The sequence below is a fragment of the Sphingomonas montanisoli genome (genome assembly GCF_008274695.1).
Classification (GTDB): Bacteria; Pseudomonadota; Alphaproteobacteria; order Sphingomonadales; family Sphingomonadaceae; genus Rhizorhabdus; species Rhizorhabdus montanisoli.
The window spans coordinates 310,001-535,686 of record NZ_VTOU01000002.1 but is presented as its reverse complement, the minus strand read 5'-3'; the positions used below and the strand labels follow the sequence as shown (position 1 = coordinate 535,686).

Sequence of the window (225,686 nt, the reverse complement as noted above, 5' to 3'; positions counted from 1 at the left end):
AAAGCAATTTGTCGGTCATTGCGATGCCGACGATCGCGACGACGATCGAAGTGCCGAGAAACAGCCCCGCCGCCGATCCGACCGCGCGGCGGGCGCCGTCGATATCGCGGCGGCCCATCGACTGTCCGATCAAGATGGTCGCGGCCATGCCGAAGCCGAACAGTGCCGAGAAGCACAGGAAGATGATGTTGGTCGTGTTCGCGGTCGCAGCGAGCGCATTCTCGCCCAGGAAGCGACCGATCCAGACGGTGTTGATCGACGCATTCGCCGACTGGAGGACGTTCGACAGGAGCGTCGGCACCGCGAACATCAGCAGCGACCGCCCGATGGGCCCCTTCGTCAGATCATGCGGCCCCATTGCCCGCTTGCCGCCGGAAGGCGGAGTCTCGCTGCTCGATTCCATCACTCGTCCCCGTATCGGGGATGCCCGTAGCAGCATATTGCAGCGCAGCGCCAGTTGCGCGGTCGTCCAGAAATTGTCGCGATAGCGCCAAGGGGGATGCTTAATCCTCCCCCGCCAGGGGGAGGTGTCAGCGCAAGCTGACGGAGGGGGAGGACACGATGATCTGGAGTTAGCCGCTAACCTCCCCCTCCGTCGCCTTCGGCGCCACCTCCCCCTGGCGGGGGAGGATTATGATGTCAGCCCAGCCGCGCGAGCGCGGCGCTCAGGCGTTCGGCTTCCTGTGCCTTTTCGGCGTGATCGGCGCGGGCCTTGTCGATCGCTTCGGGCTTGGCCTTTTCGACGAAGGCGGGGTTGTTGAGGCGGTTGGCGAGGCTGTCGCGCTCCTTCTCCGCCGCCACGATCCCCTTCGACAGACGCGCGCGCTCGGCATCGAGATCGATCACGCCTTCGAGCGGGAGGACGAAGGTGGCTTCGTCGACCACCACCTGCGCGGCACCACCGGGAGCGGCCTCCGCCGTCATCTCGATGCGCGCGAGGCGCGAGATGGCGGCGGCGTTGCGGGTGAGGCGCGCCTGCGTATCGGCGCTGGCATCGCGCGCGAAGGCGGAAAGGCGCGCGCCCGGCGGCACATTGAGGCCGGTGCGCGCGGTACGGATTTCCGAAACGAGCCGGATCAGCCAGTCGATCTCCTGCGCGGCGGCCGGATCGATCGCGCGGGCATCGGCCATCGGCCACTTCGCGACGATGATGTCGTACGGGCGATCGCCGAGCGCGTGCCACAATTCTTCGGTGATGAAGGGCATGAACGGGTGGAGCATGACCAAAATCTGGTCGAGCGCCCAGCCAGCGACCGCGCGGGTCTCGGCGGCCTCCGCAGCGTCCGCGCCTTCAGCCAGAAGCGGCTTGGTGAGTTCGATATACCAGTCGCAGAACGAACCCCATGCGAACTGGTAGATCGTGTTCGCGGCCTCGTCATAGCGCAGATCGGCGACGGCGAGGTCGAGCGCCTGGACGGTCTTGATCGTTTCCGCGACGATCCAGCGGTTGACCGGCAGGGTGGCGGCGGGCGCCTCCAGCGTGGTCGATGCGACGATGCCGTTGGACTGGGCGAAGCGCGCGGCGTTCCACAGCTTCGTCGCGAAGTTGCGATAACCCTCGACCCGCTTCTCATCGAGCTTGATGTCGCGGCCCTGGCTTTCCATCGCCGACAAGGTGAAGCGCAGCGCGTCGGCACCATACTTATCGATCAGGCCGAGCGGATCGACCGTATTGCCCTTCGACTTCGACATTTTCGAGCCGTCGGCGGCGCGGACGAGGCCGTGGAGGTATAGCGTCCTGAACGGCACCTCGCCCATGAAGTGCAGCCCCTGCATGATCATGCGCGCATCCCAGAAGAACAGGATGTCGAAGCCCGAGATCAGCACGTCGTTCGGGTAATGGCGCTGGAGCGTCTTCGTCTGTTCCGGCCAGCCGAGCGTACCGAAAGGCCACAAGGCGGACGAGAACCAGGTGTCGAGCACGTCGGTGTCGCGCGTGATCTTCTTGTTGCCGGCGAGCGCCTGTGCGGCGGCCTCATCCTCGGCGACATAGACTTCGCCGTCGGCGTCGTACCAGGCCGGGATCTGGTGGCCCCACCACAGCTGGCGGCTGACGCACCACGGCTGGATGTTCTCCAGCCAGTTATAATAGGTCTTGGTCCAGCTTTCGGGGACGACCTTGATCGCGCCCGAGCGCACGGCTTCCAGCGCGGGGCCGGCGAGGGTTTCGGCGTCGACATACCATTGGTCGGTCAGCCACGGTTCGATCACCACGCCCGAACGATCGCCATAAGGCGTCTGGATCGTGCGCGGTTCGGCATCATGTTCGACGCCTTCCTTGTCGACGTGCGCGATCAGGACGCCATCGGCCTTGAGCCGTTCGACGACCTTCTTGCGCGCATCGAACCGATCCATGCCGATATAGTCGGCGGGGATCAGGCCGTCGGCGGTCTGCACCACCTTTGCCTCGGCATCGAGCATGTTGAGCATGTCGGCGGGCTTGAAGCCCGCGCGCTTGCCGACCTCGAAATCGTTGAAGTCGTGGCCCGGCGTGATCTTCACCGCGCCCGAACCCAGCGTGGGATCGGCATGTTCGTCGGCGACGATCGGGATTTCACGGCCGGTGATCGGCAGGCGGACCTTCTTGCCGATCAGCGCCTTGTAGCGATCATCGTCCGGATTCACCGCGACCGCCATGTCGGCGAGCATGGTTTCGGGGCGCGTGGTGGCGACCGAGATGGTGCCGCTGCCATCCGCCAGCGGATAGGCGAAGTGCCAGAAGCTGCCGCGAACTTCCTTCGTCTCGACCTCGAGATCGGAGATCGCGGTCTTGAGGCCCGGATCCCAGTTCACCAGCCGCTTGTCGCGATAGAGCAATTTCTGATTGTAGAGATCGACGAACACCTTGAGGACGGCCTTCGAAAAGCCTTCGTCCATCGTGAAGCGTTCGTTCGCCCAGTCGCACGAGGCGCCGAGGCGGCGCAGCTGGCGCGTGATCGTGCCGCCGCTCTCTTCCTTCCACTCCCACACCTTGTCGATGAAGGCGTCGCGGGTGAAATCGGTGCGCTTCTGGCCGGCGGCGTTGAGCTGCCGTTCGACCACCATCTGGGTCGCGATACCGGCATGATCGGTGCCGACGACCCAGAGTGCGTCCTTGCCCTGCAGGCGCGCGTGGCGGATCAGGATGTCCTGCAGCGTATCATCGAGCGCGTGGCCGATGTGGAGCGAGCCGGTGACGTTGGGCGGCGGGATGACGATCGTATAGGGTTCGGCATCGGGGCGTTCGGGACGGAACAGGCCCGTCTCTTCCCAATATTTATACCAGCGCGCTTCGATGGCGGCGGGGTCGAAGGTTTTGTCGATCGTCATGGGGTGGCGCTTTAGCCACCCTGCGCACATCTTCCAATCCCCACATCCGTCATCCCGGCGGAGGCCGGGATCTCAGGAGGTGGGGAGATAAGGCCACGGCAAGAGACGCCTGAGATCCCGGCCTCCGCCGGGATGACGATTATTGCTTAGCAGCCGCCGCGAGTTCGGCGTTGCGCTTGGCGGAGGCTGCGAGGGTGCGCTTGAGCAAGTCCTTCAGCGCCTCATCCGCGTCGAGGACGTTCAGCCCCTCGCGAGTCGAGCCGCCGGGGCTGGCGACGCGATCGGCGAGCGTGGAGGCGCTTTCGTCGGAGGCGGCGGCGAGGAGGCCCGATCCCTTGACGGTGGCGGTCGCCAGACGGGCGGCCTGATCGGCGGGGAGGCCCAAGGCGGTGCCCGCTTCGGCGAGCGCGTCGATGAAGCGGAACACGAAGCCGGGGCCGCAGCCCGACAAGGCCGTGACCGCATCGAACAGCTTTTCCTCGGCGATCCATTCGGTGAGGCCGAGCGGGGCGATCAGCGCCTGAGCCTCATCGCGGGTCTCCGCGTCGGCGTCATCGGAGAAAAGCGCGCTCACGCCCTCGCCGATCGAAACCGGCAGATTGGGCATGACGCGGACCGTGCTGGTCGCGCGGAAGGCGGCGGAGAGGGTTTCGGTTTCGACGCCCGCGAGGATCGACAGGAGCAGGCGCGGCCTACCGGCGAAGATGTCGCGCACCGCGCCCATCTGCTGCGGCTTGACCGCGAGGACGAGGATGTCGGGCGCGGCATCGGCCGGGAGTTCGCGGTGGAGGGTGACGCCTTCGGGCAACCCCTCGACGAAAGGATCGACGACGGTGATCTGCCGTGGGTCCGCCCCCGCCGCAATCCAGCCGCGCAGCATCGCGCCGCCCATATTGCCGGCGCCGATCAGCCAGAGGGGGGTGGTGAGGGAAAGGGTCATTCTTATCTCCGTCACCCCCGCGAAGGCGGGGGCCTATCCAGACTCTCCGCGTGAGATGTCACTGGATGGGTCCCCGCCTTCGCGGGGATGACGAATGGGGTCAAGCTTCCCCGCGCGTCTCGATCATCGCGGAGGCGATCGCGTCGGCGGGCGACTTGTCCGACCACAGGACGAACTGGAACACCGGATAGAAGCGCTCGCATTCGTCGATCGCGGTTTCGACCAGCGTTTCGGCCTGATCGAGCGTCAGCACCATATCGTCGCTGCGTTCGAGAAGCGCCGCGTGGCGGAACAGCACCAGACCCGACGACTGCCACAGTTCGAAATGGCCGAGCCAGAGCTGTTCGTTGATCAGGCCCATCGTCTCGTACACCGCCGAACGCTTGTCCGTCGTGACGCGGATGTCAGGGAAGGCGAGGAATTGGAGGACGCTGTCCTCCTCGCGCCACACCGCGCGCAGCTCGTACTTCGCCCAGCTGCCGGCATATTGGGCGACGACCTCGTCATCGCCCTGGCGCTCATGGCTCCAGCCGTGCGCCGCGAAATATTGTTCGAGCAGGTCGATCGGCGTGCCCGAAAAGCGCACCGATTCAAAATCGTCCACGTCCATGCCTTCTCCCCCGGGATGGCGCTGGATAAGCCGTGGCGCGGATGGCGCGACGGTTCAAGCCGCAATAGCCGGCAAATCCTACAAAGCTGTGGATAGTGTCAGCCTTTTGTCTTGGCCTCGAGCGCGTCGAGGCGGGCGCGCAGGGCATCGGCCTCGTCGCGTGCGGCGACGGCCATTGCCTTGACGGCCTCGAATTCCTCGCGGCTGACGAAATCGAGCCCGCCGATCCAGTCCTTCGCGCGGTCCTTGATGCCCGCTTCGGCCTCACGCCCCATGCCGGCGATCGTGCCGGCGGCGCCGTTCATCATCTTGACGAAATCGTCGAACAGGCGGTTTTCGGACTGCATTGCAATGCTCCTATCAGCGATTTCGAGGTGGATGGCATCTGCCGGATCGAAATCGCGGCAATCAAATAATCAAAGCGAAATCTGGGTATCCGAGCTGCCCGGCGCAAGCCGTTCAGCATCGGGGTTCAATACGTGGATCTGGTAATTGAGGCCGGTCGCGAAGCCGAGCCACAGGATATAGGGCACGAACAACAATCCCGCGACGGGCCGGATGCGCCAGAAAACCGCCGCGACGACGACGTTCAACAGCGCCAGCGCGACGATCAGGCCCAGCGCGGCCGTCACCTGATGCGCGGCGAAGAATAAGGGCGACCAGGCGAGGTTCATCACGAGCTGGATCAGGAACAACGTGATCGCCAGCCCCCTGCCCTTCGCGCGACGGGCGTTGAGGATCATCGCGAAGGCGAGGCCCATCAGGACGTACAGGATCGTCCAGGCGAGGCCGAAGGCCCAGCCCGGCGGCATGATCGCGGGCTTCACCAGCGCATCGAACCACGGATTGCCATAGCCCGATTGCGAAACGCGGCCCGACAGGATGCCCAGCAGGACGATCGAGGGCACGGTGACGAGCGCCCAGCGGAGATAAGACAGGCGCAATTGGCCCGGGGAAGCGAGTTCGTTCATTCGATATCCTTCGTCACCCCCGCGCAGGCGGGGGCCCATCCAAAGCCTGCCCCTGTGGACAGACGGGATAGGTTCCCGCCTTTGCGGGAATGACGGCTGTGATTGGATGCCATTGCCTCACCCATGCCTCTCGCTCGCTTCGCTGTCGAGATCGGGTGCGGCGAGATGTGCGGCCAGCAGGAATTCGACATTGCCTTCCGGCCCGGTGATCGGGCTGGGCACCACGCCTTCGACGCGCCAGCCCTTCGAACGGGCCCAATCGGCGGCGGCATCGCAGACGCGCTGGTGGATCGCTGGATCGCGCACCACGCCGCCTTTGCCGACTTCGCCCCGCTCCGCTTCGAACTGCGGCTTCACGAGCGCGACGAGTCGCGCGCCGGGCTTGGCGAAGGTCAGCGGGGTATCGAGCACCTTGGCGAGCGCGATGAAACTCGCGTCGCACACGATGACGTCGACCGGCTCGGGGATTTCCGCGGCGGTGAGGTGGCGCGCATTGGTCTGTTCGTGGACGATGACGCGATCGTCCTGGCGCAATTTCCATGCAAGCTGGTTGGTGCCCGAATCGACCGCATAGACCCGCGTCGCGCCCTTGGTCAGCAACACGTCGGTAAAGCCGCCGGTCGACGAACCGACGTCGATCGCAACCGCACCGGCCACGTCCCAGCCGAAATGATCGAGCGCGTGGGCGAGCTTCACCCCGCCGCGCGACACCCAGGGATGATCGCGGCCGCGCACCTCCAGCGGGGCATCCGGCCTGATCGGCTGGCCGGCCTTGGCGATCTTCGTCTCGCCCGAAAAGACGAGGCCGGCGAGGATCAGCGCCTGCCCCCGCGCGCGGCTTTCGACGAGGCCGCGATCCACCAACATTTGATCGACGCGAATTCCGGCGGCCATCGGGAATCCTGTGCTTGGGAAATGGTGGGCGCTGACGGGCTCGAACCGCCGACCCTCTCGGTGTAAACGAGATGCTCTACCAACTGAGCTAAGCGCCCCAAGCCGATTGATCGTCTCCCTATTGGGATTCGTCGCGTATGGGAAGCCCACAGCTATTTGCCGCATTGCAGCATCCCCGGCGCGCGGTTAGGGGTGGCTCGGGTCGGCCATGTAACAATTGTGTCGACCGAGCCGGCTACCGACGGCATGACGTCGCGACGAGTGGGGTGGGAAACATATGCGTATCACGATGATCGGCACGGGTTATGTGGGTCTTGTGTCCGGCGCCTGCTTCGCCGATTTCGGCCATGACGTGTGCTGCGTCGACCTCGACAAATCGAAGATCGACAAGATCGAGGCCGGCATCATGCCGATCTTCGAGCCGGGCCTGGCCGAGCTGGTCGCGAGCAACGTCCGCGCCGGACGGATCACCTTCACCACCGACGTGGTCGAGGGCGTCAAGGATGCCGACGCCGTGTTCATCGCGGTCGGCACGCCGTCGCGCCGTGGCGATGGCCATGCCGATCTCAGCTATGTCTATGCCGCGGCCAAGGATGTCGCGCTGGCGGTGACCAAGCCATGCGTGATCGTCACCAAGTCGACCGTGCCGGTCGGCACCGGCGACGAGATCGAGCGCATCGTCGCCGAAGTCGCGCCTGACAAGCAGATCTGGGTCGCGTCGAACCCCGAATTCCTGCGCGAAGGCGCGGCGATCGAGGATTTCAAGCGCCCCGACCGCATCGTCGTCGGCTGCGAAGGGCCCGAAGCGACCAAGGTGATGCAGGACGTCTATCGTCCGCTCTCGCTCAACAAGGCCCCGCTGATGATCACCGCGCGCCGTTCGGCCGAGATGATCAAATATGCGGCCAACGCCTTCCTGGCGACCAAGATCACTTTCATCAACGAAGTCGCCGACCTGTGCGAAAAGGCGGGCGCGGACGTGCAGGAGGTTGCGCGCGGCATCGGGCTGGACGGACGGATCGGCTCCAAATTCCTCCACGCCGGCCCGGGCTATGGCGGTTCGTGCTTCCCCAAGGACACGCTCGCCCTGCTCAAGACCGCCGAGGACAATGACGTGCCGCTGCGCATCGTCGAGGCGGTCGTGACCGTGAACGACAACCGCAAGCGCGCGATGGGCCGCAAGGTGATCCACGCGATGGGCGGCGAAGTGCGCGGCAAGACGGTTGGCCTGCTCGGCCTCGCGTTCAAGCCCAACACCGACGACATGCGCGACGCGCCGTCGATCGCCATCGTCCAGGCGCTGCAGGATGCGGGCGCGAAGGTGCGCGCCTACGACCCCGAAAGCGTCGAACAGGCGAAGATGGTCATGAAGGACGTCGAGTTCGTCGCAAAGCCCTATGACGTCGCCGACGGCGCTGACGCGCTGGTGCTGGTGACCGAATGGGACGCCTTCCGCGCGCTGGACCTGAAGCGGATCGCGGGGATGCTGAAGGCACCGATCCTGGTCGACCTGCGCAACGTCTATCCGCCCGCCGACGTGGCTGCGGCCGGCTTGCAATATACCGGCATCGGCCGCGCGCAGTAAGGGATCGATCAAGATGGCGACCGACAAGCCTTTCACCGTCCTCGTCACCGGCGGTGCCGGCTATATCGGGAGCCATGCGGTCCTCGCCCTGCTCGATGCGGGATGGAAGGTCGCGGTGATCGACAATCTGGTCACCGGCTTCCGCTGGGCCGTTGCCGAGGGCGCGACCTTCTATCAGGGCGACATCGCCGACGAGGCGCTGCTGGCAAAGATCATCGCCGAACAGAATGTCGGCGCGATCATGCACTTCGCCGGATCGGTGGTGGTGCCCGAATCGGTGAGCGACCCGCTCAAATATTATCACAACAATACCGCCAAGAGCCGCAGCCTGATCGGCAGCGCGGTGGCGGGCGGGGTGAAGCATTTCATCTTCTCGTCGACCGCGGCGACCTACGGCATTCCGGACGAAAGCCCGGTGCGCGAGGATACTCCGACCGTGCCGATCAATCCCTACGGCATGTCGAAGCTGATGACCGAGGCGATGTTGAAGGACGTCGCCTTCGCGCATCCGATCAACTATTGCGCGCTGCGTTACTTCAACGTCGCGGGCGCCGATCCCGAAGGGCGTTCAGGCCAGTCGACCGCGGGTGCGACGCACCTGATCAAAGTCGCGGTCGAGGCGGCGACGGGCCGGCGCGAGTCGGTCGCGGTGTTCGGCACCGACTATGCGACCCCGGATGGCACGGGCGTGCGCGACTATATCCACGTCAGCGATCTGGCGGCGGCGCATATCCACGCGCTGGAGACGCTGATCGCCGACCCGGCGACAAGCCACATCATGAATTGCGGCTATGGCCGGGGTTTTTCGGTGCTGGAAGTGCTCGACGCGGTCGATCGCGTGACCAACCAGACGATCGTGCGCAAGCTGGAGCCGCGCCGCGCTGGCGATCCCGATGCGCTGATCGCCGACAACAGCCGTATCCTGGCGACGACGCCGTGGCGGCCCAAGCTGGCCGATCTCGACACGATCGTGGCCCATGCGCTCGCGTGGGAACGCAAGCTGGCGGAACGGGGATAATCCCCGCACCGCGCGCTATCAGATGAGGGTGGTCGCCGCCCGGAACAGGCTGGCCCACATGACCAGCGGCACCGCGACGAACAACGTCAGGCGCATCGCGGCTGGGCGGATGGTGAAAGGCGCGGGCGCAACGACCGCCGAGGCGGCAATCCGCTTCTGGAGCGCGTGGACGGGCGAGTGCACCGCGACGTCACCGTCCTGCGGGAGCCGCGGGCCGATGGCATCGGCATCGATCGAAATCGGCAGTCGGAACTGTGTCTTGGCCATGTCTCACCTCTGCGCAGAAAATAGCGCCGCGCTCGTAAACAAAGCCTTAATGTCATGACCCATTGGCTGCTGACCCGCTACGAGCACCTGACCCTGTGGATCGAGGGGGCGAGCGGCAGCGATCGAGCCGCGCATCTCCATGCCGGTCTGCTGATCTGGCTGGCGGCCGCGCTGATCCTGCGCAGGCCACTGCGCGACATACGCCCGATCCTGATCGTGGCGGCGGCGGAAGCGGCGAACGAGTGCGCGGATCGCTATGTTCACGGCAGTTGGCGCTGGCCCGATACGATCGGCGATGCGGTGACAACCCTGTTCTGGCCGACCATGATCCTGTTGCTCTTGCACCTGCGGCCCAGACTGCGGCGTTAGTCGGGAAATCGGCTCAACTGTCGGCGAGTTGTGTCGGCAATGGGCCATTTTCAAAGCAAATCTCTGGATCATCCCCCCGAAATCTGCGATGTTGCAGCGCAACGTATCGTGAGGAATCGGGATAAGTGGATGGCTACAGAGGCCCCAACCCTACCCCCGCCCACGGAGGGTCGTCGCGCATCGCATCGTATGCGTAGGCAAGCGAAACGCTATGCCTGCCAGATGGGTTTTCATCGGCGCGCATCGGTGATCATGATCGGCCACCGTGCGCTTTCCGAATGCGGCCATTGCGGCGCTGACCTTGTTCGCTCTCGCCGCGGCTGGCGCGAGATGCGGGCCGATGAGTTGCCCGAAGGCTGGACCCCCAAACCGCCGACCCAGCGCATGTCGCGCGCCTGGCTGGTGGTGATCGCGCTGCTGCTGGTGATCGCGATCGTCGTGTTTCGAAAGTTCGTCCTCCACCGCTGACGTTTCCCACGCGGGAACTTTGTGATCGCGCGCATCGTTTGCGTAGCGGGCATTCACTGATTGTCAGACAAGCGCCGACGCGTTGACGCCGGCCGGAGGAGAGGTATGCGACCGATCGAAACGACGCGTCCGCGCGCTGCCAAGGCTTTACACGGCCTGATCCTGGGCCTGCCGATCAGCATGGCCTTATGGGTCGGAATCGGCGTGATGGCAGCGACCGCCATATCCTGACGATCCGACTTCAGCGTCTAGGGATCACGAACGAACGGCGACCCAGTTGGGGCCACGCGCGGCCTGCCGCATGTGGAAGCGATAGCCGATCTCTTCGAGCTTGCCGTAGGACAGCACAACCGCGAAGCGATTATCCAGCACGTAGGTGATCGGCGTGCCGTTCTTGACCGCATCGACCGTCAGGATCGTATGATAGTCGCCATTTTCGGTCCACGCGGTCGCCAGACGCACCGCCGACAGCGGCCAGCCCGCGGCGAGCAGGCGGGCGCGGGCGAGAAGCGCGATATCCTCACAATCGCCCTGGCCATTGGCAACCTGCCAGACGTCGGCCTGCCCTTTCTTTTCAGCGACCTGACGCACCGCGCGAAGGCTCGCCTGCACGGCCTGAAGCTCTTTCCAGCGGGTCTGATCGAGCCGGACGACCTTGCACGAAGGATCGTTGGCGTTCTGGCCACAGAAGTTGAGCCAGCCGGCCGGCGGCATCACGATCCCGCCGTCGCGCATCGCGCCCGATGCGCTGCCGACGCGCGCGCCACCCTGATCGGTCGCGCAAGCCGACAGCGACAGAGTCGCCATCAGGCCGAGCGCCGCCGCGCGAAACCGCGCGCCGAAGGTGACCGAACCGTTCATCAAATACGCCATGATCAGTTTCCGCCTCTGCTGTGCGGATCCTGATCTAGCCCCAGCCCCTCACCACATGGCTACCAGGGCTGGTTAGCGCGACGTTAGGGCTGATTTGGTTGGGGCTTTAATCCTCCCCGCCAGGGGGAGGATCGATAGGAATCAGAAGAAGCGTTCGGGAATACGGATGATGTCGCCGGGCATCACCTGATCGCCGGGCTTGGCGACCTGTTCCTTCTTTTCGGGATCACTCGCGCGGATGATCAGGACCTTGTCCTTCTTCGCGCGATAGGTGTAGCCGCCCGCCAGCGCGACGGCATTGAGCACATTCATATCGCTGACATAGGCATATTTGCCCGGATCCTTGATCTCACCCAGCACATAGAACGGGCGGTAGTTCAGCACTTCCATCGAAACCGATGGATTGAGCATGTAGCCGCCATCCTTGAGCGTCTTGGTGAGATAGGTGATGACTTCGGGGACGCTGCGCCCCGCGACCGGAACCTCGCCGATCAACGGCAGCGACATCATGCCCGCGCCGCTGATCTCATATTGGCCCGAGAGCATGTCTTCGTTGTAGATCGCGATCTTCACCTTGTCGCCCGCGCCCAGACGATAGCCTTCGGTGCCCCGCACGGGACCCGAAGCGGCCGCCTGCGCCGCGGCGAGGGGTGCCGACCCGGCAGGGGCAGTCACGTCCTGCGCCATGGCAGGCTGAATCGTCATGGAAGCGAGGAGAAGGCCAAGCCACATCAATACTCTGGTACGCACGGTTAAACCCCACCTAGGAAAAATCGCTATTCTCCTTATAGTGCATAAAGCGCGCCATGTCCCGTTTCTCATTCGATTTCCTGCGGCGCCGCAAGGCACCTTCCCGCGCCCCGGCATCGCTGCCATCGGGGCTCCGCGTCTATGCCATCGGCGACGTACACGGGCGGCTCGATTGCATGCTGATGCTGGAGCCGGCGATCCGCCGCGACCTGATCAAACGGCCGCCGCAGGGCGATGCGATCGTCATTTTTCTGGGCGATTATATCGATCGCGGGCCGGATTCATCGGGCATTATCAACGTGCTGCGCCATCGCCGCTTCGCGGGCCTTCCCGCGCGCTTCCTGCTGGGCAATCACGAAGATGCGATGCTCCGTTTCCTGGAGGATGCGAAGATCGGTCCGGCCTGGTTCGCGCATGGCGGGATGGCGACGCTGGCGAGCTATAGCGTCAAGCCCGCCGGGGAATCGCGCGAAAGCCGCGACGAACAGTTGCGCCAGGGGCTGATCGAAGCGTTGCCGGCCGCCCACCTCGCCTTCCTCGAATCACTCGAACTGTGGATCGAGCTGGGCGGCTATCTGTTCGTCCATGCCGGCATCCGGCCGGGCAAACCGATCGAGCAGCAGCGCCGCGAAGACCTGCTGATGATTCGCGACCCTTTTTTCGCGGGCATCAACCTGCGCTGGCGCGTGGTGCACGGCCATACCGTGATCGAAAAGCCGCTGCTGACGCGCGACCGTATCTCGATCGACACCGGCGCTTATGCCACGGGCAACCTGACCTGCGTGGTGATCGAAGGCGAATCCGCCGAGATATTGGTTTCCTGAGGCGCGCCCCGGTTCGACCAAAGTCGGACTTCGGCGCGGCGCATTGCCCGGATGTGGTTAACCCTTCGTTTATGCCTGCGGGTGTAGAAGCTGAGTCGTGCCTTCTTCCCCTTTGGGCACGCTTTCCTCCCAAGCAGGCTTAACAGCCTTACTGGGCCGCTCTTCGGAGCGGCCCATTTTTTTTGCGGCAAAAAGGCGCTAAGGCGCCGGCCATGTCACAGAAGGAACATGTCGAGGGGCGCCGCGCGGTGGTGCTCCTGTCGGGTGGGCTCGATTCGATGGTGTCGGGCGGGCTGGCGCGCGAGCAGGGCTTTACCCTCGCCGCGCTCACCGTCGACTATAACCAGCGCCATCGGGTCGAGCTGGAGGCGGCGGCGCGCGTCGCCAAGATGCTCGACGTCGACACCCACGTCACCCTGCCGCTCAACCTGCGTGCCTTCGGCGGCTCCGCGCTGACCGACGATATCGACGTGCCCAAGGACGGGGTCGAGGAAGGCGCGATCCCGGTCACCTATGTCCCCGCGCGCAACACCATCTTCCTGTCGCTCGCGCTGGGCCTTGCCGAAGCGACCGGCGCGCGCGACATCTTCCTGGGCGTCAACGCGCTCGATTATTCGGGCTATCCCGATTGCCGGCCCGAATTCATCGCCAAGTTTCAGGAACTGGCCGACCTCGCGACCCGCATGGGCGTGGAGGGGCAAGGCTTCACGATCCACGCGCCGTTGCAGCACATGACCAAGGCCGACATCTCGGCCGAAGCCGCTCGGCTGGGCCTCGACGCGGGACAGAGCTGGTCGTGCTACGATCCGACGCCCGACAACAAGCATTGCGGGCTGTGCGACAGCTGCCGCCTGCGGTCGGCCGGGTTCGAGGCCGCGGGTCTGCCCGATCCGACCATCTACGCGACGCACCCTTGATGAGCAGCTATGCGGTCAAGGAGATCTTCCTGACGCTGCAGGGCGAAGGGATGCAGGTGGGGCGGCGCGCGGTGTTCCTGCGCTTTTCCGGCTGCAACCTGTGGACCGGGCGCGAGCAGGACCGCGCCACCGCCGATTGCCGCTTCTGCGACACCGACTTCGTCGGCATGGATGGCGACAATGGCGCGCGCTATCCCGATGCCGATGCGCTGGCCGACAAGGTGGTGGCGTTGTGGGGCGACCAGCCCGACCCGTTCGTGGTGATGACGGGGGGCGAACCGCTCCTCCAGGTCGACGACGCGCTGATCGCGGCATTCAAGGCGCGCGGCGTCGAGACGGCGGTCGAGACCAACGGGACGCAGGTGCCGCCGGACGGGATCGACTGGATCTGCGTCAGCCCCAAGGCGGGGACCGAGATCGTCCTGCGCCGGGGCAACGAACTCAAGCTCGTCTGGCCGCAGCCGGGGCTCGATCCGCGCGACCTGATCGACTGGGATTTCGATCATTTCCTGCTGCAACCGATGGACGGCAGCAACCTGAACGACACCCGCGCGTCGGCGATCGGCTATATCCTGGAACACCCGGCGTGGCGGCTGTCGACCCAGACCCACAAGGTTATCGGGATACGGTGACGATAAAATCCTCCCCCGGAAAGGGGGAGATGGCAGCTCGCAGAACTGACGGAGCGGTATTGGCCGGCAGCGAAACCCGCGTGGAGAGCTACCCCTCCACCGGCTGCGCCGGTCCCCCTCCCCTCCGGGGGAGGATTTAGAAGCGATAGATCAGTTCGCGCGGCCGCCGGTCGCCGAGGCGACGCTGTAGCGGACCACCGCGCATTCGGATTTGAGCGCGCCCTTCTTCCAGCAGCTGTCGGCGAAGGACGGCATCGGATAAGCCGACGACGCGAAGTAGCGGCGCGAATAGATCTGGTCACCCGCAGGCACCAGGCTGTTGCGGAACTCCTGCATCCGCGCCAACGCGAGATCGCCAAGGCCGCCGCGACCCATCTTGCGGGCGTCGCTGCCGATCTTGCTCGCCGTCTCGCAGAAGCCGAGCTGCGCATGCATCGTCGAGAAGCCGTTATAGGTCTTGGTGGTGTACTGATCGAACGCGGTCTGCCACTTCGGCCCGCCGGTGCGCTTGAAATAGCCGCCCAGCGCCTTGTAGGCGGTGTTGAGTTCGACCGCATTCTTGTTCAGCAGGTCGTTGTAGTTGCTGACCGTGAACAGGATCGGCGAGAACTGGCACTGGAGCGCCGCGACGTTCAGGCCGGCGCGCATGTTCCACAGCATGTGCGCCTTCAGCTCGGCCGGAGTCGCCTTGGGCATCGGCAGGCCGATCCCCGGTTCGGTGCCCGTCACCGGCGCGCCCGTGAAGTTGGGCGTGTACCAGAACAGATAGGCCGAGGCCGGGCTCGCCATGCCGATCGCGGCAGTCGCCGCCAGGATCGCACCGATCGTTTTGCGCATGTTCATACCCTTTTCTCTCCCGGGCCGTCGGCCGGAATTATATTGCGTTGGATGCGTTGTCCGTCGTGTCGGCGGCGGCATTGTCGTCCAGATTGGCGCTGCCAGCCGCATCGAGCGTCGCCGCGTCGACCGCGGTCATATCGTTCATCGAGCCGTCCATCGCATTCATCGCGACGATATTCGTGTCGGCGCTCTGATCCTTCTTGCCGCAGGCGGCGAGCGCCAGCGTAGCGCCGAGGATGAAGGCGGCAGCCAGCCGCGCGCCGGTCGGATATCGCATCGAAGCTCCCTGAATGCGGTGTTGTCGATGCGAATCATACCCCACGCGACTCGGCGGCTCAAGCGCTGGGGCGAAGTTGTTTCTCACCCGATTCGAGTGCGTTGAGCAGCACCGGGAAATGGCGGCCGAGCGCCATATCGAGCGCACTTATATCGCCGCCGGCACCGAGTTTCGCCATACTGGTCACCGCGAATTCGGGCAGACCGCACGGAACGATGCCCGCGAAATGGCTCAGATCCGGATCGACGTTGATCGCAAAGCCGTGAAAACTGACCCAGCGCCGCAGCCGCACGCCGATCGCCCCGATCTTGGCTTCATCCGCCCCAGCACCCGTCCAGATGCCGACGCGCCCCGGCTCGCTGCGCGCCGCGATGCCGAAATCGCCGAGCGTGGCGATCAGCCACGCCTCGATCCCGCCCACGAAGGCGCGCACATCGCGTCCGCGCTTGTCGAGATCGAGCAGGACATAGCCCACGCGCTGGCCCGGCCCGTGATAGGTGTAGCGCCCGCCACGGCCCGTATCGAATACGGGGAAGCGATCGGGGGTGAGCAGTTCTTCGGCCACCGCGCTCGTCCCCGCCGTGTAGAGCGGCGGATGTTCGAGCAGCCAGATCATCTCGCGCGCCTCCCCCGCGCGGATCGCGGCCGCGCGCGCCTCCATCTCGGCCAGCGTCTCGGCATAAGGCGATAGACCCGGCGTCACGCGCCATTCGATGTCGTCACTCATGCGACGCAGATGTCCTCTTGCCGGTCGGGGATCAAGAGACGCAGTCTGCCCGCAATCATAAGAGAGGATCGATATGGACGAGGATCAGGCGGCCCTGGCGCTGTTTCCGGGGTTCGAGAGCAAACGGCTGACCGTCGATGCGGATGTCGACATCCACTATGTCACGGGCGGCAAAGGGCCGCCGCTGCTGCTGATCCACGGCGCGCCGCAATCGCACATCATGTGGCGGCGCATGGCGCCGCTGCTGCGCGATCGCTTCACCCTGATCATCCCCGACCTGCGCGGCTATGGGCGCAGCGGCAAGCCGTGGAAGGGCGATTATTCGAAGCGGCGGATGGCTGCGGACATGATCGCGGTGATGGACGCGCTCGGCCACACGCACTTTTCGGTCGCAGGGCACGATCGCGGGGCGCGGGTTACGCGACGGCTGGTGAAGGATCATGCCGACCGCATCGATCGCGCGGTGATCCTCGATATCGTGCCGACGACGTGGCTCTATGGCCACATCCACAAGAAGGCGCAGATCAACCTGTGGAACTGGGCGCTGTGGGCCGCGCCCGAGCCGATCGCCGAAACCGTTCTGAACCCCGAAGCGATGCTGAAGCTGATGGTGCGATCGATCGCACCCGAGCCCGAGGTGTTCGACGATTATGTCCGCACCAATGGCAATATCGAGAGCCTGCACGCGATGTGCGAGGATTATCGCGCGGGCGCCGGGATCGACAGCGAGCATGATGCCGCGGATGCGGCCACGAAGATCGCGACGCCGCTGCTGGTGCTGTGCGGCACCCGTTCCTCCTCGACGCTGACCGTGTTCGATGTCGAGGCCGCGTGGCGCGCGGAAGCGACCGACGTACGCTTCGGCGAGGTGGATTGCGGGCACTTCCTGCCTGAGGAGGCCCCGGAGGACACGGCGGCGGCGATGCTGGACTTCCTCCAATAATCCTCCCCCGCCAGGGGGAGGTGTCAGCTTTAGCTGACGGAGGGGGAGGATACGGAACCTCCATGTCATCGCCGTCCTCCCCCTCCGTCGCCTTCGGCGCCACCTCCCCCTGGCGGGGGAGGATATTGTGGCGGCACATTGCGCCGCGCCCCGTTCACGGGATAGGCAGGGGTATGACCGGATTTTCGATCGATACTGTCTGGGAGGAGATGACAGCCTTCCTGCGGCGGGAGCATGCATTGCTTCTGCCGCTCGCGCTTGCCACCTTCGGGCTGGCGCTCCTGCTGCTTGGCATCGCGGCCGATGCGCCCCGCCCCGCTGATGGCGCCATGCCGCAACCGGGTCTGCGCGCGTTGTGGGTGATACCTGCGCTGGTGCTGACGACTTTGGGCAACATCGCGGTGAGCGTGGTCGTTCTGCGGCCCGGCCAGACGCTGGCGGATTCGCTGCGCCTGGCGATCACCCGCCTGCCTGCCGCGATGGGCATATTGGGTCTGGGGATGCTGGCGATGTTTGCGCTGATCATCGTGCTGACGATCGTGGCGCTGGGCGTGGGCATGGGAACGGTCGGCAAGGGCATGGACGCGCTGGTCGCCATCATCGTCGTGCCGGCGATCTGGGTGTCGGTGCGCATGCTCGTGCTGTGGCCGGCTGTTGCCGACAGCGGGCGCGGGCCGATTCCGTCGATCAAGCTCGCCTTCGCGATGACGCGGGGGCAGGCGCTCAAGTCGCTCGGCGTCACCGTGATCTTCGCATTGGTCTATGTCACGCTCGTGTCGATCGCGCAGCTCGTGCTGGCATCGCTGTTCGGGCTGATCGGCCTTGCGGTGGGGCAGGCCGCGCTGATGAAGCTGATCGTCAGCATCGCGGTGGCGTTCATCGGCGCGGTGCTGATGATGGGGTGGACCGTCTATCTGGCGCTCGCCTACCGCAAACTCAAAGCATAGGCGTCCCTAAATCCTCCCCCCGGGGGAGAGGATTGTTCAGAGCATGGGAACGTGCGGGCTCGCGTCGGCCGACAACAGGCCGGCGCGGCGCGGATCGGCGAAGGTTTCGACCGCGCGGGCAAAGGGCTTGAACCCCTGCTTGATGTAGAAGGGCAAGGCCGCCGGATGATCGCAGGTGCAGGTGTGGACCCACATCCGCTCCACCCCCTTGCGCCAGCCGAGCATCATCGCCTGCCCCATCAGCCAGCCGCCATGCCCCTTCCCCGCCAGTTCGGGAATCAGCCCGAAAAAGCCGATCTCGCATTCGCCAGCCTTGCGAAAATCGAGTTCGAGCATGCCGATCTCGAGCCCGCGTGCGTCGGTCATCGCGTAGATCTCGACCGCCGGGTCGTGGATGATCGCGACCAGCTCGGCCTCGGGCATCACGAGCCTCGAGAACCACAGCCACTTTTCCCCGACACGCCGGAACAATGCGCGATATTTCTCCACCGAGGGCGCCTGCCACCGCACCAGCCGGAACGGCGCGGGCGCGACCGCCCGCGGCTTGGGTCGCTCGGTCATCTCCAGCGAGGTGACGATCGTCGCGACGAGATGCGGTTCGACAGGCGTTAGCGGCATATCACTCCCATGTCGCAGTGGGCGGCAGGCTCATCAGGATCGCGTCGATATTGCCGCCGGTCTTGAGGCCAAAGGCGGTGCCGCGATCATAGACGAGGTTGAACTCGGCATAGCGCCCGCGGAAGTTGAGCATCGCGCGCCGATCCTCGTCCGACGCCGCGATTCCCATCCGCGCGCGCACGATCTTCGGGAAGATGTCGAGAAACGCCTCACCCACATCGCGCGTGAAGGCGAAGTTCGCGTCGAACCCCGCATCGTCGGCGCATTCGAGATGGTCGTAGAAGATCCCGCCCACCCCGCGATGGACGTTGCGGTGGGGAATCCAGAAATAATCATCGGCCCACGCCTTGAACCGGTCATGATAGTCGGCGCCGTGGGGATCGCAGGCCGCCTTCAGCCGCGCGTGGAAGGCCGCCGTATCCTCATCATAGGGAATCGGAGGATTGAGGTCTGCGCCGCCGCCGAACCACCGCTTCGTGGTCGTCAGATAGCGCGTGTTCATGTGGACGGCGGGAACATGCGGGTTGGCCATGTGCGCGACCAGGCTGATTCCGGTCGCGAAGAAGCCGGGATTCTCCTCGCCCGCGCCGTGAATCGTCTTCGCGAATTCGGGGCTGAAGGCACCGCCGACGGTCGATACGTTGACGCCGACCTTTTCGAACACCTTGCCCTTCATCAGCCCCTGGACGCCGCCGCCGCCCGCCGCAGCGGGATCGCCATCGCGATTCCAGGGCGTGTAGCCGAAGCGCGCATCGCTGCCCGCCTCCGCCTCGATCGCCTCGAACGCGGCGCAGATCCGGTCGCGCAGTGATTCGAACCAGGCGCGCGCGGCCGTCTGGGCATCGTCCAACTTCAGTGTCATTCGGGCCATCCTCCGGTCTGGCGCAAGGCTTCGGCGGTGGCGATGCCAGCCGACATCCCCAGGTTCAAGGATCGGAAACCCGCCCGCATGCCGATGCGGACGCGCAGATCGGCGGCGTCGTGCACATCATCGGGCACGCCATCGCCTTCCGAACCGAGCAGCAGGATATCGCCCGGCTCGAACCGCGCGTTGACGATCGTCAAATCGGCCTTCGTGGTCAAAAGCACGATCCGGCCCGGCGTTGCGGCCCGGAACGCCGCCCAATCGGGGTGGCGGACGACTTCGGCGGCGGCGGCATAGTCCATGCCTGCGCGCTTCAGCGACCGATCCGAAAAGGCGAATCCGCACGGCTCGATAATGTCCACAGGGACCCCGAAACAGGCTGCCATGCGCAGCACTGCACCCACGTTTCCGGCAATGTCCGGCTGATAAAGCGTGATCCGCATGCGCGGGCGATAGGCGAATATGTCGCATCGCGGCAAGATTCTAGGAATTGGGATTGGCAAAGCCGTTGATCCGGCGCTATCAGGCCGGCCATCCGCCGGGGGTATAAGGCGGATGCGCGGCTTTCAGGGGGCTGCGGCGGGAACGCCCGAAACCTTGAAAAGTCCGCGCGGGATCGTGGCAGCGCAAAGGTTTCGGAATGGCGACGCTCGAACATAGTGAAACGCCCGGCGAAGTCGCCGGAGACGGCGTCCGTCGCCGCGACTTCATCAACATCGCCGCGGTTAGTTTCGCTGGCGTAGGCGCAGCCACCGTGCTGCTGCCGTTGATCAATCAGATGAACCCGTCAGCCGACGTGCTCGCGCTCGCCTCGATCGAAGTCGATCTGGCCGCGATCAAGGAAGGCCAGGCGATCAAGACGATCTTCCGCAAGCAGCCGCTGTTCGTGCGCCACCTGACGGCGGCCGAGATCGCGGCCGCGGACAAGGTCGATGCCGCCAGCCTGCGCGATCCGCAGACGCTGGAACAGCGCACGCTCGCCGGCAAGAAGCAGTGGCTGATCACGATGGGCGTCTGCACCCATCTGGGCTGCGTGCCGCTCGGCGCCGGCGAAGGCGAGGTCAAGGGTGAGTTCGGCGGGTATTTCTGCCCGTGCCACGGCTCGCACTACGATACGGCCGCGCGAATCCGCAAAGGCCCGGCCCCGAAGAATCTCGAGGTGCCGGTGTACAAATTCGCTTCCGACACCGTCGTCCAAGTCGGCTGAGGTAGAAAGACATGAGCTTCCCCTGGGCAAATCATTACGCGCCTAAGCATCCGCTGATGCGCTGGCTGGACGAAAAGCTGCCGCTGCCGCGCCTCGTTTATAACGCGGTCGGCGCGGGCTATCCGGTCCCCCGCAACCTCAACTATTTCTGGAACTTCGGCGTGCTTTCGGGCGCGGCGCTGGGCATCCAGCTGATCACCGGCATCATCCTGGCGATGCACTATGCCGCCAACGGGCTGGTCGCCTTCGACAGCGTCGAACATATCATGCGCGACGTGAACTCGGGCTGGATGCTGCGCTACGCGCACGCCAACGGCGCGAGCTTCTTCTTCATCGTGGTCTATCTCCACATCTTCCGCGGCCTCTATTACGGATCGTACAAGGCCCCGCGTGAGATGGTGTGGCTGCTCGGCCTCGTCATCTTCCTGCTGATGATGGCGACCGCGTTCATGGGCTACGTCCTTCCCTGGGGCCAGATGAGCTTCTGGGGCGCCAAGGTGATCACCGGCCTGTTCGGCGCGATCCCCGTGGTGGGCGGACCGATCCAGACCTGGCTGCTGGGCGGCTTCGCGCCGGACAACGCCGCGCTGAACCGCTTCTTCTCGCTCCACTATCTGCTGCCGTTCGTGATCGCCGCAGTGATCATCCTGCACATCTGGGCGCTCCACATCCCGGGTTCGAACAACCCGACGGGCGTGGACGTGAAAGGTCCGCAGGACACCGTGCCGTTCCACCCGTATTACACGGCGAAGGACGGTTTCGGGCTCGGCGTGTTCCTGCTGCTCTACTGCGGCATGCTGTTCTTCGCGCCCAACTATATGGGCCACCCGGACAACTACATCGCCGCCAACCCGCTCTCGACGCCGGCGCACATCGTTCCCGAATGGTATTTCTGGCCGTTCTACGCGATCCTGCGCGCCTTCACCTTCGACATCTGGTTCATCCCCGCCAAGCTGCTGGGCGTGATCGCGATGTTCGCGTCGATCCTGCTGCTGTTCTTCCTGCCGTGGCTGGATAAGTCGCCGGTGCGCTCGGGCAATTATCGCCCGGCGTTCAAGAAGTTCTTCGTGCTGCTGGTCATCGACGTGCTGATCCTGGGCTATTGCGGCGGCGCGCCGGCGGAAGAGCCCTATGTGATGATCTCGCAGCTCGCGGCGGCCTATTACTTCGCGCACTTCCTGATCATCCTGCCGATCGTGTCGAAGCTGGAAAAGCCGCTGCCGCTGCCGAACTCGATCACCGAGGCGGTTCTGGCCAAGAGCGGCCAGGCTTAAGGGGAAAGACAAGACAATGGTTCGTCTCATCGCATTCCTCGCCGGCCTCGGCTTCGTCGGGATCCTGCTCTACTCGCTGATCATGGGCGCGGTGTCGTTCGTCAGCGAGCCGCCGGCCAAGACGGTCGAGCATGAGTTCCACCTGCATCCGAAGGAGCTTCACCTCGCTTCGGACGGGCCGCTCGGCAAGTTCGACCGCCAGCAGCTCCAGCGTGGCTTCCAGGTTTACAAGGAAGTCTGCGCCGCCTGCCACTCGCTCCACCAGGTCGCGTTCCGCGACTTCAAGGATCTGGGCTTCTCGGAAGCCGAGGTTAAGGCGATCGCCAAGGGCTGGGCCACCGAGACTCCCTCGGTCAACCCGGAGACCGGCGAGCCCGCGACCCGCAAGTCGACCCCGGCCGACAAGATCCCGAGCCCCTACGCCAACGAGGTCGCTGCCCGCGCCGCGAACAACAACGCGCTGCCGCCAGATCTCTCGCTGATGTCGAAGGCTCGTCACGACGGCGGTGCGTATATCTACTCGCTGCTGACGGGTTACACCGATCAGGCCGGGTTCAAGAACCACGCCGGTCAGGAGCTCCTGAAGGAGTTCCCCGACGCCAAGACCCCGGACGGCCTGCACTTCAACCCGTACTTCGCGAACCTGAACATCGCGATGCCGCCGCCCCTCGCGGCCGACGGGCAGGTCACCTATGCCGACGGCACGGTGGCGACGAAGGATCAGATGGCCAAGGACGTCTCCGCCTTCCTGGTGTGGAGCGCCGAGCCCAAGCTCGAAGCCCGTCACCAGACCGGCGTCGCGGTGATGATCTTCCTGCTGATCGCGACCGTCCTCGCCTGGTTCTCGTACCGGAACATCTGGGCGGGTATTAAGCACTGAGCGGTCTGACCGCCTCGAACAAGAAGGGCCGCCCGGCGATGCTGGGCGGCCTTTTTTGCGCCCTCCTGATGGCCACGCCGCTCCATGCGGAGGCGCGCCCCGCCGCCCTGACCCCGAAGGTCCGCGAAGCGATCGTTCAACGCCTCGACGCGCGGCTGGAGGCGTTCACGCAGCGCAAGGATGCGATCCGGGTCGGCATAGCCGCGGTCCACCTCGAAAGCGGCGCGGCGCTGTCGGTCAACGGCGACGAGGCGTTCCCGATGGCGAGCGCCTATAAGCTCGCAGCCGTCCTCACCCTGCTCCATCAGGTCGAACAGGGCCGCTTCACGATGGATCAGATGATCCCGGTGGACGACGCGCTGCGCGTCCAATCGGGCGGCATCAGCACGTCGATGCCGCATCCCGGCATCGCCCTGTCGGTCGCCAACCTGATCGATCTGACGATCACGCGCAGCGATAACACCGCCGCCGACATGGTGACCCAGATGGTCGGCGGCCCGGCGGCGATCACCGCGTGGCTCAGGAGCGTCGGGATCGAGGGCCAGCGCGTCGACCGCGACGTTGCGGGGCTGATCTTCGACTACAAGCACCTGACGCCCGAAGCGGGCAGGAACCAGGCACAGACGCTCGCGCGTGTCATGTCACTGCGCGACGACAATCCAGACGAGCCGAACAGCACGCTCGACCCCGCCTTCATCGCCGATCCGCGCGACAGTTCGACCCCCGACGCGATGGTCGCGCTGCTGGCGAAGCTCCAGCGCGGCCAACTGGTCGACGCCGAACACACCGCCTGGCTGCTCGACGTGATGGCACACACCGTCACCGGGGCGAAGCGCGTGAAGGGGCTGCTGCCACCCCGCACCGTCTTCGCACACAAGACCGGCACGCTCGTCGGCATCTGCGCCGACGTCGGCATCCTGACCTTACCCGGCGGCGGCCATGTCGCAGTCGCGATCTTCGTGAAGAGCCATGACGACGGCGCCAAGGCCGAAGCCATCATCGCCGAAGCCGGCCGCACGATCTACGACGGGATGGCGTTGCTGGATTGACTCTCAAATCCTCCCCCGGGCGGGAGAGGATCAAATCAACCCGGCGTTTCGTCCACGGTGCGGTACCAGAGCATGTTTGCGGTCCAGCCCTTCTTCTGGGCTTCCTCGACAAAATGCTTGCGCCAGTCGTCACCGCGCATCGGCGGCGGGGCGGCGACGAGGCTACCGTCGAAGGGCTCGCGACCGGCGAGCAGCAGCAGGCCGGACAGCCCCTCATGATCGGTGTCGACCGGGATGCGGTAGCTCGATCCGCCCAGAGGCGTGATCGCGGCGCCCGGATCGTGGAGGATCGCTTCGAGTTCGGCGCGGCTGTTCGCGATCTTCTCGAACTGGCCGTTCGGCTCGATCCCGTAGAAGGCGAGCCCCGCGCCCTCGGTGCCGATGTCGATATCGACCGGCACGCGCACGACCAGCTTGCCGCCGGTCTGTGCGAGTTCGAACTTCGATCCCGGCGCGAAGATATGCGGGCTGCCCGCTTCGCGAATCGGCCGCAGCGCGTCGAGCGGCTCGCAAATGCCCTGGCTACCGACCAGGACGTTGTCATAGCTGACGTTGACGCCCTTAAGCCCCGCATCGCCGAGCGCTTTCTCGACCGCCGCCTTGGCGCCGGCCGTGTCGAGCGCGACGCCCTTGAGCGTTACCGACACCTGCCCGCCCCGATCACTGACGTCGGAGATGTCGATCCATGAACAGCCGATATTGGGCAAAGCCCCCTCGACCGCGGCGCGGGCCTGATCGTCGGGCTTACCGCTCTGCGCCTCGACGGCGGCGGGGGTGCCGCCCTTGCCGCCGATCACATAATAGCCACCGACCGCCGCGAGCAGCAGCGCGCCCGCCGCAGCCGCCGCGATAATCGCCTTGTTCGGCCCGCCGCTCTTGCTCGCGACGGCGCCCGTTGGTTCGCCCTGCTGGAAGGGTTGCGCGGTCGTGTAGCTCGCCATCGGAGTGGCCGTATCGCTGGCGCGCCGCTGCTGCCGCGCCCCGTCGATAACCGAGAGGACCGCGTCCATCGACCGCAGCCGCTGCGCCGGATCGGCGACGAGCATCGGTTCGAGCATCGGCACGAGTTCCGGCGACACGTCGCTCAGATCGACGCCCGCGCGCCGCCGGTCGACCGCGTCGACGAAGGTCGCGCCCATATCGAGTTCGCGCCCGCGCGCGACCGCGAGCAGGACGAGGCCGAGGCTGTAAATGTCGCTCCACGGCCCGACTTCGCGGCCAAAATCGCCGAGCTGTTCGGGCGCGACATAGTTGAGCTTGCCGGCGAAGCCATCGCCCACGATCGTCTTGCTGTCGGGCGCCAGATCCTTGGCGATGCCGAAATCGATGATCTTGGCGGCCTTGAGCTGACCACCTTCGAGCAGGACGTTGTCGGGCGAGATATCGCGGTGGATCGCGCCCAGGCTGTGCGCGACGCGCAGGCCGTCCGCCAGGCGACGCGCAAGGGCACGCACATCCGCCGGCGACGGCTTGAGCGTGGTCAGCACGTCGGCAAGGTTGGTGCCGTCGACGAATTCGGTGACGATGTAGAGCACGCCCAGCGTCGGTTCCTGCGCCAGCACGCGATATTGGACGAGCGCGGGGTGGCTGAGCCGCGTCAGCGTACGCGCTTCCTTGCGGAACATCGCCTGGACATTCTCGTCCGCCGCCAGCGCGGGGAGCATCACCTTGATCGCGACGCGCTCGTCCGACTGATCGTTGATGCCTTCGAACACCTCGCCCATGCCGCCGCGCGCGATGAAACGGGTGACGCGGAAGATGTGGTTGAGGACGTCATCGACCTGGATGTGGCCCGGCGCACGCGGCGGCGTGGCGGGGCCGGCGTTGAAGACGGTACGTTCGTTCTCGGGCGGGCGATCGTCGTTCATCGCGGCGCTCCCCCGCCAAGCGCGAGTTCGTCGGCGGTGACGCCCACGACGCAGACGGTGACATTGTCGGGCGCGCCGCGATCGAGCGTCATCGCGACAAGCTGATCGGCGATGCGGGTGGAGCCGCCGCCGCGCATCACATCCTCGATCTCATGATCGCCCACTACGCCGGTCAGGCCATCGCTGCACAGAAGGAAGATATCGCCGGGCGCGACCTCATCGACGAAAGCATCGAGCTCCATCCCGCCGTCGACGCCGATCGCGCGCGCCAACACATGGCGCATCGGGTGGACGGCCGCTTCCTCTTCCTTGATGAGCCCCCGGTCGAGCATCATCTGCACCTGGGTGTGATCGACGGTGAGCTGCACCAATTGCCCTTCGCGCAGCAGATAGGCACGGCTGTCGCCGGCCCAGAAGATGCCGAAACGATCGCCCAGCATCGCGAGCGCGACGACCGTCGTTCCCATCTGCGCCCCGCGGGCCTGCGATTCGGCGAAAATCTTGGCATTTGCGCCATAAATGGCGTCGGAAACCGCATCGATCAACGTTTCGAACGATGCGGCGGGCACGGCTTCGAGCGCGGCGATCGTCGCGGCCGAGGCCCAGTCACCACTTTCATGCCCGCCCATGCCATCGGCGACCGCCCACAGCCCGATATCGGGACGTGCGCAATAGCTGTCCTCGTTATGCGCGCGGACGCGGCCCGTATCGGTGCGAGACCCGGTATCGATGCTGAAATCGCCCATCAGTTGGCCCCACCCGGCAAGATCATCATACGCCACAGCCCTTCGGGATGCTCACCCGACAGGGTGGCCTCAGGAAACTCGTCATTGCCAAGCGTCCACCACCGGTCTTCGCACGAAGCAGCGCCGCCGCCAACCGCGCTGGCCGCGAGCGCATCGTATAGCTGATCGACCTGCCAACCCTGATCGAAGCCGTCATAGAGCCGGTCCTCACACAGGGCGGCGGCATCGTCGCCGACATTGCCATAGAGTGCCGCCACGATCGGGAAACGCCGCCCCGCCCCGTCGACCGACGGCGCGAGCGCGCCCGCCATGCGGACATCATCATGCGTCAGCAGGAAGCGCCAAACGGGCGCGCGATCATAGGCATCTTCGAACGCCGCATCGCCCAGCGTGCGGCGGGCGTCCGACAGCTGGCCCGACAACCAGCCGTCCCACCAGGCGCGCGCGGCGGCATCGAGCCCGCGTACTACGAAGTCGCGATGGGTGGGCAGCTTTCCGAAGACGAAGGCGTTCACGCGCCGCGCTCGCTTCGCTGCTCGATCGCAGCCACCGGCGTCGCCGCGGCAACCAGCGACCGCGCGTTGAGGATGATCAGCACCGCGCCGATGACCGTGACGACCGCGATCGCGCCGAGCGCGACGATCAACTGGGTCCGCCGCTTCGCGCGCGCCGCCGGGTTGCTCTGCACCAGCCCGGCCTCGGGGAACATCACGTCGCCGAGCAGCCGGTTGAGGAAATAGGCCCGGCCCGCTCCCTGCACCTTCTGGCGCGGCTGATCATAGACATCCGCCATGCCCGACATCATGCGATCGAGCGGGGTGCCCTCCTGCATGCCGCTGGTCAGATAGAAGCCACGCAGCACGCCCACCGGCTCGCCGCCCGCGAATGTCCGTTCGAGGAAGCGGACGAGCCGCGAGCGCAGTGCCCCGATCTGGCTGGGAAAGCCCAGGATCAACGCGCGCCGCTGCGCATCGGCTTCGGCAGACAGGCGTATCGCCTGGCGCGAGGAGATCGCGCGCGCCAGTTCGTCGAACGAATCGACCAGTCGCTGCGACGCGGTCGCTCCATCGGCATAAGGCAAAGTGTGTCCCAGCACCGCGCGGCGCCCCTCGACGTCCAGATCATCGTGATATTCGACGAAGCCGGCGATCAGATCGGCCTTGGTGAGCAGCACATAGATCGGGATGCCGACGCCCAGCCCCTTGCGGACTTCGGACAGCCGGCGGCGGACCGCATCGGCATGGCCGTCGATCGTCGCACGATCGCCGCGCATCAGTTCGTCGACGCCGATCGCGACGATAACGCCGTTGATCGGCTGCTTCGGCCGATTGGTCTTGAGCAGCCCGAGGAACTCGGCCCAGCCGCGCGCATCGACCGCCGCGTCTGAATCCTGGCTGGTGTAGCGGCCGGCCGTATCGACCAGCACCGCCTGTTCCGAAAACAGGAAGTCGAGATTGCGGGTGCCGCCGACGCCCTTGAACTGATCGGTCGAGACGGGGAAGCGCAGCCCCGAATTGACGAGCGCAGTCGTCTTGCCCGCGCCCGGCGGGCCGATGATGACATACCAGGGACGGTTGTAGAGATAGTCGCGCTGTCCGCCCGCGCTCTCCCGCAGGCTCTTGAGCGCATCGGTCATGCGGCCGGCAAGGATGCGACCTTCCTCGTCCGCGCCACCGCCCGCAAGCGAGGCCGCGATCGCATCCGAGGCCGCGCGCGCATTCATCACCCGCGCGAGCGAGATCGCGCCCCAGACCGCGAGGACCGCGACGACGATCGCGCCCCTGATCCACAGCGCCCCCAGCGCGGGCACGACGATCGGCGCGCCGATCGCGAGGACGACAATCGCGAGAAGCGCGATCAGCGCCGAGACGACCCACCAGTTTCCAAAGATGCGCCCCATGATCACGCCCTCCCGACGACGACATAGAGCGCGATCAGCAGCACTGCGGCCGCCAGCGCCGCGAGCGCGATATAGAGCCCGAAGCCCACCTTGGTGAGCGGCGCCTTCTGCCCGCGCCACTGGCGAACGAGGTGCCCGGCTCGCGGCGCTTCGAGTCCGGCGGCAAGGCCGTCCATATAGCCGCGGATCGTGGTGGCGCCGTCCTCGTCGCGATGGAAGCGGCCTTCATAACCCGCAGCGATGCACGCATGGTGCAGTTCGATCAGGTCGCGCCCCTGATCGGGGCGGGCAAGCAGATTGTCGCACGATTTCCAGAAGCGATCTTCCTCGACATCGTCCTTCACGAACGTGACGACCATCGAGCGCTTCTTCCATTCATCGCCATCCGCGCCGACGCCCGGCAGGTTGCCGACGATGTCGTCGACCGTCGCGCACAAGGCATAGCGGGCGGCGGCGCATTGCGGTTCGGGATAGTAATCCGCCGTGATCGCGTCGAATTCGCCGATCGCAGCCGCGGCACGGCGATTGAGATCAGGCAGCGGCACGCGCGCACGGCCGGCCCGCACGCTCGCCACCAGCGCGAGCAACGGCGCGGCGGCCCCCATCATCGTGTTGCGCAGGACCGGGGCGGTGGCCGGTGCAGGCACATCGTCGTGCGCGAGCCCCTGCGCACCCGAAGGCGCAGGCGCGGTGGGGGTGACGGGTGTCGCGGGCTTGAACTGAGTCGCACCCGTCTTCAGCCCCTGTAGCGGCGACGGGCGAAAGACCGTCCGGTTCGGTGCTGGCTGCTCGCCGTCCACGCTCATGATCGGATACCCCTATCCAGACTAAAGCATTGCTGCATCACGCGATCATCCCCCACGAAAAAATGCAGCCCATCTCTTTAAAGCACAGCTTCTCGTTCGTCGGAAGGCACGTTATCGTGGACGAAAAAGCAGCAAATGCTTCGTGATTAGTAGCAGGAGTAGGCGTCATGGGTGACGAATCGGGTTGGTCATCTGATTTCGATCTGTCGTTCGATCCCAAGACCTGGGATGTCGGCCCCGCCGCGGAGCCCGCGCCGGCGATGATGGAACGCGGTCAGATATCACGCTTCGCCATGTCGCTTGGGGGATCGGGCCTGATCCTCGCGCTCGGCGCCACCGCTGCACTGCTGTCGCACTAAGCCGGCAGAGCCACTGCGACGGGCTTCGCGCCGAAGCGCCACACCGCCAGCGGCAAGATGAAGGCGAGCAGGACGAAGCTGGTGCCCAGGCTCATATTGAGCCCCTCGGTCGATCCGCCCCACCACGGCATCCCCGCCAGTTCGAAATCGTAAAGCGCCCCGAACGATCCGACGCCCGGATTGGGATCGAGGCCGAGGACGAGCTGTTCGCTCCAGTTCCACGCGAAATGCGCCGCGCAGGCCGCGAGCAGGCCGCGCGACCGCAGCGTCAGCAGGCCGAAAAAGACGCCCGCCAGGAAGATGTTGAACAGCGTCAGCGGCGGACGCGGGCCGCTCGCCAGATGCACCACCGCAAAGCCCAACGCGGTCAGCAGCACCGCCGCCGCCCCGCCCCACACGCGTTCGAGCACCGGCTGCATCCAGCCGCGGAAATAGACCTCCTCGGTCATCGTCTGGAACAGGATCAGGAAGGTGCCGCCCCACCACCACAGGGTGATCCCGCCACCTGATCCGCCCCCGCTCAGCCCCCCGCGCAACCAGGCATAGCCCATGCCGATCACAACGCCGCCCACCCCCATCGCGAGCGAGGGACCGATCCAGCGCGCCGGATGGGCGCCCACCTGCGGCCGCACGCGCGAAAAGGCGCAGCCGACCAGAGCGAGCAGGGCAAGCGGCACGAACACCGCGAGCGTGAACAGGATATCGGCCAGCGGCGGGTTCGCTTCGATTGCGGGATGTCCGTCGAGAAAGGCACCCGCACCTTCGATGCAGCCCATCACGATCAACGTCGCGACCGCGACGAGGATGAAGAATTTGAGGATGGTCTTGCGACCCCTGTGCCGGTCGTCGATCGGCCGGTCGTCGCCCGCGATTTTCCCCATATTCACCCCCACGCCCGGGCTTATATCCGGTGTCGCAACCCCTTGCTGTGCATCAAGTCACAAGCAGCATCGCCTGACAAGGCGACACGGCCAATCGTAACGGAGCAGAAACCGTTTAGTTGCTGGCGACGGTTTCGGGCGCTCGACACAGGTCGGCCCAAGTTGCGCCGGTGACGGCGGCCAGCCGATCGGGCGTGATCCGGACCGAGCTGGTGCGCGATCCGGCGGCCGGAAAGACCAGATCGAAATCGCGCAGCGAATGATCGCAATAGACCGCCAATGGTGTGGCGAGGCCGAACGGGCAGACGCCGCCGACCGGATGTCCGGTCAGCGTCTCCACCTCCTCCGCACCCAGCATGCGCGGCCGCCCGCCGAGCGCATCCTTGACCTTGCGATTGTCGAGCCGCGCATCGCCGCGCGCAACCACCAGCACCACGCGATCACCGACGCGCACCGACAGGGTCTTGGCGATCCGCCCCGGTTCGACGCCCAGCGTGGCCGCGGCTTCCTCGACCGTCGCGGTGCTGGCGCCCTGATCGATGATCTCGGCATCGGGCGCATGTTCGGCGAGGAAGGCGCGAACGCTTTCGATCGTCATGCTGTCATCGCTCCCAGGTCCACGGAACCGGACACCTCTTTCGGCGTCCTTTCCCCCTCATGCCAAGGAGTGCCGAAATGCCGATCGTCGTCCAGCCCGTCAATTGCACGCTCAAGGCCGATTCGTCGAAGAAGAGTTCGACCGACGCGATGATCGCGGTGATGGGCACAGCCTTCGAGGCCGCAGGCGCCACGATGGCACCGACGATCCGGTTGGCTGCTCTCGACATCAAGCCGGGTGTCAGTTCCGACGAGGGCGCCGGCGATGAATGGCCCGGCGTGCGTACGAAGATCCTCGCCGCCGACATCCTGCTGTTCGGCACCCCGATCTGGATGGGCCAGCCCTCCAGCATCGCCAAAAGCGCGATGGAGCGGATGGACGCCTTCCTCGGCGAGACCGATGACCAGGGCCGGATGCCGAGCTACTCTAAGCTCGCGGTGGTCGGCATCGTCGGCAACGAGGACGGCGCGCATGCCAGCTCGGCGCTGATCTTCCAGGCGCTCAACGATGTCGGCTGGACGATCCCCCCGGTCGCCGCCTGCTACTGGGTCGGCGAGGCGATGGGATCGACCGACTTTCAGGATCTGCCCAAGACGCCCGACAAGGTGACGGAGACCGCTAAAATGGTGGCGAACAACGCGGTGCATCTGGCGAAACTGCTGAATGACAAACCCTTCCCAGGATAGAGGATCAGGCGCCCCCTATCCCCTGCCGGCACTTCATCAGCGGCTGGATGCGCGTGCCGAACGCCTCGACCCCCTCGATAAAGTCATCGAAAGTCAACAGCACGCCGCCCGTATTCGGCACCACGGCCATTTCGTCGAGCATCCTTGCGACGCTTTCGTAGCTGCCGATCAGCGTACCCATGTTGATGTTGATCGCACCTTCGGGCGCCGCGAGCTGGCGGACGTTGGTGGTCGTGTTGTGGGTGTCCTTCGCGCCCTGATCGGCGAGCCAGTCGATCGCGTCCAGATCGATGCCGTCATTATAGTGCTTCCACTTGGCGAAGGCTTCCTCGTCAGTTTCCGCCGCGATGATCATCACAAGAACGAAGATCGAAACGTCGCGCCCGGTCTTCGCGGTCGCCTGCGCGAGCCGTTCATTGTTGGAGGCGAAGGCGGTCGGCGTATTGACGCCCTTGCCCAGACAGAAGGCATAGTCCGCCCACTTGGCCGAGAAGGCGAGCCCCTCGTCCGAGCTGCCGGCGCAGATGATCTTCATGTCGCCGGTCGGCTGCGGGCGGACGCGGCAATCCTCCATCTGATAATAGGTGCCCTGGAAATCGGAGACACCGGTCGCCCACAATTCGCGCAGGATGCCAGCATATTCATCGAGCATCTTGTACCGGTTCCTGAAATGCTCGTCGCCGGGCCAAACCCCCATCTGCGTATATTCGGGCGGCTGCCATCCAGTGATCAGGTTCAGCCCGAAGCGGCCGTGGCTGATCGAATCGATCGTGTTGCACATGCGCGCGGCGAACGCTGGCGGGATGATCAGCGTCGGGCAGGTCGCGAAAATCTTGATCTTCTCGGTAACCGCCGCGAGGCCGGCCATCAGCGTGAAGCTTTCCAGCCCATATTCCCAGAATTCGGACTTTCCGCCGAACCCGCGCAGCTTGATCATCGACAGCAGGAAATCGAGCCCGTGCTTTTCGGCGCGGATCGCGATCTCCTTGTTGAGATCGAAGCTCGGCTTGTACTGCGGCGACGTCGTCGAGATTAGCCAGCCATTGTTGTTGATGGGAACGAAGACCCCGACCTGCATGACATTCCTTTCTCCTCCCCCGCCAGGGGGAGGTGGCGCCGAAGGCGACGGAGGGGGAGGACACGAACCCTCAGATTGGTCGCCGCCCTCCCCCTCCGTCAGCTGAAGCTGACACCTCCCCCTGGCGGGGGAGGATAAGAAACTAACTCAATCGAACGCCTTCAGCCAACGCAGCACGATATCATCGAACCGTTCGGGCACCGTCACGTTGCAGGCATGGCCGCCTTTGGGCAACAGCGTGAGCCGCGCGCCACGGATGCCGGTGGCGATACGCTGCGAGCAGCTGGCCGGCACGAGCATGTCATCCTCGGCCGCGAGTGCGAGCGTCGGCACGCCGATCTCGCCCAGCCGCGCGTCGATGTTGAACAGGCGCAGCGCCGCGATCCGCTTTGACAGATTTTCCGGCCCCTGGAAGCTCGCCAGCTGCGCCTCGATCTCGTCGTCTATGTGCCCCAGATGGCGCGAAATCCACTCCGCCGGATAGAGAAACAGAGGCTGCGCGCGCAGATAGGCGCGGGGGCCGCCGTTGCGCAGGATTTCCAGCCGGATGTCGAAGCAGCGCGCGAAATGCGGATCGAGCTTGGACCAGCCGTTGACCACCACCAGCCGGCACAGCCGCTGCGGCGCCTTGAGCGCCAGCGCCAGGCCCGCGACGCCACCGGCCGCATGGCCGACGAAATGCGCCTTCTCGATCCCCAGCGCGTCCATCAGCCCGATGATGTCGTCGGCCATCGTGTCGACGCTGACCGGCCCGTCGAGCGTGCGATCGGATCGCCCGGTCCCACGATGATCATAGACGATCACGCGATAATCGCGCGCCAGCGCGGCGATGTTCGGCTGCCAATAACTGCCTGATCCGCCCAACCCCGCCGACAGGATCAGCGGCTCGGCACCTGGCTGCCCAAATGCTTCCCAGTGAAGCCCCCCGGAGACGCTCATGCGGGCAGGTGCGCGACGCTGGCGATCTCGACCAGGCAATCGGGTTTCACCAGATCGGCCTTGATGCAGTAGCGCGCGGGCTTCGCGCCCGGAAAATATTCGGCATAGACCGCGTTCATCGCGGGATAATTCGCAAAATCCTTCAGGAAGATGTGATTGAATGCGACGTCGGCCATGCTGCCGCCCGCCGCCTCCACCGTCGTCCTGATCGCGTCCAGCACATGCCGCGTCTGCGCCGCCGCATCGCCGACATGCAATGCCACCCCGCCCTCACCCAGCGCGAGCATGCCCGAGACGTAGAGCGTGTTCCCGGCCTTTGCGCCGCTCGAATAAGGCGCGATCGGGGTGGGAAATTGGGGTGGATTGATCGGCTCGAACGGCAACGCTTTACTCCTTTGACACGTCGCGCGACAGCAGCGCGACAAGGCTGGGAACGTCCTTGTGATGGATGTCGGCGATCGCCCAGCGCGCGCCCAGCGGCTCCAGATCGATTGTGACGACCTGCCGTCCGCCATTGTCGATCACGACTTCGACCTTGGCAGCGGACAAAGATCGGATGCTTTCCAGCCGATAGTCGCCGGCGAAATCCTGGCACCCGCACAAAGGATCGAAATCGAGCCGGCAGATCGCGCGCGTCGCCTTGGCGCACGCTTGATCACGCCGGATCAGCACATCGAGCTTCGGGGCGTAATGGAGCTTGGTCCAGTCGCTGTCGGGCAGCACTTCATAGATTGAGCGCACATACTCTTCGGCGCTCTGCTGTGCGGCCTGCGCGACGCCGGCCCACGTCCATCCCGCCGCAACCAGCAGGGATGCGGAGCGCCACCGCATCAGGCTTTCTCGATCTGCCCGAAGCTGCCGCAGAAATCGGCCACGGTCGAAACCCAGCCGAAGAATTTCTCGACATTATAGACGGTCGCTTCCTGCATCATCGGCGGGCCGAGATGGTGGGTCGCATCCTCCAGCATGATCCCGAAATATTCGAGGTGGAAGCCATCGCGCAGCGTGCTTTCGACGCAGACGTTGGTCGCGATCCCGACGAAGACGATGTTGCGGATGCCGCGCGAGCGCAGGATGCTATCGAGCTGCGAATTGAAGAAGGCGCTGTAGCGGGTCTTGTGGACGCGGATGTCGCCGGGCTTGGGCGTCAGCGCGTCGACCAGTTCATAATCCCAGCCGCCGCGCGCCAGCAATTTCCCCTTGAGCTCTGGCCGCGCGCGCATTGTCTTGAGCGCGTTCGATTTGTGATAATTGGGCGATTGCGGCGTCCCCGCCTCGACATAATCGGCGTCCCAGCCGTTCTGCAGGAAGATCACCGGCACGCCCGCCGTGCGCGCGGTATCGAGAACGGCGCCAATCTTCCCGATCACCCCGGCTGCGCCCGCAATGTCGAAGCCCGCGAGGTCGACGTAGCCGCCTTCGGTCGCATAGGCATTCTGCATGTCGATCACGACGACCGCGGTGTCGTCCGCGCTGATCCGCAGCCCTTCGGGCCGAGCCGGCAGGGTGACGGTGCGCGGCCCATCCGCGACGCCCCGATCGACAATGCCCGGCTCAACGCTCATCTCGCGGCCCTTTCGTGCTGCAAGTGCGAATGTGACCCGAAGATGACCGCGGGCGCAAGCCCCTCGCGTGTCAGCGCCCCAACACCATCCGCACCAGCGGTCGATCGGCCGGGCGAGCATCGTCGAACGTGCAGGCCGCCAGATAGGCATCGACCGCCCGATTGGCCGCATCCTCGCTCGCTGCGTGGGCGAACGCGACCGGATCGCCTACCTCGAACCGCGTGCCGATCGCGGCCACATCGGCAAAACCCGTGCGAGGATCGACGACGTCGTCGACGCGCCGCCGCCCGCCGCCCAGATCGATGATCGCCTCGCCCACCGCCTTGCCGTCGACCTTTGCGAGCCAGCCGGATGCGGGCGCCGGAACGGGCCGTATGACGGGCGCCGCCGCCAGATGCGCCTCGGGGCGGTCGAACAGATCCGCCGGTCCGCCCAGCGCCGCGATCATTTTCGAGAAGCGCTCGGCCGCCGCGCCGTTCGCCAGCACCGCTTCGACCTTCGCCTCGGCAGCCTCAATGTCCGACGCAAGGCCACCGATCACCAGCACTTCGGCGCACAGCGCCACCGTAACCCCATGTAGTCGCGCCTCGCGTACATCGCCGCGCAGATAGGCGACCGCCTCCATCACCTCGAGCGCGTTGCCCGCGGCATGGCCCAGCGTCTCGTCCATATCGGTAACGAGCGCACGCGCGGGCAATCCGGCCTCACGCGCGCTGGCGATGATGGCATTGCCCAGCGCCCGCGCTTCTTCATCGTCGGACATGAACGCGCCACTGCCCGCCTTGATGTCCATCACCAGCCCGTCGAGCCCCGCCGCGAGCTTCTTCGACAGGATCGATCCGGTGATGAGCGGGGTGGACTCGATCGTCGCGGTAACGTCGCGGATCGCGTACATCATGCGATCTGCGGGGGCGAGATCGTCAGTCTGCCCGACGATCGAGCAACCGACATCGGCCACCACCTGCTGGAAACGATCGATGCCGGCGAACGGATCGTAGCCGGGAATGCTTTGCAGCTTGTCGATCGTGCCGCCGGTATGGCCGAGGCCGCGTCCCGCGATCATCGGCACGAAGCCGCCGCATGCCGCGATGATCGGCGCGAGCATCAGGCTGACCTTGTCGCCCACCCCACCGGTCGAATGCTTGTCGAGCACGGGGCCGTCGAGCCGCCCCGTCCAGTCGATCATCGTCCCCGATCGCGCCATCGCGGCGGTCAGCGCCGCCGTCTCGCGCGCGTCCATATCGTTCAGGAAGATCGCCATCGCCAGCGCCGCCGCCTGCTCGCGCGGCAGCGACCCGTCGGCGAGGCGCCGCACGACCAGTCCAATCTCGTCAGCCGTCAGCGCATGGCCGTCACGCTTGCGGCGAATGATGTCGGTAATCGGGGAAATTCCGCTCATCTCCGTTCAGCTTGCATCCATGTAAACGGGATCAGCATCCCTACCCGGCCGGATGCTGTTTGGCAAAGATATGGCAAAGGGACGAACTGTTCCGCGCCCGGGAGATGTCGCGTTGCAACAGAGGGCGATATGGGCCAGCCAGACGGTCATGACGAACAAGCTGCTGAAATCATCAAACTTTATGGATCCGATGCGATTCCACACATCGTCCATCTCATCGAAAAGGCTGTGAAGGAAGGCGACGACGTGACGGTCGAACGGCTCGATCACCTGCTCGCCGCAGTCGAACGGGGCACGCCGCACCTGCCCTGAGCCCTATTTTCCGCTTCGGCGGGCGCCTAACCCATCACGCCGGTTCGATACCAGCGCCGCGCCGCCGCCGTGCGCATCAGCTTGCATCCGCAGTGGCGGCATTCGGCATAGCTTACGCCCGACACCGCATCGTGCACCCGCGCCACCGCCGAATGCCGCCCATTCTCGCACGCTATTGCGCTGTGCTTCTTCGGGTCGACGTCGAAGGCAGTTCCCGGATGCGTTTGCAGCATGGCGTGCTTCCCTTGCTCTGCGGGTGAGGCAGGCAGGGATGGCCCCGGGCATTTGCAGCCCGATTGCGCCACATTTCAACGATGCAACAATTCGCCGCCCGAAGGGCGTGGATTATCGGCCTCAGATGTATGGTTGTGATGGAGCGGGTGAAGGGAATCGAACCCTCGTATTCAGCTTGGGAAGCTGCTGCTCTACCATTGAGCTACACCCGCGATCCGCCCGCCCCTTGCCACAGGCGCGGGCGGGCGGTCAACGTGGGTGGCGGTTATTCGGCGGCGACGGCGCTCAGATTCTCGCCGGCCTGCTCCTCGCGGATCAGCTTGTTCATCATGCGACGGGCGCGGATGCCGGCGGCGTCAGGCTTCAGAATGACGGGATTGTGCGCGAGGAAGTCGGTGCTCTGGCCCATCGCCTCCTGCTGCGCCTCAATCATCGGGCCGTCCTGGGTCGAAAAGACCTCATACACCGCGTCGTGCAGGATTTTGTCGAGCGCTTCGTCCTCCTGCAGCGCGTTGCGGCCGGCGGTCCAGAAATAGTGGGTCGAATATTCGGTTTCGGGTGTCAGCAGGTGCGCCGAGGGGACCATCAGGCCACTGTCCCAGGGTGCGCCCTCTTCGACCACCGAAGTATAGGCCATGATGTTGCCGGGCACCGAGAAACGGACATCGCCATAGCTGTCACCGCGTTCGGAGGCAGAGCCCCACATCTTCTTCTGGAACATGTTGGGGATGACGCTGGGCCGGTAGAGGCGCGACCAGACATTCGTCGCGTCGGTTTCGACCTTATTCTGGAACTGGCTGAGATCGCCCTGGCTCGCGATATGCGGATGCAGGAACTGAACGTGGCTGAGATCGAGCAGATTGTCCGCGATCAGACCCTGATTGGCCTTCATGTGAATATAGCCGGGCACCGACTTGAAATCCGGATGATCGAGCAGCCCGAAATCAGCGATCAATGCGGGATCGGCCTTTTCCTTCGCGCCCATCCACGCCCAGACGACGAGGTGCTTTTCGACGGTCGGATAAGCCTTGATGCACAGCTTGGGCGGGATCGGGCCTTCATCGTCCATCGGGCGATCGGTGCAGCTTCCGTCATGACCCGAAAAGGCGAGGCCGTGATAGCCGCAGCGGATCTGCGATCCTTCGACCTTGCCCATCGACAGCGGGACAAAACGGTGCGGGCAGCGATCCTCGACCGCGCAGATCGCACCATTTTCATCGCGGAAGATCGCGAGCCAATCGCCGAGAATCTGGCGACGGATCGGCTTTTCGCTGAACTCGGTCTGGAAGCCGATCACATACCAGGCATTGCGCAGAAACGGCATTTTTCGCTCTCCCGACGGCGCGCCACTGCCCTGGGGGCCGCACCGAATCCTATTCGTCACACCCCCTTTTTCGATGAAAGAGCGATTCGGGTCAACAGTCGGGAATGTTTGTTCGAAATAGCGAATATACGGTGTCAGATGATCGCCCGCTCGCGCAGTCCCGCGATCGCCGTCGCATCATAGCCGAGCGCGCCGAGAACCTCGTCGGTATGCTCGCCCAAGGTCGGCGCGCGCATCCGGATCGTGCCGGGGGTTTCGGACAGGCGGAACGGCGTCTCGATCACCGGCGCGGCGACGGGCATGCCGGGATAGTCCATCGGCTTCAGGAACCCCATCGCCTGGACATGCGGATCGTCGATCGCGCCCTGCGGGGTGAGCAGGGGCGATCCGGGGATGCGCGCGCCATCGAGCAGCGCGACGGCTTCGGCGGTGGTCTTACCATCGCACCAAGCCTGCATCGCGCCGTTGAGGATGTCGCCATGATCGGCACGCAGCTCATCGGTGAGGAAGCGCGGATCGGTGAACCATTCCTCACGCCCCATCAGACGACACCAGCGCTTGAACATCGGCTGGCCGGAGACCTGCATCAGCATCCAGCCGTCGCTGAGCTTGTAAAGATCGCATGGGCCCGCCGCCGTACCGGCATTGCCGACGCGGGGACGGTTCGAATTCAGGACGGCCTGGTCGATCAACATGCCGTTGGTCATCATCAAGGCGACCGGCAGCAACGCGGCCTCGACATGCTGGCCCTGCCCCGTCGTCCGCTTGTGGAACAAGGCCATCATCGTCCCGATCGCGAGTGACATGGCGGTGCCGAAGTCGACATAGGGGACGACCGAGCGGATCGGCTGTTCGGGCAGGCCCGAGCGCCACACGCCGCCCGACATCACCTGCCCCACCCCGTCGAATCCGACCCGATCGCTATAGGGGCCGCCATTGCCGAAGGCGGTCGCGCTGGCGAGGATGATGTCGGGCTTCACCGCCTTCAACGCATCATAATCCAGCCCGTTCGCGCGCATCGCGGCGTCGGGCATGTTGGCGATGACGATGTCGGCGGTGGCGACCAGCTGACGAAGGATGTCCTTGCCCTCCTCCGTGGTCGTATCGAGCGTCACCGACTGCTTGTTGCGGTTGCACTGGAGGAAGGTCGCGCCGCCGCTGGGGGCGACCGGCTGGACATAGCGATCCTCGCCGCCTTCGCGCTTTTCGACGCGGATCACCTCGGCGCCCATGTCGGCCAGGATCGCCCCCGCCCAGGGGGCCGCGATGAAGCGCCCGAAATCGAGCACCCGCACACCCGCCAACACCTGATTCATCCGATCCCCTCCGATCTGTCTTCCCGTCGCGGCTAACAGAGCCGGAGCAATAGAGGCAACTCTATTCACCTCTCACTCCGCTCGTGTCGAGCGAAGTCGAGACACGTTCGCGCGGACAGCCCTTGTCGACATCTCTCGACTTCGCTCGAGATGAGCGGGGTTGGGTTGAGGGAAGTCGATCGGTTGCCGACCCGCGAAAATCAAGGCAAGCTGCCCAAATCCGCACAGCCTTTGGGGGGAGGCCGACCTGACCGACACCGTGACGACCGACGTGGCAGCACAGGAGGTCGCGCGCGACCGCGGACTGATCCGCGCCGTGGGCACCTGGGGGCTGGCGTTCAGCATCATCAACGGCGTGGTAGGCGCAGGCATATTCTCGCTGCCGTCGGCGATGACCGCAGCGGCGGGGGACAAGGCGGCGCTGGCTTATGTGCTGTGCGCGATCGCAATGGCCGCCGTCGTCATCTGCTTCGCCGAGGCCGCGAGCCGGATCCCGACCAGCGGCGGCGCTTATGGTTATGTCGATGCGGCGTTCGGCCCGCTGTGGGGCTTCGTGACAGGCGTGCTGACCTGGCTGGCGAGCGTGCTGGCGTGCGGCGGCATCGCGGCGGCGCTGGCCGACGGGATCGGCGCCTTCGTGCCTGCGCTCGATACGATATCGGCGCGTACGGCGATCATCCTTACGGTGATCGTCGGCTTTTCCTGGCTCAACATCCGCGGTGTCGATCCGGCCGCGCGCGCGATCGGGGTGATGACCGCCATCAAGCTGGTCCCGCTGCTGCTGTTCGTCATCCTGGGCGCGGTGACGATCGCGGAGATGCCGGCGCATGCTTATACGCCCGCGACCGGCGAGAATTTCGGCAAGGCCATCATCCTCGCCTTGTTCGCATTCTGCGGCATGGAGACGCCGCTCGCGGTCAGCGGCGAGGTGGCGGAGCCGCAGAAGACGATCCCGCGCGCCTTGTTCATCTCGATGGGCTTCGTCGTGGTCTTCTATGTCGCGATCCAGTTCGTGGCACAGGGGCTGCTCGGGCCGGGGCTCGCGGGATCGGCGACTCCGATCGCCGACGCGATGGCGGTGGTGAGCCCGGGCCTGGGCCTCGTCATCCTGATCGGTGCGTCCTTCTCCCGCCTCGTATGGATCGGCAGCGATCTGTTCGGCGCGCCGCGCATCCTGTTCGCCTTCGCGCGCGACGGAACGCTGCCGGGTTTCCTGGGCACGCTCCACCCGCGCAATGCGACCCCGTTCATCGCGATCATCATCCACGCCGCGATCGCCGCCGCGCTGGCGATCACCGGCACGTTCGAGCCGCTGGCCATCCTGTCGACCCTCGCCACCGCTGGCCTCTACTTCCTCGCCTGCGCCGCCGCGTGGAAGCTGAGCCGCGAAGGCGTCGCTTTGTTCGGCAAGCCGCTGGGCTTTCGCGGCATGGGCGCCGCCGCGATCCTGGGCATGGTGAGCATGATCGTGCTGACCGCGCTTGCCGAATGGGCGGAGATTGCCGGCCTCGTCATCGTCGTGATGGGCAGCGTCGCTTTCTATTGGGCGCAGGCGAAGGTGAAGCGCGCGGCCTGATTCGGGCGATCGAACCACGCCGGAAGTTGTGGAAGTTGTCACTACGTCACTGCGAGAGACTCTCATCACACGTCCCCGCGAAACAGATGCGGAGAGGTCTCTAAAATGCGGCATGGCGCCGTAGTGGTCCGATAGGCGCGTGTAGGACAGCCCCTCAGCGCGCATCGTGGAAGATGAGGCCGAGCATGTGGCGCTGCCCGGCGCGGATCTCGCTAACGCCGTGGCGCATCGTCACGCGATAGTCGCCGCGCGATCCGGCGCGCGGGCGGGCGTTGACCGCGAAGATGACCGCATCGCCCTTTGCCAGCGGCACCACCGACACGCGCGACTGCATGCGCGGGCGCTGCTCGGTCAGGACGAACTCGCCGCCTTCGAAATCGACGCCCGGCGCCGACAGCAGGACGGCGGCCTGCAGCGGAAAGACGTGATCGCCGTACAGATCCTGGTGGAGACAATTATAGTCGCCCGGACCGTAGCGGAGCAGCAAGGGGGTCGGCCGCACCTGCCCGTCGGCATGGCAACGTTCGAGGAAGGCGGCATGATCGGCGGGGAAGCGCTCGGCGAAATCCATCCGTTCGTGCCACCGGTTCGCCCGGCCGACCAGCCGGCGGTAGAGCGCCGCCCGTAAATCCGCGACCTGCGGGGGGAGAGGATAGGCAAAATACCGATACTCGCCCACACCGAAGCCGTGGCGGGCCATCACGACATGGCTGCGAAAGGCGGGCGACGGGGCGTACATCGCAGCGATGCCGTCGCAGTCGGCGGGGTCGAGCAGGGCGGGCAGGACGGCCCAGCCCTTCTCGTCGAGGCTAAGGGCGATGGCGGTCCAGTCATAGTCATCGATCGTCATACCCGCAGCATAGCAGGCCGGAGCATAGCCACTTCTCGATCCTTGCGGTGAAACCCGAGAAACCCTCTCCCGGACGGAGGAGCTACCTCTCCACCGGCTGCGCCGCCCCCCTTCCTTACATGGGAGGATTTACGTTAGGGCATCTCACTGACTTACATAGGTTAAGTCACGACCGCTGCGCCACGTTCCGCCCCCAAAAGGCGGAACGCCTTTCGTCCCTGTGCGCTTGTATCGGCGAAGGAGATACGGGATGCCAACCGGGACAGGATCGTCGCACGCCGCTGTCGAGGGGATGCGCTGATGCAGGCCGCAACGATCGGCCGCACCATCGGCACCGCCAGCGTGGCGTTCGGATTTTTCGATACGCTGTACGCCTATATGCTGGGCACCAGCGTGGGCGCGGATGCGAAGATCTTCCAGGCGGCGGGCCTGCGCGAGATCGGGACGGGGATCGCCGGCATCGCCAACCCGGCGAGCAGCAAGCCGGTCTGGGCACGCTTCGCCGCCGATCTGGGCGATCTGGCGACTTTGGGCGTGGTCGCCGCGCAGCCCAATACCCGCCGCAAGGGTGCGTTGATCGCGATCGGCATCGTCGCGGCGGTGACCGCCATCGATTTCTTCGCGGCGCGCGCGATCGACCGCAGAACGCCCTCCCCCGATATTTAACGCCGACCATGTTGCCGTGAGCCGCACAGCGCGTAAGATGGCCGTCCTTCACTTGGCGGCCAGAGGGGTTGGGGGCTGGCCAGGGGATATGATCGCTCGATGGATTTCGACGCTCTCGCGACGCAGCAGCGTTACCAGTTGCTGGTCAACGCGGTCAGCGACTACGCGATCTACATGCTCGATCCCGTTGGGGTGGTGCTGACCTGGAATCCGGGTGCGCAACGTTTCAAGGGATATGAGCTGTCCGAGATCATCGGGCAGAATTTCGCGCGTTTCTTCACTGCACCCGATCTCGCAGTCGGGCGCCCCCGACAGATATTGGAAACGGCGGAACGCGAAGGCCGCTTCGAGGACGAGGGCATACGGGTCCGCAAGGACGGAACCGAAATCTGGGTCCATGTCGTCGTCGATCCGATCCGCGGTGAGGACGGCGCGTTGCTCGGTTTCGCCAAGATCACCCGCGACGTCACCGAACGCCGCGCATCGCAGCGCGCGCTGTACGAAAGCGAGCAGCGCTTCAGCATGCTGGTGCAGGGCGTGCGCGACTATGCGATCTATATGCTCGACGCCGACGGCATCGTGACCAACTGGAATGGGGGTGCGGAGGCGATCAAGGGCTATCGCGCCGAGGAGATCGTCGGCCAGCATTTCAGCCGCTTCTACACGCAGGAAGACCGCGACCGCGGCGAACCCGCCTTCGCGCTCGCGACGGCGCGCACCGAAGGGAAATATGAGCGCGAGGCGGAGCGGCTGCGCAAGGACGGCAGCCGTTTCTGGGCAAGCGTCGTCATCGATCCGATCTATGGGGAGACGGGCGAACTGGTCGGCTTCGCCAAGATAACCCGCGACATCACCGAAAAGCGCCGCGCCGCCGACGAACTGGAGGAAGCACGAACCCAATTGTTCCAGAGCCAGAAGCTGCAGGCGCTGGGCCAGCTGACAGGTGGGATCGCGCACGATTTCAACAATCTGATGACGGTGGTGCGCGGATCCGCCGAATTGCTGCTGAAGCCAGAGCTGAGCGACGAGCGACGCCTGCGCTATGCCAATGCGATCGTCGACACCGCCGATCGCGCGACCGCGCTGACCGCCAAGCTGCTCGCCTTCGGCCGTCGGCAGGCGCTGCGGCCGGAAGTCCTCGACCTCAACCTGCGGCTCGACGCCATATCCGAAGTGCTGGCGCGCACGATCGGCAGCGACATCCGCCTATCGCTCGACATCGCGTCCGACGTCCATCCGATCGAAGCCGACGCCGCCGAACTGGAGACCGCGATCGTCAACGCCGCCTTCAACGCGCGCGACGCGATGCCCGGTGGCGGCGAAATCGTGATCTCCGCGCGCAATGACGGAGAAGACGTCCGCATCGAGATCCGCGACAACGGCGAGGGGATCGCGCCCGAACTGATCGAGCATGTGTTCGAACCCTTCTTCACGACCAAGCCCGTCGGCAAGGGCACCGGACTTGGGCTGAGCCAGATCCACGGCTTCGCGGCGCAGACAGGCGGCCACGCCGAAGTCGCATCGACGCTGAGCGAAGGCACCACGTTGTCCCTGATCCTGCCGCGATCGGACCAGGTGCCCACCGCACCCGCCGAAAGCGTAACCGGCGGAGCAAGCTGGGACGGGCTGAACGTGCTGCTGGTCGAGGACAATACCAATGTCCGCCAGTTCGCCGCCACGATGCTGCGCGAACTGGGCGCAACCGTGACCCCCGTCGCGTCGGTCGCCGAGGCGGAGGCGATGCTGGCCGATCACGGCTATGACATCGTCTTTTCCGACATCGTGATGCCGGGGGAAAGCGGGCTCGATCTCGCGCGCAGGTTGCGGATCGACAAGCCAGAGCAGCCCGTCCTGCTCGCCACCGGCTATTCGCGCGAAGTGACCAATGGCGAGGCCGCGGGCTTCGCGATCGTGCAGAAACCCTATGGCGCGGCATCGCTCGCCGCCGCCATAGGGCAAGCATTGGGACTTAGCTGTCAATCAAGGGAACGCGTGTAGATGGGTATCGAACGGATCATGCGCCTGGCACCTGTCGTGCCGGTGATCGTCATTTCCGACCCAGCCGAAGCGCGCCCGATGGCCGAAGCGCTGGTAAAGGGCGGGATCACCGCGCTGGAGGTGACGTTGCGCACCCCCGCCGCCATCGAGGCGATCCAGGAGATGAAAAAGGTGCCCGGCGCGGTCGTCGGCGCGGGCACTGTGGTCAGCGAGGAACAGCTGCGCAAGGTGGCCGATGCGGGGGTCGAGTTCATCGTGACGCCGGGGCTGACCGAGCGGCTGGGCAAGGCGATCGTCGAAAGCGGCATCCCCTTCCTGCCCGGCACCGCCACCGCGGGCGACATCATGCGCGGCTACGAACTGGGGCTGCGCCACTTCAAATTCTTCCCCGCCGAAACGTCTGGCGGGCTGAAGGCGCTGAAGGCGCTCGCAGCCCCCTTCCACGAGGCGCGCTTCTGCCCCACTGGCGGCGTCAGCGCCGCGACTGCGCCCGATTGGCTGGCGTTCGAACCGGTGCTGTGCGTCGGCGGGAGCTGGGTGGTCGGCAAGACGGCCGAGGAAACGGAACGGCTGGCGCGCGAGGCGGCGGGGCTGGGGCGGTAGATCATCCTGCCCCGCAAGGGGGGAGGATCAAGCGAAGGTTTCCTGCGTTTCACCGCGCATGCACGACGTCCGCATCATCACGCGCTCGATCGCCTGCCCGTTCGAAGACGCGTATGAGCGCGCGCATCCGCCCGAATTTTTCGAGCAGTGGGCCGCCGGCATGGCGAGCAGCCTGCACCGCGATGGCGATCGCTGGGTCGCCGCGACACAAGCGGGTCAAGCGGAAGTGCGCTTTTCGCCGCGCAACGATTTCGGTGTGCTCGACCATCACGTCCTGCTGCCGGGCGGGCAGGATATCTACATCCCGTTGCGGATGATCGCGAATGGCGACGGGACCGAAGTGAGCCTGTGGCTGTTCCGCCAGCCCGACATGGACGACGCGACCTTCGAAGATGATGCGACGATGGTCGAAAAGGATCTCGATACGCTCAAGGCGCTGCTCGAAGGCTGATTGCTTCGCGTGAGCATCTGCGCGTAAAACAAGAATGTTCGCGCAAACGCATGTCATCGCGCGGAGCCTGGGGACGATGGCCGCTTCGACGCCCTTATCAGATGGCCATTTCGACTGGCACAGCGACGGCACCGCCGCCGCCCTTCTCGATGCGATCGACTGGACGGGTCACACACTGGGTCCGCCCGAGGCATGGCCGCCCTCGCTGCGCATGATGGTGCGCAACATGCTGGCCTCGCCGGAAGCAATGTTCCTGCTGTGGGGCGAACCGCCGATCCTGTTCTTCAACGACGCGTGCCTGCCGGTGATCGGGCCGCGTGCGCGCGAAGGCATGGGGATGCGGTTCGACACCGTCTGGGCCAAGGCCTTTCCGCAGCTTGCCCCGCTCTATCGCCGCGCATTGGGCGGGCAAGCGATCCGCGTCGTCGATGTCCACATGCCGCTCGCGCGTGGCGACGCGCCTGTCGATACGTGGTGGACCTTTTCCTATTCGCCCGTTCACGATGTCGACGACGTGATCCGGGGCGTGACCTGCATCGCGACTGAAACGACCGAGCATGTGCTGCGCGACCGCGCCGGCAGGATCGCGTCGGCCGCGCTCGCCCAGACCGAGGAGGGGCTGCGCCGCGCGCAGCAGGCGGGCCGGATCGGGCTGTTCACGATCGACATCGCCACCAACGAACTGCGCGGCACGCCCGAATTCTTCCGCCTGTTCGGCCTGCCCGCCGCGGCCGTGATTCCGGCATCGATGATCGAGGCCCTCGTCATCCCCGCCGATGGCGACAAGATTTCGGGTGCGAGCGAGCGCGGCGACGGTTCGGCCGACCTGCACGTCGAATATCGCATCCGGCGCCCCGACAACGGCACGATCCGCTGCATCGAACGACGCGGCGAATTCGAGAATGACGAGACCGGCCGCCCGTTCCGTTTCCTGGGCGTGGTGCAGGACGTGACCGAACGGCGCGCGGCGCAGGACGCGCTCGCCGCGCTCAACGCCACGCTCGAAGCGCGCGTGCGCGAGCGCACCGAAGAACGCAACCTGATCGCGCGCATCATCGAGGAAACCGACAGCCTGGTGAACATCATCGGGCCAGACTATCGCTGGCTGGGCATCAATCGCGCAGCGGCGAACGAGTTCGAGGCGATCTATGGCGCGCGGCCCGAAGTGGGCGATCCGATCCTCGACCTGATCGACGACCCCACCGAACGCGAGAATATCCAAGCCATGTGGGCGCGCGCGCTGTCGGGCGAGGAATTCCTGATGGTCGCCGCCTTCGGCGATCCCAATTTCGTCGCCGAACAGCGTACCTACGAAATGCGCTTCAACGTGTTGCGCGATACCGACGGCCATACGCTGGGCGCGTATCAGATGGGCACCGACATCAGCGAGCGGGTCCGAGCCGAGGCGGAGATGGCGCAGATGCACGAGGCGCTGCGCCAGAGCCAGAAGATGGAGGCGATGGGCCAGCTGACCGGCGGCGTCGCGCACGATTTCAACAATCTGCTCACCCCGATCATGGGCAGTCTCGACCTGCTGCAGCGCAAGGCCGGCATGGGCACGCGCGAGATGCGGCTGATCGACGGCGCGCTGCAATCGGCCGAGCGCGCCAAGATGCTCGTCCAACGGCTGCTGGCCTTCGCGCGGCGCCAACCGCTGCAGCCTTCGCCGGTCGACATGGCCGCGCTCGTCGGCGGAATGACCGAATTGCTGGTCAGCACCTGCGGCCCGCAGATCCGGCTGGCGACCGAACTCGCCCCCGATCTGCCGCCCGCTTTGGTCGATCCCAACCAGCTCGAAATGGCGATCCTGAACCTGTGCGTTAACGCCCGCGATGCGATGCCGGAGGGTGGCGTGCTGACGATCACCACCGGGATCGTCGATCGTAACGGGCCGCATGTGCGATTGTCGGTGATCGACACCGGCGTCGGCATGGACGCCGAGACCGCCGCCCGATCGATCGAGCCATTCTATTCGACCAAGGGGATCGGCAAGGGAACGGGGCTGGGCCTGTCGATGGTGCACGGCCTCGCGCTCCAGCTGGGCGGCGCCATGACCATCGAGACCGCGCCGGGCGAAGGGACGCGGATCGACCTGTGGCTGCCCGCGAGCGATATCCTCCCCACCGCAACGCCCGATGTGACGGCCCGCGCCACCGAAACCGCCTTCAGCGGTCGCGCGCTCGTCGTCGATGACGAGGCTGTTGTGCGGATGACGACCGTCCACATGCTGCAAAGCCTGGGCTACGAGACGCAGGAGGCGGCCGACGCGCAGATGGCGCTGGCGATGCTCGAAACGGATGCGGGCTTCGACCTGATCGTCACCGACCACCTGATGCCAGGACTTTCGGGTGCCGAGTTCGCCGCGCTGATCCGGGCGCGCTGGCCGGCGATGCCGGTGCTGATCATCTCGGGCTATGCCGATGTCGACGGCATCGCGCCGGATATCCCGCGCCTCTCCAAGCCGTTTCGCGAGGCGGATCTGGCCGAGGCGCTGGCGGGGCTGCGATAATCCTTTCCCGGCGGGAGAGGATCTAAACGGAACGCCGCATCAGCGCCTGGCCTGCACGAATCGCGCTCCCCTCCCCCACGCCATCGGCCAGTTCGAACCCCGGCGGGGTGAAGACGATGATCGTCGATCCATGTTCGAACCAGCCCATCTCCTCCCCGCGCGCGACCGAGACATCGCACGCGACGGGCGTCGACCCCTGCTCGCGCAGCAGTTTTTCGGTGTCGAGGAAGTTGAGGCGGATGCCGGCGACGAGGATCGCGGCGACGGGCACCAGCAGGATCGGCACGCCATCGGGCAGGTCCGCCTCGATCACCGCGCGCTCATTCTTGCAGAACAATTTTTCGACCCGCTTGAGCGCGATCGGGTTCACGTTCCAGCAGTCGCCCGACAGATAGGTGACGCGCCGGACGCGCAGGGCGCTGGGGGCGTGGAAGCGGTGGTACATGCCTGCTGTCAGCCGCAGCGTGATGTAACGCCCGTCGCGCACCCGCGCCGCCACGGCCGGATCGGGAATAAGGTCGCTGAGCGCATAGGGCGCGCCCTTGATCTGGTAGAGTTTATCGCCGTCGATCGTGCCGCCCGCGCCGACATTGGCGTCACACGGGCTGGCCAGGACATTCGGATCGGGATCGTAGGTTCGCGCGCCAGGCTTGAGCGCGCGGACGAAGGCGTCGCGCAGGCTCTTGTAGCTTGGCTCGGCCGCTTCGGAGAGGTCGGCGCCCGAGAAGAAGCGCCACGCGCGCATCATCGGCTGGGCCACGATCGGCGTCTCGACCTTCGCCAGCCGCCCCATCGCGGTGGTCAGCGCGCGGCGCGGAAGGCGGTTGGTCAGCAGGAAGTTCACATCCTCCTGCAACAGGAATTTCATCAGGGAGTCGCGGATTGTCATATCGGCGTCATCGCTTTGCGTTGAGGGGGTATATGGTCACGATACTCGCAGGCGCCCTGGGTGGCGCGATCGGGGTCGCTGCGGCGGCCAAGGGCTACCAGCGGCTGACGCTTTCGCGCGCCAAGCACCCGTCGTTGATGGGGCATGTGCGGATGGCGAAGCGGATCGCCGGGCAGATCCCCTTCTACCAATATGGCGAGGATCGCTTCTTCGCGGCCGACGGTGCGCCCGCCGAGGTGGCGGCGCAGCGGCGCGCGGGGTTCGACCGGCTTGCGGCGATCTATGCCGAGCGTTTCGGCAAGAGCGTGGCGATGACGAAGGCGGCGCGTACGCGGCTGTCCGACCTGCAGTTCACCGGCAGCTACCGCGTTCCGTTCCAGTTCGCCGCGCACGTCCGCGCGCATCTGGGCACCGGCAGCTTCCTGGAGCGGTCCGAGGGGCCGATCGTCCATGATCTCGACGGCAATGCTCTGATCGACCTGACCGGCAGCTATGGCGTCAACCTGTTCGGATACGACTTCTACAAGGAGACGATCCGCGAAGGCGCCGAGATGGTCGAGGCGCTGGGGCCGGTTCTGGGATCCTACCATCCGGTCGTCCTCGACAATGCCGAGCGGCTCGCGAAAATCTCGAAGCTCGATGAGATCAGCTTCCACATGTCGGGCACCGAAGCCGTCATGCAGGCGGTTCGGCTGGCGCGCTATCACACGAAACGCCGCCGGCTCGTCCGCTTTTGCGGCGCCTATCACGGCTGGTGGGGCGACGTGCAGCCGGGGATCGGCAACCCGACCCCCGCCGACAATACGCTGACCCTGGCCGACATGTCCGACAAGACGCTGAAGGTGCTCGCCACCCGCAAGGACATTGCGTGCGTGCTGGTGAACCCGCTGCAGGCACTTCACCCCAATGGCGGCGCACCGTCGGACAATTCGATGGTCGACAGCAGCCGCAAGGCGGGGTTTGACAAGGCGGCCTATGGCGATTTCCTGCGTCGGCTCGCCGCGACCTGCAAGAAGGCGGGCATCGTGCTGATCTTCGACGAGGTGTTCGTCGGCTTCCGCCTGGCGCCCGGCGGGGCGGCCGAATATTTCGGCGTCGAGCCCGACATGATCACCTATGGCAAGACGCTGGGCGGCGGGCTGCCGGTGGGTGTGCTGTGCGGGCGCGCCGACCTGATGAAGCGCTGGCGCGACGATCGCCCCGTCGACATCTGCTTCGCACGGGGCACCTTCAATTCGCATCCCTATGTGATGGGCGCGATGAACGCCTTCCTGCGCCGGCTCGACACGCCCGAGGTGACGGCGGTCTATGACGGGCTCGACGAGCGTTTCGATGCGCGTGCGGCCAAACTCAATGCGGCGCTCGCGGCCGAAGGGCTGCCGGTCGAGGTGAAGACTCTCTCGACGATCTGGACGGTGCTCTACACCGTGCCGTCGCGCTACAACTGGATGCTGCAATATTATCTGCGCGCCGAAGGGCTGGCGCTGAGCTGGGTCGGCAGCGGCCGGCTGATCCTCAGCCTCGATATCGGCGAGGATCTGTTCGACGACATCGTCCGCCGCTTCGTGGCCGCCGCCAAGGCGATGCGCGACGACGGCTGGTGGTGGCAGGGCGACGGCGTCACCAACAAGCTGCTGCGCCGCGGCGTGCTGCGCGAGACGCTGAAGGCGCGGTTCGGGAAGAAGGGCTGAAGCCGCATCGTCACCCCGGCCTTGTGCCGGGGTCCACCGGGAGATGGGCGATGCGGTCAAGATTCGGATGCTGCGTGCGAGACAACGTGGACCCCGGCACAAGGCCGGGGTGACGTCTTCGGAGGTGTCGCTGCGGCTCAGTGCCGCGGCTGATCGAAGCGCTGGCCCTTGATCAGCTTGGCCGGGGCGCTCTTGTAGAGGCGGAAGTCGTTGAACGGATCGGTGATGATCTTGGTCGCCCACACGATGCCGGTTTCGAAATCGCGCTGCACCCAGAGTTGCAGCACGCGGAACAGCAAAGCGGCGGCACCGAAGAACAGCCAGGCGTGGCCGACATTGCGCAGATAGCCCACGAAGCCGTCGGGCGCGGGGATCGTGCCGAGCAGGCTCGGCGAGATCGCCAGCACCACCGGGATCGAAACCCACAGGCTCATAAGCACATATTTGCGGAACAGGTTGTAACCGACCTTCACCTCTTCCTTATATTCGTGCGTGGCCTGGTTCTCGACGTCGTAGCCCTTGGGCTCGAAGAAGAAGTGGCCGGCCTGACGGCTGGTCATCGCGACGCCCCAGGCGAGCAGGCTCGCCAGCGCCGGATCGGTGAACAGCAGCACATAAGCGGTCAGAAAGGTGCACGCGCTGATGAAGTGCAGGCTCTGGTTGATCAGGCTGTGATGATAGAAACGATGATCGTCCCAGCGCTGCTCGGCCAGCTGCGCGCGGAAGCCCGCCGTGCCGTCATCGGCTTCAAACTGCAATTTGCGAAGCGCAACCATTACGCCTTCCCCCCATCAGCGGCGCGCTTGGCGAAGCGAACCAGCGAAAAATGTCCCAGCGGCGGCAGCTCGCGCCGCTCGACCAGTTCGATGTCATCCCGGCTCGCAGCCCAATCGGTGTAGCGCGAGAAGGCGAATTCGGTGCGGAAGCCCAGCCGGCTCGTGATCGGCATGAGCGCGCGTTCGATCTTGTCGCGCACGCCCGTCTCGGCGCCGACGCGGGTGGTGATCACGATCTCGCCGCCGACGCGGCAGACGCGGGCGAACTCATCGAGCGCCTTTTCCGGGTTCGGAACCGAGGTGATGACATATTGGGCGACGACGACGTCGAAACTCTCGTCTTCATATTCGAGCGCCTCGGCATCGCCGACGCGGATGTCCTCGACATTGTTGAGCTTCAACTTGCGGACCCGTTCGCGCGCCTTGTCGAGCATCGGATCGGAGATATCGATCCCGACCAGCCGGCTCGACCGGCTATATTCGGGCAACGAGATGCCGGTACCGACGCCGACCTCGAGGATGCGGCCGCCGATCCTTTCCGCCGCGATCACCGCTTCGGACCGGCCCTTCCTGAAAACGGGACCAAAGACCAGGTCATAGACCGGTGCCCATCGGCCATAGGCCTGGCTCACGCCATCGGTGCTCATTGCCAACGCCACGCCATGCTCCTGTTTCAGGCGGTTTACGGGCCGCGCTATATGTCCGCATGTCGCAAGGATCGGTTTCAGTTCGGCGACATTATTGCGACGACATGCGTCATCGAGCTTTCATCCACAGATTTCGTGACCTGCGTTCGACGAAACGTTGATGGATCCGTGTTTCGAACAGCGCGCGATAGTCGTCGTCGGGCGACGCATAAGCCAGCGCACGATCGCCCGGCCCGATGACGCCGTCCGACAATTGCGCCTCGATCGCACGGGCGAGCGCATCCGGATCGTCGCCGTCGAACAGCCTGCCATAGCGTCCGTGGTCGAGCACTTCGCGCGCATCGCCGGCCAGCGTGGAGGCGACGATCGGGGTTCCCACCGCCATCGCCTCGATCAGCGCGACCGACGACCCTTCCCAGCGCGACGGCAGCGCAAACAGTTTCGCGCGCGACAGCCACGCAAAAACATTGTCGGTCTCCCCGGCCAGGAGGAAGGCGTCGGCCTTGAGCCCAGCCTCGGTCGCGATCCGGGTGTAGCGCGCCCGCTCCTCATCGGTGCCGCCGCCCAGGATGACGAGGCGCGCGGGGCGATCGAGCCGCGCCATCGCCGCGATCAGCAATTCGTGATTCTTCTGCGGACGCAGCCGGCCGATCGCGAGGATGACGGGCACATCTTCGTCGAGCCAGACATGCGGCGACGGCGCGGCAGCCTTTGCACGCGCTTCGGCCAGATCGACGCCGCTGCGCATCTCGACCGCGCGACCATCGGCCAGCGCATCCGCGAAGATCGGGTTGCGCGCGAGCGCCGCACCGACCAGCGGGATCGATACCGCATCGGCGATCAGCGCCTTCATCCAGATCGTGCGGAGCGCCCCGCGCAATCCGTCGCCGCGCGCGATCTCGTTGCTGATCCGATAGACACAGGCGTGACGGCGCGCGCCCAGGGTCGCGAGGAAGGGCGTCGCATGCCCCATATTGCCCATCGACACGATCAACGCCGCCGGCCGGCCCGCCAGCCAGCGGCGCAAGGCCAGCGCCGCGTGCAATTTCATCGCGACCGGCGATCGGCGACCTTTGCATAAGGCGACGAAGTCGTGCCGCCCCTGCCCCGCCAGATCGCGGAAGAAACCGTCGCCATGCCCCGCGACCAGGGTCACGCGATGCCGCTCGGCGCAATGATCGGCGAGGCGGATCGCGTCGCGCACGACTCCGCTCGATCGCAGATCATGAACATAGATGATGATGTCCGTCACCGGCACGCGCTCCGACCCGAAAGCGTCATGCTAGCCGCGATATATGACGGGCTTTCGATCGAGGTGAGCACATTGGCCGGCTATGACCGCCTCTATTTTCTGAAGAAGGCCTGGGCGCTCTATCCGGGCGTGGTGCGGCCGATATCGGGCCCCTTCCTGGCCACGCATTACGCCGACCGGCGCGCAGGGCGGACGGCGGCGCGCGCGACGGTGGATGCCGTGATCGGCGCGCTGTTCCACGCCTGGGTGCCGATCCGCGCGCGCAAGGTGCAGCGCAAGTTCGGGCTCGACGCGGAATGGCGCCGGCGCGCGACCGCGATTGCGCACGCGCGCTTCGCCGACCCCAACGACATCGCCCTGTTCCGCATAGGTGAGGCGGAAGAGATCGGCCATTATATCCGCCGCTTCGAAGACGCCGCGATCAACAAGCGCCTCAATCCGCGCGGCTGGTCCGCCGATTGCGCGCTCGCGGACAAGGCACGCTTTGCCGAGCGTTGCCGCACCGCCGGCCTGCCGCATGCCGAGACGGTCGCAACGATCGACGACGGCAAGATCGTCGTCACGGGCGACGTGACGAATCGCCTGCTGGTCGTGAAGCCGTGCGACGGCGAGGGTGGCGACGGGGTGCGGATGATCGGCCCGTTCGCCGACACCGGTTCGGCCGAGGCCGCATTGCGCCCGACGCAGGGCAACGCCGTCGTCCAGCCGCTGATCGCCTGCCATCCCGACATCGCCCAGATCGCGCTTGATGCGCTGCCGACCGTGCGGGTCGTGACGATCCTCGACGAAGCGGGCGTGCCCGAAGTCGTCAGCGCGACCTTCCGCTGCGCCAGCAAGGTCGGCGCACGGGTCGACAATATGAAGGCGGGCGGGCTGATCGTTCCGGTCGAGCTGGCGACGGGGACGCTGGGCATCGCCTGCCAGGGCTATGGCGGCAGCGACCATATCGTTCACCCAGTGACGGCGGCCGCGATCATGGGCCGCACCCTGCCCGACTGGACGGCCGCGACCGCACTCGTCAGCCGCGCGCACGCACTGGCCTTCGACGACTATATCATCATCGGCTGGGATGTCGCGCTGACGCCGGACGGCCCGATCCTGATCGAAGGCAATGGCAAGCCCGGCGTCCTCATGCCCCAGCGCGCCGCGCGCCGTGGGTTGGGCGAGACGCGCTATGGCGCGTTGATCGCGCACCATCTTTCGACCGGTTCAGCACGCTGAACCGGTAGGCGGCGGCGGCCCGCTCCCCCACCCCACCTCCCAGCGGCAGTATCTTATGGGAGGGCGGGTGGAGGAGCGGGCCGGTGCCGCACGACGAAATAGCGAAACCAAATCGTAGCTTCGCCGTCACAACCGACCGCTAAATTGTCATCGGGACGGAACGGAAGGGTCGTCGAGACCCTCCGACGTGAAAACGGAGGCTGACGATGAAAACGACGGTCGCGCCGCGCGCGCTTCCGGCGGCGGCGAAACGCGCCCTGCGCGTCCTGCTGATCGCCAAGCATGTTCATTGGGAAGACGGGCTCCATCCGAGCGACGGCAGCCACGCGCTCTATCATCGCGAGATGCGCCAGGCGCTCGAGCGGATCGGGGTGAACCTGCGTCTTGCCGACAGCTACCAGGCGTTGTTCACGCCCACCGACGCCGATTTCGTCTTCCCGCTGCTCAACCGTGGCGGATTCCTGAATTCGGAGATGATGCTGCCGTTGCTGTGCGAGCGGATGAACATCCCCTATCTGGGCGCCAGCCCGATCCTGCGCGGTCTTTCGGACGACAAGCATCTGTGCAAGCGCATCGCGCTCCAGCGCGGCCTGCCCACCGCACCCTGGGCGGTGTTCCGCCGGGGTGCGCCGATAGACCTGTCACTGTGCCCCAGCGCGCGCCGCTACGTCGTCAAGCCCAACGCCTCTTCGGCCAGCTGGGGGATCGGCATGGCGCACGACCGCGACGAGATCCGCGCGCAGGTGATCGCGCTCCACACGCAGGGTCATGACGCGATCGTCGAACCCTTCATCCCCGGCCACGACATCGAAGTCTCGGTCGTTACGATCGACGGCGAGCCCTTCATCCTGCCGACCCAGATCGTCGAGCAGGACGACCCCAGCTATCTGCGCACCTATGCCGAGAAGCGCAATCTGGTCGGTGGGCAAGCCTATATGATCCGCCCGCTGCACGACGCGCGGCTGATCGCCGACGCCGAGCGGATGTCGCGCGAGATGATGCGCGAGTTCCAGCCGTTCGATTATGGCCGCTTCGAATATCGGCTGGACGAGGCGACGGGCGAGCTGCGCTTCATGGAGGTCAACCTCAACTGCAATCTGTGGTCGAAAAAGACGATCGCGATGGCGGCGTCGCAGATCGGCTGGAACCACGATCAGCTGATCGAGACGATCCTGACCGAGAGCCTGCGCCGCCACGGGCTGCTGGCGGGGAGCTACGAGCTTGCTGCCTGATCCGACCTTCACCGCCATCGTGCTGGCGGCGCAGCGGGCGGGCGTGGTCGATCCCCTGGCGGAGGCGCATGGTGTCTCCCACAAATGCGTGGTGCCGATCGGGGGCAAGCCGCTGATCGTCCACGCGGTCGAGGCTTTGCTGGCGACGCCGGGGATCGCGCGGATGCGGATCGTGGTCGAGCCGGAGATGGATGCGCCGCTGCGCTCGCTCTTGCCGGTGACGACAAGCAAGGTCGATTTCGTGCCAGCCGCCGACAATCTGGCCGACAGCGTGTTCGCGGCGACGCACGGTGTCGACGGCCCGCTGATCGTCACCACGGCCGACAATGTCCTGCTGACGCCGGGCGCGGTGAGCGCGATGCTGCGCACGATCACGACGATCGCCGATGTCGGCGTGGCGATGGCGACCAAATATGCGGTGCTGACCGCGCATCCCGAAGGGCAGCGCCGCTTCTATCGCTTCGCCGATGACGAATATTCGAACTGCAACCTCTACGGCTTCGGCGGAGCGCACGCGATCAAGGCGGCGGAGAGCTTCCGATCGGGCGGGCAGTTCGCGAAGAAGCCTATGCGGCTGCTGGCGGCGGTCGGCGTGATCAATGTCGTGCTGATGCTGACGAAGCAGTTGTCGCTCAAGAGCGCGCTCGGGCGGCTCGGCAGGCGCTTCAAGCTGCGCATCGCGCCGGTGGTGCTGGCCGATGGCAGCCATGCGATCGATGTCGATAATGAGCGGACGTACAATTGCGCGGCGGTGCTGCTGGAGAAGCGGCAGGGGCAGCAGATCAAAGCTGCGGCCTAGATAATCCTCCCCCGCCAGGGGGAGGTGTCAGCGTAGCTGACGGAGGGGGAGGACGGCGAGCGGCCCGTATCCTCCCCCTCCGTCGCCTTCGGCGCCACCTCCCCCTGGCGGGGGAGGATTAATCGTCACCGCCCCCAGGCCGAACCGCCGTTGACGCCGAGATTCTGCGCCGAGACGTAGCGCGCCGCATCCGACGCGAGGAACACAAGAGCCGGTGCCAGATCGCTTTCGGGATCGCCCATCCGGCCGAGCGGGATCAGTGAGGCGATACGGGCATCGTAGGTCGCCAGTTCCTCCGGCGTCTTGAAGCGCGCGCGGCGCTCGTCGAACATCGGCGTCCAGGCGAGCGGCATCACGCAATTGGCGCGAATGTTGAACCGACCCCACTCGGCTGCGAGCGTGCGGGTGTAGGAGATCACCGCCGCCTTCGATGCCGAATAATGCGCACCGTTGAGATAAGGCTGGTTCGCGGCATCGGACGAGAAGTTGACGATCGCGCCGCCGCCGCCCGCCTTCATGTGCGGGAACACCGCCTCGCACATCGATACGACGCCGCCGACGTTGATCGAGAGCATCTCGTTCCAGCCGGCCTCGCCGATTTCGTGTGCCTTGGCGGTGCGTTCGATCGCGGCGATGTTGAACACCGCGTCGATCCCGCCGAGCGTCTTCACCGCATCGTCGACAGCGGCGACGACATCGGCGCGCTTGCCCAGATCGACCTCTCGGAAATCGACCTTGCCCGGCCCTTCCGCCGTCGCGGTCGCTGCGACCTGGCGGCCTTCGTCGACGAGACGGTCGAACGAGACGACATGCGCGCCCTCACGCGCGAACACGCGCACCGCGCCGGCGGCGATGCCGCGTGCGCCGCCCGTCACGATGATGCGCTTCCCCTCGATCCCGATCGGCATGTCTCTCTCCGTTGTTGCTGGTGTCAGGTGGCCGCGCCCGAGCGCATCACATCGGTGCACATGCGGGTGAGCTGTGCGGCATAATCCTCGATCGCGGCGCCGCTGATCCGCCCATCAAAACCCGACAGCACGATCGAGTAGAGCGGATAGCCGCGCCGGTCGAAAATAGGCGCGCCGATGAAGGCAAGATCATAGCTGCCATCCGCCTCGATCTTTTCGGGCTGGAACAGGCCGCCATAGAGGCCGGAGATCAGCTGACCCGCGCGTGCATTGCGATCCTCGTCGCTATAGCGCTGCGCCATCGCCTTGCTGATCGCGGCATAGCTGTCGGTGTTGAGCGTCGCGAGATAGCCGCGACGCCGGATCGCGGCGAGTTCGTCACGCAGTTGCGCCGCTTCGGGCGCATCGAGCGCGATCCCGCCCCGCCCGATATAATTGTCGATATCCTCGTCGCACGACCACGCCATCACGGTCGCGCCGATCGGTGGCTTGAGCGACACGCGCTGCCCCACGCGAATCCCCTGGGCGAGCTGTCGATTGCGGCCGTGGCGCGAGACGCCGACCAGTTCGTCGCCGGTGCGCGCCGAGATGCTGATGCTGAGGCCGGTGCGTTCGGTGAGCGTGTCGGAGGCACTGCGCAGCGCGCCGAGCAACGGGTCGTGCTTCGCCATCGCCTGCCCCGCCGCGAACAGGGCCGGGCCGAGCCGGTAGGTCTTGGTCGCATCGTCGCGCAGCAGATAGCCGCGCGCGACGAGGATCGCGATCACCGCGTGGCACGACGCGAAATTCGAATCGGTCGCGCGCACCAGATCGGACAGGGTGAAGGCGCGATCGGGCGCGCCGGCCATCGCATCGATGACCTGCAACGCACGCGAACCAGACAGGGCAGGACGGGCCAAGCGAATCCCTTGACGGCTGAAGACTGCTAAATCATTATGATGGACCTATCGGTATTGCAATAGAATTATCGGAGATTGAGGATGCGGATTTTGATTGTGGGCGGCGGGGGCATGGTGGGCGGCGATGCCGCGATCCGGCTCAAGTCGCTTGGGCATGACGTCGAAATCGCGTCGCGCAGCGCGCCGCAGGCGACAACGCCGATGGCGAAGATGCCGTTCCACACGCTCGATTATGTCAATGACACGCCCGATCCGGCGTGGCTGGGCGGCTATGACGCGATCGTGTTCGCGGCGGGCAACGACATCCGCCACATCCCGCGCGACGGCGATCCCGACAAGCATTGGCACCGCGTCAACAGCGAGGCGGTGCCCGCCTTCGCCAAGGCCGCAAAGGATGCGGGGGTGAAGACCTTCATCCTGATCGGCAGCTTCTATCCGCAGGCGGCGCCCGAACTGCTCGGCAAGATCCCCTATGTCGATTCGCGCGATGCCGCCGATCGCGGCACCCGCGCGCTGGCCGACGACAGCTTCAAGGTGATCGTGCTCAACGCGCCTTACATCATCGGCCATGTCGACGGGCTGGTGCAGCCGGGCTTCACCGCCTTCGTCAACTGGGCGACGGGCAAGTCGCCGGTGCCGCGCTTCATGATCCCCGGCGGCGTGAACGTGATCACCGCGACCACGCTGACCGACGCGATCGTCGGCGCATTGAACGGCGGGCAGAACGGCAAGGCCTATCTGATCGGAGACGAGAACCTCAGCTTCCAGGACTATTTCGGCGGCTATTTCCGCCATGCGGGCGACGCCAACCCGCTGGAGGTGCGCAACGAGGAACATCCCTTCGCGCGCGACGCATCGATCTTCTGGGGCCGCGGCAACGACCTGTTCTACGATCCCGATCCGGCCGAGGTGGCGGAGCTGGGCTATCGCCGCAACGACGTCGATCGCGCGCAGAAAGAGATCGTCGAAGCGTACAAATAAGCAGCCGGCAAATAAGCAAAGTCAGAGGAGCGGATCATGGGCAAGATTTTGGACGGCAAATCGGCGCTCGTCACCGGCGGCGGCGGCGGGTTCGGCAAGGCATCTGCGCGGCTGCTGGTGCGCGACGGCGCGGCGGTGACGCTGACCGGGCGCACGCTCGCGACCTTGGAAAAGGCGCGTGAAAAGCTGCTGGGCGAGTTCCCGGATGCGAAGATCGCAGTCATCGCGGGCGACGCCACTAAGGAGGCCGACGTCAAGGCCGCGATCGCCAAGACCGTCGAGCACGGCGGCGGGCTGGACATCGTCGTCGCGGTGGTCGGCGGCGGCAGCGGGCGCGGGATGATCGACGAATGGTCGCTCGACAAATTGATGGGCGACTATCTGGCCAATGTCGGCAGCGCCTTCCTGGTCACGCAAAATGCGGTGCCGCTGATGAAAGAGGGATCGTCGATCGTCTTCATCTCGTCCACCGCGGCGATGATGTCGTTCGTGGGTCTTTCGAGCTATTGCGCCGCCAAGGCGGGCCTCGACCATTTCATGCGCACCGCCGCGAACGAATATGGAAAGAAGGGCATCCGCTTGAACAGCGTGCGTCCGGGCCTGACCAAGACCGACGGCCTCGAAGCCGCGTTCGAGCGGCCGGGCTATGTCGATGCGTTCATGCCGCTGGTCCCGCTGGGCCGCACCGGCGTGCCCAATGACATCGCCGAGGCGGTCCGCTTCCTCGCCGGCCCAGAGGCGGCATGGCTGACCGGGCAGACCTTCGCGGTCGACGGCGGGCAGGAAACCCGCATGAACCCCCTCCCCGCAGGATTCTGATCGATGGCGATATTCGAAGGCAAGGCGACGCTCGTCACCGGCGCCGGCAGCGGGATCGGCCGCGCGATCGCACAGGCGTTCGCGGCCGAGGGTTCGCGCGTGATGATCGCCGACGTCGACGCCAAGGGCGGCGAGGAGACGGTGAAGCTGATCGAGGCGGCGGGCGGAACCGCGGCGTTCCAGAAGGCCGATGTCTCCGATCAGGCCTCGGTCGAGGCGATGGTGAAGGCGGTCGTCGATCGCTTCGGCCGGATCGACCATGCGGTCAACAATGCCGCGATCGACCCCGAAGTGACGCCCGAATCCGATTGGGACATCGATGTCCTCGATCGCATCCTGAGCATCAACCTGCGCGGCGTCGCGCTCTGCCTGAAGGCCGAGATTGCGGCGATGCAGGCGGCGGGTGGCGGCTGCATCGTCAATCTCGCGTCGATGGCGGGCGTGGTGGGCGTGCCCAACAAGCCCTTTTACTGCGCGGCGAAGCATGGCGTGGTCGGCATCACCCGATCGGCGGCGCTGGCGCAGGCGAAGAACGGCATCCGCATCAATGCGATCGCGCCGGGCTTCATCGAAACGCCGATGGCGCTTGCCAATCTGGAACCGGGCGGCATGACGGTCGACTTCATCGCGGGGCGCAACCCGACCCGCCGGATCGGCCGGCCCGAGGAGATCGGTGCGGCGGCGGTCTATCTCTGCTCGCCGTATGCAGGCTTCACCGTCGGCCAGACGCTTAGCGTCGACGGCGGCGTTTCGGTAAGCTGATATGGCGCGCACACTCGAAGGCAAATCGGCGCTCGTCACCGGCGGTGGCGGCGGGTTCGGCAAGGCGATCGCAAAGCTGCTGGCGCGCGACGGCGCGGCGGTCACGCTCTCCGGCCGCAAGCAGGAGACGCTGGAAAAGGCACGCGACTGGCTGTTGAGCGAAGTTCCCAACGCCAAGCTCGCGATCATCGCGGGCGACGCGACCAGGGAGGACGACGTCAAGGCGGCGATCGCCAAGGCGGTCGAGCATGGCGGCGGGATCGACATCGTCGTACCAACCGTGGGCGGCGGCACCGGCTATGGCCCGATTTCGAAGGTGAGCGTCGAGGCGTTCGTCGGCGACTATATGGTCAATGTCGGCAGTGCCTTCATGATGGTGAAGCATGCGGTGCCGCTGATGCAGCCGGGTTCATCGTTCGTCTTCATCTCGTCGACCGCGGCGGCGATGTCGTTCGTGAACCTAACGAGCTATTGCGCATCGAAGGCGGCGCTCGATCATTTCATGCGCACGGCCGCGAACGAACTGGGGCCGCAGGGCATCCGCCTCAACTGCGTGCGCCCGGGCCTGACCCACACCGACGGCATGGACGCGGCATTCCAGCGGCCGGGTTATGCGGACAGCTTCCTGCCATTGATCCCGCTCGGCCGCACCGGCGTCCCCAACGATATCGCGGAAGCCGTCCGCTTCCTCGCGGGGCCGGAAGCCGCGTGGCTGACCGGGCAGAGCTTCGCGGTGGACGGCGGCAACGAGATGCGGATGGCGCCGCTGCCCAAGGCGTAATCCGAAAGTCTAAGACGCGACGGTCTGATGACCACGATGTTACATCTGTTTACTCGGCGCTTCGACCGGTCCGCTGTAAATCCTTCCTCACGACGGCGCTCATCCGCCGCACGGGGAAGGATTTACGATCATGACGCTCACCAACACCAACAAAGCTTCGACTCTGCAGGCCGGCGGCATGATCGCGCTGCTTTCGACCGCGATGTGGGTCGTGATCCTCGCGCCGCTGGTCGCCTGAGGATTCATTCCGAAATGAAGTTGCTTTGCGTTTTTGGTTTTCATCGGTGGGGCATGATTCTGTCGCGTATCGGACAGGACAGCGAAATCCACCGCTGCGGACGATGCCGGACGCTGCAACTGCGCGACGCGACGCGCTAACCCCCTATCCTGTCCCGCCAGGGGGAGGTGTCAGCATAAGCTGACGGAGGGGGAGGTCACGAAGGGTCAGAGTTGGCCGCCGCCCTACCATTCGCGGCGTTTCTGGCAATATTGCTGGTTTTCCAGTGCGTGCTGCTGCCCTGAATAACCTTTTGATTTGACCGCGCGTCGCGCATCCTCTGCTCCAAATAGAGGAGATGAGGATGCGCGACGCGGAGCCGTTTGGCGAACCGGGCTATTTCTTCGAAGGGCCGCGCTGGCACGACGGGCGCTGGTGGACTTCGGACATGCACGGCAATGTCGTGCGCAGCTGGACACCCGAGGGCGAGGGCCGCGACGAGCTGCGGATCGAGGACCGTCCGTCGGGTCTCGGCTGGATGCCCGATGGATCCCTGCTGGTCGTGTCGATGGAGAAGCGCCTGCTGCTGCGGCTCCAGCCCGGTGCCGTCGCGCCGGATGTGCATGCCGATCTCAACCCGATCACGGCCGATGTGCCCGGCTTCATCAACGACATTCGCGTCGATCGAGAAGGCCGCGCCTATATCGGCTTCGATCCCGACATAAAGTTGTGCGGTTTTCCCAGCGACAAGGGGCGGCTGCTTTGCGTCGAGCCCGATGGCAGCGCACGGATAGTGGCGCGGGATCTGCAATTCCCCAACGCGATCATGTTCTCCGGACAGCGCCTGATCCTGGCCGACACCGCCGCCGCCTGCCTATACGCCTATGACATCGCGCCGGGGGGCGACCTTGGCCCCCGCAGCGACTGGGCGAACCTGTCGGCCAAGCGGACGGACAAGGTGAAATATCTGTTCGACGGCTGCGACATCGATTCGGCAGGGCATGTCTGGGCCGCCGATTGCTCGGCGGGCGCATGGCGGATCGCGCCGGGCGGCGAGGTCGTCGATGGCGTCGCGTTGCCGCCGGACTATACCGCTTATGCCTGCGGACTGGGCGGCGAGGATGGGCGAACCCTGCTGATCTGCGCCGCCAACCGCGATCATCATGACGAGCGGGTCAAGGCGCCCAAGGCGAAGCTGTTCACCGCACGGGTCGATGTGCCCGCATGACGAGCCCGATGGACCGCTGGCGCGACTACGACCGCACGATCATCTCGCTCGGCTATGACGCCGCACGACGTGAGCGGGCAGAGCAAAACGCGGCGGACTATACCGCCAAGCTGCGCGACGGGACCGCGTGGCGGCTGTTCGGGGAGGCGATCGCAAAACTCGGCCCGATGATTGCGGAATCCGGTTTTGCGAAGGACGACCGCGATCTGGCGGAGGGGCATCGCTACCTGATGGGCCTGGTCGCCGCGCGGATCGATGCGGTGCTTTACGCCTGCGGTCCCGACCGCCCCGCTTTCGTGCGGGGAATGGACGACATCATCAAGATCGGGCTCGACAATCCAGACGGCATCAACAGCTTCTCGGCGCGGATCGACGGGCATCGCCGCTACCGCATCAGCGGCCGCGCGGGCGGCGAACGCTATGTCGAGTTCGTCCAGTTCGGGGCGAAGGGGACGCTCGCCAACCACTATCTCCACGATTTCACGATCGGCGCGGACGGGCGGTTCGAACTGACCCTCGATACGCAAAGCACGCCCGGCAACTGGCTGCAGCTCCACCCCGACACGCAGGGCATGTTCGTGCGGCTGATCCAATATGACTGGAACACGGCGCTGACCGATCTGCAGATCGAGCATCTGGGCGATGGCGACACCTATGAATGCCTGGCCGTGCCCAGGCCCGAATGGGTGGGCGAGGAACTGGAATCGCTGGCCGATACGCTCGTGAACGAAGTCGCGTTCTGGCTCGACTACACGCGCAGTTTCGCCGAGGCCGGCGACAACCGGATCGCGGGCGAACAGCCGCTCGCGGTGTCGGGCAAGAGCGCGGTACGCGCAGCGCCCAAGGGTATGTTCGCGTTGCCTCCCGACGAGGCGTTGCTGCTCGAGTTCGATCCGCCGGGTGGCCTGTTCTGGTCGGTGGCGCTGGGCGATATGTGGTTCCGGTCGATCGACCCGTCGCACCGCCAGTCGAGCCTGAACGGGCATCAGGCGGCGATCGACCCCGATGGCCGCTATCGCTTCGTGATCGCGCACGAAGACCCCGGCTTCGCCAACTGGCTCGATACGGCGGGCCATGCTCGCGGCTGCATGACCTTCCGCTACGTCAAGACCGACAGCCGCCCGCCCGCGACCGCGACGGTGGTAAAGGTTGCCGACCTCGATCGCCTGCTGTCCGATGCGCCGCGCGTCACGGCGGACGAGCGCGCCGCTACCCTCGCCGCCCGCGCGCGCGGCTTTGCGCGTCGCTATGCTGCACCCTTTACGAGCCGGTGGAACGACCTGTGAGAGCACAAGATTATTTGGATCGCGCGCAAGCGCAGACCGGCCTCCGCGACTTCGGTGCCGATGGCTGGCAGGAGGGGCTCGAGCGCCTGATCGCAGCGCTCGACAAGCAGCCGCTGCACGCCGAAGGCATCGCCCGCGTCGAAGCGCGACTGATCGCCACCCTCGCCGCGCGCCTGCGGATCGAGGACTGGATCGCGCGCCACCCGGCCTATGGCGAAGGCGACATCGACGGCCCCGTCGTGATCATCGGCCTGCCGCGCACGGCAACCACCGCCTTGCTAAACCTGCTCGCCAATGACGCGAGCTGGCGTTTCGTGCGGAGCTGGGAAGCCGGCGAGCCGGTGCCGCCGCCCGACATCGCGACCGAGGCGACCGATCCACGCGCCGCCGCCGAACGCGCCTTCATCGCCGCCGACACCACTTTTCGCGGTCAGCATATCCACCAGGCCGGCGGCCCGGTCGACGACGCCGCTTTGCTGCGCCTGAGCTTCCGCAATCAGGAGCTGGGCTGGCCGGTGTGGGATTATACGCGCTGGTGGCGCGATTGCGACATGGCCGGCACCTATGCCTATCATGCCCGCACGCTGAAATTGCTGCAGCATCGCCGCCCGCCGAACCGTTGGCTGATCAAGGCGCCGTGGCACAATTTCCACCTCGACGCGCTGGTGGCGACCTATCCGAACGCGCGATTCATCATGACGCATCGCGATCCGGTGAAGACGATCCCATCGGTCGCGAGCCTGCTTGAAACCTCCTACGCGACCGTGATGCCGAAGGAGGCGATCGACCGGGAAGCCCTCGGCCGCGAGATCATGGAGCATCTGCAGATCAGCTTGTCGCGCGTCACCGACTTTCGCCGCCGCTTCGGCGAGGATCGCTTCCTCGATGTCCGGCACGAAAGCTTCAATGCCGATCCGATGGGTGAGGTGAACCGCGTCTATGACTGGCTCGGCCGGTCGATGGATGCGACGGCGGAGGCTGCACTGGCGGACTGGGCGGCCGCGAACCGCAAGGGCGCGCGGGGTGAGCATCGCTACACCGCGGACCAATTCGGCCTATCCGAGCCCGAACTGGCCAGCGTCTTCGCCGATTATCGCGCGCGCTTCGTCGGCACGCCTTGAATGAGGAAAGCAGGGAAGATGGCGGAGAGGATCACCCCTCCGCCATCGAGTGATCAGAACGCGAAGACGACACCCGCCATCGGACGGATCGAATCGAAATCGTAGGTCGTGGCTTCGAGGCGGAGACGCGGGCCGGCTTCTCCGAATACGCCGCCAAGGCCGATTTCCTTCGGGCCGACTTCGACGCCGACGCCGTAGCTCATGTCGCTATGGTCCTGGAAACCCTTGCGACCGTTGACCCACTGATAGCCGGTCGAGACGTAGATCAGACCGCTCTGGCCGGCGCGCGCGCCGAAACGGCCCTTCACGCCATATTCCCAGTCGATGTCCTTGAAGCCTTTGGCGACATTGCCTTCGACGCCGACGAAGACCGGGCCGAGCGGCATGTTGATGCCAGCGACGCCTTCGATCAGCGCGCCGTCCATCTTGCCACGCGGGCCGACGGTGCCGAACTCGCTGCGACGATCGAAATTATGGTAGCCACCGAGCAGACCCACATAGGGTTCGAAGCTGACGGCGGGCTCGCTGCCATCGGGCGACACATCCTGCGCATAAGCGGCAGACGCGGTCGACGCCGCAAGCGCGGCTGCGATGAGAGCAATTTTCATGGGTAATCTCCAACTACGGTACTTCAGATGCGCACTTGCTGCGTTGCGAGCACGGGCATCCAGAACCGGCGCTGAGGCACTTTGTTCAATGAACTGAAAATGAACGATAATTTGTTGCAGATATGCCACATCGGCTTATCCCGCACTGCGGTCGTCCCGGCGTATTGAGGCGCCAGAAAGTAGAGCCGACGGCCTTTGGAGGCTTAGAGAGGCGCGGTAATCAGGGCGCGGACACCCTTGTGGGCGGTGTCATAACTGATCTCCGCCTGCAGGCTCGACGCCATCGATCGGATCAGCTTGGTGCCAAGACCGGTCCCGCGGATCTTGCCGTCGGCGGGCAGGCCGGCGCCGTCATCCTCGACACTCAGGACGAAGCGGTCACCCGCGGCCTGCAGCGCGATCCGCACCTCGCCGCGCGTCTCGACCGCATAGGCATATTTGCAGGCGTTGCTGACGAGTTCGTTGACGATGATGCCCAGCGAAACCGCGCGATCGGTCTTGAGCCGCATCGGCTCGGCCGTTAGCCGCAGCGGACGATGCCCGTCATAAGCCGACCAGGTGGCTTCGAGTTCGCCGACCAGCGCATCGAGATAATCGTCCATCGCGACATATTCGACATCGTCGGACGAATAGAGGCGGCGGTGAACGTGCGCGATCGCCTGAATGCGCTGCTCGGTCTCGGTGAGCGCCTCGCGCGCCGCGGCGTCGGCGATCGCCGAACCCTGCAACCGGACGAAGGCCGATACGAGCTGAAGCGAATTGGCGACGCGGTGATTGACCTCTTTCAACATGGTTTCGAGCCGCGCATTGCTCGCGCGCAACTGCTGCTCGACCGCCTCCTTGGCGGTGCGCAGACGGACGCGCTCGAGCGCCTGTTGGAAGCTGGAGGCGAGCAGATCGAAGAAGTCGTCGCCGACCGCCTTTACCACATAGTCCGCCGCCCCCGCTTTCAGCGCGGCGACCGCGATGCGGCTTTCCTCCGATCCGGTGACGTAAACGATCGGCGGACAATCGGGCACGCCCTGCAGCGCGTTGATCGTCGCGAGGCCATCCTGCCCCGGCATATAATGATCGACCGCGATCAGATCGAACGCGGTCTCACGCGCCATCGCCACACCCTGCGGGCCGGATTCGGCAAGGCTGACCCGGAAACCACGACGGGAAAGCGCCTTGTCCGCGAGGCGGCGAAGCCCCGCGTCGTCATCGATGTAGAGAATGTGCGGAGCGGTTTCGCTCAACCGGCGATCTCCGGATCGGGAACCTGAATCACCGAGAGGAACAGGCCGAGCTGGCGGATCGCATCGGCGAAATTCTCATAGTTCACCGGCTTGGTGATATAGACGTTGCAGCCCAGATCGTAGCAGCGCTGGATCTCGACCTTGTCGTCGGTCGTGGTGAGCACGACGACGGGGGTGCGCTTGAGCGGGCTGCCCTCGGCCTTGATCTTCGCCAGGATGTCGGTGCCCGACATATCGGGCAGGTTGAGATCGAGCAGGATCAGCGCCGGGCCGTTCTTCGCCGGACCATCGGGCGCGTTGAAGAGATATTCGAGCGCCGTGGTGCCGTCGGTGAAATGACGGATCACGTTCGAAATACCCGCGCGGCGGATATTCTTCTCGATCAGGCGCGCATGGCCCTCGTCATCCTCGATCATGACGATGTTGACCGGCTGATGCTCCGTCATGCGTCCACGTCCCCTGCCTTCAAGACCGTCGGCAAGGAGAGCCGGAAGGTCGAACCACGATCAAGCTCCGATCTAACGTCGACGAGCCCGCCGAGCCGATACGCGAGCGCACGCACATGCGCCAGCCCTATGCCTTCGCCCGGCTGATCCTGCATACCGGATCGGCGGAAAAGGTCGAAGACGCGATCATGGTCACGCGGATCGATGCCGCGACCATTGTCTGTGACCTCATAGACGGTCCGGTCGCGATCGACCCGACCGGTGACGCGGATATGCCCGGGGCGACCGGGCTGGAGATATTTGAGCGCATTCTCGATCAGGTTCGACAACATCTGCTCCAGCGAGAAGCGATCGGTGGTGATCGCAGGCAGCGTATCGATCTCGATCTCCGCGCCCTTTTCGGTCACCTTGTGCTGAAGGCTGTCGACGATCGTCTGGGTGAGCGCGGTCGCGTCGATAGGTTCGGGTGCGATCGTGCGGCGCCCCTCTCGCGACAGGCGCAGGATCGCGTTGATGAGGCGATCCATCTTCTGGGTCGAGGTGCGGATGAAGCCGATCGCCTCGGGCAGATCCTCGTCGACCGCGAGCTTGACGTCCTTGTCGACGAGATCGGGCTGTTCCTCCGCGAGCTTGTCGACGAACGCGCCCACCGTCTTGCGCGCGGCGTCGAGCTCTGCCGTGAAGCCCATCACGTTGACGAGTGGCGAGCGCAGATCGTGCGAGACGATATAGGCGAAACGCTGGATCTCCTGATTCGCACGCTGCAGTTCGACGGTGCGTTCGTCGACGAGCGTTTCGAGATCATCGTTGAGGCGGCGCAATTCCGCACGCGAGACATCGAGTTCGCGCGTGTAACGCAGCATGACCAGCAGGGTGACCGCCGCCACGAGGATGATCATCAGCCCCGTTATCGCGAGCACGCCGTAGAAGAAGGCCAGCGTCCGCCCCTGCATCTCGTCACGTTCTGCGAGGAGGTCGCGCTCTTCCTGCAGCATCTGCTGCGCGACGCGGCGCACCTGCTGGATCAGGATCACGCCCCGATCGGTCTTGAAATCGCGCACGATCGCGCGCCGCTGCTCGAGCGAGGCCGTCAGCGCCTCATGCTCGGTCTGCCGATAGTCGGCGAGCAGTTGCACGAGTTGCGCCGTGCGGGGGCGCTGGATGGGATTGTCGCGTGTCAGCCCGTCCAGACGATCGAGACTGGTCCGGGTGGCCTTGAACGCTTCGGTCATGATCTCGGCGAATTCGGGCTGGCCCGTCAGCAGGACGCCGCGCCGCGCGGTCTCGATCCGTTCGATTCCGCGAGCGAAATCGGCGATCTGCGCTTCGACCGACAGGGTGTGCTGCACCCAATCGGCATTCTCTTCATTCTGCCCCTGCAGCCAGGCGACCGCGACGGCCGCGCCGATCAGCGCGAGGAAACCCAGGCTGAGGAGGCCGAGCAGCCGGCGCGTGAAGCTGAGATGCGCCTTGTCGCGCAACGGTGCCGATTTTGCCATATCCCGCCTTAACCGACCCCGGCCCTTTGTCCAATTCCAACGGCATAGCATCCGTTTCGGTCATGATATGTCCATTTTTGAACATCCGTATCGCGATCGATAACCGCGACTTGGATTGCGTTCGCCCCGCCAACAGGCTTCGTTGATCCAAAGCCGGCCCAGATCGATGCAGGGACCGGCGGAGGGAGAGGCGATGGCTGCGGATATCGGGCGGCGCGGAAGCGCCGCATATCAGGCTTATGTCCTGTTCGTGCTGTTCGCGGTGAACGTGCTCAACTTCGCCGACCGATCGATCCTGAGCATGCTCGCCGATCCGATCAAACACGATCTGGGGCTGAGCGACGCGCAGATCGGGATGCTCGTCGGCACCTTCTTCGTATTGCTCAACAGCATCGCGGGGCTAGCGATGGGCGCGATCGTCGACGGGTGGCTGCGCAACCGGCTGCTCGCGGTGGGCGTGGGGCTTTGGTCCGCATTGACTGCGCTGTCGGGCCTGTCGACGAGCTTCGTGCAACTGGCACTCGCGCGGATCGGCGTGGGCCTGGGCGAGGCGGTGGGCAGCCCGGTGAGCCATTCGCTGATCGGTGACGTCTTCACCGCCGAAGGGCGCGGGCGCGCCTTCGCCTTGTTCTTCTGCGCGCCGTCGGTGGGTATCGCGACCTGCCTGGCGGTGTCGGGCGGAATCGTGCAGGCGTGGCCGCAGCAATGCGGCGCGCTGGGACTGTGCCAAGTCGCGGCATGGAAGGTGCCCTTCTTCGTCTTCGGCGTGCCTGGCCTCGTCTTCGCCGTGCTCGCTGCCTTCATTCGCGATCCGGCGGGCGATGCCCCGTCACGCCGCGCGGCGCGGCCGGGTGCGGTGGCGATGCGCGAGATCGTAGCGCTGCTGCCGCCCTTCTCGATCATCGTCGCGGCGCGGCTGGCGGGTGGACGCGGCCTGCGCATCAACCTGACGATCGCCGCGATCGTCGTCGCGATCGCCGCCGTCCTGATCGCGCTGACGGGCGACTGGGTGCAGTGGATCAGCGTGGGCGCGGCGTTCTACGCGCTCGGATCGTGGACGCAGGGGCAATATCATCGCGATCCCGCGGTCCACGCACTGACGATCGGATCACCCGCCTTCCTGAGCGCGGTGCTGGGTGCGGCGTTGGTCGGTACGGCGAGCGGGGCGATCGGTTTCTGGTGCATCCCCTTCGCACTGCGCGAGATGGGGATGGATCATGCGACGACGGGCAAGGTGCTGGGCCTGTGCATCGCGGGCGGATCGATCAGCGGAACCTTGCTGGGCGGGCTGATCGCCGACCGCTGGCGGCGCAGCAACCCGGCTGCGGCCCTGTGGGTTGCCGCCATATCGATGATCGGTTCGGCCGTCGCCACGCTGGCAATGGTCATGGTGCGCGATCCCGCCGCTTACGCCGTGGCAGTTACGAGCTTCATGATCGCGACGACGATGTGGGCGCCCGGGATCGCGGCCTTGGTACAGGATCTGATCCCCACCCCGATGCGCGGGCGCGTGGCCGCGCTCTACACCGTGTCGCTGACCCTGATCGGGATGTCGGCCGGCCCGTATATGATCGGTAAGGTCGCCGATCTCAGTGGGTCGCTGCGCGTGGCGATGTTCACCCCCTATGCCGCGCTGCCGCCCTGCCTGCTGCTGCTCGCTTTCGCGGCGCGGCGGCTGCCCGCGGCCTATCGCGCCCGCGACCACTATCTGACGGAGACGACCAATGGCCTATGACATGCTCGCCGGGGTGAAGGTGGTCGAACTGGCGATGTACGCCTTCGCGCCCTCCGCGGCCGCCGTTCTCGCCGACTGGGGGGCCGAGGTCGTCAAGATCATGCCACCCGCCGGCGGCGATCCGATGGCAAACCCGAAGGGCATCGCCGGCCTGCCCGACAAGGATGTGGGCATCTCCTTCATGTGGGAGCAGCTCAACCGGGGAAAGCGCTGCATCGTCCTGGACGTCGCGAAGCCCGAAGGTCGCGATATCCTGTTCCGCATGCTCGAAGACGCGGACGTGTTCATCACGCATCTGCTGCCCAAGGCCCGAGCGAAAATGGGAATCGACGTCGACGATCTGCTCACCGCTTTCCCAAGGCTGATCTACGGGCGGGCGACCGGGCACGGCCCCAAGGGACCGGAGGCGCCGCTGGGCGGATTCGATCACACCGATTTCTGGGCGCGATCGGGCATGGCGCACGCCGCCAGCCTCGCCTCCGACGAGTTCGTGCCGCAACCAGGGCCGGCGCTGGGCGATAGCACGTCGGGCATGTTCCTGGCGGGCGGAATTGCGGCGGCTTTGTTCCGGCGCGAGCGGACGGGCAAAGGCGGCGTGGTCGATGTGTCGCTGCTGTCTTCGGCCACCTGGGCGTTCGGGCCCGGCATCGTCGCGAGCAAGCTGTTCGACGTCGACACGATCCCGCGCCTGCGCCACGCCGACCAGCCCGCCGCCACCGTCGCCGCCTACAGGACGCGTGACGGGCGCGAGATCTATTTTGCGGGGGTGCCGAGCGACAAGGTATTCGCCGAACTCGCCGCCGCGTTCGGCGCGCCCGAACTGGCGAGTGACCCGCGCTTCGCCGACCTTGCGTCGCGCAAGACCAATGCGCGCGCGTCGATCGAGATTTTCGATGCGATGTTCGCGCGGCACGATCTCGCCGAGTGGAAGGAGAAACTGAAAGGCGTCAGCATCCCCTGGGCCGTGATCCAGACCGCACGCGAGGCGGGCGACGACGTGCAGACGACCGCCAATGGCTATGTGATGGACGTCGAGGGTCAGGCGAGCCGCTACGCCCTCGTCGCCAGCCCCGCACAATTTGACGGCACCGCGCCGTCGGTGAAGCGGGCGCCGACGATCGGCGAGCATAGCGACGCGGTGCTGCGCGAACTCGGGCTCAACGATGCGAGGATCGCGGCGCTGCGTGAGGGCGGGGTGATCGCCTAAAAATCCTCCCCCGCCAGGGGGAGGTGGCGCCGAAGGCGACGGAGGGGGAGGATGCGATACCTCATATTGGCCGCCGCCCTCCCCCTCCGTCAGCTACCGCTGACACCTCCCCCTGGCGGGGGAGGACAAGGGGCCTTTACGGCTTGGGCGATTCCAGCCCGTACCACTCGGCCAGAACGCGCACCGGGGGATTGTCGATCGCGTTCATGCCGGGGCGGTTGACGCCGCGCAGTTCGGCGGTGCGGACGGCGAGGCAGCTCAATTTGAACGCGGCGAAACGCTCATACCATTCGATGTCCGCCGTATCGATGCCGCTCGCCTCGCCCCACAGCGCGATGGTGTCCTCGCGCGATCCCATGCCCGACAGACGCGGCAAGCCCTGCTGGGTCGATTCCAGCCGCGCACACAACGTCCACCACGCGAGATCGTGGAGCGCGCCACCGAGGCTCGGCTGCTCCCAGTCCATCACCGCGGCGACGTTCATGTCGGCATCGAACATAACATTGCCGATCCGGCTGTCGCCCCAGACGATGCCCGGTTGCCGCGCCTTGGGCTTGCTCGCGTCCAGACGCGCCCAGATATCCTCGAGGAAAGGCAGTTCGCGCCCCTCCTTCACCCAGGCGAAGAAGCGATCCCAGCGATCCCATTCCTGATCGAACCCGTCGGGGAAGCGCCCGGTCGGCTCGAGGAAACCCGCCTCGTTCACGGGGAGCTTCTGAATGCTGGCAAGCGCGCGGATCGCGTTTTCCCAGAGCTTCTCGCGCTGGCCGGTCGACAGTTCTGTTACCCAGCCTTCGCGTGAATAAGGCGGGAAGCTGACCGGCACGCGGCCCAGCTTCTTCTCCATCACGAAGAAGGGCGCGCCGACGACGGCCGCGTCATGCTCGATCCAATAAGGTTCGGCGACCGGGGTAGCGCCCAGCCGATGGACCGCGCGCATCAGTTCATACTGCTCGACGAACATATCGTCCTGATAGACGGTGTGTTCGATCGGCTTGATGCGGATCACCATGCCGCGATTGCGGGGGGCGCCGTCCTCGGTCCACGCGGCATCGAACAGGATCGTTTCGTGCGAGAGGCCGGCGCCCTTGGGATAGGTGAAGTCCGTGATCCGAACGTCGCGCGCCTGCGGCATACGGTCGGCGATCCAGCGCTCCAGAGTCGCTTCCAGCTCGGCCAGATCGCGCAGGTGCGGGGCGACCGTGCCGCCGCTGACGAGTTCTCCGCTACCCAACTGTCCGCTCATATTCTCTCCCTCCGCCGTCTTTTGCGGGCGTGTAGCATCTGTAGGCGATCGCATCGAACCGCGCAGTTCGCAATTTCGCGACAATGTTATGCCTGCCTCCACGCGGGAAGCCCCTCGCCACCCGCGCGCCCGCGCGGCAGCATCCGCCCCAAGATAGAATCGAGGAGAGTGATATGAGCACGACGCCGAGCATCGACTTCACGACCCGCGGGCCGAGCGAGACAATATGGGAGCGCGCCGAGGTCGAAGCCGCGTTCCAGCGCTTCTGGCATGAGGGCTGCGTCAAGGAGGACTGGAACGCCTGGCTCGACAGCTTCACCCCCGACGTCGACTATGTCGACCATTTCTGGGGTCCGCTGAAGGGGCGCGAGGAGGTGTCGATCTGGATCGAGGCGGTGATGAAGGGCGTGCCCGAGGTCTATACCGTGCTCGACTGGTACACGATCGACAACGACGTGGTGGTCTTCCACTGCCAGAATCGGCGCGACAACCCGAATTACGGCAAGCCGGGCGAGACCGGCCCGGCCTACTGGGATTTCCCCGGCCTGTCCGTGCTGCGCTATGCCGGCGACGGGCGTTTCTGCAGCGAAGAGGATTATTGGGACCGTTCGGGCGCGCGCAAGACCGCGATCGAATATGCCGCGGCCTGCGAACGGGCTGGCGCCCATACGAAGGAATCGCGAACGCTGCGCGGCTATTGGCCGGTTTCGCCCGCATGGGCGCGAATCGACGAGGCGCCCGCGCCGAGCTGGTCGGGCCGCACCGACGTGCCGTCGATCACGAAACCGGCGGAATTACGGGCGCTGCTCGGGCGGGAATGATCCGACCGGCCGACACGATCCACTTGGCTATGTCTTTTAAGACACAGTCAGCGCGTATATCGCGGACGCGGCAGATCGATTTTTGCGCAACCACTATGCATTTTGTTGCAAACTTTCCCGCACTGCGCGGATGCAGCAAAGATCATGCGCAAAAAAGGGTGAAAAATCCGCCAATTTAACACGCTTGTAAGTTCTATTACGCTGCAGCGCCTCGAAAAATCCAAACTTTTAACCGTTCATCCGGGTTCGTTGACAATCCGTCCGCCAAGAATAGCCTCCAAAGAAAAATACAGAAAACCAATGGGAGGGTGGGTTACATGAAGGGTAATTACCGTAAGGCGACGGGTTCTTCCGTCGCGATTGCTGCTGCATTGCTTGTTGCCGGTCCGGCTTGGGCCGAACAGACCGAACCGCAGGCGCAATCCGAGTTCTCCGGTGTCCAGGACATCGTCGTCACTGCGCAGCGCCGCGAACAACGTCTGCAGGAAGTGCCGGTAGCCATCACGGCGCTGACGACGTCGGTGCTGACGACCAACCGCATCACCAGCGTGCGCGATCTCGACTCGGTCTCGCCTAACCTCACGGTTCGCCAGATCGTCGGCGGCGGCCAGCTGCCGAGCTACTCGATGCGCGGCGTGGTCTCAATCGGTTCGTCGATCGGCGTCGATCGCGGTATCGCGGTCTATGTCGATGGCGTGTTCCTCGGCAATGCGCAGGGCCAGATCTTCGAACTGGGCGATATCCAGCGGATCGAAGTGCTGCGTGGTCCGCAAGGCACGCTGTTCGGCCGCAACGCGACCGGTGGCGCGATCAGCATCACCTCGGGCGACCCGAAGGGCACGTTCGGCATGCGCGGCACCGTCAGCTACGGCAATTACGATCAGTTCCGTGCCGTCGGCCATCTCGATACGCCGAGCTTCGGCGACTTCAGCGCCTCGTTCAACTATGTCCACACACAGCGCGACGGCGACATCAAGAATCTGGGCGCCGGCACCGTATGGGATTTCACGCAGGTCGGCGGGAAGCGCTATAAATCGCCCAAGACGCTGGGCGGTTTCAACACCGACGCGGCGAGCGGGAACCTGCTCTATGATGGCGAAAAGCTGCGCGCGATCTTCAAGGTCGACTGGTCGGACACGGTCCTGACCGCCAACGGCCAGGGCATCTGGTTCGAATCGCCCTTCGCGCAGCGCCTGCGCGCCGCCCAGCCGGCCGCCAATCAGGCCAAGCTGACGCCGGTTTCGAAGACGCGGCCCGACGCGGTGAACAATGCCGGCGCGGTGCCCAGCCATATCAAGACCTTCGGCACCAACCTGACCCTGACGAGCGACATCACCGATCAATTGTCGGTGAAGAACATCGCCGCCTATCGCCGGTCGAGCTTCGCCGCGCCGCTGTCGCAAATCGACGGCGCGGGCGGTCTGGTCAATCCCGGTCCGGTGGCGTTCCCACTGGGTGCCGCGCTGCTGACCCCGGCCGTGGCGGCGTCCACGATCGGCCAGCCCTTCTTCATCCAGTCAACCTCGACCCGTGGTGTGGACCGGCAATGGTCGGACGAACTTCAGTTCAACTATGAATCGGACTTCGTCACCGTCACCGCCGGCGGCCTCTACTTCCAACAGCGCGCGAGGCGTGGTTCGACCGGCTCGGACAGCAGCCCGATCGGCAAGGCACGCAGCGCCGGCTTCGCGGTCTATCCGAACTTCCAGGTGCCGTTCATCGGCCGCCCCAACACCTATGGCGCGATCGATGGCCATGTGAAGGTCGTGTCGAAAGCCGCTTATGGTCAGGGCGAGTTCCACGTCGTCGAGGGCCTCGATCTGATCGGCGGCGTCCGTTACACCCACGACAAGAAGACCGGCGTCGACAACACGATCGTATCTGCGGCGACGCCGCTGGCGACCAGTTCCTTCCCGATCCGCTATTCGAAGGGCAAGGCAACCTACAACCTGGGCTATAACTACAAGCCGAACAGCGACGTTCTGCTCTACGGCAAATATGTCACCGGCTTCATTTCGGGCGGCTTCTTCGCCAGCGTGGCGTTCAATCCCGAAACCGCCAAGTCGTGGGAAGGCGGCATCAAGGCCGACTGGTTCGGCCGCAAGCTGCGCACCAACCTGTCGCTGTTCACGGTGAAATATGGCGGGCTGCAGCTGACCTCGACCGGTCCGAACGTCGGCATCAACAACACCGCGATCACCCAGGTGGTGGTGAACGCCGGTGACGCGCGAGCGAAGGGCTTCGAACTCGAGACCACGATCTCGCCGATCCGCCAGCTGACGTTCAACGCGTCGTTGGGCTATACCAACTTCAAATATACGCAGATCGATCCTCGGCTTGTCGCCGCGGTCGCCGAAACGCTGGTGCACGAGCGTCCGAAGTGGACCAGCAGCCTTTCGGCGCAATATGAATCCGATCCGATCTTCGGCGATGCCAACTTCATCGCGCGCATCGACGGCAATTATAAGTCGAAGCACAATGCGATTTCGGCGATCCCGCTGGCGACCGGGACCAACCTGGCGCTGTTCGGGATCACCCCGGCCGAGCAGGCGCGCCTGCGCGCTTTGCAGCTGGTCAAGGGCTACTGGCTGGTCAACAGCCGCGTCGCCTTGCAGAAGATCGATCTGGGCGGAACGAAGGCAACCGTGGCTTTGTGGGGCCGCAACATCTTCGACTCCAAGCAGATCAGCTACTCGCCGGGCTTCATCAGCATCTACAGCGCCGATTACGAGCGCGCCCGGACCTACGGCATCGACTTCACCGTCGAATTCTAAAGCGTCCGACATCACCTGAAACGCGCCCGCGGCCATCGAGCCGCGGGCGTTTTTTCTTATTCCCCGAGTTTCCAGCGGCCGAGGATGCGATGCTCGGTCAGGCCCACGAGGCTGTGGACCAGCACCAGTTCGTCGCTGCGCCAGCTGATCAACGGCACGGTGCGGCGGAAGCTGTCGCGCATGCCATAAGCGATGGTGACGTGCGGATCGAAGCGGTAGCCACGCATCGAGGGAACGCCCGCCACCGCCAGTCCATAAGCCAGCTTGTCGCGGAAGGCACCGAGCACCGGCATATGATCGCCGGGCCGCAGCAGGACGTTGTCGCCATTGCCGATCAGTTCGCCCAGCGCCACGCGCATCCCCGGCCCCGCAACCTTCGCGGCGACCTTGCTCATCCGCTCCACCAGGTCCGGATCGGGCGTGGTCGGGCGATTGTGGACGAAAAGGGTCATGTGAAGCTTTTCGTCGGGGATATGCGACTGGACCGGACCCAGCCCGTCGCGGATCGCCGCAATCTCCCCGATCGCTTCCTCGCTGGGCCGCAGCGCGAAGAACAGGCGGTGCAGGATCAGTTCGTCCGTGTCGTAACTGCGCAGCTTCGTCATGGCACATCTCCCGTGGAGTCGCACCTTAATTAGAACAAATCAGGAACATTGGCAAGCACAGTCGTACTGCGCTGAGATTTCAGCACCGAAATTACGTCAGAAAGCGCGTGAAACCGCGAACTCGACCGCTTCGATCAGCGCAGATTTGGCCTGCCCGTTCGGGAAGGCCGCGAGGGCATCGATCGCGCGACGGCCATAATGGCGCGCACGCTCGGCGGTATCGGACAGCGCGCCCGTTGCGTGGAGGATCGCGGTCGCCCGCGCCAGATCCTCGTCATCGTTGCGCAGGCCTTCGATCGCTTCGCGCAGGAAGGTGCGATCCTCCTCCCCAGCGCGGGCAAAAGCCAGGATCACCGGCAGGGTGACCTTGCCGTCGCGGAAGTCGTCGCCGGCATCCTTGCCCATCGTCGCGCCATCCGACTCATAGTCGATCACGTCGTCGACGAGCTGGAAGGCGATACCCAGGTAGCGGCCATATTGATCGAGCGCCTCTTCGATCGCGGCGTCGCGTTCGGCCACCACGGCGGCGATGCGGCAGGCCGCAGCGAACAGCACCGCCGTCTTGGCGGTGATGATGTCGAGATAACGCTGCTCGCTGGTTTCGATCCGGCGCTGCGCGGTCAGCTGGTTGACCTCACCCTCCGCGATCACCGCCGAGGCATTCGACAGGATCTTGAGGACGCGCAGCGATCCGTCTTCGACCATTAGTTCGAACGATCGGCTGAACAGGAAATCGCCGACGAGGACGCTGGCAGCATTGCCCCAGATCATGTTCGCGGTGCGCCGCCCGCGCCGCAGCCCCGATTGATCGACGACGTCGTCGTGCAGCAGCGTCGCGGTGTGGATGAACTCGACCGTGGCGGCGAGCTTGTGATGCCGCGTTCCGTGATAATCGAGCAGCTTGGCGCAGGCGAGCGTCAGCATCGGCCGCATCCGCTTGCCGCCGCCGGCGATCAGGTGCCCCGCCAGTTCGGGGATCAGCGGCACATCGGATTGCATGCGCGCCAGGATCACGCCGTTGACCTGGTTCATATCGGCAGCGACAAGCTGCATGATCGGATCGAGCGAGGGCGTGGTCGCCCGGCGGATCGGGGTGACGGTTGCGGTCATGCGCGTGCAGATGGTCCCGACCGTAACGAAAGGCAAGGATCATGACTTGCCTTCGCGCTCATCCGCCAACAAAAGGCGACGACACGGTTTCCGGGGACGATTGCATGACCGACGACACGCTGGCGCGCTATCGCGAGAGCATCGACAATATCGACGCGGCACTGGTCTTCATGCTGGCCGAACGCTTCAAGATCACCAAGGCTGTCGGCGAACACAAGGCCAAGACCGGCCTGCCCCCCGCCGATCCGAACCGCGAGTCGATCCAGATCGAACGCCTGCGGTCGCTTGCGAAGAGCGCGAATCTCGACCCGGATTTCTCGGAAAAATTCCTGCGCTTCATTATCGATGAAGTGATCCACCACCATCGCAAGGCAAGCGCGGGGAAATAAAGCCCTCGCCTCTTTAAGGGAGAGGGAGTTAGGCCAATCCCTCGGCCATCTCCGCCAGTTCCAGCCAGCGAAGCTCGGCTTCCTCCTTCTTCGTCCGCGCGGTTTCGATCGCCTTCATCAGCGTGTCGAACTTTTGAGGGTTCTTGGCGTAGAGATCGGGGTCGGCGAGGGCGGCTTCGTCGCGCAGGATTGCGGCCTCCAGCGTCTCGATCTCCTTGGGCAAAAGATCGAGGTCGCGCTGATCCTTGTAGCTGAGCTTGGTCCTGGATTTGGGGGCGACCGCCTCGGCCTTGGGCGCCGCAGCCTTCGGCTTCGTATCGACTTTGCCGCCGCGCTGCCTTTCCCAATCTTCATAGCCGCCGATCACGACGTCGACCTTGCCCGATCCGTCGAGCCCCAACGTGACCGTCACCGTGCGATCGAGGAAGTCGCGATCGTGGCTGACGATCAGGACGGTTCCTTCATAATCGGCGATCACCTCCTGCAGCAGATCGAGCGTCTCGAGATCGAGATCGTTGGTCGGCTCGTCGAGGACGAGGAGATTGGAGGGCCGCGCGAACTCGCGCGCGAGGAGGATGCGGCTGCGTTCGCCGCCCGACAGCGTGCCGACCTTCGCCTCGGCGATCGACGGTTCGAACAGGAATTCCTTGAGGTAGCCGTGGACATGCTTGCGCGCGCCCTGCACGTCGATCCAGTCACCACCGTCGGCCAGGATGTCGCGCACCGTCTTTTCGGGTGCCATCAGCTTGCGCTGCTGATCGATGACGATGCCGTTGAGCGTGTTCGACAGCTTCACCTTGCCGCTGTCGGGCGCGAGCTCGCCGGTCATCAGCTTGAGCAGGGTCGATTTGCCCGCGCCGTTCGCGCCGACCACGCCGATCCGGTCCTTGCGCGTCACCTTCAGCGAGAAATCGCGGATGATCGTGCGCTGAGAGTCTCCAGCCCCAAACGCCTTCGTCACATGCTCGGCATCGATCACGACCTTGGTCTTGCTGTCATCGGCGGCGATCGCGATCTTCGCGGTGCCGGGCGGGCCGGTCATCGCCTTGCGCTCGGCGCGCATCTCGTAAAGCTTGGTCAGGCGCCCCTGGTTGCGCTTGCGCCGCGCAGTGACGCCGCGCAGCTTCCAATGCTCCTCGATCTTCAGCTTGGCGTCGAGCCGTTCGGCGTTGCGCGCTTCTTCCTCGTGGATCTTGTCCATCCACGCCTCGAACCCGCCGAAGCCGACCTCGGCGCGGCGGATCGATCCGCGATCGAGCCACAGGGTGTTCTTCGTGAGGCGGGTCAGGAAGGTGCGATCGTGGCTGATGACGATGAAGGCGCCGCCGAAACGGCCGAGCCAGCTTTCGAGCCATTCGATCGCGGCGAGATCGAGATGGTTGGTCGGTTCGTCGAGCAGCAGCACGTCAGGCTCCATCGCGAGCGCGCGACAGATGGCGGCACGGCGGCGCTCACCCCCCGATGCGGTCGCCGCGTCGCGGCCCAGATCGAGCCCGATCTGGTCGGCGATCGCCTCCACCTCATGCACGGCCGGGGCATCCTCACCCGCCAGCGCGAAATCGCGCAATGTCGCGTGGCCCGCCATCGACGGCTCCTGCTCCAACAAGACGACGCGCGTACCCGGCACGATCACGCGCCGCCCCTCGTCGGGATCGATCGTGCCGGCGAGCAGTTTCAACAGCGTCGTCTTGCCCGCCCCGTTACGGCCGATCAGCGCAAGCCGATCACGCGGGGTGATCCCCATGTCGAGGTGTCGGAAGAGCCAGCCCGAACCCTGATTGAGGCCGAGATCCTGGAAGGCAAGAATGGGTGCGGACATTATGCAACAGTCTAAGAAGGTTATTGAGGCAGGGCGCCTATACCGGCACATTCATGCCCTATTCAACGCATCGCCCCTATGCCACAGTTCATGGTAATGCGTAACTTAATCGCCGCGCTGGCTATCGCCGGCACCCTCAGCGCGCCCGCCTTCGCCGATCGGCGAACGCCGGAGCAGGACATGCTGCGCAATGGCGTCCGTTCGGGTGCGATTCTTCCCTATCAGGAAATGCGCGCAAGGGCGCAAAGCAGCGTCAGCGGCGGGCAGATGATCGGATCGGAATTCGATCCGGGAACCGGCCATTACCGTTTCAAGTTTCAGCGGAGCGGATCGGTGATCTGGGTCGACATGGACGGCCGCACCGGACGCGAGATCGGCCGCATCGGGGACTGAACCCCGCGCGGCTACAAGAAGGGATTCGAATGCGCGTATTGATCGTCGAAGACGAACCCAATCTGGGCCGCCAGCTGCGCGCCACGCTGGAAGGCGCGGGCTATGCGATCGACCTCGCCACCGATGGCGAGGACGGCCACTATCTCGGCTCGACCGAAAATTACGACGCGGTGATCCTCGATCTCGGCCTGCCCGAAGTCGACGGGCTCACCGTGCTCGATCGCTGGCGGCGCGAGGGCAAGGACACCCCCGTCCTGGTGCTGACCGCGCGTGACAGCTGGTCGGACAAGGTGGCCGGCCTCGATGCCGGCGCCGACGACTATCTGGCCAAGCCGTTCCAGACCGAAGAACTGATCGCGCGCCTGCGCGCACTGATCCGCCGCGCATCGGGCAACGCCTCGTCCGAACTGACCGCGGGCGACATCCGCCTCGATACCCGCAGCGGCAAGGTGACCAAGGCCGGCGAGCCGGTGAAGCTGACCGCGCAGGAATATAAGCTGCTCAGCTACCTGCTCCACCACAAGGGCAAGGTCGTCAGCCGCACCGAGTTGATCGAGCATATCTACGATCAGGATTTCGATCGCGATTCGAACACGATCGAAGTGTTCGTCACCCGCATCCGCAAGAAGCTGGGCCAGGACGTGATCACCACGATCCGGGGCCTGGGCTATTCGCTGGACGATCCCGACGCATAATGATGTTTGATCCGCTCACGCGGATGCGGCACCGGCCCGCTCCCCCACCCGGCCTCCCATTCAGGTTACTCTCGTGGGAGGCCGGGTGGGGGAGCGGGCCGGTGCCGCCATTGGTTCAGCCATGCTGAACCAATCGATAAAACGCCGGTTGGCGATCGCGCGCGCGGTGCTGAAAGGCCGGCCACGCGATCCGAACCGGCAATCGACAGGATCGCTGACGCGCCGCATGATCGGCATCGCCACGCTGTGGATCGGCGTATTGCTGATCGGCGGCGGGTTCGCGCTCGACCGTGTCCTGTCCGATGCGATCACCCGCAACTTCGACAGCCAGCTGTCCTACGCGCTCACCGCGATGGTCGCATCGGCCGAAATCGGGCCGGACGGCGAGGTGCGCTTCAACCGTCCCCTCGGCGACCAGCGTTTCCTGGAGCCCTATTCGGGCCTCTACTGGCAGGTCTCCGCCCCCGGCCATGATCCGTTCCGATCGCGCTCGCTCTGGGATCGCGCGCTCCAGCAGGCGGCCGATCATGCCGGCGCCGAGGATCACGTCCACGACAGCAAGGAATTTCAGGGCGAGGATCTGCGGATCATCGATCGCGAAGTGCGCCTGCCCGGATCGCCGGCAGCATGGCGATTCCAGGTCGCGGCCAATCGCGACACGCTGAACGATCAGATCGCGATTCTGCGCCGCACGCTGGTGCGCGCCTTCGCGATCCTGGGCATGGGCCTGATCGTGCTCGCCGCCTTGCAGGCGGTGTTCGGGCTGCTGCCGTTGCGCACGCTGCGCCGCGCGGTCGCGGCGGTGCGATCGGGCGAGGCGTCGCGGGTCGACGTCCACCTGCCCGACGAGGTCGCGCCGCTGGTCGAGGAACTGAACGCGCTGCTGATGCACAGCGAAACCCAGGCCGAAGAGGCGCGGCGCCATGCCGGCAACCTCGCCCACGCGCTCAAGACCCCGCTGACCGTGCTGATGAACGAGGCGACGTCGCCGACCGTGGATCTTCCCGATATCGTGGTCAAGGCGACGACGACGATGCGCCGGCAGGTCGACCATCACCTCGCCCGCGCCCGCGCGGTCGGGCGGCGCGCGAACACGCAGGCGCGCTCCGAAGTGTGGCCGTCGCTCAAGGCGGTCGAGCGCGCGATGGGACGCATGCATCGCCATGTCACCGTCGATCTCGCCGGCCCGCAGGACGCGGCCATCCATGTCGAGCGGCAGGATCTCGACGAGATCCTCGGCAACCTGATCGAAAATGCCGCCAAATATGGTCAGGGTCGGGTGTTCGTGACCGTCGTCAAGGATGCCGGCTTCGTCGAACTGCAGATCGAGGATGACGGCCCCGGCATCCCCGCCGATCAACGCGGCAACCTGTTCGAACGCGGCGCGCGGCTCGACACGGGCAAGCCAGGAACCGGGCTGGGCCTCGCGATCGTGCGCGACGTGATCGAGATTTACGGCGGCACGATTTCGCTCGAGGAAAGCGAGGATCTGGGCGGGCTGATGGTGCGGGTGAGACTTCCCGCCGCCGTCTAAAACTTTTTCGTCCGTGTCGAGCGAAGTCGAGACACGTTCTCACGCGCAACACCCAGCCAACATGTCTCGACTTCGCTCGACACGAACGGTGTAGTGTTCGTCAGATCGCCTTCCCCTGCCGCCCGGCCAGTTCGACCACATATTGCCACGCGACGCGGCCCGAACGGCCACCGCGCTGGGTTGCCCAGCTGATCGCGTCGAGCGGCTCGAAAGCGAGGCCATATTGCGCAGCATAAGCGCCGACCATCGCGACATAATGGTCCTGATCGACGACATGGAAACCGATCGACAGGCCGAAGCGATCGGCGAGCGCCATCTTGTCGTCGATCACGTCGCGCGGATTGATCGGGCTGTCCTGTTCCTTCAGATCGCGCGCGACGATGTGGCGGCGGTTGGCGGTGACATAGAGCCGCGCATTGGCCGGCCGCGCCTCGGCCCCACCTTCGAGCATCGATCGCAGCAACCGCGCACCCTGACTCGCGCCCTCATCGAAGCCGAGATCGTCGATGAAGAGGATGAAGGCGCGCTCGACACCGGCGATCAGATCGAACAGGCGCGGCATCGTCTCGATCTTCTCGGCGGCGATCTCGATCAGCGCGACGTCGAGCCCCTCGATCTGAAGCGCCCCGACCGCCGACTTCACCAGCGCCGACTTTCCGGTGCCCCGCGCGCCCCATAGCAAAGCGTCGTGCGCGCCGAGGCCGGTCGCGTGGCGGCGGACGTTATCGAGGACGATCGCCTTCTGCGCGTCGATGCCGGTCAACAAGTCGATCGGCAACGGCCGGAAGTCGCGCGCGGCCGCCAAGCCGCCGTCGCGCCAGACATAGGCCGGGTGCAGCGCCGGATCGGCATGCGGCGCGGGCGGCGGCGCGATCCGCTCCAATGCGGCGGCGATGCGGGCGAGCAGGTCTTCGGTCATGTCGCGGGGATTAGGGCGGCCTACCTCGCCCCACAAGCCCAACCATAATCCTCCCCCGCCAGGGGGAGGTGTCAGCGGAAGCTGACGGAGGGGGAGGATGCGATGATCCGTAGTTGGTCGCCGTCCTCCCCCTCCGTCGCCTTCGGCGCCACCTCCCCCTGGGCGGGGGAGGATAAAATTAAGCCGAGATCCCGTACTGCTTGAGCAGGTCGTAGAGCGTCGGTCGGCTGATCCCGAGCAGCTTGGCGGCGTTCGAGATATTGCCCTCGGCACGCGCGACCGCGCGGGTGATGGCGGTGCGATCGGCCTGTTCGCGCGCGGCACGCAGGTTGAGGAAGCCACCATCCTCCCGTCCCGGCGACAGATCGAGATCGTCCGCCGTCACCATCTTGCCCTCGGCCATGATCGCCGCGCGCTTGAGCCGGTTTTCCAGCTCGCGGACATTGCCGGGCCAGCTCCACGCGTCCAGTGCGGCAATTGCCTCTGGAGTGAAGCCGCGCAGTTGCGGGTTCAGCTCTCTGGCGTAGCGCTTGATCTGCTGGCGCGCGATCAGCACCGCGTCGCCCGGCCGATCGGCGAGCGGAGGGATCGTCACGACGATCTCGGCGAGGCGATAATAGAGATCCTCGCGGAAACGCCCGTCGGCGATCATGGCAGGCAGATCCTGATGCGTGGCCGCCACGATCCGCGTGTCGACCTCGATCGCTTTGCGCCCGCCGATCCGTTCGATCACCCGCTCCTGCAGGAAACGGAGCAGCTTGACCTGAAGCGAGAGCGGCACGTCACCGATCTCGTCGAGGAACAAGGTGCCGCCCTGCGCCAGCTCGATCTTGCCCTCGGCGGTGCGGACCGCCCCGGTGAACGCGCCCTTTTCGTAACCGAACAGTTCGGCCTCGAGCAGAGTATCGGGGATGGCGGCGCAGTTGATCGCGACGAAATGGCCCTCGCGGCGCGGCGATGCCTGGTGCAGCCCGCGCGCCAACACTTCCTTGCCGGTTCCGCTCGCGCCGAGCAGCAGCACGGACACGTCGGTCACGGCCACGCGCTGGATCGTCTTGAGCGCCTTGAGCACCACCGGATCGGCAGTGATGAACCCGCCCGGATTGCCCTCCCCCGCCTGTTCGGCGGCCATGCGGGCATTTTCCTGTTCGAGCGACGCCAGCTCGAACGCGCGCTTCACGATCAGGCCGAGTTCGTCGAAGTCGACGGGCTTGTGATAATAATCGTACGCGCCCATCGCGACCGCACGCAGCGCGCCTTCATGCGCGCCGTGGCCGGAAGCGACGATCACCTTGGTATCGGGCTTGAGCGACAGGATCGTCTCGAGGATCGCGAAACCCTCACTGGTGCCGTCGGGATCGGGTGGCAGGCCGAGATCGAGGGTGACGACGGCGGGTTCATTGGCGCGCAGCGCATCGATCGCGGTCTTGCGATCACCCGCGATCACCACCTCATAATCCTCATAGGCCCAGCGCAACTGGCGCTGCAGCCCCTCGTCATCCTCGACGACCAGCAGGATCGGTTTCTTCGGCAGGATCAAGCAACGGCCTCCGTCTTGCGCACGATCGGGAGCAGCACCGTGAAACGCGTGCCCTCGCCCTCGCGACTCTGCACCTCGATCCGCCCGCCCATCGCGGCGATCAGCGCGCGCGCTTCGAACGCACCGATGCCGAAGCCCCCCTCCTTGGTGGAAGCGAAGGCGTGGAACAGGCGGGTACGGACGAACTCGATCGACATGCCGACACCATGATCGATCACGTCGATCGCCGCCATGCCTTCGCGCGGGCCGACCAGAACCTCGACCACGGCGCCGGCAGAACTCGCGTCGATCGCGTTCTGGATGAGATGGCCAAGCGCCTGTTCGAGCCGCGCCGGATCGACGAGCGCGACCAGATCCTCGTCGCCCGATACCTCGACCGGAGCATCACGCCGCGAACCGATCCGATCGACGAGCGGGAGCAGGCGCTGCGGGGTCGGCTCCTCGGGCTTGGCGCGATGATGCTGCGAGAGGCGCGCGAGCAGGTCGTTCATCTTGCCGACCGACGACTGCAAAGTCGCGACCATATCCTTGCGGAAATCGGGATTGTCGGCATGGCGCTCGGCATTGCGCGCGAGCAGACTCAGCTGGCTCACCAGATTCTTCACGTCGTGCATGATGAAGGCGAAGCGACGGTTGAACTCGTCGAAGCGGCGCGCATCGGACAACGCCTCCTGCCCCAGCGCCTCGGCCAGATAACTTGCCGCCTGCCGCCCGGCGAGGCGGAGCAGATCGTGATCCTCGGCATCGAGCGCGCGGGGATTGTGCGGCTTTTCGAGCAGGACGGCGCCGAGCAGCCGATCATAATGGGTGAGCGGCACGACCAGCCAGGCCGAGGCAGTGTCGGCGATCCAGTCCGGCAGCGCGAGTGCATCGGGCGGGGCTGCGACCTCGACCGTGCCGGCACCGAGCAGCGCGTGACCGAACGAGGGGTTGGCCGCGCGCTGGGGTGGATCGAGATCGGCCCAGTTCCAACGCGACGCCGCTTCCAGCGCGCCGTCCTGCGCTGTGAGTAGGAGGAGGCCGCCCGGCGCATCGGGGATGTCGGCGATGGCCTGCACGACCCGCTCGCCCAGCGCACGATCGTCGCGGCCCGGAATGCCCAGCGTATCGGTGAACTGCCGCCATTCGACGCGATAATCATAATGATGCTGGAACAGGTGGCGCGACAAACCCTGCTTGACCCCCGATCGCAGCCGGCTGGACGGGAAGAAGGCGAGCGCGAGGCCCGAAAAGCCGATCGCGATCGTTACCTGGCCCAGCCGATCGATCTGGTGGGTCAGGTTCAACAGCCGCGCGAGCATCACCATCGCCGCGACGTAGATCGCGATCGCCGTCAGCGGCAGGAAGCGCAGCGCCGCCGAACGCGCGGGCGGCAGCCGATCGACCTCGGCCGCGCGGCTCACCGACACGAGCAAAGGCGCGACGAGCGCCAGGAAGAAGCCACGCAGCGCGAACAGTTCTTCGGGCCACTTCTGTGCGAGATAGGCGACCGTGCTGAGGTTGAGGTCGTAAACCCAGATCGCGGCGAGCGCCGCCATCGGCGATCCGATCCGCCAGCGCGCCTCGGGCGCCGCTGCGGCATAGAGGTTGTGCGCAATCAGCAGCGATCCCATCGTCACCACGATGCGCAGCGCCACGATCGCGACGACGATCAGATCCTGGATGCGTGGCGATCCCACGAACAGGAACGGCAGAAGCCGCAGCAACATGCCCAACAGGATCGCGGCGATGACGATTCCGTAGATCGCATAGACGGTGCGCCGCCGCCCATCGTCGGCAATCGGCGGCTGGATCGCGGCCATGAAGCCGATCCAGCCGAGATCGCTGAGGTTGCCGCCCAACCCCGCCGCGACGCCAAGCGGGCCGCGCAACGTGACGAGCACGCACCACAAGGCCGTCATCGCGCAGGCAACCGTCAGCGCGATGCGCGCGCCGCCCGCCTGCCGCATCGTCGCTTGCCAGATCACCAGCGCCGCGAACAGGAAGGCCGCGAGGCCATGCCCCCATTCGATGACGAGCTCGATCATCGGATCAGCGCGCGCCCTCGGCCCAGAGCAGCACGCGCAGCGTCTGGAGGATGATCAGCACGTCGAGGAAGATCGAATAATTCTTGGTGTAGTACAGATCATATTCGAGCTTGTGGCGCGCATCGTCGAGGCTGGCGCCATACGGATAGTTGATCTGCGCCCAGCCGGTGATGCCCGGCTTCATCATGTGCCGTTCGGCATAATAGGGGATCTGCTGTTCGAGTTCCTCGACGAACTGGGGCCGTTCGGGGCGCGGGCCGACGAAGCTCATGTCGCCCTTCAGCACCGTCCAGACCTGCGGCAGTTCGTCGACGCGGATCAGGCGGATGATCCGGCCAACGCGGGTGACGCGCGCATCGCCCTTCTGTGCCCAGATCGCCGCACCGCCCACCTCGGCATCCTGCCGCATCGATCGGAGCTTCAATATGCTGAACTCCTTGCCATGGCGGCCGACGCGGATCTGCCGATAGAAGCTGGAACCGGGGCTTTCGATCCGGACGATGATGGCGGTGATCGCGATGATCGGCGCGGCGATGATCAGGATCAGCGCCGACACGAAGATGTCGAGCGCGCGCTTGACCACCAGCGAGAGCGACCGACCCGACGAAAAGCCGTCCGAAAAGATCAGCGTCGACGGGCGAACCGTGTCGAGATCGATCCGGCCGGTATTGCGCTCGAGGAAGTTCGAGATGTCGGTGACGTGGACGCCCGTGGTCTTCACCCGGACCAGGTCGTTGACCGGCACGGTGTTGCGCCGCTCGTCGAGCGCGACGACCACTTCGCTCGCCTCGAACCGATCGACCAGGCCGGTGAGGCTCGGCACGTCGGTGCGGCAGATCGCCGTCTCGATCTGGGCGGGCGCATCCTTCATGTCGACCGCCGCGACGATGGTGAAGCCCGAACCGGGACGCATGGAGAGATCCATCACCCGCTTGGCGCGCGTGCCCGCCCCGAGCAGCAGCACCCGTCGCTTGAACGTATCGCCGACGACCCAGCCGCCCAGCAACGCACGCGCCGAGATCAACAAGGTGAAGGCGATCAGCACGGCGTAGATCGAATTGGATCGCCACAATGTCAGTTCGGGCAGCAGGAAGAACAGCATCGAGATCAGGATAAGGCCGAGCGAGATCGCGACCATCAGGCGCGCAGCGGCGAATCGCAGCGTCTGCAGGCCTTCGGGCGTATAGACGCCCACCCCGATCATCGATGCCTGGATCGCGAAGGCAAAGCTCAACAATTGCGGCACGCGTTCGCCCATGGGGGCCGGCATGCTGCCCAGCTGGCGCAAACGAATGAGCCAGCCCGCCTCGGCCGCCGCGATCAGGATCACGAAGTCGATCACGCACAGCAGCAGCACCGCATAAGGCACGTAATGTTTGAAGACGCGGATCACGACGCGATCACTAGAATATGTTCCCCCAACGAACCATGTCTATAGCGGGACCCGCGTCACGATTCATCCATTATAGCGTCGTAACCATACCAATGATGGAGACCAGCATTACAAACGTCCTGATTACGCCGGTCATCCTGTCGGGCGGCTCCGGAACGCGCCTTTGGCCGCTGTCGCGTTCGCAGCGCCCCAAGCAGCTTCTCGCCCTGACGAGCAGCGAGACGATGTTGCAGATGACGGCGGGCCGCTGCGTCGACGGTGGGCGCTTCGGCAAGCCCATCATCGTCACCAACGCCGCACATGCCGAGGATATCGGCGTGCAGCTGAAGGCTTCGGGCCACATGCCGGCTGCGATCATCACCGAGCCCGCCGGCCGCAACACCGCGCCTGCCATCGCGCTGGCCGCGATCGAAGCCAAGCCTGACGCGGCTTTGCTGGTGATGCCGAGCGACCATGTGATCCAGGATGTCGCCGCCTTCCACGCCGCGATCGAACATGCGCTGCCGCTGGTGCAGGAGGGTTGGCTCGTGACGTTCGGCATCACGCCCGACGCGCCCGAGACCGGCTATGGTTATATCCAGCGCGGCGAACCGATCCGCGACGGCGTCCACCGCGTTGCCGCCTTCGTCGAGAAGCCCGATCGCACGCGCGCTGAGGAATATCTGGCGCAAGGCGACTTCAGCTGGAACGGCGGCATCTTCCTGTTCCGTGCCGACGCCTATCTGGCGGCGCTCGATCGCCACGCGCCGGCGATGGCCGATGCGGCCCGCGCTTCGATGGCCGCCGCATCGCGCGACGGGGCGATCGTCGCGCCCGAGCGCGAGACCTTCCTCCAATCCCCGTCCGAATCGATCGACTATGCGATCATGGAGAAGGATGATCGCGTTGCCGTGGTCCCCGTCGAAATGGGCTGGTCCGACGTCGGTAGCTGGGATGCGCTTCACGGGCTGGGCGAAGGCGATACCGAGGGCAACGTCATCCACGGCGATGTCGTCGCGATCGACACCTCGCATTGCCTGATCCGTGGCGAGGGCGTGGTCGTGACGACCGTTGGGGTCAAGGATCTGATCGTGGTCGCGACCCGCGACGCGGTGATGATCCTGCCGCGCGGATCAAGCCAGGAGGTCAAGCGCGTCGTCGAACAGCTCAAGGCGCGCGCACATATCACGCTCGACACGCCCTTCCCGGTTGACTGATCCTTCAAGCTCCTCCCCGGCACGGGGAGGTGGCACGCCGCAGGCGTGACGGAGGGGGCAGGTCACAGGCGCAACGCCCAGCCTCTCACCCCCTCCACCGCTTCGCGGTCCCCCTCCCCGTTCCGGGGAGGATTTTCAATCGCCCACAAAGCTGAACGGCGCCATCGCACGCTCGCGGTCGGAGATCGTCATCGCACGGCCCGCAGGCGGGCGGGCGCGCTGGATGCAGTCGGCACGCAGGCACTGGCGACAGCTCAGGCCGATCGGCTCGGCCGGCGCACGGGCGAGATCGAGCCCCCGCGCATGGACCAGCGTACCCGCCTGCGCCGCCGATAGGCCCAGCGCGACGACGAACTCGGCCGAAGGTGCTCCGACGCTGCCGGCCTGCCGCCGGACCGCACTCGCCAGCGTGACCCAGCGGGTGCCGTCCTCGAGCTCCGCCAGCGTCACCTCGATCGCGCCCGGCCGATCGAAGGCGCGGTGGATGCCCCAGATCGGGCAACGCTGCGCGCCTTCGACCAAAGGTGACGCGCTGGCGCCCGCATAGCGCTTCGATGCCTGCCCCGCCCGGTCGACCCGCAGCATGAAGAAGGGAAGTCCGCGCGCGCCGACGCGCTGGAGCGAGGTCAGCCGGTGCGCGACCTGCTCGAAGCTCGCCCCGAAGCGTCGCTGGAGCAGTTCGAGATCATAGCCGCTCGCCTCGCAGGCGCGCAGGAAGCGGCCGTAGGGCATCATCAGCGCGGCGGCGAAATAGGCGGTGACGTGACGGCGATAAAGCCGCTCGGCCGCGCGATTGCCGAACGCCGCGCCCTTCACCAGTCCGGCAATCTCGTTCGCCGCCTCGATCCCCGCCAGATGATAGGCGGCCTGAAACGTCCGTGCCGCGGGGTCGAGCATCTCCGACAGCTGCAGTTGGCGCGCGTGGAGATCGAGCCGGCTGAGGCGATCGGGCAACGTCTCCAGCGGCAGGATGCGGATCGACAGCTGGTGGCGGGTGCGCAGCCGCTCTGAGATCGCGCCGTAGAGATCGGCCGATCCCAGCCGCAATTCGTCGGCCAGTTCCTCCGCCGCCGTATCGAGATCGGCGAAATGGTTGCGCCAACGCTCGATCTCGCGCCGGACCGCGAGCATCACCTCGTCCCCCTCGCCGCCGCTCGCCTGCCCGCCCTGCTGCCAGCGATCGAACAGCCGGCTGAACGCCTCCGCCGCGCCGGGGGCATTGTCGATCCAGGCCTCGAGTTCGGCGCGATCGATCGATATGTCGGAAAACAGCGGGTCGGACAGCCGACGTCGCAGCGCTGCCGACCCGCCGCCCGGCTCATCCTGCGCGAGACTGCGCACGTCAAAATCAAACAGATCGGCGAGCTTGAGGATCAAGGTCGCGGTCAGAGGACGGCGATTGCCCTCGATGAGCGCGAGATAGCTGTCCGAAATGCCCAGCCGTTCGGCCATCGCCGTCTGCGTGAGCGCCTGTTCGCGGCGCAGCCGGCGGATGCGGGGTCCTGCGAAGATACCTGCCTTTTCCATGTAAGGAACTTTACATCCTGAAAGGCTCTTTTCCAGACCATTTTACACAAGCACATCATTTTCGCCGCGACCCCGGCGGCAATTTCCGATCGTGGCGATTATCTCTCCCGTCATGAGGCGCCGCACGGCGTCGCGATGCAAGGAGACTGAAATGCCCCAGCCCGCCCAAGCCCGCCCGGTGTTTTCGACCGAGGATTTCGCGCTGCTCAAGGAAGCCGTCGCCCATTATGCGCGTACGATCCAGGACAAGCCCGAATCATCGAAGTTCACCAACCTCTATCATCGCCTCGGCCGCCTCGGCTGATCCCATCGCGCCGGCGGGCACTTGCCCGCCGGTCCGTTCTGCGCCACACCTTATCGCGGGGCGCCCGAACGGATGAGGGATTGACGGTGAGTGAACTGCCTGCGGGCACACGTGTGCTGATCGTCGAAGACGACGCCATCATCGCGATGACGGCGGAGGACATGCTCGACGAGCTGGGCTGCGTCACCGCCGCGACCGCCGCGACGCTGAAGGACGCGCTCGCGCGCGCCGAGGATACCGATTTCGACATCGCCCTGCTCGATCTCAACCTGAAGGACGAATCGAGCCTGCCCGTCGCCGCTTTGCTGCGCGACAAGGGCAAACCCTTCCTGTTCGCGACGGGCTATGACGGGCTTCCCGCCGACAGCGGGTTCGTCGGATCGCCGCTCGTCGCCAAACCCTATCGCCTGTCGCAGCTGGGCGACGCGATCGCCGGCGCACTCGGTTAAGCTTTTCCCCAGCTTTCTCGCACGCGCCGCCACAAGCGCGTTGACTCCGCACCGCACCATAGCCAAGCGTAAGAGCGTCGCCGCCGGGCAACCGGCGGATGGCCATGCGGGAGAGTGTTGCGGGAAACCGTAGCCGCCGAAGGAGCAACCGCCCCGGAATCTCTCAGGTCAACGGACCGCATGGACATAGCGACACTCTGGAAAGCGGACGGCTTTGTCGTCCCACCGAAGGGGTAAGCCGGGCTTCCGGCGAAAGCTCTCAGGTTCCCGTGACAGAGGGGGCGACGGTTTCGAAGGGTGGATTCCGCCTGCCGCGCCGTCGTCACTGCACGGAGGCCGAAGATGAGCGACGAAGAACCAGCCGATATCGTCCACACCCTGCCACTCGACGACTGGCATCGCGAACGCGGCGCCCGCATGGTGCCCTTCGCGGGCTATCAGATGCCGATCCAGTATGAAGGCATCATGCCCGAACATCTGTGGACGCGCGAGAATGCGGGTCTGTTCGATGTGTCGCATATGGGCCAGCTCCTCCTGTCGGGCGACGGGCTCGACGACGCGCTCGAAGCGGTGCTGCCCGGCGACGTGAAGGGGCTGACCGAAGGCCGTCAACGTTATTCGCTGCTGCTCGACGACAATGGCGGCATCCTCGACGACCTGATGTTCAGCCGCTTTCCCGACGGCATCTACATGGTCGTCAACGGCGCGACCAAGTGGGACGACATCGCGCATCTGCACGAGGCGCTGCCCGAAGAAATCAACATCAATCATCTCGACGAGCGCGCCCTGATCGCGCTGCAGGGACCGAAGGCGGTCGATTCGCTTCAGCGCCTCGCGCCCGGCGTCGAAAAGCTGGTGTTCATGACCTGCGGCAAGTTCGATCTGGCGGGCACCGAGGCGTGGGTCAGCCGTTCGGGCTATACCGGCGAGGACGGATACGAGATTTCGATCGATGCCGAGGAGGCAGAGCGCGTCGCCGACCTGCTCTGCGCCGAACCCGAGGTGAAGCCGATTGGCCTCGGCGCACGCGATTCGTTGCGGCTCGAGGCGGGGCTGCCGCTTTACGGGCATGACCTCGATACGGATATAGACCCCGCAATCGCCGGCCTCGGCTTCGCGATCCCCAAGCGCCGCCGCACCGACGGCGGCTTCCCGGGCGCCGCGACCGTGGTGAAGCATCTGGCCGAGGGCGCCCCCACGAAGCGCGTCGGCCTCAAGCTCGCCGGCCGCCAGCCCGCGCGCGAAGGCGCCGAAATCTACGCGGGCGACACGCTCGTCGGAAAGGTCACGTCGGGCGGGTTCAGCCCCAGCCTGCAGGCGCCGATCGCGATGGGCTACATCGCCGCCGCCCACGCCGCAACCGACACCGCATTGCAGATCGACGTCCGGGGCAAAAGGCTCGACGCCACCGTCGTGCCGATGCCCTTCGTCCCCCATCGCTACGTCAGAGGGAGCTGACCCATGTCTATTTTCTACACCGAAGAACATGAGTGGATCGCAGTCGAGGGCGGCAGCGCCACCGTCGGCATCACCGATTATGCGCAGGCCCAGCTGGGCGACATCGTGTTCGTCGAACTGCCCGCCGCCGGCCGCGAGCTGACCAAGGGCGGTGATGCTGCCGTCGTCGAATCGGTCAAGGCCGCGTCGGACGTCTATTCGCCCGTCACCGGGCAGGTGACCGAAGCGAACAGCGCGCTCGAGGAAGATCCCTCGCTGGTGAACACCGCCCCCGAAGGTGCCGCCTGGTTCTTCAAGCTCACCCTCGCCGATCCGGCCGAGCTCGAAGGTCTGATGGACGCCGCCCAGTACAAGGCCTTCTGCGACGGGCTTTGACCTGTTGAACCCCTCCCGCTTGCGGGAGGGGCAGGGGTGGGCCTCCCACCTCGATGTTGTGCCCAGACAGCCCACCCCCTGACCCCTCCCGCAAACGGGAGGGGGGAGACACCGGAAGATGCGCTACCTCCCCCTCACCGAAGCCGACCGGAGCGCGATGCTCGGCGTGATCGGCGCCAAGTCGATCGACGACCTGTTCGTCGACGTGCCCGCCGAGGCGCGGCTGTCCGGCCCGATCGCGGGCCTGCCGCTCCATGCGTCCGAACTCGCGGTCGAACGGCACATGACCAGGCTCGCGGCCAAGAACCTGTCGGCGGGGGCCGCGCCCTTCTTCCTGGGCTGCGGCGCATACCGCCACCATGTACCGGCGAGCGTCGATCACATCATCCAGCGCGGCGAGTTCCTGACCAGCTACACGCCCTACCAGCCCGAAATCGCGCAGGGCACGCTGCAGGTGATGTTCGAATTCCAGTCGCAGATCGCGCGCCTGCTCGGCTGTGATGTCGCCAACGCCTCGATGTACGACGGGTCGACCGCCTGCTGGGAGGCGATCACGATGGCACGCCGCGTCACCAAGCGCGCCAAGGCGATCCTGTCGGGCGGGCTGCACCCGCATTACGTCTCTGTCGCCAACACGATGGCGAAATATACGGGCGACCAGCTCGTCACCTCGCTGCCGACCTTGAGCCCGACCCCGGACACCGACGACCTGATCGCGCAGATCGACGACGATACGTCGTGCGTCGTCGTCCAGTACCCCGACATCCTCGGCCGCATCGCCGACCTCTCCAAGCTCGCCGAAGCCGCACACGCGAAGAAAGCGCTGCTGATCGCGGTCGTGACCGAGCCGGTGGCGCTGGGCGCGATCAAATCGCCGGGTGAGATGGGTGCCGACATCGTCGTCGGCGAAGGCCAGTCGCTGGGTGTCGGTCTCCAGTTCGGCGGACCTTATGTCGGCCTGTTCGCCTGTTCGGAAAAGCTGGTCCGCCAGATGCCGGGGCGCCTGTGCGGCCAGACCGTCGACGCCGAAGGCAAGCGCGGCTTCGTGCTGACGCTCTCCACCCGCGAACAGCATATCCGCCGCGAAAAGGCGACGTCGAACATCTGCACCAGTTCGGTGCTGTGCGCGCTCGCCATGTCGGTCCACATGACCCTGCTGGGCGAAAAGGGGCTGCGCGATCTGGCGGCGATCAACCATGCCGGTGCCTCCGCCGCGGCCGATCGGCTGGCGCAGGTGAAGGGCGTCGATCTGATCACGCCGACCTTCTTCAACGAGTTCACGGTGAAGCTGTCGAAGGAAGCGCGCCCGATCGTTCGCGCTCTGGCGGATAAGGGCATTCTCGCCGGCGTCTCGCTCGGCCGCCTCTATCCAGGCATCGCCGATCTGGAGAACGGCCTGGTCGTCGCGGTCACCGAAACAACCACGCAGGAGGACGTCGAAACACTTGCCTCCGCGCTTGAGGAGGCGCTGGCATGAGCAACATCAATCCGTCGGGCTGGCGCCCCACCACGCCGCAGGCTTCGGGCGCCGCGGGCGACGACGTCACCTTCACCGGCAACCGCGCGCTGATGCTCGAAGAGGCTTTGATCTTCGAGATCGGATCGACCGAGACGACCGGCGTCGATTTCGGCACCGCGCCCAGGGCGACCTCGCGCCTCGGCGGGCTGGAGCGGACCGATACGATCGGGCTTCCGGGCCTCTCCGAACCCGAAACGGTGCGTCATTACACCCGCCTCAGCCGCCAGAATTATGCGATCGACCTGGGGCTGTTCCCGCTCGGCAGCTGCACGATGAAGCACAACCCGCGCCTGAACGAGAAAATGGCGCGCCTGCCCGGTTTTGCCGACATCCACCCGCTCCAGCCGGTCGACACGGTACAGGGCGCGCTGGGCGTCATCAACGAACTGGCGCAGTGGCTGGTCACGCTGACCGGCATGCACGGCGTCGCGATGACGCCGAAGGCCGGCGCGCATGGCGAGCTGTGCGGCATCCTGTGCATCAAGGCGGCGCTCGAGGCGCGCGGCGAGGATCGCCGCGTCCTGCTGGTCCCCACCAGCGCGCACGGCACCAACCCCGCCACCGCCGCCTTCGCGGGCTTCACGGTGGAAGATATTCCCGCGACGCATGACGGCCGCGTCGACCTCGAAGCGCTCAAGGCGCGGCTGGGGCCGGACGTCGCGGGCGTGATGATCACCAACCCCAACACCTGCGGCCTGTTCGAACGCGACATGAAGGCGATTTCGGACGCGGTGCATGCGGCGGGCGGCTACGTCTATTGCGACGGTGCCAACTTCAACGCGATCGTCGGCCGCGTCCGCCCCGGCGATCTCGGCATCGATGCGATGCACATCAACCTGCACAAGACCTTTTCGACCCCACATGGCGGCGGCGGCCCCGGCTCCGGCCCGGTCGTGCTGTCGGAGGCACTGTCGCCCTACGGCCCGCTGCCCTTCACCGAGCTTTATGCCGACGGGCACATCACGCTGGTCGAGGAAGAGACGGTCGGCGATCGCCATCCGCACACCTTCGGCCGCATGACCGCCTTCCAGGGGCAGATGGGCATGTTCACCCGCGCGCTGACCTACATCCTCAGCCACGGCGCGGACGGTCTGCGCCAGGTGGCCGAGGATTCGGTGCTCAACGCCAATTACGTGCTGCGCGCGATGGAGGACGTGCTCGATGCGCCCTTCGCCAAGTCCGGCCCGTGCATGCACGAGGCGATCTTCAGCGATAAGGGGCTGCCCGAGGGCTTCTCGACGATCGACATCGCCAAGGGACTGATCGACGAGGGCTTCCACCCGATGACGGTCTATTTCCCGCTGGTCGTCCACGGCGCGATGCTCGTCGAGCCGACCGAGACCGAAAGCAAGGCAACGCTCGACCAGTTCATCGGCGCACTCCGGTCGGTCGCCAACCGTGCCAAGCAGGGCGATCCCGCGCTTAAGGCCGCCCCTGCCCTCGCCCCGCGCCGCCGCCTCGACGAAACGGCCGCCGCACGCAAGCCGGTGCTGGTGTGGAAGGATGCCGCACTGGCGCAGGCGGCGGAGTAAGCTAAGTTAGCCCAACACGCGTCATCCCCGCGAAGGCGGGGACCCATCCAGTCTCTCCGCGAGGGAAGGCAGCGGATAGGCCCCTGCCTTCGCGGGGGTGACGGCCTGAGGGACGAGGAACAACGATGGCGCTCAATATCCCGCAGGCGAGTTCAACTGATCCCGTCCCCGACGACAAGGCCGAGCCCGGCAATCCCGGCACCGCCTCGCTCGCTTATTTCGTCTTCGCGCTGTTCTTCATCTTCGGCGGCATCACCAGCCTGAACGACGTGATCATCCCCAAATTGAAGGGGCTGTTCACGCTGACCTACGGGCAGGCGATGCTGGTGCAGTCGGCCTATTTCGCCGCCTATTTCATCGTCTCGATCCCCGCCGCGCTGATCGTCCGCCGGATCGGATATATGCGCGGCGCGGTCGTCGGGCTGTTGGCGATGATGGCGGGATGCCTGCTGTTCGTGCCGGCCTCATCCTCCGGTCAGTTCACGATGTTCCTCGGCGCCCTGTTCGTGCTGGCGAGCGGCGTGACGATCGTCCAGGTCGTCGCCAATCCGCTCATCTCGATGCTCGGCAACCCGCGCACCGCGCACAGCCGCCTCACCTTCGCGCAAGCGTTCAACTCGCTCGGTACGACGCTCTTTCCCTTTTTCGGGTCGATCCTGATCCTCGGCTCGCTCGCGACGGTCGATGCCAGCACGCTCACCGGCCCCGCGCTCAACGCCTTCCGCGCCGAAGAATCCCGCGTGATCGTCCACGCCTATCTGGGTCTCGCCGCCGCGCTCGCGCTGATCGCCGCGCTCGTGTGGTTGCAACGGAACAAGCTTGCGGAGGCGCGCGCCGATCATGTCTCGATCCTCGGCTCGTTCGACCTGCTCAAGCGCCCGCGCTTCGCCTTCGGGGTGCTCGGCATCTTCGTCTATGTCGGCGCCGAGGTCGCGATCGGATCGCTGCTGGTCAACTTTCTGATGCAGCCTGACGTGCTGGGTCTCGCCGAAGTCGATGCGGGCAAGCATGTCCCCTTCTATTGGGGCGGGGCGATGATTGGGCGCTTCGCGGGCGCGTGGTTTCTGCGCCGCTTTGCACCCGGCAAGGTGCTGGCGACCGTCGCGATCGCCGCCCTGCTGCTGCTCGCGGTCGCGGCCGAGACGACGGGTGCGGCCTCGGGCTGGGCGCTGCTTGCGGTGGGCCTGGCCAATGCGATCATGTTCCCGACGATCTTCAGCCTCGCCTGCGAAGGGCTGGGCGATCGCGCGGCCGAAGGATCGGGCCTGATCTGCATGGCGATCGTCGGCGGCGCGATCGTGCCGTGGGTGACGGGGCATATGGCCGACGCGACCGGCCTGCACGCAGCACTCGTCATCCCGGCTATCTGCTACGTCGCGATCCTCGCCTTCGGCCTCTACGCGCGGCGTCCGTCGATCGGCTGATGTTGCGGCGCAGCGCGCGCCGTGAGATGGCGATGTGATGGCAACCCTTCCGCCCGTGCCCCACAGCCCTGCCGAAGATGGCTATGCCATCCTGATCGGCACGTCGTTCATCACGCTGGGCCTGATCCTGCTGAACACTGCCGGGCTGGTGACGGGCGGGATCGCCGGGATCGCCCTGCTCGTCTCCTATATCCTGCCGGTGCCTGCGGGCATCGTGCTGACCATCCTCAACCTGCCCTTCTTCCTGCTCGCCTGGCGCGTGCTGGGGCGCGAGTTCACGATCAAGACGGTGATCGCCAACGTAACGATCAGCGCGATGGCGCTGCTGGCACCGCATGTCATAACCTTCGCGCATCTCGATCCGCTGCTCGCCGCCTTCTTCGGCGGGACGATCGCGGGAATGGGCGTGCTGGCGCTCGCCCGCCACGGTGCGGGCGTCGGCGGGATCGGCGTGCTCGCCATGTGGCTGCAGAAGCGCAATGGCTGGAATATGGGGCGCACCCAGCTCGCCTGCGACGCGATCATCCTGCTCGCCGCGATCCCGGTGATGACCGACGCCCGCCAATGGCTGCTCTCGGTCGCGAGCGCGGCCGCCATAGCGGGCGTCCTGATGGCCAATCACCGGCCCGGGCGATATGCGGGCTATTAGAGTTTGAACAGCTTGGCCGCGTTCTCGTACAGGAACTTTGGCCACACAGCGTCCTTGAACGGCACGCGGGGCAACTCGTCGAAGATCCGCTCCATCTTCAGACCCGCAGAATAGCCCGAATACATGATCTTATCCGCGCCGCGCGTGTTCGCATAATCGATGATCGATTTGGGATAGTGCTTCGGCGCGAAGGCCGAGGTCGAATAATAAAGGTTCGGATATTTCAGCATCAGCTTGACCGCCAGATCCTGCCACGGCTCCGCTCCGTGCCGCATCACGAACTTGAGTTCGGGGAAGAACCAGCACACCTCGTCGATCAGCTCGACCCGCTGGCACGCGAGCGGCACGCGCGGGCCGGGCACGCCGACATTGATGAAGATCGGCAGATCCTTCTCGCAGCAGAAGGCATAGATCGGCCACATCCGCCGGTCATCGATCGGCACCTGCGGCACGCAGCCCGCCGGGAATACGCCGACCCCGTCGATCCGATAATCGCGATGCCATTCGCGCAGCAGATCATAGGTCTCCATGCCGCCATTGGGATCGACATGGGCGCAGAACAGGAAACGATCGCGATGCTTCGCCTGGATCGTCTGCCAGTCGGGATCTGCCGGAGTTACGCCGGTAAAGGCGCGCTCGATATTGTAGCGATCCATCACGTCGAGCAGCCAGCCGATACGATCGGCGACGCCGTCATGATCGGGCACGTCCTTGAACATATATTGTGCGGGAAACTCGAACGCGTTCAGGCTCTCCTTGTCACGGAGCAGCGGCTTGAAGCCGTCATAGATGCCCTTGTTGTTCGACGGCAGCGACAACATCAGGTCGATGATCTTCTGATCGGTCGGGAATCCCATCCTCGGCATCCTTTTTATAGCGCATTATAAAAGAGGTTTTGCCGAGTTCGGAGCAGACATCAACAATGGATTACGCGGTGCCGGAACCGCGCAAATATGATGCATCCTAACGCCGCGCCTCAGTCGCCATGCGGACCGCAAGGCCGGTGAGGACGAAGCCCATCATATAGCGCTGGAACGCTGCCCAGCCGGGGCGCGTGGCGAGGAACAAGGCGATCGAACCCGCCGCCAGCGCGATCATCGCGTTGACTGCCACACTCACCACGATCTGCGTGGTGCCCAGCACGAAGGACTGGGCCAGGATGTGCCCGCGCTCGGGATCGATGAACTGGGGCAGCAGCGACAAATAGAGCATCGCCACCTTGGGATTGAGCAAGCTCGTCATCAGTCCCATCAGGAACAGCTTGCGCGGGCCATCCACCGGCAAATCCTTGACCTGAAACGGCGAGCGCCCGCCGGGCCGCACCGCCTGCCACGCCATCCAAAGCAGATAGAGCGCACCGCCGAAGCGCAGCGCGTCATAAGCGAAGGGCACCGCCATCATCAGCGCGCTGATCCCGAACGCCGCCATCGACATGTAGAGCACGAAGCCGACCGCGACCCCGCCCAGCGACACCAGCCCAGCCTTCGGCCCCTGACAGATCGAGCGCGAGATCAGGTAGATCATGTTCGGCCCCGGCGTCAGCACCATGCCGAGGCAGACGAGCGCGAAGGCGATCCAATGTCCGGTCGATGGCATATCCGGTTCCCCTTTTGCGCGATCATGCGGGGGACGCGGGCGGCGGTCGAGCGGCTTCAGATTGTCATGGGATAATGTGGGCTTTGCCCCCATCCTCCCCCGCCAGGGGGAGGTGGCGCTGAAAGCGACGGAGGGGGAGGACACGGCGAACTCGTGGCTCACCGCATCCTCCCCCTCCGTCAGCTGGGCTGACACAGTGCGAGGTCGGATCGTCCCCCGGACGATCCTTCAACATGCCGGGGGCATGTTGAACCTCGCACTCCCTGGCGGGGAGGATTGAAAGGTCAGCCCTTCTTGAGGTGCCGCCGTCCCAGCAGTTCGGCAATCTGCACCGCGTTCAGCGCGGCGCCCTTGCGAAGGTTGTCGCTGACGCACCACAGCACCAGGCCGTTCTCGACCGTCGGATCCTCGCGAACGCGGCTGACGAAGGTGGCGAAGTCACCCACGCATTCGACGGGCGTGACGTATCCGCCGTCCTCGCGCTTGTCGACGAGCATGATGCCCGGCGCTTCGCGCAGGATGTTCTGCGCTTCCTCGGCCGAAATCTCGTTCTCGAACTCGATGTTGATCGCTTCCGAATGGCCGACGAACACGGGCACGCGCACGCAGGTGGCGACTACCTTCACCTTGGGATCGAGGATCTTCTTGGTCTCGACGACCATCTTCCACTCTTCCTTGGTGAACCCGTCATCGAGGAACTTGTCGATGTGCGGGATCACGTTGAAGGCGATCTGCTTGGTGAACTTCTTCGCCTCGGCCGGATCGCCGACGAAGATGTTGCGGCTCTGCTCGAACAGTTCGTCCATGCCCGCCTTGCCCGCGCCGGAAACCGACTGGTAGGTCGAAACGACGACGCGCTTGATCTTCGCGGCGTCGTGGAGCGGCTTGAGCGCCACCACCATCTGCGCGGTCGAGCAGTTGGGGTTCGCGATGATGTTGCGCTTCTTGTAGCCGTCGATCGCCTCCGGGTTCACCTCAGGCACGATCAGCGGAATGTCGGGGTCCATGCGGTAGAGCGACGAATTGTCGATCACCGTGCAGCCTGCGGCGGCGAAGCGCGGCGCGTGAACCGCGGTCGCTTCCGATCCGATCGCGAACAAAGCCATGTCCCAGCCGGCGGGATCGAAATTGTCGATGTTCTGGACCTTGAGCATCTTGCCGGTCTCGCCGAACTCGATCTGGTCACCCTGGCTGCGCGAGGAAGCGACGACCGCGATCTCGTCGATCGGGAATTCGCGCTCCGCCAGAATGTTGAGCATTTCGCGGCCCACATTGCCCGTGGCTCCGGCGACGACGACACGATAACCCATGATGATTCCTCTTTTTGAAGATCGTCACCCCAGCGGAAGCTGGGGTCTCAGGAGGGATGCGGCTTGCTCTGTCTCATGAGATCCCAGCTTCGCTGGGATGACGGCATTGGCGTGGGTGAGTGCAGATAAACAAACGGCCGGTCTCCCGAGGGAGCCGGCCGTTTGCGAGGTTTGGTTTTGGAGAGCCTGCCTTAGGCTTCCTTGGCCTCGGCGGCCGGCTTGTTGTCGCGACGCTCCGCAATACGCGCCGATTTGCCGCGGCGGCCACGCAGATAGTACAGCTTCGCGCGACGCACGACGCCCTTGCGAACGACTTCGATCGAATCGATGTTCGGCGAATAGAGCGGGAAAACGCGCTCGACGCCTTCGCCGAACGAAATCTTGCGCACGGTGAACGACGAACCCATGCCCTTGTTGGCGCGGGCGATGCAGACGCCCTCATAGGCCTGAACGCGGGTGCGCTCGCCTTCGACGACCTTCACGCCGACCTTCAGCGTATCGCCTGGGCGGAATTCGGGAATCTTCTTGGCGGCGGTGAACTTGGCAATCTGCTCGGCTTCGAGCTGCTGGATGAGGTTCATGCTCATCGCTCCTTCTTCTGTCGCCGCGCGCCAGAGGGAGGCTGAACCCGAGCGCCCTCATGGCGCTCCCAAAGGTCCGGCCTCCTTAGCCTTGTATCGGTTTCGGCCATCGACTTGCGCCATGCCGAAATCCTCGCATGATCCCCAGATCGCAGCACCTCGGGGATCATACGCCCTTCCCACTCAGCAGGTCGGGTATAATGCGGATATTCGAGAAGCCCCGTTTCGAAGCTCTCGTCATCACCGCTATCGGGCGCGCCCATTACGCCGGGAAGCAGCCGAATGCAAGCATCCAGCAGCGTCAGCGCGGCCATTTCGCCGCCCGACAATATATAGTCGCCAATCGACACCAGCTCGATCGGGCGCGCCTCGAACAGCCGCTCGTCTATCCCTTCGAACCGGCCGCAGAGAATCGTGACCCCGGGGCCATCCGCAAGTTCGCGAACCCGTTGTTGTGCAAGCGGTTTCCCGCGCGGGCTCATCGCCAGCACCGGCGCCGCCGGCTGCCGCGCCAGCGCATGATCGACAGCGCGCGACAGCACGTCCGCCCGCATCACCATCCCCGCCCCGCCGCCGGCCGGGGTATCGTCGACCGAGCGATGCCTGTCGGTCGCGAAATCGCGAATCTGCACCGGATCGCACGCCCACTTCCCCTCCGCGAGCGCCCGCCCCGCCAGCGACACGCCAAGCGGCCCTGGGAACATCTCCGGATATAGGGTGAGGATGGTGGCGGCGAAGGTCATGGCTCGATCCAGTGGCCCGCATTGATCACGCGCGCAATATGTCCGAGTTCAAGGCGTTCGAACTTGCTGGGAGGCAGGAAGCGCCCTCGTATCGGCCACGTCAGCAGATACCAAAGAAGCGCCAGCAACACGAATATGCCCAAGCCTTCATTCAACTCGGCAAAACGCTGCCAAGGCCATCGCCATACACCTTCACCGAACTCGGCAGCTAACGCTTCGGCAAAATCAGTCGCGTCGCCGCCCGACATCCTGATATCTTGATCGATGGCCATGTCAGATGAAATGCGCCGAAGCCCACTCTGCTCTCGCGCTAATTCTATAACCCGGTCGAGCGTGGCCAGATTCACGCCGTCCAATTCTGGACCCTCAATCTGGGCACGTCAGCAAAGTCACGCACGTTATTCGTGATCAGAATGAGGTCGAGTGACAGCGCATGCGCGGCTATCAGACGATCATAGCCGCCCCGCCTGAACGGCATCGAACGATAGCTACGCGCAGCCACCTCATCGAATGGCAAGGGGTTGAAGATCGCAAACATGCGCTGGGCTCTTGTGCTGCGCTCCAGATCGTCCGAGCGAATGCCCCGCATGACTTCTGCATACGCAATTGCCGAGGTTACGACCTCTCCGGGCGCGCAATCCTCGACGCGCATCCTGAGCCTCTCGCCCACGCCCTCCAGAACATAGATGCATATGTTCGAATCGAACAGGAAGCGCGGCTCAGTCACGCTCGTCGAACGGCCCCCAATTGAGTTCGCGCTCCTCGAACAGCCTATCCTCCGGCGCGATTAGCTTCAGATCGGGAATAGCCCCCCAAATCCCCGTCAGATCGATCTTGCGCTTGGGCTTATCGATCGGCTCGAAGCGATATTCGCCATGCTCCTCGCGCAACAACACCTCGGTCCCTTCCTTGAGACCAAGCCCCTTCGGCAGGCGCAGCGCCACCGAATTGCCAGACTTGAACACCTTGGCGCGATATTCCTCGGCCATCACCGCCTCCGTATATACGGGCCGTATATACTATAACACCCGCCGGGCGACAAGGTCGGTGCACAGCGCGAGCAGCGCGCCGGCGATCATCAGCATCACCAGCAAGATCCCCCATCCGCCGATCGCGAAGGCATCAGCAGTCGCGAAGAGGATCACGAACAGGATGGCGGGCGGCAGCACCACCTGCGCCGCCGAGGCGATCAGGCGGAAGCGCGGGGGAAGGCCGCGCTTGCGGGTGCCGACAACACCATAAGCGACGACCGCGAGATAAGCGGCCGCAACAAGGCCGAATACGACGGCAGGATTCATTCGACGAACTCCGGATCGATCAGCAGGCGATCGGGCTCGATCGTCACCGCGGCGGCGATCGGCACCATGAAGCGCTTACCATCGGGCTTCTCGATTTCGATGACGTCGCCCGCGCCGAAATCTTCGATAAGGACGGCGGTGCCGATTGGCTGGTCGCCGGCGACACAGGGCAGGCCGATCAGATCGGCATGATAATATTCGCCCTCCTCCAGCGGAGGGAGCGAAGACCGCGGCACCGTCAGCTCGGTCCCGCGCAGCGCCTCGGCGGCGTTGCGGTCGGTGACTTCGGCGATCCGCGCGACCGCGCCGTTCGGCCCAGGGCGGACTGACTTGAGCGTGAAGGCGCGCCCGTTGCCGGTCAGCTTGGGATAGCCCTTGAGGTCATCGGTGAAGAGCTTCAGGCGCACTTCACCCGTCACGCCATGCGCGCCGATGATGACGGCAAGAGTTACTGCGCGGTCATCTACCAAAACAAACTCCGTTCGTGTCGAGCGAAGTCGAGACACGGTCACGAGCGCCCAGCCAACGTGTCTCGACTACGCTCGACACGAGCGGTGGGGTGGCAGGATCAACCACCACCCCAACACAATCAAGCTTCGGTGGTTTCTTCGGCAGCGGCTTCCGCGGCGGGAGCTTCCTCGGCCGCAGCTTCTTCCACCGCGGGCTCTTCCACGGGTGCCTTGGCGGCTTCCTCGGCGGCCTTCAGCTTCTCGGCACGCTCTTCGGCGCGCTCCTTGGCCTTGTCGCCCGGCTCGGCCTTCTTCGGGTTGTTGCGCGCGGCGCGCTCCAGAACGCCGGCGGCGTCGAGGAAGCGGGCGACACGATCGGTCGGCTGCGCGCCAACCGAGAGCCAGTGCTTCGCACGCTCGGTGTCGAGCACGACACGGTTGGCATCGTCCTTGGCGAGGAGCGGGTTGTACGAACCGATCTTCTCGATGAAGGCGCCGTCACGCGGAGCGCGCGAGTTGGCGACGACGATACGATAATAAGGGCGCTTCTTGGCGCCGCCACGGGCGAGACGGATGGAAACGGACATTCGGTAGTTCCTTTCTGGATATTCGAATTCGAGTTAAATCACTTCTTTTTCAGGAAATTCTGGAAGCCGGGGGGAAGCCCGCCTGCTCCGGGAAGGCCCGGCAGGTTTCCACCGCCCGGCATCGGGGGCAGGCCGCCCGCGCCACTGCCGCCGAGCATGCCGCCCAGCCCACCGGCGCCGCCGCCACCGAAGAGGGCACCGAGCTGCTTGAGCCCGCCCATCTTCTTCACCTTCTTCATCATGGTCGACATGTCCTGATGCATCTTCAGGAGCTTGTTGACCTCCTGCACCGTGGTGCCGGATCCCTTGGCCACGCGGATCTTGCGCTTGGCGTTGAGCAGTTCGGGCTTGGTCCGCTCCTTGGGCGTCATCGAACCGATGATCGCATCCATGCGGACGAGCACCTTGTCGTCGGCGGCGCCGCTGGCCACCGCCTGCTTGACCTGCTTGATGCCGGGCAGCATCGACGCGAGGCCCGAAAGCCCGCCCATGCGCTGCATCTGCTTGAGCTGGTTGCGCAGGTCGTTCATGTCGAACTGGCCTTTGGCCATCCGCGCGGCGAGCGCCTCGGCCTCTTCGACCTTGATCGTCTCGGCGGCCTTTTCGACCAGCGACACGACATCGCCCATCCCCAGGATGCGGCCCGCGACGCGCTGCGGCTGGAACAGCTCCAGCCCGTCCAGCTTTTCGCCGGTGCCGACGAACTTGATCGGCTTGCCCGTGACATGCCGCATCGACAGCGCCGCACCGCCGCGCGCATCGCCGTCCATGCGGGTCAGCACCACGCCGGTCAGCGGCACCTGTTCGGAGAAGTTCGACGCAACGTTGACGGCATCCTGGCCGGTCAGCGCGTCGACGACGAGCAGGATTTCTTCGGGATCGGCGACCGCGGCGACCGCCTTCATCTCCTCCATCAACGCCTGATCGACGTGGAGACGGCCCGCAGTGTCGAGCATCAGGACATCATAGCCCTGGAGCTTGGCAGCCTGGAGAGCGCGCTTGGCGATGTCGACAGGCTGCTGCCCGACCACGATCGGCAGGGTCGCGACCGACGCCTGCGTGCCGAGCGTCGCGAGCTGCTCCTGCGCGGCCGGGCGATTGACGTCGAGCGACGCCATCAGCACCTTCTTGCGACCCTTTTCGGTCAGGCGCTTGGCGATCTTGGCAGTCGTCGTGGTCTTACCCGATCCCTGCAGACCGACCATCATGATGATCGCGGGCGGGGTAACGTCGAGGTTCAGGTCGACCGCTTCCGAGCCGAGCATCGCGACCAGCGCGTCGTTGACGATCTTGACGACCTGCTGGCCCGGCGTGACCGAGCGGAGCACCTGCTGGCCCACCGCCTGCTCGGTCGCCTTGTCGACGAACTCTCGGACGACGGGCAGCGCGACATCGGCCTCGAGCAACGCGATGCGGACTTCGCGCATCGCGGCGCGCACGTCCGATTCGCTCAGCGCGCCACGCCCGCGCAGGCGGTCGAAGACGCCGTTCAGCCGATCGCTCAGACTATCGAACATGCACTACTCCCAGCCCGTAAAAGGCCCGTTAAATCGATGTCCCGGGGCCAAACGCAAAATACGCCGGCGGGCGAAACCTCGCCGGCCAGCGGGCGTCCGTGGACGCTGATATCTGCGTTCGAGTTTGGAACGACGTGGCGGTCCCTAGCGATTTCGGGCCGAAAGGGCAAGGCGAACCGCCTCCCAGCCTACCGCTCTCCCCATCCGCTCATGTCGAGCGAAGTCGAGACATGTTGGCCGGGCGCGCGGGAACGTGTCTCGACTTCGCTCGACATGGGCGGTTAGGGTTTGGATGGGGCCAGGGGAACAGATATGAGCAGAGCACTGACGGAGGATCGCCGCACGACGGCGTTGATGGCAGCGCTCATGCTCGCCTCCATACTGCCCTTCCTGTTCGGCAGCGCTGTCCAGATGCACGACGCCGCCAACCATATGGCGCGGATCCACATCCTCGCCGAAGGCACCGGCAATGCCGATCTGATGCGCGGCTATCTGATCCACTGGCGCTGGGCCGGCAATATGGGCGTGGATCTGCCCGCCGTGCTGCTGGGTCAGGTGATCGGGGTGGAGGCGGCGGTGTCGATCGTCACGGCGATCACCGCGCCGCTCACGATCCTCGGCATCTTCCTGCTGTCGCGCGCCGCCTATGGGCGGTTGAGCGGGGGCGCAGCACTCGCGGTGCCGCTCGCGCTGTCGCAGCTCTTCTTCTGGGGTTTCCTCAACTACAATCTGTCGATCGCCCTTGCGTTGATCGTCGCGGCGCGCTGGCGGGCAAAGCCGCCCGAGACGATCCTGTCGGCGATCGGCTTCGGCGTTGCGGCCCTGATCGTGTGGACCTGCCACCTCGTCGGTTGGGGCGGCATGATGCTGATGATCGGCGGGTTCGAGATCGCCAAATTGTTCGGCAACTGGCGCGCCTTGCCCCGTCGCATCCTCCTCGGCCTGCCGCTGTTGGTGCCGCTGATCCCGACGATCCTGTGGCGCAGTTCGGATGCAGCCCCGCTGCTGTTCCTGCGTGGCGACTGGATCGGCACGAAGATCATGAACTTCGGCACGATCCTGCGCGGGATATCGAAGCCGCTCGATCTGGGCATGACCGCGATCATCGGCATTGCCGCGGTCGCAGCCCTGATCGCCAGCCGCCGACTCGATCGGCAACTGGGCACCGCCGCCACCCTGCTCGTCGCGTTCACGTTGATCCTGCCGCAGGTGGCGATGGGCAGCTGGGGCGCCGACCTCCGCATTACGCCCTGGGCGGTGCTGATCGGCCTGCTGGCGATCGCACCGACAGGGCCGCGATCGGAGCGCGTGCTGATCGGCCTCGGCGTCGCCTTTCTGGCGGTGCGGATCGTCGCAGTCTGCTGGACCTGGCACGGCTGGACTGCAGCACAGCGTCCGCAACTGGCATTGCTCGATCGCGTGCCGCGCGGCGTGCGGCTGGCTTATGCCTATGTCGATCGCGAATGCGGGATCGACTGGCCGATCCGGCCCGAAAAGCAGATCGGTAGCCTCTCCGTCGTCCGCCGTGACGTGACCGCCAACACATTGTTCGTCGTGCGCGGCGCCGATCTGGTCGAAATGCGCCGCCCTTATGATCGCGTGCGCTGGACCAATGGATCGCAGGAAATCCACATCGCCGATTGCCCGTCGGGCCGCCCGCTCCCCGAGCGCGCCGCAGAACCACTCAAGGCGATGGCACAGGATTTCGACTGGATCTGGATCGTCGCCGATCCCGGCATCGCAACCGACACCCTGCCCGTACCGCCGGGCATGGCCCGCGTCGCCGCCGCACCGGGAAGCCTGTTGCTGCACCGCTAGCGGCAGCGCGGCGCGCCGATTGATCGCCGGAGGAAGGCGAGCAGCCGCGCGCGATAGGCCGGCGTCTCGATCCCGGCGGTCGCGGCGTGATCGAGGCCCGGCGCGAACCAGATCGCCTTGGGCGGATTGGCGCGGGCGAACATCGCGCGCACCTCCGCCGGCGGCGTCGCCTCGTCCTTCTCGCCACCGATCAGCAGCAGCGGGCCGTGGTAGCGCGCCACCGCGTCGATCGGCGACAACCGCGATGGCGACACACCCAACCGCAGCCACGTCTGCCCGCTCAGCAACGGTTCGAGGATCAGCGCGGGCACCCGCCCGGTTCGCACAGCGACGCGGTTGAAGATCGCATCGTGGATCGTCGGAAACACCGCCTGCAACACCAGCGCGTCGGCCGCGATCGGCCCGTCATCGCCCAGCAACGCCGCCGCCCCACCCAGCGAGCTGCCGACCAGCGCGACCGGCGCGCCCCGCTGCCGCGCCTTGAGCCAGTCGAACGCGGCCTGCGCATCGCGGCTTTCGTGGAGCCCGTAGCTATGGTCGGCGATCGTCGATTCGCCATGCCCGCGCAGGTCGATCGCGAGTGTCGCGAAGCCGCGCGCCGACAGCCACTTGGCATTGCCCGCCATCGCCGCGCGCCCGCCGCCTTTGGGATGAAGAAGCAGCGCCGCAGGCGCATTGGCAGAGCAGCCGGGGCGATAGGTGCCCGCGATCACGATACAGTCGCTGGCCCGCAGCCTGATGTCCTTTTCGGGCGCCACGGCGGGCGTCACGGTGCCGCCATGCCCGCGCACCAGCCACGATCCGACGAACCAGCTCGCGCCAAGGCCGACCAGCAGAAGCGCCAGCCCACCGATCAACCAACGTCGCATCCGCCCTCCCCCTTATGGACTCGGCCGCCGCCAATCCCTAGATCGCGCGGGCTATGGCGCTCCGGTTCCACAAGATGCACGGCCTCGGCAACGACTTCGTCGTGATCGACGCGCGTGAACAGGCGGTCACGATGACCGTGGGACTTGCGCGCGCGCTTGCCGATCGCAAGACCGGCATCGGCTGCGACCAGCTGATCCTGATCGAGCCGTCCGCCGTCGCCACCGCGAAGATGCGCATCTTCAACGCCGATGGCGGCGAGGTCGAAAGCTGCGGCAATGCCACGCGCTGCGTCGTCAGCCTGTTGGGCGGCGAGGCGACGGTCGAGACGCTCGGTGGCCTGCTCGACGGGCGCATGATCGGCGGCACCGTGTCGGTCGACCTGATCGAGCCGCGCTTCGATTGGGACGCGATCCCGCTGGCCTATGCGATGGACACCGCGCGCATGCCGCTCGGCTGGGACGACCTCACCGATCCGGTCGGCGTCAATGTCGGCAATCCGCATGTCGTCTTCTTCGTCGACGATGTCGATGCGGTACCGCTCAATATCCTCGGCCCGCAGATCGAGAGTGATCCGCTCTTCCCCGCGCGGATCAACGTCAACATCGCGCAGGTCGTCGGGCCGAACCATCTCAAGATGCGCACCTTCGAACGCGGCGTCGGCCTGACCCGTGCATGCGGCACCGGCGCCTGCGCAACGGGCGTCGCCGCGATCCGGCGCGGGCTGATGAAGGGTCCGGTGACGATCGACATGCCCGGCGGCACCCTGGTGATTGACTGGGCGCCCGGCCGGCCGGTCAACATGGCCGGCCCAGCAACCCACGTCTTCACCGCCGAGGCGGATCTCGCCACGTTCCAATGAGCGGCCCTGAACTGATCACGCTCGGCTGCCGGCTCAACATCGCCGAGAGCGAGGCGATGCGCGCGGCGGCCGCCGATCAGGACGACCTCATCATCGTCAACAGCTGCGCCGTCACGGCCGAAGCCGTGCGACAGGCGAAGAAGGCGATCCGCAAGGCGGCACGGGCGCGGCCAGATGCGCGCATTGTCGTCACCGGCTGCGCAGCGCAGATCGAACCCGAGAGCTTCGCAGCCATGCCCGAAGTCGCCCGCGTGCTGGGCAATGGCGAGAAGCATGACGCGCTCGCCTTCCGCTTCGACCGGCCCGACGTCGCCGAGGTCCATGTCGCCGACATCATGGCCGTGCGCCGCAATGCTCCGCACCTCGCCGCCGCCTTCGCCGATCAGACGCGCGCCTTCGTCGAGGTGCAGAACGGGTGCGACCATCGCTGCACATTCTGCGTGATTCCGCTTGGCCGCGGTCCCAGCCGATCGGTCCCCGCCGGTGCGGTGGTCGATCGCATCGCCGAGATCGTCGATCAGGGACAAGCCGAAGTGGTGCTGACCGGGGTTGATCTCACCAGCTACGGCCCCGACCTTCCCGGCGCCCCGACGCTCGGAGCCTTGGTCGAGCGCATCCTGCGCCACGTGCCAAAGCTTCAGCGTCTGCGCCTCTCCTCACTCGACATGATCGAGATCGACGATCGGCTGTTCGATCTGATCACCGGCGAAGCGCGGATCATGCCGCATCTCCACCTGTCGCTGCAGGCCGGCGACGACATGATCCTCAAGCGGATGAAGCGTCGCCATTCGCGCGCCCAATCCGTCGCGGTCGTCGAACGCCTCAAGGCGAAGCGCCCCGACATCGCGATCGGCGCAGACCTGATCGCCGGCTTCCCGACCGAGGATGACGCGATGGCCGCGAACAGCCTCGCGCTGATCGACGATTGCGACATCGTCTTCGGCCACATCTTCCCCTACTCGCCCCGCCCCGGCACCCCCGCCGCACGGATGCCGCAGGTGGACGCCTCCGCGATCCGGGCCCGCGCTGCGGCGCTGCGCGAGGCGGCCGAACGCCGCAAGGCCGCCTGGCTCGGTTCGCTCGTCGGCACGCTCCAGTCGGTGCTGGTCGAACGCGGTGGCACCGGCCATGCCCCCAACTTCGCCCCCGTACGTTTCCCCCGGGAAGCTTTCGCTGTAGGCAGCGTCCAACCTCTCCGCATCACCGGCGTCGCCGGCCCCCATCTGACAGGCATATCCGCATGAGCGACACCACTTGGCAGGACAAGCTGTTCGGCGGCTTCCGGCGCACCAGCGACCGGCTGGCCCAGAACCTGACCGGCCTGTTCACCGCCACCGAACTCGACGACGAAAAGCTCGACGAGATCGAAGAGGCGCTGATCGCGTCCGATCTAGGCCCCGCGACCGCCGCGCGCATCCGCGCCCGGATCGACGCCTTCCGCTACGATCGCAAGGTGACCGAGGATGATATTCGCCGGATCGTCGCGAACGAGATCGAGACGATCCTCGCCCCCGTCGCCAAGCCGCTGGAGATCGAGGCGTTTCCACGCCCGCAGGTGATTCTGGTGATCGGCGTCAACGGATCGGGCAAGACCACCACGATCGCCAAGCTCGCCCATCTGCTCAAGGAGCAGGACTATAATGTCATGCTCGTCGCAGGCGACACCTTCCGCGCCGCCGCGATCGGGCAGCTCAAGGTCTGGGCCGAACGGATCGACGTGCCGATCATCACCGGCGCCGAGGGGGGCGATGCCGCCAGTCTGGTCTTCGAAGGCGTCAAGCAGGGCGTGGCGAGCGGCATCGACGTGCTGATCGTCGACACCGCCGGCCGCCTGCAGAACAAGGCTGGCCTGATGGACGAGCTGGCGAAGATCCGGCGCGTCCTGGGTCGGCTCAACCCGGCGGCGCCGCATGACGTCCTGCTCGTGCTCGATGCGACCACGGGTCAGAATGCGTTAAGCCAGATCGGGATATTCAAGGAGACGGCGGGCGTGACCGGCCTCGTGATGACCAAGCTGGACGGCACCGCCAAGGGTGGCGTCCTGGTCGCCGCGGCGGAGCAATTCGGCCTGCCCGTCCACGCGATCGGCCTGGGTGAGGGCGTCGACGACCTGAAACCCTTCGACGCCGGCGAAGTCGCCCGTGCGATCGCGGGGATCGAGAGGATAGCCAAGTGAACGACGTCGCCCTGAAAGCCGCGAAAGAACCGGGTCCGCTCGCCAAGGTCGCGATCGATCTCGGCCCGCTGATCGCCTATTTCGCGGCTTATGCGCTGACCAAGAACGTGATTCTGGCGACCGCCGTGTTCATGGTGGCGACCGCCGGATCGATACTCGCGTCCAAGCTGCTCCACGGCCGCGTCTCGGCAATGTTGTGGTTTTCGGGCGTGATGGTCCTCGTGCTGGGCGGGCTGACCGTCTGGCTGAAGGACGCGACCTTCATCAAGATGAAGCCGACCGTCTATTATCTGCTGGTGGCGGGCATCCTCGGCTTCGGCCTGTGGACCGATCGACCGACGCTCAAGATGGTGCTCGGCTCCTCCTTCCCCGGCCTCAGCGATCTGGGATGGCGCAAGCTGACGCGCAACTGGGCCTTCTTCTTCGTGGCGATGGCGGTGGCGAACGAGGGCGTGTGGCGCACCAGCTCGACCGAATTCTGGCTCGGCTACAAATTGTGGGGCGCGATGCCCGCGACGATCCTGTTCATGCTCGCCAACATGCCGATGCTCACCCGCCACGGCTTCAGCGGCGAAAAGCCCGAAGAAGCCGGCCTGCCGCCGCAGGGCTGATTTAAATCCTCCCCCGGAGGTGGAGGATCATTATTCGCAGATTTCGGCGGCAGTTCACCGAACTGTCACGGGAAATTTACTCCTTGTTGACCCTGTAGGCTTAGCCGAAGGTCGTAGGGAGATACGCATGTTCCACGCCGCCATCAGTGCCAGCCAAAGCGATATCGAGGCCGTCGAAGCCGCAATGGTCGGCCATGCCGTGGGGATGGATGCGTCGTTTCAGACCGTGGTGGAGCTACTGTCGCAGGACGCCGAGACCGCGACCGTCGCGGTGCTCGACAAGGATCGCCGCCCGATCGGCGCGATTCGCGAGATCGACGTCCGCGCCTTCCTGCTCAATCCGTTCGCGCATGCGCTGATCCAGAATCCCGCCCTCAAGCGCGACCTGCGCCCGTTCGTCCGCCCCGTGCCGACGGCGGAGATCGATGCGGGGCTCAGCCCGATGCTCGCTCTCATTTCGGCCGACGGTGGGCAGACGGCGCTCGCGATCACGCGCCAGGGCAAGTTCGCAGGACTGATCGGCAGCGGCGCGATGCTGCGGCTGGCGGCCGATCGCGAGGCTGCGATCGGGGCGGAGCGCGCGCTGCGCCTCGCCCGGATCGGCACCGCCAGCGCCACGATGCGCGCCGAAGCCGCCGCCCTGTCTGCCGAGATCGACAGCATCGCCGCCACCCTCCTGTCCGCCGCCGATGAAACCGGCGTGCGCGCGGGTGCGGTCGGCCAGCAGGGTTTGTCGGTCGCCGCCGCCGCCGAACAGGCGGTCGCGAATGTTCAGGACATCGCCGCCGAGGGCCGCACGCTCGCGGGCGAACTCGACCGGCTGGGCGATGAAGCCACTGCCGCGCACGCATCGTCGATCCGCGCATCGGACCTGATGGATCAGGGCGAGCGGCGTGCCGACGAACTCGCCATCGCTGCCGTCGAGATCGAACAGGTCACCGCCGCGATCGACAAGATCGCCAAGACGATCAACCTGCTGGCGATCAACGCGACGATCGAGGCCGCCCGCGCGGGCGACGCGGGGCGCGGCTTTGCCGTGGTTGCGCAGGAGGTGAAGGCGCTATCCAACCGATCGCGCGAAGCGACCAGCCTGATCACCACGAAGCTCGCCGCGGTCCATGCCAGCGTGCGCAACGTCACCGACAGCCATCATGGACTGACCGACGTCATCGCCAATCTGCGTGGTCTTTCCGAAGGGATCGAGCGCGCCGTCACCCGCAACAGCGCCGCCACCCGCACGATCGCCGCCAATGTCGACGATGCGGCTGCCGCCAACGACCTGATCCGCCGCAACGCCGCCGCGATCAACGACGCCGCCGACGGTGCCAGCCAGGATGCCCAGGCGATCGCCGCCGTCGCGACCCAGCTCACCGGCAGCGCCGCGACCCTCCAGCAGCGTCTGACAGCGTTTCTGGACGAGGTTCAGGCGGCGTAACTCTTATCCTCCCCCGCCAGGGGGAGGATTTAAGCGAGCTTACTGCGCCTGGTCGGCGCGCTCGATGCCCTTGCCGTCGAGGTTCTGCGACACGAAGTCCCAGTTCACGATCTTCGACAGCACTTCCTCGGCGAACTTCGGCCGGGCGTTGCGATAGTCGATATAATAAGCGTGCTCCCACACATCGAGGGTGAGCAGCGGCGTCGCCCCGTTGACGATCGGCGTGTCGGCATCGTGCCACGACGTGATCTTGAGCGCATCGCCTTCGAGCACCAGCCACGCCCAGCCCGACGCGAAGTGCCCGACGGCCTCGGCCGCCATCTTCTCGACCAGCCCCGCCTGCGAACCGAACGCATCGTCGATCAGCTTGGCGAGCTTGTCCGACGGCTTGGTCGAACCTTCGGGGGCCAGGCCGTTCCAGTAGAAGCTATGGTTCCAGATCTGGGCGGCGTTGTTGAACAGCCCCTTGTCGCCCTTCTCCTTGGCGAGCTTGGTCACGTCGACCAGCGATTTGCCGGCGAGACCCTTCTCGTCGATCCAGCCGTTGACCTTGTCGACATAGGCCTTGTGATGCTTGCCATGGTGAAAGTCGAAGCTCTCGGCAGAGAGGACGGGTTCGAGCGCCGTCTTATCGAACGGCAGCGGGGGCAGAATGAAAGCCATTGCACAAAACTCCCTGGAAAAGTGCATGAGGACCGCCCCCTCAACGGCCCGAAAGCAGCGCAGGTCCAACAAAATTTTCCGATTGGACATCATTGCCGCAGTGCAACGAAAAAACGACGACTTCTCATTTCCTGTGACAAACGATTCCCCGCGCCATAAACTGTCGTGACAGGCCGGTGGGAAGCGGCCGACAAAATTGAGGGGACCTAGAAGCATGGACAAGTTTTTCGGCAATCTGCACCTGGTGCTGGTGGTGGGCCTTCTGGCCGCGATCGCGCTGATGTTCGGCGTAAGCCCGGAATATGTGACGGCGAACTTCGTGCTGCGCTGGCTGCACGTCTTCTTCGGCATCACCTGGATCGGTCTGCTCTATTATTTCAACTTCGTGCAGATCCCGACCATGCCCTCGGTCCCGGCCGAACTGAAGCCCGGCGTGACCAAATATATCGCGCCCAAGGCTCTGTTCTTCTTCCGCTGGGGCGCGGCCTTCACGGTGTTGACCGGCCTCGCGGTCGCGCATGTCAGCGGCTATCTGCATCAGGCACTGATGCTGCAGCCCGCATTCCTCCTCATCGGCATCGGCATGTGGCTGGCGCTGATCATGGCATTCAACGTGTGGGTCTTCATCTGGCCGGCCCAGAAGATCGCGCTCGGCCTCGTCGAAGCCGATGCGGACGCGAAGGCGAAGAATGCGCGCAAGGCGATGCTCTTCTCGCGCGCCAACACTTTGCTTTCGATCCCGATGCTGTTCGCGATGGCCAACGCAAGCTGATCTGAGGATCATAAATCCTCCCCCGCCAGGGGGAGGTGTCAGCGCAGCTGACGGAGGGGGAGGATGCGGCGAGCCACGAGTTCGCCGTGTCCTCCCCCTCCGTCGCTTTCAGCGCCACCTCCCCCTGGCCGGGGAGGATATTCAGGCCCGCCGTCGCCACGCCCTGCGCACCCCACGCAACAGCGCGCGCGCCGGTCGCGGCAGCGGCAGCCGATCGAGCATCCCAGGCGACGATATGTCGGTCGGCGACGGGCGCTGGACGCCGAGCTGGGGCACCGCGAGCCCCGTCGCGATGTCGGGATGCGCCGCGCGGAACCAGCCATAGGCGCCGTCGACGTCCATCGGCCCGCCATCGGCACTTCCCGCCGGCCGCGTGAGCATCAGTTCCAGATAGGGGATTGCGCGCGCGATCGTCGCCAGATCGAACCCCATCATGTGCGTCAGGCCGATCACGTCCTGCGGATCGGCGCGCGTCACCGGCGCCTCGATCGGCGGCACCGCCATATGATAGCCGCCATAGAAGATGCCGAACCGGCCGGCATCGCAGGCATCGAGCGCGACGGGCAGCAGCCCATCGATCCGCGCGACGAAATCGCAATCATCCTCCAGCAGCAATATCCGCCGATGCCCCGCCTGCAGCGCCGCGCGCAGCACGCCCAGATGGCTCAGGAAACATCCCCGAGCGCCGATGCTGCGGAACCCGCCCGCATCGTCGGGCGCCACCGCCGCGAACAGGGTCACGCGCGGGTCGTCATAACCCGTCCCGATCCGCCGCAATTCGCCCGCCATCTCGCCACGCCGATCGGTGCGGGCCGGCAGGTTGATGACGTAGATATGATCGAAGCTCGCGAACAACCGGTCCGCCAGCATCAGCCGGCCCGATCGAGCAAATCGTGGCGGCGCAGCGCGTGGCGCAGCTGATCGTAGGTGAGCTTGAGCGCAACCGCGGTCGCGCGCTGGTTGAAGCGACAGCGGCGCAGCGCAGCCTCCAGCAGCAATTTCTCGTGACCAAGGCAGGCCGCGCGGAAATCGTCGCACTCGATCTCGACCACCGGCGCAGGCACCGGATCGTTGCTCATCGGCCCCGCCGTTATTTGTGTCGGCTCGGACGGAACCACGGCGACGGGCGCGCTTTTCGGCCGCCACGGGCTCTCGAACGGATCGAAATGGATCGCGTCGATCGGGCTTTCCGGATCGTCCCAGCGATAGACCGCGCGCTCGACGACGTTGCGCAGTTCGCGGACATTGCCGGGCCAGTCATGCTCGGCAAGCTGCGCCGCCGCCGCCGGGCTGAAGCCGGGCCAGTAAGGCCAGCCGAGTTCCGCCGCCATGCGCCGCCCGAAATGATCGGACAGCACCGGCACGTCGCCTTCGCGCGCGCGCAGCGGAGGCAAGGTCACCACCTCGAACGACAGCCGGTCGAGCAGATCGGCGCGGAAGCGCCCCTTCTCGACCAGCCCCGGCAGATGCTCGTTGGTCGCCGCCACGATGCGGACGTCGACGCGGATCGGCCGCGACGATCCGATCCGCGTCACCTCGCCATATTCGGTCGCGCGCAGCAGCCGTTCCTGCGCGCCCATCGACAAGGTCGCGAGTTCGTCGAGGAACAGGGTGCCGCCATCGGCCTCCTCGAACCGGCCCTGCCGCACCTTCGTGGCGCCCGTGAACGCGCCCGCCTCATGCCCGAACAATTCGGCTTCGATCAGGGTTTCGGGCAGCGCCGCACAGTTCATCGTGATGAGCGGCCCCGACCAACGCTGCGACAGGCGATGCAGGCGCTCGGCGATCAGTTCCTTGCCCGTCCCGCGCTCGCCGATCACCAGCACCGGCCGGTTGAGCGCGGCCGCGCGGCTTGCGCGTTCGACCGAGTCCATGAAGGCGAATGACTGCCCGATGAAAGTGCTTTCCCGTTCCACGCGGACAGTTGGCGGATTTTCCCAACATCTCGCAAGTGGAAAATGCCAACCCGTCGAACCCATCGTCGAAACCCCAGGGATTCCGGGAAAATCGAAATTGGCACGCTCTCTGCAGAGCTATGGGCATACCGGCCCCGCCGGACAGAGAAACCAATTCAGGGAGCAGTCCCCATGTTCAAGTTCGACAAGACCGACCTTCAGCGCGTCGCCGTTTCCGGCATCGGCGCGATCCTCGTTTCCGCGGTGTCGATCGTCGGCGTCGCGGGTCCGGTTCGCGCCGCCGCCCCGGTGGCGACCAGCGCCCCCGCCAAGTAATATTCAGTCCCCGCGTAGCCCCAGGAGTAACAATCAGATGGGTATCTTCTCCCGAACCCGCGACATCATCGCCGCCAACATGACCGACCTGCTCGATCGTGCCGAAGATCCCGCCAAGATGATCCGCATGATCATCCTCGAGATGGAAGAGACGCTCGTCGAGGTTCGCGCCTCGGCCGCCCGCACCATCGCCGACCAGAAGGAAATGCGCCGCCAGATCACCAAGCTGGAAACGGTGCAGGCCAACTGGATCGAAAAGGCGGAGCTGGCGCTGTCGAAGGATCGCGAGGATCTCGCCAAGGCCGCGCTCGTCGAAAAGCAGAAGGCGGCCGACCTCGCCGAACAGCTGAACGAAGAGATCGGCCTGCTCGACGACGCGCTCAAGGCGTCCGAAGGCGACATCGCCAAGCTGCAGGGCAAGCTGCGCGAGGCCCGCGCGCGCCAGAACTCGATCGTCACCCGCCTCGAATCGGCGCACAACCGCGCGAAGATGCGCGAGATGTATGCCGGCCCGAAGATCGACGACGCCTTCTCGCGCTTCGAACTGCTCGAACGCCGGGTCGACTATGCCGAGGGCCGCGCCGACGCGGCGGGCATGGGTGCCGCGCCCAAGACGCTGGACGAAGAGATCGCCGAGCTGCGCTCGTCCGACAAGGTCGAGGCCGAGCTTGCCGCGCTCAAGGCCAAGCAGGCCGGTAAGGAGGGCTGATCGTCATGGAAGACGTGCTTGTTCCTATCGTCGTCATCCCGGTCATCTTCCTGGGGCTGCCCTGGCTGATCTTCCACTACATCACGCAGTGGAAGAAGAATGGCAGCCTCACGGTCGAAGACGAACGGGCGCTCGACGATCTGCATGAAATGGCGCGTCGGATGGACGACCGGCTGGCCACGCTGGAACGGATCCTCAACGCCGAGGATCCGACCTGGCGGCCCCGTCAGGCCCCCGATCGCACCCATGACGAGGACTGGCGCCGCGATCACTGATCGCCGCCAGGCCCCAACGACAAGATACAGGAAGGAAAGTTCGACATGTCCGCTCGCCGCACCAAGTTCTACCTCGACAAGCGCAACCGCAAATGGTCGGGCGTGTGTTCGGGTCTGGCCGATTATACCGGCATCGACGTCACCCTGGTCCGCGTGGGCGTGGTCCTGCTGACCTTGATCGGCGGCTTCCCCTGGACGCTGATCGCCTATTGGATGGTCGCCTGGCTCGCCGACGATCGCCCCAGCGAGTTCAACAGCATGACCCGCGAGGACGAGAAGTTCTGGCAGACGGTCCGTGCCCGCCCGGGCGCCTCGGTCCGCGACGTCCGCTCCAAGTTCCGCGACATCGATCGCCGCATCGCCGACATCGAAACGCACGTCACCACGCAGAATTCGGCGCTGGCACGCGAAATCGACGCGCTGCGCTGAACGCAGGTTCCCGACGCTGATCGAAAGGCCATGCCGTTCGTCGAAAACAAGCTGCAACCGCCGCGACCAGCCTATCGGCTCAAAGTTTAGGGATTTGAACGATGGTTATTCCTCTTGAAGCATTCGCCCCGGTCGCGGCCCTGGTGGGCCTCGCGACGGTCGGCGGCTGGATTTACACGACCCGCCTGCGCATCACGAACGGCTATCCGCTGGAAAACAGCTGGGGCAAATCGGTCTATCCGCAGCGCAACGAGGAGACGGTCGAGCGCGTGAAGCTCCTCTCCTCCGAAAATGCGCAGCTGCGTGCCGAGCTTTCGGCGATCAAGGATCGGCTCGCCACGGTCGAGCGGATCGTCACCGACGGCAGCTACCGCCTCGATCGCGAGATCGATGCGCTGCGCGACGCGCCGCTCAACTGATTTTGATAAGGGACATACGCCAATGAACCCGTTCGAAATGGTGGTTCTGATCGTCGCGATCACTGCCGTCGCCAGCATCTTCCGCGCCAAATATGGCGTCGTCCGTCGCCGCAAGGGCGAGGAGTTCGTCGGCCGCCCGGCCACGGACGATGCCGAAAATGCTCGCCTGCGCGATGAACTGCGGGCGCTGAAGGATCGCGTCGCGGTGCTCGAACGCATCGCCACCGACAATGATCGCGGTCTGCAGCTCGATCGCGAGATCGAAGCGCTGCGGACCCGCGACTGATCGCAAGGACCAAGATCATGAATGATCCTCTGTTCTGGATGGTGATAAGCGGTGCGGGGCTGGTCGGCCTCGGCCTGACCCTGACGGCGGCGCTGTCGGGCTGGCGCAGCTGGATCGAGCTCCAGCGCGCCGAACTCGCCCACCGCGGCGGCGGCATCGAACGCGGCATGCACCCCGCCCAGCCGGCGGCCGCCCGCATCGAACTCGCCGACCTCAAGGAACGCGTCCGCAAGCTCGAAGCGATCGCGGCGGGCGTGGACCTATAATTTCAGATCCTCCCCTGGAAGGGGAGGGGGACCGGCGCAGCCGGTGGAGGGGTAGCTCTCCACAAGGACATCGCTCCCGGCCAATACCCCTCCACCGCTTCGCGGTCCCCCTCCCCCGCCGGGGGAGGATTGAACAAGCCCCTTCCCCCCGCCCCCCAAAACCCGCTAGCGCAAGCCACCATGACGACGCTTGCCGACACCTACGAAGAATATGAACTGCTCGACGCCGACGATCGCTATCGGCTGCTGATCGATCTCGGCCGCGCGCTCGAGCCGATGCCCGATCCGCTCAAGACAGACGCGACGCTGGTACGCGGATGTTCGGCGGCGGTGTGGGTCTATCCGGTCGCCCAGGACGACGGGTCGCTCCATTTCCTCGCTGACAGCAACGCCGCGATCACCAAGGGAATCATCGCGCTGGTCCTTCTCACCGTGCAGGATCGCCCCGCGTCCGAGATACGCGACATGGACATCACCGAAGCCCTCGCCCCGTTCGATCTCAAGAATCAGCTCAGCTCGAACCGGACCCAGGGCATTCCCAACATGATCGCGCTGATCCGCGCGACTGCCGAGCGTTACGCTTGATCGGGCTGCTGGCACTTGCCGCTGCCGTGCAGACGGTCGAGGCCGGCAAGCTCGTCATCGGCGGCGAAGCCTTCGCCACCGCCGAAGTCCTCGACGCGCGTGCCATGCCCGATATCGGCGGCGGTGCCGGCCTGCTGATCACGCTGACGCCCGAGGCCGCAAAGCGCCTCCAGAAGCTCACGACCGCGCTTGCGGGCAAGCCGCTGACGATCGCGCTCGACGGCCAGCCGATCGCCGCGCTGATGATCCGCGGACCGATCACCGACGGCGTGATCGATCTGCCCGGCCACCGCGCGCTCGCCGAGGCCGAAGCGCTCGCCAAGCGCATTTCGGGCAAGGATCCGCTGCCCGACGATCTCGCCGAATGACGGCGCTCGTCGCCGGTGTAGAACTCGGCGGCACCAAATGCGTGTGCGTGCTGGCGGGCGGCCCCGACGATATTCGCGATGAGCGCCGCATCGACACGCGCTCCCCCGCCGAAACCCTGCCGGAAATCGCCGCCATCCTCGCCGAATGGAGGGATGCGCAGGCGATCGGCCTCGCCAGCTTCGGCCCCGTCGATCTCGACGAGAGATCGGATCATTATGGCCGCATCGTCAACACCCCCAAGCCCGGCTGGAACGGCGCGGACATCGTCGGACTCGCGCGGGCGCGCGGGCTCCCCTTCGGCTTCGACACCGACGTGGCCGGCGCCGCGCTCGCCGAGGGCCGCTGGGGTGCGGCACGCGGTCTCGACAGCTTCGCTTATGTCACCGTCGGCACCGGCGTCGGTGTCGGCACGGTGATGCGCGGCCAGACGGTGCGCGGCCTCGGCCATTCGGAGGCGGGCCACCTGCGCGTCCCGCGTCTTGCCGGAGACGCATTTGCCGGGGCCTGCCCCTATCATGGCGATTGCGTCGAAGGGCTCGCATCCGGCCCCGCCATCGCCGCACGCGCGGGCCGGTCGGGCGAGAGCCTCGCGCCCGGCGATCCGGCGTGGGAACCGGCGGTCGCGGCGCTCGCGGCCATGCTCCACAATCTCGTCCTTACGTCCGCGCCTGAGCGCATCCTGATCGGCGGCGGCGTGCTCGGCGGCCAGCCGACATTGCTCCCACGCTTGCGGACCGCGCTGGTCGACAGCCTCGCGGGCTACGGCGCCGCGCCCGCCATTGCGGCCGGGATCGACGATTTCCTGCAAGCCCCGGCGCTCGGCCATCAGGCCGGCCCGATGGGCGCCATCGCGCTGGGCCTCGACGCCCTTTAAGTCCTCCCCGGCACGGGGAGGTGGCGCCGAAGGCGACGGAGGGGGCTGGTCACAAGCGCTGCGCTCGCCTCCAGCCCCCTCCACCAGCTACGCTGGTCCCCTCCCCGTTCCGGGGAGGATCAGATCACTTCCGTTCCGCTTTGCTCTGATCCCGCGCAGCCTTGAACTCGGAATCCGCACTCCAATCCGGCCACAGGCGCGAGTCCGCCAGTTCGCGACCGAGATTGTAGAGCAGGCCCAGATCGTCAGGCACGCTCGACGAATCCCAATCGGCCGACCATTCGTCCGCCGGCTGGTGGTAACGATCCTTGGTGTAAGCCTCGTCGAGCGCCTTGCCGCGCTCCACGCCGCCATTCACCAGGTCATTGCCCGCCGAATAGCTGATCGCCGGCACGCCGCGCTTGGCGAAGGGGAAGTGGTCCGAACGATAGAAATGCCCCGCCTCGGGCTTGCTGTCCGATGTGAAGCGGCGGCCCTGCTTGGCGGCGTCGGCGACCAGCATGTCGAGCAGGCCGAGCTTCGCATTGCCCGAAATCGTCACATCCTTGGTCTTCGACCAGCCGAACGGCCCGTCCATGTTGAGCACGCCCACGGTGGTGCCCAGCGGATAGACGGGATTAGCGGCGTAGAACTCCGAACCGAGCAGCCCCTTTTCCTCCGCCGTCACGGCAAGGAAAGCGACCGAACGATCGGGCTGCGGCTCCTTCGCCCAGACGCGCGCAAGTTCGAGCAGCGCGGCGATACCCGATGCATTGTCGAGTGCGCCGTTATAGATTGTGTCGCCCTTCGCGTCGGGCTGGCCAACGCCCAGATGATCCCAGTGGCCCGAATAGACGACGGTTTCGTCCGGATGGGTCTTGCCGTCGATGCGGCCCAGCACGTTCTTCGACACGATCGTCTTGGCAGCGACCTGATAATCGGCGCTCATCGTCGCCTTCAGCGGCACCGGCTTGAAGTCGCGGCGCTGGGCGGCCTTCTTCATCGCATCAAAATCGAGGCCCGACGCCTTGAACAATTGCGCTGCGAGATCCTTCTGGATCCAGCCTTCCATCTGCGTGTGGCTGGCGCGCGGATCCTGGCGGACGATGTCGAACATCGTGTTGGTGTTGGAGTTCTTGACCGTCGCCCAGCCGTAAGAGGCCGGCTCATATTCGTGGATCACCAGCACGCCGGCCGCGCCCTGCCGCGCGGCTTCCTCATATTTGTAGGTCCAGCGGCCATAATAGGTCATCGCCTTGCCGCCGAAATCGCCTTCCCCGCCTTCGAAATCGGGATCGTTGACGAACAGGACCAGGATCTTGCCGCGCAGGTCGACGCCCTTGAAATCGTCCCAGTTGCGCTCGGGCGCCTTGACGCCATAGCCGACGAACACCAGCGGCACGTCCTTGATCGACACGCCGTTCTGCCCGGTCATCGCCGCACGCACCGCGATCTCGGTGCCCTGGGTCAGCGGCTTGGCCGTGCCCGCGAGGTTCATCGAAAGCTTGGGGCTGCCGGTGATGTCGGACATCAGCAGCGGCACGTCCTGCGTCCATGTCCGCTGGCCGTTGACGATCGGGCCGCCGGGCTTGAGGCCCGCCTTCTGCATCTGATCGACGATATAGGCGACCGCCTTGGTCTCGCCCGGCGTCGCGGGGCCGCGGCCCTCATAGGCGTCGCTCGACAGCGTCTTGATATCCTGGCTGACGCGCGCCGTATCGAAGGCAGGAGCGGGCAGCGCCGCGATCGCGGCGACCGGCAGGCCGGCGAGCATCAGTGCGATAATCCGGGAGGTTTTGGTCATGGAGGGTTTTCCCTGTTCTGGTGCGCGATAGGGGCCGCGCGGATGGCGGGACACTAGCCAAGACAATCCGAAGGGAAAACGATTGAATTTCATGGCGGCCCGCGTCACGGTCGTACCGCTTCCCCAGCTAAGAGGCGCCGCTTTGACGACGATGACGCGCTGCCGCAAATGCGGCGCCGCCACCAACCCCGAAGACCTGACGTGCCGTTATTGCGGGCATCGGGTGAACGATCAGTGGCGCGCGGAAATCCGTGAGCGGCGGCGCAAGCGCCGTCGTCTGATGCTCGTGATCCCCAGCATCTCGATCGTCCTCATCGCGATCCTGCTCTTCGCCGCCTGGCCGCGCGGGGATGCCGGGACGGGCGACGGATCGATCAGCGCATCGAACAGCTATATCTCGCAGGTCGTCACCGCGAACGGCGCGCTCTACGCCAATGTCGATCTGCCGACCTCTCCCGCCCCCGATGACGCGATTGTCCAGGCCGGCATTGTCGCGCGCGATGCGGGCCGCGCGATCAAGGGTGGATCGTCGGAAGTGGCCGGCGACACCAAATGGATCGTGTTCCAGGTGACGCAGCAGGTCACCGACACCAAGGGCAACCGCACCCGCGCCAATGTCTTTCTCATGAAGATCGACATCGCCCGCCTCAAGATGGCGGACTATAAAGTGACCGACGGGCGGGCCGTGCTGGACATGGCCGAAAGCGTGCGCCGCGTGCGCCCGATCAGCGACAAGGCGTTCCAGATCTACTGTCGGGGCAAGGGTTCCGACGCCAATGCGCAGCGCTTCTGCGCGCTGGCCGATCAGGCATCGAACGATCCGCTACTGATGCCACAACAAGCGGCCGAATGAATTTCACCGAACGGAGACGGAATTTGAACAAGGTTTCGACGCTGCTGCTGTCCGCCGCGGGCGCGATCGCCGCGATCATGGCATCGCCCGCCACGGCTGCGCCCAAAGCCGTGCTGACGCACGAGACGCTCTGGATGATGAAGCGCGTCGGCGCCCCCGTCGTCAGCCCCGACGGCAAGTGGGTCGTCTATTCGCTCAACGAGCCGAGCTACGAAACCGACAAGGCGATGACCGACCTGTGGCTCGTCCCCGTCGATGGTTCGGCGCCCCCGCGTCGCCTGACCAGCAGCAAGGCGGGCGAGAGCGGCCCCGCCTGGGCGCCCGACAGCCGCCGCATCGCTTTTTCCGCCAAGCGCGAAGGCGATGACGACGCGCAGATCTACATCCTCGATCTGGCGGGCGGCGAGGCGCAGCGCATCACCAGCCTGCCGTTTGCCGCAACCGCGCCGCAGTGGCGCCCCGATGGCAGGGCGATCCTGTTCGAAGCGATGGCATGGCCCGGCGCGATGGATGCCGATGCGAACAGGAAAGCCGCCGCCGACAAGAAGGCGCGCAAGTTCAACATGCGCGTCTATGAACATTTCCCGATCCGCTACTGGAACGACTGGATCGACGAGCGCCGCCCGACCCTGTGGATCCAGTCGCTGGATGCCGGCGCGAAAGCGGTCGACATCCTCTCGCCCACCAAGCTCGGCCAGGCCGAGGGCTTCGGCGGCAATGCGCAGGGCGATGGCGGCACCACGCTCAACCCGCTGTGGAGCCCCGACGGCAAGGAGATCGTCTTCACCGCGACCACGCAGCGCTGGCAGGCGGCGCGCGCGCGCGTGAACTTCAACCTCTATCGCATGCCCGCGACGGGCGGCGAGCCGAGGCTCGCAACCCCGGTCGAGGGCGAATATGGCGACCTGAAGTTCGCGCCCGACGGCAAGTCGCTGCTGTTCAAGTTCAACACGCAGGGCAACGAGATTTACGATCTCGCCCGCCTGAACCGCGTCGCCTGGCCCGCCGGTGGCGCCGCGACCGTGCTGACCCCCGGCTTCGATCGCGAGATCGATCAATATGCGGTCACGCCCGACAGCGGCACGATCTACGCGATCGTGCCCGATGCGGGTGCCGAAAATCTCTACAGTCTGCCCGCGAGCGGCGGCACGCCCACCGTCGTCATCGCGCCCAAGGTCGGCGGCTACACCGCGCTCGACATCCCGTCGGACGCCACGTCGACGATCCTGGTCGGCAGCTATGGCAGCGCGGTGACCCCGGCCGAGATCGTCCGCATCGATCCGGTCGCAAAGCGCCACGCGAACCTCACCAACGTCAACACTGCGCTCGCCGCCTCGATCGACTGGTCCTCGCCGGAGCATTTCTGGTTCACGGCCAGGGACGGGCTGAAGATCCACAACATGATCGTCACGCCGCCGAACTTCGACCGCAAGAAGAAATACCCCCTCTTCGTCCTGATCCACGGCGGGCCGGCCAGCACCAATCCCGATCAGATCGGCCTGCGCTGGAACTACCACCTGCTCGCCAGCGCCGGCTATGTCGTGCTGCTGACCGACTATAAGGGCTCGACCGGCTACGGCGAGGCCTTTGCCCGCGCGATCAACCTCGATCCGCTGCGTGGCCCCGCCAACGAAATCGATGAGGCGGTGAACGAGGCCGCACGCCTCTACCCCTTCATCGACGTCAATAACGCCTGCGCGGGGGGCGCCTCCTATGGCGGCCACCTGACCAACTGGATCGAGGCGACCACCACCCGTTACAAATGCCTCGTCAGCCATGCGGGCGAGGTCGATCTGCTCACCCAGTGGGGCACCAGCGATTTCGCTTATGGCCGCGAGCTTTCGAGCGGCGGCAAGCCGTGGGGCGACAGCAAGATCTGGCGCGACCAGAGCCCGATCAGCTACGGCGATCAGTGGAAGACGCCGATGCTGCTGACGGCGGGCGAGAAGGACTATCGCGTCCCCCTGCCCAACACGCTGGAAACCTGGGTAACGCTGCAGCGCCAGCAGGTGCCCAGCCGCCTGCTGATCTTCCCCGACGCCTGGCACTGGATCACCAAGCCCGAGGACAGCCGCCAGTTCTACCGCGAGGTCCAGGGCTGGCTCGCGCATTACCTGAAGGATGCACCCGCCGTCACCGGCGGCCCGATCCCGGCGCCGGCCGAATCCAGGAAGGGCGAATAAGTCGCCCGATCAACCGGTTGGGCCGTCGCGCTACAGCGTCGGCGGCCCACCGGCTACGTCCCGATTGTGTAGCCAATTGTCGCCACGTGACTAACATTGATGTTAATCGTTCCGCTTCGTGACAAATGGTTTCTCCGCCGATTTCCGTCGATATTGGCGTTGACCCGATCCGCTGACAGACCCACGAGCCGCCCCGCTACTGATAATCATTCCTAATAGCGGGGGCTTATGACCGGATCGAATATGGCGCGCCTTGTCGGGCGCGGTTCCCTTGTTGCGCTCGCCGCACTTCTCCATGCGCAGGCGATCGCCGAGGATGCGGCCCCCGCCGACACCACCGACGGCAGCGACATCGTCGTCACCGCCGCCGGCTTCGAACAGAAGATCATCGATGCCCCCGCCAGCATCAGCGTCATCGACCGCGCCGAACTGCAGGAGCGCCGCTTCGGCAGCCTCGCCGAAGCGCTGGTGAACGTGGAGGGCATCGACGTCGGCCAGACTGCGGGCAAGACCGGCGGGCTCAACATCTCGATCCGCGGCATGCCGAGCGACTATACGCTCATCCTCGTCGACGGCCGTCGTCAGAACGCGCCGGGCAACGTCACCCCCAACGGCTTCGGCGAAACATCGACCAGCTTCCTGCCGCCCTTCTCCGCGATCGACCGGATCGAAGTGGTGCGCGGGCCGATGTCGACCCTCTACGGATCCGACGCGATGGGCGGCGTCATCAACCTGATCACCCGCAAGGTCGGCGATCGCTGGGCCGGCACCGCGACCGCGGAAACCACGCTTCAGGAAGATGGCCAGTACGGCAATATCTATTCGGGCAACGCCTATATGCAGGGACCGGTCGTTCGCGACCTCGTCGGCCTCACTCTGCGCGGCAGTTATTTCAAGCGCGAAGCGGCCGCGCTCACCTATGACAATGTGAACGGCCAGCCGGTCGAGATCAGCACCCGTGGCCCCAGCCCGGTGGAGTCCGAAACCTACACTTTGGGCGGGCGCATCACCTTCACCCCGCATGTCGACCATGATCTGTGGATCGAGGCGGACATCAACCGCCAGCGCTACGACAATTCGGAATCACAGCTCGGCACCGGCACGGTCGCGGGCGGCTATGGCCCCGAAATGAAGTTCAACCGCGACAATTACGTCCTCGCCCATACATGGCGCGCGGGTTTTGCGCAGTTCGACACCACCCTGACCCGCAACATCACCGAGACGTTCGGCCGCACCATCCCGCCCGGCACCCCCGGCAAGACCCCCGGCGCCGATCGCGAGCTGAAGGCGACCAACACCATTCTGGACAGCCGCGCGGTGGTGCCGCTCGGCCGGGTCAACGCCACGGTCGGCGGCCAATATTGGAAGGCTGAGATGGTCGATGGCGTCGCCGTCGACAAATATGAATTCGTCCAGTGGGCTTTGTTTGCCGAAGCCGCCTGGAACGTCTTCGATCCCTTCACGCTGACACTTGGCGGCCGTTACGACGATCACGAGACGTTCGGCGGCAAATTCTCGCCCCGCGCTTATGCGGTGTTGAAGGCGACCGACGCGTTGACCGTGAAAGGCGGCATCAGCCGCGGCTTCAAGACGCCGCGCCTCGATCAGATCACCCCCGGCATCGTCGGCTTCGGCGGCCAGGGCACCATTCCGCTGATCGGTACGCCAGGCCTGAAGCCCGAAGTCAGCACCACCACCGAAATCGGCGTCTATTATAATGATGGTGGCCTGTTTTCGGGCAACGTCACGCTGTTCAACAACAAGTTCAAGGACAAGATCGCCAGCGCCCCGCCGATCCTCAACTGCACCTGGTCGGTTCAGCGCAACCGGCCCGGCTGTCTCAACATCGGTGAATTTCCCCGCGCCGAAAGCTTCGGCCAGACGATCAACGTCGACAATGCCGTCACGCGCGGCATCGAGGCCGCGGCAAAGTTTGACTTCAGCCCCGCCGTCTCGCTCGGCCTCAATTACACCTATACCGAGAGCGAGCAGAAGAGCGGCGCCGAGGCGGGCGAACCGCTGGTCAGCACGCCCAAACACATGATCAACGGCAATCTGCGCTGGAAGGTGAACGACAAGCTGTCGACTTGGGTCCGTGCCGAACATCGTTCGAAGCGTTATCGCGGCGCGGGTGCCGCGCAGACCGCGCTCGGCAGCTTCCGCGCCTATGAGCAGTTCCACATCGGCGGCAATTACCAGCTCACCCCGGTCCTCCGCCTGAGCGCGGCGGTGTACAACATCCTCGACAAGGATTTCACGCCCTACCTCGACTATCGGAGCGGCGCGACGACGGTCTATGCCCCCGCCTTCGCCAACCCGCAGGAACCGCGCCGTTACTGGCTGTCGGTGACATTCGACTTCTGATCGCGGATCAGGGCGGCGCACCGATCGGCGTCGCCCTCTTCCCCAAAGCCCTTCCAATGTAGGATTTTCTCTGTCAGGCGGGACGGGCCATGCCCTGCGCGTCGCCCTTCTCCGCACCTCTGTCGTTCGATCGCGGCCCCATTACCGGAAGCGATTTCAACGCTGACGTAGTGACAACTTCCACAACTTTGGCCCCGTCGAGTGCCATGTCGTGGACCCGAATCACGCCCTCCAATCCTCCCCGGCATGGGGAGGGGGACCGGCGCAGCCGGTGGAGGGGGCTCGCCACAAGCGGCACGTCCAATCTCTCGCCCCCTCCACCACGCTTCGCGCGGTCCCCCTCCCCGTACCGGGGAGGATTGTGATGCCCCTCCCGATCGACGCGGTCCTGCCCGATCTGGTCGCGGCGCTCGACGCCGGCCCCAACGCCGTGCTCGTCGCCCCGCCGGGCGCGGGCAAGACCACCGCCGTCGCCCCCGCCTTGCTCGATCGATCGTGGATCGCCGGCGGCAAGATCCTGCTCCTCTCCCCCCGCCGCCTCGCCGCGCGCGCGGCGGCCGAGCGGATGGCCGAGCTGGCGGGCGAACCGGTCGGGCGCACGATCGGCTATGCGACCCGGCTCGACAGCAAGCAGTCGGCCGCAACCCGCATCCTCGTCGTCACCGAGGGGATTTTCGTCCAGCGGATCCAGGCCGACCCCGAACTCGACGGCATCGCCGCCGTGCTGTTCGACGAGGTCCACGAACGCAGCCTCGACAGCGATTTCGGCCTCGCCCTCGCGCTCGATGCGCAGGCGGCGCTGCGGCCCGACCTGCGGCTCGTCGCGATGTCGGCGACCCTCGATGGTGATCGCTTCGCGACTTTAATGGGCAACGCGCCCCGGATCGAAAGCGAGGGCCGCAGTCACCCGATCGACATCCGCCACGCGCCGCGCGCCGCCGAGCGCCGGATCGAGGACGATATGGCCGCGACGATCCGCCGCGCGCTGGCGGAGGAGAGCGGCAGCCTGCTCGCCTTCCTGCCCGGCGTCGCCGAGATCGAGCGGACGGCCGAACGCCTTGATCGCCTGCCCGCCGACGTGATCCTCCACCGCCTCCACGGCAGTCTAGATCCGGCCGAGCAGCGCGCGGCGATTGCTCCTTCCCCGCCGGGGCTGCGAAAACTTGTCCTCGCCACATCGATCGCCGAGACCAGCATCACGATCGACGGCCTGCGCATCGTGGTCGATTCCGGCCTCGCCCGCCGCCCGCGCTACGATCGCGCGGCGGGGATGACCCGGCTCGTCACCGAGCGCGCGAGCCAGGCCGCCGTCACCCAGCGCGCGGGCCGCGCCGGCCGCCAGCAACCGGGCATCGTCTATCGGCTGTGGGAAGCGGCCGCGACCGCTGGCCTCCCCCGTTTCGACCCGCCCGAAATCTTGGAGGCGGACCTCTCCGCGCTCACCCTCGATTGCGCCTTGTGGGGCGTCGCCGATCCCGCGTCGCTCCAATGGATCGATCCGCCCCCCTCTGCCGCCATCACCGAAGCACGCGCCCGCCTCACCTCGCTCGAAGCGATCGACGCCGATGGTCGCCCGACCGCGCATGGCAAGGCGATGGCCGCACTCCCGCTGCCGCCGCGCCTTGCCCACATGATGCTCCGCGCCGCCGAGCGCGACATGGCCGCTACCGCCGCCGCCGTCGCGGTGCTGCTGTCCGAACGCGGCTTAGGCGGCAACGACGCCGACCTCGAGCTACGCCTGCGCCGCTGGCGCGGCGAGCGCGGTAAAAGGGCCGATGGCGCACGGCAACTGGCGCGGCGCTGGCTATCGCTCGTCAAGGCATCGGGCGATCCCGACGACACCGACCTCGCCGCCTGCGTCGCCCTCGCCTTCCCCGATCGCATCGCCAGGCGCCGATCGGCGTCGGGCGAGGACTGGATCAGCAGCGGCGGACGCGGCTTCCGGCTCGATCCCACCTCCCCCCTCGCCAGCGCCGAATGGCTTGCGGTGGCGGAGACGCAAGGGTCGGCCGCCGGCGCGCGCATCCTCTCCGCCGCCCCGATCGACGCGCGCGAAGTCGAACGATTGTTCGCCGACCGGATCGAGACGAAGCGCACCGCCCGCTTCGATCCCGCGACCGGCGCGGTCGAGGCGCGGCGCGAGAAGCGCCTCGGCGCGATCGTCCTGTCGAGTGGGCGCGACGAAGCCGCCAACGCGCGCGAGATCGCCGAGGCTCTGGTCGACGCGGTCCGCACGCGCGGCCTTGGCCTGCTCGACTGGTCCGAGGGCGCCGATGCATTGCGCGCCCGTGCTCTCTTCGCCCGCCAGCATGACGAGAGCGTGCCCGACTTGTCCGACGATGCGCTCCTGGCCAGCCTCGACGACTGGCTAGGTCCGCTTGTCGAGAGCCAGCGCCGCCTGCCCGCGATCACCGCGTCGGCGTTCGACGGGCTGCTGGGCTGGGACGGACGGCAGGCAGTCGATCGGCTCGCGCCCGAACATCTGGGCACGCCCGCCGGTTCGAAACACCCGATCGACTATGCCGCCGAGGGAGGCCCCGCGGTCGAGATGCGTCCGCAGACTTTGTTCGGGATGACCGCGCATCCGATGGTCGGTGGCGGCCGCGTGCCGCTGACCCTGCGCCTTACCTCGCCTGCCGGACGGCCGATCCAGACGACCAAGGATCTGCCCGGTTTCTGGGCCGGAAGCTGGGCCGCCGTCGCCAAGGAGATGCGCGGCCGCTATCCCCGCCACCCCTGGCCCGACGACCCCGCCGTTGCCGATCCGACGCTCCGGACCAAGAAGGCGAGCCAACGGCCTTGACGATCCAAGGCGATTTGCTGCAATCGCGAAGCGACTTTTCGGGAAGTGGACCATGACCCAGGCGCGCATCTACCAGACGTTCAAGAACGCCATGCAATCGGGCCGCGCCCGCACGGCGACCTGGATGCTCGAACATGAGCCCGCCGAGGCGAAGCAGCCCGATCCGCTGACCGGCTGGGCCGGATCGGGCGACACGAACGGGCAGGTCAAGCTCGCCTTCCCCACACTCGAAGCTGCGCAGGACTATGCGATCCGCAACGGCCTGACCGCCACCGTCGTCCCCGCTCCGGCGCGGACCGTGAAGTATCAGGCCTATGCCGACAACTTCAACGTCGGCGCGATCGAGCCGGGCCACACGATCCTTTAAAAAGCTCTCCCCCCTCCCTTACAGGGAGGGGAGGCAAGGTTGTTAAGCCGCGAGGATCCCCGCTCCCAGCAGCAGGAGCAGCTTGACGTCCATCATCTTGCCCAGCCCGCGCTGGGTATCGATGAAGCCCGCGACATCGGCCAGGGGAATGCGGTGGACGATGATGTCCTCGCCATCGACTCCGCCGCCATCATGCACCTTTGTGAGCCCCGTCGCGCGAACCAGGGTGAAGGTTTCGGAGACCATGCCCGGCGACGAGGCGAACTCGCCGATCACGTCGATCCCGGCAGGACGATAGCCGGTCTCCTCTTCCAGCTCGCGGGCCGCCGCGATCTCCACCGCCTCACCCTCGGTCTCGTCACCGATCAGCCCGGCGGGCAGCTCGATGCAGTGCTTCTTGAGCGGCACGCGAAACTGTTCGACCAGCAGGACATGCCCCTCGTCGACCGCGACGATCACGGCGGCGCGAATGCCACGCGCCCGGCCGACATATTCCCACTTGCCCTCGCGCTTGGCGGTGATGAAGCGACCTTGCCACATCACTTCGATCGGATCGCTCACAGCAGCAGCATCCGATTCGAGATCTCGTCCGGGTCGGTGCCGGTATGGGGGAAATGCTCGGCCAGAACCGCGGCGACCTTCGCGACTGCCGCCGCCATGCCTTCGCCGGGATGGCCGGCCTTCAACTCGACGATCATCGCCGCCATCGCCTCGCCCCAGACAGTGTCGTCGACCTTCGCGGCGATCGCCTTGTCGGCGACGATCTCGGCGCGATGCTCGGCGAGCGACAGGTAGATGAGGACGCCGGTGCGCGTCTTCGTACGATGCTCGGTGGTGGCGCGGAACAGCTCGATCGCGCGGCGGTGGACCCGGCGGGTCTTGGTCGCGCCCGGCGTGAGAGCCATGCGGATCGGGCCCCAGCCGACGATGTAGCGCGTCGCGAGCAGCTTGATCGCGGTGGCGACGGTCAGCACCGTCAGCCATTCGCGCATCGTCCACACGTGCCAGCCGCCGCTCATCCGATCGAGCAACCCCAGATAGAAATCGGGGAAGGCCGCATAGACCGACAGCGCCAGCAGCGCGACCAAGGTCGCCCACGCCCACGGCACGTCGTTATAGCTGTCCGAATGGTGCGCGACGATCGTCGCGATCTCACCGTCGGTGGTCGCTTCGGCTGCGGTCACCGCGTCGGTGACGCGCTGGATATCGGCTTCGCTCAGTTGCATCACCAGCTCCCCGACGATCCGCCGCCGCCGAACGATCCGCCGCCGCCAGAAAAGCCACCTCCGCCTCCGCCTCCCCAGCCTCCGCCACCGGAACCGCCGCCCCATCCGCCGCCGCTCGACGGCCAGATGATGACGGGCGGGATGCCGCCGCTGCGATAGCGCCGCCCACCGGCCCGACGCAGGCTGGAGAGCGCGATGAAGATGATGACGATGATCCAGAAGATCAGCGACAGCGGCACGCCGCCCCCGCCTTTGCGGGCCTTCTTGTCGGCCGCGACCATCGCTTGCGCCTTCGCCTGTGCCTCTTCCGGCGGAAGCTGGAGCAACTGGAGCAGCGCGTTGGCGCCCGCTTCGATCCCGCCGGCCATGTCCCCCTGCTTGAAGCGGGGGATGATCTGCCGCTGGATGATCACGCTCGACAGCGCGTCGGTAACGATCGGTTCGAGACCGTAGCCGACCTCGATCCGAACCTTGCGCTCATTGGGGGCGACGAGCAGCAGCAGGCCGCTGTTCACCTTTGCCTCGCCGATCTTCCATTCGCGACCGAGCCGGTAGCCATAGTCCGAAATGTCATAGCCTTCGAGGCTGGGCACGGTGGCGACCACCATCTGCCGCCCGCTCTGCTGTTCGAGTGCTTCGAGCTTGGTGGTGAGCGAGGCGGTCTGTTCGGCGCTGAGCAGATGCGCGTCGTCGACCACGCGGCCGCTGAGCTTGGGAAAGGTCTGCGCGAAGGCGGGCATCGCCAGCAGCGCGGCGAGGAGCAGCGCCACCAGCCACAGCGACCCTCTCCCCAAACGGGCAGAGGGGGTGATCGCCATGTTCATGTTAAAAACTGACGCTCGGCGCCTTGTCCGAACCCGCTGCGGCCTCGAACGGCTGCATCGGCTGCGCGCCGTGGAACACCTTGGCGCCGATCGCGGTCGGGAAGGTGCGGATCAGCGTGTTATAGCTGCGCACCGACTCGTTATAGTCGCGACGCGAAATCGCGATCCGGTTCTCGGTGCCTTCGAGCTGGCTCTGCAGCGCCATGAACTGGTCGGACGACTTGAGGTCGGGGTAGTTTTCCGACGCCACCAGAAGCCGGCTGAGCGAACCCGAAAGCTGGCCCTGCGCATCGGCGAACGCCTTCACCTTGGCGGGATCGCTCAGATCGTCGGCCGACAGCTGGATGCCGGTCGCGCGGGCGCGGGCATTGGTGACGTCGGTCAGGACGGTCGATTCCTGCTTGGCATAGCCCTTCACCGTGTTGACCAGATTGGGGATCAGGTCGGCGCGGCGCTGATACTGGGTCTGCACGTCGGCCCATTTCGCCTTCGCCTCTTCCTGCGCGGCGGGCACCGAGTTGATGCCGCAGCCGGACACCGCGATCGCGGCGACGGGGGCGAGCATGAGGACGGAGAAACGACGATCGGTCATCTGGCGTGAATCCCTGTTGACGGCTGTATTAGCCGAATAGGCAAGTAAGCGCGGTTCGTTACGGCTTCAATGGCCGAGCTTGACCTTTGTTGCACGAACGGGATGCTTGGACCCTGCACAGCATTGGAGGAGCGAGCTTATGCTGAACGATTTCAAGGCGTTCATCAACAAGGGTAATGTGGTCGATCTGGCCGTGGCGGTCATCATCGGCGCGGCCTTCGGCAAGATCGTGTCGTCGTTGACCGACGATCTGATCATGCCCTTGATCGGGTATATTTTCGGCGGGCTCGATTTTTCGAGCTATTTCCTGCGCCTGGGCGCGATTCCGGCCGACTTCGTGGGTTCGGCGACCAATTACGCCGATCTGAAGAAGGCCGGTGTCGCGATGATCGGCTTCGGCCAGTTTGCGACGATCGCGGTCAATTTCCTGATCGTGGCGTTCGTGATGTTCCTGCTGGTCCGCGCGGTCCGCAAACTCGACAAGGTCGAAGAAGCCAAGCCCGCAGCCCCGGCGGCGCCACCCGAGGATGTCGTGCTGCTGCGTGAGATTCTGGCCGAGCTGAAAAAGAAGGGCTGATTACCGCACTTCAAATCCGCTGCGACCCGTCCTATATCGGTCGGGCCGGCTTGCCGGCTATGGTGATAAATCGTGCCGTGTAATAGATGCAGCGGACCCGGGGGCGGTACCCGGCGGCTCCACCACAAAGCCCGGTTTTCCGGGCTTCATGATGGGGCCGAACTAGGATCGACGTGTATTCAAAGGCGGCAGTTTGCCCGGCCTGAATGAGCCGTTAAACCGTTCAAAACTACAAGTGCTAACGATAACGAGGCACTCGCGATCGCCGCGTAACCTAGTCCTCACGGACAAAGTTACTTAGGCTTAGCGCGGTTCGGTCCGCACCGGGCAACAGAAGCGGAATCCGGCGGTCCGGGGGGCACCGAGCAACAGAAGCTCCCCACTTTACCCCTTCCCGATCTACGAACCCGCCCGCTACATCAGCGGCGATGGCCAAACTCTATTTCTATTATGCGGCGATGAACGCCGGCAAATCGACCACGCTGCTGCAGGCCGATTTCAACTATCGCGAGCGCGGCATGCGCACGATGCTGTTCACGGCCGCCTTCGACGACCGCTTTCGTGCCGGCGCGATCAGCTCGCGGATCGGGCTGGAGGCGGATGCGCACCCGATCGAGCAGGACAGCGACATCTTCGCCAAGGTTGCCACCGCGCTCGGCGACGGGCCGATCGGCTGCGTGCTGGTCGACGAGGCGCAGTGGCTGAGCCGCGAACAGGTGTTCCAGCTGGCGGCGATCGCCGACGAGCTAGACGTGCCCGTGCTGGCATATGGGCTACGCACCGATTTCCGCGCCGAGCTGTTTCCCGGCAGTGCCGCCTTGCTGGCGATCGCGGACTCGCTGGTCGAGCTCAAGGGCATCTGCGCATGCGGGCGCAAGGCGACGATGAACCTGCGGATGGATGCCGACGGCAAAGCCGTAACACAGGGCGCGCAGATCGAGGTGGGCGGCAACGAACGCTATGTGGCTTTGTGCCGCCGCCATTTCATGGCGCAGATGGGCTGGGCGGGGACCGGGGGGCAAATGGCATGATGATGAAGCGGATCGGTCTTATCGCGAGCATGACACTGCTCGCCGGCTGCGCGACGATACCTGCACCGCGGGTCACGCCGGCCGCGCAGGCCCAGGCGCTGATTCCCGGCAGCTACGAGCAGAACAACATCTTCGCGAAGATCATCCGGGGCGAGGCATCGGCCGCCAGGGTCTATGAGGATGATGCGGTCGTCGCGTTCATGGACATACAACCGGTCGAGCGCGGGCATGTGCTGGTGATCTCGAAGACGTCGAAGGCACGCAACCTGCTCGAGATCGACCTGGCCGATCTCGACAAGATCATGGCCGTCGCGCGGCGCGTTGGGCAGGCGCAGATGAAAGCGCTGGGCGCCAACGGCTTTTCGATCGAGCAGAACAATGCCTATGGCCAGACGGTCTTCCACCTGCACGTCCATGTGATCCCGCGCTACAGGGGACAGCCGTGGGGCGAAAAGGGCGGCCCCCGCCAGACCGTCGAGCAACTCACCCCCGATGCCGAGCGGATCAAGGCGGAACTGCCAGCGAACTGATCGGCTGGCGTGAGGGGCGCGGGGTCGCTAAGGCCGCGCGCCATGCACGGCTGGATCATCATCGACAAACCTATCGGCCCCGGATCGACCCAGATGGTGTCGGCGGTAAAGCGCGCACTGCGCACCGGCGGCTACGGCAAGTTCAAAGTGGGGCATGGCGGAACGCTCGATCCGCTCGCCACGGGCGTGCTGCCGATCGCCATCGGCGAGGCGACCAAGCTGTCGGGCCGGATGCTCGACGCCGACAAGGGCTACGACTTCACGATCGGCTTCGGCGTGCAGACCGATACGCTCGACCTCGAAGGCAAGGTCGTGGCGGAATCGGACGTGCGGCCGACGCTGGCGGAAATCGAGGCGGTGCTGCCGCGCTTCACCGGACCCATCGAGCAGGTGCCGCCCATCTACTCCGCGCTCAAGATCGACGGCCAGCGTGCCTATGACCTCGCCCGTGCCGGCGAGGAGGTGGAGATGAAGATGCGCGCCGTGACGATCCACGCGCTGTCGGTGGTCGGGCATGATGCGGGCAGCGTCACCCTTTCCGCCCGCGTCTCCAAGGGCACCTATATACGCAGCCTCGCGCGGGACATCGCGCAGGCGGTGGGCACCGTCGGCCATGTGACGATGCTGAGGCGCACCAAGGCGGGTCCGTTCACGCTCGACCAGGCGAATCAACTGGACAAGCTGGACGAATTCGCTAAGGCCCAGCGCCTTGAACAACTCCTCTTGCCGCTGACGGCGGGGCTGGACGACATCCCGGCTCTATCCGTCACTCCCGATCAGGCAAGGGCGCTCCGCGAGGGGCGGAAGCTGATCGGGATCGCCGCACAAGCTGGCCTCCAACTTGCGATCGAAGGGGATACGCCCATCGCGCTCGTGGAGACCATCGGACCCGAGACCCGGGTCGTGCGCGGCCTGAACATGTGATCCGATGTCGAAGGAAACAGACAAATGACCGTTACCGCCGAGCGCAAGACCGCCATCATCGCCGACAACGCCCGCGTCGATGGCGACACCGGCAGCCCCGAGGTCCAGGTCGCGATCCTGACCGAGCGCATCGCCAACCTGACCGAGCACTTCAAGACCCACGCGAAGGACAACCATTCGCGCCGCGGCCTGCTGATGCTGGTCAACAAGCGCCGCAGCCTTCTCGACTATCTGAAGAAGAAGGACGCGGGACGCTACGCCGCTCTCATCGCCAAGCTGGGCCTGCGCAAGTAAGCCCAACAGACCGGACGGCCCCCTTCGCGGGGCCGTTCTTCTTTCCGGCCCAATGCAATTCGGCATCGGGCAGGACGGCGGGCACAAGATCCCGCCACGGCGGCCCTGAGGCGGGTCGCCCCACACGGCGGCCAGAACGGCCGCCGGCATAGGCCCCGAACGCATAGGGCGTTCGGAGACAAGGAAACCCAATGTTCGATACCAAGAAGGTAGAAATCCAGTGGGGCGGAAAGACCCTCACGCTGGAAACGGGCCGCGTTGCCCGTCAGGCCGACGGCGCGGTGCTCGCGACCCTCGGTGAAACCGTCGTCCTCTGCGCCGTCACCGCGGCGCGCAGCGTCAAGGAAGGGCAGGACTTCTTCCCGCTGACCGTCCATTATCAGGAGAAGTATTTCTCCAGCGGCCGCATCCCCGGCGGCTTCTTCAAGCGTGAGCGCGGCGCGACCGAGAAGGAGACCCTGGTCTCCCGCCTGATCGATCGCCCGATCCGCCCGCTGTTCCCCGAAGGGTTCTACAACGAGATCAACGTGATCGCGCAGGTTCTCAGCTATGACGGCGAGAACGAGCCCGATATCCTGGCGATGGTCGCCGCGTCGGCTGCGCTCACCATCTCGGGCGTGCCCTTCATGGGCCCGATCGGCGCCGCGCGCGTCGGTTACAAGGATGGCGAATATCAGCTGAACCCGACCGACAGCCAGGTTGCCGAAGGCGAGCTCGACCTCGTCGTCGCTGCCACGCACGACGCGGTGATGATGGTCGAATCCGAAGCCAAGGAGCTTTCGGAAGAGATCATGCTCGGCGCCGTCCTGTTCGCGCATGACGCATGCCGCGTGGCCGCCGACGCGATCATCAAGCTGGCCGAGAAGGCCGCGAAGGATCCGTGGGAACTGAAGGCCGCGACCGACACCTCGGCCGTCAAGGCCGAGCTGAAGAAGCTGATCGGCGACGACATCGCCGCTGCCTACAAGACCACGCTGAAGTCCGATCGCGCCGCGATGCTCAACGAAGCGCGCGCGAAGGCGAAGGCGGCGATGGCCGACCGGACGCCACAGGAGCAGATGGCCGCGCAGAAGCTGGTCAAGAAGATCGAGGCGGACATCGTCCGCACCGCGATCCTCAAGGAAGGCCGCCGCATCGACGGCCGCGACACCAAGACGGTCCGTCCGATCGTCGCGGAAGCGCACTTCCTGCCCCGCGCGCACGGTTCGGCGCTGTTCACCCGCGGCGAGACCCAGTCGATCAGCACCTGCACCTTGGGCACCAAGGAATCGGAGCAGATGATCGATGGCCTGACCGGCCTGCGCTACGAGCATTTCATGCTCCACTACAACTTCCCGCCTTATTCGGTCGGTGAAGTCGGTCGCTTCGGCGCGCCGGGTCGTCGTGAAGTCGGCCATGGCAAGCTCGCCTGGCGCGCGCTGCACGCCGTCCTGCCGACCAAGGAAGAGTTCCCCTACACGATCCGCCTGACCAGCGACATCACCGAGTCCAACGGCTCGTCGTCGATGGCGACGGTGTGCGGCGGTTCGCTCGCGATGATGGACGCCGGCGTGCCGATCAAGCGCCCCGTCTCGGGCATCGCGATGGGCCTGATCCTGGAAGGCAAGGACTTCGCGGTGATCAGCGACATCCTGGGCGACGAGGATCACCTCGGCGACATGGACTTCAAGGTGGCGGGCACGTCCGAAGGCATCACCACGATGCAGATGGACATCAAGATCGCCGGCATCACCCGCGAGATCTTCGAAGCCGCGCTGACGCAGGCCAAGGAAGGCCGCGCCCACATCCTGGGCGAGATGGCCAAGGCGCTCGATCACACCCGCACCGAGCTGTCGGCGCACGCGCCGCGGATCGAGACGATGTCGGTTCCCAAGGACAAGATCCGCGACATCATCGGCACCGGCGGCAAGATCATCCGTGAGATCGTCGCCACCACCGGCGCCAAGGTCGACATCGACGATGACGGCACCGTCAAGATCAGCTCGTCCGAGCCGGAGAAGATCGAAGCCGCCCGTAACTGGATCATCGGCATCGTCGCCGAGGCCGAAGTGGGCAAGATCTACAACGGCAAGGTCGTCAACCTGGTCGATTTCGGCGCGTTCGTGAACTTCATGGGCGGCAAGGACGGTCTCGTCCACGTCTCGGAGATCAAGAACGAGCGCGTCGAGAAGGTTTCGGACGCGCTGACCGAAGGCCAGGAGGTCAAGGTCAAGGTTCTCGAGATCGATCCGCGCGGCAAGGTTCGCCTGTCGATGCGCGTCGTCGATCAGGAAACCGGCGAAGAGCTGGAAGACACCCGTCCGGCCCGCGAACCGCGCGAACCGCGCGGCGACCGTCCCGATCGTGGCCCGCGCCGTGACGGCGATCGCGGCCCCCGTCGCGATGGCGACCGTGGTCGTGGCCCGCGCCGCGACGGCGGAGACCGTGGTCCGCGCCGCGAGCGTTCGGAAGGTGGCAATGACGACGGCCCCGCGCCCGAGTTCGCCCCCGCTTTCCTGAAGCGCGACGACGACTGATCGGTCCTTCAGATAGCTGAACAGAAAGGGAGGCTTCGAAAGGAGCCTCCCTTTTTTGTTTCGGGCGTGGAATCGCCATGTTACATTTCGCCCGCCGCGTGGTTTGGGGGGCGGATCAGAGATGCACCTGACGGCGGCCGAGTTGACGCGCTACGCGATCACCGGGGCGATCATCGCCTTCGTGCTGTTCATGCGGCTGCGCAATGTCGGCAAGGCCCGGCGGCTGCGGCTGGAGACCTTGTGGATCATTCCCACGATCTTCATCGCCTTCGCCATCTTCATCTTCTCCCAGCTTCCGCCCGTCGGCCTCGGCTGGCTGTGGGTTGCGATCGCGGCGGTGCTGGGCGGTGCCGTCGGCTGGCAGCGCGCACGGCTGATCCACATCGGCGTCGACCCGGAGACACATGAAATCAACCAGACGACATCGCCTGCCGCGCTGATCTTCATCGTCGCGCTGATCGGGGTGCGATGGGCTCTGCGATCGGCGGTCGAGATGGGCGATGCGCGCTGGCACATGGGCGCGACGCTCGTCACCGACATCTTCGTCGGGTTCGCGATCGGAGTCCTGACCCTATACCGCGTCGAGATCTACCTGCGCGCCAGCCGCCTGCTGGACGAAGCGCGCGGCCGGTGAATCGCACCCGTTTCCTTGAACGGCTGCCGCTGGCCGCCGAGCGGCCGTGGCTGGGCCAGGCCGGGGCGATCGGCATCATCACGATCGCCTTCGCCATCCGCTATTTCGCGGCACCGGCGCTTCCGGTGGGCTATCCCTATGTCAGCTTCTTTCCCGCGATCATCCTGACCGCATTCCTGTTCGGCTGGCGCGCGGGCACGCTCGCGGCGGTTCTGGGCGGCGTGCTGGCGTGGTATTTCTTCATTCCCCCTTCGAACGCGTTCGACCTTTCGCCCCAGGTGATGTTCGCATTGGGCTTCTACGCCTTCGTGGCCGGCGTCGACATCGTCCTGGTCGACTGGCTGCAAAAGACCAATCGGCGCCTGATCGCCGAACGCGAGCGCAATGCGGCGCTCGTCGAGCGAGGCGAAATCCTGTTCCGCGAGTTGCAGCATCGCGTTTCGAACAACCTGCAGGTCGTCAGTGGACTGCTGACCCTGCAGCGTCGCGAGGTGAAGGACGAGGCCGCGCGCGCCGCCCTCGACGAGGCTGCGCGCAGGCTGGGCCTGATCGGCCGGATCCAGCGGCAGCTCCACGATCCGAATGGCGATCGGTTGAGTTTGCCCGACTATCTGCGCCAGATTGCGGCCGACATGATCGACGCCAGCGGCAAGCCGGGTATCATCTGCACGATCGAATCCGATGATGGCGTCGTCCTGTCACCCGATGCCGCGATCCCGGTCGCCTTGATCATCGCGGAGGTGATCGCCAACGCGCTCGAGCACGGGTTCGCCGATCGCGACATCGGCACGATCGCGATCCATGTGCGACGCGAACCCGGCCATATCGGGCTGACCGTCGTCGATGATGGTTGCGGCCTGCCCGACGGCTTCGACCTTGCCGAGAGCCGCAGCATGGGCCTGCGCCTCGCCCGCATGTTGGCCAAGCAACTGCAGGCAAGCTTCACGCTGTCGAACGAAACGGGTGCTGCGGCGCGGATGAGGTTGCCGAGCGAGGGCTGAAACGACGTCTGGATCCTCCCCCTCCGGGGGCGGATGGGAAAGTCAGCCCTCGCCCTCGCCCAGATCGCGCGCAATGCTGGGCTTGCGCAGCAGCGCATCGATATGGCTGCCCTCGTCGAAGCTCTCGTCGGCGATGAACTTCAGCTTGGCCGCATATTTGGTGTTCACGCGCCGCGCGACCTCGCTCTGGAAGAAGGCGGTATGGGTGCGCAGCGCCTTGAGCACCACCTCCTCATCGCGGCCGAGCAGCGACTTCACGAAGACGGTCGCGTGCTTCAGGTCGGTGGACATGCGGACTTCGGTGACCGAGACCATGTGCTTGGCCAGTGTCTCGTCATGCACCTCGCCGCGCGTCAGGATATCGGACAGCGCATGGCGCACCTGCTCGCCAACGCGGAGCAGGCGGACGGAGCGGCCTTCGGCAGTTTCATTGTTACGCATAGTTCGTATCCACGCCCTCCCCCGCACGAAGCGAGGGAGGGAAACGCATTACAGCGTGCGCGCGCGTTCCTCGACTTCGAAGGTTTCGAGGTAGTCGCCCGCCTTGATATCGGTGAAGTTCTGCGTGAACGTCACACCGCATTCCAGGCCGGCGCGCACTTCGGCGACATCGTCCTTGAAGCGACGCAGCGACGCGATCTCGCCGCTGTAGATGATGACGTCGTCGCGCGTGATACGCGCCTTGAGCGCCTTGCGGATGATGCCTTCGGTGACGAGCAGACCCGCTGCCTTGCCATGCTTGCCCGCCGAGAAGACCTCGCGGATTTCGGCGCGGCCGACCACGGTCTCGAAATATTCGGGACCGAGCTGACCCGCCATCGCGGCGCGGATTTCGTCGAGCAGGTCGTAGATCACGTCATAATATTTGAGCGCGACCCCATCCCGCGTGGCGAATTCGCGCGCCTTGGCATTGGCGCGGACGTGGAAGCCGATGATCGGCGCCTTGGAGGCCGCCGCCAGCGTCACGTCACTCTCGGTGATGCCACCGACACCGGCCGACAGGATCCGGACCTGGATATCGTCGGTCGAGATCTTGTTGAGCGAGCCGACGATCGCTTCGACCGATCCCTGCGTGTCCGCCTTCACGACCACCGGGAACTGCTGCGCCTGCTTCGCCTTCAATGCCGAGAACATCGACTCGAGCGTCGCCGGGGCATTGGTGGTGCGCTTCGCCTGGATCACGCTGGCGCGGTAGGCCGCGATCTCGCGGGCGCGGGCTTCGCTTTCCACCACCGACAGCTTGTCGCCAGCGCCGGGCACGCCCGACAGGCCGAGAATCTCGACCGGCTGCGACGGGCCCGCTTCCTTGATGTTGCGGCCCTTGTCGTCGATCAGCGCGCGGACCTTGCCGCTCTCGGCACCGACGACGAAGATGTCGCCGACCTTGAGCGTGCCGCGGCCAACCAGAACCGTCGCGACCGGACCACGGCCCTTGTCGAGCTTGGCTTCGACAACCGTGCCTTCGGCCGAACGGTCGGGATTGGCGCGCAGTTCGAGCAGTTCGGACTGAAGCTGGATCTTCTCGACTAGGTCTTCGAGACCGGTCTTCTTGAGCGCCGAAACCTCGACCTCCTGCACGTCGCCGCCCATCGATTCGACCTGGACGTCGTGCTGGAGCAGCGCTTCTCGGACCTTCTGGGCATTAGAGCCCGGCTTATCCATCTTGTTGATCGCGATGATCATCGGCACGTCGGCCGCCTTGGTGTGGTTGATCGCCTCGATCGTCTGCGGACGCAGACCATCATCGCCTGCGACCACAATCACGACGATGTCGGTGATGTTGGCACCACGTGCGCGCATGTCGCTGAAGGCTTCGTGGCCCGGCGTGTCGAGGAAGGTGATCTTGTCGCCCGACGCCACCTGTACCTGATAAGCACCGATATGCTGGGTGATGCCACCGGCTTCGCCAGACACGACATCGGTGCCGCGCAGCGCATCGAGCAGGCTGGTCTTGCCGTGATCGACATGGCCCATGATCGTGACGACCGGCGCACGCGACTGCAGCGTTTCCGTCGCATCGACGTCGTCGGTCGTGACCAGATCGACGTCGCTATCCGACACGCGCTTGATGTTATGCCCGAACTCGGTGACGAGCAGCTCGGCGGTGTCCTGATCGATCGACTGGTTGACCGTGACGGGCATGCCCATCTTGAACAGCGCCTTCACCAGGTCTGCACCACGCTCCGCCATGCGGTTGGCGAGTTCGCCGACCGTGATGGTCTCGGGCACCGCGACGTCACGGACCTGCTTGGTGGCGGGGCCGCCCATCTGGTGGGCGCGCTTGTCCTTTTCGCGGGCACGCTTGAGCGCGGCGAGCGAACGCGCACGTGCCCCGCCGGTATCGTCGTCGAGTGCGCGGGTGACGGTCAGCTTGCCCGACTGGCGGCGATCGTCGCCCTTGCGGTCGCGCGCGGGCTTGGCCGGCTCGGGACGACGCGCCGGCGTGACCGGCGTGAAGCGACGGGGCGGCGGCACGGCAGAGCCGGCGGGGCGGGCTTCGTCAACACCGGCCTGCGGCGCCTGCTCGGCCGCAGCCGGGTTGGCGGCAGCCTCGACGGCTTCCGCCTCACGAACGGCAGCTTCCTCGGCGGCCGCGCGCTGCGCAGCTTCGTCGGCACGGCGATTCTCTTCGGCGCGGCGCTTTTCTTCCTCCGTCGCCTCGACCTTGGCGCGGTCCTCGCGACGACGAGCCTCCTCAAGCGCGGTCATCCGCGCTTCATCGGCTTCGCGCAACAGACGCGCCTGCTGTTCACGACGTTCGAGCGGCGTCAGCGCGCGGGTCGGAACCGGCGGACGCGGCGGGGGCGGAGGTGCGGCCGGGCGCGGCGTCGGCGCTGCTACAACCGGAGCAGGCGCCGGGGCGGCCGGGGCAGGTGCCTCAGCGACCGGGGCGGCCGGAGCTGGCGCGACCGGAGTCGGGGCAGCGACGGGAGCCGCTACCGGAGTTGGAGCCGGAGCCGGGGTCGGAGCGGCCTGAACCTGCGGTTCTTCGATCACCTGCGGTTCGGCTTCGCCCGGACGGCCGAGGACACGGCGGCGCTTCACTTCGACCACGACGGTGTTCGAACGGCCATGGCTGAAGCTCTGCTTCACCTGCCCGGTCTCGACCGTGCGCTTGAGGCCCAGCGGCGCGCGCATGCCCAGCTTCGGCTTGTTGTCGTCACTCATCAGTAAACCGAACCCTTCACTTCAAACTTAAAGCGCCGATGGACCCCGCGAAGCATCTTCGCAAGGTACGGGCGCGTCGAACCGTCCAATAAAGCCGCACCAGCGGGCGAACGCTTGCGCGACGCGCGCGGCGGAAGCCGGCGCGGTCAAGGCGATATGTACCACATTCTCACGCCCAAGCGCCATCGACAATATGGTGCGCGATACCGGGATTACCAAGCCCCTGAGGTCGCTGCCCTCCCGATCGCTGCCCACACGCAACGCCTGATCAAGCTTGCGATTGCCGTCGGTGCCCGCATCGGCCGCGTGATAAAGCAGGTGAACCTGCCCCCGACGCGCAGCCTCCTCGATCCGATCCGACCCGGCCAGCACCGCGCCCGCGCGATTCTCCAGACCGAGCCGGTCGAGCGCGAGACGCTGCAGCCCCTGCGCGATCATATCGGGTAAGTCGGCCGGGATCGTGATCTCGCCCGTCTTGAACGCGCGGGAGAGAGCGCCCTTGAGCTTGCCCTTCGCGATCGCGATTTCGAGCGCGGCCTTGTCGACGCCGATCCACGCCCCGCGCCCCGGCGCCTTGGCGCGCAGATCGGGCAGCACGATGCCGTCCGGCCCGAGCGCGAGCCGGATCAGATTAGCGCGCGCATCATGCGCGCCCGTCAGGATGCACTTGCGTTCGGGAACGTGCTTGCCGCCCGTTCCCGTATCCGCTTCGGCTATGCCTTCGAAATGTTCATCGTTTGACATTCGCGGGAGCGACCTCCCGCGACGGCGCGATGCCGATGATGACGGCGGACTGCATCTTAGGCTTCATCCTCCGCGAACCAGCCTGCAGCGTGGCGCGCAGCCATGATGATCTCGTTGCCCTGATCCATCGACAGGCCATAGTCGCCCAGCACGCCGCCCTTGTCGGCTTCGGACTGGCCACGATCGCCACGATCGTTTCCGCGATCGCTCTTGTCGGGACCACGGCGACGCTGTTCGGCGCGCTTCTTGAGAACCAGTTCGTCCGATGCGAGATCGGCGAGGTCGTCGAGCGTCTTGATGCCCGCCTTGCCCAGCGTGACCAGCATCGCTTCGGTCAGGTAGGGGATTTCGGCCAGGCCATCCTCGACGCCAAGGCCACGGCGCTCTTCGCGCGCAGCCTGTTCGCGGCGATCGAGCGCCTCCTGCGCACGGCTCTGAAGCTCCTGACCCAGCTCCTCGTCGAAGCCTTCGATCTCGGCGATTTCGCTGAGTTCGACATAGGCGACCTCTTCGAGCGCGCCGAAGCCCTCGGCGACCAGCAGCTGCGCAAGCGTCTCGTCGACGTCGAGTTCGTTCTGGAACATCTCCGAACGCTCGACGAATTCCTTCTGGCGCTTCTCGCTGGCGTCGGCCTCGGTCAGGATATCGATCGCCGAGCCGGTGAGCTGCGAAGCGAGACGAACATTCTGGCCGCGACGACCGATGGCCAGGCTCAGCTGATCGTCGGGAACGACCACCTCGATCCGGCTCTCTTCCTCGTCGATCACGACGCGGGCGACCTGTGCCGGCTGCAGCGCGTTGACGACGAAAGTGGCGGTGTCGGGCGACCAGGGGATGATGTCGATCTTCTCGCCCTGCATTTCCTGCACGACGGCCTGAACGCGGCTGCCCTTCATACCGACGCACGCGCCGACCGGGTCGATCGAGCTGTCATGGCTGATGACGCCGATCTTGGCGCGCGAACCCGGATCGCGGGCGGCGGCCTTGATCTCGATGATGCCGTCGTAGATTTCGGGCACTTCCTGCGCGAACAGCTTCTTCATGAAATCGGGGTGCGCGCGGCTGAGGAAGATCTGCGGACCGCGATTTTCGCGACGGACCGAAGCGATCAGCGAACGAACGCGATCGCCGACGCGGACGACTTCGCGCGGGATCTGCTGATCGCGGCGGATGACGCCTTCGGCGCGGCCCAGATCGACGACGACGTGGCCGAACTCGACGCGCTTGACGACGCCGGTGATGATCTCACCCGCGCGATCCTTGAACTCGTCGAACTGGCGCTCGCGCTCGGCGTCGCGGACCTTCTGGAAGATGATCTGCTTGGCGGCCTGCGCCTGGATGCGGCCGAACTCGATCGGAGGGAGCGGATCGACGATGAAGTCGCCGACGACGGCGCCCTTCTGCAGCTTCTGCGCGTCGACCAGGCTGACCTGCTTGAAATAGTCGTCGACCTGCTCGACCACCTCGACGACGCGCCACAACCGCATGTCGCCCGACTTACCGTCGATCTTGGCGCGGATATCGTTCTCGGCGCCATAGCGGGTCTTCGCCGCACGCTGGATCGCATCCTCCATCGCCTCGATCACGATCTCGCGATCGATCAGCTTTTCGCGCGCGACCGAATCGGCAATGGCGAGCAGCTCGGCCTTGTTGGCGGAAATGGCGGTGGCCATGACGTGCTTATCCTTCCGTTTTGATACTGTCCGCGCCTTCGGTCGAAAGCGGCGCGGTGGCCTTGATGAGAGCGTCAGTCAGGATCAGCTTGGCGCTGGCGATCTGGTCCAGCGGCACGGCGATCTCACCGAGCTTGTTTACATCGAGTCGGACCGAGTCGCCATCGCGACCCAATATCCGGCCATCGAACTGTTTGCGCCCGTCCAGCGGGCTGGCGAGCTTCACGCGCGCATCGAAGCCGGACCAGTCGATCCAATCCTGCGCGCGGGTCAGCGGCCGATCGATTCCCGGCGAGCTGACCTCGAGTCGATATGCCTCCTCGATCGGATCGAGTTCGTCGAACTTCTCCGAGATGCGGCGCGAAAGCGCTTCGCAATCGGTGAGGCCGAGTTGGCGGGTGTCGGGCCGTTCGGCCATCACCTGCAGCGTCGGATCGCTCTTGCCACCGAAGAACGCGACACGCACGAGCGCCAGCCCGAGCGCGTCCGCTTCGGGTTCGATCAGCTTCGTGAGGGCCGCGATATCCGCCATTCAGAGTCCCAATAATGCATGCACGGGGCTTCGGCGCCGGAAGCGTTCGCCCCCGGCCTCGTCAGAGTTACCCATGTCGAGATGAGCCGCGATATAGGCCAAGCCGTTCGGCAGGGCAAGCCGCTCCGCGAGCCTTCAACGCGCTCGGCAGGGCTGCACGCTTTCCGACCATTTCTGCACCTTCGTGGTAAATTCCCGACCAGTGACATATTTCAGCAGCGTAATTTTGCGACGCATTTGCAATTTTACGATTGACTAGCTTGCGAATGATTATCAATAGCCCGCTCACTAGTGGAACAATCCGCACAAGAGGGGGAATTATGTCTCGATCTTCGTCCTTCAAGGCGAGCGCCTCGCCGGCCTTCCTGGCGCTCGGCTGCGTCGGCCTCATCGCCTCGGCTCCGGGCTATGCCCAGGACGCCAAGCCCGCCGCCAGCAAAGACCTGGGCAGCTTCGAAGTCACCGATACCGCGATCGACCAGGTGAAGGTCGAGCGCGTCGAATCTCCCAAGGCGACCCGCCCGCTGCTCGATACGCCGCAGACGATCACCGTCATCGGCAAGACGACGATCCAGCAACAGAACCTGCTCACGCTGCGCGACGTGCTGTCGACTGTTCCCGGCATCACCTTCGGCGCGGGCGAAGGCGGCTTCGGCTATGGCGACCGCATCATCCTGCGCGGCCAGGACGCGAAGAACGACGTGACCGTCGACGGCGTCCGTTCGCAGTCGACCGCCAACCGCAACGAAGTCTATAATATCGAGCAGGTCGAGGTCACCAACGGCGCCAATTCGGTCGTCAACGGCGGCGGATCGGTCGCCGGCACGGTGAACCTGGTCACCAAGCGCCCGCTCGCCGAAACGCAGACCGTGCTGAGCGCCGGCGTCGGCACCGACAATTATTACCGCGCCACCGTCGACTCCAATGTTCGCGTCAGCGATCTGGTCGCGGTTCGCCTGAACGCGGTCTATCACGAGAATGACGTGCCAGGCCGCAAGGTCGAGGATTTCAAGCGTTGGGGCGTCGCACCGGCGATCACCATCGGCATCGAAGGCCCGACCAGCCTGACGATCCAGGGCGAATATCTGGATGACAAGGCGATGCCGCAATATGGCATCCGCTATTACACCAACCTCGGCGGCTTCCTGCCCGAGTTCGACCGCGAGGGCTATTATGGCTTCGCGAACCTCGACCAGCAGAACAGCAAGACCAAGTCGGTCCAGGGCATCTTCAGCCACGAGTTCAGCGACACGGTGAAGATCCGCAACCTGAGCCGCTTCGAACATATCAAGCAGAACACGGTCACCAGCCAGCCGACCGGCACCTTCTGTCTCGCCTCGACCGGCCTGCAGCCGCAGGCGCCGTTCATCGGCGGAACGGCGGCGGCTTGCGGTGCGGCGGTTCCCCCGGGTTTCTACGCGCCCACCGGCGGTCGCGGCGTGCAGCGCTTCATCACCAACGAAACGGTCTACAACCAGACCGACCTGACCGCCGAAGTCGACACCGGGGGCATCAAGCACTCGATCGTGCTCGGCGCGTCGGCGCTTTGGCAGGATTTCGAACAGGTCCAGGGCAATCTGCCGCGCAACCCGGATGGCTCGACACCGGCCTTCCCGCTGGTCAGCATATCGAACCCGGGCAGCGTGGTGCAGGGTCCGGCCGGTGCTGGTCGCGTCTATGGCGACAACAATTATAACGGCCCGGTCAACTTCATCCTCGGCAGCCGCAACCGGGGCGAACAACGCTCCTACGCAGTCTATCTGTTCGACACGATCGCGTTCACCGACTGGTTCGAATTGAATGGCGGCGCGCGGTACGAGCGCGTCGGCGGCAACAACCGCACGCTCAGCTATGTGACGACCGGCGCGACGATCGGCCAGCTGACCCCGCCAACGGCCACGGCGCCGAACCCGAACCAGTTCTATTCGCCCAAGGACAACATCTTCTCATATCGTGTCGGCGCGGTCTTCAAGCCCACGCCGAACACCAGCCTCTATTTTGCCTATGGCAATTCGAAGGCGCCATCGCAGACCTCGGTCGACGGATCGTGCGCGGCCGCGAACTGCAACGTGAAGCCGGAAACCACCAAGAACTATGAGATCGGCGCCAAGGCCGACCTGTTCGACAAGAAGCTGCTGCTGACCGCTGCCTTGTTCCGCAACGATCGCGACAGCATCCGCGTCGCGTCGAACGATCCGACCCAGGTCGATCAACGGCTCGACGGTAATCAGCGGGTCGAGGGCGTGTCGCTCGGCGCTTCGGGCAATATCACCCCGAACTGGACGATCTCGGCGAACTACATGTACCTCAAGTCGGACATCAAGCAGGGCGTCTCGAGCATCTGTCTCGCCAACCCAGGCGTCACCAATGCTGTCGCGACCTGCAATGGCGTCAACAGCCCCGCCTTCCCGGATCCGACGCGCGGCTACTCACTGACCAATACGCCAAAGCATTCCGGCAGCATCTTCACCACCTACCGCTTCGATTTCGGTCTGGAGCTCGGTTACGGCCTGAACCATCAGGGCAAATTCCTGCTGAACCAGCCGACGCTGGCCCAGCTGACGGCCAGCACTTACGTCGCTTATTATGTGCCGAGCTATACGATCCATCGGTTCATGGCGTCCTACCCAATCACCGACAATCTGAAGGCGCAGGTCAACGTCCAGAACTTCACCAACAAGAAGTATGTGACGACCGTCCGCAACGCCGTCGGAGGCAGCTGGGCGCAACCCGCGCCGACCCGTTCGGCGGTGTTCAGCCTGAACTACAGCTTCTGATCCCTCTCCTCGCCGGGCGAGCGCTGCCCGCACCGGCGTCTGGCCCGCCTCTCTCCCTTGAGAGGCGGGCCTTTTCTTTGCGCGCGATCCTCCGCACAGAAAATCGTCACGACGAAGTTATTGCTATTGATTTGCAATAAAGACTCGCTAGAGTGAGTCGGGAAGAGGGAGCGGCGCTTCATCGCCTCTCCTTCGGCAAGGATCACAGCTCCCACGTCGGGCAGGCGCTGCCCCGCAACTGTCCGACGTAGAAGGCCCGCCTCACCCCTGGGAGGCGGGCCTTCCCCTTTTCGGGACGATCGATAATCCGCCAAATCCTGCGGCTGTTCTTTGCTGGCCTGTTACCAAATCGTCGATATTGCGATTGATTTGCAATACGAATCGGCGTAGCGACCTCGGCAGGCAGGGAGTCCTAGAATGCACGCTACGCTGGACATGGCGGGCGGTGGAACGGCCACGGCGAGTTTCCACACGACCTTTCCCGACGAGCGCGAGACCGTGGTCGTCGAACGGTCGGTCTATGGCGGCCATGCCGCGCCGCGCTGGCGCACGATCGCCCTCGTCGTCCTGGGACACGTCGCGCTGATCGGCGCACTCATCAAGCTCGACGTCATCCCGATGGCGAAGGCCAAGCATGGCCCGCTGGTGATCGATCTGGTGATCGAGCCGCCGGTGCCCCCGCCCGTTCCGACCGAAACAGCCAAGCCGGTCGAAAAGGTACGCTCGCTGATCGTCGCACCGCAGCCGATCGTGCAGGTAGTGGCTCCGGCTCCAAGCCCTGTCGTCACCACGCCGACCCCGCCGCCGCCGAAGGCCGAGGTCGCCCCGATCACGCCGCCGGCTCCTGCGGGCCCGGTCAGCGTCGACGACGTATCGTCGAACATGCTGCACTACGAATCGCCCAAATATCCGATCGAGCTGCGTCGCCAGCGCAAGGAAGGCATCGTCCGCCTTCTGTTGGTGATCGATACGCAGGGTCGCGTCGCGCAGGCATCGATCATCGACACCAGCGGCTTCAAGTCGATGGACCAATCCGCGCTGGACGCGGTGCGCCGCTGGCTGTTCAAGCCCTTCATGCGCGGCGGCGTTCCAGTCGAAGTCCAGGGTGCCGTGCGGTTCCCATTCAAGCTGAAGTGATCCGCGCATGATGATCGCCATTCCCGGCGTCCTCGACGCCGATGCGCTGACGCATGTCCGCATGCTGATCGACGCGGCCGAATGGGTCGACGGCAACATCACGTCGGGCCACCAGTCCGCGCTCGCCAAGCGCAACCGGCAATTGCCCGAGGAGAGCGAGGCCGCGCAGCAGGCGGGGCGCATCATCCTCGACGCGCTCGGCCGGTCGCCCCTGTTCATTGCGAGCGCACTGCCGCTCAAGATATTCCCGCCCTTGTTCAATCGCTATTCGGGGGGCGAGAAGTTCGACACCCACGTCGACAATGCGGTGCGTATTCGCAGGGGCACCGACTTCCGCGTTCGTTCGGATCTGTCGATGACCGTCTTCCTGGCCGATCCCGACAGCTATGACGGTGGCGATCTGGTGGTCGAGGACACGTACGGCGCGCACAGCGTCAAGCTCGCGGCGGGCGACGCCATCCTCTATCCCTCCTCCAGCCTGCACATGGTGACGCCGGTGACGCGGGGGGAACGCATCTGCTCCTTCTTCTGGATGCAGAGCATGGTGCGCGACGATTCGGCGCGCAGCCTGCTGTTCGATCTCGACCAGTCGATCCAGACGATCGCGGCCGACCGGGGCCAATCCGACGCGGAAATCATCCGCCTGACCGGCGTCTATCACAACCTGCTGCGCCGCTGGGCCGACGCCTGACAGACCTCCCTAATCCTTTAGTTTAGGTCCGATCCGGTCCCGGATGTAAACAATTGCGAAGCTCCGGGATTGAGGCTAGCGCGCCCAGCCGATCGGACTATTGCGGTCCGATCAGTGCAGGGGCGTGTAGCTTTGATCGAGATTGGCGACAGTAGCGGAGTGTATCGGGAGCGGGCGGCGGAAGAGCGCCGTGCGGCCGCGCGCGCCACGACCGCCGAACTGCAGCGCACCCATCTCCAGCTTGCCGAACATTATGAGCGCCGGGCGCGCGAACTCGAACTCGGCATGGGTCAATCGAGCCGATCGGCGCATCGCTAACGCCGCGTCGTCAGCCGATCGTCGATCACCGTCATCGTGAAGATCGGATCGGCATCTGGCGGAACCTCTGCCACCGCATCCACGAAAGCGGCGCGGGTTTCGGGATCGTCATAGACCATCTTCTTGTCGAACGCCGCGCGCCAGGTCGCCTCGTCGGGCCATTCGGCATAGCCGACGAAGCGCCCGTCGCCGTCGCGATGCAGACGCGATCCGTAGCTGCCGTAAATCTCGCGGATCAGGTCCGTCCCCCGCGCCCAGGCGCGCACGAACTGCTCCTCCTTGCCGGGGTGGACGCGCCACCAATAGACCGCGACGAACATCGTCAAAGATCCGGCAGTGTCTGTGACACCCGCCCCCAACCACGCAGCGCTTTCGACGAGGCGCGGTCGATCAGCTTTCGCGCGTCGGCGATCGTGAAAGCGCCGGCCTTGTCGAACCCGTCCAGCTCGTCCCACGTCACGGGGGCTGCGACCGGCGCGTTCTCCCGCGCCCGCACGCCATAAGGCACCACGGCGGTCGCGCCGCGCTGGTTGCGCAGATAGTCGATGAAGATGCGGCCGACGCGCTTGGCCTTCGCCATGTTGGCGACGAAGCGATCGGGCTCGGCCTGCGCCAGCGCCTCGGCGAAGCGGTGACTGAAATCCTTGGCCACGGGCCATTCGGCTTCGGGGGTGAGCGGCACGACGACATGCACGCCCTTGCCGCCCGACAGCATCGGATAGCTGACGAGTCCGATGTCCGACAGCATCGTGCGAATATCCTTCGCGGCCGCCTTCACCGCATCGAAATCGAGCCCCTCGTCGGGATCGAGATCGAAGATCATCCGGTCGGGCTTTTCGACATCGTCGATCCGCGATCCCCAGCCGTGGAACTCGATCGTCCCCATCTGGACGCAGGCGAGGATGCCGTCGACGTCGTCGACATAGAGGTAGTCCTCCGCCTTTCCATTCTTCTCGCGGATCGGGATGCGGTGGACATGATCGCCGAAGCTGCCGGCGTCGTGCTTCTGGAAGAAGCATTGCTTGCCGCGCCCCTGCGGACAGCGGACCAGGCTGACCGGCCGTTGCGCGATCCAGGGCAGGATGATCGGACCGATCGCCTGATAATAGTCCGCGAGGTCGCCCTTGGTCGCCTTCGACTCGGGGAAGATCACGCGATCCCGGCTGCTGATCTTCACAGTGCTTTCGGGTTGAGCGGCGGCGACCTTCTCGACCGGCTTGGGCTCCTCGCGCGTGACGTCCTTCGCGGACTTGTCCGATCGCAGCCCGACGAAACTCGCATGGCGCAGCACGCCGTCATGGGTGAATTCGGCGAAGGCGATCTCCGCGACGAGATCGGGCTTCAGCCAGCTTGCCCCGCGCGCGTCCGTCCGGGGAACATCGGCGGGGGCGGTCTTGCGGGCGCGGCTGCCGAACTTGTCCCAAAGCATGTCCATGGTCGCCTGATCGAAGCCGGTTCCGACCTTGCCCGCATAGACGAGCTTACCGCCTTCTCGCTGGCCCAACAGCAGCGAGCGGAAGCGGCGACTCTTGTCGCTCTTCGACCAGCCGATGATGACGAATTCCTGCCGTCGGGTGCATTTGACCTTGAGCCAGCTCTGCGTCCGCGCCGATCGATAGGGGGCGTCTGCGCGCTTGGAGATGATCCCCTCCTGTCCCGCCCTGCACATCGCCGCGAACAGCTTTTCGCCAGCACCGATCACATGATCGGAGACGCGGACGACGGCATCGTCATCGGGTAGCAAAGCGGCGAGCCGTTCCTTGCGCTCGATATTGGGCCGCGCGGCCAGATCCGCGCCGTCGAGCGAGAGCAGATCGAAGGCGAACAAGGTGAAGCCGCCCTTCCCCGCCTTGAGTGCGGTCTGGAGCGCCGAGAAGCTGGGATTGCCATCGGCGTTAAGCTTGACGATCTCCCCGTCGATCAGCGCAGGGGGCAGATCGAGCGCGGCCACGGCCTTCGCGACGTCGGCAAAGCGATCGGTCCAGTCGAGGCCGGTGCGGGTGTGGATCGTCACCTTGTCTCCCGCGACCGCGATCAGCGCGCGATAGCCGTCATATTTGATCTCGTGGAGCCACTGATTGCCGGTCGGCACATGATCGACGAGGGTCGCGAGCTGCGGCTTGCGGAAGGCGGGTGGTTTGCCCGACGCGGCCTTTCGCCTCGCCGGCTTCGCCGCTGCTTCCACATGCGATTCCGCCTTGGCCATCGCCGCGTCGAACGCCTTGCCGCTCTTGCCCTTCAGGCTTATCTCACCGCCGACATCGCTTTCGATCTCCGCCATCGTCCGCCCGGTCTTGACGCTGGTGAGCGCATGCGCGGTCAGGTCGTCGCTGCTGCCCGCCTCCTTATCGTCGATCTTGCGCAACAGCCAGTTCTCGCGCTTTTCGCCGGGCTTGCCTTTGATCCGCACAAGCAGCCATTCGCCCTTCATTCGCTCGCCATCGAGGGTGAAGTGGAGGTGGCCCTTCTCCAGATCCTTCTCGCTCTTGCCCTCGATCGGCGCCCAGTTGCCTTCGTCCCACAGCATCACCGTGCCGCCGCCATATTCGCCCTTCGGGATCGCCCCTTCGAACGTGGCATAGGAGATCGGATGATCCTCGGTGCGCACCGCGAGCCTTTTGTCCGCGGGATCGAGGCTTGGTCCGCGCGTCACCGCCCAGCTTTTCAGCACGCCGTCCATCTCGAGGCGGAAGTCGTAATGCAGCCGCGTGGCGGCGTGCTTCTGCACGATGAAGCGATGCCGGCCGCTCTTGTCGACCTTCCCCGCCGGTTCGCGCGTCTTCTTGAAATTGCGCTTGGCGTTATATTCGGCAAGGCCCGCCATCGGTTCAGGCGCGTTTGCGCGCAGACGGCTTTGCGGCAGGCGGCTTCGCAGCAGCCTTGCGCGCTGCGGGTTTCTTGGCGGGCGCCGCCTTGCCGCCTTCGACCGATTTCTTGAGCGCGGCCATCAGATCGATGACATTGCCCTTGCGACCGTCCGGCGCGGGCTCATCGCTTTCCTCGATGATCCGCTTGCCCTTGGCCTTGCGCTTCTTCTCGATCAGACCTTTGAGCGCATCGACATAACGATCGTGGAATTCCTTCGCGTCGAACTTGCCCGTCTTCTTCGCGATCAGCGTTTCGGCGAGGTCGAGCAAATCCTCGTCCGGCTTGTGATCGGGAATGTCGCGGAAATAGCCCTGCGCCTTGTTCACCTCATCGGCATAGCGCAGCGTTTCCAGCACCATTCCACGCCCGCACGGCTTCAGGCTCACCACATATTCGCGGCCGCGCATCGCAAGCTGGCCCAGCCCGACCTTGCCCGTCTTCTTCAGTGCCTCGCGCAGCACGATGAAGGCGTCCTCCGCCAGTTCATCCGCCGGCACGACGAAATAGGGCTTTTCATAATAGAGGACGTCGATCTCGCTGGCGTCGACGAACTGGGTGAGCTCCAGCGTGCGCTTGCTCTCCAGCTTCACCGCATCAATCTCATCCTGTTCGAGCAGGACATATTCGCCCTTCTCGATCTCGAAGCCTTTGACGATCTCGTCGACATCCACCGGACCGATACCGGGCACCGTCTTTTGCAGCTTGATCCGCTTGCCCGAAGGTTCGTGCACCTGATGGAAAGCGACCTGAGCCGAACTCTTCGTCGCGCTGAAGATCTCGACCGGAATCGAAACCAGAGCGAGGCGGATCTGACCCTGCCAATAGGCGCGCGCGGCCATGTCTTTTCCTTCACCGTAACGGAGGCGATTCAAAGCATGGGACGAAGGTCGGTTCCGTGATTGACGAAGCGGCCCGAAATTCAGCGAAAACGAGCTTTAGGGAAGGTTTCGTTAAGCACTGTGGCGGTAATACGAAAGGATGAAGCATACGCCCATTGCGACCACAGCGCCGGTAACGTCGGACGAGTTGCAGACCGCGATCGAACGGATCGCGGCGGGATGCGGCCGTTTCGCCATCGAATGCAGCGATGTCGGCGGCAAGATCGTCCATGTCGGGGAGGAGATCACCGAACAGACCGACCTGATCGGCAAGCTGCAGAAAGCGGCAACGTCGCTGCACAAGGAGCAGCAGCAGGTCGCCGAGGCATCGGCGGAGGCGCATGAATATGCGGGCCAGGCGCGCAGCCATCTGCTCGGCTCCAAGCCGGTCGTCGAGGAAGCGATCGAAACCTTCGGCGGCCTGACCGATCTCGTCGTCCGGCTCGGCGACCGGATGGACATGCTCGAAGAAGCGCTGCGCGAGGTGCAGAAGGTTGCCCAGACGATCGACACGATCGGACGGCAGACGAGCCTGCTCGCGCTCAACGCGACGTTGGAGGCCGCGCGCGCCGGCGACGCGGGGCGCGGCTTCGCGGTGGTGGCAGGCGAGGTCAAGAAACTGGCCGGCGACACCCGCGCCGCGACCGACAAGATCGCACAGACGATCGATCGCCTGTCGCGCGAGGCCAAGGGCATCGGTGCCGAAATCGATGCGGGCGTCGCAAGCGGGGGCGAGGCACGCCAACGCACCGCCGCCTTGTCCGACATGCTGGGCGAGACATTGAGCTTCGTCGACGAACTCGACGCGCGCACCGACAATATCGCGTCGGGCTCGCTCGCGATCCGTCAAAACGTCCACGATCTGGAAACCGGACTGACCGGCCTTAGCGAAGCCGCGCAGGCCAATAGCGGTGCACTGCGTGCGGCAAGCGATCGGCTCGAAAGCCTCGAGCGTATGTCGAACGGCCTGCTCAACCTCGTTTCACAGACCGGCGTACGCACCGCCGATACGCCGTTCGTCGATCAGGCACGGCGCACATTACGCGCGATCGAACGCGTGATCGAAGACGCACTCGATGCCGGCGAACTCGATGAATCGACCCTGTTCGACAGTCATTATGTGCCGGTCGAAGGCTCGAACCCCAAACAGTACCTGAACCGCTTCGTGCCTTTCGCCGACGCCCGCATCCGGCCGATCATCGACCGCGCGGTCGATGCCGACAGCCGCGTGCTCGCGACCGCGCTGGTCGATATGAGCGGCTATCTGCCGACCCATATCAGCGCAAAATCGCTGCCGCAGGGACCGGACCCGCTGTGGAATGCCGAGCATTGTCGCAACCGCCGCAGCTTCATGGACGATCAGACCGCGGCCAACCTGCGCAGCGATGCGCCCTTCACGCTCGAAACCTATCGCCAGCCGCTGGGCGGCGGGCGCTACCGCCCGGTCAAGTCGATCGCCATCCCGTTCCGCGTGCGCGGACGACGCTGGGGCAATCTCGAATTCGCTTATCTGGACTGACCGCTAGCTGCTTTGCTTGCTCAGGCGCCCCAGCATGTCGGGCACCAGCCGTTCGGCAAAACCCGCCGCGAAGGCGAACAGGATCAGGCGAAACAGGCTGGATATGTCGGCAAGGTGGAGCGCCTTTGCCATGTCGCAGATCGTGTCGCCCTTCCGTGCCGAACAGGTTTTGACCAATTGCTGCGAACGATCAGCCACGATAACCGGCGCGTCGGGCACCGCCTCGTTTGCGATGATGCTGTCGGCCACTTCGGGCACGGTCAGAAGCGAGTCGAGCGAGCCCGCCATGACGATCGCGTACATCACCAATGCGAACACGCCGCCCATGAAGAGCGACAACATCAGTCCCACCCAGCCCGACCGTAGGCCGGTCAACTCGAAGATCGGATCCTCGGTCATCGCATCATGCGAGACCACCGTTTGCAAGCGGCGACAGATGCTCATGGTCGCACCCATCAGGCCGATGATGAAAAGGAACACCAGATATGCGACGAGATCGCTCGAAAATTTTGCCACGATCAAAAACGCGATTGTCAGCGCCGTCATGGCGATCACGACGATGAACTTCGCTCGTTTGATCGATTTCTCACGGCCAATATTCATCAGATAGTTGATGTGAATAACGTCGAGCAGGGATTTATACTGGTTCTTGACGAAGCGGGGCTCGCTCCACTGGGCGCTTCCCGGGTCTGGACTGCTAGCTGCATATGCAGTGAGCGTGGTGGCGGGGACCACACGGCGAAATCGGTCCTGCACCGACCATAAACGCGCGCAGACCATGTCGTCAGGCATCAGATCGACCAGAGCCGCCTCGATCTTGAGCAACTGGCCCAACTGGGGTCGGTTCTCGGCGGCGATGACATCGAACTCAGCCTGAAGCGCCTGGTGCCTTTGCGGGTCCGTGGGCACATATCCGACGAAATTGTCCCTGATCGTATCGACGACGATCCGCGCGGTGAACGCCGTCTCCATGAAGAAGCGATCGACAGATCCCATCAACGGTCCGCGCCCCGTAAGATTTACCATCACGATGCCTCCCCCGAGAATGCGCGACGATATCATCTGGGAACAGGATCAGGGTTCGGATCTACGCCAAAACCGATACAGTTCTTGCGCTCTAGCTGATCATCGCGCGCAGCGTCTCGATCAGGTCGGCTTCCTCGGCCGGCTTGTCACGGCGGATGCGGGCGATGCGGGGGAAACGCATCGCGACGCCGGACTTGTGGCGGCGGCTGTCGTGAACACTGTCGAACGCGATCTCCATCACCAGCGTCTTTTCGACTTCGCGGACGGGGCCAAAGCGATTGAGCGTGTGGTTGCGCACGAAGCTGTCGAGCCATTTCAGTTCTTCGTCGGTGAAACCCGAATAGGCCTTTGCGACCGGAAGCAGTTCGCCGCCCGCCGCCGGATCGCCGGTCCAGCAGCCGAGCGTATAATCCGAATAGAAGCTCGATCGCTTACCGTGGCCACGCTGCGCGTACATCATCACACAGTCCACCGTCAGCGGATCGCGCTTCCATTTGTACCACAGGCCCGTACGCCGTCCCGCGACATAGGGGCTGTCGCGCCGCTTGAGCATGACGCCCTCGATCGCGGCATCGCGCGAACCCAGGCGAATGTCGCCCAATGCGGCGAAGTCGGCTGCATCGATGACCGCGGATACGTCGAAGCGCGACGGATCGAGCCGGGTCGCAAACGCCTCCAACCGCGTCCGTCGATCGCTCCACCCGAGCTCGCGCAAATCCTCGTCGCCATCGAGCAGGATGTCGTAGAGGCGAACGAAGGCGGGATATTCCGACAGCATCTTCGCGGAGACGGTCTTGCGCCCCAGCCGCTGCTGGAGCGCGTTGAACGAGGCCGCCGCCCCGCCATGCTCCGCCGTCCCCTGCGCCTCGCCCTGCACCAGCAATTCGCCGTCGAGCACCGCGTGGATGCCGGCGCAGGCATCCGCGACGTCCGGAAAGGTCGCGGTGATGTCGTCGCCCGCACGGCTGTAGAGCCGCACCTGTTCGCCGGTGCCGACGATCTGGACGCGGATGCCGTCCCATTTCCATTCGGCGGCATAATCGGCAAGGTCGACCTCGCCATCCTCCAGCGGATGGGCGAGCATGAACGGGCGGAAGAAGGGGGTACCGCGCGGATCGGGCTTTTCCCCGCCCTGCCCCCAAGCGAACAGTTCGCCATAGGGGGCGCTGAGGGCGTGCCACACCTCCTCGACCTGATCGACGTCGATCCCGAAGGCCTGCGCGAAACCGGTCTTGGCGAGCCGCGCCGAAATGCCCACGCGCAGACCGCCGGTCGCGAGCTTCAGGAGCGCGAAGCGGCCGCTCGAATCGAGATGGTCGAGCATCTCGCCCAACACCCCCGGCGCCTCGGCCCGACCGAGCTTCATCAGCCGGTCGATCACGGCGGAGAGGGTGAGCGAGCCGTCGTCGATCTCGGCGGGCTGATCGATCCGTTTGGGCCAGAGCAACGACACCGTCTCGGCGAGATCGCCAACATAATCGCGGCTCATCGCGAACAGCACCGGATCGACCCGCTCCTCGACGATCGCGCGGATCGCCGATGCCTTGACCGCCGGAATGTTCAGATCGCCCGTCAGCGCCGCGAGCGCCCAGCCGCAATCGGGATCGGGCGCCTCGCGCATATAGGCCGCGATCAGCGCCAGCTTGGCATTGCGCGAGCGCGTATAGACGAGGCCGTCGAGGAGTTGGGAAAAGGCCCTCACCCCTCGTCCTCATCTTCATAACCGACCAGCGCCAGCGCGCGGGCCTTCATCTGATGCGTCTCGCACCAGTGGACGAGTCCCTCCTCGCGGCCATGCGTGACCCAGGTTTCAGACGGGGCGACCTCGCGGATCGTCGCAGTCAGTTCGTCCCAATCGGCATGGTCGGAGATGACGAGCGGCAGTTCGACATTCTTCTGCCGCGCGCGCTGCCGCACCCGCATCCAGCCCGATGCCATCGCCGTAATCGGATCGGGCAGGCGCCGCGACCAGCGATCGTTGAGCGCCGAAGGGGGCGACACCACGATCTTGCCACGCAACTGGTCGGCCGAGGCGGCGGTGGCGGAATGCAGCTCACCCAGATCAATGCCGAAGTCGCGATAGAGATCGCACATCCGCTCCATCGCACCGTGGATGTATATCGGATCGTGGTGCCCGCGCGCACGCACCTCCGCGATCACGCGTTGGGCCTTGCCGAGCGCATAGGCACCGACCAGAACGCAGCGGTCCGGAGAGGCATGGAGCGCGCCCAGCAGCTTGTCGATTTCCTGCTCGATCGGCGGATGACGGAACACCGGCAGTCCGAAGGTGGCTTCGGTGATGAAGATATCGCAGGGGATCGGCTCGAACGGCGCGCAAGTCGGATCAGCGCGGCGCTTATAGTCGCCGGTGACGACGATGCGCTCACCGGCATGTTCGAGCAATATCTGCGCCGATCCCAGCACATGCCCGGCGGGAACCCATGTCGCGTCGACACCGCCCAACGATATCGTCTCGCCATAGGCGACCGAGGTGCCAACCTCGGTGCCGTAACGCAGTGCCATGATCGCAAGCGTCTCAGGCGTCGCCCAGACCTGGCTGTGGCCGCCGCGCGCATGATCGGCATGGCCGTGCGTCACCAGCGCGCGATCGACCGGGACAGATGGGTCGATCCAGGCGTCGGCGGGCCGGACGTAAACCCCGCGCGGCGACGCCTCGATCCAGTGCGCCATTCAGGCGATCCGAACAATCAGATTGGCGAGACGCCCATGAACTTCAGGACGCCCAGAACAAGCAGCAGCAAGGCGATGGCGGCAATGATGCCGCCGATGTTCATGCTGCTCTTCTCGACAACGACGTGATCGTCGCTCTTCACTTCGGGCATGGTGGCATCCTCTCATATCTGTGACCGCCACAACGTCGCGATACAGGCGGTCGTTCCCCAGACGATCCAGGCGGCGATGCAGAGGAAGGTGCCGAGCGGAAGCCGAGCGGTCCGCCCGGGCGGTCGTCGCATGATCGTGAGCGCCAGCACGACCCCCAGCCCGATCAGGCTGGCGAGGAGCAGCACGATCGGCAGCACCTGCCAGCCGAGCCACGCCCCGATTGCCGCGAACAACTTGGCGTCCCCGCGCCCCAGCCCCTCACGTCCCCGGACGCGGGCGTAGATGCGGCGCACCGCTTCCAGCGCGACATAAGCCCCCGTCGCCCCGATCAGCCGGTCCGCGAGGGGTGGCCCCACGCCCACCGCCCCACCGGCCAGGCCCAGCGCCAGCAGCGACAGGGTCAACCGATCGGGCAGCCAGAAATGGCGCCGATCGAGCAAGGCGAGCGTCAGCAGGAACCAGCCGAAGAGCGCGCCCGACGCCGCGTCGACGGGCGGCGCAATCGCGAAGGCGACGGCGCCGATCAACGCGGCGCCGACCTCGACCGTCGGGTGCAGCGGATCGATCGGCGTGCCGCAGCACCCCGCCCGTCCCCGCGCGACCGCGAAGCTCAGGACCGGCACGAGTCGCAACGGATCGATGGGCGCGCCGCAGCCGTCGCAGGCCGATCGCCCGCGCGCCACCGATCGCCCCGCCGGCCAGCGCAGGATCAAGGTCGCCAGGAAGCTGCCGATCACGCCGCCCAGCACGGCGCCGAACAGCACCAGAAGCGGTTCTGTCATGCCGCTGTCACCGGTTTGTGCGAAAGAATCACCCCAGCATCATATGGGGGCATCGGATGCACAGGGAAGGTTCGACCGGCTGCGCGCTGGTCGCTTGGTTTTTCAGGTTCGCCAGTCGCAACGCGCAGCGCCGTGCTCAGAGGTTGAGCAAGGCGGGGTCGCCCCCTTGCGCTGTGATGTTGACCGACACCGCGCGCTCGGTCGCGTAACGCAGCAACGAATGCGGACCGCCGGCCTTGGGGCCGGTGCCCGAAAGCCCTTCCCCACCGAAGGGCTGCACCCCCACCACCGCGCCGATGATCGATCGGTTCACATAGACATTGCCCGCCGGCACCCGCGCGCGCACCCGCTCGGCGAAACCCTCGATCCGGCTGTGGATGCCCAGGGTCAACCCGTAACCCCGCGACGCGAGCTTGTCCGCGACCGCATCGAGATCGGCCGGGTCATAGCGGACAATGTGCAGGATCGGCCCGAACACCTCGCGTTCGAGGAAATCGGCTGACGGTATCTCCACCAGCAGCGGGCCGAAGAAATCGCCCCCCTCAGGTGCTGTGCAACCGTGCAGGACCACCGCGTCGCGCGCCAGCCGCTCGCGATGCGCGACCAGCGCCTCGCGCGCTTCGGCATCGATCACCGGGCCGACATCGGTCGTGGCGTTCGCGGGATCCCCGATCACCAGCGCGTCCATCGCACCCTTGAGCGTTGCGATCATCTCATCGGCGCTGTCGTGCGGCACGAACAGCAGGCGCAGCGCCGAGCAACGCTGCCCCGCCGATCCGAAGGCCGAGAGGATAACATCGTCGACCACCTGTTCGCGCAACGCGGTCGTATCGACGAACATGCCGTTGAGCCCACCCGTCTCGGCAATCAGCGGCACGATCGGCCCGTTGCGCGCGGCGAGCGAGCGATTGATCGCCCAGGCGGTCTCGGTGCCACCGGTGAAGGCGACCCCGTCGATCCCCGGATGGTTGACGATCGCGGCGCCCACCTTCGCGCCGTCGCCGGGCAGCAAGGCGAGCAGATCGGGGTCGAGCCCCGCTGCATGGAACAGCAGCACCGCCTTCGCCGCGACAAGCGGGGTCTGTTCGGCGGGCTTCGCGAGAACGGCGTTGCCGGCCGCGAGCGCCGCGGCGATCTGCCCGGTGAAGATCGCGAGCGGGAAGTTCCAGGGGCTGATGCATGCGAAAACGCCGCGTCCAGCCAGTTCGAGCTGGTTCACTTCCCCCACCGGCCCCGGCAGCAGGGTGGGCGTACCAAACTGGCGCTCGGCCAGATCGGCGTAATAGCGGCAGAAATCGACCGCCTCGCGCACTTCGGCGACTCCGTCGTTGAGCGTCTTGCCCGCTTCCAGCGACAGCAGGGCGACGAACATGTCCATATGCGCGTCGAGCGCATTGCCCATCGCACGCAGCACCAACGCGCGCCCCGCACCGCCAATCGCATTCCAGCGCGGCTGCGCCTTGCGCGCGAACTTCACCGCCGCATCGATATCGCCGGGACTCGCTTCGGCGACATAGCCAATCACGCGCGATCGATCGGACGGACTGGTAACCGGCGTCTGATGCGCGGCGATCATCTGGCCGCCGACGATCGCGCCCGCGCTCGGGCGCTCTCCACCGATCAGCACGGTCGACCGTTCGGCTGCCTCACGTTCGATCAGGCGGCTATAATCGCGGCCCAGCGGATTGCGGCGCGACGGGCCGTAAATATCGGCGGGCAGCGCGATGCGCGCATGACCGCGCGGATGCGCCTCCACCGCCGCGATCGGATCGGCGACCACCAGGTCGGCGGGCACCTTCTCGTCGAGAAGCGCGTGGACGAAGCTGGTGTTCGCGCCATTTTCGAGCAGGCGGCGGACCAGATAAGGCAACAGCTCCTCATGCCCGCCCACCGGCGCATAGGCACGCAGCCGCAGTGGGCCATATTGCCTTTCCGCCGCACGATAGAGCGCCTCGCCCATGCCGTGGAGCCGTTGATGCTCGATCGTCACCCCGGCCTGCGCCGCCATATGGCGCACGGCGGCGAGCGTGTGGGCATTGTGGCTCGCGAACTGCGGATAGAGATCGGGCGACGCCGCGATCAGCGCGCGAGCGCAGACGAGGTAGCTCAGGTCGGTCGCCGCCTTTGTGGTGAACACCGGATAGCCGGGCCGTCCGGCGACCTGCGCCTTCTTGATCTCGCTATCCCAATAAGCGCCCTTCACCAGCCGCACCATGATCCGCCGCCCGCTCTCGCGCGCCAGCCGGGCGAGGCCGTCGATCACCTGGATGCCGCGCTTCTGATAAGCCTGAACGACGACGCCCAGCCCCTGCCAGTCGCCGAAGAACGGCTCCTTCACCAGCCGCTCGACCAGCTTGAGCGAGATGACGAGCCGGTCGGCCTCCTCCGCGTCGATCGCGAAGTTCAGGTTATAATGCGCGGCGATCTGCGCGAGGCGCTTCACGCGCGGATAGAGCTCGTCCCAGACGCGACCTTCCTGCACGGCCTCATAACGCGGCGAAAGCGCCGACAATTTGACCGAAATGCCATGGCCCAGTTCCGGCCCGGCGCCGTTCGACGCCTTGCCGACCGCTTCGATCGCATCGGCATAAATGCCCTCATAGCGCGCTGCGTCGGTCGCGGTGCGCGCGCCTTCGCCCAGCATGTCGAACGAGCAGAGATAATTCTCCTTCTTCGAACGGGCGAGCGCGTCCTCGATCGTGCGGCCGAGCACGAACTGCTCGCCCATCATCTTCACCGCCGCGCCGACAGCCTGACGGATCACCGGCTCGCCGAGTCGTGCGGTCATCCGTTTCAGGAATCCACCCAGATCGCGCTTTGCCTCGTCATCGACGTCGATCAGCCGGCCGGTGAGCATCAATCCCCAGGTCGATGCGTTGACGAACAGGCTGTCCGACTTGCCGAGATGGCTCGCCCAGTCGGCCGCCCCGATCTTCTCGGCAATCAGCCGGTCGCGCGTGTCGGCGTCGGGCGTGCGCAACAGCGCTTCGGCCAGGCACATGAGCGCCAGCCCCTCGCGCGTGCCCAGCGAGAATTGCTGGAGGAAGCTTTCGACAACCCCCTGCTTCTTCGTCGAAGCCCGCGCTTCCTGGACCAGCGTGATCGCCTCACCTACGACGATGCGGCGCGCTTCGTGCGACAGCGGTCGCGCATCGATCAGCGCGCGGACCACATCGGCCTCGTCCGCAAATTTCGCGTCGTCGATTGCATCCCAGGCCGACAGCGGCATCACATACTCCATTTGTCCGATTGAACCGGATTTTACGGGCGATTATGCCGAATGTGCTTCGCATGTTTGGCCTGATCGCCGAAGGAAACCCCAGATGTCCCTCCCGGAATCGAAGAACCTGCATGTCGATGAGGTCGATCGCAGGCTGCTCCGCGTTCTTCAGGAAGACGGACGGATCACGAATCAGGCGCTCAGCGAGCGATGCGGCCTATCCCCCGCCGCGTGCTTCGATCGGGTGAAACGCCTGCGCGAGCGCGGCGTGATCGCGGGCTACACCGCGCTGCTCGATCCCGAAAAGCTCGATCAGGCGCTGCTGATCTTCATCGAAGTCCTGCTCGATCGCACCACCGACGATGTGTTCGCCGCCTTTGCGGGCCATGTGCAGCGCGTGCCCCAGGTTCTCGAATGCCACATGGTCGCGGGAGGATTCGATTATCTGTTGAAGGTGCGCGTCAGCGACATGGCGGCTTACCGCACTTTTCTGGGCGATATCCTCACTGCGATGCCAGGGGTTCGCGAAACGCGGACCTATGCGGTGCTGGAGGAGGTGAAGCTCACCACGCGCCTGCCCGTGTGAAAGGTTAACGAAGCGTGGTATTTTTGCATCACAGGTCGGCTTTCAGCCTCGCCGTCTGAGAAGGACGATAGCGGAAATCCCCCAACTCTGCGGCGCCGCATCGATTCACGCCGCATCGCAAAATACGTGACGATTTTTTGCCACAAAGCTGTCACATACCGTCTCTAGGGCCACGAACCCAGGGCAGTAAGCCTGTCGCAGGGTGCCCGACGTCGAACGTGTAAAAACTATTGCACTGCACAAAGCTGCGCGTCGTTCGGGACTACAGGGGAACAAAAATGCGTAATTTCTCATTGGGCTGCGCCGCGGGCGCGATTGCTGTCGCCATGGTGGCGACCGCGCCGGCTATGGCGCAGGAAACGACTTCGGCGATCCATGGCATCGTCACGGACGGCGGCGCGCCAGTTGCTGACGCCAACGTAGTTATCCTCCACACGCCGTCGGGCACGCGCCAGACGCTGACTACCAACGCGAACGGTGAGTTCAACGCCACCGGCCTGCGCGTCGGCGGTCCGTTCAACGTGATCGTCACCGCGGCCGGCAAGCCCAGCTCGACCGTCACCGACATCTATACCGTCGTGACCCAGGCTTATGAGCTTCCGGTCGATCTGAGCGGCTCGGCCAGCGGCCCCGAAATCGTCGTCAGCGCCTCCAAGCTGCCGGGCGCCAAGACCCTGTCGCAGGGTCCGGCCACCGTGCTCAACGCCGAGCAGATCGCCAATGTCGCCACCGTCAACCGCGACGTCCGCGACCTGATGCGCCGTGATCCTTTCGCCCGCCTCGACTATGCCGAAGGTTCGGGCCGTGCGGTGTCGTTCGCTGGTCAGAACTCGCGCTTCAACCGCTTCTCGATCGACGGTGTGCCCGTCACCGACAATTTCGGTCTTAACCCCGACGGCCTGCCGACCCGTCGTTCGCCCGTGCCGCTGGATGCCATCGGCCAGTTTCAGACCAAGGTCGCTCCGTACGACGTCCGCGAAGGCAACTTTCAGGGCGGCGCGATCAACGCGATCCTGAAGTCGGGTGGCAACGAGTTCCATGGTACCGCGTTCTACGCTTATTCGTCGGACGAACTGAGCGGTAAGAAGACTAAGGCCGGCCCGGGCGTCCCCACGGGTCGCGTCTCGCTGCCGAACTTCACCTACAAGAATTTTGGCGCCGAAATCAGCGGTCCGATCATCAAGGACCGCCTGTTCTTTATGGTCGCGGGTGAGCGTATCCGCGCTGGCACCCCGATCCCGGAAGGCACGCCCGGCAGCAACGCCGGCACCGTCATTCCGCTGATCACCGATGCACAGGTCACGCAGGTTCAGCAGATCGCCAAGTCGCGCTACAACTATGAAACCGGCGGCGTGCTCAGCAACTCGAACGACCGCGATGATCGCCTGGTCGCCAAGCTCGACGCGAACCTGTCGGAAACGCAGCGCGCCTCGATCACCTACATGTACACCAAGGATTCGATCCAGTTTAACCAGAACACCTTCACGACCGGCACGCCCGGCATTGGTCTGGCATCGAACGGTTATATCTCGTCGAACCGCCTGCACACGGGCGTCGCCCAGTTGAACTCGGATTGGTCGGACGAATTTTCGACCGAAATTCGCGGTTTCTACAAGGATTATAAGCGCGGCCAGGATCCGGTAATGGGCCGGGGCTTCGCGCAGATGCGCATCTGCGCCGCACCGACTTCGGACCGCGCCTCGGGCACGGGCACGGCCACCGATCTGTCGACCGCCTGCCAGCCCGGCTTCGGCGTCGTCAGCATCGGTCCCGATGCGTCGCGTCAGTCGAACGCGCTGACCAGCCAGACCTGGGGCGGCCTCGTTCAGGCCCGCCTCGACAAGGATGGCCACTCGATCCGCGTGTTCGGTGACGTCCAGCACACGAAGATCTTCAACCTCTTCGTGCAGCGCACCGCCGGCGATTACTACTTCGACTCGCTCGCCGACTTCCAGGCCGGCAACGCCCAGCGCCTGCAATACACCAATGCTGTTCCCTCGGTGAACCCGGCCGATGGCGCCGCGAAGTTCTCCTACTTCGCCTATTCGGTCGGTATCCAGGACAACTGGCGCGTCAGCGACACGCTGAAGCTGACTTATGGCGCACGTTACGACATGTACGGCGGTGACAGCCGTCCGGCCCGCAACGTGAACTTCGCCAACCGCTATGGCTTCACCAACGCCGCCTACATCAGCGGCCGCGGCATCCTGCAGCCGCGCTTCGGCTTCGACTACAAGCCCTTCGACCGGATCTCGTTCCGCGGCGGCGTCGGCATCTTCTCGGGCGGTTCGCCGGACGTCTATGTCTCGAACAGCTTCTCGAATACGGGCTTCCTGACCAACACCATCGACATCCGCCAGCAGAACAACGGCGCCTACACCGGCACCGCCCTGCCAGCGGGCGTTGGTGCGGCCGCGCTGACCGGCGTCACCGGCACGTCGATCCCGACCTCGGTCAACGGCTACCTGACCTCGGGCACAGCCTCGGCCACCGCGACAACCAACGCGCTTGATCCGAACTTCAAGCTGCCGTCGCAGTGGCGCGCTACCCTGTCGACCGACTATGATCTTGATCTCGGCGACACACTTGGTGACTGGCAGCTGGGCGCGGACCTGTTCTATTCGAAGGTCCGCAATCAGGTGTTCTTCACCGACCTGCGCTCGGTCCCGACCGCGTCGCGCACCCCGGATGGTCGCGTTCGCTACACCTCGGCGACCACCTTCGCGGACACGAACCAGGATCTGTTCCTGACCAACACGAAGAAGGGCCGCAGCTACATCGGCGTCCTGCGCCTCGACAAGCGCTGGGACTTCGGTCTGAGCCATGGCGTCAGCTTCACCTACCAGGACGTCAAGGATCAGGCGCCGGCGACCTCGTCGACCGCTTCGTCGAACTACGGCAATGGCGGCTTCCTCGATCCGAACGGCGCGGCTTACGGCGTGTCGAACGACGAGACCCGCTACGCGATCAAGTACAACGTCTCGTATGAGCACGCCTTCTTTGGCGACAACAAGACGACGATCGCGCTGTTCGGTGAAACGCGTTCTGGCCGTCCGTTCAGCTGGACGATGAACGACATCGCCACAGGCCGCAGCGGCATCTTCGGAACGACTGGTTCGGCAAGCCGCTACCTACTCTACGTGCCGACGGTCAACGATCCGCTCGTCTCCTACGACAGCGCGGCAACCCGGGCCTATCTGGAGAACCTGATCAACACGACCGATCTGAAGAAGTATCGTGGCAAGATCGCGCCGCGTAACAAGTTCAATTCGCGTTGGTTCACCCGCATCGATCTTCACCTCGCGCAGGAAATCCCGACGGGTCTCGGCGACTCGAAGGTTACCCTGTTCGCGGATGTCGAAAACTTCACCAACATGCTGAACAAGAATTGGGGCCAGATCCGCGAATATCCGTTCGCGTATGTCATCCCCGCAGTTCGCGCTCAGTGTCTGCAGACGGCAGTCGCCACCGGCACGACGCCGACCGCCGCGCAGCAGACGAGCAGCACCAGCCAGGTCTGTGCGCAGTATCGCTACTCGCAGCCCAACGCGACGCCCAGCACGACGATCTCGTCGCGCCAGTCGCTGTACCAGATCCGCGTGGGCGCCCGCTTCACCTTCTAAGAAGCGGCTCCTTCGGGACAGGAAAGGGCTCCGCTTTGGCGGGGCCCTTTTTCTTTGTGGCGCCTTTTGCTTGTGGGTTGCTTATCGGGTCCGCTTTCGGGCTAAAGAGGCGCCATGCGATTGTTGCGCGCGTGCCTGACCCTGCTCGCCCTGGCTTTGCCGGTCGCGGCGCAGGCGGCCATCACCCCTATCACCTTGTGTGACGCCGTCTGGCTCGACGCCGCCCGGTCGCGCGAAGTGCCGGTGCGGATCCGCATGCCTGCGGGTCGCGGCAAACTGCCGTTGATCGTCTTCAGCCACGGTCTCGGCGGATCGCTCGAAGCGGGCACGATGTGGGCACATGCCTGGGCCACGTCGGGCTTCGCGGTCATCAACCTGCAGCACGCCGGCAGCGACAGCGCCCTGTTCGGCAAGCCCGACTTCAAATCGGCGCTCAACAGCGTGCAGCTCGCCGCCCGCGCCCGCGACGTCCAGTTCGCGCTCAACGAGATCGGCCGCAAACCGTTCGAAGGGAAATGCGAGTTGCGCCGGATCGATACGGCCCGGATCGGCATGGCCGGACACAGCTTCGGCGCGCAGACCACGCTGGCCGTCGTGGGACAGACCTTCCCGACCCCGTTCGAACCGTCGCTGTCCGATCCGCGCATTCGCGCCGCCATCGGCTTCAGCCCATCGCCGCCGCTCACGGGATCGCCCGAGGCGGCGTTCGCGAATATCCGCATCCCGTTCCTGTCGATAACGGGCACGCAGGATGCAATTCCCAACGTGATCGCCGTGACCGCGCTGCAGAGGCAATTGCCCTATCGGCTGATGCCGCCGGGCGACAAATTCCTGCTGGTGATGGAAGGCGGCACGCATGCGATGTTCGCGGGGCAGAGTTTTTCGGCGGGCAGCAGCGATCGCGAGCCGACCCCGCACATTCGCGACACCGTGATCGCGATCACGACCGCCTTCTGGCGCGCGGTCTTCAACGATGACAAACCCGCTTTGCGCTGGCTGCTCAGCCCCGAAGGCGCGCGCGCCGGCCTGCCCGCGCAGGACAAGTTCGAGAGCAAATAGCCTTCCGCTCGTCATTGCGAGCGTAGCGAAGCAATCTAGGCCCGATCCATCAGAGGTTCGCGACGATCTCAAGTGCGGGCCTGGATTGCCGCGTCGCCTTCGGCTCCTCGCAATGACGAGATGGCCTCAATGAAAATCCCGCGACGGCGGCAGTATCCGCACGTCGCGCGGATGGCGCCCGCGCGGCACCGCATGTCGCGACAGCTGCGGATGCGCGAAGACATCGGCGCGCGACAACTCGATCGTGGGCTGATGATCTTCGGAGAGACGCGCGAGTTCGGCGGTGCGATCGATCACGGTCGCGCCCATCAGGTGGACGACGCCTTCGGGGCTGCGCTGGATCTCGCCCTCCACCTCCATCAGCCGCGCCGACATCACCTGCGCGCGCTGCGCCTCGAAGATACGTGCCCATAGCAGGACGTTGACGATCCCGGTCTCGTCCTCCAGCGTGATGAAGATCGCCTTCCCCTCGCCCGGCCGCTGCCGCACCAACACGACCCCGGCCACCCGCGCGCGCCGGCCGTTCTTCGCCTGATCCACCTGCTTGCACGACAGCACGCCTTCGCCCGCGAACATCCCCCGCAGGAACTGCATCGGGTGTCCCTTCAGCGACAGGCGCGTCACCTGATAATCGGCCGCGACCTCCTCGCTCAGCGGCATCTCCGGCAGGGCCATGTCGGGCTCCACACCCAATTCGGCCGCGCGCGCGAAATCGAACAAGGGCAGCGCCCCCGTCGGCAGCCGCCGCACTTCCCACAGCGCCTTGCGCCGATCGAGCCCGATCGATCGAAACGCATCCGCATCCGCCAGCAACCGCATCGCCCGCCCCGGCAACCCCGCCCGCCGCGCCAGTTCCTCGACGGTGGTGAACGGCCGCATCGCGCGCGCCTCGGCGATGCTGTTCGCCCAATCCTCCCGAAACCCGTCGACCTGGCGCAACCCGATGCGCAGCGCGAGCATGTTGCCAACGGACTCGAGGCTGTTGTCCCAGAAGCTCGCATTGATGTCGGCTTCGAAAAGATCGACGCCATGTTGCCTGGCATCATCGATGATCTGCGCCGGCGCATAGAAACCCATCGGCTGCGAGTTGAGCAGCGCGCAGGCGAAGGCCGCCGGGTAGCGGCACTTTATGTAGGACGAGACATAGACGAGCAGCGCGAAGGACTGGGCATGGCTTTCGGGAAAGCCATAGCTGCCGAAACCCTTGATCTGCGCGAAGCAGGCGGTGGCGAAATCGCGCGGATATCCACGACCCACCATCCCTTCGATCATCTCGGTCTCGAACTCGGGCATCGTTCCGACATTGCGGAATGTCGCCATCGCGCGGCGCAGCTGGTTGGCGCGCGCATCGGTGAACTTGGCAGCGACGATCGCGAGTTTCATCGCCTGTTCCTGAAACAAAGGCACACCCAGCGTCTTGCCCAACACCTCTTCCAGTTCGTCCGCGCGGCCATGTTTGGCCGACGGCGCGGGGTAGGTAATCGGCGGGGGATTGGGCTGCCGCTGCTCCTTGCGCCGCTTGAGATAGGGGTGGACCATGCCACCCTGGATCGGCCCCGGCCGCACGATCGCGACCTGGACCGCAAGATCATAGAGATTGCGGGGCCGAAGCCGCGGCAGCATGTTGATCTGCGCGCGGCTTTCGACCTGAAACACACCGATGCTGTCACCCGCGCATAGCATGTCATAGACGTCGGGCTGATCGGCCGGGATCGTGTGCAGTTCATATCCCGGATGCATGCCGTGCCGCCCGATCAGGTCGAACGCCTTGCGGATGCAGGTGAGCATGCCGAGCGCGAGGATATCGACCTTCATCAGACCGAGCGCGTCGATATCGTCCTTGTCCCATTCGATGAAGGTGCGATCGTCCATCGCGGCATTGTGGATCGGTACCAGTTCGTCGAGCCGCCTTTCGGTCAGCACGAAGCCGCCGACATGCTGCGATAGGTGGCGCGGATATTCGAGCAACTGGGCGACGAGCATCCCCAGCCGGCCGATCTCCTCATTGCCCAGATCCAGCCCGGCCTGTGCGTAGCGGCTCTCCTCCATCTTCGCGGCATAGCTGCCCCAGACGGTAGAGCTGACCCGCGCGGTGATATCCTCGCTGAGGCCGAGCACCTTGCCGACCTCTCGCACCGTGCTGCGCGGGCGATAGTGGATGACCGTCGCGGCAATACCCGCGCGGTGGCGGCCATAGCGATCGAAGATATACTGCATCACCTCTTCGCGCCGTTCATGTTCGAAATCGACGTCGATGTCGGGCGGTTCGTTGCGATCCTCCGAGATGAAGCGCGAGAAGAGCAGCTTGTTGTGGACCGGGTCGATCGAGGTGATGCCGAGCGTGTAGCAGATCACCGAATTGGCGGCCGATCCGCGCCCCTGGCAGAGAATTTTCTGGCCGCGGGCGAATGCCACCACGTCGTGAACGGTGAGGAAATAATAAGCGTATTTCACGCGACCGACGAGCTTGATCTCGGTGCGGATCAGGTCGCGATGCGCCTTGGTAAACTTCGGATAGCGGTCTCGCGCGCCCTCCATGACGAGGTGGATCAGCCAGCGTTGGGGCGTCCACCCCTCCGGCACCGGCTCATGCGGATATTCATATTTGAGGGAGCCGATGTCCCATTCGATCCGGTCGAGCAGCTTGGCGCCTTCGTCGACCGCTTGCGGACAGTCGCGGAACAGCCGGTCCATCTCCGCCTCGGGCTTGAGATGGCGTTCGGCATTGGCGGCGATCTTCGTGCCCGCATCGGCCAGCTTCACGCCCTCGCGGATGCAGGTGACGACATCGTGGAGCGGGCGCTGATCGGGCGTCGCATAAAGCGCGTCGCAGGTCGCGAGCAGCGGCACGCCGGCATCGCGCGCGATCGTGGCAAGCCGTGACAAGCGGCGCCGATCACGCCCGCCATAGGGGATGGTCGCGCCGAGCCAGACGCGGCGGGGAGCATGGTGTGCTAGGCGGGCCAGCGTCTCCTCCACCGCTTCCTGTGGGGTCCGATCGAAATTCACGGGCGGCCGGACAAGCGACAGGCGCGCGCGCGGTTCTTGGGCCTCCGCCTCCTTCTTCGGGGGCAGCGGGCGGGCGCCTTCTTCGCCTTCGCGCAGGAAGGTCCCGGTCGGCATCACGATCAGGAGAAGGTCGTCGAGATGGTCGAGCAGATCGCCGAAGCGCAGGATGCAGTCGCCCTTGATCGCGCGGCGATTGCCCGTCGTCAGCAGGCGACAGAGCCGCCCCCAGCCGTGGCGTGTCGCGGGATAGGCGACGATGTCGGGCGTGCCGTCGCAGAAGACGAGGCGCGCGCCCGATACCAGCTTGAAGGGGACGAATGCCTCCCCCGCAGCCTCAGCCTCCACCCGCGCCTTGCGCAGCGCATCCCAGGCGCGGACCACGCCCGCCACCGTGTTACGATCGGCGATGCCAAGGCCAGCGAGGCCAAGGCCAAGCGCGGCGCCCACCATATCCGATGGTGGCGAGGCCCCCCGCAAAAAGCTGTAATTGGTGGCGGCCACCATTTCGGCGAAGCGGGTCATGCGAACAGGCCGTGGAGATACCAGTCGGGCGCCGCCGTCTCGCGGCCATAGAGGCCGTGGCGGAACAACCAGAAGCGGCGGCCGTGCGTGTCCTCGACCCGATAATAATCGCGGGTGCGGCCGCCATTGTCGGCGCGGCGCCACCACAAGGCGCCGATCCGCTCGGGGCCTTCGGCACGCACCACCTCATGCGCGGCGCGGCGCCATTGGAAACGCTGGGGCGGGCCGTCGGGGACACCGGCGATGACCTGAATCCGCTGGGGCGGGTCGAACAGGGTGACGGGGCGCAGCGCGGGTTCGCCGGATTCGGACGCGGGCCAGGGGCCGATCGTGCGCGGGGCGGCGGCGGGAAAGGCGAAGCTCGCCTGTTCGGGGATATGCGCATCCTGCGGGGCATGGCGCAGCACGCGGTCGCGGCCGAGGCGGGTGGAGAGGCGATCGATCAGGCGGGCCAGTTCGTCCTCGGCGACCGTGCCACCTTCGAGGGCAAGCTGGAGCGGGGCGAGCGGCTCGGCGCGGGGGACGGCAAGGCGGACGAGATCGAAACCGAAGCCGGGATCGATCGGATCGTCGAGCGCGTCGATCCGTTCGCGGAACAGGCGCATCAGCAGCGGCACATCGCGCGTCGGCAGGCCGGTTTCGATGCGCAGCGCGCGGACGAGGCCGTCGGTGCGGAACAGTCGCGCCTCGAACCGGCGGCCGCCGCGATGGCGCGCATCGAGTATTGAGGCGGCTTCCGTCGCCAGCGCCTCGACCGCGGCCAGCGCCGCGTCGGTGTGGCCGATCGGCTCGGCGAAGCGGCGTTCGACGACCAGAGCGGCTTCGGGGCGGCGCGGGCTGATGCGGATGTCGCGCGCGCCCGTTACCCGGGCGAGCCGGTCGGTCGCCTCCTCCCCGAAGCGCGCGGCGATCGGGGCGGAGGGGCGCGCCGAAAGATCGGCAATGCGCTTTAGGCCGGCACGGCGCAGCGCGAGGGTTTCTGCCGACCCGAGTTCGAGCGCGGCAACGGGGAGTGCGCCTATGTCGTCGCCATGGCGGGCAAGCGCGTGGGCAGCGTCGGGGGTGTCGGCGATGACGGCACGCGCCGCCATGCCCAGTCGGTCGAGCCGGGCAAGGAGATCCGTGCGCAGACCGGCTTCATCGCCGAAGAGATGCGCGGCGCCGCTGATGTCGAGCAGGAGGCCGTTCGGGCCGTCGATCGCGACCATAGGCGTATAGCGGTCGCAGCCATCGGCGATCCGTTCGAGCCAAAGGGCGTCGGCATAGGGATCGGCATCGGCAACCGCGACGCCGGGGATGCGCGCGCGGGCGTCGGCGAGGGTCAGGCCGGGGGCGAGGCCGATCGACAGGCCTTCGGCCGAGACGGCGGCGAGCCGCATCGCGCCCTTGACCTTTTCCACCGTGGCGAGGGCGTGAATGCCTTCACGCGACAGCCGGTCGGTGGGCAGGAAGGGGAACCACAGCGCCAGATAGCGCCGGCTCCCGGAAGGCGAACTGGTCACGGTTCCACTCCAGGGTCAGGCTGAATTCGGCGATGCCGCCGCGGTGGCGGAGCAGGGTGAGGTCGATCGTGCCATGACCGGGCGCATCGGCCTCCAGCGGGACGGCGGGGACGGCGCGTATCCGCCAGCGGCTGTGCGCGGCACTGGGCGCGGGCTCGCCCGAGCCACGCAGGAGCAGGACGGTGACGCCGGACGCTTCGGCCGCAACGGACAGCCGGCGGGTGGCGGTGAGATCGATCGTGCGCGCGGCGCGGCCGGGCTCGACCAGCAGCAGCGCGACATCGGGGCAGCGCACCGCATCGCCCGCGGCGCGCAGCAGCGCCTTTTCGTCGGGGGCCAGCACCTCGACCAGCCGCGCCGGATCGAAGCCGAGATCGACGAGGCCGGGCGGATGGAGCCGGCCCGATATCTTCACCGCATCGTCTTGCCGCACCCAGACGACCGGGCCGGTGCCGCCCTGCATCGCGAGGACCAAGGCGAAGGCGATCGCCGCCGCCTGATCCTCTGGCTGGGCCGCGAAGACTTCGTGGAGTCGCCCCAACGGCAGTCCGCCGTCCAACCGGGCGTCGAGCCCGGGATGGCCGAGCGCGAAACGGGCCCTCTCCTTGGGCTTCACCCCTTCGATCGCGTCGACGCGGGCGCGCAGGGAGGCCAGCAGATGATTCGGGGCAGGCATGACGACAGAACGACTCGAACGAATGATTGTTCACTATTTGTTCTTATACGCCTTCCTGATCCGGAAGAGTCAAGCGGGACGAATGTAACGGTGAAAGCCACGAGACTTGTGGCTTTCACCGTCGATGGACCCGATCATGGCAATTCCTCGCGGGACAGCAGCGCGCGCTTACGCTCGGTGCCCCAGCGATATCCGCTGACGTCGCCATTGCCGTGGACGACGCGGTGACACGGGATGGCGAGCGCGAGCTTGTTGGCGGCGCACGCGCCCGCCACCGCGCGGACGGCGCGCGGATTGCCGATCGCGCGCGCGATATCGGCATAGCTGCGGGTCTCGCCCGCCGGGATCGCACGCAGCGCATCCCAAACGCGCTGCTGGAACGCGGTGCCGCGAATGTCGAGCGGTAGGGCAAGACCGCGGCCCGGCTCCTCGACCAGCGCGGCGACGGCGGCGACCGTGTCGCCAAGGTCGGGATCGGCCGTGATCGACGCCCGGGGGAAGCGCCGGCCCAGTTCGGTCGCCAGTTCGCCTTCATCGTCACCGAGCAGAATCGAGCAGACGCCACGATCGCTGACTGCCGCAAGGACGAGGCCGAGCGAGGAGGTGCCGATGCCATAGCGGATCTTGGCCCCCTGCCCGCCCCTGGCGAAGCGCGCCGGGGCCATGCCGAGCGCCCCATCGGCGGCGGCATAGAAACGCCCACTCGACCCGAAGCCGGCTTCGTAGAGCGCTTCGGTGACGGTACCGCCGCTCTGCAAGGCATCGCGCACCTTTTCGGCGCGGTGGGCGTCAGCATAGCCCTTGGGCGTGAGGCCGGTGATCTTGCGAAACAGCCGGTGGAAATGGTGTGGGCTGAGGCCGACTGCGGCGGCGAGTTCGGCCAGCACCAGAGGTTCCTCGGCCGATTCGATCCGGCGGCATGCTTCGGCGATCAGCGCGGCATGGCGCTCGGCCAAGGGCGGCTGATCGGGCAGGCAGCGCTTGCAGGCGCGGAAGCCCGCCGATTCGGCGGCGGCGGGGCTGCCGTGAAAGGCGATGTTGCGGGGGCTGGGCGTCCGCGCAGGGCAGCCGGGGCGGCAATAGATGCCGGTGCTGGCGACCGAAAAGACGAAATCGTCCTGCGCATCGCGCGCGACGATCCGCGCCCAGCGGGGGTCGAGGGTGATGGCGTTCATGGACTCATCCTTCGGCACGGTTTCAATGTGCGCAGGATATGAGCCGGTTCAAGCCAGGATGCGTCCCGCGGCTTGCTTTCAAAATCCGGTATCACCCGGCATCCCTGCGAAAGCTGGGATGCCGGGCAAAAGGTGTCAGGCCGCTTCGCGCTTTTCGGCGGCTTCGCAATCGGGGCAAGGCCCGCGATAGGGGTAGGAATCGGCAGCGGCATGCCAGTGGCTCACCGCGCGTTCGAAGACGTCGATCCCATCGCCATAGCCAAGCCCGCGCAGGACATCGTTGGTCAGGATGTCGAGCGCGTGATGCGCGGCGTGGCCCGACATCGTCTCGGCGATGATGCGGGCGCGCGCAGCGAAATCCTCGGGGCTGATCGGGGCGGAGGTCATGGGGCGGGGCCGCTACGCCTGTTTGCGGGCATTTTCAAGGCGGGCGGCATCTCGATCCTCCCCCGCCGGGGGAGAATTTACTTTGCGACAGGCGCCTTCGGCGTCAGATCATCACGGCAGAAACCTTCGCCCTGCTGGATCATCAGGCAGTTCTGCTTGCCAGCGAGCCATTTGAGGCCGGTTTCGTCGCCGGTCGCGGCGCGGACGCTTTCGGGGCGGCCGTCGCGGGTGAAGCGGATAACCTCACCGTCGGCGGTGCCTTCATAACTTTTGGTGCCATCGAGCAGGGTGACGCCGAGCATATATTTGCCGGGTTCGCCCGCCTTCTGGACATCGAGCACGAGGCCTTCGACCCCGATCCATTTGCCGACCCAGGCATCGGTGGGGAGCACGGCCTGCGCCGCGTTGTCGGCCGCCGCGGCCTCCTCCTGCACCTCGGCCGCCAGATTTTCGGCCGCGACGGCGTTGGCGGGAAGTTCGGCCTTCTCGCCGCGCGCGCAGGCGACAAGAAGCAGGACGGTGGCGAGAGACAGGGCTGAACGCTTCATTCGACACTCCAAAAGGCTGAGCTTGCATTATAGATAGGCAAAGACGGTGGCATCAACGCCGCACACACCCTAGAGGAGCCGCGAAACCGACTCAGCAGGACGTCATCATGGCCGACATCATCGCCATTGCTTCCGATCATGCCGCCTTCGACCTGAAGGCGGCCCTGGCCGGCTGGCTGCGTGAGACGGGCCATGTCGTGCTCGATCTGGGGCCGAACGATACGGGCTCGGTCGATTATCCCGATTATGGCTACATGCTGGCCGAAGCGATCGCCGATGGCCGCGCGACCAGAGGCATCGCCCTGTGCGGATCGGGCATCGGCATCTCTATCGCGGTCAACCGACATCCCGCCGCGCGTTGTGCTTTGGTGTCCGAGGTCCTGTCCGCCCGGCTGTCGCGCGAGCATAATGACGCGAACGTCATCGCGCTGGGCGCGCGGCTGATCGGCATCGAACAGGCGAAAGCCTGTATCACCGCCTTCATCGAAACCCCGTTCGCGGGCGGTCGCCACGCCGGCCGTCGCGACAAGCTTTCCAACCCCAGCTTCTCAAAGGAGCCCGCATGAGCACGAACCCCACAGCCAATCTGTCCGAGGTCCAGCCTGACGGGTTCTTCACCCGAGGTCTGGCCGACGCCGATCCGGCCGTGTTCGGCGGCCTGCAGCACGAAATCGCCCGCGAGAAGAAGCAGATCGAGCTGATCGCGTCGGAGAACATCGTCTCCAAGGCGGTGCTGGAAGCGCAGGGTTCGGTCTTCACCAACAAATATGCCGAAGGCTATCCGGGCAAGCGTTACTATCAGGGCTGCCACCCGTCGGACGAAGTCGAGCAGCTGGCGATCGATCGCGCCAAGGCGCTGTTCGGTTGTGAGTTCGCCAACGTCCAGCCGCATTCGGGCGCGCAGGCGAACGGCGCGGTAATGCTGGCGCTGACCAAGCCCGGCGACACGATCATGGGCCTTTCGCTCGACGCGGGCGGCCACCTGACCCACGGCGCGAAGGCGGCGATGTCGGGCAAGTGGTTCAACGCGATCCAATATGGCGTGCGCGAGGACGATCACCGCATCGACTTCGACCAGGTCGAGCGGCTGGCGAAGGAGCATAAGCCCAAGCTGATCATCACCGGCGGTTCGGCCTATCCGCGCCACATCGATTTCGCGCGCTTCCGTGCGATCGCCGATGAAGTGGGCGCTTTGTTCATGGTCGACATGGCGCACTTTGCGGGCCTCGTCGCCGGCGGCGTGCACCCAACCCCGTTCGGCCATGCGCATGTCGTGACCACCACGACCCACAAGACGCTGCGCGGCCCGCGCGGTGGCGCGGTCTTCACCAATGACGAGGCGATCGCGAAGAAGATCAACTCGGCGGTGTTCCCCGGCCTGCAGGGCGGCCCGCTGATGCATGTCGTGGCGGCCAAGGCGGTCGCGTTCGGCGAGGCGCTGCAGCCCGAGTTCAAGACCTATGCGGCGGCGGTCGTCGAAAATGCCAAGGTTCTGGCGGCGCGCCTCAAGGAGCGTGGCATGGATCTGGTTTCGGGCGGCACCGACACGCATCTGGCGCTGGTCGATCTCCGCCCGGTCGGCGTGACCGGCAAGGATGCCGACGAGGCGCTCGAGCGCGCGAGCATCACCTGCAACAAGAATGGCGTGCCCAACGATCCGCTGCCCCCGGTCAAGACGTCGGGCATCCGCGTCGGCAGCCCGGCGGGCACGACGCGCGGCTTCGGCCCCGCCGAGTTCCGCGAGATCGCCGACATGATCGCCGACGTCGTCGAAGGCGTTGCCAAGAACGGCCCCGAAGGGAACGGCCAGACCGAGATGCACGTCAAGTCGCGCGTCGAGGCGCTGTGCGACCGCTTCCCGATCTACCCGGAGCTTTGATTGCGCTGTCCTTTCTGTTCGCATGAAGACAGCCAGGTGAAGGATAGCCGCCCCACGGATGATGGGGCGGCCATCCGGCGCCGGCGGCAGTGCGAGGGGTGCGGCGCGCGCTTCACCACGTTCGAGAGAATCCAGCTGCGCGAGCTGACCGTCGTGAAGAGCGAGAACAAGCGCGAGCCGTTCGAGCGCGCCAAGCTCGAGCGATCGATCCAGATCGCGTGCCGCAAGCGCCCGATCGATCCGGTGCGTGTGGAGCGGCTGGTGACCGGCATCCAGCGCCAGATCGAAACGAGCGGCGAGAGCGAGATCAGCACGGCCGCGATCGGCCAACTGGTGATGGAAGGCCTCAAGGCGCTCGACAGCGTCGCCTATATCCGCTTCGCCAGCGTCTATAAGGATTTCCGCGAGGCTAAGGATTTCGAGGAATTTGCCGGGACCATCGCGGAAGCGGGGAAGCAGTGAGCGCCACGCCTCCCCCCGTCATCGTCCTCGTCCGCCCGCAATTGGGCGAGAATATCGGCAAGGCCGCGCGGGCGATGCTCAATTTCGGGCTGACCGAGATGCGGCTCGTTTCCCCGCGCGATGGCTGGCCCAATCCCGATGCGGGGCCGGCGGCGTCGGGCGCAGATCAGGTGCTCGAAGCCGCCAAGGTCTATGACAGCGTCGCCGAGGCGACCGCCGACTGCGCGCATGTCTATGCGACCACGGTGCGCAAGCGCGGGGTGACCAAGCCGGTGGTAGGCCCGGACGAGGCCGCCAGGGCGATCCACGCGGCGCCGGGGCGTTCGGCCATCCTGTTCGGCCCCGAACGATCGGGGCTGGGGACCGACGACGTCGCGATCGCGCGCACGATCCTGACCGTGCCGATCAACCCCGAATTCGGAAGCCTCAATCTGGCGCAGGCGGTGATCCTGGTCGCGTACGAATGGTCGAAGGGGATCGCGCTCGCCCAGCCGCCCGCAGTGGATATCGACCCGCCCGCTTCGCAAGAAGAACTTGACGGGCTGATCGCGCATCTCGACCGGCTGCTCGATCAGGCGGGCTATTTCTTCCCGCCCGATCGGACCCCCACCACCCGCCGGATGCTGCGTACGTTGCTGACCAAACCCGGCTGGGACGCGCAGGAGGTCCGCACGATGCGCGGCGTTCTCAGCACGATCGACCGTCCACGCTCCCGCGACTGATTCGGACGCGGTTCGAATCGGGCGTTGCAGGGCCTCCAGTCGAGAATGTAACGAATTGTTACATCGGGGGCATTCACAGATGATTCACTGCACCAATTAACCCTGTCACTTTAAATACTGAGTACAGATGTCGTCGTAAAACGAAGAACAACTGTAAAGATTTCCGACAGTCGAATGAAAATAAGGCTTATTGTCCGGGACTTGGCCCAGCGACCGGCGCAAGCCGTTATAATGGCTTAAAAATGGCCGCCAGCCGCGCGGAACTCGCGTTCGAATGCTCGGCCGGATCCCGGCGTCGGGATTGCGCATTGCGGCATTTTCGACTATCACCGCAGCAGATATTCTTTGTTCAGCGTGGGTTTCGGGGACTGATTATGATGGGGATCAAGCGGGCCGCTCTGGCCGCGATGGCTGCCTTCACGATCGCAGGATCGGCCCAGGCTGCACTCGTCGAATATGTTCAGAATGGCGGGTTCGAGAATCTCAGCCTGATCAACAGCGGCACCTGGGGTGCTGCGGGGTCTTCGGTGGCTGCGGGCAATTACCAGATCGGCGATCTTTCGGATCAGGGCGCGATCCTAGGCGGCACTGGCGGCGTCACGCCGACGGGCTGGAGCACCTCGGGCTACAATTTCGTGTTCCAGGCGAACACGGCCGATAGCGCCGCGACCGGCGCGCTGACCAACTTCAGCGGCGGCACCGGCCCCGACGATCGTTTCAGCCTGAACGGCCCCGGCCAGGCGGTGAACCCGGTCAACAACGGCTTCGTCGGCGAAAGCCCGGCGGGTGGCGCTTTCCTGGTCATGGATAGCAACCTCGTCGACACGTCGGGCATCGGCAACCTGACCCTGCCGATCAGCCAGCAGCTCACCGGCCTGACCGCCGGCAACATGTACAAGGTGTCCTTCTACTGGGCGGCCGCGCAGCAGTACGGCTTCACGGGCGAGACCTTCGAAGGCTTTCGCGTCGGTCTTGGCGACAGCGTGATCCCGACCAATTCGGGTCCGAACGAGCAGTTTGACGACACCGAAGCCAATATCGAAAACCTGCCCGCCTGCTCGTTCTGCCGCGACACCGGCTTCGTCGTGAACCCGGATCAAGGCTTCACCGACTGGCAGAAGGTCGACTTCTACTTCACCGCGAGCAATTCGACTCAGGTGCTGAGCTTCCTGGCGACCGGTGGTCCGCAGGGCCAGCCGCCTTTCTCGCTGCTCGACGGCATTTCGGTGACCGACGCACCCGAGCCCGCAACCTGGGCGATGATGCTGATCGGCTTCGGCGCGGTAGGCGGTGCCCTGCGCCGTCGCGGTGGCAAGCTGCTGCCAACGCAGCGGCCCGCGCTCGCCGCCTGAACATCCCGGCTTCTATCCGGGCAAGGACGGGGCGCGACGTGGTCGCGCCCTTTGTCTATAAGGCGGTGTGAGGATCTGATCCGCCGATGATGCACATCCAGCCGATTTTTCGGGAAGTCGCCGCGCTATGCGCGTGGCTGGTGATCCTGTCCGTCATCTTCGTTCCGCTCGAACGGCTGTTCGCGCTGCGCCCGAACACGATCTGGCGCCCCGCGATCCTGCAGGATCTGGGCTATTATTTCTTCAACGGCATCGCCGCCGCGTTGATCCTGGCCATCCCGATCAGCTGGGCCATCGCCGGATCGCACGAGATCATGCCCGACGCCTATCTCAACTGGGTGGGCGCCCTGCCGATATGGGCAACGATCCTCGCGACCTTCCTGGTGGGTGAGATCGGTTTCTACTGGGGACATCGCTGGAGCCACGAATGGGGCCCGCTATGGTATTTCCATGCGGTCCATCATCAGCCGACGCATCTCGATTTTCTGGTCAACACGCGCGCGTCGCCGGTGGACATCATCTTCACCCGGTTGTGCGGGCTGATGCCCGTCTATCTGCTGGGCCTGGGCAATCCGAACACGTCGAGCGGGCAGATCGCCCCGCTGCTGTTGCTGATCGGCGGCAAGATCTGGAGCTTCTTCATCCACGCCAATCTGCGCTGGCGGCTGGGCTGGTTCGAAAAGATACTGTCGTCGCCGCGCTTCCACCACTGGCATCACGCGCGGCTGGGGCCGATCAATCGCAATTACGCACCGATGGTGCCGTTCGTGGACAAATTGTTCGGCACGCACCACCTGCCCGACAATGGCAGCTGGCCAGAGCGTTACGGCATCCGGACACGCGATGAGGAAGATGGCGGAAAGGCTGTCGATGACCGGACGAACGCCTTCAGGCCGTCGCATCGAAAATCATGAGCGCCGGACATCACCGCTCGCGAAACACCGCCTCGACATTATTGCCATCGGGATCAATGACGAAGGCCGCATAATAGCCCGCCGGATAACCATCCGACCGAAATCCTGGTTCACCATTGTCAACGCCGCCAGCCGCCAGTGCGGCACGATGAAAAGCGACGACCTCGGCCCGATCACGCGCCCGGAACGCCGTGTGCTGCCGAACAGCGTGCGGGTGGAATATGTCGATCCAGAAGAGCGGATAGTCGACACCATAGCCGATCCCGCCCAGATCGGTGGCACCATCCGCTGCAGTCTCCCGAGCGGTCGTGATGCGCGCTACCGCGCGCAGGCCAAGCGCGCCCAGAGCAGCATCGTAGAACCGGGCCGAGCGCGCAATGTCGGCGACGCCGATGCCACTATGGTCGATCCGCCAGTTCCGATCGGCCGACAAATCGCCGACTTGCGACATCAGCCCTCCCGCGTGGTGTCGTAAACCTCGAACTCGTGCGCGATCGATCCTTCGACGAGCATGTCGTAGAGCTGATAGGCAAGCTTGGGCGGGAAACCACGATCGTTCGCGACCTTCACCGCATGCGCGATCACAGCGGCCTTGCGCACCTCATCGCGCACCGCGCCGCGATCGGGCTTAATCCGCGCGGCGGCCTCGATATAGCGCATCCGCTCCCCCAGCAGGCTGACGATCAGCGTGTCGAGCGAATCGATCGCGGCGCGAACCTCGCTCATCTGCGTGCAGTCGGCGGCGGGGACGATATCGGGCTTTGCGGGGGTTTCCTGAGTCATTCGCGGCGCTTAGCGCAACCCTTGGCGCTTGACTATCCGGCGCGTCGCGGCCATAGGCGCGCCTTCGCAATCGGCCCCGCACCCCAGTGAAGCGGTGGCCCTGCCGATCCTCCAAGATCCAAGCAGCGCGGAATACTGGGAAAAACCTCGACGTCATCAGGCGTCGAGCCACGTCGTAGCGATTGAAGGAAAGACATATGTCGAAGCGCAACAGCGCCAAGTACAAGCTCGACCGCCGGATGGGCGAGAACATCTGGGGTCGCCCGAAGAGCCCGGTCAACAAGCGTGAGTACGGCCCCGGCCAGCACGGTCAGCGCCGCAAGGGCAAGATGTCCGACTTCGGCCTGCAGCTCCGCGCCAAGCAGAAGCTTAAGGGCTACTATGGCGACGTGACCGAGAAGCAGTTCAAGAAGAGCTACACCGAAGCGTCGCGCATGAAGGGCGATACCTCGCAGAACCTGATCGGCCTGCTCGAGCGCCGCCTGGATGCGATCGTGTACCGCGCCAAGTTCGCGCCGACGATCTTCGCCTCGCGCCAGCTGGTCAGCCACGGCCACATCCGCGTCAACGGCGTGAAGTGCAACATCGCGTCGCGCCTCGTGAAGCCGGGCGACGAAATCTCGCTGGGTTCGAAGGCGCAGGAAATGGCGCTGGTGATCGAAGCGCAGGGCCTGTCGGAGCGCGACATCCCCGATTATATCGCCCCGGACGGCGCCGCGAAGGTTTCGTTCATTCGCGTGCCGACCCTCGACGAGGTGCCCTATCCGGTGAAGATGGAGCCGAACCTGGTCGTCGAATTCTATTCGCGCTGATCTCCAGAAGATATCGGCGAACATGGGGGCGGTCCTTCGGGGCCGCCCTTTTTGTTTGTCCTTCGGCCATTCTCGTCATTGCGAGCACAGCGAAGCAATCCGCTCCGCAGTTCGGAATGGATTGCTTCGTCGCTTATGGCGTCTCGCAATGACGATAGGGGTGAAGCTCAGCCCGAACTGCGCGGGTAGACGATGATCGAGAGGTAACGGCTCGACGGCGTGATCAGCGATTCGGGGCCATGGAGCGCCGAGGAATCGAACAGCAACGTATCGCCTTCGGTCAGCGTGTAGCTTTCCGCGCCGTGACGGTAGCTGACCGAGCCTTCGAGCATATAGATCATCTCGACCCCGCCATGCCGAAAGCCGGTGTGCGGATGCGCATTCTCGCTGAGCGAGATCAGATAGGGTTCGACCACCACATCGCCGTTCAGCACATGGCCGAGCAACTGATAAGCATGGCCCGACTTGCTGCCACGCCGCTCGATCGCGACGCCCTTTTCGGCCGGCACGTAGGAGCAGTCCTGCCGCTCCTCGAACGAGGAAAACAGCGACGATAGCGGCACGTTGAGCGCACCCGCGATCGACTGGAGCGTCGAGAGCGAGGCGGAGATGCCGCCATTCTCGATCTTCGACAACATGCCCGTCGAGATATTAGACGCCGCCGCCAGATCGGACACCGACAGATCATTCTGCCGACGCAGCTGACGAATCTGCAGCCCGAGCGCACGTTCGAGCGTGCGTTCCGGTTGCTGCGGCGCGTTTGAGAGGGAGCGTGCTTCGCCCTCCTCCAGACGTTCCTTGGTCATATGGCCCTCCTGCAAGGCGGGCCCTCGCTGCCGCAGGGGGGGAAGCAGGTCAACGCATCTTTTGTTGCGTTACATGCCCATCGCGCTGCGGATGAACGTGTCCGACTTGCGCAGCATCTGCTCACGCACGGCGGAGTCCTCCAGATAATGATCGAGCTTGGGATAAGCGACGAATTCATGCGGGACGCCGGCCGAAGCAAGACGCGAGTCCATCAGGCGGGATTCGCCAATGCGGACATTCCGGTCCTTTTCGCCGTGAAACAGCAACACCGGAACCTTGATCCGATCGGCATGGCGAGCCGGTGAACCTTCGGCGATGTGCGGGCCGGTACCGATATAATCGGACACGATCCGGAAGTTCGACCAGTTGCGGTTCTCTTCCTTCAACTCATTGAGGTCTGTGACAGGTGCAACCGCCACCACAGCCTTGAACAGCCCCGGTTCGACAACCGCCGACTGAAGGGCGGCATAGCCACCATAGGACCATCCGAAGATCGCGATCCTGCCGGGATCGGAGATGCCCTGACTGATCAGGTGGCGGCCCGCATCATTGACGTCGCCGATCGCGGTCTTCCACGACTGAAAGCCGTTCTTCTGGAACCAGGCATCGCCATAGCCCGCCGATCCACGAAACTGCGGCTGGATGACAGCATAGCCACGCGCGACGAAGAAGGCCGACAGCCAGTCGAATCCCCAGTAATCGCGCGAGGCAGGCCCACCATGCGGCATGACGATTGCCGGTATCTTCTTACCCTCCATTCCCACCGGGATCTGGAGATAAGCAGGGATCATGGTGCCGTCGGCCGCGCGATAACGGATCGACTTCATCTCCGCGAGTTTCTGATTGGCCAATGGCGGCCCGACGTCGAGCACCTTGGCGAGTTGCCGGCTGGTCTTATCGAACAGATAATAAGCGCCGGGATCGACATCGCTGCTGGCAAACAGGAGGAGGCGGCTTTCGTCGCGGCTGGCATCGATCACGCCGAGTGTCTTGCCGGGCAAAGCCTTCTGGAGCGCCGTGCGCAACTTCTCGATTGCGGGATCGAGATAATGAACATGGCTTTGGTCGGTCGAGTAGCTGACACCGACAACGCGCCGCTGACGACCGATATAGTGGAAACCATCCACATCCACCTCAGGGTGCGCGTAAAGCAACGTCGCCTTGTCCGATCCGTCGAGCGGCATTTCATACGCGGCCCAACGACCATCCTTTTTCATCAGGCCGTAGACCACGTCGCGTTCGGCATCGACCGAGCGTGGGCTGAACCCCTTGTCGTTGACCGTGTCGAACTGTCCGAAGGGGATCCAGTTTCGTTCGCCCTTCCTGCGGAAGAAGTAGTTGATGATGCCGCTATCTTGCCCCGTTTCACCGCGTAACAGGCGATGACCCGCGATACGGATCGTGCCCTTGCCGTCACCGATATACTGGACGGCTCCGTCGCGCGGTGGTTCGACCCGCTGGCTGGCCAGGGTTCCGGTGTTGATGCGATCCACCCCCAGCCCCTGCGCCGTCTTTTCGATCAGCGATCCGATCTTGGCCTGCGGCACATAACTGCGGGTCATCAGGACCATGCCGTCTTCGTCAGGAAGCCAATCGACGATGCCCCCGCCGGCCAGCGATTGATAAAGCGAATTGGGATTCTCGCGATTGCTGAGCAGTTTCGGATTGCCGCCGCCGACGTCGACCGCGAAGGTGCGGGTGAAGGGCAGAATCTCCAGAAACGCCTTGTCGATCACGCCATAGACCACGCAAACGAGCCGCGCGTTCGAAACCCAGTTGCAGCGTTGCAACCGATCCGGATCGCCACTGTCGGCCAAAGCGCGCTTGGCAGGCTCGGTCGAGTCGCGATCGATCGTGTAGAGCGCCGACCCCGCGCCGACCGTGGGCACGATATAGGCGATCTTCCGGCCGTCCGGCGACAGGCTGAGGTTCGATATGGCCTCGCGCGCTCCAAATGCCTTGGCGGCGTCGAAATCGGTCGATTGCGCCAGTGCAGCGCCCGACAACATGGCGAGAGCGGCCGCACCCGCGCGAAGAATCGCGATCATGGAAGTCCCCGTAATATTCCCCGCGGGCTTCATGGAAAAATCGGCGGCGGGTCCGCAAGCGGAAATCTCACCACTTCGCCCTCTTTCACCCGTCACATCGCATCGCTATCTGCGCGGGCATGACCGAATATCGCCAGCCAGCCGAATGGGCGCCGCATGACAGCGTCTGGATCGGCTTTCCGAGCCATCCCGATCTTTGGGAAGACGACCTTGAGCCCGCGCGCGGCGAGGTGATCGCCTTCGCGCGCGCCGTCCACGCAGGCGGCAAGGGCGAGCGTGTGGTGCTGGTCGCAGCCGACGAGGCATCGGCCGATCGGGCGCGCGAACTGGCGGGCGATGCGGCGGACGTGATCGTCGAGCCGTTCGGCGACATCTGGCTGCGCGACACCGCGCCAATCATCGTGACGGGCGCTGGTGGGCGTGCGGCGACCGATTTCGGTTTCAACTGGTGGGGCGGCAAATATGCGCTGGAGGGCGACGAGAGCATCGGCGCGCGGCTCGCGACGCGCACCGGATGGCCGGTGCGCAAGGGCGACTGGATCTTCGAAGGAGGCGCGATCGACGTCGACGGGACCGGCCTGGGCGTCACCACCGAACAATGCCTGCTCAACGTCAATCGCAACCCCGACATGGGCATCGCCGATATCGAGAAAAGGCTGAAGGCCGATCTGGGCATCGACCGGCTGCTGTGGCTGGGCGACGGGCTGGCCAACGATCACACCGACGGGCATGTCGACAATCTGGCGCGCTTCGTGGGCGAGGGACGGATTGCGATCCCCGTGCCGTCGGGCAGCGACGACCCCAATCTCGCGATCTACGAGGATGCCGCCGGCCGCGCCGACGCCTTCGGCCTCGAAGTCGTCTCGATCCCGTCGCCGGGCGAGGTGCTGCGCGACGGGGAAGTGATCCCGGCGAGCTACATGAACTTCTACATCGGCAATGCCACCGTTGTCGTGCCGCTCTATGGCGCGGCGAATGACGAGGCGGCGGTCGAGGCGATCGCGGCGATCTTCCCGACACGCGACGTCGTCGGCTTCCGCGCCGACCATATCCTCACCGGAGGCGGCAGCTTCCATTGCATCAGCCAGCAGGTGCCCGCAGCATGAGCAAGATCAAGGTAGCCGCGCTCCAACTCGCGCTGTCCGACGATATCGACGCGAACATCGTCGAGGTGAGCAAGCTCGTCCGCGAGGCGGCGGGCAAGGGCGCGCAGGTAATCCTGCCCCCCGAGCTGTTCGAAGGCCATTATTTCTGCCGCGTCGAGGATGAGGGCCTGTTCGCGCGCGCCAAGCCCACCGCCGAGCATAAGGCGGTGCTGGCGATGCAGACGCTGGCGAGCGAGCTGAAGGTCCATATCCCCACCAGCTTCTTCGAAGCCGATGGCCCGCACCATTATAACAGCCTCGCGATGATCGATCCCGACGGCAAGGTCGCGGGCGTCTATCGCAAGACCCACATTCCCGATGGGCCGGGTTACGAGGAAAAGTTCTATTTCCGCCCCGGCAATACCGGTTTCAAGGTGTGGCCAGCCGAGGGCACGACCGTAGGCATCGGAATCTGCTGGGACCAGTGGTATCCGGAGACGGCGCGCGCGATGATGCTGATGGGCGCCGAGGTGCTGTTCTATCCCACCGCGATCGGCAACGAACCACACGATCCCGATCTCGACACCAGCCGTCTGTGGCGGCGCGCGATGATCGGCCACGCTGTGTCGAATGTGGTGCCCGTCGTCGCCAGCAACCGCATCGGCACAGAGACCGGGCCGGACGGCGGCAGCGCGCATTTCTATGGCCACAGCTTCATCTGCGACGAGCGCGGCGACATGCTGGCCGAGTTTGGCGCGACCGAGACGGGCGTGCTGGTGGCCGAACTCGACATCGCGCAGGCCAAGCGCCACCGCGCCGCCTTCGGCTTCTTCCGCGATCGCCGCCCCGAACTTTACGGGCGACTGGCGCAGGACATCTGATAGTATCGCACCCGTAACAAGGGAGACTGCCATGACCGTTTCGCGCTTTTACGAGATGAACGCCAAGCCCGGCATGGCCGCGGAGATGGAAGCCTCGCTCTATGCGCTGGCCGATGCGGTGCGGAAGATCGACGGGTGCGAGGGCGTCGAGATGCTGCGCGACACCGGCAATGAGGGCCGTTTCCTGTTCAACGAGAAGTGGGCCTCAATCGAGTATCACAAGGGCGCGAGCGGCCAGCTGCCCAAGGACGTCTTCGGCCCGCTGATGGCCGCAATGGATGGCCCGCCGGTGGGCGCCTATTTCGATTATCTGAAGGTGATCTGAACCCCTCACTCGTCATTGCGAGCGAAGCGAAGCAATCCATTCCGAACTGCGGAGTGGATTGCTTCGTCGCTTTCAGCTCCTCGCAATGACGAGTAGAGTTAGTCGTACTGCGATCCGTCGATCTCCAGCCCGCGGCGGCCGGCATGGACGGTGTCGCTGGGGGCGTGGGGCGGCTCGATCTCGGCAGGCTCGATCACTTCGAGCGCGCCTTCCCACTTGGCGACGACCACGCTCGCCACCGCATTGCCGACGACGTTTGTAGCCGAACGGCCCATGTCGAGGAAGTGATCGACCGCCAGGATCAGGAGCAGCCCCGCCTCCGGGATCTTGAAGAAGGCCAGTGTCGAGGCGATCACGACCAGGCTGGCGCGCGGCACGCCCGCGACCCCCTTCGACGTGACCATCAGGATCAGCAGCATCGTCACCTGCTGCCCCAGGCTCAGATCGATACCGTAGGACTGGGCGATGAAGACGGTGGCGAAGGTGCAATAGAGCATCGTCCCGTCGAGGTTGAACGAATAGCCAAGCGGCAGGACGAAGCTGGCGATCCGGCGCGGCACGCCGAACCGATCGAGCGCCTCCAGCGTTCGCGGGAAGGCGGCCTCTGAAGAAGCGGTGGTGAAGGCGAGCAGGATCGGCTCGCGGATGTAACGCACCAGCAGCTTGGCGCGGCCGCCCGCGACCAGGAAGCACAGCAGCAGCAGGAACACCCACAGCAGCATCATGGTCAGGTAGAAGCCGCCCATGAACTTGCCGAAGGTGATCAGGATGCCCGGCCCTTGCTGCGCCAGCGCGGTCGTGACCGCCGCGAACACCGCGAACGGGGCGAAGCGCATCACATAATCGGTGATCTGGAGCATGACCTGCGCCAACGCCTCGATCCCGCGCAGCAGCGGCGCGGCGCGTTCGCCGATCGCGGTCATCGCGACGCCAACGAAGATCGAGAAGATCACGATCTGCAGGATCTCGTTATTCGCCATCGCTTCGAAGAAGCTCTTGGGCACGAGATGGGTAACGAACTGTTTCAGCGAGAAATCGGCCTGGGTGACACCGCTCGTCGCGGTCACGTCGGGGATCGGCAGGCCCAGGCCCACGCCCGGCTGGAGCAGGTTGACCATGATCAGGCCGAGGGTCAGCGACACCAGGCTGGCCGACAGGAACCACAGGATCGACCGCAACCCGATCCGCCCGAGCGCAGAGGTATCCCCCATATGCGCGATGCCGACGACGAGGGTCGCAAATACGAGCGGCGCGATGATCATTTTGATAAGTCGCAGGAACAGCTCGGTGAGGATGGAAATATAGCCCGTGACGTTGGTTATCGTAGCAGGATCTGAAATCGTTTGATTGAGCGTGATGCCGACGGCGATGCCGAGAACCATCGCGAGCAGGATGAACAGTGTGAGGCGCTTGGCCACGGGCGTCTCCGATAAGAAAGAACGAGTGGTCGGGCCAATTTCGGCGCCGGTCAAGGGCAGGTACGGCCAGAAGCGGAGAGTGGATGCTATTTGGACGGCGCGAGCGCAAATATAGGCGGCTCCTCATCGTCGAGGACGAACCCCTCGTCGCGTTCGACACCGAACATTTCCTCACCGATTGCGGCTACGTCGTGATCGCGACCGTCGACAATGCCGACGATGCCTTGGCCGCCATCGCGGAGGGCGGCATCGACCTGATCCTGTCCGACGTCACCCTGTCGCGCGCGTCGAGCGGCCGCGATGTGGCGCTGGCCGCAAAGGCGGCTGGCGTGCCGCTGCTGTTCGTCACGGCACGCTGCCCTGTCGATGCGCCCCAGATCGCGATCGGATGCCTTGCCAAACCCTATAAGCAGCGCGACCTGGGCCTCACGCTCGAGGCGGTTGAGGCCAAGCTCGGCGGGGCCAGCGTGCCCAAGCGCCTGCCGACGGGGTTGAGCCTCTACTGACCCCCTTCCCTCGCGCTGCCGGGCCGCTATGGTCGGGCGATGGATCAGATGGGGGAAGGCGGCGCGGCCGCGGTCGATGGCAAAAGGGGCTGGTTGGGTGCGGTGAAGCCGTACACCGCGCCCGAAGCGCTGGCCGCCTTGTTCGTCGGCATTTCCTCCGGCTTTCCTTATGCGATGATCGGCGCGACGCTGACGACCCGGCTCGCGCAATCGGGGATCGACAAGAAAAGCGTTACCGCCTTCTCGCTCGCCTTCCTGGTTTATAATCTGAAGCCGCTTTGGGCATGGATGGTCGATGGTGTGCGCCTGCCGGTGATCGGCCGGATGGGGCAGCGCGTGTCATGGATGCTGCTTGTCGGGGTGCTGGTGATCGCGGCGGTCATCAACCTCGCGCTGGTCGATCCGCAGGCGAGCCTGATGCAAACGGCCGTGGCCGCCATTCTGGTCGGCGCGGCGGGCGCGACCTATGACATCGTGATCGACGCCTATCGCATCGAGATATTGAAGCCGCACCAGTTGGGCGTCGGCGCGGGGATGAGCCAATATGGCTGGCGGATAGGATCGACCGCTGCCGCCGCGCTCGCGCTGTTGCTCGCCGGGCGGATCGGGTGGAGCGGCGGCTACATCGCCTGCGCCATGTTCGCGCTGCCCGCAATGCTGACGGCGCTGGTGATGGGTGAGCCCGAACGGCACCGCGAGGCGACCACGCGCAAGGGCATGCGGGCGACCGTCGTTTCGATCTGGGGTCCGTTCGCCGAATTTTTTCAGCGGCAGGGCGCGTGGATCGTCCTGGCCTTCATCCTGCTCCACAAGATCGGCGACACGCTGACGACGCTGACCGTGCGGCTATTGTTCAACGATATGGGCTATAGCAACGATCAGATCGCGATTTACGATGTCGGCTTCGGCTTCTGGGCGTTCCTGATCGGCATCTTCGTGGGCGGCGCGCTCTATGCACGCATGGGCCTGAAGCGATCGGTGATGCTGAGCCTGTGGCTGATGGCGCTGACCAACCTGAGCTTCGCGGGGCTCGCTTATGCCGGCACCAACGCCAACTGGGCGATGGCGGCGGCGATGTGCTTCGAAAATTTCGCGAGCGGAATCGGCGGCGTCACCGTGATCGCCTATTTCTCCGCGCTCTGCGATCTGCGCTTCACCGCATCGCAATTCGCGCTGATCTCGGCTGCCGCCAGCATCGTGGGCCGCTTCGTGACCGGCACAACCGCGGGCGCGATGATCGAGGCGATCGGCTACGTCCCCTTCTACCTGCTGACGACGCTCGCGGCTTTGCCCGGCATTCTGCTGTTCTGGATCATGATCCGGATGGGCCTGATCGAACAGTCGTTGGGCACGGCGGGCGAAGTCGACGAATAGGCCCGCTTTGCGCGGCTCAAGATAAGGGCGCTTCCCCGCGCGACACGGCCGCCCATATGGGTCGGGTCGTGAACAGCTTTTCCGTTATGTCCGAAAATCCGAAGCGCGCCATCGCCATGCGCGCGAACGTCGGCATAGCGTCGCGCGCATGGAAACGAGCATGAAAACCCTGACCCATCTCGAACGGCTCGAAGCCGAGAGCATCCACATCATCCGTGAGGTGGCGGCCGAATGCGAAAAGCCGGTGATGCTCTACAGCGTCGGCAAGGATTCGGCGGTGATGCTGCATCTGGCCAAGAAGGCCTTCTATCCCGCGCCCCCGCCCTTCCCCCTGCTCCACGTCGACACGACCTGGAAGTTCAAGGCGATGTACGAGCTGCGCGAAAAGGCCGCGCGCGACGCCGGCATGGAATTGCTGATCTACCAGAATCCCGAAGCCATCGAGAAGGGGATCAACCCCTTCGATCATGGCGCGCTCCACACCGACATGTGGAAGACGGAAGGGCTGAAGCAGGCGCTCGACAAATATGGGTTCGACGCGGCCTTCGGCGGCGCGCGGCGCGACGAGGAAAAGAGCCGCGCGAAGGAGCGGGTCTTTTCGTTCCGTACGGCTTCGCATCGCTGGGATCCCAAGAACCAGCGCCCGGAACTGTGGAACCTCTACAATGCCCGCAAGGCCAAGGGCGAGAGCATCCGCGTCTTCCCGATCTCGAATTGGACCGAGCTGGATATCTGGCAATATATCCACCTTGAGGACATCGACATCGTCCCGCTCTACTTCTCGGCACCGCGCCCGACCGTGGAGCGCGACGGGATGCTGCTGATGGTCGATGACGATCGCTTCCCGCTGGAACCCGGCGAGGTGCCGGTCGACCGATCGATCCGCTTCCGCACGCTCGGCTGCTATCCGCTGACGGGCGCAGTCGAAAGCACGGCGGCGACCTTGCCCGAGGTCATCCAGGAAATGCTGCTGACCACGACGTCCGAGCGACAGGGGCGCGCGATCGACAAGGATGCCGGTGGCGCGGGCATGGAGAAGAAGAAGCAGGAGGGGTATTTCTGATGGCGGAGACGGTTCAGGACTCTGTCTATCAGGTCGAAGCCCTCATTGCGGAGGACATCGACGCTTATCTGGAGGTGCACCGCAACAAGAGCCTGTTGCGCTTCATCACCTGCGGATCGGTGGACGACGGCAAATCGACCCTGATCGGGCGGCTGCTCTACGATTCGAAGATGATCTTCGAAGATCAGCTCGCGACGCTCGAAGCCGACAGCAAGCGCGTCGGCACGCAGGGGCAGGAGATCGACTTCGCCCTCCTCGTCGACGGCCTCGCCGCCGAGCGAGAGCAGGGAATCACGATCGACGTCGCCTATCGCTTCTTCGCGACCGAGAAGCGCAAGTTCATCGTCGCCGACACGCCGGGGCACGAGCAGTACACCCGCAACATGGTGACCGGCGCGTCGACCGCCGATCTCGCCGTCATCCTGATCGATGCGCGCAAGGGCGTGCTGACCCAGACGCGGCGCCACTCCTATCTCGCGCACCTGATCGGCATCCGGAACATCGTGCTGGCGGTCAACAAGATGGATCTGGTCGACTATGACGAGGCCGTCTTCAACCGGATCGTGATGAGCTATCGCAGCTTCGCGGCCGAGATCGGGATCACTGCCTTCACCGCGATGCCGATTTCGGGCTTCAAGGGCGACAATATCACGACGCGTTCGGGCAAGACCCCCTGGTATAAGGGGCCGACCCTGATGGAGCATCTGGAGACTGTGCCCGTCGACGCCGACAGCGATCGCGCCAAGCCGTTCCGCCTGCCCGTCCAGTGGGTCAATCGCCCCAATCTCGATTTCCGTGGCTTTGCGGGTCAGATCTCGACCGGCACGATCAAGCCGGGCGATCCCGTGCGCGTGCTGCCGTCGGGCAAGACCAGCACGGTCAAGTCGATCGTCACCTATGACGGCGATCTGGAGGAGGCGGGCGCGGGCCAGTCGGTCACGCTGACGCTGGCCGACGAGGTCGATTGCTCGCGCGGCGACGTGATCTCCGCCGCCGATGCGCCGCCGCAGGTCGCCGACCAGTTCGAGGCGACGATCGTGTGGATGGCCGACGAGGAGATGCTGGCCGGCCGCGCCTACTGGCTCAAGCTCGGCACCCAGACCGTCAGCGCGACGATCTCGCAGCCCAAGTACCAGGTCAACGTCAACACGCTCGAACAGCTCGCGGCCAAGACGCTCGATCTCAACGCGATCGGTGTCGCGAACCTGACCACCGACAAGGGGCTGGTATTCGAACCCTATGCGGATTCGCGCGCGCTGGGCGGGTTCATCCTGATCGACAAGATGACCAATGCGACGGTGGCGGCGGGGATGCTCCACTTCGCGCTCCGCCGCAGCCAGAACGTCCACTGGCAGGCGCACGATGTCGATCGCGCGCACCATGCGAACCTGAAGAACCAGAAGCCCGCCGTGCTGTGGCTTACCGGGCTTTCGGGCGCGGGCAAATCGACGATCGCGAACCTGGTGGAGAAGAAGCTGGCGCGGATGAACCGCCACACCTTCCTGCTCGACGGCGACAATGTCCGCCACGGGCTGAACAAGGATCTGGGCTTCACCGATGCCGATCGCGTGGAGAACATCCGGCGCGTCGGCGAAGTCGCCAAGCTGATGACCGATGCGGGCCTGATCGTCATCACCGCCTTCATTTCGCCCTTCCGCGCCGAGCGCGACATGGTGCGCAGCATGGTCGCGGCCGGCGAGTTCTTCGAGGTGCATATCGACACACCGCTGGCCGAGGCCGAGGCACGCGACGTGAAAGGGCTCTACAAGAAGGCCCGCAGCGGCGCGCTCAAGAACTTCACCGGGATCGACAGTCCTTATGAGGCGCCCGACACGCCCGAAATACGGATCGACACGACCAAGCTCAGCCCCGAACAGGCGGCCGACCTGATCGTCGAGAAGCTGCTCGGATGAGCGCGCTCCTCGACCAGATCGTCCGCATCGCCATCGATGCGGGCAAGGAGATCATGGCGGTCTACGACGCCGGGCCCTGCGCCGCCGAGACCAAGGGCGACGGCTCCCCCGTGACCGAGGCCGACGCGCGCGCCGAGGCGGTGATTCTCGCGGCTCTCGCCAAGATCTCGCCCGACGTGCCGGTGGTAGCCGAGGAAGAGGCCGCCGCGGGGCGGATCCCCGAATGCGGCGGCAGCTTCTTCCTGGTCGATCCGCTCGACGGGACCAAGGAGTTCATCAACCGCAACGGCGAGTTCACCGTCAACATCGCGCTGATATCGGGCGACGCGCCGGTGGCAGGCGTCGTTTATGCGCCCGCGCTCGGCACGATCTGGGCGGGGGCCGAGGGTGCCGGCGCACGGATGGCGTCGGTGGCCGGCAGCGTCGTGGGCGCGTGGTCCGACATTGCGGTGCGGCCGGCCAATGGCAGGCCGATCGACGTGGTCGCAAGCAAGTCGCACATGACCGACGAGACCAAGGAATTTCTCGAACGCTATAAGGTCGGCCAGCTCATCTCGGTCGGCTCCTCGCTCAAATTCTGTCAGGTCGCGCAGGGTTTGGCCGATCTCTATCCGCGCCTCGGCCGGACGATGGAGTGGGACACCGCCGCCGGCGACGCGGTGCTTCGTGCAGCGGGCGGCATGGTCAAGGCGATCGACGGCACCCCGATGCGCTACGGTAAGCGCCAGCAGGCCGACGATGTCGATTTCGCCAACGGCTGGTTCGTCGCGAGCGGGGCGGCGGGGCTTTTCTAACATATCGTCACCCCCGCGAAGGCGGGGGCCTATCCAAAGCGTTCTCTCGCGGAGAGACTGGATAGGTTCCCGCCTTCGCGGGAATGACGGTTTTAGAAGATGCGCCACCACCCAAGCACGCTCCGATCCCGCAATATCTCATGCGCCGCATTGTGCCCCGGCGCGCCCGTCACTCCGCCGCCCGGATGCGTCCCCGCACCGCACATATAAAGTCCCTTGATCGGCCCGCGATAAGCGCCGTGGCCCAGCACCGGACGCGCCGACCAGAGCTGGTCGAGGCTCATCGCGCCGTGGAAGATGTCGCCGCCGACGAGGCCGAATTTGCGTTCGAGATCGAGCGGCGAGTGGATCTGGCGCGCGATCACCGATGCCCTGAATCCCGGCGCATGGCGCTCGACCGTATCGAGGATCAGGTCGGCAGTCGCTTCGCGCTCGTCATCCCAGCTGCGCCCATCGGGCAGAACCGGCGCGAATTGCTGGCAGAAGAGACTGGCGACATGGCCTCCCGGCGGGGCGAGACTGTGGTCGATCGTCGACGGGATGAGCATTTCGACGATCGGCTCACGCGCAAGCCCCAAGCGCTTCGCGTCGAGATAGGCGCGGTCCATATAATCGAGGCTGGGCGCGATCACGATGCCCGACCGATGATGCTCGCCCGGTTCGGGCAGCACCGAGAAGCGGGGTAACTCGGACAGCGCAACGTTCATCCGGAAGGTGCCCGAGCCCGCCTGAAAGCTGCGGATCCGTCGCAGGAAATCCTTATCGAGATCGGCGGGATCGACCAGCCGTTCGTAGAGCAGTTTCGGCCCGACATTGGCGGCGACCAGTGGCGCGACAATCTCCTCCCCGCTTTCCAGCCGCACACCCGCGACGCGGCCACCATCGATGAGCAGCCGCGACACCGGCGCCTCGAGGCTGATTTCGACGCCCATCGCGCGGACGACGTTCGCCATCGCCTGCGTGATCGCGCCCATGCCGCCGACGATATGGCCCCACGCGCCCTTGTTTCCGTTCACCTCGCCAAAGACATGGTGGAGCAGCACGTAGGCCGACCCCGGCGTATCGGGGCTGGCGAAATTGCCGACAACCGCATCGAAGCCGAAGGCGGCTTTCACCGGATCGCTTTCGAACCAGCCGTCAAGGAAGGTCCGCGCCGACTTGGCGAACAGATCGAGCAGGTCGCGCTGCCGCTCGATCGGCAGGCTGGCGATCCCCCGCCCCTGCCGCGCCGCCTCGATCAGCGCGCGCAGCCCGCCGCCGACATTGGGCGGCGCCCGCAGCGCGAGCGAGCGCAGCACATCGGCCACTCCCTCCAGCGCGTCATAATAAGCGGGCAGCGCCGCCGCATCCTTCATCGAGAAGCGCGCAAACTCGGCCTGGGTGCGGGCAAGGCCGCCGCCAAGCTTGAGATAGCCGTCGTCCAGCGGAAGGAAATTGGAGATCGGCCGCTCGATCACGCGATAGCCGTGATCGGCCAGCCGCATGTCGGCGATCACCTTCGGCTGGAGCAGACTGACCGTATAGCTCGCCGCAGAATTGCGGAAACCGTGATGGAATTCTTCGGTGACCGCGGCCCCGCCGACGACATCGCGCCGCTCGACGATGCGCACCCGAAGACCCGCGCGGGCGAGGTAGAAAGCGCAAACGAGCCCGTTATGCCCGGCCCCGACGATGATCGCGTCGTAACGGGCGGTCATCGCCCCTCCCAAATTGCATAGTCCCCCATTTCGACAGAGGGCTACCGCATTGGCCGTGCGGCCCACAAGCCGCGCCTTGACCGAACCGATCGGTATGGCCAAGCCAATCGAAACAATATTCGCGGGTGGGGAACGGGATGCTCGAGGCGGATTATGTGATCATCGGGGCCGGCAGCGCGGGTTGTGTGCTGGCGAACCGGCTGAGCGAGGACCCGAACGTCAGCGTCGTCCTGCTCGAAGCGGGCGGCAAAAGCGATACGCTGCTGGTCAACATGCCGGTCGGGTCGGTCAAGCTGATGGGCAATCCCGACTATGACTGGATGTACCTGACGGAGCCCGACCCTTCGATCAAAGGGCGGCAGGTGCTGTGGATCTCTGGCAAGATGCTGGGCGGCGGATCGGCGATCAACGGGACGATCTATATCCGCGGATCCAAGACCGATTATGACAGCTGGGCCGACAAGGGCTGCACCGGCTGGAGCTGGGACGAGGTGCTCCCCTTTTTCAAGAAGGCCGAAAACTACTGCGGGCCGGACAAGGGCTCGGACTGCATGGGGCATGACGGGCCGCTGAGCGTCGAACCGATCCGCTCGCCCCACCCGATGACCGAAGCCTTCGTCCAGGCGTGCGCCGAAACCGGCCTCACCCGGATCGAGGATTATTGCGCAGGCGACGTCGACGGCGTCTTCCACAACTTCTTCACTCAAAAGAGCGGCCGTCGCAGCAGCACCTACGAAGCGTTCCTGAAGCCGATCAAGGGCCGCAAGAACCTGATCGTGCTGACCGGCGCGCTGGTGGACAAGGTGGTGTTCGACGACGCCAAGCGCGCGGTCGGCGTCCGCTATCGCGATGGAAATGTGGTGCGCGAGATCAAGGCGAAGCGCGAAGTGGTGGTGAGCGCGGGCGCGATCCATTCGCCCGCGGTGCTGCTTCGCTCGGGCATCGGCCCGGCCGACGAACTGCGCGAACTGGGCATCGATGTCGTGGTCGACGCGCCCGAAGTCGGCAAGAACCTGCAGGAGCATGCAAGCGTCCATCAGAGCCGCTTCGTCGACCTCGAAACGCTAAATTCGGCCGCGACGCCGCTCAAGATGCCGTTCCACTTCTTGCAATATCTGTTCAGCGGCACCGGTATCCTCACCTCGCCACCGGTCCAGGCGATCGCGAACACGCGCTCGCAATCGGGCCTGAACCACCCCAACATCAAGCTGTCGTTTGGGCCGGTCGCGGTCGACCATCGCACGCGCCAGCCGCACAAGCGGGCGGGCGTGACGATTTTCGTCAACTGTTCCCCGCCCAAGAGCCGCGGCGAGATTCGCCTGCGCAGCGCGAATGCGGCGGACAAACCGGTGGTCGATCATCGCCTGCTCGGTTCGACCGAGGACATCGCGACGATGATCGCGGCGATGAAACAGTGCGAGGAGATCTTCAAGGCGCCGGCGCTTGCCAAGCATGTGGTGGGGCGTCTTCTGCCCGACGAAGAACCCAAGACCGACGCCGAGTGGGAGGACTATATCCGCAGCACTGCCGGCATTGGCTTCCACCCCGTTTCGAGCTGCCGGATGGGCGGAGACGCACGCTCGGTGGTTGACCCGACATTGAAGGTGCGCGGAGTGTCCGGGCTGCGCGTGATCGACGCCTCGATCATGCCCGATATGCCGGCCGCCAACACCAATGCACCGACCATCATGATCGGTGAAAAAGGCGCCGATCTGATCAAGAACGAGGTGCGTTGAACGATGACCAATCCGCATTATCCGCATCTGTTCAGCCAGTTCTCGATCGCAGGGGTCGAGCTCAAGAACCGCCTCGTCATGGCGCCGATGTCGACGTCGCTGGGCGGGGTCGACGGCGCGGTGACGCCGTCGCAGATCGCCTTCTATCGCGAACGTGCGCTGGGCGGCTTCGGCCTGATCATCGTCGAGTTCACCTGCGTCGATCCCAAGACCGGCCGCACCGAGGAGCATCAGCTCTCGCTCGACAGCCGCCGCAACCTCGACGGCCATTGTCGGCTGGTGGAAACGATCCACGCGGCGGGCGCCAAGGCGTTCCTGCAGCTCCAGCATGGCGGGCGCTTCGCCAAGGGCAGCTATCTGGCCGACGGCATCGTGCGCGGGCCGATGGAGGTTCGTTCGCGCAAGGACCCCAACAAGATCGTCGTCGCGCAGATGACCGATGCGGAGATCCAGCATCTCGTCGACGCCTTCGGCCGTTCGGCGGCGCTGGCGTCCGAAGCGGGTTATGACGGGATCGAGCTGCACGGCGCGCACGGCTATCTGCTGTCGCAATTCCTTTCGCCGTTCAGCAACCAGCGCGACGACAAATGGGGCGGCGATTCCGAACGACGCCTTGCCTTCCCCACCGCCGTCATCCGATCCGTGAAAGCGGCGATCGGCGACAAGCCGCTCTGTTTCCGCATCTCGGCCGACGAATTCATCGAGGGCGGCCTGTCGGTCGACGACAATGCGCTGATCGTGCCGCATCTGGTCGCTGCCGGCGCGGACATGCTGCACGCGTCGACCGGGCGCGGCCCCGAGGCGTTCGACAAGGTGATGGAGCCGATGTCGGCCCCCGAAGGCTGGCGCCTGCCTTACGCCAAGAAGCTGCGCGAAGCCTCCAACGTGCCAATGATCGGCGTCGGCCAGATCCGCTGGCCGGAGACCGGCGAAGCGGCGTTGATCGAGGGCGACTGCGATCTCGTGGCGCTGGGCCGCCCGTCGCTGACCGATCCGGCGTGGCCGAAAAAGGCTGAGGCCGGGCTGCGTGACACGATCCGGCCCTGCACCAGCTGCAACTGGTGCATCGCGCCCGACAATCTCCACCGCATCGTCTGCGCCGAAAATCCGCGCACGGGCAGCGAACTCGACGCCGATTTTGCCGCCGATCTGGGCCTCGGCCGCAAGGCGATCGTCATCGGCGCCGGGCCGGGTGGCATGGCGGCTTCGCTGATGCTCGATCAGGCGGGATTCGAAACGGTGCTGTACGAAGCGAGCCCCGAACTGGGCGGCGGGCTGATCGCGTCGGCGACGCCGCCGGGCAAGGACAAGCTGTTCTGGTATCGCGACTATCTGGTCCGTCGCCTCGGCAAGAGCCGGGTCGCGGTTCGCAACGATCATCGCGTGACGGCGCAAGAGATCGCTGCACAGTCGCCCGACCTGGTCTTCGTCGCGGCGGGCACCACCACACGGCCGATGGCGATCGACGGGATCGAGGATCCTATGGTGCTCGACGCCTATGAACTGCTGATGGGTCACGCGCTTCCCGGCGTGCCCGCAGGCGGCACCGCGATCGTCTATGGCGGCGGCGAGACCGGCTGCGAAGCCGCCGAATATATGGCCGAGCATGGCGCGCGCGTCGTGCTGGTCACGCGATCGTCCGCGCATCAGCTCGCCCGATCGGCGGAGATCGTCTATCGACTCGGTCTCGTCGCGCGGATCAACGCCAATCCGGCGATCGAAGTGGTCGCCGAAAGCGAGATCACCCGTATCGCCGATGGCGAGGTGACGGTGCGCGGCAAGGATGGCGATACCCGTATGATCCAGGCCGCACGCCTGCTGATGGCGCAGGGCCGCGATCCGTTGAACAAGGTCGCCGACGATCTCGTGGCGGCCGGCATACGCTGCTATCTGGTGGGCGACAGCCGCAAGGTCGGGCGGATCGGCGACGCGGTGCACACCGCCTATCAGGCGATGCGCGCGCTTGCGGCCGATCGCGTTCCGCTCCAGCCGCTGGCCTGCTGAGATGAGTTCGCGCCTTCCCGCCCTGCTCGCCCCCGGCCGCGTGGCCGTGGTGCTCGTCGAGGTGCAGAGCGGCGTGATGGGCGCCGCGGCGCCGTGGCCTGCGCTGAGCGAAGAGGCCGAGCGCATCGGCCTTGTCAGCAATGCGGCGAAGCTGGTCGGGGCGGCGCGGGCGCGGGGTGCGCCCGTGATCCACTGCACGGCGGAGAACCTGGCCGGCCGCTTCGGACGGAACGTCAACGCCAAGCTGTTCGCGACCGCCGCCAAGGTGCGTGGCGGGAACGCGACCGAGGGCGACGCGCCGTTGCCCGAGCTCCATGACCCCAGCGACATCGTGCTGCCGCGCTATCATGGCATCAGCCCGATGACAGGGTCGCCGCTCGACTCGCTGCTACGCAATGCGGGCGTGACGACGATCATACTCGTCGGCGTGTCGGTGAGCTTCGCGATCCTCAACACGACGATGGACGCGGTCAATCGCGCCTATCAGGTGATCCTGCCGGCCGATGCGGTCGCGGGCTTCCCCCGCGAATATGCCGAGGCGGTGATGACCAACACGCTATCGATGCTCGCGACGATCGCACCCACCGATACGATAGTAGACAGCTGGCCAGCCTAAATAATCCTCCCCCTGGCGGGGGCGGATTTGAATGTCAGGGAATACGTCCGCCGATGAAGTTGGTCACGCGGTCGCACACTTCGCGGACGCGGCGGCCAACCTGCTGGACCTCGCTGCCCTTCATCGGGCGGATGAAGCCCATCACGCCGATGACGAAGGCGACCTTGCCGCGCTGATCGAAGACCGGCGCGGAGACCGAACCCAGATTATATTCGCGCTGCGCGTCGAGCTCGCTCACCAGATAATCGGTCTGGTCGGTGCGATAGACGAGCGACTGGGCGTGGCCTTCGTTCATCACATGCACCTTGCGCAGCGCAATCTGATAGCCCCAGCGGCGGACGAACTCGATGCTCTCGCGCATCTTTCGGCGCTCATCGTCGCTGGGCGGCGGAAGCGCGCGATCGACCCAGGCGTCGACCTCGCTGTCGTTCGACCAGGCGACGAACACGCTGCCGAACGGCGGGCGCAGCGGGATGCGCGTGCCGGGGAAGATCGACCAGCCGAGATGCGAGACCGACGAGGCGCGCTCACGCACCACCGCCTCGTCCTTTTCCAGGAAGATCGCGGCGACGATCACGTCGAACTCGTCGGCCAACGCGCGCATCTCCGGCGCGGCGACCTGCAGCGGCGACAGGCTCCCGCGTGCCGCCTCGGCCAGACGCGCCAGCGCGGAGCCAAGGAGATAGGTCTTCGAGTTGCTGCGATAGAGATAGCCCGCCTCCACCAGCGCGGCGAGCAGGGCATGGCAGGTCGCGCGGCTGATCTTGAGCGATGAGACGATATCGGTGAGCGTGAACGCCTGGCCCGGATGGTCGGCAAAGAAATTGAGAACGGCGACGGTGCGCGCCACCGCAGGAGAAAGCCGAGACATCACGATCTTTCGCTATTTCGAAACGCGACCGCTATAAGTTACGCCTATGCGACGGGCAAGCCGATCGGCACGCAAATGACGGCCGTTCTTTCGATATTCCGAACCGCCGGATGTTTCGGGATAGAGTCATCTGATTTGCCATTTCGAAAAATCGGTCTAAGTCTTCCGCGCGAAACAGGAGACGGAACAGCGCATGGTCGATGTCGTCATTTCGGGTATCGGGCAATCGGCAGTCGGTCGCAAAGTCGATCGCAGCGGCATCGCGATGACGGTCGACGCCGTGCTGGCGGCGCTCGCCGACGCGGGTCTGGACCGCAAGGATATCGACGGGCTTTCGACCTATCCCGGCAAGATGAACGGCAATCTCGCCCACTTTTCCCCCGTCGGCACGCACGAGCTGATCGAAGCCCTGAAGCTCAAGCTCGACTGGTATAATGCCGGCGGCGAGGGTGGCGCACAGCAGGCGGCGTTCCTGAACGCGGTCGCGGCCATCAAGGCCGGCTATGCCCGCCATGTCATCGTCTTCCGCACGCTCAAGGAAGGCAGCGGATCGATGTACTGGCAGCAGGCGGCCGGTGCGACCGTGCAGCGCCAGCGCATGGGCGACCGCTTCGAATACCTCCTGCCCTTCGACGCGCTGACCACGATCAACCACGTCGCGATGTCGATGCAGCGGCACTTCCACCTTTACGGCACCACGCGCCGGCAATTGGGTGCGATTTCGGTCAATGCGCGCGCCAATGCGGCGATCAACCCGGAGGCGGTGTTCCGCGATCCGTTCACGATCGACGACTATCTGAACGCCAAGATGATCTCGACACCGATGTGCCTGCTCGACTGCGACGTGCCGACCGACGCATCGACCGCCTTCATCCTGTCGAGCGCCGAGGCCGCGCGCGACCTGAAATCGGTGCCGATCAACATCGAGGCGATGGCGGGCGCGCTGTGGAGCGCGGCAAGCTGGGATCAGACCGACATGCCGCACATGGGCGCGCATGACGCGGCCAAGCAATTGTGGAGCCGCACCGATCTCAAGCCCAAGGACGTCGACGTTGCCGAACTCTATGACGGGTTCAGCTTCCTGACGCTCACCTGGCTCGAGGCGCTGGGCTTCTGCGGGATCGGCGAGGGCGGTGCCTTCGTCGAGGGCGGGCAGAGGATTGCACGCGATGGCGAACTGCCGCTCAACACGCATGGCGGGCAATTGTCGGCGGGACGCACCCACGGCTTCGGCTTCGTGCGCGAGGCGGTGATCCAGCTGCGGCGCGAGGGCGGCAACCGCCAGGTCCCGGGCGATCCCGAAGTTGCGGTCACGTCCGCCGGCGGCGGACCGCAGGGCGGCTGCATGCTGCTCACCCGGCGATAAGGAGAGGCCCGATGTCCGATACCTATCAGCGCACCCTGCCGATCCTGACCGACGACAACCGCCATTTCTGGCAAGGCGGCAAGGATGGCCACCTGCTCCTGCTCCGTTGCCAGGATTGCCTTCACTGGGTCCACGTTCCCCAGCCCCGCTGCACCAACTGCCTGAGCGAAGCGCTGAAGCCCGAACCGGTGTCGGGCAAGGCCGAGGTCGAAACCTTCACGATCAACGTGAAAGCGTGGGGCAAGGGCATGAAGGTGCCCTATACGATCGCGGTCGTCGCACTGCCCGAACAACCTGGCCTGCGCGTCACCACCAACATCGTCGATGTCGATCCCGAGAAGGTGTATATCGGCATGCCGGTCGAGGTGCAGTTCGAACAGGACGACGATGTCTGGCTGCCGATGTTCGCGCCGGTCGCCGGCTGACCAAACGTCCAAGCTTTCGAACCGCAACTCGATCATGCAAGCCTCGCGCTTGACCAAATGCGATCATGTATGAAAACATGACACATCGTTCGAAATAGTGAATGTTTGACTTGGGAGAGTCGTGATGAGTGCATCTACGGGAGCCGACGTCGAGGCGCTGGATCGGGGGGCGAAGGACAAGCCCTTCACCTACAAGATCGTCGATGCCGACGCGCATGTGAATCCGCATCCCAGCTTCTGGCAGGAATATCTGCCGAAGCATCTGCGCGAGCTTGCCCCCAGGATCGAGCATGCTGACGACGCCGATTATGTGATCTTCGAAGGCAGCCGCAAGAAGCTCAACCTGATGGGCCAGCAGGCCGGCCGCAAAGGCAAGGACTTCAAGCTCGAAGGCCGCCTGTCCGACGTGCGATCGGGCGGCTGGGAACCGGCAGCGCGCCTGGCCGACATGGATCTCGACGGTATGGACGCCGCGGTCCTCTACGGCGGCGGTCCGCTCGGCACGCTCAACATGGAACTCTATATCGAGAGCTTCCGCGCGTATAACCGCTTCCTGGCCGACTTCTGCGCTTATGATCGCCGCCGCCTGTGCGGTGCCGCCTATCTGCCGATGCGATCGGCCGAGGAAGGTCTGGCGATGCTGAAGGAAGCCGTCGATCTGGGCTTCACCACGGTCAACATCCCCGGCTTTCCGCAGAGCACCAAAGACACCGCCGCACCGTCGGCCACCGGCGCGTCACAGAGCATGGGGGCGCAGGCCGCCGCGCTGACCGGCGATCCGTTCGGCGAGTTGCGCTATGACGATCCGTCGTTCGACAAATTCTGGGCGGCCGCATGCGATTACGACATCGCGCTGACGGTCCATCTGGGCGGGCGCATCGTGCGTTTCGCGGAGAAGGACAAAATCCTCGCCGACATGATGATGAGCAAATTCGCGATGGCCGAGCCGGTCGCGATCCTGATCTTCAGCGGCATCTTCCAGCGTTTCCCCAAGCTCAAGTTCGGTACGATCGAGAGCGGATCGGGCTGGATGGCGTTTGCGGCGCACTACATGGACCGCACCTGGGAAAAGCAGCGTTACTGGACCGAGAGCCCGCTCAAGGAGCCGCCGAGCTTCTACATGGACCAGAACGTCTATACGTCGTTCATCAACGATCGCATCGCGGTCGAGACGCGGCACTTCCCGGGCGCCAAGAACATCATGTGGTCGTCCGACTATCCGCATTCGGAAACGACCTTCCCGGATTCGGCGGCGGTGATCGCGCGCGACATGGCCGGCATCCCCGAGGCCGACAAGCACGCCATCATCTGCGGCAATGCGCAGAAGTTCTTCCGTATCGGCGAATAAGCACCGTCCGATACGCCCACCGAAAGGCGGCCGGCCCGTTTGTGGGGCGGCCGCTTTTCTGCACTCTGAAGGAAACGGCCACCCATGTCGGCGACCGAGGAATATCGTCCTACCAATCCGAGCTTCAAGCAATCGAACGTCGCCGAAACGATCGGCCGGGACATGACGGAAACGGCCGCGCAACTGCGTGATCTCGTCAGCCGGCACGTGGCCGGCGGTGCGCCTGTCGAGGTCGAGAATCTCAAGCTGCCCGTCGGCGCGGGCAATTCGAACGAGACGATCCTGTTCGACGCGCGCTGGACGGTCGACGGCGTCGCGCAGCAACGCGGCATGGTGCTGCGCATCGCGCCGAACGGCTATCAACTGTTCAAGGATCCGCGCATCGCCGACCAGTATCGGCTGATGCAGGTGCTGACCGAAATCGGGAAAGTCCGCGTCGCGACACCGCTCCACTTCGATGGCGGCACCGAGCCGTTTGGCGCGCCCTACTTCCTGATGGGCAAGCTCGACGGCTTCGTGCCCGTCACCTTCCCGCCCTATAACAGCGCGGGCAAATTGTTCGACGCCACCATCGCACAGCGCCGGACCGCGTGGGAATCGGCGATGGAGCAATTGTGCGAAATCGCGCTGACCCCGCTCGACGAGGTCGCCTTCCTCGCGGACAATCCCGACGACGGCGATTTCGACGCGCATTTCAGGATGACGCTCGACGAATGTCGCTGGTCGAAGGCCGATCATGTGCCGATCATCGCGCAAACCGAGCAGTGGCTGATCGCCAACAAGCCGAAGAATCCGCCTGCCGGCCTCTCGTGGGGCGATGCGCGGATCGGTAATATGATGATCGGGCCGGACTTCCAGATTTCGGGCGTGATGGATTGGGAGCAGCTCTCGCTGGGCGGTGCGTTGCTCGATCTGGGTTGGTGGCTGTTCTTCGACGCCTTCCACAGCGTCAATCTCGGCCTCACGAGGCTCGAAGGGCTGGGCACGCGCGACGAGACGCTCGCCTATTTCCGCGGCCGCACCGGCATCGATACGGCCGAGGTCCAATGGTACGAGGTGCTCGCCGGTTACAAGCTCGCGCTCATCATGGCGCGCAAGCTGATCATGGAAAAGTCATCCGATCCCGGCAACAACGCCAACAATAATATCATCACGATCCAGCTTGCCCGATCCCTGGGGATCGAGGCGCCCGGCGACGTGATCGAAGAAATCGCCTGATAAAGACAGATAAGGGAAATAGAGGATGCCGAACCCAGCGCCGCTCAAGCTCGACGAAGCGCTTTCGCCCGCCTGGCTAAGCTGGGCGCTGTCACAGGCCAATGGCCCGGTCGATATCACCGCTGTCGAGGTGCTGGAGGAGCTTGGCCCCTCGGCCACCAAAGTCCGCTTCAAGGTCACCTATGGCGCGAACCGGCCAGACGGTCTGCCGGACCAATATTGCCTGAAGGGCGTGTTCAAGCCCGAACTGCTCGGCGAATATCTGAAGCAGGGCACGCAGGTGAACGAGATCGGCTTCTTCCGCGATTGCGCGCCGGTGATGGACCTGAACGTGCCCCGCTGCCTCTATGCGGGGCTCGATGAAGAGACGCTGGCGGGCATCATCATCATGGAGGACATGATCCCGATCGGCGGGAAATTCCTCACCGCGATGTCGGCCTATACCGCCGATCAGGCGGCGGGCAGCGTCGATCAGATCGCGCGGCTGCACGGCGCCAGCTGGGGCGACGCGAAGCTGAACCCCTTCCCCTGGGCGAAGCCGCGTATGGCGCAACTTGCCAGCCTGCCGTGGCTCGAACCCGCCAAGCTGACCGACCTGCTGAAAGGGCCACGCGGCGATGCCTTGCCCGACGCTTTTCGCGATGGCGGGCGCGTGCTCGCATCGATGAAGGCGCTCGCCGAACGCGACGAGAAGCACGAACGCTGCCTCGTCCACGGCGATGCGCATGCGGGCAACGTCTTCCAGCATGGCGACAAGATCGGGCTGATCGACTGGCAGGTTCTGCAGCGCGCGAACTGGTCGCTCGACCTCGCTTATCATGTCGGCGCCGCGCTCGACGTCGAGGATCGGCGCGCGAACGAGCAAGACCTGCTGCGCTTCTACCTCGATCGCGTGAAGCAATATGGCGGCAACCCGCCGGCGTGGGACGAGGCATGGGCGCTCTATCGCCAGTCGGTTGCCTATGGCTTCTTCATGTGGGCGATCACCCTGCGGGTCGATCCGCCGATCATCGAGCGTTTCTGCACGCGCCTGGGCACGGCGGTCGTCGACGGCGGCGGCTGGGATCTGCTGGGCGTCTGATTTTCCGCGATACCGTTCTGCCCCCTGCCGACGCTAGGCGGGGGGCAGTTCGCTGGGCTAGCTAGCGCGCAAACAGGCGGGAGAGGCCGACGTGCAGGATTATGTCACCCTACATCTGACCAACATCACCAAGGGCCGCGAGGCCGATGCCGATCGACATTTCGAAGAATTGCATGTCCCGGCCGTGAATAAACTGCGCGGGTTCAAGGACGTCCAGCGCTTCACTTGCTCGCCGCACCAGTTGATGCCGATCATCCAGCCCTGGACCCACGCGACGCTCTACAATTTCACGCTTGCCGATCCGTCGATCGACCTGCCCGCGATCGCGCCCCTGCTGGCCGATGTGCGCGAGGCGGGGATCACCGCGGCGGACGATGCCGAGCGGACCTACAGCTACCGCATGTATCATCCGTGGAAGTACAGCGCGAACTATACGCCGGGGCCGCTGAGCCACCTGATGTTCCTGCTCGCCAACTTCACCCCGGGGCGCGAGGCCGAATATCATCAATGGTATGACGACGTTCACAGCGTCGAAGTGTCGGAATCGCCGGGCTATGTCGGCATGCGGCGCGGGCGGCTGTGCGAGGTGCAGGTGCCGCCGGTGCGCTATTGCCCGGGCGACCAGCTGATCCTCGGCGGCATCCAGGTCGACGATGCCGAACTGAAGCCGACGCTGCAGGAATTCTTCGATCGCGCCGAGGGCAAGAGCCCGTCAGGCGTCGCCTGGGGGCCGCGTTCGGGCACTGCCTCGATCGCGCGCACCGTCCACATCTTCAAGAGCATCAGCGGCCCGCACACGGCATAAACTTATTCGTCATTGCGAGCATAGCGAAGCAATCCAGTCCGCAGTTCGGAGTGGATTGCTTCGTTGCCGCAAGCGGCTCCTCGCAATGACGATTAGAGGGTGAGCAGCAGGCAGGAGGTGAAGGCTTCCGCGCCGCTGCTGACCGCGGTAACCTGCGGACGCTTCGGCACCTGTCGCTCGCCCGCGTCGCCGCGCATCTGGACGCAGGCTTCATGCAAGGCGCCGAAGCCGTGCATGCGGCCACCCGACAATTGCCCGCCATTGGTGTTGAGCGGCAGTTCGCCGTCGCGCGCGATGCGATGGCCGCCCTCGATGAAGCGGCCGCCTTCGTTGCGCGGACACAGGCCCAGCGCCTCCATCCAGCGCAGGGTGAGGACCGAGAAGCCGTCATAAAGCTGCGCCATGTCGACGTCGGCGGGCTTCAGATCGGTGCGCGACCACATCATCGCCGCCGACTGGTCGAAGCCGGGGGCCGATCCGATCGCGGCGATACTGATAGCGCGCTTCGCGTCGTTCACGAGATCGGCGCGCGAGACGATGAAGGCGACCGATCCGTCCATCGGCACATCGCAATCGTAGAGGCACAGGGGATCGGAGATCATCCGCGACGCGAGATAGTCGTCGAGGCTCATCGGATCGCGATAGACCGCCGCCGGATTGAGCGCGGCATTGGTACGTGCGACGACCGCGATCTGGCCGATCTGTTCGCGGGTCGTGCCGCTTTCATACATGTAACGCTGCATCGTCAGGCCGCCATAGGTCGAATGGCTGGCGCCGATCGGATCGATCCACTGACTGCGCTCGCGCTGTACGCCGCTGCGCATCGTTTCGGAGCGGCTGCCGATCTGCGTCTGCGCGGACGATTCCCAGACGGTGCGGAAGCACAGGACGTGATTGGCGAGGCCCGCACCGATTGCCGCCATCGCGGTGACGATCGCGCCCAGCTGCCCCGGCAGTTCCGACGCACCGTTATACCAGCGCAGGTTGAGGCCGAGCAGCGAGCGCATGTCGTCCGCCCCCGCGCCCGACATGCCGGGCGTCGACGCGAGCGCGCCGGGATAGGTCGAGACCCCATCGATGTCGGCCGGGGTCAGCCCCGCATCGGCGATCGCCGCGAGCGCGGCCTGCGCGGTCAGGCTCCACGGATCGCGGCCGAGCCGCCGCCCGCAATCGGATATGCCGACGCCGCTGATCAATGCCTTGCCTTCGATCACGGGCGGAACACCGGAATGAAGGCGTCTCCAGCCTGTTCGAATTCCACCTTCACCGCCATGCCGATCGCGACATCCTCGACCGCGACTCCGACGATGTTGGTCTGCACGAACAGGCCCGCCTGCTCCGCGAGTTCGACATCGGCGATCACATAGGGCGGCGGCATGCCCGGCTTCCACTGATAGCGGTTGATCGTGAAACTATAGACCATGCCGCGGCCGGAAACCGGATCGAAGCCGACGTCGAACGAATGACAACGTCGGCACAACGGCTGCGGCGGGTGCATGTAGAGGCCGCACGCTCGGCAATGCGCGATCCGCAAAACCCCATCCGCGCCCGATCGCCAGAAGTCCGCGGTGCGGGTGGTAAGAGGCGGGGCGACCCGCTGCATGTCGCTCATCAGGCGTCCTTGGTCGGGCCGGGCAAGACGATGCCGCGCGGCTTCCACGGCGGCGGGTTCCTGATCGCCGGCACAGCACCCTGCGTCGCGCCCCTCGACGCGAGCAATGCGGCATGATCGGCCATGTCCTGTTCACCGCAGAAGGACGATCCCTCGCCCGCGATGACGCCCAGCGTCTCGCATCCGTCCGGCCCCGCGATCCACGGCCCGAACGTGTCGCCGTGCATCAGGTAGATATGGCTGCCCGCCGTGCAGAGCGTATCGCCGACCGTCATCTCACCCTTCAGGATGAAGACGACATGGTCGCCGTGGTGGCCGTGCCTGCGCTGGATCATGCCGGGTTCCCAGCGGTTCCAGAAACTCATGAAGCGCGGACTCATCTCCATGAAGCGTTCGAAGACCGAGGCCGACCGGCCGTCCTCATATTCTATGCGGACGACCTCATGCTCCTCGACGTCGTCGACATGCCTGATGCGCGGGCCGCCCAGCATCCTACTGCGCTACACCGGACGCCTTGAGCGCGGCGATCGCGGTATCGTCATAGCCGGCCGATCGCAGCAGTTCCTCGGTATGCTCGCCCATGCCGGGCGACCCCTTGGGAAAGCGCGGCCCGGCCTGGCCATCAAACGAAGCGGGACCGGCAATGACGCTGACTTCGCTGCCGTCGGGCGCGGTCATGTTGAACATCATGCCATTGGCGTGGACCTGCGGATCGACGCGGACGTCCTCGATCGTCTGGATCAATTCCCAGGGCGCATCCCACGCCTCGAAGATTGGCTTCCAATGATCGAGCCAGCCATGCTTGATGATCTCGGCCCCGATCAGTTCGACCAGCGCAGAGCCATTGGCCATGCGCGACTTGTTGTCGGCGAAGCGCGGATCGTCGATCAGATGCTCGAGCCCGATCATCTTGCACAGGCCCGGCCACTTCGGCTGCGGATCGAGCAGCATCAACTGGATCATGCGCCCATCATTGGTGGGATAGGCGTACATCAGCGGGAAGCGATGGACGTTCGGGTTGTGCGCGACATAATCGGGCGACTGCGAATAGGTGATGTCCGCCGACAGCATCCACGTCGCGGTCGACAGGAGCGAGGTATCGACCACGCTCGGCTCGCCCGTCATCGCGCGCTTGTAGAGCGCGCTGGCGATACCGAAGGCGAGCGCGACCGAACCCGAATGGTCGCCGAACGCCGCGCGTGGCGGGGTCAGCGGCTGGCCGGGGGGCGTGAAGGCGAAGGCGAGCCCGCCGCGCGCCCAGAAGGCCGAGGCGTCGAAGCCCGGGCGATCGGCATCGGCGCCCTTGAAGCCGAAGCCGTTACCGCGCGCGTAGATCAGCTTGGGGTTCACCTTGCGCAGATCTTCGATGTCGAGGCCGAGGCCGCGGATCGCCTTGGGGCGCAGGCTGGTGAGGAAGACGTCGGCGGTCTCGATCAGCTTGAGCATCGCCTCGCGCCCCTCGGGCTTCTTGAGATCGAGCGCGATCGACTTCTTGCCGCGATTATTCTGCTCCATCGCCAGGTTGACCGAGCCGACCTCGCGCCCGTCGCCGATGTTGAGCGTGCGATAGGGGTCGCCCGTGCCCGTCGGCTCGACATGGATCACCTCGGCACCATGATCGGCCATCAGCACGCTGGCGCCGGGCACGAACACATATTGGGCGAGTTCGACGATGCGGACGCCGGCGAAGACTTCGTTGATCACAATATTACCCCCGGATGATCAGGCGATGATGTTGAGGCCGCAAACCTGCTGATACAGGCGCAGACCTTCGATGCCGCGCTCGCGGCCGATACCGCTCAGCCGCTGTCCACCCGACGAGGCGAAGGCACTGAGCATGCCGCCGTTGACGTTGACAGTCCCCGACTTGATCCGGGTCGCCACCTCGACCGCCTTGGCGCGGTCCTTGCCGTAGATGAAACCCGACAGGCCATAATCCGAGTCATTGGCGATCTCGACCGCATGATCGAGGTCACGATAGCCTATTACGCACACGACGGGACCGAAGATCTCCTCCTGCGCCGCCGGATTGCTGTTATCGGCGACGTCGAGGACGGTCGGCTCAAAGAAGTAGCCCTTGTCGATACCCGCAGGCCGCTTGCCACCCGCAACGACCTTCGCGCCGGCATCGGTCGCGAGCTTGACGAAATGCTCGCAGCGCGCGACCTGCGCGGCGCTGATGACCGGTCCCATCGTCGTCTTGGGATCGAGGGTGTCGCCCAGCACGACATTGGCGAGCGATTTCTTCATCGCCTCAAGCACGGCGGGCTTGTCCGCCTCGGGCACCAGGATGCGGGTGCCGAGCGCACAGCCCTGCCCCGAATGCGCGAAACACACCGTCGCCGCCGCATTGCCCGCCTGGTCGATCGAATCGGGCAAATACAGTTGCACCGACTTGCCACCCAGTTCGAGCTGGAGCCGCTTCATCGTGTCCGCCGCCTGGATCATCACCTGCTTGCCGACTGCCGTCGATCCGGTGAACACGACCATGTCGACCGACTTGTGCGTGGTCATTAACCGCGCACCTTCGAGGCCATGTTCGAGGACGACGTTGACGACGCCCGCCGGCAGGCCCGCATCCTCCGCCGCCTTGGCGAAGAACAGCGCCGAGATCGGGGTCAACGGGCTGGGGCGCAGGATGACGGTGTTGCCGGTCGCGAGCGCGGGCATCACCTTCCACAGCGCGGTCATGAACGGATAATTATAAGCCGCGATCGCCGCGACGACGCCGATCGGCGTGTACCGCCGCATGCTCTGCGACACCATGCCATAAGCGTTGGCGCGCTCGCGCAGCGGCAGCGGATTTTCCTCCATCTCGGGAAGCGCCAGCATCAGATCGAGAATGTCGTGCGCGTGCTGCAGCGGCGACGGCACCTGCGCGAACATGATCGGCGAGTTGCGCAGGCATCCCGCCTCCGCGACCACGACGTCGGTGATGTCGCCCGCATATTTGGCAAGGGCATCGGCATAGCGACGCAGGATCGTGACGCGCTCCTCCCGCGTCATCTTGCCCCACGGCCCGCTGTCGTACGCGCGGCGGGCGGCGTCGATGGCCTCGCCCACCTGGTCGACGGACACCTCCGCGATCGTCGCGATGACCGCCTGATCGGCCGGATTTTCAACGGTGAAGGTCGCGCCTTTGCCGGCGACAAACGCGCCGTCGATATATTGCGATGTCTGCTCCGCGAGCGTGATCGTGGGAGATTGCATGCTGGTCGGTCCCCACCTAAAAGTTCGAAATGCCGAACTTTCTGTCGGCTTATGTTCGATGCGGTAAACGACCCGAGCGCGTCAAGTCAATCGACCGATAAGCCGATCGGTTATGCCGATCCGCCAGATAGGTTGACCCATTCGCGATACCGACGTCCCATCTTGTATCGCGAACCCGGCCTGCCCTATCCCGGCGCGACATCGATCGAGGGAGAGGACAATGGCGCGTTACATCCTGCTGGCCATGAACGGGCCGACCAGTCCCGGCGAGGACGCTGCCTATAACGAATGGTATAACGGCACGCATGTGCCCGATCTGCTTGCGTGCGAAGCCGTGAAGTCGGCACGACGCTTCAAGGTCGTGCAGCAGAAGGGGCTCAACAACCCCTATGTGGCTGCTTATGATATTGAGACAGACGATCTGGCGGCCACGCTGGCGCAACTGCCGCCGCCCGACGTGCCCTATTTCGATCTCGCCAATTCGGCGCACATCCTCGCGATCGAGATCGATCCGGAAGAATGATGGATACTCCTCCCCGAGCGGCGCTCGGGGAGGAAAAATGGATCAGGCGTCCTTGGCGACCTTGATCACGACCTTGCCGACATTGGCGTTCGACTTGAACAGGCTCTCGAATGCGACCGGCGCCTTGTCGAGCCCGTCGAACACCGTCTGCTTGATCTTGATGCTGCCATCCTCGACCCACGCGCGCATCTGATCGAGCGCGGGCTTCCCGCCGACGATCGCACCGTTGAAGCCACGAATCTCCAGCCCCTTGAGCATGATCATGCGCAGCAGCCACGGCATGCGATCGGGGCCGGGACCGTAATCGGGCACGTCATAGTTGGAGATGAAGCCGCACGACGCCCAGCGCGCGCCATATTTGACGAGAGGCAGGACGGTGTGGGTCACGTCACCGCCGACATTGTCGAAATAGAGATCGATGCCGTCGGGCACGGCCGCCTTCAACTTCTCCTCGAAATCGGCCGCCTTGTAGTCGACGCAGGCATCGAAGCCCGCCGCGACCACCGCCGCGCACTTATCCGCGCCACCGGCAATGCCGACGACACGTGCGCCCTTCAGCTTGCCGATCTGTCCGGCAATGATGCCGACGGCACCGGCGGCGGCCGAAATCACGACCGTCTCGCCTTCCTTGACCCGGCCGACCGTGACCATGCCGGCGTAGCTGGTCTGCCCCGGCATACCGAGCGCACCGATCGCACCCGACAGCGGCGCATTCTTCGCCGGCTCGATCTTGCGCAGGTTCTGCGTGCCGGCACCGACCACGGCATATTCACGCCATCCGCTGCGGCAGATCACGAAATCGCCGGGCGCAAAGCCTTCGAGGTTCGATTCGACGACTTCCGACACGGCATCGCCGATCATCACCGAATCGAGCGGCACGCCGTTATTTCCGCCCAGCGGCTTTTCATCGAGGCCGAGGCGCATGAACGGATCGACCGACAGCCAGATCGTGCGCAACAGCATCTGATCGGGGCCGGGCGTGGGAATCGGCGCGGTATCGACCGCGAAGTCGCTGGCTTTCGGAAAACCCTGCGGGCGCGCCTTCAGCAGCACCTGCTTCATCGTATCGGCCATCCTGTCCTCCATCCCGTAAGTTCGCATATGCGACGATTATTCTCGCGTTTCGACGCTGCCGGAACGCACGTCAAGCCGCTCGCTTGCACCAGCGCCGACAATAGAGCTAGTTCAATCGCAGAAACAGAGGAGAGGGTGATGGGCAGGCTGACAGGCAAGGTCGCGATCGTGACCGGCGCAGGACAAGGTGCGGGTGCGGGCTGCGCGCTGGCGATGGCGAGCGAAGGTGCGTCGATCCTGCTGGTCGGTCGAACCCTGTCCAAGCTCGAAGCGATAGCAAGGGAGGTCGACGCACGCGGTGCGAAGGCCGTAGCTTTCTCAGCCGACATCAGCGACCGCACCGCGCTGCGCGCTATCGTCGACAAGGCCGTCGAGGCGTTCGGCCGGATCGACGCGCTGGTCAACGCCGCGCAGGCTCCGGAAATGCGATCGGCGCGCCTGCTCGATATCGAGGACGATGCCGTACAGGAATTGTGGACGTCCGGCCCCGTGGCGACGCTCGCGCTGATGCGTCTCTGCCACCCGCACATGCAGGCGGCCGGGGGCGGATCGATCATCAACTTCGCGAGCGGCGCTCTGCGCGCACCCGCCAATTATGGCGTCTATGCGGGTTGCAAGGCCGCGATCGAAGCGATCGGCCGCGCGGCATCGGTGGAATGGGGTCCGGACAATATCCGCGTCAACACCGTGGTGCCGTTCGTCCTGTCGCCCTCGATGGATCTCGACATGTCTGCCGACGTGCAGGAGCTTGTCGCCGCCAAGCTGCCTCTGCGGCGTCTCGGCCGGCCGGAAGAGGATATCGGCCGTACCGTCGCGTTCCTCGCGAGCGACGATTCCGCCTATATGACAGGCAATCTGGTGACGCTCGACGGCGGTTCCTGGAGCAACAAATAACCTCCAAGCAAATCATCTAGGGAGAATCGCCATGCGTTATCGCCGCCTGGGCCGGTCGGGCCTGCTCGTCTCCGAGCTCTGCCTCGGCACCAACACCTTCGGTGGCGGCGCCAACTGGAAGACGCTCGGCGCGCTCGACCAGGCGGCCGCCAATGCGGTGGTCGGCGCCGCGCATGAGGCCGGGATAAACTTCATCGACACCGCCGACATGTATGGCGCGGGGGAATCCGAACAGATCGTCGGCCAGTCGTTGCGCGATCTGGGCATTGCCCGCGGCGATATGGTGCTGGCGACCAAGGTCGGCGGCCGGATGGGCAAGACGCCTAACGATCTCGGTGCATCGCGCGGGCACATCATCGCAGGGGTCGAGGCCAGCCTGAAGCGGCTCAATACCGACTATATCGACGTCTATATGATCCACTTCGCCGATCCGGCGACGCCGATCGAGGAAACGGTGCGCGCGCTCGACGATTTGGTGCGCGCGGGCAAGATCCGGTATGCCGGCTGCTCGAACTTCCCGTCCTGGCTCGTCGCCAAGGCACACGGCATCGCAGCACGCGAGGCGCTGCATCGGTTCGAGATCATGGAATCGCATTATTCGCTGCTGACCCGCGAACTCGACGAGGAGGTCATGCCGATGGCTTCCGACGCTGGCCTCGGCCTGCTGATCTGGGGGCCGCTGCTGGGCGGCCTGCTTAGCGGCAAATATAGCCGCGATGGCGGTGGTGAAGGGCGTATGGGCGGGCATGTCCCCGATAGCGTCGGCCGCGATCGCCTGTTCGATGCGATAGACGTCCTGCGCCCGATCGCCGAGCGGCTGGGCGCAAGCCCTGCGCAGGTCGCGCTCGCCTGGGTCCTCCAGCGACCTGCGATCACGAGCGTCCTGTTCGGATCGCGCACGCCCGATCAGGTGCGTGACAATGCCGCCGCGAGCGACCTGGTTCTCAGCGCCGACGACATTGCCGAGCTCGATGCGGTGGGCGCGCGGCCGGTGAGCTACGCGCATACGGTTGTGGGCGGTGCGGCGAAGGACCGGCTGCCGTATCGCTGAGGCTTGAACAGCACAACGCCCGCAAGCCTGAGTTGCGGGGCGTTGTGCTATGTTGGTTTGTAGCGACAGGCTCGACCCATGGCCCTTCAGGCTACGATCGGCATTGCCCTAAAACGCAGAAAGCCGCCCTGCGGGGCGGCTTTCTGTAAGTTGGTTGCGGGAGCTGGATTTGAACCAGCGACCTTCAGGTTATGAGCCTGACGAGCTACCGGGCTGCTCCATCCCGCGATGAACTGTTAGCCTCAAGCGCCGGCGTCGACATTCGTCGACTTGGCTTTCCTCGCATAAGCTCGGGCGGCCGTTCGGCCTTGCGGGCCCTTTTGGGGCCCGTTTGGCGTCTTTGTCATTGTGTTTGGGTTCGTCTTGCACGGACTTCAAAGCCTGGCGGCGACCTACTCTTCCGGTGCTTAAGCAACAGTACCATCGGCGCGGTCTGGTTTCACGGCCGAGTTCGGGATGGGATCGGGTGGGTCACAGACGCTATGGCCACCAAGCTATGGAGGCCGTGCAAGATTCTAGAAATCTGGGTTTACCGTGCTGGAGATCTCCAACATCGCGTCCCGAGGATATCGGGTTTGTCGATGATGGTGGGGCTCTCCGTATTGAACGTTTGCCCAATATGTTGAGCGTGAATAGGACAATTAGTATCGGTTAGCTCCATGCGTTACCGCACTTCCACATCCGATCTATCAAGGTCGTGGTCTTCGACCGTCCTAAGATATCTTATCTTGAGGGAGGCTTCCCGCTTAGATGCTTTCAGCGGTTATCCCGTCCATACATAGCTACCCTGCTGCGCGGCTGGCGCCACGACAGGTCCACCAGAGGTATGTTCACCCCGGTCCTCTCGTACTAGGGGCAACTCCTCTCAAATATCGACGCCCACGGCAGATAGGGACCAAACTGTCTCGCGACGTTCTGAACCCAGCTCACGTACCACTTTAATTGGCGAACAGCCAAACCCTTGGGACCTGCTCCAGCCCCAGGATGTGATGAGCCGACATCGAGGTGCCAAACAACCCCGTCGATATGAGCTCTTGGGGGTTATCAGCCTGTTATCCCCGGCGTACCTTTTATCCGTTGAGCGATGGCCCTTCCACGAGGGACCACCGGATCACTATGACCGACTTTCGTCTCTGCTCGACTTGTCAGTCTCGCAGTCAGGCTGGCTTATGCCATTGCACTCTAACAGCCGGTTTCCAACCGGCCTGAGCCAACCTTCGCGCGCCTCCGTTACTCTTTGGGAGGCGACCGCCCCAGTCAAACTACCCGCCACAGAGGGTCCCTGAACCAGTTTCATGGTTCGAGGTTAGACATCAGAAAACAACAGGGTGGTATTTCACCTATGGCTCCACACGGACTGGCGTCCATGCTTCAAAGCCTCCCACCTATGCTACACAATTCTTTCCTAATGCCACTCTGAAGCTGCAGTAAAGGTGCACGGGGTCTTTCCGTCTAACCGCGGGTACTCCGCATCTTCACGGAGAATTCAATTTCGCTGAGCATGTACTGGAGACAGTGGGGAAGTCGTTACGCCATTCGTGCAGGTCGGAACTTACCCGACAAGGAATTTCGCTACCTTAGGACCGTTATAGTTACGGCCGCCGTTTACCTGGGCTTCATTTCGGAGCTTGCACCCCTCCACTTAACCTTCAGGCACCGGGCAGGCGTCAGACCCTATACGTCGTCTTGAAGCCGACTTAGCAGAGCCCTGTGTTTTTGCTAAACAGTCGCTACCCCCTGGCCTGTGCCCCCCACAAAAAGTTGCCTTAATGTGGGGCCTCCTTCTTCCGAAGGTACGGAGGCAATTTGCCGAGTTCCTTCAGTACACTTCTCTCAAGCGCCTTGGTATACTCTACCTGACCACCTGTGTCGGTTTCGGGTACGGTCTATACGGTGGGGCTATTTCCTGGAACCTCTTCGAAGCCAGACCAATCCGATAAGGACTGACAACTTACGAGATCCGTCACACACCACCAGGCCCACGAATATTAACGTGGTTCCCATCGACTACCCCCTTCGGGCTCGTCTTAGGGGCCGGCTCACCCTGCTCGGATTAGCCTTGAGCAGGAACCCTTGGTCTTTCGGCGACAGGGCATCTCACCCTGTTTATCGCTACTCATGTCTGCATTCGCACTTCCGATACCTCCACGACCCATTACCAGATCGCTTCGCAGGCTTACGGAACGCTCCGCTACCGCGTGGATAAATCCACACCCTAAGCTTCGGTGCGTGTCTTGAGCCCCGTTACATCTTCGCCGCAGGAACCCTTATTTAGACCAGTGAGCTGTTACGCTTTCTTTAAAGGATGGCTGCTTCTAAGCCAACCTCCTGGTTGTTTTGGGATTCCCACATGCTTTCCCACTTAGACACGACTTGGGGACCTTAGCTGTAGGTCAGGGCTGTTTCCCTCTCGACGACGGACCTTAGCACCCGCCGTCTGTCTCCCGGATATCACTCGTTGGTATTCGGAGTTTGGTTGAATTTGGTAGATCTCGCGACCCCCGCATCCATCCAGTGCTCTACCCCCAACGGTGTTCATCCGAGGCACTACCTCAATAGTTTTCGCGGAGAACCAGCTATTTCCCGGCTTGATTGGCCTTTCACCCCTAAACACAACTCATCCGGTAACTTTTCAACGTTAATCGGTTCGGACCTCCAGTGGGTGTTACCCCACCTTCATCCTGGTCATGCCTAGATCGCCGGGTTTCGGGTCTAATGCATCAAACTTCGTCGCCCTATTCAGACTCGCTTTCGCTGCGCCTACACCTAACGGCTTAAGCTTGCTTGATACATTAAGTCACAGACCCATTATGCAAGAGGTACGCTGTCAGGGCACAAGACCCCTCCAACTGCTTGTAGGCATTC

General features: G+C 65.2%; 222 protein-coding genes, 3 tRNA genes, 2 rRNA genes, 1 other RNA gene and 1 riboswitch (2 of these 229 running past the window's edge). Of the genes, 117 read left to right on the top strand and 111 right to left on the bottom strand.

Annotation, left to right across the window (positions count from 1 at the left end):
* The 8 genes from FYJ91_RS08295 to FYJ91_RS08260 form a co-directional block, all read right to left on the bottom strand.
* Positions 1-403: the 5' end (the start) of an MATE family efflux transporter gene (locus tag FYJ91_RS08295; protein WP_246152533.1), read on the bottom strand. It extends 1,049 nt beyond the left edge of the window; 403 of the gene's 1,452 nt are visible here — the first part of the coding sequence; the start codon lies at positions 401-403; the stop codon falls past the left edge of the window.
* Positions 404-639: 236 nt separating this feature from the next.
* Complete coding sequence (locus FYJ91_RS08290; protein WP_149521794.1) at positions 640-3,309, bottom strand: valine--tRNA ligase; 2,670 nt, start codon at positions 3,307-3,309, stop codon at positions 640-642.
* A 139-nt stretch (positions 3,310-3,448) separates the two neighbouring features.
* On the bottom strand, positions 3,449-4,249 hold the full coding sequence (proC, locus tag FYJ91_RS08285; protein WP_149521793.1) for a pyrroline-5-carboxylate reductase: 801 nt from the start codon (positions 4,247-4,249) through the stop codon (positions 3,449-3,451).
* 100 nt (positions 4,250-4,349) lie between these two features.
* Entirely contained in the window at positions 4,350-4,859 is a 510-nt protein-coding gene (locus FYJ91_RS08280) for a type III secretion system chaperone family protein (protein WP_149521792.1), read from the bottom strand.
* Between the two features lie 98 nt (positions 4,860-4,957).
* A complete protein-coding gene (locus FYJ91_RS08275; RefSeq protein ID WP_149521791.1) occupies positions 4,958-5,206 on the bottom strand; it encodes an accessory factor UbiK family protein in 249 nt (82 codons plus the stop codon).
* Positions 5,207-5,275: 69 nt separating this feature from the next.
* Positions 5,276-5,830 carry a TspO/MBR family protein gene (locus FYJ91_RS08270; RefSeq protein WP_149521790.1) on the bottom strand — a complete coding sequence of 185 codons (555 nt, stop codon included), beginning with the start codon at positions 5,828-5,830 and terminating at the stop codon, positions 5,276-5,278.
* Positions 5,831-5,947: 117 nt separating this feature from the next.
* On the bottom strand, positions 5,948-6,724 hold the full coding sequence (locus FYJ91_RS08265) for a TlyA family RNA methyltransferase (RefSeq protein ID WP_149521789.1): 777 nt from the start codon (positions 6,722-6,724) through the stop codon (positions 5,948-5,950).
* Between the two features lie 22 nt (positions 6,725-6,746).
* Positions 6,747-6,822 (bottom strand) — tRNA-Val (locus FYJ91_RS08260).
* 179 nt (positions 6,823-7,001) lie between these two features.
* Between FYJ91_RS08260 and FYJ91_RS08255 the strand changes: the two genes are divergently transcribed.
* Positions 7,002-8,309 (top strand): UDP-glucose dehydrogenase family protein, encoded by a 1,308-nt coding sequence (locus FYJ91_RS08255; RefSeq protein WP_149521788.1) that lies wholly within the window; start codon positions 7,002-7,004, stop codon positions 8,307-8,309.
* 13 nt (positions 8,310-8,322) lie between these two features.
* Complete coding sequence (gene galE / locus FYJ91_RS08250) at positions 8,323-9,327, top strand: UDP-glucose 4-epimerase GalE (RefSeq protein WP_149521787.1); 1,005 nt, start codon at positions 8,323-8,325, stop codon at positions 9,325-9,327.
* An 18-nt stretch (positions 9,328-9,345) separates the two neighbouring features.
* On the opposite strand, the gene FYJ91_RS08245 is transcribed toward galE, so the two are convergent.
* Entirely contained in the window at positions 9,346-9,594 is a 249-nt protein-coding gene (locus FYJ91_RS08245; RefSeq protein ID WP_149521786.1) for a hypothetical protein, read from the bottom strand.
* 54 nt (positions 9,595-9,648) lie between these two features.
* Here FYJ91_RS08245 and FYJ91_RS08240 point away from each other — a divergent pair, with 54 nt between their 5' ends.
* The 3 genes from FYJ91_RS08240 (at position 9,649) to FYJ91_RS20990 (ending at position 10,662) form a co-directional block, all read left to right on the top strand.
* Positions 9,649-9,963 carry a hypothetical protein gene (locus FYJ91_RS08240; protein WP_149521785.1) on the top strand — a complete coding sequence of 105 codons (315 nt, stop codon included), beginning with the start codon at positions 9,649-9,651 and terminating at the stop codon, positions 9,961-9,963.
* Between the two features lie 222 nt (positions 9,964-10,185).
* Positions 10,186-10,431 carry a hypothetical protein gene (locus FYJ91_RS08235; RefSeq protein ID WP_149521784.1) on the top strand — a complete coding sequence of 82 codons (246 nt, stop codon included), beginning with the start codon at positions 10,186-10,188 and terminating at the stop codon, positions 10,429-10,431.
* Positions 10,432-10,536: 105 nt separating this feature from the next.
* The gene (locus FYJ91_RS20990) at positions 10,537-10,662 is read left to right on the top strand and encodes a hypothetical protein (RefSeq protein WP_281290580.1); all 126 of its coding nucleotides are present in this window, start codon (positions 10,537-10,539) and stop codon (positions 10,660-10,662) included.
* Positions 10,663-10,686: 24 nt separating this feature from the next.
* Here the strand turns inward: FYJ91_RS20990 and FYJ91_RS08230 are convergent, their stop codons facing one another.
* Entirely contained in the window at positions 10,687-11,304 is a 618-nt protein-coding gene (locus FYJ91_RS08230; protein ID WP_149521783.1) for a transglutaminase-like cysteine peptidase, read from the bottom strand.
* A 141-nt stretch (positions 11,305-11,445) separates the two neighbouring features.
* Positions 11,446-11,979, bottom strand: coding sequence for a polysaccharide biosynthesis/export family protein (locus FYJ91_RS08225; protein ID WP_219822568.1), 534 nt, complete (start codon positions 11,977-11,979; stop codon positions 11,446-11,448).
* Between the two features lie 131 nt (positions 11,980-12,110).
* Here FYJ91_RS08225 and FYJ91_RS08220 point away from each other — a divergent pair, with 131 nt between their 5' ends.
* From FYJ91_RS08220 to queE, 3 genes are all read left to right on the top strand, one after another.
* A complete protein-coding gene (locus FYJ91_RS08220) occupies positions 12,111-12,878 on the top strand; it encodes a metallophosphoesterase (protein ID WP_149521781.1) in 768 nt (255 codons plus the stop codon).
* A 212-nt stretch (positions 12,879-13,090) separates the two neighbouring features.
* Positions 13,091-13,795, top strand: coding sequence for a 7-cyano-7-deazaguanine synthase QueC (gene queC / locus FYJ91_RS08215; protein WP_149521780.1), 705 nt, complete (start codon positions 13,091-13,093; stop codon positions 13,793-13,795).
* Positions 13,795-14,427: a 7-carboxy-7-deazaguanine synthase gene (queE, locus tag FYJ91_RS08210; protein ID WP_149521779.1), complete on the top strand. Its 633-nt coding sequence runs from the start codon at positions 13,795-13,797 to the stop codon at positions 14,425-14,427. The genes queC and queE overlap by 1 nt, the downstream gene beginning before the upstream one ends.
* 150 nt (positions 14,428-14,577) lie before the next feature.
* Here queE and FYJ91_RS08205 read toward each other — a convergent pair whose 3' ends face one another.
* Genes FYJ91_RS08205 through lipB form a run of 3 tightly spaced genes read right to left on the bottom strand, consistent with a single transcriptional unit; the run spans position 14,578 to position 16,271 of the window.
* Positions 14,578-15,264 (bottom strand): hypothetical protein, encoded by a 687-nt coding sequence (locus FYJ91_RS08205; RefSeq protein ID WP_149521778.1) that lies wholly within the window; start codon positions 15,262-15,264, stop codon positions 14,578-14,580.
* Between the two features lie 37 nt (positions 15,265-15,301).
* Entirely contained in the window at positions 15,302-15,544 is a 243-nt protein-coding gene (locus FYJ91_RS08200; protein WP_149521777.1) for a hypothetical protein, read from the bottom strand.
* 58 nt (positions 15,545-15,602) lie between these two features.
* Positions 15,603-16,271, bottom strand: a complete 669-nt coding sequence (gene lipB, locus FYJ91_RS08195) for a lipoyl(octanoyl) transferase LipB (RefSeq protein WP_149521776.1) — start codon at positions 16,269-16,271, stop codon at positions 15,603-15,605.
* Positions 16,272-16,344: 73 nt separating this feature from the next.
* Here lipB and FYJ91_RS08190 point away from each other — a divergent pair, with 73 nt between their 5' ends.
* Together FYJ91_RS08190 and FYJ91_RS08185 are read left to right on the top strand one after the other, a co-directional pair.
* Positions 16,345-17,214 carry an alpha/beta fold hydrolase gene (locus tag FYJ91_RS08190; protein WP_149521775.1) on the top strand — a complete coding sequence of 290 codons (870 nt, stop codon included), beginning with the start codon at positions 16,345-16,347 and terminating at the stop codon, positions 17,212-17,214.
* Positions 17,215-17,387: 173 nt separating this feature from the next.
* Complete coding sequence (locus FYJ91_RS08185; protein WP_149521774.1) at positions 17,388-18,161, top strand: hypothetical protein; 774 nt, start codon at positions 17,388-17,390, stop codon at positions 18,159-18,161.
* Between the two features lie 36 nt (positions 18,162-18,197).
* Here FYJ91_RS08185 and FYJ91_RS08180 read toward each other — a convergent pair whose 3' ends face one another.
* The 3 genes from FYJ91_RS08180 to FYJ91_RS08170 are packed head-to-tail and all read right to left on the bottom strand — an operon-like array spanning position 18,198 to position 20,087.
* A complete protein-coding gene (locus FYJ91_RS08180) occupies positions 18,198-18,779 on the bottom strand; it encodes a GNAT family N-acetyltransferase (RefSeq protein WP_149521773.1) in 582 nt (193 codons plus the stop codon).
* 1 nt (position 18,780) lies between these two features.
* Positions 18,781-19,641: an oxygen-dependent coproporphyrinogen oxidase gene (gene hemF / locus FYJ91_RS08175; protein WP_149521772.1), complete on the bottom strand. Its 861-nt coding sequence runs from the start codon at positions 19,639-19,641 to the stop codon at positions 18,781-18,783.
* Positions 19,638-20,087, bottom strand: coding sequence for a tRNA (cytidine(34)-2'-O)-methyltransferase (locus tag FYJ91_RS08170; RefSeq protein ID WP_149521771.1), 450 nt, complete (start codon positions 20,085-20,087; stop codon positions 19,638-19,640). Before FYJ91_RS08170 ends, hemF begins: the two co-directional genes overlap by 4 nt.
* Positions 20,088-20,284: 197 nt before the next feature.
* Between FYJ91_RS08170 and petA the strand changes: the two genes are divergently transcribed.
* The 4 genes from petA to bla all read left to right on the top strand — a co-directional run bounded on the left by petA (position 20,285) and on the right by bla (position 24,054).
* Complete coding sequence (gene petA, locus FYJ91_RS08165; protein ID WP_149521770.1) at positions 20,285-20,851, top strand: ubiquinol-cytochrome c reductase iron-sulfur subunit; 567 nt, start codon at positions 20,285-20,287, stop codon at positions 20,849-20,851.
* A gap of 11 nt (positions 20,852-20,862) precedes the next feature.
* Positions 20,863-22,125 carry a cytochrome b gene (locus FYJ91_RS08160; RefSeq protein ID WP_149521769.1) on the top strand — a complete coding sequence of 421 codons (1,263 nt, stop codon included), beginning with the start codon at positions 20,863-20,865 and terminating at the stop codon, positions 22,123-22,125.
* 16 nt (positions 22,126-22,141) lie between these two features.
* A complete protein-coding gene (locus tag FYJ91_RS08155) occupies positions 22,142-23,005 on the top strand; it encodes a cytochrome c1 (RefSeq protein WP_149521768.1) in 864 nt (287 codons plus the stop codon).
* A gap of 68 nt (positions 23,006-23,073) precedes the next feature.
* A complete protein-coding gene (bla, locus tag FYJ91_RS08150; RefSeq protein WP_181008400.1) occupies positions 23,074-24,054 on the top strand; it encodes a class A beta-lactamase in 981 nt (326 codons plus the stop codon).
* A 35-nt stretch (positions 24,055-24,089) separates the two neighbouring features.
* Here bla and FYJ91_RS08145 read toward each other — a convergent pair whose 3' ends face one another.
* Genes FYJ91_RS08145 through icmH form a run of 5 tightly spaced genes read right to left on the bottom strand, consistent with a single transcriptional unit; the run spans position 24,090 to position 29,374 of the window.
* Entirely contained in the window at positions 24,090-25,922 is a 1,833-nt protein-coding gene (locus tag FYJ91_RS08145; protein WP_149521766.1) for a serine/threonine-protein kinase, read from the bottom strand.
* Positions 25,919-26,668, bottom strand: coding sequence for a PP2C family protein-serine/threonine phosphatase (locus FYJ91_RS08140; protein ID WP_149521765.1), 750 nt, complete (start codon positions 26,666-26,668; stop codon positions 25,919-25,921). The genes FYJ91_RS08145 and FYJ91_RS08140 overlap by 4 nt, the downstream gene beginning before the upstream one ends.
* Positions 26,668-27,183 (bottom strand): type VI secretion system-associated protein TagF, encoded by a 516-nt coding sequence (tagF, locus tag FYJ91_RS08135; protein WP_149521764.1) that lies wholly within the window; start codon positions 27,181-27,183, stop codon positions 26,668-26,670. The genes FYJ91_RS08140 and tagF overlap by 1 nt, the downstream gene beginning before the upstream one ends.
* On the bottom strand, positions 27,180-28,568 hold the full coding sequence (gene tssM, locus FYJ91_RS08130) for a type VI secretion system membrane subunit TssM (RefSeq protein WP_149521763.1): 1,389 nt from the start codon (positions 28,566-28,568) through the stop codon (positions 27,180-27,182). The genes tagF and tssM overlap by 4 nt, the downstream gene beginning before the upstream one ends.
* A 2-nt stretch (positions 28,569-28,570) precedes the next feature.
* Positions 28,571-29,374: a type IVB secretion system protein IcmH/DotU gene (gene icmH / locus FYJ91_RS08125; RefSeq protein WP_149521762.1), complete on the bottom strand. Its 804-nt coding sequence runs from the start codon at positions 29,372-29,374 to the stop codon at positions 28,571-28,573.
* A gap of 167 nt (positions 29,375-29,541) precedes the next feature.
* On the opposite strand from icmH, the gene FYJ91_RS08120 reads away from it, so the two are divergent.
* Positions 29,542-29,733 carry a hypothetical protein gene (locus FYJ91_RS08120; protein ID WP_149521761.1) on the top strand — a complete coding sequence of 64 codons (192 nt, stop codon included), beginning with the start codon at positions 29,542-29,544 and terminating at the stop codon, positions 29,731-29,733.
* On the opposite strand, the gene FYJ91_RS08115 is transcribed toward FYJ91_RS08120, so the two are convergent.
* Entirely contained in the window at positions 29,730-30,614 is an 885-nt protein-coding gene (locus tag FYJ91_RS08115; RefSeq protein WP_149521760.1) for a CPBP family intramembrane glutamic endopeptidase, read from the bottom strand. The two genes, FYJ91_RS08120 and FYJ91_RS08115, sit on opposite strands and share 4 nt — an antisense overlap.
* 115 nt (positions 30,615-30,729) lie before the next feature.
* A complete protein-coding gene (locus FYJ91_RS08110; protein WP_149521759.1) occupies positions 30,730-31,212 on the bottom strand; it encodes a YbaK/EbsC family protein in 483 nt (160 codons plus the stop codon).
* 77 nt (positions 31,213-31,289) lie between these two features.
* Between FYJ91_RS08110 and FYJ91_RS08105 the strand changes: the two genes are divergently transcribed.
* Positions 31,290-31,898, top strand: a complete 609-nt coding sequence (locus FYJ91_RS08105; protein WP_149521758.1) for a flavodoxin family protein — start codon at positions 31,290-31,292, stop codon at positions 31,896-31,898.
* 4 nt (positions 31,899-31,902) lie between these two features.
* Here FYJ91_RS08105 and rutA read toward each other — a convergent pair whose 3' ends face one another.
* From rutA to deoA, 6 genes are all read right to left on the bottom strand, one after another.
* A complete protein-coding gene (rutA, locus tag FYJ91_RS08100; protein ID WP_149521757.1) occupies positions 31,903-32,976 on the bottom strand; it encodes a pyrimidine utilization protein A in 1,074 nt (357 codons plus the stop codon).
* 147 nt (positions 32,977-33,123) lie between these two features.
* Complete coding sequence (gene rutD / locus FYJ91_RS08095) at positions 33,124-33,915, bottom strand: pyrimidine utilization protein D (protein WP_149521756.1); 792 nt, start codon at positions 33,913-33,915, stop codon at positions 33,124-33,126.
* Positions 33,912-34,298 carry a pyrimidine utilization protein C gene (gene rutC / locus FYJ91_RS08090; RefSeq protein ID WP_149521755.1) on the bottom strand — a complete coding sequence of 129 codons (387 nt, stop codon included), beginning with the start codon at positions 34,296-34,298 and terminating at the stop codon, positions 33,912-33,914. The genes rutD and rutC overlap by 4 nt, the downstream gene beginning before the upstream one ends.
* A gap of 4 nt (positions 34,299-34,302) precedes the next feature.
* Positions 34,303-34,746, bottom strand: a complete 444-nt coding sequence (locus tag FYJ91_RS08085; protein WP_149521754.1) for a hypothetical protein — start codon at positions 34,744-34,746, stop codon at positions 34,303-34,305.
* Complete coding sequence (gene rutB / locus FYJ91_RS08080) at positions 34,746-35,480, bottom strand: pyrimidine utilization protein B (RefSeq protein WP_149521753.1); 735 nt, start codon at positions 35,478-35,480, stop codon at positions 34,746-34,748. Before rutB ends, FYJ91_RS08085 begins: the two co-directional genes overlap by 1 nt.
* 70 nt (positions 35,481-35,550) lie before the next feature.
* Entirely contained in the window at positions 35,551-36,879 is a 1,329-nt protein-coding gene (gene deoA, locus FYJ91_RS08075) for a thymidine phosphorylase (protein WP_149521752.1), read from the bottom strand.
* A gap of 129 nt (positions 36,880-37,008) precedes the next feature.
* On the opposite strand from deoA, the gene FYJ91_RS08070 reads away from it, so the two are divergent.
* The gene (locus tag FYJ91_RS08070) at positions 37,009-37,191 is read left to right on the top strand and encodes a hypothetical protein (protein ID WP_149521751.1); all 183 of its coding nucleotides are present in this window, start codon (positions 37,009-37,011) and stop codon (positions 37,189-37,191) included.
* Between the two features lie 26 nt (positions 37,192-37,217).
* On the opposite strand, the gene FYJ91_RS08065 is transcribed toward FYJ91_RS08070, so the two are convergent.
* The 4 genes from FYJ91_RS08065 to FYJ91_RS08050 form a co-directional block, all read right to left on the bottom strand.
* Positions 37,218-37,424: a hypothetical protein gene (locus tag FYJ91_RS08065; RefSeq protein WP_149521750.1), complete on the bottom strand. Its 207-nt coding sequence runs from the start codon at positions 37,422-37,424 to the stop codon at positions 37,218-37,220.
* A 139-nt stretch (positions 37,425-37,563) separates the two neighbouring features.
* A tRNA-Gly gene (locus FYJ91_RS08060) sits at positions 37,564-37,637 on the bottom strand.
* A 53-nt stretch (positions 37,638-37,690) separates the two neighbouring features.
* Positions 37,691-38,749, bottom strand: coding sequence for an aromatic ring-hydroxylating dioxygenase subunit alpha (locus FYJ91_RS08055; protein WP_149521749.1), 1,059 nt, complete (start codon positions 38,747-38,749; stop codon positions 37,691-37,693).
* Between the two features lie 134 nt (positions 38,750-38,883).
* Entirely contained in the window at positions 38,884-40,065 is a 1,182-nt protein-coding gene (locus FYJ91_RS08050) for a CaiB/BaiF CoA transferase family protein (RefSeq protein WP_149521748.1), read from the bottom strand.
* A 259-nt stretch (positions 40,066-40,324) separates the two neighbouring features.
* Between FYJ91_RS08050 and FYJ91_RS08045 the strand changes: the two genes are divergently transcribed.
* A complete protein-coding gene (locus FYJ91_RS08045; protein ID WP_181008399.1) occupies positions 40,325-41,641 on the top strand; it encodes an APC family permease in 1,317 nt (438 codons plus the stop codon).
* A 154-nt stretch (positions 41,642-41,795) separates the two neighbouring features.
* Here FYJ91_RS08045 and FYJ91_RS08040 read toward each other — a convergent pair whose 3' ends face one another.
* A complete protein-coding gene (locus FYJ91_RS08040) occupies positions 41,796-42,491 on the bottom strand; it encodes a 2OG-Fe(II) oxygenase (protein WP_149521746.1) in 696 nt (231 codons plus the stop codon).
* 300 nt (positions 42,492-42,791) lie between these two features.
* Between FYJ91_RS08040 and FYJ91_RS20550 the strand changes: the two genes are divergently transcribed.
* From FYJ91_RS20550 to FYJ91_RS08015, 5 genes are all read left to right on the top strand, one after another.
* A complete protein-coding gene (locus FYJ91_RS20550) occupies positions 42,792-43,157 on the top strand; it encodes a hypothetical protein (protein ID WP_181008398.1) in 366 nt (121 codons plus the stop codon).
* Positions 43,158-43,256: 99 nt separating this feature from the next.
* On the top strand, positions 43,257-45,155 hold the full coding sequence (locus tag FYJ91_RS08030) for a hybrid sensor histidine kinase/response regulator (protein WP_149521745.1): 1,899 nt from the start codon (positions 43,257-43,259) through the stop codon (positions 45,153-45,155).
* A complete protein-coding gene (eda, locus tag FYJ91_RS08025; protein ID WP_149521744.1) occupies positions 45,156-45,758 on the top strand; it encodes a bifunctional 4-hydroxy-2-oxoglutarate aldolase/2-dehydro-3-deoxy-phosphogluconate aldolase in 603 nt (200 codons plus the stop codon).
* 58 nt (positions 45,759-45,816) lie between these two features.
* Positions 45,817-46,209 (top strand): SRPBCC family protein, encoded by a 393-nt coding sequence (locus tag FYJ91_RS08020; protein ID WP_149521743.1) that lies wholly within the window; start codon positions 45,817-45,819, stop codon positions 46,207-46,209.
* Between the two features lie 76 nt (positions 46,210-46,285).
* Positions 46,286-48,718, top strand: coding sequence for a PAS domain-containing protein (locus tag FYJ91_RS08015; protein ID WP_149521742.1), 2,433 nt, complete (start codon positions 46,286-46,288; stop codon positions 48,716-48,718).
* Between the two features lie 22 nt (positions 48,719-48,740).
* Here FYJ91_RS08015 and asd read toward each other — a convergent pair whose 3' ends face one another.
* Positions 48,741-49,607: an archaetidylserine decarboxylase gene (gene asd / locus FYJ91_RS08010; RefSeq protein WP_149521741.1), complete on the bottom strand. Its 867-nt coding sequence runs from the start codon at positions 49,605-49,607 to the stop codon at positions 48,741-48,743.
* A gap of 32 nt (positions 49,608-49,639) precedes the next feature.
* Here asd and FYJ91_RS08005 point away from each other — a divergent pair, with 32 nt between their 5' ends.
* A complete protein-coding gene (locus tag FYJ91_RS08005) occupies positions 49,640-51,298 on the top strand; it encodes an aminotransferase class III-fold pyridoxal phosphate-dependent enzyme (RefSeq protein WP_149521740.1) in 1,659 nt (552 codons plus the stop codon).
* A 137-nt stretch (positions 51,299-51,435) separates the two neighbouring features.
* Here the strand turns inward: FYJ91_RS08005 and FYJ91_RS08000 are convergent, their stop codons facing one another.
* From FYJ91_RS08000 to FYJ91_RS07990, 3 genes are all read right to left on the bottom strand, one after another.
* Positions 51,436-52,074: a hypothetical protein gene (locus tag FYJ91_RS08000; protein ID WP_149521739.1), complete on the bottom strand. Its 639-nt coding sequence runs from the start codon at positions 52,072-52,074 to the stop codon at positions 51,436-51,438.
* Positions 52,074-52,721 carry a class I SAM-dependent methyltransferase gene (locus tag FYJ91_RS07995; RefSeq protein WP_149521738.1) on the bottom strand — a complete coding sequence of 216 codons (648 nt, stop codon included), beginning with the start codon at positions 52,719-52,721 and terminating at the stop codon, positions 52,074-52,076. Before FYJ91_RS07995 ends, FYJ91_RS08000 begins: the two co-directional genes overlap by 1 nt.
* A 109-nt stretch (positions 52,722-52,830) precedes the next feature.
* Positions 52,831-53,973 carry a glycosyltransferase gene (locus FYJ91_RS07990; protein WP_149521737.1) on the bottom strand — a complete coding sequence of 381 codons (1,143 nt, stop codon included), beginning with the start codon at positions 53,971-53,973 and terminating at the stop codon, positions 52,831-52,833.
* Between the two features lie 27 nt (positions 53,974-54,000).
* On the opposite strand from FYJ91_RS07990, the gene FYJ91_RS07985 reads away from it, so the two are divergent.
* The 3 genes from FYJ91_RS07985 to FYJ91_RS07975 all read left to right on the top strand — a co-directional run bounded on the left by FYJ91_RS07985 (position 54,001) and on the right by FYJ91_RS07975 (position 57,225).
* The gene (locus FYJ91_RS07985; RefSeq protein WP_149521736.1) at positions 54,001-55,194 is read left to right on the top strand and encodes a sugar-transfer associated ATP-grasp domain-containing protein; all 1,194 of its coding nucleotides are present in this window, start codon (positions 54,001-54,003) and stop codon (positions 55,192-55,194) included.
* A gap of 206 nt (positions 55,195-55,400) precedes the next feature.
* On the top strand, positions 55,401-56,426 hold the full coding sequence (locus FYJ91_RS07980; RefSeq protein ID WP_149521735.1) for a D-alanine--D-alanine ligase family protein: 1,026 nt from the start codon (positions 55,401-55,403) through the stop codon (positions 56,424-56,426).
* A complete protein-coding gene (locus tag FYJ91_RS07975) occupies positions 56,416-57,225 on the top strand; it encodes an NTP transferase domain-containing protein (RefSeq protein WP_246152532.1) in 810 nt (269 codons plus the stop codon). The genes FYJ91_RS07980 and FYJ91_RS07975 overlap by 11 nt, the downstream gene beginning before the upstream one ends.
* A gap of 125 nt (positions 57,226-57,350) precedes the next feature.
* Here the strand turns inward: FYJ91_RS07975 and FYJ91_RS07970 are convergent, their stop codons facing one another.
* A complete protein-coding gene (locus FYJ91_RS07970; RefSeq protein WP_149521734.1) occupies positions 57,351-58,133 on the bottom strand; it encodes an SDR family NAD(P)-dependent oxidoreductase in 783 nt (260 codons plus the stop codon).
* Positions 58,134-58,156: 23 nt separating this feature from the next.
* Entirely contained in the window at positions 58,157-59,032 is an 876-nt protein-coding gene (locus FYJ91_RS07965) for an IclR family transcriptional regulator (RefSeq protein WP_149521733.1), read from the bottom strand.
* A gap of 81 nt (positions 59,033-59,113) precedes the next feature.
* On the opposite strand from FYJ91_RS07965, the gene FYJ91_RS07960 reads away from it, so the two are divergent.
* From FYJ91_RS07960 to FYJ91_RS07930, 7 genes are all read left to right on the top strand, one after another.
* Positions 59,114-60,013 carry an NAD-dependent epimerase/dehydratase family protein gene (locus FYJ91_RS07960; RefSeq protein ID WP_149521732.1) on the top strand — a complete coding sequence of 300 codons (900 nt, stop codon included), beginning with the start codon at positions 59,114-59,116 and terminating at the stop codon, positions 60,011-60,013.
* A 36-nt stretch (positions 60,014-60,049) separates the two neighbouring features.
* A complete protein-coding gene (locus FYJ91_RS07955) occupies positions 60,050-60,832 on the top strand; it encodes an SDR family NAD(P)-dependent oxidoreductase (protein ID WP_149521731.1) in 783 nt (260 codons plus the stop codon).
* A gap of 3 nt (positions 60,833-60,835) precedes the next feature.
* Positions 60,836-61,594 carry an SDR family NAD(P)-dependent oxidoreductase gene (locus tag FYJ91_RS07950; RefSeq protein ID WP_149521730.1) on the top strand — a complete coding sequence of 253 codons (759 nt, stop codon included), beginning with the start codon at positions 60,836-60,838 and terminating at the stop codon, positions 61,592-61,594.
* A gap of 1 nt (position 61,595) precedes the next feature.
* On the top strand, positions 61,596-62,375 hold the full coding sequence (locus tag FYJ91_RS07945; protein WP_149521729.1) for an SDR family NAD(P)-dependent oxidoreductase: 780 nt from the start codon (positions 61,596-61,598) through the stop codon (positions 62,373-62,375).
* Positions 62,376-62,956: 581 nt separating this feature from the next.
* Positions 62,957-63,820, top strand: a complete 864-nt coding sequence (locus tag FYJ91_RS07940; protein ID WP_181008397.1) for an SMP-30/gluconolactonase/LRE family protein — start codon at positions 62,957-62,959, stop codon at positions 63,818-63,820.
* On the top strand, positions 63,817-65,106 hold the full coding sequence (locus FYJ91_RS07935) for a DUF1214 domain-containing protein (RefSeq protein WP_149521727.1): 1,290 nt from the start codon (positions 63,817-63,819) through the stop codon (positions 65,104-65,106). Before FYJ91_RS07940 ends, FYJ91_RS07935 begins: the two co-directional genes overlap by 4 nt.
* Positions 65,107-65,120: 14 nt before the next feature.
* Positions 65,121-66,227: a sulfotransferase family protein gene (locus FYJ91_RS07930; protein WP_181008396.1), complete on the top strand. Its 1,107-nt coding sequence runs from the start codon at positions 65,121-65,123 to the stop codon at positions 66,225-66,227.
* A 53-nt stretch (positions 66,228-66,280) separates the two neighbouring features.
* On the opposite strand, the gene FYJ91_RS07925 is transcribed toward FYJ91_RS07930, so the two are convergent.
* From FYJ91_RS07925 to FYJ91_RS07910, 4 genes are all read right to left on the bottom strand, one after another.
* A complete protein-coding gene (locus FYJ91_RS07925) occupies positions 66,281-66,835 on the bottom strand; it encodes an opacity protein (protein WP_149521725.1) in 555 nt (184 codons plus the stop codon).
* Between the two features lie 203 nt (positions 66,836-67,038).
* Complete coding sequence (locus FYJ91_RS07920; protein ID WP_149521724.1) at positions 67,039-68,073, bottom strand: sensor histidine kinase; 1,035 nt, start codon at positions 68,071-68,073, stop codon at positions 67,039-67,041.
* Positions 68,070-68,519 carry a response regulator gene (locus FYJ91_RS07915; protein WP_149521723.1) on the bottom strand — a complete coding sequence of 150 codons (450 nt, stop codon included), beginning with the start codon at positions 68,517-68,519 and terminating at the stop codon, positions 68,070-68,072. Before FYJ91_RS07915 ends, FYJ91_RS07920 begins: the two co-directional genes overlap by 4 nt.
* Complete coding sequence (locus FYJ91_RS07910) at positions 68,516-70,018, bottom strand: sensor histidine kinase (protein WP_149521722.1); 1,503 nt, start codon at positions 70,016-70,018, stop codon at positions 68,516-68,518. The genes FYJ91_RS07915 and FYJ91_RS07910 overlap by 4 nt, the downstream gene beginning before the upstream one ends.
* A gap of 193 nt (positions 70,019-70,211) precedes the next feature.
* Here FYJ91_RS07910 and FYJ91_RS07905 point away from each other — a divergent pair, with 193 nt between their 5' ends.
* Positions 70,212-71,753 (top strand): MFS transporter, encoded by a 1,542-nt coding sequence (locus FYJ91_RS07905; RefSeq protein ID WP_181008395.1) that lies wholly within the window; start codon positions 70,212-70,214, stop codon positions 71,751-71,753.
* Positions 71,743-72,960: a CaiB/BaiF CoA transferase family protein gene (locus FYJ91_RS07900; RefSeq protein ID WP_149521720.1), complete on the top strand. Its 1,218-nt coding sequence runs from the start codon at positions 71,743-71,745 to the stop codon at positions 72,958-72,960. The genes FYJ91_RS07905 and FYJ91_RS07900 overlap by 11 nt, the downstream gene beginning before the upstream one ends.
* Before the next feature lie 136 nt (positions 72,961-73,096).
* On the opposite strand, the gene FYJ91_RS07895 is transcribed toward FYJ91_RS07900, so the two are convergent.
* Positions 73,097-74,206 carry a phosphotransferase family protein gene (locus FYJ91_RS07895; protein WP_149521719.1) on the bottom strand — a complete coding sequence of 370 codons (1,110 nt, stop codon included), beginning with the start codon at positions 74,204-74,206 and terminating at the stop codon, positions 73,097-73,099.
* A 173-nt stretch (positions 74,207-74,379) separates the two neighbouring features.
* Between FYJ91_RS07895 and FYJ91_RS07890 the strand changes: the two genes are divergently transcribed.
* Both FYJ91_RS07890 and FYJ91_RS07885 read left to right on the top strand, forming a co-directional pair.
* Positions 74,380-75,027, top strand: a complete 648-nt coding sequence (locus tag FYJ91_RS07890) for a nuclear transport factor 2 family protein (RefSeq protein ID WP_181008394.1) — start codon at positions 74,380-74,382, stop codon at positions 75,025-75,027.
* Positions 75,028-75,344: 317 nt separating this feature from the next.
* Entirely contained in the window at positions 75,345-77,801 is a 2,457-nt protein-coding gene (locus FYJ91_RS07885; protein WP_149521717.1) for a TonB-dependent receptor, read from the top strand.
* Positions 77,802-77,857: 56 nt separating this feature from the next.
* On the opposite strand, the gene FYJ91_RS07880 is transcribed toward FYJ91_RS07885, so the two are convergent.
* Entirely contained in the window at positions 77,858-78,406 is a 549-nt protein-coding gene (locus tag FYJ91_RS07880) for a 2'-5' RNA ligase family protein (protein ID WP_149521716.1), read from the bottom strand.
* A gap of 96 nt (positions 78,407-78,502) precedes the next feature.
* The gene (locus tag FYJ91_RS07875) at positions 78,503-79,516 is read right to left on the bottom strand and encodes a polyprenyl synthetase family protein (RefSeq protein WP_149521715.1); all 1,014 of its coding nucleotides are present in this window, start codon (positions 79,514-79,516) and stop codon (positions 78,503-78,505) included.
* Between the two features lie 104 nt (positions 79,517-79,620).
* Between FYJ91_RS07875 and FYJ91_RS07870 the strand changes: the two genes are divergently transcribed.
* Positions 79,621-79,905, top strand: a complete 285-nt coding sequence (locus FYJ91_RS07870) for a chorismate mutase (protein ID WP_149521714.1) — start codon at positions 79,621-79,623, stop codon at positions 79,903-79,905.
* Positions 79,906-79,933: 28 nt separating this feature from the next.
* Here the strand turns inward: FYJ91_RS07870 and FYJ91_RS07865 are convergent, their stop codons facing one another.
* The gene (locus FYJ91_RS07865; RefSeq protein ID WP_149521713.1) at positions 79,934-81,724 is read right to left on the bottom strand and encodes an ABC-F family ATP-binding cassette domain-containing protein; all 1,791 of its coding nucleotides are present in this window, start codon (positions 81,722-81,724) and stop codon (positions 79,934-79,936) included.
* A 96-nt stretch (positions 81,725-81,820) separates the two neighbouring features.
* Here FYJ91_RS07865 and FYJ91_RS07860 point away from each other — a divergent pair, with 96 nt between their 5' ends.
* The 3 genes from FYJ91_RS07860 (at position 81,821) to FYJ91_RS07850 (ending at position 84,346) form a co-directional block, all read left to right on the top strand.
* Positions 81,821-82,117 carry a hypothetical protein gene (locus FYJ91_RS07860; protein ID WP_246152531.1) on the top strand — a complete coding sequence of 99 codons (297 nt, stop codon included), beginning with the start codon at positions 81,821-81,823 and terminating at the stop codon, positions 82,115-82,117.
* Positions 82,118-82,146: 29 nt separating this feature from the next.
* The gene (locus FYJ91_RS07855) at positions 82,147-82,812 is read left to right on the top strand and encodes a response regulator transcription factor (protein ID WP_127745940.1); all 666 of its coding nucleotides are present in this window, start codon (positions 82,147-82,149) and stop codon (positions 82,810-82,812) included.
* A 121-nt stretch (positions 82,813-82,933) separates the two neighbouring features.
* Entirely contained in the window at positions 82,934-84,346 is a 1,413-nt protein-coding gene (locus FYJ91_RS07850) for a sensor histidine kinase (protein ID WP_425473993.1), read from the top strand.
* Between the two features lie 100 nt (positions 84,347-84,446).
* Here the strand turns inward: FYJ91_RS07850 and FYJ91_RS07845 are convergent, their stop codons facing one another.
* The 4 genes from FYJ91_RS07845 to FYJ91_RS07830 form a co-directional block, all read right to left on the bottom strand.
* A complete protein-coding gene (locus FYJ91_RS07845) occupies positions 84,447-85,265 on the bottom strand; it encodes an ATP-binding protein (protein WP_149521711.1) in 819 nt (272 codons plus the stop codon).
* 178 nt (positions 85,266-85,443) lie between these two features.
* Positions 85,444-86,799, bottom strand: a complete 1,356-nt coding sequence (gene prsR / locus FYJ91_RS07840; protein ID WP_425474011.1) for a PEP-CTERM-box response regulator transcription factor — start codon at positions 86,797-86,799, stop codon at positions 85,444-85,446.
* A 2-nt stretch (positions 86,800-86,801) separates the two neighbouring features.
* Positions 86,802-88,832 (bottom strand): XrtA/PEP-CTERM system histidine kinase PrsK, encoded by a 2,031-nt coding sequence (prsK, locus tag FYJ91_RS07835; protein WP_149521710.1) that lies wholly within the window; start codon positions 88,830-88,832, stop codon positions 86,802-86,804.
* Positions 88,833-88,836: 4 nt separating this feature from the next.
* The gene (locus FYJ91_RS07830; RefSeq protein WP_149521709.1) at positions 88,837-90,225 is read right to left on the bottom strand and encodes a TIGR03013 family XrtA/PEP-CTERM system glycosyltransferase; all 1,389 of its coding nucleotides are present in this window, start codon (positions 90,223-90,225) and stop codon (positions 88,837-88,839) included.
* 95 nt (positions 90,226-90,320) lie between these two features.
* Here FYJ91_RS07830 and FYJ91_RS07825 point away from each other — a divergent pair, with 95 nt between their 5' ends.
* A complete protein-coding gene (locus FYJ91_RS07825; RefSeq protein ID WP_149522315.1) occupies positions 90,321-91,421 on the top strand; it encodes a mannose-1-phosphate guanylyltransferase/mannose-6-phosphate isomerase in 1,101 nt (366 codons plus the stop codon).
* Between the two features lie 135 nt (positions 91,422-91,556).
* Here FYJ91_RS07825 and FYJ91_RS07820 read toward each other — a convergent pair whose 3' ends face one another.
* Positions 91,557-92,948 (bottom strand): helix-turn-helix domain-containing protein, encoded by a 1,392-nt coding sequence (locus FYJ91_RS07820; protein WP_149521708.1) that lies wholly within the window; start codon positions 92,946-92,948, stop codon positions 91,557-91,559.
* Between the two features lie 151 nt (positions 92,949-93,099).
* Here FYJ91_RS07820 and FYJ91_RS07815 point away from each other — a divergent pair, with 151 nt between their 5' ends.
* From FYJ91_RS07815 to FYJ91_RS07780, 8 genes are all read left to right on the top strand, one after another.
* Positions 93,100-93,252, top strand: coding sequence for a hypothetical protein (locus FYJ91_RS07815; RefSeq protein WP_181008393.1), 153 nt, complete (start codon positions 93,100-93,102; stop codon positions 93,250-93,252).
* Between the two features lie 86 nt (positions 93,253-93,338).
* Complete coding sequence (locus tag FYJ91_RS07810; protein WP_149521706.1) at positions 93,339-93,701, top strand: response regulator; 363 nt, start codon at positions 93,339-93,341, stop codon at positions 93,699-93,701.
* 97 nt (positions 93,702-93,798) lie between these two features.
* A riboswitch (glycine riboswitch) is annotated at positions 93,799-93,890 on the top strand.
* Between the two features lie 153 nt (positions 93,891-94,043).
* Positions 94,044-95,159 (top strand): glycine cleavage system aminomethyltransferase GcvT, encoded by a 1,116-nt coding sequence (gene gcvT / locus FYJ91_RS07805; protein ID WP_149521705.1) that lies wholly within the window; start codon positions 94,044-94,046, stop codon positions 95,157-95,159.
* 3 nt (positions 95,160-95,162) lie between these two features.
* Complete coding sequence (gene gcvH, locus FYJ91_RS07800; RefSeq protein WP_149521704.1) at positions 95,163-95,534, top strand: glycine cleavage system protein GcvH; 372 nt, start codon at positions 95,163-95,165, stop codon at positions 95,532-95,534.
* A 118-nt stretch (positions 95,535-95,652) separates the two neighbouring features.
* Entirely contained in the window at positions 95,653-97,011 is a 1,359-nt protein-coding gene (gene gcvPA / locus FYJ91_RS07795) for an aminomethyl-transferring glycine dehydrogenase subunit GcvPA (RefSeq protein ID WP_149521703.1), read from the top strand.
* On the top strand, positions 97,008-98,585 hold the full coding sequence (gcvPB, locus tag FYJ91_RS07790) for an aminomethyl-transferring glycine dehydrogenase subunit GcvPB (protein WP_149521702.1): 1,578 nt from the start codon (positions 97,008-97,010) through the stop codon (positions 98,583-98,585). The genes gcvPA and gcvPB overlap by 4 nt, the downstream gene beginning before the upstream one ends.
* A gap of 125 nt (positions 98,586-98,710) precedes the next feature.
* Positions 98,711-100,009 carry a sugar MFS transporter gene (locus FYJ91_RS07785; protein WP_149521701.1) on the top strand — a complete coding sequence of 433 codons (1,299 nt, stop codon included), beginning with the start codon at positions 98,711-98,713 and terminating at the stop codon, positions 100,007-100,009.
* A gap of 37 nt (positions 100,010-100,046) precedes the next feature.
* Positions 100,047-100,658, top strand: coding sequence for a YitT family protein (locus FYJ91_RS07780; RefSeq protein WP_149521700.1), 612 nt, complete (start codon positions 100,047-100,049; stop codon positions 100,656-100,658).
* Here FYJ91_RS07780 and FYJ91_RS07775 read toward each other — a convergent pair.
* The 12 genes from FYJ91_RS07775 to ffh form a co-directional block, all read right to left on the bottom strand.
* Entirely contained in the window at positions 100,655-101,515 is an 861-nt protein-coding gene (locus tag FYJ91_RS07775; protein WP_149521699.1) for an amidohydrolase family protein, read from the bottom strand. The two genes, FYJ91_RS07780 and FYJ91_RS07775, sit on opposite strands and share 4 nt — an antisense overlap.
* Positions 101,516-101,621: 106 nt before the next feature.
* Positions 101,622-102,254, bottom strand: coding sequence for a LysE family translocator (locus tag FYJ91_RS07770; RefSeq protein WP_149521698.1), 633 nt, complete (start codon positions 102,252-102,254; stop codon positions 101,622-101,624).
* Positions 102,255-102,538: 284 nt separating this feature from the next.
* A complete protein-coding gene (locus FYJ91_RS07765) occupies positions 102,539-103,564 on the bottom strand; it encodes an aspartate-semialdehyde dehydrogenase (protein ID WP_149521697.1) in 1,026 nt (341 codons plus the stop codon).
* Between the two features lie 191 nt (positions 103,565-103,755).
* Complete coding sequence (gene rplS, locus FYJ91_RS07760) at positions 103,756-104,145, bottom strand: 50S ribosomal protein L19 (RefSeq protein WP_149521696.1); 390 nt, start codon at positions 104,143-104,145, stop codon at positions 103,756-103,758.
* Positions 104,146-104,147: 2 nt separating this feature from the next.
* Positions 104,148-104,888, bottom strand: a complete 741-nt coding sequence (gene trmD / locus FYJ91_RS07755) for a tRNA (guanosine(37)-N1)-methyltransferase TrmD (RefSeq protein WP_149521695.1) — start codon at positions 104,886-104,888, stop codon at positions 104,148-104,150.
* Complete coding sequence (locus FYJ91_RS07750) at positions 104,885-105,235, bottom strand: hypothetical protein (protein ID WP_149521694.1); 351 nt, start codon at positions 105,233-105,235, stop codon at positions 104,885-104,887. The genes trmD and FYJ91_RS07750 overlap by 4 nt, the downstream gene beginning before the upstream one ends.
* Positions 105,232-105,615, bottom strand: a complete 384-nt coding sequence (locus FYJ91_RS07745; RefSeq protein WP_149521693.1) for a type II toxin-antitoxin system VapC family toxin — start codon at positions 105,613-105,615, stop codon at positions 105,232-105,234. The genes FYJ91_RS07750 and FYJ91_RS07745 overlap by 4 nt, the downstream gene beginning before the upstream one ends.
* A complete protein-coding gene (locus FYJ91_RS07740; RefSeq protein WP_149521692.1) occupies positions 105,608-105,877 on the bottom strand; it encodes an AbrB/MazE/SpoVT family DNA-binding domain-containing protein in 270 nt (89 codons plus the stop codon). The genes FYJ91_RS07745 and FYJ91_RS07740 overlap by 8 nt, the downstream gene beginning before the upstream one ends.
* A 30-nt stretch (positions 105,878-105,907) precedes the next feature.
* Complete coding sequence (locus FYJ91_RS07735) at positions 105,908-106,186, bottom strand: hypothetical protein (protein ID WP_149521691.1); 279 nt, start codon at positions 106,184-106,186, stop codon at positions 105,908-105,910.
* On the bottom strand, positions 106,183-106,656 hold the full coding sequence (rimM, locus tag FYJ91_RS07730; protein ID WP_149521690.1) for a ribosome maturation factor RimM: 474 nt from the start codon (positions 106,654-106,656) through the stop codon (positions 106,183-106,185). Before rimM ends, FYJ91_RS07735 begins: the two co-directional genes overlap by 4 nt.
* A 119-nt stretch (positions 106,657-106,775) precedes the next feature.
* On the bottom strand, positions 106,776-107,222 hold the full coding sequence (gene rpsP, locus FYJ91_RS07725) for a 30S ribosomal protein S16 (RefSeq protein WP_149521689.1): 447 nt from the start codon (positions 107,220-107,222) through the stop codon (positions 106,776-106,778).
* A gap of 38 nt (positions 107,223-107,260) precedes the next feature.
* Positions 107,261-108,739: a signal recognition particle protein gene (gene ffh / locus FYJ91_RS07720; RefSeq protein ID WP_149521688.1), complete on the bottom strand. Its 1,479-nt coding sequence runs from the start codon at positions 108,737-108,739 to the stop codon at positions 107,261-107,263.
* 312 nt (positions 108,740-109,051) lie between these two features.
* On the opposite strand from ffh, the gene FYJ91_RS07715 reads away from it, so the two are divergent.
* Positions 109,052-110,557, top strand: coding sequence for a hypothetical protein (locus tag FYJ91_RS07715; protein ID WP_149521687.1), 1,506 nt, complete (start codon positions 109,052-109,054; stop codon positions 110,555-110,557).
* Here FYJ91_RS07715 and FYJ91_RS07710 read toward each other — a convergent pair.
* Positions 110,554-111,426 (bottom strand): alpha/beta hydrolase, encoded by an 873-nt coding sequence (locus tag FYJ91_RS07710; RefSeq protein WP_149521686.1) that lies wholly within the window; start codon positions 111,424-111,426, stop codon positions 110,554-110,556. The two genes, FYJ91_RS07715 and FYJ91_RS07710, sit on opposite strands and share 4 nt — an antisense overlap.
* Positions 111,427-111,479: 53 nt before the next feature.
* Here FYJ91_RS07710 and dapF point away from each other — a divergent pair, with 53 nt between their 5' ends.
* The 5 genes from dapF (at position 111,480) to FYJ91_RS07685 (ending at position 116,508) form a co-directional block, all read left to right on the top strand.
* Positions 111,480-112,286: a diaminopimelate epimerase gene (gene dapF / locus FYJ91_RS07705; RefSeq protein ID WP_149521685.1), complete on the top strand. Its 807-nt coding sequence runs from the start codon at positions 111,480-111,482 to the stop codon at positions 112,284-112,286.
* On the top strand, positions 112,283-113,530 hold the full coding sequence (gene mtaB / locus FYJ91_RS07700; RefSeq protein ID WP_149521684.1) for a tRNA (N(6)-L-threonylcarbamoyladenosine(37)-C(2))-methylthiotransferase MtaB: 1,248 nt from the start codon (positions 112,283-112,285) through the stop codon (positions 113,528-113,530). The genes dapF and mtaB overlap by 4 nt, the downstream gene beginning before the upstream one ends.
* Positions 113,527-114,462 (top strand): signal recognition particle-docking protein FtsY, encoded by a 936-nt coding sequence (gene ftsY / locus FYJ91_RS07695; RefSeq protein ID WP_149521683.1) that lies wholly within the window; start codon positions 113,527-113,529, stop codon positions 114,460-114,462. The genes mtaB and ftsY overlap by 4 nt, the downstream gene beginning before the upstream one ends.
* Positions 114,459-115,073 (top strand): septation protein A, encoded by a 615-nt coding sequence (locus tag FYJ91_RS07690; RefSeq protein ID WP_149521682.1) that lies wholly within the window; start codon positions 114,459-114,461, stop codon positions 115,071-115,073. Before ftsY ends, FYJ91_RS07690 begins: the two co-directional genes overlap by 4 nt.
* Positions 115,074-115,200: 127 nt before the next feature.
* On the top strand, positions 115,201-116,508 hold the full coding sequence (locus tag FYJ91_RS07685; protein WP_149521681.1) for a methyl-accepting chemotaxis protein: 1,308 nt from the start codon (positions 115,201-115,203) through the stop codon (positions 116,506-116,508).
* A gap of 39 nt (positions 116,509-116,547) precedes the next feature.
* On the opposite strand, the gene FYJ91_RS07680 is transcribed toward FYJ91_RS07685, so the two are convergent.
* A complete protein-coding gene (locus tag FYJ91_RS07680) occupies positions 116,548-117,171 on the bottom strand; it encodes a superoxide dismutase (protein WP_149521680.1) in 624 nt (207 codons plus the stop codon).
* Positions 117,172-117,385: 214 nt separating this feature from the next.
* Here FYJ91_RS07680 and FYJ91_RS07675 point away from each other — a divergent pair, with 214 nt between their 5' ends.
* Positions 117,386-117,943, top strand: coding sequence for a urate hydroxylase PuuD (locus FYJ91_RS07675; protein WP_149521679.1), 558 nt, complete (start codon positions 117,386-117,388; stop codon positions 117,941-117,943).
* A gap of 141 nt (positions 117,944-118,084) precedes the next feature.
* Here FYJ91_RS07675 and FYJ91_RS20545 read toward each other — a convergent pair whose 3' ends face one another.
* Together FYJ91_RS20545 and pspF are read right to left on the bottom strand one after the other, a co-directional pair.
* A complete protein-coding gene (locus tag FYJ91_RS20545) occupies positions 118,085-118,813 on the bottom strand; it encodes a glycosyltransferase family 25 protein (protein ID WP_181008392.1) in 729 nt (242 codons plus the stop codon).
* A complete protein-coding gene (pspF, locus tag FYJ91_RS07665) occupies positions 118,813-119,859 on the bottom strand; it encodes a phage shock protein operon transcriptional activator (RefSeq protein WP_149521678.1) in 1,047 nt (348 codons plus the stop codon). The genes FYJ91_RS20545 and pspF overlap by 1 nt, the downstream gene beginning before the upstream one ends.
* A 171-nt stretch (positions 119,860-120,030) precedes the next feature.
* On the opposite strand from pspF, the gene FYJ91_RS20540 reads away from it, so the two are divergent.
* The 10 genes from FYJ91_RS20540 (at position 120,031) to FYJ91_RS07620 (ending at position 124,386) form a co-directional block, all read left to right on the top strand.
* Positions 120,031-120,174, top strand: a complete 144-nt coding sequence (locus tag FYJ91_RS20540; RefSeq protein WP_181008391.1) for a hypothetical protein — start codon at positions 120,031-120,033, stop codon at positions 120,172-120,174.
* A 37-nt stretch (positions 120,175-120,211) separates the two neighbouring features.
* Positions 120,212-120,883 (top strand): phage shock protein PspA, encoded by a 672-nt coding sequence (pspA, locus tag FYJ91_RS07660; protein ID WP_149521677.1) that lies wholly within the window; start codon positions 120,212-120,214, stop codon positions 120,881-120,883.
* A 5-nt stretch (positions 120,884-120,888) separates the two neighbouring features.
* The gene (gene pspB / locus FYJ91_RS07655) at positions 120,889-121,158 is read left to right on the top strand and encodes an envelope stress response membrane protein PspB (protein ID WP_149521676.1); all 270 of its coding nucleotides are present in this window, start codon (positions 120,889-120,891) and stop codon (positions 121,156-121,158) included.
* Between the two features lie 45 nt (positions 121,159-121,203).
* The gene (gene pspC / locus FYJ91_RS07650; protein WP_149521675.1) at positions 121,204-121,587 is read left to right on the top strand and encodes an envelope stress response membrane protein PspC; all 384 of its coding nucleotides are present in this window, start codon (positions 121,204-121,206) and stop codon (positions 121,585-121,587) included.
* A 101-nt stretch (positions 121,588-121,688) separates the two neighbouring features.
* Positions 121,689-122,006, top strand: a complete 318-nt coding sequence (locus FYJ91_RS07645) for a hypothetical protein (protein WP_149521674.1) — start codon at positions 121,689-121,691, stop codon at positions 122,004-122,006.
* 22 nt (positions 122,007-122,028) lie between these two features.
* A complete protein-coding gene (locus FYJ91_RS07640; protein WP_149521673.1) occupies positions 122,029-122,292 on the top strand; it encodes a hypothetical protein in 264 nt (87 codons plus the stop codon).
* A gap of 17 nt (positions 122,293-122,309) precedes the next feature.
* Complete coding sequence (locus FYJ91_RS07635) at positions 122,310-122,558, top strand: hypothetical protein (RefSeq protein WP_149521672.1); 249 nt, start codon at positions 122,310-122,312, stop codon at positions 122,556-122,558.
* 180 nt (positions 122,559-122,738) lie between these two features.
* Positions 122,739-123,143: a SufE family protein gene (locus FYJ91_RS07630; RefSeq protein WP_149521671.1), complete on the top strand. Its 405-nt coding sequence runs from the start codon at positions 122,739-122,741 to the stop codon at positions 123,141-123,143.
* Positions 123,140-123,511 (top strand): SecDF P1 head subdomain-containing protein, encoded by a 372-nt coding sequence (locus tag FYJ91_RS07625; RefSeq protein WP_149521670.1) that lies wholly within the window; start codon positions 123,140-123,142, stop codon positions 123,509-123,511. Before FYJ91_RS07630 ends, FYJ91_RS07625 begins: the two co-directional genes overlap by 4 nt.
* Positions 123,508-124,386 carry an ROK family protein gene (locus FYJ91_RS07620; RefSeq protein WP_149521669.1) on the top strand — a complete coding sequence of 293 codons (879 nt, stop codon included), beginning with the start codon at positions 123,508-123,510 and terminating at the stop codon, positions 124,384-124,386. Before FYJ91_RS07625 ends, FYJ91_RS07620 begins: the two co-directional genes overlap by 4 nt.
* 124 nt (positions 124,387-124,510) lie before the next feature.
* Here FYJ91_RS07620 and FYJ91_RS07615 read toward each other — a convergent pair whose 3' ends face one another.
* Positions 124,511-126,169 carry a M28 family metallopeptidase gene (locus tag FYJ91_RS07615; RefSeq protein WP_149521668.1) on the bottom strand — a complete coding sequence of 553 codons (1,659 nt, stop codon included), beginning with the start codon at positions 126,167-126,169 and terminating at the stop codon, positions 124,511-124,513.
* 91 nt (positions 126,170-126,260) lie between these two features.
* Here FYJ91_RS07615 and FYJ91_RS07610 point away from each other — a divergent pair, with 91 nt between their 5' ends.
* From FYJ91_RS07610 to FYJ91_RS07590, 5 genes are all read left to right on the top strand, one after another.
* Complete coding sequence (locus FYJ91_RS07610) at positions 126,261-127,022, top strand: zinc ribbon domain-containing protein (protein WP_149521667.1); 762 nt, start codon at positions 126,261-126,263, stop codon at positions 127,020-127,022.
* A gap of 23 nt (positions 127,023-127,045) precedes the next feature.
* Positions 127,046-129,205, top strand: coding sequence for a S9 family peptidase (locus FYJ91_RS07605; protein WP_149521666.1), 2,160 nt, complete (start codon positions 127,046-127,048; stop codon positions 129,203-129,205).
* Between the two features lie 228 nt (positions 129,206-129,433).
* The gene (locus FYJ91_RS07600; RefSeq protein WP_149521665.1) at positions 129,434-131,569 is read left to right on the top strand and encodes a TonB-dependent receptor domain-containing protein; all 2,136 of its coding nucleotides are present in this window, start codon (positions 129,434-129,436) and stop codon (positions 131,567-131,569) included.
* A 364-nt stretch (positions 131,570-131,933) separates the two neighbouring features.
* Positions 131,934-134,372: an ATP-dependent helicase HrpB gene (gene hrpB, locus FYJ91_RS07595; RefSeq protein WP_181008389.1), complete on the top strand. Its 2,439-nt coding sequence runs from the start codon at positions 131,934-131,936 to the stop codon at positions 134,370-134,372.
* A 52-nt stretch (positions 134,373-134,424) separates the two neighbouring features.
* Entirely contained in the window at positions 134,425-134,739 is a 315-nt protein-coding gene (locus FYJ91_RS07590; RefSeq protein WP_149521664.1) for an ETC complex I subunit, read from the top strand.
* Positions 134,740-134,781: 42 nt separating this feature from the next.
* On the opposite strand, the gene FYJ91_RS07585 is transcribed toward FYJ91_RS07590, so the two are convergent.
* Genes FYJ91_RS07585 through FYJ91_RS07570 form a run of 4 tightly spaced genes read right to left on the bottom strand, consistent with a single transcriptional unit; the run spans position 134,782 to position 137,381 of the window.
* On the bottom strand, positions 134,782-135,279 hold the full coding sequence (locus FYJ91_RS07585) for an NUDIX hydrolase (RefSeq protein ID WP_149522312.1): 498 nt from the start codon (positions 135,277-135,279) through the stop codon (positions 134,782-134,784).
* Positions 135,280-135,296: 17 nt separating this feature from the next.
* Entirely contained in the window at positions 135,297-135,965 is a 669-nt protein-coding gene (locus FYJ91_RS07580) for a TPM domain-containing protein (protein WP_149521663.1), read from the bottom strand.
* A complete protein-coding gene (locus tag FYJ91_RS07575; protein WP_149521662.1) occupies positions 135,965-136,783 on the bottom strand; it encodes a TPM domain-containing protein in 819 nt (272 codons plus the stop codon). The genes FYJ91_RS07580 and FYJ91_RS07575 overlap by 1 nt, the downstream gene beginning before the upstream one ends.
* Positions 136,784-136,790: 7 nt before the next feature.
* On the bottom strand, positions 136,791-137,381 hold the full coding sequence (locus FYJ91_RS07570) for a LemA family protein (RefSeq protein ID WP_149521661.1): 591 nt from the start codon (positions 137,379-137,381) through the stop codon (positions 136,791-136,793).
* 139 nt (positions 137,382-137,520) lie between these two features.
* Here FYJ91_RS07570 and mscL point away from each other — a divergent pair, with 139 nt between their 5' ends.
* From mscL to FYJ91_RS07525, 9 genes are all read left to right on the top strand, one after another.
* Positions 137,521-137,958: a large conductance mechanosensitive channel protein MscL gene (gene mscL / locus FYJ91_RS07565; protein WP_149521660.1), complete on the top strand. Its 438-nt coding sequence runs from the start codon at positions 137,521-137,523 to the stop codon at positions 137,956-137,958.
* A 5-nt stretch (positions 137,959-137,963) separates the two neighbouring features.
* Positions 137,964-138,303: a transfer-messenger RNA gene (ssrA, locus tag FYJ91_RS07560) on the top strand.
* An 83-nt stretch (positions 138,304-138,386) separates the two neighbouring features.
* A complete protein-coding gene (locus tag FYJ91_RS07555) occupies positions 138,387-138,989 on the top strand; it encodes a thymidine kinase (protein WP_149521659.1) in 603 nt (200 codons plus the stop codon).
* On the top strand, positions 138,986-139,519 hold the full coding sequence (locus tag FYJ91_RS07550; RefSeq protein ID WP_149521658.1) for an HIT family protein: 534 nt from the start codon (positions 138,986-138,988) through the stop codon (positions 139,517-139,519). Before FYJ91_RS07555 ends, FYJ91_RS07550 begins: the two co-directional genes overlap by 4 nt.
* A 42-nt stretch (positions 139,520-139,561) precedes the next feature.
* On the top strand, positions 139,562-140,443 hold the full coding sequence (truB, locus tag FYJ91_RS07545; RefSeq protein ID WP_149521657.1) for a tRNA pseudouridine(55) synthase TruB: 882 nt from the start codon (positions 139,562-139,564) through the stop codon (positions 140,441-140,443).
* A 24-nt stretch (positions 140,444-140,467) separates the two neighbouring features.
* A complete protein-coding gene (rpsO, locus tag FYJ91_RS07540) occupies positions 140,468-140,737 on the top strand; it encodes a 30S ribosomal protein S15 (protein ID WP_149521656.1) in 270 nt (89 codons plus the stop codon).
* A gap of 191 nt (positions 140,738-140,928) precedes the next feature.
* Complete coding sequence (gene pnp / locus FYJ91_RS07535) at positions 140,929-143,253, top strand: polyribonucleotide nucleotidyltransferase (protein ID WP_149521655.1); 2,325 nt, start codon at positions 140,929-140,931, stop codon at positions 143,251-143,253.
* A gap of 121 nt (positions 143,254-143,374) precedes the next feature.
* A complete protein-coding gene (locus tag FYJ91_RS07530; RefSeq protein WP_246152529.1) occupies positions 143,375-143,887 on the top strand; it encodes a CcdC protein domain-containing protein in 513 nt (170 codons plus the stop codon).
* Positions 143,884-144,888 (top strand): sensor histidine kinase, encoded by a 1,005-nt coding sequence (locus FYJ91_RS07525; protein ID WP_149521654.1) that lies wholly within the window; start codon positions 143,884-143,886, stop codon positions 144,886-144,888. The genes FYJ91_RS07530 and FYJ91_RS07525 overlap by 4 nt, the downstream gene beginning before the upstream one ends.
* Before the next feature lie 42 nt (positions 144,889-144,930).
* Here the strand turns inward: FYJ91_RS07525 and rbfA are convergent, their stop codons facing one another.
* Genes rbfA through rimP form a run of 5 tightly spaced genes read right to left on the bottom strand, consistent with a single transcriptional unit; the run spans position 144,931 to position 151,005 of the window.
* On the bottom strand, positions 144,931-145,329 hold the full coding sequence (gene rbfA / locus FYJ91_RS07520; protein WP_149521653.1) for a 30S ribosome-binding factor RbfA: 399 nt from the start codon (positions 145,327-145,329) through the stop codon (positions 144,931-144,933).
* A 48-nt stretch (positions 145,330-145,377) separates the two neighbouring features.
* Positions 145,378-148,056 (bottom strand): translation initiation factor IF-2, encoded by a 2,679-nt coding sequence (infB, locus tag FYJ91_RS07515; RefSeq protein ID WP_149521652.1) that lies wholly within the window; start codon positions 148,054-148,056, stop codon positions 145,378-145,380.
* A gap of 27 nt (positions 148,057-148,083) precedes the next feature.
* Complete coding sequence (locus FYJ91_RS07510; RefSeq protein ID WP_149521651.1) at positions 148,084-148,800, bottom strand: DUF448 domain-containing protein; 717 nt, start codon at positions 148,798-148,800, stop codon at positions 148,084-148,086.
* A 56-nt stretch (positions 148,801-148,856) separates the two neighbouring features.
* A complete protein-coding gene (gene nusA / locus FYJ91_RS07505; protein ID WP_149521650.1) occupies positions 148,857-150,473 on the bottom strand; it encodes a transcription termination factor NusA in 1,617 nt (538 codons plus the stop codon).
* Between the two features lie 7 nt (positions 150,474-150,480).
* Complete coding sequence (gene rimP / locus FYJ91_RS07500; protein ID WP_149521649.1) at positions 150,481-151,005, bottom strand: ribosome maturation protein RimP; 525 nt, start codon at positions 151,003-151,005, stop codon at positions 150,481-150,483.
* A gap of 320 nt (positions 151,006-151,325) precedes the next feature.
* Between rimP and FYJ91_RS07495 the strand changes: the two genes are divergently transcribed.
* The 4 genes from FYJ91_RS07495 (at position 151,326) to FYJ91_RS07480 (ending at position 155,928) form a co-directional block, all read left to right on the top strand.
* Positions 151,326-153,782: a TonB-dependent receptor gene (locus FYJ91_RS07495; RefSeq protein WP_149521648.1), complete on the top strand. Its 2,457-nt coding sequence runs from the start codon at positions 151,326-151,328 to the stop codon at positions 153,780-153,782.
* Between the two features lie 417 nt (positions 153,783-154,199).
* Complete coding sequence (locus FYJ91_RS07490; RefSeq protein WP_149521647.1) at positions 154,200-154,919, top strand: energy transducer TonB; 720 nt, start codon at positions 154,200-154,202, stop codon at positions 154,917-154,919.
* Between the two features lie 7 nt (positions 154,920-154,926).
* Entirely contained in the window at positions 154,927-155,610 is a 684-nt protein-coding gene (locus FYJ91_RS07485) for a Fe2+-dependent dioxygenase (protein ID WP_149521646.1), read from the top strand.
* Positions 155,611-155,742: 132 nt separating this feature from the next.
* Positions 155,743-155,928 carry a hypothetical protein gene (locus tag FYJ91_RS07480; protein WP_149521645.1) on the top strand — a complete coding sequence of 62 codons (186 nt, stop codon included), beginning with the start codon at positions 155,743-155,745 and terminating at the stop codon, positions 155,926-155,928.
* Here the strand turns inward: FYJ91_RS07480 and FYJ91_RS07475 are convergent.
* Genes FYJ91_RS07475 through ku form a run of 3 tightly spaced genes read right to left on the bottom strand, consistent with a single transcriptional unit; the run spans position 155,925 to position 159,635 of the window.
* Entirely contained in the window at positions 155,925-156,248 is a 324-nt protein-coding gene (locus FYJ91_RS07475) for an antibiotic biosynthesis monooxygenase family protein (protein WP_149521644.1), read from the bottom strand. The two genes, FYJ91_RS07480 and FYJ91_RS07475, sit on opposite strands and share 4 nt — an antisense overlap.
* Before the next feature lie 2 nt (positions 156,249-156,250).
* Positions 156,251-158,752: a DNA ligase D gene (ligD, locus tag FYJ91_RS07470; RefSeq protein ID WP_149521643.1), complete on the bottom strand. Its 2,502-nt coding sequence runs from the start codon at positions 158,750-158,752 to the stop codon at positions 156,251-156,253.
* Positions 158,753-158,756: 4 nt separating this feature from the next.
* Positions 158,757-159,635, bottom strand: coding sequence for a non-homologous end joining protein Ku (ku, locus tag FYJ91_RS07465; protein ID WP_149521642.1), 879 nt, complete (start codon positions 159,633-159,635; stop codon positions 158,757-158,759).
* 139 nt (positions 159,636-159,774) lie between these two features.
* On the opposite strand from ku, the gene FYJ91_RS07460 reads away from it, so the two are divergent.
* The gene (locus tag FYJ91_RS07460; protein WP_149521641.1) at positions 159,775-161,193 is read left to right on the top strand and encodes a methyl-accepting chemotaxis protein; all 1,419 of its coding nucleotides are present in this window, start codon (positions 159,775-159,777) and stop codon (positions 161,191-161,193) included.
* 3 nt (positions 161,194-161,196) lie between these two features.
* On the opposite strand, the gene FYJ91_RS07455 is transcribed toward FYJ91_RS07460, so the two are convergent.
* From FYJ91_RS07455 to putA, 6 genes are all read right to left on the bottom strand, one after another.
* The gene (locus tag FYJ91_RS07455; RefSeq protein WP_181008388.1) at positions 161,197-162,222 is read right to left on the bottom strand and encodes a hypothetical protein; all 1,026 of its coding nucleotides are present in this window, start codon (positions 162,220-162,222) and stop codon (positions 161,197-161,199) included.
* 88 nt (positions 162,223-162,310) lie between these two features.
* Positions 162,311-163,921, bottom strand: coding sequence for a cisplatin damage response ATP-dependent DNA ligase (locus FYJ91_RS07450; RefSeq protein WP_149521639.1), 1,611 nt, complete (start codon positions 163,919-163,921; stop codon positions 162,311-162,313).
* Positions 163,918-164,910, bottom strand: coding sequence for a ligase-associated DNA damage response exonuclease (locus FYJ91_RS07445; protein ID WP_149521638.1), 993 nt, complete (start codon positions 164,908-164,910; stop codon positions 163,918-163,920). Before FYJ91_RS07445 ends, FYJ91_RS07450 begins: the two co-directional genes overlap by 4 nt.
* Positions 164,911-164,927: 17 nt before the next feature.
* Positions 164,928-165,062, bottom strand: a complete 135-nt coding sequence (locus FYJ91_RS20985; RefSeq protein ID WP_281290578.1) for a hypothetical protein — start codon at positions 165,060-165,062, stop codon at positions 164,928-164,930.
* Positions 165,063-165,074: 12 nt separating this feature from the next.
* Complete coding sequence (locus FYJ91_RS07440) at positions 165,075-165,845, bottom strand: prepilin peptidase (RefSeq protein WP_149521637.1); 771 nt, start codon at positions 165,843-165,845, stop codon at positions 165,075-165,077.
* A gap of 136 nt (positions 165,846-165,981) precedes the next feature.
* Entirely contained in the window at positions 165,982-169,074 is a 3,093-nt protein-coding gene (gene putA, locus FYJ91_RS07435) for a bifunctional proline dehydrogenase/L-glutamate gamma-semialdehyde dehydrogenase PutA (RefSeq protein ID WP_149521636.1), read from the bottom strand.
* A 94-nt stretch (positions 169,075-169,168) separates the two neighbouring features.
* Between putA and FYJ91_RS07430 the strand changes: the two genes are divergently transcribed.
* From FYJ91_RS07430 to FYJ91_RS07420, 3 genes are all read left to right on the top strand, one after another.
* Complete coding sequence (locus tag FYJ91_RS07430) at positions 169,169-169,651, top strand: Lrp/AsnC ligand binding domain-containing protein (RefSeq protein ID WP_149521635.1); 483 nt, start codon at positions 169,169-169,171, stop codon at positions 169,649-169,651.
* Positions 169,652-169,929: 278 nt separating this feature from the next.
* Positions 169,930-173,274 (top strand): TonB-dependent receptor, encoded by a 3,345-nt coding sequence (locus tag FYJ91_RS07425; protein ID WP_149521634.1) that lies wholly within the window; start codon positions 169,930-169,932, stop codon positions 173,272-173,274.
* Positions 173,275-173,388: 114 nt separating this feature from the next.
* Positions 173,389-174,333, top strand: coding sequence for an alpha/beta hydrolase family protein (locus FYJ91_RS07420; RefSeq protein ID WP_149521633.1), 945 nt, complete (start codon positions 173,389-173,391; stop codon positions 174,331-174,333).
* Between the two features lie 126 nt (positions 174,334-174,459).
* Here FYJ91_RS07420 and FYJ91_RS07415 read toward each other — a convergent pair whose 3' ends face one another.
* The 6 genes from FYJ91_RS07415 to FYJ91_RS07390 form a co-directional block, all read right to left on the bottom strand.
* Complete coding sequence (locus FYJ91_RS07415) at positions 174,460-177,864, bottom strand: error-prone DNA polymerase (RefSeq protein WP_149521632.1); 3,405 nt, start codon at positions 177,862-177,864, stop codon at positions 174,460-174,462.
* Positions 177,861-179,366: a Y-family DNA polymerase gene (locus tag FYJ91_RS07410; RefSeq protein WP_149521631.1), complete on the bottom strand. Its 1,506-nt coding sequence runs from the start codon at positions 179,364-179,366 to the stop codon at positions 177,861-177,863. The genes FYJ91_RS07415 and FYJ91_RS07410 overlap by 4 nt, the downstream gene beginning before the upstream one ends.
* Positions 179,287-180,042, bottom strand: coding sequence for an ImuA family protein (locus tag FYJ91_RS07405; RefSeq protein ID WP_149521630.1), 756 nt, complete (start codon positions 180,040-180,042; stop codon positions 179,287-179,289). Before FYJ91_RS07405 ends, FYJ91_RS07410 begins: the two co-directional genes overlap by 80 nt.
* A 134-nt stretch (positions 180,043-180,176) precedes the next feature.
* The gene (gene ada / locus FYJ91_RS07400; protein WP_149521629.1) at positions 180,177-181,217 is read right to left on the bottom strand and encodes a bifunctional DNA-binding transcriptional regulator/O6-methylguanine-DNA methyltransferase Ada; all 1,041 of its coding nucleotides are present in this window, start codon (positions 181,215-181,217) and stop codon (positions 180,177-180,179) included.
* A 135-nt stretch (positions 181,218-181,352) separates the two neighbouring features.
* A complete protein-coding gene (locus tag FYJ91_RS07395) occupies positions 181,353-181,604 on the bottom strand; it encodes a hypothetical protein (RefSeq protein WP_149521628.1) in 252 nt (83 codons plus the stop codon).
* Positions 181,605-181,681: 77 nt separating this feature from the next.
* Complete coding sequence (locus FYJ91_RS07390; RefSeq protein WP_149521627.1) at positions 181,682-182,152, bottom strand: hypothetical protein; 471 nt, start codon at positions 182,150-182,152, stop codon at positions 181,682-181,684.
* A gap of 107 nt (positions 182,153-182,259) precedes the next feature.
* On the opposite strand from FYJ91_RS07390, the gene rpiB reads away from it, so the two are divergent.
* From rpiB to FYJ91_RS07360, 6 genes are all read left to right on the top strand, one after another.
* Positions 182,260-182,718, top strand: coding sequence for a ribose 5-phosphate isomerase B (gene rpiB, locus FYJ91_RS07385; RefSeq protein WP_149521626.1), 459 nt, complete (start codon positions 182,260-182,262; stop codon positions 182,716-182,718).
* Positions 182,715-184,031 carry a serine hydroxymethyltransferase gene (gene glyA / locus FYJ91_RS07380; RefSeq protein ID WP_149521625.1) on the top strand — a complete coding sequence of 439 codons (1,317 nt, stop codon included), beginning with the start codon at positions 182,715-182,717 and terminating at the stop codon, positions 184,029-184,031. The genes rpiB and glyA overlap by 4 nt, the downstream gene beginning before the upstream one ends.
* Positions 184,032-184,493 (top strand): transcriptional regulator NrdR, encoded by a 462-nt coding sequence (nrdR, locus tag FYJ91_RS07375; RefSeq protein WP_149521624.1) that lies wholly within the window; start codon positions 184,032-184,034, stop codon positions 184,491-184,493.
* On the top strand, positions 184,490-185,215 hold the full coding sequence (locus FYJ91_RS07370) for an RNA methyltransferase (RefSeq protein WP_149521623.1): 726 nt from the start codon (positions 184,490-184,492) through the stop codon (positions 185,213-185,215). Before nrdR ends, FYJ91_RS07370 begins: the two co-directional genes overlap by 4 nt.
* A 374-nt stretch (positions 185,216-185,589) precedes the next feature.
* Complete coding sequence (locus FYJ91_RS07365; RefSeq protein WP_246152528.1) at positions 185,590-186,567, top strand: PEPxxWA-CTERM sorting domain-containing protein; 978 nt, start codon at positions 185,590-185,592, stop codon at positions 186,565-186,567.
* An 86-nt stretch (positions 186,568-186,653) separates the two neighbouring features.
* Complete coding sequence (locus tag FYJ91_RS07360) at positions 186,654-187,481, top strand: sterol desaturase family protein (RefSeq protein WP_149521621.1); 828 nt, start codon at positions 186,654-186,656, stop codon at positions 187,479-187,481.
* A 10-nt stretch (positions 187,482-187,491) separates the two neighbouring features.
* Here the strand turns inward: FYJ91_RS07360 and FYJ91_RS07355 are convergent, their stop codons facing one another.
* Both FYJ91_RS07355 and FYJ91_RS07350 read right to left on the bottom strand, forming a co-directional pair.
* Positions 187,492-187,932, bottom strand: a complete 441-nt coding sequence (locus tag FYJ91_RS07355) for a VOC family protein (RefSeq protein ID WP_149521620.1) — start codon at positions 187,930-187,932, stop codon at positions 187,492-187,494.
* Positions 187,932-188,264 carry a chorismate mutase gene (locus FYJ91_RS07350; RefSeq protein ID WP_149521619.1) on the bottom strand — a complete coding sequence of 111 codons (333 nt, stop codon included), beginning with the start codon at positions 188,262-188,264 and terminating at the stop codon, positions 187,932-187,934. Before FYJ91_RS07350 ends, FYJ91_RS07355 begins: the two co-directional genes overlap by 1 nt.
* A 197-nt stretch (positions 188,265-188,461) precedes the next feature.
* On the opposite strand from FYJ91_RS07350, the gene rpsD reads away from it, so the two are divergent.
* Positions 188,462-189,076 (top strand): 30S ribosomal protein S4, encoded by a 615-nt coding sequence (rpsD, locus tag FYJ91_RS07345; protein WP_149521618.1) that lies wholly within the window; start codon positions 188,462-188,464, stop codon positions 189,074-189,076.
* A gap of 167 nt (positions 189,077-189,243) precedes the next feature.
* Here rpsD and FYJ91_RS07340 read toward each other — a convergent pair whose 3' ends face one another.
* Both FYJ91_RS07340 and FYJ91_RS07335 read right to left on the bottom strand, forming a co-directional pair.
* Positions 189,244-189,882 (bottom strand): helix-turn-helix domain-containing protein, encoded by a 639-nt coding sequence (locus FYJ91_RS07340; RefSeq protein WP_149521617.1) that lies wholly within the window; start codon positions 189,880-189,882, stop codon positions 189,244-189,246.
* Between the two features lie 69 nt (positions 189,883-189,951).
* On the bottom strand, positions 189,952-191,931 hold the full coding sequence (locus FYJ91_RS07335) for a S9 family peptidase (protein WP_149521616.1): 1,980 nt from the start codon (positions 191,929-191,931) through the stop codon (positions 189,952-189,954).
* 119 nt (positions 191,932-192,050) lie between these two features.
* Here FYJ91_RS07335 and FYJ91_RS07330 point away from each other — a divergent pair, with 119 nt between their 5' ends.
* Genes FYJ91_RS07330 through FYJ91_RS07320 form a run of 3 tightly spaced genes read left to right on the top strand, consistent with a single transcriptional unit; the run spans position 192,051 to position 194,222 of the window.
* On the top strand, positions 192,051-193,037 hold the full coding sequence (locus FYJ91_RS07330) for an agmatine deiminase family protein (RefSeq protein ID WP_149521615.1): 987 nt from the start codon (positions 192,051-192,053) through the stop codon (positions 193,035-193,037).
* Positions 193,034-193,897: an N-carbamoylputrescine amidase gene (aguB, locus tag FYJ91_RS07325; protein ID WP_149521614.1), complete on the top strand. Its 864-nt coding sequence runs from the start codon at positions 193,034-193,036 to the stop codon at positions 193,895-193,897. Before FYJ91_RS07330 ends, aguB begins: the two co-directional genes overlap by 4 nt.
* A gap of 31 nt (positions 193,898-193,928) precedes the next feature.
* Positions 193,929-194,222 (top strand): putative quinol monooxygenase, encoded by a 294-nt coding sequence (locus FYJ91_RS07320; RefSeq protein WP_149521613.1) that lies wholly within the window; start codon positions 193,929-193,931, stop codon positions 194,220-194,222.
* Positions 194,223-194,320: 98 nt separating this feature from the next.
* Here FYJ91_RS07320 and FYJ91_RS07315 read toward each other — a convergent pair whose 3' ends face one another.
* Complete coding sequence (locus FYJ91_RS07315; protein ID WP_149521612.1) at positions 194,321-195,640, bottom strand: dicarboxylate/amino acid:cation symporter; 1,320 nt, start codon at positions 195,638-195,640, stop codon at positions 194,321-194,323.
* Between the two features lie 83 nt (positions 195,641-195,723).
* Here FYJ91_RS07315 and FYJ91_RS07310 point away from each other — a divergent pair, with 83 nt between their 5' ends.
* From FYJ91_RS07310 to cysQ, 5 genes are all read left to right on the top strand, one after another.
* Entirely contained in the window at positions 195,724-196,146 is a 423-nt protein-coding gene (locus tag FYJ91_RS07310) for a response regulator (protein WP_149521611.1), read from the top strand.
* Positions 196,147-196,185: 39 nt separating this feature from the next.
* Complete coding sequence (locus FYJ91_RS07305; RefSeq protein WP_425473991.1) at positions 196,186-197,520, top strand: AmpG family muropeptide MFS transporter; 1,335 nt, start codon at positions 196,186-196,188, stop codon at positions 197,518-197,520.
* Between the two features lie 148 nt (positions 197,521-197,668).
* Entirely contained in the window at positions 197,669-198,583 is a 915-nt protein-coding gene (gene cysD, locus FYJ91_RS07300; RefSeq protein WP_281290577.1) for a sulfate adenylyltransferase subunit CysD, read from the top strand.
* Positions 198,583-200,496: a sulfate adenylyltransferase subunit CysN gene (gene cysN / locus FYJ91_RS07295; protein ID WP_149521609.1), complete on the top strand. Its 1,914-nt coding sequence runs from the start codon at positions 198,583-198,585 to the stop codon at positions 200,494-200,496. Before cysD ends, cysN begins: the two co-directional genes overlap by 1 nt.
* Complete coding sequence (gene cysQ, locus FYJ91_RS07290) at positions 200,493-201,290, top strand: 3'(2'),5'-bisphosphate nucleotidase CysQ (RefSeq protein WP_149521608.1); 798 nt, start codon at positions 200,493-200,495, stop codon at positions 201,288-201,290. The genes cysN and cysQ overlap by 4 nt, the downstream gene beginning before the upstream one ends.
* A gap of 92 nt (positions 201,291-201,382) precedes the next feature.
* Here cysQ and FYJ91_RS07285 read toward each other — a convergent pair whose 3' ends face one another.
* Positions 201,383-202,987 (bottom strand): phytoene desaturase family protein, encoded by a 1,605-nt coding sequence (locus FYJ91_RS07285; RefSeq protein WP_149521607.1) that lies wholly within the window; start codon positions 202,985-202,987, stop codon positions 201,383-201,385.
* A gap of 137 nt (positions 202,988-203,124) precedes the next feature.
* On the opposite strand from FYJ91_RS07285, the gene FYJ91_RS07280 reads away from it, so the two are divergent.
* The 3 genes from FYJ91_RS07280 to FYJ91_RS07270 are packed head-to-tail and all read left to right on the top strand — an operon-like array spanning position 203,125 to position 207,343.
* Positions 203,125-204,723, top strand: a complete 1,599-nt coding sequence (locus tag FYJ91_RS07280) for a GMC family oxidoreductase (RefSeq protein WP_149521606.1) — start codon at positions 203,125-203,127, stop codon at positions 204,721-204,723.
* Positions 204,724-204,726: 3 nt separating this feature from the next.
* On the top strand, positions 204,727-206,727 hold the full coding sequence (locus FYJ91_RS07275) for an oxidoreductase (protein WP_149521605.1): 2,001 nt from the start codon (positions 204,727-204,729) through the stop codon (positions 206,725-206,727).
* Position 206,728: 1 nt separating this feature from the next.
* A complete protein-coding gene (locus tag FYJ91_RS07270) occupies positions 206,729-207,343 on the top strand; it encodes a cysteine hydrolase family protein (RefSeq protein ID WP_149521604.1) in 615 nt (204 codons plus the stop codon).
* Positions 207,344-207,377: 34 nt separating this feature from the next.
* On the opposite strand, the gene FYJ91_RS07265 is transcribed toward FYJ91_RS07270, so the two are convergent.
* Positions 207,378-208,214, bottom strand: coding sequence for an IclR family transcriptional regulator (locus FYJ91_RS07265; protein ID WP_149521603.1), 837 nt, complete (start codon positions 208,212-208,214; stop codon positions 207,378-207,380).
* A 193-nt stretch (positions 208,215-208,407) separates the two neighbouring features.
* Here FYJ91_RS07265 and FYJ91_RS07260 point away from each other — a divergent pair, with 193 nt between their 5' ends.
* The 6 genes from FYJ91_RS07260 to FYJ91_RS07235 all read left to right on the top strand — a co-directional run bounded on the left by FYJ91_RS07260 (position 208,408) and on the right by FYJ91_RS07235 (position 214,457).
* Positions 208,408-209,580: a thiolase family protein gene (locus FYJ91_RS07260; RefSeq protein WP_149521602.1), complete on the top strand. Its 1,173-nt coding sequence runs from the start codon at positions 208,408-208,410 to the stop codon at positions 209,578-209,580.
* Between the two features lie 11 nt (positions 209,581-209,591).
* Positions 209,592-210,005, top strand: coding sequence for a Zn-ribbon domain-containing OB-fold protein (locus FYJ91_RS07255; protein WP_149521601.1), 414 nt, complete (start codon positions 209,592-209,594; stop codon positions 210,003-210,005).
* 124 nt (positions 210,006-210,129) lie between these two features.
* Positions 210,130-211,353: an amidohydrolase family protein gene (locus tag FYJ91_RS07250; RefSeq protein WP_149521600.1), complete on the top strand. Its 1,224-nt coding sequence runs from the start codon at positions 210,130-210,132 to the stop codon at positions 211,351-211,353.
* 84 nt (positions 211,354-211,437) lie between these two features.
* A complete protein-coding gene (locus FYJ91_RS07245) occupies positions 211,438-212,571 on the top strand; it encodes a phosphotransferase family protein (RefSeq protein WP_149521599.1) in 1,134 nt (377 codons plus the stop codon).
* A 25-nt stretch (positions 212,572-212,596) separates the two neighbouring features.
* Positions 212,597-213,652 carry a phosphotransferase gene (locus FYJ91_RS07240; RefSeq protein ID WP_149521598.1) on the top strand — a complete coding sequence of 352 codons (1,056 nt, stop codon included), beginning with the start codon at positions 212,597-212,599 and terminating at the stop codon, positions 213,650-213,652.
* Between the two features lie 91 nt (positions 213,653-213,743).
* Positions 213,744-214,457: a hypothetical protein gene (locus FYJ91_RS07235; protein WP_149521597.1), complete on the top strand. Its 714-nt coding sequence runs from the start codon at positions 213,744-213,746 to the stop codon at positions 214,455-214,457.
* Between the two features lie 92 nt (positions 214,458-214,549).
* On the opposite strand, the gene FYJ91_RS07230 is transcribed toward FYJ91_RS07235, so the two are convergent.
* The 5 genes from FYJ91_RS07230 to FYJ91_RS07210 are packed head-to-tail and all read right to left on the bottom strand — an operon-like array spanning position 214,550 to position 219,279.
* A complete protein-coding gene (locus tag FYJ91_RS07230; RefSeq protein WP_149521596.1) occupies positions 214,550-215,671 on the bottom strand; it encodes a thiolase family protein in 1,122 nt (373 codons plus the stop codon).
* Positions 215,668-216,069, bottom strand: coding sequence for a Zn-ribbon domain-containing OB-fold protein (locus FYJ91_RS07225; RefSeq protein ID WP_246152526.1), 402 nt, complete (start codon positions 216,067-216,069; stop codon positions 215,668-215,670). Before FYJ91_RS07225 ends, FYJ91_RS07230 begins: the two co-directional genes overlap by 4 nt.
* A complete protein-coding gene (locus FYJ91_RS07220; protein ID WP_149521595.1) occupies positions 216,069-216,560 on the bottom strand; it encodes a hypothetical protein in 492 nt (163 codons plus the stop codon). The genes FYJ91_RS07225 and FYJ91_RS07220 overlap by 1 nt, the downstream gene beginning before the upstream one ends.
* Position 216,561: 1 nt before the next feature.
* Positions 216,562-217,773 carry a CaiB/BaiF CoA transferase family protein gene (locus FYJ91_RS07215; RefSeq protein ID WP_246152524.1) on the bottom strand — a complete coding sequence of 404 codons (1,212 nt, stop codon included), beginning with the start codon at positions 217,771-217,773 and terminating at the stop codon, positions 216,562-216,564.
* Between the two features lie 18 nt (positions 217,774-217,791).
* Positions 217,792-219,279 carry an aldehyde dehydrogenase family protein gene (locus tag FYJ91_RS07210; protein WP_149521593.1) on the bottom strand — a complete coding sequence of 496 codons (1,488 nt, stop codon included), beginning with the start codon at positions 219,277-219,279 and terminating at the stop codon, positions 217,792-217,794.
* Positions 219,280-219,499: 220 nt separating this feature from the next.
* On the opposite strand from FYJ91_RS07210, the gene FYJ91_RS07205 reads away from it, so the two are divergent.
* On the top strand, positions 219,500-219,802 hold the full coding sequence (locus tag FYJ91_RS07205) for a DUF4286 family protein (protein WP_149521592.1): 303 nt from the start codon (positions 219,500-219,502) through the stop codon (positions 219,800-219,802).
* Positions 219,803-219,844: 42 nt separating this feature from the next.
* Here FYJ91_RS07205 and FYJ91_RS07200 read toward each other — a convergent pair whose 3' ends face one another.
* A complete protein-coding gene (locus tag FYJ91_RS07200) occupies positions 219,845-220,876 on the bottom strand; it encodes an NADP-dependent oxidoreductase (protein ID WP_246152521.1) in 1,032 nt (343 codons plus the stop codon).
* Positions 220,877-221,014: 138 nt separating this feature from the next.
* Here FYJ91_RS07200 and FYJ91_RS07195 point away from each other — a divergent pair, with 138 nt between their 5' ends.
* Both FYJ91_RS07195 and FYJ91_RS07190 read left to right on the top strand, forming a co-directional pair.
* Entirely contained in the window at positions 221,015-221,770 is a 756-nt protein-coding gene (locus tag FYJ91_RS07195) for an SDR family NAD(P)-dependent oxidoreductase (RefSeq protein ID WP_149521591.1), read from the top strand.
* Between the two features lie 31 nt (positions 221,771-221,801).
* On the top strand, positions 221,802-222,821 hold the full coding sequence (locus FYJ91_RS07190; protein WP_149521590.1) for an aldo/keto reductase: 1,020 nt from the start codon (positions 221,802-221,804) through the stop codon (positions 222,819-222,821).
* 151 nt (positions 222,822-222,972) lie between these two features.
* Here the strand turns inward: FYJ91_RS07190 and FYJ91_RS07185 are convergent.
* From FYJ91_RS07185 to FYJ91_RS07175, 3 genes are all read right to left on the bottom strand, one after another.
* Positions 222,973-223,049 (bottom strand) — tRNA-Met (locus FYJ91_RS07185).
* A 151-nt stretch (positions 223,050-223,200) separates the two neighbouring features.
* Positions 223,201-223,315: ribosomal RNA gene (gene rrf / locus FYJ91_RS07180) — 5S ribosomal RNA — on the bottom strand.
* Between the two features lie 128 nt (positions 223,316-223,443).
* Positions 223,444-225,686, bottom strand: a 23S ribosomal RNA gene (locus FYJ91_RS07175) (it continues 546 nt past the right edge of the window).

Coding starts and splice junctions, on each gene's coding strand:
- FYJ91_RS07890 (WP_181008394.1), top strand. CDS start 74,380: ATGAGCACGACGCCGAGCATCGACTTCACGACCCGCGGGCCGAGCGAG.
- FYJ91_RS07510 (WP_149521651.1), bottom strand. CDS start 148,800: ATGTCAAACGATGAACATTTCGAAGGCATAGCCGAAGCGGATACGGGA.
- FYJ91_RS07445 (WP_149521638.1), bottom strand. CDS start 164,910: ATGGCGCACTGGATCGAGGCGTCGCCGCGCGGGGTTTACGTCCGGCCC.
- FYJ91_RS07340 (WP_149521617.1), bottom strand. CDS start 189,882: ATGACCAAGGAACGTCTGGAGGAGGGCGAAGCACGCTCCCTCTCAAAC.
- FYJ91_RS07190 (WP_149521590.1), top strand. CDS start 221,802: ATGCGTTATCGCCGCCTGGGCCGGTCGGGCCTGCTCGTCTCCGAGCTC.
- FYJ91_RS07925 (WP_149521725.1), bottom strand. CDS start 66,835: ATGAAAATTGCTCTCATCGCAGCCGCGCTTGCGGCGTCGACCGCGTCT.
- FYJ91_RS07530 (WP_246152529.1), top strand. CDS start 143,375: ATGCACCTGACGGCGGCCGAGTTGACGCGCTACGCGATCACCGGGGCG.
- FYJ91_RS07245 (WP_149521599.1), top strand. CDS start 211,438: ATGTCGGCGACCGAGGAATATCGTCCTACCAATCCGAGCTTCAAGCAA.
- FYJ91_RS07900 (WP_149521720.1), top strand. CDS start 71,743: ATGGCCTATGACATGCTCGCCGGGGTGAAGGTGGTCGAACTGGCGATG.
- FYJ91_RS08065 (WP_149521750.1), bottom strand. CDS start 37,424: ATGCTGCAAACGCATCCGGGAACTGCCTTCGACGTCGACCCGAAGAAG.
- FYJ91_RS07425 (WP_149521634.1), top strand. CDS start 169,930: ATGCGTAATTTCTCATTGGGCTGCGCCGCGGGCGCGATTGCTGTCGCC.
- FYJ91_RS07355 (WP_149521620.1), bottom strand. CDS start 187,932: ATGTCGCAAGTCGGCGATTTGTCGGCCGATCGGAACTGGCGGATCGAC.
- queC (WP_149521780.1), top strand. CDS start 13,091: ATGTCACAGAAGGAACATGTCGAGGGGCGCCGCGCGGTGGTGCTCCTG.
- FYJ91_RS08180 (WP_149521773.1), bottom strand. CDS start 18,779: ATGCCGCTAACGCCTGTCGAACCGCATCTCGTCGCGACGATCGTCACC.
- truB (WP_149521657.1), top strand. CDS start 139,562: ATGCACGGCTGGATCATCATCGACAAACCTATCGGCCCCGGATCGACC.
- FYJ91_RS07555 (WP_149521659.1), top strand. CDS start 138,387: ATGGCCAAACTCTATTTCTATTATGCGGCGATGAACGCCGGCAAATCG.
- FYJ91_RS07610 (WP_149521667.1), top strand. CDS start 126,261: ATGGCGGCCCGCGTCACGGTCGTACCGCTTCCCCAGCTAAGAGGCGCC.
- FYJ91_RS07905 (WP_181008395.1), top strand. CDS start 70,212: ATGGCTGCGGATATCGGGCGGCGCGGAAGCGCCGCATATCAGGCTTAT.
- ftsY (WP_149521683.1), top strand. CDS start 113,527: ATGAGCGACACCACTTGGCAGGACAAGCTGTTCGGCGGCTTCCGGCGC.
- FYJ91_RS08120 (WP_149521761.1), top strand. CDS start 29,542: ATGGGTGACGAATCGGGTTGGTCATCTGATTTCGATCTGTCGTTCGAT.
- mscL (WP_149521660.1), top strand. CDS start 137,521: ATGCTGAACGATTTCAAGGCGTTCATCAACAAGGGTAATGTGGTCGAT.
- petA (WP_149521770.1), top strand. CDS start 20,285: ATGGCGACGCTCGAACATAGTGAAACGCCCGGCGAAGTCGCCGGAGAC.
- FYJ91_RS07395 (WP_149521628.1), bottom strand. CDS start 181,604: ATGACCTCCGCCCCGATCAGCCCCGAGGATTTCGCTGCGCGCGCCCGC.
- FYJ91_RS07845 (WP_149521711.1), bottom strand. CDS start 85,265: ATGACCGAAGACCTGCTCGCCCGCATCGCCGCCGCATTGGAGCGGATC.
- FYJ91_RS07590 (WP_149521664.1), top strand. CDS start 134,425: ATGACCCAGGCGCGCATCTACCAGACGTTCAAGAACGCCATGCAATCG.
- rpsD (WP_149521618.1), top strand. CDS start 188,462: ATGTCGAAGCGCAACAGCGCCAAGTACAAGCTCGACCGCCGGATGGGC.
- FYJ91_RS08190 (WP_149521775.1), top strand. CDS start 16,345: ATGGACGAGGATCAGGCGGCCCTGGCGCTGTTTCCGGGGTTCGAGAGC.
- FYJ91_RS07780 (WP_149521700.1), top strand. CDS start 100,047: ATGGCAACCCTTCCGCCCGTGCCCCACAGCCCTGCCGAAGATGGCTAT.
- FYJ91_RS07305 (WP_425473991.1), top strand. CDS start 196,186: ATGGATCAGATGGGGGAAGGCGGCGCGGCCGCGGTCGATGGCAAAAGG.
- FYJ91_RS07275 (WP_149521605.1), top strand. CDS start 204,727: ATGACCAATCCGCATTATCCGCATCTGTTCAGCCAGTTCTCGATCGCA.
- eda (WP_149521744.1), top strand. CDS start 45,156: ATGGGTATCGAACGGATCATGCGCCTGGCACCTGTCGTGCCGGTGATC.
- FYJ91_RS08105 (WP_149521758.1), top strand. CDS start 31,290: ATGCCGATCGTCGTCCAGCCCGTCAATTGCACGCTCAAGGCCGATTCG.
- FYJ91_RS08230 (WP_149521783.1), bottom strand. CDS start 11,304: ATGGCGTATTTGATGAACGGTTCGGTCACCTTCGGCGCGCGGTTTCGC.
- icmH (WP_149521762.1), bottom strand. CDS start 29,374: ATGAGCGTGGACGGCGAGCAGCCAGCACCGAACCGGACGGTCTTTCGC.
- FYJ91_RS07645 (WP_149521674.1), top strand. CDS start 121,689: ATGGTTATTCCTCTTGAAGCATTCGCCCCGGTCGCGGCCCTGGTGGGC.
- FYJ91_RS07570 (WP_149521661.1), bottom strand. CDS start 137,381: ATGACCGATCGTCGTTTCTCCGTCCTCATGCTCGCCCCCGTCGCCGCG.
- FYJ91_RS08015 (WP_149521742.1), top strand. CDS start 46,286: ATGGCCGCTTCGACGCCCTTATCAGATGGCCATTTCGACTGGCACAGC.
- FYJ91_RS07715 (WP_149521687.1), top strand. CDS start 109,052: ATGAGCAGAGCACTGACGGAGGATCGCCGCACGACGGCGTTGATGGCA.
- ffh (WP_149521688.1), bottom strand. CDS start 108,739: ATGTTCGATAGTCTGAGCGATCGGCTGAACGGCGTCTTCGACCGCCTG.
- FYJ91_RS07365 (WP_246152528.1), top strand. CDS start 185,590: ATGATGGGGATCAAGCGGGCCGCTCTGGCCGCGATGGCTGCCTTCACG.
- FYJ91_RS07875 (WP_149521715.1), bottom strand. CDS start 79,516: ATGACCGCAACCGTCACCCCGATCCGCCGGGCGACCACGCCCTCGCTC.
- proC (WP_149521793.1), bottom strand. CDS start 4,249: ATGACCCTTTCCCTCACCACCCCCCTCTGGCTGATCGGCGCCGGCAAT.
- FYJ91_RS08040 (WP_149521746.1), bottom strand. CDS start 42,491: ATGACGATCGATGACTATGACTGGACCGCCATCGCCCTTAGCCTCGAC.
- FYJ91_RS07770 (WP_149521698.1), bottom strand. CDS start 102,254: ATGCCATCGACCGGACATTGGATCGCCTTCGCGCTCGTCTGCCTCGGC.
- FYJ91_RS20990 (WP_281290580.1), top strand. CDS start 10,537: ATGCGACCGATCGAAACGACGCGTCCGCGCGCTGCCAAGGCTTTACAC.
- FYJ91_RS08070 (WP_149521751.1), top strand. CDS start 37,009: ATGGGCCAGCCAGACGGTCATGACGAACAAGCTGCTGAAATCATCAAA.
- mtaB (WP_149521684.1), top strand. CDS start 112,283: ATGAGCGGCCCTGAACTGATCACGCTCGGCTGCCGGCTCAACATCGCC.
- pspB (WP_149521676.1), top strand. CDS start 120,889: ATGGAAGACGTGCTTGTTCCTATCGTCGTCATCCCGGTCATCTTCCTG.
- FYJ91_RS07765 (WP_149521697.1), bottom strand. CDS start 103,564: ATGGGTTATCGTGTCGTCGTCGCCGGAGCCACGGGCAATGTGGGCCGC.
- FYJ91_RS07330 (WP_149521615.1), top strand. CDS start 192,051: ATGACCGAATATCGCCAGCCAGCCGAATGGGCGCCGCATGACAGCGTC.
- deoA (WP_149521752.1), bottom strand. CDS start 36,879: ATGAGCGGAATTTCCCCGATTACCGACATCATTCGCCGCAAGCGTGAC.
- FYJ91_RS07785 (WP_149521701.1), top strand. CDS start 98,711: ATGGCGCTCAATATCCCGCAGGCGAGTTCAACTGATCCCGTCCCCGAC.
- hrpB (WP_181008389.1), top strand. CDS start 131,934: ATGCCCCTCCCGATCGACGCGGTCCTGCCCGATCTGGTCGCGGCGCTC.
- FYJ91_RS08280 (WP_149521792.1), bottom strand. CDS start 4,859: ATGGACGTGGACGATTTTGAATCGGTGCGCTTTTCGGGCACGCCGATC.
- cysQ (WP_149521608.1), top strand. CDS start 200,493: ATGAGCGCGCTCCTCGACCAGATCGTCCGCATCGCCATCGATGCGGGC.
- FYJ91_RS07820 (WP_149521708.1), bottom strand. CDS start 92,948: ATGGAAAAGGCAGGTATCTTCGCAGGACCCCGCATCCGCCGGCTGCGC.
- FYJ91_RS08055 (WP_149521749.1), bottom strand. CDS start 38,749: ATGCCGTTTCTGCGCAATGCCTGGTATGTGATCGGCTTCCAGACCGAG.
- aguB (WP_149521614.1), top strand. CDS start 193,034: ATGAGCAAGATCAAGGTAGCCGCGCTCCAACTCGCGCTGTCCGACGAT.
- FYJ91_RS08185 (WP_149521774.1), top strand. CDS start 17,388: ATGACCGGATTTTCGATCGATACTGTCTGGGAGGAGATGACAGCCTTC.
- pspC (WP_149521675.1), top strand. CDS start 121,204: ATGTCCGCTCGCCGCACCAAGTTCTACCTCGACAAGCGCAACCGCAAA.
- FYJ91_RS07280 (WP_149521606.1), top strand. CDS start 203,125: ATGCTCGAGGCGGATTATGTGATCATCGGGGCCGGCAGCGCGGGTTGT.
- FYJ91_RS07940 (WP_181008397.1), top strand. CDS start 62,957: ATGCGCGACGCGGAGCCGTTTGGCGAACCGGGCTATTTCTTCGAAGGG.
- ligD (WP_149521643.1), bottom strand. CDS start 158,752: ATGGCGGGCCTTGCCGAATATAACGCCAAGCGCAATTTCAAGAAGACG.
- rplS (WP_149521696.1), bottom strand. CDS start 104,145: ATGAACCTCATCCAGCAGCTCGAAGCCGAGCAGATTGCCAAGTTCACC.
- rbfA (WP_149521653.1), bottom strand. CDS start 145,329: ATGCGTAACAATGAAACTGCCGAAGGCCGCTCCGTCCGCCTGCTCCGC.
- FYJ91_RS08115 (WP_149521760.1), bottom strand. CDS start 30,614: ATGGGGAAAATCGCGGGCGACGACCGGCCGATCGACGACCGGCACAGG.
- infB (WP_149521652.1), bottom strand. CDS start 148,056: ATGAGTGACGACAACAAGCCGAAGCTGGGCATGCGCGCGCCGCTGGGC.
- FYJ91_RS07815 (WP_181008393.1), top strand. CDS start 93,100: ATGCCCCAGCCCGCCCAAGCCCGCCCGGTGTTTTCGACCGAGGATTTC.
- FYJ91_RS08275 (WP_149521791.1), bottom strand. CDS start 5,206: ATGCAGTCCGAAAACCGCCTGTTCGACGATTTCGTCAAGATGATGAAC.
- FYJ91_RS20985 (WP_281290578.1), bottom strand. CDS start 165,062: ATGCCCGAAGTGAAGAGCGACGATCACGTCGTTGTCGAGAAGAGCAGC.
- FYJ91_RS07685 (WP_149521681.1), top strand. CDS start 115,201: ATGTTCCACGCCGCCATCAGTGCCAGCCAAAGCGATATCGAGGCCGTC.
- rutA (WP_149521757.1), bottom strand. CDS start 32,976: ATGCAGGTCGGGGTCTTCGTTCCCATCAACAACAATGGCTGGCTAATC.
- FYJ91_RS07320 (WP_149521613.1), top strand. CDS start 193,929: ATGACCGTTTCGCGCTTTTACGAGATGAACGCCAAGCCCGGCATGGCC.
- FYJ91_RS07310 (WP_149521611.1), top strand. CDS start 195,724: ATGCTATTTGGACGGCGCGAGCGCAAATATAGGCGGCTCCTCATCGTC.
- FYJ91_RS20545 (WP_181008392.1), bottom strand. CDS start 118,813: ATGCTGGCGGACCGGTTGTTCGCGAGCTTCGATCATATCTACGTCATC.
- FYJ91_RS07200 (WP_246152521.1), bottom strand. CDS start 220,876: ATGGCCGATACGATGAAGCAGGTGCTGCTGAAGGCGCGCCCGCAGGGT.
- FYJ91_RS20540 (WP_181008391.1), top strand. CDS start 120,031: ATGTTCAAGTTCGACAAGACCGACCTTCAGCGCGTCGCCGTTTCCGGC.
- FYJ91_RS07710 (WP_149521686.1), bottom strand. CDS start 111,426: ATGCGACGTTGGTTGATCGGTGGGCTGGCGCTTCTGCTGGTCGGCCTT.
- FYJ91_RS07225 (WP_246152526.1), bottom strand. CDS start 216,069: ATGAGCGACATGCAGCGGGTCGCCCCGCCTCTTACCACCCGCACCGCG.
- lipB (WP_149521776.1), bottom strand. CDS start 16,271: ATGAGTGACGACATCGAATGGCGCGTGACGCCGGGTCTATCGCCTTAT.
- FYJ91_RS07490 (WP_149521647.1), top strand. CDS start 154,200: ATGCACGCTACGCTGGACATGGCGGGCGGTGGAACGGCCACGGCGAGT.
- ku (WP_149521642.1), bottom strand. CDS start 159,635: ATGGCCGCGCGCGCCTATTGGCAGGGTCAGATCCGCCTCGCTCTGGTT.
- FYJ91_RS07600 (WP_149521665.1), top strand. CDS start 129,434: ATGACCGGATCGAATATGGCGCGCCTTGTCGGGCGCGGTTCCCTTGTT.
- rpiB (WP_149521626.1), top strand. CDS start 182,260: ATGGCCGACATCATCGCCATTGCTTCCGATCATGCCGCCTTCGACCTG.
- FYJ91_RS07265 (WP_149521603.1), bottom strand. CDS start 208,214: ATGTCTCGGCTTTCTCCTGCGGTGGCGCGCACCGTCGCCGTTCTCAAT.
- FYJ91_RS08110 (WP_149521759.1), bottom strand. CDS start 31,212: ATGACGATCGAAAGCGTTCGCGCCTTCCTCGCCGAACATGCGCCCGAT.
- FYJ91_RS07855 (WP_127745940.1), top strand. CDS start 82,147: ATGCGCGTATTGATCGTCGAAGACGAACCCAATCTGGGCCGCCAGCTG.
- FYJ91_RS07635 (WP_149521672.1), top strand. CDS start 122,310: ATGAATGATCCTCTGTTCTGGATGGTGATAAGCGGTGCGGGGCTGGTC.
- FYJ91_RS08020 (WP_149521743.1), top strand. CDS start 45,817: ATGCACGACGTCCGCATCATCACGCGCTCGATCGCCTGCCCGTTCGAA.
- FYJ91_RS07825 (WP_149522315.1), top strand. CDS start 90,321: ATGGAGACCAGCATTACAAACGTCCTGATTACGCCGGTCATCCTGTCG.
- galE (WP_149521787.1), top strand. CDS start 8,323: ATGGCGACCGACAAGCCTTTCACCGTCCTCGTCACCGGCGGTGCCGGC.
- FYJ91_RS07580 (WP_149521663.1), bottom strand. CDS start 135,965: ATGCAACTGAGCGAAGCCGATATCCAGCGCGTCACCGACGCGGTGACC.
- FYJ91_RS07985 (WP_149521736.1), top strand. CDS start 54,001: ATGCTAGCCGCGATATATGACGGGCTTTCGATCGAGGTGAGCACATTG.
- nusA (WP_149521650.1), bottom strand. CDS start 150,473: ATGGCCACCGCCATTTCCGCCAACAAGGCCGAGCTGCTCGCCATTGCC.
- FYJ91_RS08140 (WP_149521765.1), bottom strand. CDS start 26,668: ATGGGCGATTTCAGCATCGATACCGGGTCTCGCACCGATACGGGCCGC.
- FYJ91_RS08145 (WP_149521766.1), bottom strand. CDS start 25,922: ATGAACGACGATCGCCCGCCCGAGAACGAACGTACCGTCTTCAACGCC.
- FYJ91_RS07895 (WP_149521719.1), bottom strand. CDS start 74,206: ATGAGCGGACAGTTGGGTAGCGGAGAACTCGTCAGCGGCGGCACGGTC.
- FYJ91_RS07250 (WP_149521600.1), top strand. CDS start 210,130: ATGAGTGCATCTACGGGAGCCGACGTCGAGGCGCTGGATCGGGGGGCG.
- FYJ91_RS08085 (WP_149521754.1), bottom strand. CDS start 34,746: ATGCGGTGGCGCTCCGCATCCCTGCTGGTTGCGGCGGGATGGACGTGG.
- FYJ91_RS08160 (WP_149521769.1), top strand. CDS start 20,863: ATGAGCTTCCCCTGGGCAAATCATTACGCGCCTAAGCATCCGCTGATG.
- FYJ91_RS07945 (WP_149521729.1), top strand. CDS start 61,596: ATGGCGCGCACACTCGAAGGCAAATCGGCGCTCGTCACCGGCGGTGGC.
- pnp (WP_149521655.1), top strand. CDS start 140,929: ATGTTCGATACCAAGAAGGTAGAAATCCAGTGGGGCGGAAAGACCCTC.
- gcvPB (WP_149521702.1), top strand. CDS start 97,008: ATGAGCAACATCAATCCGTCGGGCTGGCGCCCCACCACGCCGCAGGCT.
- pspA (WP_149521677.1), top strand. CDS start 120,212: ATGGGTATCTTCTCCCGAACCCGCGACATCATCGCCGCCAACATGACC.
- FYJ91_RS07995 (WP_149521738.1), bottom strand. CDS start 52,721: ATGAGCACCGATGGCGTGAGCCAGGCCTATGGCCGATGGGCACCGGTC.
- FYJ91_RS07775 (WP_149521699.1), bottom strand. CDS start 101,515: ATGGGATTCCCGACCGATCAGAAGATCATCGACCTGATGTTGTCGCTG.
- FYJ91_RS07220 (WP_149521595.1), bottom strand. CDS start 216,560: ATGCTGGGCGGCCCGCGCATCAGGCATGTCGACGACGTCGAGGAGCAT.
- FYJ91_RS07620 (WP_149521669.1), top strand. CDS start 123,508: ATGACGGCGCTCGTCGCCGGTGTAGAACTCGGCGGCACCAAATGCGTG.
- FYJ91_RS08240 (WP_149521785.1), top strand. CDS start 9,649: ATGACCCATTGGCTGCTGACCCGCTACGAGCACCTGACCCTGTGGATC.
- ada (WP_149521629.1), bottom strand. CDS start 181,217: ATGAACGCCATCACCCTCGACCCCCGCTGGGCGCGGATCGTCGCGCGC.
- FYJ91_RS07495 (WP_149521648.1), top strand. CDS start 151,326: ATGTCTCGATCTTCGTCCTTCAAGGCGAGCGCCTCGCCGGCCTTCCTG.
- FYJ91_RS07885 (WP_149521717.1), top strand. CDS start 75,345: ATGAAGGGTAATTACCGTAAGGCGACGGGTTCTTCCGTCGCGATTGCT.
- prsK (WP_149521710.1), bottom strand. CDS start 88,832: ATGATCGAGCTCGTCATCGAATGGGGGCATGGCCTCGCGGCCTTCCTG.
- FYJ91_RS07475 (WP_149521644.1), bottom strand. CDS start 156,248: ATGTTCGTCGCGGTCTATTGGTGGCGCGTCCACCCCGGCAAGGAGGAG.
- FYJ91_RS07960 (WP_149521732.1), top strand. CDS start 59,114: ATGCGGATTTTGATTGTGGGCGGCGGGGGCATGGTGGGCGGCGATGCC.
- FYJ91_RS08200 (WP_149521777.1), bottom strand. CDS start 15,544: ATGCGATATCCGACCGGCGCGCGGCTGGCTGCCGCCTTCATCCTCGGC.
- FYJ91_RS07880 (WP_149521716.1), bottom strand. CDS start 78,406: ATGACGAAGCTGCGCAGTTACGACACGGACGAACTGATCCTGCACCGC.
- FYJ91_RS20550 (WP_181008398.1), top strand. CDS start 42,792: ATGCAGGCCGCAACGATCGGCCGCACCATCGGCACCGCCAGCGTGGCG.
- FYJ91_RS08050 (WP_149521748.1), bottom strand. CDS start 40,065: ATGAATCAGGTGTTGGCGGGTGTGCGGGTGCTCGATTTCGGGCGCTTC.
- FYJ91_RS07350 (WP_149521619.1), bottom strand. CDS start 188,264: ATGACTCAGGAAACCCCCGCAAAGCCCGATATCGTCCCCGCCGCCGAC.
- FYJ91_RS07910 (WP_149521722.1), bottom strand. CDS start 70,018: ATGGCAAAATCGGCACCGTTGCGCGACAAGGCGCATCTCAGCTTCACG.
- tssM (WP_149521763.1), bottom strand. CDS start 28,568: ATGGGGCGCATCTTTGGAAACTGGTGGGTCGTCTCGGCGCTGATCGCG.
- FYJ91_RS07440 (WP_149521637.1), bottom strand. CDS start 165,845: ATGACAGAACCGCTTCTGGTGCTGTTCGGCGCCGTGCTGGGCGGCGTG.
- FYJ91_RS07550 (WP_149521658.1), top strand. CDS start 138,986: ATGATGATGAAGCGGATCGGTCTTATCGCGAGCATGACACTGCTCGCC.
- rpsO (WP_149521656.1), top strand. CDS start 140,468: ATGACCGTTACCGCCGAGCGCAAGACCGCCATCATCGCCGACAACGCC.
- rimP (WP_149521649.1), bottom strand. CDS start 151,005: ATGGCGGATATCGCGGCCCTCACGAAGCTGATCGAACCCGAAGCGGAC.
- FYJ91_RS08005 (WP_149521740.1), top strand. CDS start 49,640: ATGGTCACGATACTCGCAGGCGCCCTGGGTGGCGCGATCGGGGTCGCT.
- FYJ91_RS07205 (WP_149521592.1), top strand. CDS start 219,500: ATGGCGCGTTACATCCTGCTGGCCATGAACGGGCCGACCAGTCCCGGC.
- putA (WP_149521636.1), bottom strand. CDS start 169,074: ATGCCGCTGTCGGCCTGGGATGCAATCGACGACGCGAAATTTGCGGAC.
- cysN (WP_149521609.1), top strand. CDS start 198,583: ATGGCGGAGACGGTTCAGGACTCTGTCTATCAGGTCGAAGCCCTCATT.
- FYJ91_RS08290 (WP_149521794.1), bottom strand. CDS start 3,309: ATGACGATCGACAAAACCTTCGACCCCGCCGCCATCGAAGCGCGCTGG.
- FYJ91_RS07680 (WP_149521680.1), bottom strand. CDS start 117,171: ATGGCTTTCATTCTGCCCCCGCTGCCGTTCGATAAGACGGCGCTCGAA.
- gcvPA (WP_149521703.1), top strand. CDS start 95,653: ATGCGCTACCTCCCCCTCACCGAAGCCGACCGGAGCGCGATGCTCGGC.
- FYJ91_RS07970 (WP_149521734.1), bottom strand. CDS start 58,133: ATGCCGATCGGGATCGAGGGGAAGCGCATCATCGTGACGGGCGGCGCA.
- FYJ91_RS07335 (WP_149521616.1), bottom strand. CDS start 191,931: ATGATCGCGATTCTTCGCGCGGGTGCGGCCGCTCTCGCCATGTTGTCG.
- FYJ91_RS07390 (WP_149521627.1), bottom strand. CDS start 182,152: ATGAAGCGTTCAGCCCTGTCTCTCGCCACCGTCCTGCTTCTTGTCGCC.
- FYJ91_RS07485 (WP_149521646.1), top strand. CDS start 154,927: ATGATGATCGCCATTCCCGGCGTCCTCGACGCCGATGCGCTGACGCAT.
- FYJ91_RS07865 (WP_149521713.1), bottom strand. CDS start 81,724: ATGTCCGCACCCATTCTTGCCTTCCAGGATCTCGGCCTCAATCAGGGT.
- FYJ91_RS08235 (WP_149521784.1), top strand. CDS start 10,186: ATGGGTTTTCATCGGCGCGCATCGGTGATCATGATCGGCCACCGTGCG.
- FYJ91_RS07415 (WP_149521632.1), bottom strand. CDS start 177,864: ATGACCCGCTTCGCCGAAATGGTGGCCGCCACCAATTACAGCTTTTTG.
- FYJ91_RS07240 (WP_149521598.1), top strand. CDS start 212,597: ATGCCGAACCCAGCGCCGCTCAAGCTCGACGAAGCGCTTTCGCCCGCC.
- FYJ91_RS07860 (WP_246152531.1), top strand. CDS start 81,821: ATGCGTAACTTAATCGCCGCGCTGGCTATCGCCGGCACCCTCAGCGCG.
- FYJ91_RS08255 (WP_149521788.1), top strand. CDS start 7,002: ATGCGTATCACGATGATCGGCACGGGTTATGTGGGTCTTGTGTCCGGC.
- glyA (WP_149521625.1), top strand. CDS start 182,715: ATGAGCACGAACCCCACAGCCAATCTGTCCGAGGTCCAGCCTGACGGG.
- bla (WP_181008400.1), top strand. CDS start 23,074: ATGGCCACGCCGCTCCATGCGGAGGCGCGCCCCGCCGCCCTGACCCCG.
- FYJ91_RS07630 (WP_149521671.1), top strand. CDS start 122,739: ATGACGACGCTTGCCGACACCTACGAAGAATATGAACTGCTCGACGCC.
- FYJ91_RS07735 (WP_149521691.1), bottom strand. CDS start 106,186: ATGAATCCTGCCGTCGTATTCGGCCTTGTTGCGGCCGCTTATCTCGCG.
- cysD (WP_281290577.1), top strand. CDS start 197,669: ATGGAAACGAGCATGAAAACCCTGACCCATCTCGAACGGCTCGAAGCC.
- rutD (WP_149521756.1), bottom strand. CDS start 33,915: ATGAGCGTCTCCGGGGGGCTTCACTGGGAAGCATTTGGGCAGCCAGGT.
- FYJ91_RS07270 (WP_149521604.1), top strand. CDS start 206,729: ATGAGTTCGCGCCTTCCCGCCCTGCTCGCCCCCGGCCGCGTGGCCGTG.
- FYJ91_RS08000 (WP_149521739.1), bottom strand. CDS start 52,074: ATGGTTGCGCTTCGCAAATTGCAGTTTGAAGCCGATGACGGCACGGCG.
- FYJ91_RS07575 (WP_149521662.1), bottom strand. CDS start 136,783: ATGGCGATCACCCCCTCTGCCCGTTTGGGGAGAGGGTCGCTGTGGCTG.
- queE (WP_149521779.1), top strand. CDS start 13,795: ATGAGCAGCTATGCGGTCAAGGAGATCTTCCTGACGCTGCAGGGCGAA.
- FYJ91_RS07955 (WP_149521731.1), top strand. CDS start 60,050: ATGGGCAAGATTTTGGACGGCAAATCGGCGCTCGTCACCGGCGGCGGC.
- FYJ91_RS08270 (WP_149521790.1), bottom strand. CDS start 5,830: ATGAACGAACTCGCTTCCCCGGGCCAATTGCGCCTGTCTTATCTCCGC.
- FYJ91_RS08205 (WP_149521778.1), bottom strand. CDS start 15,264: ATGCGCAAAACGATCGGTGCGATCCTGGCGGCGACTGCCGCGATCGGC.
- FYJ91_RS07260 (WP_149521602.1), top strand. CDS start 208,408: ATGGTCGATGTCGTCATTTCGGGTATCGGGCAATCGGCAGTCGGTCGC.
- rpsP (WP_149521689.1), bottom strand. CDS start 107,222: ATGTCCGTTTCCATCCGTCTCGCCCGTGGCGGCGCCAAGAAGCGCCCT.
- FYJ91_RS08030 (WP_149521745.1), top strand. CDS start 43,257: ATGGATTTCGACGCTCTCGCGACGCAGCAGCGTTACCAGTTGCTGGTC.
- FYJ91_RS07675 (WP_149521679.1), top strand. CDS start 117,386: ATGGACAAGTTTTTCGGCAATCTGCACCTGGTGCTGGTGGTGGGCCTT.
- FYJ91_RS07405 (WP_149521630.1), bottom strand. CDS start 180,042: ATGCCTGCCCCGAATCATCTGCTGGCCTCCCTGCGCGCCCGCGTCGAC.
- FYJ91_RS07360 (WP_149521621.1), top strand. CDS start 186,654: ATGATGCACATCCAGCCGATTTTTCGGGAAGTCGCCGCGCTATGCGCG.
- FYJ91_RS07585 (WP_149522312.1), bottom strand. CDS start 135,279: ATGTGGCAAGGTCGCTTCATCACCGCCAAGCGCGAGGGCAAGTGGGAA.
- FYJ91_RS07460 (WP_149521641.1), top strand. CDS start 159,775: ATGAAGCATACGCCCATTGCGACCACAGCGCCGGTAACGTCGGACGAG.
- FYJ91_RS08265 (WP_149521789.1), bottom strand. CDS start 6,724: ATGGCCGCCGGAATTCGCGTCGATCAAATGTTGGTGGATCGCGGCCTC.
- asd (WP_149521741.1), bottom strand. CDS start 49,607: ATGACAATCCGCGACTCCCTGATGAAATTCCTGTTGCAGGAGGATGTG.
- FYJ91_RS07935 (WP_149521727.1), top strand. CDS start 63,817: ATGACGAGCCCGATGGACCGCTGGCGCGACTACGACCGCACGATCATC.
- FYJ91_RS07615 (WP_149521668.1), bottom strand. CDS start 126,169: ATGACCAAAACCTCCCGGATTATCGCACTGATGCTCGCCGGCCTGCCG.
- FYJ91_RS07430 (WP_149521635.1), top strand. CDS start 169,169: ATGTCCCTCCCGGAATCGAAGAACCTGCATGTCGATGAGGTCGATCGC.
- FYJ91_RS07210 (WP_149521593.1), bottom strand. CDS start 219,279: ATGCAATCTCCCACGATCACGCTCGCGGAGCAGACATCGCAATATATC.
- dapF (WP_149521685.1), top strand. CDS start 111,480: ATGGCGCTCCGGTTCCACAAGATGCACGGCCTCGGCAACGACTTCGTC.
- gcvT (WP_149521705.1), top strand. CDS start 94,044: ATGAGCGACGAAGAACCAGCCGATATCGTCCACACCCTGCCACTCGAC.
- FYJ91_RS08245 (WP_149521786.1), bottom strand. CDS start 9,594: ATGGCCAAGACACAGTTCCGACTGCCGATTTCGATCGATGCCGATGCC.
- rutB (WP_149521753.1), bottom strand. CDS start 35,480: ATGAGCGTTGAGCCGGGCATTGTCGATCGGGGCGTCGCGGATGGGCCG.
- FYJ91_RS07255 (WP_149521601.1), top strand. CDS start 209,592: ATGTCCGATACCTATCAGCGCACCCTGCCGATCCTGACCGACGACAAC.
- FYJ91_RS07915 (WP_149521723.1), bottom strand. CDS start 68,519: ATGACGGAGCATCAGCCGGTCAACATCGTCATGATCGAGGATGACGAG.
- hemF (WP_149521772.1), bottom strand. CDS start 19,641: ATGACACTGAAGTTGGACGATGCCCAGACGGCCGCGCGCGCCTGGTTC.
- FYJ91_RS08220 (WP_149521781.1), top strand. CDS start 12,111: ATGTCCCGTTTCTCATTCGATTTCCTGCGGCGCCGCAAGGCACCTTCC.
- FYJ91_RS07195 (WP_149521591.1), top strand. CDS start 221,015: ATGGGCAGGCTGACAGGCAAGGTCGCGATCGTGACCGGCGCAGGACAA.
- FYJ91_RS07870 (WP_149521714.1), top strand. CDS start 79,621: ATGACCGACGACACGCTGGCGCGCTATCGCGAGAGCATCGACAATATC.
- FYJ91_RS07740 (WP_149521692.1), bottom strand. CDS start 105,877: ATGGCCGAGGAATATCGCGCCAAGGTGTTCAAGTCTGGCAATTCGGTG.
- gcvH (WP_149521704.1), top strand. CDS start 95,163: ATGTCTATTTTCTACACCGAAGAACATGAGTGGATCGCAGTCGAGGGC.
- FYJ91_RS08170 (WP_149521771.1), bottom strand. CDS start 20,087: ATGCGGATCACGCTTTATCAGCCGGACATTGCCGGAAACGTGGGTGCA.
- FYJ91_RS07980 (WP_149521735.1), top strand. CDS start 55,401: ATGAAAACGACGGTCGCGCCGCGCGCGCTTCCGGCGGCGGCGAAACGC.
- FYJ91_RS08155 (WP_149521768.1), top strand. CDS start 22,142: ATGGTTCGTCTCATCGCATTCCTCGCCGGCCTCGGCTTCGTCGGGATC.
- FYJ91_RS07950 (WP_149521730.1), top strand. CDS start 60,836: ATGGCGATATTCGAAGGCAAGGCGACGCTCGTCACCGGCGCCGGCAGC.
- trmD (WP_149521695.1), bottom strand. CDS start 104,888: ATGACCTTCGCCGCCACCATCCTCACCCTATATCCGGAGATGTTCCCA.
- FYJ91_RS07850 (WP_425473993.1), top strand. CDS start 82,934: ATGCTGAACCAATCGATAAAACGCCGGTTGGCGATCGCGCGCGCGGTG.
- FYJ91_RS07640 (WP_149521673.1), top strand. CDS start 122,029: ATGAACCCGTTCGAAATGGTGGTTCTGATCGTCGCGATCACTGCCGTC.
- FYJ91_RS07420 (WP_149521633.1), top strand. CDS start 173,389: ATGCGATTGTTGCGCGCGTGCCTGACCCTGCTCGCCCTGGCTTTGCCG.
- FYJ91_RS07285 (WP_149521607.1), bottom strand. CDS start 202,987: ATGACCGCCCGTTACGACGCGATCATCGTCGGGGCCGGGCATAACGGG.